This window comes from Candidatus Margulisiibacteriota bacterium, from assembly GCA_041661965.1.
In the GTDB taxonomy this organism is placed as follows: Bacteria; Margulisbacteria; WOR-1; order O2-12-FULL-45-9; family XYB2-FULL-48-7; genus XYB2-FULL-45-9.
Genome location: JBAZTH010000001.1, coordinates 398487 through 613994, shown reverse-complemented (window position 1 = coordinate 613994; position 215508 = coordinate 398487). Strand labels below are relative to the sequence as shown.

224 protein-coding genes, 5 tRNA genes and 1 other RNA gene (1 of these 230 cut by a window edge) are annotated in these 215508 nt (G+C 52.3%); 46 read left to right on the top strand and 184 right to left on the bottom strand.

The genetic code is table 11. The features are described 5' to 3' along the window. Window positions 1-122: 122 nt before the first annotated feature. Window positions 123-449, bottom strand: a complete 327-nt coding sequence (locus WC772_02850) for a hypothetical protein (GenBank protein ID MFA6169694.1) — start codon at window positions 447-449, stop codon at window positions 123-125. Window positions 450-616: 167 nt separating this feature from the next. Here WC772_02850 and WC772_02845 point away from each other — a divergent pair, with 167 nt between their 5' ends. Together WC772_02845 and WC772_02840 are read left to right on the top strand one after the other, a co-directional pair. Beyond that, a complete protein-coding gene (locus tag WC772_02845; GenBank protein MFA6169693.1) occupies window positions 617-1126 on the top strand; it encodes a mechanosensitive ion channel domain-containing protein in 510 nt (169 codons plus the stop codon). Further along, complete coding sequence (locus WC772_02840; GenBank protein ID MFA6169692.1) at window positions 1123-1677, top strand: flavodoxin family protein; 555 nt, start codon at window positions 1123-1125, stop codon at window positions 1675-1677. Before WC772_02845 ends, WC772_02840 begins: the two co-directional genes overlap by 4 nt. Here WC772_02840 and rsgA read toward each other — a convergent pair. Then, complete coding sequence (gene rsgA, locus WC772_02835; GenBank protein MFA6169691.1) at window positions 1674-2684, bottom strand: ribosome small subunit-dependent GTPase A; 1011 nt, start codon at window positions 2682-2684, stop codon at window positions 1674-1676. The genes WC772_02840 and rsgA overlap by 4 nt on opposite strands. 67 nt (window positions 2685-2751) lie before the next feature. On the opposite strand from rsgA, the gene WC772_02830 reads away from it, so the two are divergent. Together WC772_02830 and WC772_02825 are read left to right on the top strand one after the other, a co-directional pair. Next, a complete protein-coding gene (locus WC772_02830; GenBank protein MFA6169690.1) occupies window positions 2752-3171 on the top strand; it encodes a pyridoxamine 5'-phosphate oxidase family protein in 420 nt (139 codons plus the stop codon). 15 nt (window positions 3172-3186) lie between these two features. Further along, window positions 3187-3780, top strand: coding sequence for a pentapeptide repeat-containing protein (locus WC772_02825; protein MFA6169689.1), 594 nt, complete (start codon window positions 3187-3189; stop codon window positions 3778-3780). Between the two features lie 44 nt (window positions 3781-3824). Here WC772_02825 and WC772_02820 read toward each other — a convergent pair whose 3' ends face one another. Together WC772_02820 and WC772_02815 are read right to left on the bottom strand one after the other, a co-directional pair. Continuing rightward, a complete protein-coding gene (locus WC772_02820) occupies window positions 3825-5750 on the bottom strand; it encodes a hypothetical protein (GenBank protein MFA6169688.1) in 1926 nt (641 codons plus the stop codon). Window positions 5751-5939: 189 nt separating this feature from the next. After that, window positions 5940-6920 carry a hypothetical protein gene (locus tag WC772_02815; protein ID MFA6169687.1) on the bottom strand — a complete coding sequence of 327 codons (981 nt, stop codon included), beginning with the start codon at window positions 6918-6920 and terminating at the stop codon, window positions 5940-5942. 142 nt (window positions 6921-7062) lie between these two features. Between WC772_02815 and WC772_02810 the strand changes: the two genes are divergently transcribed. Next, window positions 7063-8601, top strand: coding sequence for a hypothetical protein (locus WC772_02810; protein MFA6169686.1), 1539 nt, complete (start codon window positions 7063-7065; stop codon window positions 8599-8601). A 10-nt stretch (window positions 8602-8611) separates the two neighbouring features. Here the strand turns inward: WC772_02810 and WC772_02805 are convergent, their stop codons facing one another. Then, window positions 8612-9388: an undecaprenyl-diphosphate phosphatase gene (locus WC772_02805; protein MFA6169685.1), complete on the bottom strand. Its 777-nt coding sequence runs from the start codon at window positions 9386-9388 to the stop codon at window positions 8612-8614. Window positions 9389-9452: 64 nt separating this feature from the next. Between WC772_02805 and corA the strand changes: the two genes are divergently transcribed. From corA to WC772_02785, 4 genes are read left to right on the top strand one after another with little or no spacing between them, the layout of a single operon-like run. Then, window positions 9453-10478, top strand: a complete 1026-nt coding sequence (gene corA, locus WC772_02800) for a magnesium/cobalt transporter CorA (GenBank protein MFA6169684.1) — start codon at window positions 9453-9455, stop codon at window positions 10476-10478. A 28-nt stretch (window positions 10479-10506) separates the two neighbouring features. Then, entirely contained in the window at window positions 10507-11415 is a 909-nt protein-coding gene (locus WC772_02795) for a DUF475 domain-containing protein (protein MFA6169683.1), read from the top strand. Next, complete coding sequence (locus WC772_02790) at window positions 11412-11747, top strand: GIY-YIG nuclease family protein (protein ID MFA6169682.1); 336 nt, start codon at window positions 11412-11414, stop codon at window positions 11745-11747. The genes WC772_02795 and WC772_02790 overlap by 4 nt, the downstream gene beginning before the upstream one ends. Then, window positions 11672-11836, top strand: coding sequence for a hypothetical protein (locus tag WC772_02785; GenBank protein ID MFA6169681.1), 165 nt, complete (start codon window positions 11672-11674; stop codon window positions 11834-11836). The genes WC772_02790 and WC772_02785 overlap by 76 nt, the downstream gene beginning before the upstream one ends. Here the strand turns inward: WC772_02785 and WC772_02780 are convergent. Genes WC772_02780 through mtnP form a run of 4 tightly spaced genes read right to left on the bottom strand, consistent with a single transcriptional unit; the run spans window position 11833 to window position 14733 of the window. Further along, a complete protein-coding gene (locus WC772_02780) occupies window positions 11833-12417 on the bottom strand; it encodes a class II aldolase/adducin family protein (protein ID MFA6169680.1) in 585 nt (194 codons plus the stop codon). The genes WC772_02785 and WC772_02780 overlap by 4 nt on opposite strands. Beyond that, a complete protein-coding gene (gene mtnA / locus WC772_02775; protein MFA6169679.1) occupies window positions 12417-13457 on the bottom strand; it encodes an S-methyl-5-thioribose-1-phosphate isomerase in 1041 nt (346 codons plus the stop codon). The genes WC772_02780 and mtnA overlap by 1 nt, the downstream gene beginning before the upstream one ends. Window positions 13458-13461: 4 nt before the next feature. After that, window positions 13462-13989 (bottom strand): adenine phosphoribosyltransferase, encoded by a 528-nt coding sequence (locus WC772_02770; protein ID MFA6169678.1) that lies wholly within the window; start codon window positions 13987-13989, stop codon window positions 13462-13464. Window positions 13990-13995: 6 nt separating this feature from the next. Then, entirely contained in the window at window positions 13996-14733 is a 738-nt protein-coding gene (gene mtnP, locus WC772_02765; GenBank protein MFA6169677.1) for an S-methyl-5'-thioadenosine phosphorylase, read from the bottom strand. Window positions 14734-14950: 217 nt separating this feature from the next. Between mtnP and WC772_02760 the strand changes: the two genes are divergently transcribed. Then, complete coding sequence (locus WC772_02760) at window positions 14951-15430, top strand: response regulator (GenBank protein MFA6169676.1); 480 nt, start codon at window positions 14951-14953, stop codon at window positions 15428-15430. Here WC772_02760 and WC772_02755 read toward each other — a convergent pair. From WC772_02755 to WC772_02745, 3 genes are all read right to left on the bottom strand, one after another. Then, window positions 15405-17504: an ATP-binding protein gene (locus WC772_02755; protein MFA6169675.1), complete on the bottom strand. Its 2100-nt coding sequence runs from the start codon at window positions 17502-17504 to the stop codon at window positions 15405-15407. The genes WC772_02760 and WC772_02755 overlap by 26 nt on opposite strands. A gap of 81 nt (window positions 17505-17585) precedes the next feature. Continuing rightward, window positions 17586-19172, bottom strand: a complete 1587-nt coding sequence (locus WC772_02750) for an aminotransferase class V-fold PLP-dependent enzyme (protein MFA6169674.1) — start codon at window positions 19170-19172, stop codon at window positions 17586-17588. 65 nt (window positions 19173-19237) lie between these two features. Then, entirely contained in the window at window positions 19238-19444 is a 207-nt protein-coding gene (locus WC772_02745; GenBank protein MFA6169673.1) for a DUF2892 domain-containing protein, read from the bottom strand. A 120-nt stretch (window positions 19445-19564) separates the two neighbouring features. On the opposite strand from WC772_02745, the gene WC772_02740 reads away from it, so the two are divergent. The 4 genes from WC772_02740 to WC772_02725 all read left to right on the top strand — a co-directional run bounded on the left by WC772_02740 (window position 19565) and on the right by WC772_02725 (window position 22660). Then, window positions 19565-20320, top strand: coding sequence for a class I SAM-dependent methyltransferase (locus tag WC772_02740; GenBank protein MFA6169672.1), 756 nt, complete (start codon window positions 19565-19567; stop codon window positions 20318-20320). Window positions 20321-20852: 532 nt separating this feature from the next. Beyond that, window positions 20853-21011, top strand: a complete 159-nt coding sequence (locus tag WC772_02735) for a hypothetical protein (GenBank protein MFA6169671.1) — start codon at window positions 20853-20855, stop codon at window positions 21009-21011. 38 nt (window positions 21012-21049) lie between these two features. Further along, entirely contained in the window at window positions 21050-21847 is a 798-nt protein-coding gene (locus tag WC772_02730) for a lysophospholipase (GenBank protein MFA6169670.1), read from the top strand. Between the two features lie 60 nt (window positions 21848-21907). Continuing rightward, window positions 21908-22660, top strand: coding sequence for a hypothetical protein (locus WC772_02725; GenBank protein ID MFA6169669.1), 753 nt, complete (start codon window positions 21908-21910; stop codon window positions 22658-22660). 105 nt (window positions 22661-22765) lie between these two features. Here WC772_02725 and WC772_02720 read toward each other — a convergent pair whose 3' ends face one another. The 9 genes from WC772_02720 to WC772_02680 form a co-directional block, all read right to left on the bottom strand. Further along, window positions 22766-23293 carry a hypothetical protein gene (locus WC772_02720; GenBank protein ID MFA6169668.1) on the bottom strand — a complete coding sequence of 176 codons (528 nt, stop codon included), beginning with the start codon at window positions 23291-23293 and terminating at the stop codon, window positions 22766-22768. A 37-nt stretch (window positions 23294-23330) separates the two neighbouring features. Beyond that, window positions 23331-23990: a phosphoribosylformylglycinamidine synthase subunit PurQ gene (gene purQ / locus WC772_02715; protein MFA6169667.1), complete on the bottom strand. Its 660-nt coding sequence runs from the start codon at window positions 23988-23990 to the stop codon at window positions 23331-23333. Continuing rightward, a complete protein-coding gene (gene purS, locus WC772_02710) occupies window positions 23987-24223 on the bottom strand; it encodes a phosphoribosylformylglycinamidine synthase subunit PurS (GenBank protein MFA6169666.1) in 237 nt (78 codons plus the stop codon). The genes purQ and purS overlap by 4 nt, the downstream gene beginning before the upstream one ends. Further along, entirely contained in the window at window positions 24223-25515 is a 1293-nt protein-coding gene (purB, locus tag WC772_02705) for an adenylosuccinate lyase (GenBank protein MFA6169665.1), read from the bottom strand. Before purB ends, purS begins: the two co-directional genes overlap by 1 nt. A gap of 102 nt (window positions 25516-25617) precedes the next feature. Continuing rightward, window positions 25618-26673, bottom strand: a complete 1056-nt coding sequence (gene ispG, locus WC772_02700) for a flavodoxin-dependent (E)-4-hydroxy-3-methylbut-2-enyl-diphosphate synthase (protein MFA6169664.1) — start codon at window positions 26671-26673, stop codon at window positions 25618-25620. Then, on the bottom strand, window positions 26657-27271 hold the full coding sequence (locus tag WC772_02695; GenBank protein ID MFA6169663.1) for a hypothetical protein: 615 nt from the start codon (window positions 27269-27271) through the stop codon (window positions 26657-26659). Before WC772_02695 ends, ispG begins: the two co-directional genes overlap by 17 nt. 91 nt (window positions 27272-27362) lie before the next feature. Further along, window positions 27363-27941, bottom strand: a complete 579-nt coding sequence (locus tag WC772_02690) for a hypothetical protein (GenBank protein ID MFA6169662.1) — start codon at window positions 27939-27941, stop codon at window positions 27363-27365. A 10-nt stretch (window positions 27942-27951) separates the two neighbouring features. Further along, window positions 27952-28842 (bottom strand): phosphoribosylaminoimidazolesuccinocarboxamide synthase, encoded by an 891-nt coding sequence (locus WC772_02685; protein MFA6169661.1) that lies wholly within the window; start codon window positions 28840-28842, stop codon window positions 27952-27954. Window positions 28843-28917: 75 nt separating this feature from the next. Continuing rightward, a complete protein-coding gene (locus WC772_02680; GenBank protein MFA6169660.1) occupies window positions 28918-29535 on the bottom strand; it encodes a DUF4412 domain-containing protein in 618 nt (205 codons plus the stop codon). An 84-nt stretch (window positions 29536-29619) separates the two neighbouring features. Between WC772_02680 and polX the strand changes: the two genes are divergently transcribed. The 4 genes from polX to rnpB all read left to right on the top strand — a co-directional run bounded on the left by polX (window position 29620) and on the right by rnpB (window position 33048). Continuing rightward, window positions 29620-31341, top strand: a complete 1722-nt coding sequence (gene polX / locus WC772_02675) for a DNA polymerase/3'-5' exonuclease PolX (GenBank protein ID MFA6169659.1) — start codon at window positions 29620-29622, stop codon at window positions 31339-31341. After that, window positions 31338-32099 carry a hypothetical protein gene (locus WC772_02670; GenBank protein MFA6169658.1) on the top strand — a complete coding sequence of 254 codons (762 nt, stop codon included), beginning with the start codon at window positions 31338-31340 and terminating at the stop codon, window positions 32097-32099. The genes polX and WC772_02670 overlap by 4 nt, the downstream gene beginning before the upstream one ends. Further along, a complete protein-coding gene (locus WC772_02665; GenBank protein MFA6169657.1) occupies window positions 32092-32523 on the top strand; it encodes a ribonuclease HI family protein in 432 nt (143 codons plus the stop codon). Before WC772_02670 ends, WC772_02665 begins: the two co-directional genes overlap by 8 nt. A 40-nt stretch (window positions 32524-32563) precedes the next feature. Beyond that, window positions 32564-33048, top strand: an RNA gene (gene rnpB, locus WC772_02660) — RNase P RNA component class A. A gap of 20 nt (window positions 33049-33068) precedes the next feature. Here rnpB and WC772_02655 read toward each other — a convergent pair. The 4 genes from WC772_02655 to WC772_02640 all read right to left on the bottom strand — a co-directional run bounded on the left by WC772_02655 (window position 33069) and on the right by WC772_02640 (window position 34775). Next, entirely contained in the window at window positions 33069-33431 is a 363-nt protein-coding gene (locus WC772_02655; GenBank protein ID MFA6169656.1) for a plastocyanin/azurin family copper-binding protein, read from the bottom strand. Window positions 33432-33443: 12 nt separating this feature from the next. After that, window positions 33444-33632 carry a ferredoxin gene (locus WC772_02650; GenBank protein ID MFA6169655.1) on the bottom strand — a complete coding sequence of 63 codons (189 nt, stop codon included), beginning with the start codon at window positions 33630-33632 and terminating at the stop codon, window positions 33444-33446. A 13-nt stretch (window positions 33633-33645) separates the two neighbouring features. After that, window positions 33646-34320, bottom strand: a complete 675-nt coding sequence (locus tag WC772_02645) for a DUF5777 family beta-barrel protein (protein MFA6169654.1) — start codon at window positions 34318-34320, stop codon at window positions 33646-33648. 89 nt (window positions 34321-34409) lie between these two features. Next, window positions 34410-34775 carry a hypothetical protein gene (locus WC772_02640; protein MFA6169653.1) on the bottom strand — a complete coding sequence of 122 codons (366 nt, stop codon included), beginning with the start codon at window positions 34773-34775 and terminating at the stop codon, window positions 34410-34412. A gap of 60 nt (window positions 34776-34835) precedes the next feature. Here WC772_02640 and WC772_02635 point away from each other — a divergent pair, with 60 nt between their 5' ends. From WC772_02635 to WC772_02610, 6 genes are all read left to right on the top strand, one after another. Further along, a complete protein-coding gene (locus tag WC772_02635; protein ID MFA6169652.1) occupies window positions 34836-35645 on the top strand; it encodes an alpha/beta fold hydrolase in 810 nt (269 codons plus the stop codon). Continuing rightward, window positions 35642-37105, top strand: coding sequence for a glycerol kinase GlpK (gene glpK / locus WC772_02630; protein MFA6169651.1), 1464 nt, complete (start codon window positions 35642-35644; stop codon window positions 37103-37105). The genes WC772_02635 and glpK overlap by 4 nt, the downstream gene beginning before the upstream one ends. 40 nt (window positions 37106-37145) lie before the next feature. Then, a complete protein-coding gene (locus WC772_02625) occupies window positions 37146-38246 on the top strand; it encodes a hypothetical protein (GenBank protein ID MFA6169650.1) in 1101 nt (366 codons plus the stop codon). 62 nt (window positions 38247-38308) lie between these two features. Continuing rightward, window positions 38309-39751 carry an NAD(P)/FAD-dependent oxidoreductase gene (locus WC772_02620; protein MFA6169649.1) on the top strand — a complete coding sequence of 481 codons (1443 nt, stop codon included), beginning with the start codon at window positions 38309-38311 and terminating at the stop codon, window positions 39749-39751. Then, window positions 39738-40688 carry an FAD-dependent oxidoreductase gene (locus tag WC772_02615; protein MFA6169648.1) on the top strand — a complete coding sequence of 317 codons (951 nt, stop codon included), beginning with the start codon at window positions 39738-39740 and terminating at the stop codon, window positions 40686-40688. The genes WC772_02620 and WC772_02615 overlap by 14 nt, the downstream gene beginning before the upstream one ends. Next, window positions 40685-41041 (top strand): DUF1667 domain-containing protein, encoded by a 357-nt coding sequence (locus tag WC772_02610; protein ID MFA6169647.1) that lies wholly within the window; start codon window positions 40685-40687, stop codon window positions 41039-41041. The genes WC772_02615 and WC772_02610 overlap by 4 nt, the downstream gene beginning before the upstream one ends. Here WC772_02610 and WC772_02605 read toward each other — a convergent pair. Genes WC772_02605 through WC772_02575 form a run of 7 tightly spaced genes read right to left on the bottom strand, consistent with a single transcriptional unit; the run spans window position 41027 to window position 47346 of the window. Continuing rightward, window positions 41027-42982, bottom strand: a complete 1956-nt coding sequence (locus tag WC772_02605) for an ABC transporter permease (protein MFA6169646.1) — start codon at window positions 42980-42982, stop codon at window positions 41027-41029. The two genes, WC772_02610 and WC772_02605, sit on opposite strands and share 15 nt — an antisense overlap. A gap of 1 nt (window position 42983) precedes the next feature. Next, window positions 42984-43937 (bottom strand): HlyD family efflux transporter periplasmic adaptor subunit, encoded by a 954-nt coding sequence (locus WC772_02600; GenBank protein ID MFA6169645.1) that lies wholly within the window; start codon window positions 43935-43937, stop codon window positions 42984-42986. Then, window positions 43934-45271, bottom strand: a complete 1338-nt coding sequence (locus WC772_02595) for a TolC family protein (protein MFA6169644.1) — start codon at window positions 45269-45271, stop codon at window positions 43934-43936. The genes WC772_02600 and WC772_02595 overlap by 4 nt, the downstream gene beginning before the upstream one ends. Window positions 45272-45283: 12 nt before the next feature. Then, window positions 45284-45754 (bottom strand): periplasmic heavy metal sensor, encoded by a 471-nt coding sequence (locus WC772_02590; protein MFA6169643.1) that lies wholly within the window; start codon window positions 45752-45754, stop codon window positions 45284-45286. A 52-nt stretch (window positions 45755-45806) separates the two neighbouring features. After that, window positions 45807-46085, bottom strand: coding sequence for a hypothetical protein (locus WC772_02585; protein MFA6169642.1), 279 nt, complete (start codon window positions 46083-46085; stop codon window positions 45807-45809). Continuing rightward, on the bottom strand, window positions 46078-46551 hold the full coding sequence (locus WC772_02580; GenBank protein ID MFA6169641.1) for a sigma-70 family RNA polymerase sigma factor: 474 nt from the start codon (window positions 46549-46551) through the stop codon (window positions 46078-46080). The genes WC772_02585 and WC772_02580 overlap by 8 nt, the downstream gene beginning before the upstream one ends. A 48-nt stretch (window positions 46552-46599) precedes the next feature. Further along, entirely contained in the window at window positions 46600-47346 is a 747-nt protein-coding gene (locus tag WC772_02575; protein ID MFA6169640.1) for a ZIP family metal transporter, read from the bottom strand. A gap of 158 nt (window positions 47347-47504) precedes the next feature. Here WC772_02575 and WC772_02570 point away from each other — a divergent pair, with 158 nt between their 5' ends. Further along, window positions 47505-48299, top strand: coding sequence for a cache domain-containing protein (locus WC772_02570; protein ID MFA6169639.1), 795 nt, complete (start codon window positions 47505-47507; stop codon window positions 48297-48299). A gap of 50 nt (window positions 48300-48349) precedes the next feature. Here WC772_02570 and WC772_02565 read toward each other — a convergent pair whose 3' ends face one another. Continuing rightward, on the bottom strand, window positions 48350-48649 hold the full coding sequence (locus tag WC772_02565) for an RNA-binding protein (GenBank protein MFA6169638.1): 300 nt from the start codon (window positions 48647-48649) through the stop codon (window positions 48350-48352). A gap of 297 nt (window positions 48650-48946) precedes the next feature. Here WC772_02565 and WC772_02560 point away from each other — a divergent pair, with 297 nt between their 5' ends. Next, window positions 48947-49510 carry a hypothetical protein gene (locus tag WC772_02560; protein ID MFA6169637.1) on the top strand — a complete coding sequence of 188 codons (564 nt, stop codon included), beginning with the start codon at window positions 48947-48949 and terminating at the stop codon, window positions 49508-49510. A gap of 125 nt (window positions 49511-49635) precedes the next feature. Here the strand turns inward: WC772_02560 and WC772_02555 are convergent, their stop codons facing one another. From WC772_02555 to uvrA, 9 genes are all read right to left on the bottom strand, one after another. Next, window positions 49636-49944 carry a hypothetical protein gene (locus tag WC772_02555; GenBank protein ID MFA6169636.1) on the bottom strand — a complete coding sequence of 103 codons (309 nt, stop codon included), beginning with the start codon at window positions 49942-49944 and terminating at the stop codon, window positions 49636-49638. Beyond that, window positions 49941-50462: a hypothetical protein gene (locus WC772_02550; GenBank protein ID MFA6169635.1), complete on the bottom strand. Its 522-nt coding sequence runs from the start codon at window positions 50460-50462 to the stop codon at window positions 49941-49943. The genes WC772_02555 and WC772_02550 overlap by 4 nt, the downstream gene beginning before the upstream one ends. After that, entirely contained in the window at window positions 50459-51100 is a 642-nt protein-coding gene (locus WC772_02545; GenBank protein MFA6169634.1) for a hypothetical protein, read from the bottom strand. The genes WC772_02550 and WC772_02545 overlap by 4 nt, the downstream gene beginning before the upstream one ends. Next, window positions 51097-51699: a TMEM175 family protein gene (locus tag WC772_02540; GenBank protein MFA6169633.1), complete on the bottom strand. Its 603-nt coding sequence runs from the start codon at window positions 51697-51699 to the stop codon at window positions 51097-51099. The genes WC772_02545 and WC772_02540 overlap by 4 nt, the downstream gene beginning before the upstream one ends. Continuing rightward, a complete protein-coding gene (locus WC772_02535) occupies window positions 51700-52029 on the bottom strand; it encodes a DUF1622 domain-containing protein (GenBank protein MFA6169632.1) in 330 nt (109 codons plus the stop codon). A 65-nt stretch (window positions 52030-52094) separates the two neighbouring features. Next, window positions 52095-52529, bottom strand: a complete 435-nt coding sequence (locus WC772_02530) for an SH3 domain-containing protein (protein ID MFA6169631.1) — start codon at window positions 52527-52529, stop codon at window positions 52095-52097. A gap of 6 nt (window positions 52530-52535) precedes the next feature. Continuing rightward, on the bottom strand, window positions 52536-52874 hold the full coding sequence (locus WC772_02525) for a hypothetical protein (protein ID MFA6169630.1): 339 nt from the start codon (window positions 52872-52874) through the stop codon (window positions 52536-52538). A 121-nt stretch (window positions 52875-52995) separates the two neighbouring features. Next, the gene (locus tag WC772_02520) at window positions 52996-54033 is read right to left on the bottom strand and encodes an NAD-dependent epimerase/dehydratase family protein (GenBank protein ID MFA6169629.1); all 1038 of its coding nucleotides are present in this window, start codon (window positions 54031-54033) and stop codon (window positions 52996-52998) included. Between the two features lie 10 nt (window positions 54034-54043). Next, complete coding sequence (gene uvrA / locus WC772_02515) at window positions 54044-56860, bottom strand: excinuclease ABC subunit UvrA (GenBank protein ID MFA6169628.1); 2817 nt, start codon at window positions 56858-56860, stop codon at window positions 54044-54046. A 521-nt stretch (window positions 56861-57381) separates the two neighbouring features. On the opposite strand from uvrA, the gene WC772_02510 reads away from it, so the two are divergent. Beyond that, window positions 57382-57930: a pseudouridine synthase gene (locus WC772_02510; protein MFA6169627.1), complete on the top strand. Its 549-nt coding sequence runs from the start codon at window positions 57382-57384 to the stop codon at window positions 57928-57930. Here WC772_02510 and crcB read toward each other — a convergent pair. The 7 genes from crcB to WC772_02475 all read right to left on the bottom strand — a co-directional run bounded on the left by crcB (window position 57927) and on the right by WC772_02475 (window position 64638). Then, complete coding sequence (crcB, locus tag WC772_02505) at window positions 57927-58313, bottom strand: fluoride efflux transporter CrcB (protein ID MFA6169626.1); 387 nt, start codon at window positions 58311-58313, stop codon at window positions 57927-57929. The genes WC772_02510 and crcB overlap by 4 nt on opposite strands. Further along, window positions 58314-58634, bottom strand: a complete 321-nt coding sequence (gene hisI, locus WC772_02500; protein ID MFA6169625.1) for a phosphoribosyl-AMP cyclohydrolase — start codon at window positions 58632-58634, stop codon at window positions 58314-58316. Window positions 58635-58701: 67 nt separating this feature from the next. Then, window positions 58702-59523, bottom strand: a complete 822-nt coding sequence (locus WC772_02495; protein MFA6169624.1) for a KilA-N domain-containing protein — start codon at window positions 59521-59523, stop codon at window positions 58702-58704. A 1-nt stretch (window position 59524) separates the two neighbouring features. Beyond that, window positions 59525-60127, bottom strand: a complete 603-nt coding sequence (locus WC772_02490; protein ID MFA6169623.1) for a GIY-YIG nuclease family protein — start codon at window positions 60125-60127, stop codon at window positions 59525-59527. Window positions 60128-60225: 98 nt separating this feature from the next. Continuing rightward, a complete protein-coding gene (locus WC772_02485) occupies window positions 60226-60771 on the bottom strand; it encodes a hypothetical protein (protein ID MFA6169622.1) in 546 nt (181 codons plus the stop codon). A gap of 171 nt (window positions 60772-60942) precedes the next feature. Then, window positions 60943-64422 carry a DNA polymerase III subunit alpha gene (locus WC772_02480; GenBank protein ID MFA6169621.1) on the bottom strand — a complete coding sequence of 1160 codons (3480 nt, stop codon included), beginning with the start codon at window positions 64420-64422 and terminating at the stop codon, window positions 60943-60945. Window positions 64423-64491: 69 nt separating this feature from the next. Further along, on the bottom strand, window positions 64492-64638 hold the full coding sequence (locus tag WC772_02475) for a DUF5679 domain-containing protein (GenBank protein ID MFA6169620.1): 147 nt from the start codon (window positions 64636-64638) through the stop codon (window positions 64492-64494). A gap of 252 nt (window positions 64639-64890) precedes the next feature. Here WC772_02475 and WC772_02470 point away from each other — a divergent pair, with 252 nt between their 5' ends. Further along, window positions 64891-65667: a hypothetical protein gene (locus tag WC772_02470; protein MFA6169619.1), complete on the top strand. Its 777-nt coding sequence runs from the start codon at window positions 64891-64893 to the stop codon at window positions 65665-65667. Here the strand turns inward: WC772_02470 and WC772_02465 are convergent. The 52 genes from WC772_02465 to WC772_02210 form a co-directional block, all read right to left on the bottom strand. Further along, the gene (locus WC772_02465) at window positions 65664-66422 is read right to left on the bottom strand and encodes a 7-carboxy-7-deazaguanine synthase QueE (protein MFA6169618.1); all 759 of its coding nucleotides are present in this window, start codon (window positions 66420-66422) and stop codon (window positions 65664-65666) included. The two genes, WC772_02470 and WC772_02465, sit on opposite strands and share 4 nt — an antisense overlap. Beyond that, entirely contained in the window at window positions 66397-67446 is a 1050-nt protein-coding gene (locus tag WC772_02460; protein MFA6169617.1) for an MraY family glycosyltransferase, read from the bottom strand. Before WC772_02460 ends, WC772_02465 begins: the two co-directional genes overlap by 26 nt. 239 nt (window positions 67447-67685) lie before the next feature. Continuing rightward, on the bottom strand, window positions 67686-68630 hold the full coding sequence (locus WC772_02455) for a GDP-mannose 4,6-dehydratase (GenBank protein ID MFA6169616.1): 945 nt from the start codon (window positions 68628-68630) through the stop codon (window positions 67686-67688). After that, window positions 68630-69586: a GDP-mannose 4,6-dehydratase gene (gene gmd, locus WC772_02450; protein ID MFA6169615.1), complete on the bottom strand. Its 957-nt coding sequence runs from the start codon at window positions 69584-69586 to the stop codon at window positions 68630-68632. The genes WC772_02455 and gmd overlap by 1 nt, the downstream gene beginning before the upstream one ends. A gap of 18 nt (window positions 69587-69604) precedes the next feature. Further along, window positions 69605-70570, bottom strand: coding sequence for an NAD(P)-dependent oxidoreductase (locus WC772_02445; protein MFA6169614.1), 966 nt, complete (start codon window positions 70568-70570; stop codon window positions 69605-69607). A 29-nt stretch (window positions 70571-70599) separates the two neighbouring features. Continuing rightward, entirely contained in the window at window positions 70600-71637 is a 1038-nt protein-coding gene (locus WC772_02440) for an NAD-dependent epimerase/dehydratase family protein (protein ID MFA6169613.1), read from the bottom strand. Continuing rightward, window positions 71637-72863, bottom strand: coding sequence for a glycosyltransferase family 4 protein (locus WC772_02435; protein ID MFA6169612.1), 1227 nt, complete (start codon window positions 72861-72863; stop codon window positions 71637-71639). Before WC772_02435 ends, WC772_02440 begins: the two co-directional genes overlap by 1 nt. Then, a complete protein-coding gene (locus WC772_02430) occupies window positions 72863-75019 on the bottom strand; it encodes a bi-domain-containing oxidoreductase (GenBank protein MFA6169611.1) in 2157 nt (718 codons plus the stop codon). Before WC772_02430 ends, WC772_02435 begins: the two co-directional genes overlap by 1 nt. A gap of 22 nt (window positions 75020-75041) precedes the next feature. Next, window positions 75042-76259: a glycosyltransferase family 4 protein gene (locus WC772_02425; protein MFA6169610.1), complete on the bottom strand. Its 1218-nt coding sequence runs from the start codon at window positions 76257-76259 to the stop codon at window positions 75042-75044. An 18-nt stretch (window positions 76260-76277) separates the two neighbouring features. Then, window positions 76278-77300 carry a radical SAM protein gene (locus WC772_02420; protein MFA6169609.1) on the bottom strand — a complete coding sequence of 341 codons (1023 nt, stop codon included), beginning with the start codon at window positions 77298-77300 and terminating at the stop codon, window positions 76278-76280. Continuing rightward, window positions 77297-78400: a glycosyltransferase family 1 protein gene (locus WC772_02415; GenBank protein ID MFA6169608.1), complete on the bottom strand. Its 1104-nt coding sequence runs from the start codon at window positions 78398-78400 to the stop codon at window positions 77297-77299. Before WC772_02415 ends, WC772_02420 begins: the two co-directional genes overlap by 4 nt. Further along, a complete protein-coding gene (locus WC772_02410; GenBank protein ID MFA6169607.1) occupies window positions 78397-79692 on the bottom strand; it encodes a hypothetical protein in 1296 nt (431 codons plus the stop codon). Before WC772_02410 ends, WC772_02415 begins: the two co-directional genes overlap by 4 nt. Before the next feature lie 3 nt (window positions 79693-79695). Further along, window positions 79696-80910, bottom strand: a complete 1215-nt coding sequence (locus WC772_02405) for a glycosyltransferase family 4 protein (protein MFA6169606.1) — start codon at window positions 80908-80910, stop codon at window positions 79696-79698. After that, on the bottom strand, window positions 80889-81800 hold the full coding sequence (locus WC772_02400) for a glycosyltransferase (protein MFA6169605.1): 912 nt from the start codon (window positions 81798-81800) through the stop codon (window positions 80889-80891). Before WC772_02400 ends, WC772_02405 begins: the two co-directional genes overlap by 22 nt. Next, window positions 81797-82660 carry an NAD(P)-dependent oxidoreductase gene (locus WC772_02395; protein ID MFA6169604.1) on the bottom strand — a complete coding sequence of 288 codons (864 nt, stop codon included), beginning with the start codon at window positions 82658-82660 and terminating at the stop codon, window positions 81797-81799. Before WC772_02395 ends, WC772_02400 begins: the two co-directional genes overlap by 4 nt. Beyond that, a complete protein-coding gene (locus tag WC772_02390) occupies window positions 82657-83106 on the bottom strand; it encodes a dTDP-4-dehydrorhamnose 3,5-epimerase family protein (protein ID MFA6169603.1) in 450 nt (149 codons plus the stop codon). The genes WC772_02395 and WC772_02390 overlap by 4 nt, the downstream gene beginning before the upstream one ends. After that, window positions 83099-84148: an NAD(P)-dependent oxidoreductase gene (locus WC772_02385; GenBank protein ID MFA6169602.1), complete on the bottom strand. Its 1050-nt coding sequence runs from the start codon at window positions 84146-84148 to the stop codon at window positions 83099-83101. The genes WC772_02390 and WC772_02385 overlap by 8 nt, the downstream gene beginning before the upstream one ends. Further along, a complete protein-coding gene (gene rfbF / locus WC772_02380; GenBank protein MFA6169601.1) occupies window positions 84148-84933 on the bottom strand; it encodes a glucose-1-phosphate cytidylyltransferase in 786 nt (261 codons plus the stop codon). Before rfbF ends, WC772_02385 begins: the two co-directional genes overlap by 1 nt. Before the next feature lie 11 nt (window positions 84934-84944). Then, window positions 84945-85937, bottom strand: coding sequence for an NAD-dependent 4,6-dehydratase LegB (locus tag WC772_02375; protein MFA6169600.1), 993 nt, complete (start codon window positions 85935-85937; stop codon window positions 84945-84947). A gap of 16 nt (window positions 85938-85953) precedes the next feature. Next, window positions 85954-86658 (bottom strand): hypothetical protein, encoded by a 705-nt coding sequence (locus tag WC772_02370; GenBank protein ID MFA6169599.1) that lies wholly within the window; start codon window positions 86656-86658, stop codon window positions 85954-85956. Beyond that, window positions 86658-87530 (bottom strand): NAD-dependent epimerase/dehydratase family protein, encoded by an 873-nt coding sequence (locus WC772_02365; GenBank protein MFA6169598.1) that lies wholly within the window; start codon window positions 87528-87530, stop codon window positions 86658-86660. The genes WC772_02370 and WC772_02365 overlap by 1 nt, the downstream gene beginning before the upstream one ends. Next, window positions 87520-88224, bottom strand: a complete 705-nt coding sequence (locus tag WC772_02360; protein ID MFA6169597.1) for a sugar phosphate nucleotidyltransferase — start codon at window positions 88222-88224, stop codon at window positions 87520-87522. The genes WC772_02365 and WC772_02360 overlap by 11 nt, the downstream gene beginning before the upstream one ends. After that, window positions 88221-88925: a glycosyltransferase gene (locus WC772_02355; GenBank protein ID MFA6169596.1), complete on the bottom strand. Its 705-nt coding sequence runs from the start codon at window positions 88923-88925 to the stop codon at window positions 88221-88223. Before WC772_02355 ends, WC772_02360 begins: the two co-directional genes overlap by 4 nt. After that, the gene (locus WC772_02350; protein MFA6169595.1) at window positions 88926-89987 is read right to left on the bottom strand and encodes an N-acetylneuraminate synthase family protein; all 1062 of its coding nucleotides are present in this window, start codon (window positions 89985-89987) and stop codon (window positions 88926-88928) included. Window positions 89988-89997: 10 nt separating this feature from the next. Continuing rightward, a complete protein-coding gene (locus WC772_02345; protein ID MFA6169594.1) occupies window positions 89998-90738 on the bottom strand; it encodes a hypothetical protein in 741 nt (246 codons plus the stop codon). 1 nt (window position 90739) lies between these two features. Beyond that, a complete protein-coding gene (locus WC772_02340; GenBank protein ID MFA6169593.1) occupies window positions 90740-92212 on the bottom strand; it encodes a radical SAM protein in 1473 nt (490 codons plus the stop codon). A 4-nt stretch (window positions 92213-92216) separates the two neighbouring features. After that, window positions 92217-93239 carry a class I SAM-dependent methyltransferase gene (locus tag WC772_02335; GenBank protein MFA6169592.1) on the bottom strand — a complete coding sequence of 341 codons (1023 nt, stop codon included), beginning with the start codon at window positions 93237-93239 and terminating at the stop codon, window positions 92217-92219. A gap of 8 nt (window positions 93240-93247) precedes the next feature. After that, the gene (locus tag WC772_02330; GenBank protein MFA6169591.1) at window positions 93248-94261 is read right to left on the bottom strand and encodes an N-acetylneuraminate synthase family protein; all 1014 of its coding nucleotides are present in this window, start codon (window positions 94259-94261) and stop codon (window positions 93248-93250) included. A gap of 2 nt (window positions 94262-94263) precedes the next feature. After that, entirely contained in the window at window positions 94264-95268 is a 1005-nt protein-coding gene (locus WC772_02325) for a radical SAM/SPASM domain-containing protein (protein ID MFA6169590.1), read from the bottom strand. An 11-nt stretch (window positions 95269-95279) separates the two neighbouring features. Continuing rightward, window positions 95280-97091: a hypothetical protein gene (locus WC772_02320; protein ID MFA6169589.1), complete on the bottom strand. Its 1812-nt coding sequence runs from the start codon at window positions 97089-97091 to the stop codon at window positions 95280-95282. Continuing rightward, on the bottom strand, window positions 97078-99045 hold the full coding sequence (locus WC772_02315; GenBank protein ID MFA6169588.1) for a hypothetical protein: 1968 nt from the start codon (window positions 99043-99045) through the stop codon (window positions 97078-97080). The genes WC772_02320 and WC772_02315 overlap by 14 nt, the downstream gene beginning before the upstream one ends. Then, window positions 99042-99815 (bottom strand): class I SAM-dependent methyltransferase, encoded by a 774-nt coding sequence (locus WC772_02310; GenBank protein MFA6169587.1) that lies wholly within the window; start codon window positions 99813-99815, stop codon window positions 99042-99044. Before WC772_02310 ends, WC772_02315 begins: the two co-directional genes overlap by 4 nt. 12 nt (window positions 99816-99827) lie before the next feature. Continuing rightward, window positions 99828-100568: an SDR family oxidoreductase gene (locus WC772_02305; GenBank protein ID MFA6169586.1), complete on the bottom strand. Its 741-nt coding sequence runs from the start codon at window positions 100566-100568 to the stop codon at window positions 99828-99830. An 11-nt stretch (window positions 100569-100579) separates the two neighbouring features. Continuing rightward, window positions 100580-101701 carry a 3-dehydroquinate synthase gene (gene aroB / locus WC772_02300; protein ID MFA6169585.1) on the bottom strand — a complete coding sequence of 374 codons (1122 nt, stop codon included), beginning with the start codon at window positions 101699-101701 and terminating at the stop codon, window positions 100580-100582. Further along, on the bottom strand, window positions 101698-102366 hold the full coding sequence (locus WC772_02295) for an acylneuraminate cytidylyltransferase family protein (protein ID MFA6169584.1): 669 nt from the start codon (window positions 102364-102366) through the stop codon (window positions 101698-101700). Before WC772_02295 ends, aroB begins: the two co-directional genes overlap by 4 nt. Further along, entirely contained in the window at window positions 102363-104243 is a 1881-nt protein-coding gene (locus WC772_02290) for a hypothetical protein (GenBank protein ID MFA6169583.1), read from the bottom strand. Before WC772_02290 ends, WC772_02295 begins: the two co-directional genes overlap by 4 nt. Next, entirely contained in the window at window positions 104240-105136 is an 897-nt protein-coding gene (locus tag WC772_02285; GenBank protein ID MFA6169582.1) for a class I SAM-dependent methyltransferase, read from the bottom strand. Before WC772_02285 ends, WC772_02290 begins: the two co-directional genes overlap by 4 nt. After that, a complete protein-coding gene (locus WC772_02280; GenBank protein MFA6169581.1) occupies window positions 105108-106595 on the bottom strand; it encodes an oligosaccharide flippase family protein in 1488 nt (495 codons plus the stop codon). Before WC772_02280 ends, WC772_02285 begins: the two co-directional genes overlap by 29 nt. Next, window positions 106588-107136 (bottom strand): GNAT family protein, encoded by a 549-nt coding sequence (locus WC772_02275; GenBank protein MFA6169580.1) that lies wholly within the window; start codon window positions 107134-107136, stop codon window positions 106588-106590. Before WC772_02275 ends, WC772_02280 begins: the two co-directional genes overlap by 8 nt. Continuing rightward, window positions 107133-108164: a pseudaminic acid synthase gene (gene pseI, locus WC772_02270; protein MFA6169579.1), complete on the bottom strand. Its 1032-nt coding sequence runs from the start codon at window positions 108162-108164 to the stop codon at window positions 107133-107135. Before pseI ends, WC772_02275 begins: the two co-directional genes overlap by 4 nt. Next, window positions 108161-108622, bottom strand: coding sequence for a GNAT family N-acetyltransferase (locus WC772_02265; GenBank protein ID MFA6169578.1), 462 nt, complete (start codon window positions 108620-108622; stop codon window positions 108161-108163). Before WC772_02265 ends, pseI begins: the two co-directional genes overlap by 4 nt. Then, entirely contained in the window at window positions 108615-109373 is a 759-nt protein-coding gene (locus tag WC772_02260) for a TIM barrel protein (protein MFA6169577.1), read from the bottom strand. Before WC772_02260 ends, WC772_02265 begins: the two co-directional genes overlap by 8 nt. Before the next feature lie 8 nt (window positions 109374-109381). Next, window positions 109382-110683 carry an aminotransferase class III-fold pyridoxal phosphate-dependent enzyme gene (locus WC772_02255; protein MFA6169576.1) on the bottom strand — a complete coding sequence of 434 codons (1302 nt, stop codon included), beginning with the start codon at window positions 110681-110683 and terminating at the stop codon, window positions 109382-109384. A gap of 10 nt (window positions 110684-110693) precedes the next feature. After that, on the bottom strand, window positions 110694-111566 hold the full coding sequence (locus WC772_02250; GenBank protein ID MFA6169575.1) for an NTP transferase domain-containing protein: 873 nt from the start codon (window positions 111564-111566) through the stop codon (window positions 110694-110696). Between the two features lie 2 nt (window positions 111567-111568). Next, entirely contained in the window at window positions 111569-112552 is a 984-nt protein-coding gene (locus WC772_02245; protein MFA6169574.1) for a Gfo/Idh/MocA family oxidoreductase, read from the bottom strand. Then, window positions 112549-114051 (bottom strand): radical SAM protein, encoded by a 1503-nt coding sequence (locus WC772_02240; protein MFA6169573.1) that lies wholly within the window; start codon window positions 114049-114051, stop codon window positions 112549-112551. The genes WC772_02245 and WC772_02240 overlap by 4 nt, the downstream gene beginning before the upstream one ends. Continuing rightward, the gene (gene pseC / locus WC772_02235; GenBank protein MFA6169572.1) at window positions 114041-115174 is read right to left on the bottom strand and encodes a UDP-4-amino-4,6-dideoxy-N-acetyl-beta-L-altrosamine transaminase; all 1134 of its coding nucleotides are present in this window, start codon (window positions 115172-115174) and stop codon (window positions 114041-114043) included. The genes WC772_02240 and pseC overlap by 11 nt, the downstream gene beginning before the upstream one ends. 2 nt (window positions 115175-115176) lie before the next feature. Then, the gene (gene pseB / locus WC772_02230) at window positions 115177-116166 is read right to left on the bottom strand and encodes a UDP-N-acetylglucosamine 4,6-dehydratase (inverting) (GenBank protein ID MFA6169571.1); all 990 of its coding nucleotides are present in this window, start codon (window positions 116164-116166) and stop codon (window positions 115177-115179) included. 13 nt (window positions 116167-116179) lie between these two features. Beyond that, the gene (locus WC772_02225; protein MFA6169570.1) at window positions 116180-116404 is read right to left on the bottom strand and encodes a helix-turn-helix domain-containing protein; all 225 of its coding nucleotides are present in this window, start codon (window positions 116402-116404) and stop codon (window positions 116180-116182) included. 39 nt (window positions 116405-116443) lie between these two features. Further along, entirely contained in the window at window positions 116444-117562 is a 1119-nt protein-coding gene (locus WC772_02220) for an NAD(P)/FAD-dependent oxidoreductase (GenBank protein MFA6169569.1), read from the bottom strand. A 1-nt stretch (window position 117563) separates the two neighbouring features. Further along, window positions 117564-118457 carry a GNVR domain-containing protein gene (locus WC772_02215; protein ID MFA6169568.1) on the bottom strand — a complete coding sequence of 298 codons (894 nt, stop codon included), beginning with the start codon at window positions 118455-118457 and terminating at the stop codon, window positions 117564-117566. Between the two features lie 13 nt (window positions 118458-118470). After that, window positions 118471-119208 (bottom strand): polysaccharide biosynthesis/export family protein, encoded by a 738-nt coding sequence (locus WC772_02210; GenBank protein ID MFA6169567.1) that lies wholly within the window; start codon window positions 119206-119208, stop codon window positions 118471-118473. A gap of 219 nt (window positions 119209-119427) precedes the next feature. On the opposite strand from WC772_02210, the gene WC772_02205 reads away from it, so the two are divergent. Both WC772_02205 and WC772_02200 read left to right on the top strand, forming a co-directional pair. Next, a complete protein-coding gene (locus WC772_02205) occupies window positions 119428-120456 on the top strand; it encodes a hypothetical protein (protein MFA6169566.1) in 1029 nt (342 codons plus the stop codon). Beyond that, window positions 120456-121895, top strand: a complete 1440-nt coding sequence (locus tag WC772_02200; GenBank protein MFA6169565.1) for a hypothetical protein — start codon at window positions 120456-120458, stop codon at window positions 121893-121895. Before WC772_02205 ends, WC772_02200 begins: the two co-directional genes overlap by 1 nt. Here WC772_02200 and WC772_02195 read toward each other — a convergent pair. From WC772_02195 to recG, 15 genes are all read right to left on the bottom strand, one after another. Then, entirely contained in the window at window positions 121888-123036 is a 1149-nt protein-coding gene (locus WC772_02195) for a glycosyltransferase family 4 protein (GenBank protein MFA6169564.1), read from the bottom strand. The genes WC772_02200 and WC772_02195 overlap by 8 nt on opposite strands. A 7-nt stretch (window positions 123037-123043) precedes the next feature. Continuing rightward, window positions 123044-123116: transfer RNA gene (locus WC772_02190), tRNA-Thr, on the bottom strand. 414 nt (window positions 123117-123530) lie between these two features. Continuing rightward, window positions 123531-123603, bottom strand: a tRNA-Thr gene (locus WC772_02185). 21 nt (window positions 123604-123624) lie between these two features. Continuing rightward, window positions 123625-125073 (bottom strand): tetratricopeptide repeat protein, encoded by a 1449-nt coding sequence (locus WC772_02180; protein MFA6169563.1) that lies wholly within the window; start codon window positions 125071-125073, stop codon window positions 123625-123627. A gap of 44 nt (window positions 125074-125117) precedes the next feature. Beyond that, window positions 125118-125765 carry a hypothetical protein gene (locus WC772_02175; GenBank protein ID MFA6169562.1) on the bottom strand — a complete coding sequence of 216 codons (648 nt, stop codon included), beginning with the start codon at window positions 125763-125765 and terminating at the stop codon, window positions 125118-125120. After that, window positions 125762-126250: a hypothetical protein gene (locus WC772_02170; GenBank protein MFA6169561.1), complete on the bottom strand. Its 489-nt coding sequence runs from the start codon at window positions 126248-126250 to the stop codon at window positions 125762-125764. The genes WC772_02175 and WC772_02170 overlap by 4 nt, the downstream gene beginning before the upstream one ends. A gap of 39 nt (window positions 126251-126289) precedes the next feature. After that, window positions 126290-126362: transfer RNA gene (locus WC772_02165), tRNA-Phe, on the bottom strand. 5 nt (window positions 126363-126367) lie between these two features. Continuing rightward, a tRNA-Lys gene (locus WC772_02160) sits at window positions 126368-126440 on the bottom strand. Window positions 126441-126511: 71 nt separating this feature from the next. Continuing rightward, window positions 126512-127531: a dTDP-glucose 4,6-dehydratase gene (gene rfbB, locus WC772_02155; protein ID MFA6169560.1), complete on the bottom strand. Its 1020-nt coding sequence runs from the start codon at window positions 127529-127531 to the stop codon at window positions 126512-126514. 1 nt (window position 127532) lies between these two features. After that, the gene (locus WC772_02150) at window positions 127533-128243 is read right to left on the bottom strand and encodes a sugar phosphate nucleotidyltransferase (protein ID MFA6169559.1); all 711 of its coding nucleotides are present in this window, start codon (window positions 128241-128243) and stop codon (window positions 127533-127535) included. A gap of 8 nt (window positions 128244-128251) precedes the next feature. Next, window positions 128252-128974 (bottom strand): ribonuclease PH, encoded by a 723-nt coding sequence (gene rph, locus WC772_02145; protein ID MFA6169558.1) that lies wholly within the window; start codon window positions 128972-128974, stop codon window positions 128252-128254. Continuing rightward, on the bottom strand, window positions 128971-129399 hold the full coding sequence (locus WC772_02140) for a hypothetical protein (protein ID MFA6169557.1): 429 nt from the start codon (window positions 129397-129399) through the stop codon (window positions 128971-128973). Before WC772_02140 ends, rph begins: the two co-directional genes overlap by 4 nt. Window positions 129400-129403: 4 nt before the next feature. Further along, a complete protein-coding gene (gene coaD, locus WC772_02135; protein ID MFA6169556.1) occupies window positions 129404-129889 on the bottom strand; it encodes a pantetheine-phosphate adenylyltransferase in 486 nt (161 codons plus the stop codon). After that, window positions 129858-130439, bottom strand: coding sequence for a 16S rRNA (guanine(966)-N(2))-methyltransferase RsmD (gene rsmD / locus WC772_02130; protein MFA6169555.1), 582 nt, complete (start codon window positions 130437-130439; stop codon window positions 129858-129860). The genes coaD and rsmD overlap by 32 nt, the downstream gene beginning before the upstream one ends. Continuing rightward, window positions 130363-132366: an ATP-dependent DNA helicase RecG gene (recG, locus tag WC772_02125; GenBank protein ID MFA6169554.1), complete on the bottom strand. Its 2004-nt coding sequence runs from the start codon at window positions 132364-132366 to the stop codon at window positions 130363-130365. The genes rsmD and recG overlap by 77 nt, the downstream gene beginning before the upstream one ends. Before the next feature lie 30 nt (window positions 132367-132396). Between recG and rpmB the strand changes: the two genes are divergently transcribed. Further along, on the top strand, window positions 132397-132597 hold the full coding sequence (gene rpmB, locus WC772_02120; protein ID MFA6169553.1) for a 50S ribosomal protein L28: 201 nt from the start codon (window positions 132397-132399) through the stop codon (window positions 132595-132597). On the opposite strand, the gene WC772_02115 is transcribed toward rpmB, so the two are convergent. The 27 genes from WC772_02115 to WC772_01985 all read right to left on the bottom strand — a co-directional run bounded on the left by WC772_02115 (window position 132575) and on the right by WC772_01985 (window position 154020). Continuing rightward, window positions 132575-133048: a flagellar FliJ family protein gene (locus tag WC772_02115; GenBank protein ID MFA6169552.1), complete on the bottom strand. Its 474-nt coding sequence runs from the start codon at window positions 133046-133048 to the stop codon at window positions 132575-132577. The genes rpmB and WC772_02115 overlap by 23 nt on opposite strands. 13 nt (window positions 133049-133061) lie before the next feature. Beyond that, window positions 133062-134375, bottom strand: a complete 1314-nt coding sequence (fliI, locus tag WC772_02110) for a flagellar protein export ATPase FliI (GenBank protein ID MFA6169551.1) — start codon at window positions 134373-134375, stop codon at window positions 133062-133064. A gap of 2 nt (window positions 134376-134377) precedes the next feature. Next, window positions 134378-135076, bottom strand: a complete 699-nt coding sequence (locus WC772_02105) for a FliH/SctL family protein (protein MFA6169550.1) — start codon at window positions 135074-135076, stop codon at window positions 134378-134380. A 3-nt stretch (window positions 135077-135079) separates the two neighbouring features. Beyond that, window positions 135080-135550, bottom strand: coding sequence for a hypothetical protein (locus WC772_02100; GenBank protein MFA6169549.1), 471 nt, complete (start codon window positions 135548-135550; stop codon window positions 135080-135082). 1 nt (window position 135551) lies between these two features. Next, on the bottom strand, window positions 135552-137084 hold the full coding sequence (gene fliF / locus WC772_02095) for a flagellar basal-body MS-ring/collar protein FliF (GenBank protein ID MFA6169548.1): 1533 nt from the start codon (window positions 137082-137084) through the stop codon (window positions 135552-135554). 24 nt (window positions 137085-137108) lie between these two features. Further along, complete coding sequence (locus WC772_02090; GenBank protein ID MFA6169547.1) at window positions 137109-137477, bottom strand: flagellar hook-basal body complex protein FliE; 369 nt, start codon at window positions 137475-137477, stop codon at window positions 137109-137111. A gap of 12 nt (window positions 137478-137489) precedes the next feature. Continuing rightward, complete coding sequence (flgC, locus tag WC772_02085; protein ID MFA6169546.1) at window positions 137490-137921, bottom strand: flagellar basal body rod protein FlgC; 432 nt, start codon at window positions 137919-137921, stop codon at window positions 137490-137492. Between the two features lie 3 nt (window positions 137922-137924). After that, window positions 137925-138218 carry a hypothetical protein gene (locus tag WC772_02080; GenBank protein MFA6169545.1) on the bottom strand — a complete coding sequence of 98 codons (294 nt, stop codon included), beginning with the start codon at window positions 138216-138218 and terminating at the stop codon, window positions 137925-137927. Next, window positions 138218-138937 (bottom strand): sigma-70 family RNA polymerase sigma factor, encoded by a 720-nt coding sequence (locus WC772_02075; GenBank protein ID MFA6169544.1) that lies wholly within the window; start codon window positions 138935-138937, stop codon window positions 138218-138220. Before WC772_02075 ends, WC772_02080 begins: the two co-directional genes overlap by 1 nt. Continuing rightward, window positions 138934-139239 carry a hypothetical protein gene (locus WC772_02070; GenBank protein MFA6169543.1) on the bottom strand — a complete coding sequence of 102 codons (306 nt, stop codon included), beginning with the start codon at window positions 139237-139239 and terminating at the stop codon, window positions 138934-138936. Before WC772_02070 ends, WC772_02075 begins: the two co-directional genes overlap by 4 nt. Beyond that, the gene (locus WC772_02065) at window positions 139240-140310 is read right to left on the bottom strand and encodes a flagellar basal body P-ring protein FlgI (protein ID MFA6169542.1); all 1071 of its coding nucleotides are present in this window, start codon (window positions 140308-140310) and stop codon (window positions 139240-139242) included. 38 nt (window positions 140311-140348) lie between these two features. Beyond that, the gene (locus WC772_02060; protein MFA6169541.1) at window positions 140349-140936 is read right to left on the bottom strand and encodes a flagellar basal body L-ring protein FlgH; all 588 of its coding nucleotides are present in this window, start codon (window positions 140934-140936) and stop codon (window positions 140349-140351) included. Continuing rightward, a complete protein-coding gene (flgA, locus tag WC772_02055; GenBank protein ID MFA6169540.1) occupies window positions 140933-141643 on the bottom strand; it encodes a flagellar basal body P-ring formation chaperone FlgA in 711 nt (236 codons plus the stop codon). The genes WC772_02060 and flgA overlap by 4 nt, the downstream gene beginning before the upstream one ends. A 4-nt stretch (window positions 141644-141647) precedes the next feature. Next, entirely contained in the window at window positions 141648-142445 is a 798-nt protein-coding gene (flgG, locus tag WC772_02050) for a flagellar basal-body rod protein FlgG (GenBank protein MFA6169539.1), read from the bottom strand. Window positions 142446-142464: 19 nt separating this feature from the next. Then, the gene (locus WC772_02045) at window positions 142465-143202 is read right to left on the bottom strand and encodes a flagellar hook basal-body protein (GenBank protein ID MFA6169538.1); all 738 of its coding nucleotides are present in this window, start codon (window positions 143200-143202) and stop codon (window positions 142465-142467) included. Window positions 143203-143252: 50 nt separating this feature from the next. Then, window positions 143253-143927 carry a type 1 glutamine amidotransferase gene (locus tag WC772_02040; GenBank protein MFA6169537.1) on the bottom strand — a complete coding sequence of 225 codons (675 nt, stop codon included), beginning with the start codon at window positions 143925-143927 and terminating at the stop codon, window positions 143253-143255. A gap of 170 nt (window positions 143928-144097) precedes the next feature. Further along, complete coding sequence (gene nrdD, locus WC772_02035; protein ID MFA6169536.1) at window positions 144098-144394, bottom strand: anaerobic ribonucleoside-triphosphate reductase; 297 nt, start codon at window positions 144392-144394, stop codon at window positions 144098-144100. A gap of 5 nt (window positions 144395-144399) precedes the next feature. Continuing rightward, window positions 144400-144801, bottom strand: a complete 402-nt coding sequence (locus WC772_02030) for an Rrf2 family transcriptional regulator (protein ID MFA6169535.1) — start codon at window positions 144799-144801, stop codon at window positions 144400-144402. A gap of 66 nt (window positions 144802-144867) precedes the next feature. Continuing rightward, window positions 144868-145278 (bottom strand): hypothetical protein, encoded by a 411-nt coding sequence (locus tag WC772_02025; GenBank protein MFA6169534.1) that lies wholly within the window; start codon window positions 145276-145278, stop codon window positions 144868-144870. Window positions 145279-145296: 18 nt separating this feature from the next. Further along, a complete protein-coding gene (locus WC772_02020) occupies window positions 145297-146526 on the bottom strand; it encodes a hypothetical protein (protein ID MFA6169533.1) in 1230 nt (409 codons plus the stop codon). Further along, window positions 146523-147458, bottom strand: a complete 936-nt coding sequence (locus WC772_02015) for an alpha/beta fold hydrolase (GenBank protein MFA6169532.1) — start codon at window positions 147456-147458, stop codon at window positions 146523-146525. The genes WC772_02020 and WC772_02015 overlap by 4 nt, the downstream gene beginning before the upstream one ends. 15 nt (window positions 147459-147473) lie before the next feature. Beyond that, entirely contained in the window at window positions 147474-148715 is a 1242-nt protein-coding gene (locus WC772_02010; GenBank protein ID MFA6169531.1) for a TolC family protein, read from the bottom strand. Next, complete coding sequence (locus WC772_02005) at window positions 148712-149002, bottom strand: PG0541 family transporter-associated protein (protein MFA6169530.1); 291 nt, start codon at window positions 149000-149002, stop codon at window positions 148712-148714. The genes WC772_02010 and WC772_02005 overlap by 4 nt, the downstream gene beginning before the upstream one ends. Before the next feature lies 1 nt (window position 149003). Next, on the bottom strand, window positions 149004-152090 hold the full coding sequence (locus WC772_02000; protein ID MFA6169529.1) for an efflux RND transporter permease subunit: 3087 nt from the start codon (window positions 152088-152090) through the stop codon (window positions 149004-149006). Then, the gene (locus WC772_01995) at window positions 152087-152992 is read right to left on the bottom strand and encodes an efflux RND transporter periplasmic adaptor subunit (GenBank protein MFA6169528.1); all 906 of its coding nucleotides are present in this window, start codon (window positions 152990-152992) and stop codon (window positions 152087-152089) included. The genes WC772_02000 and WC772_01995 overlap by 4 nt, the downstream gene beginning before the upstream one ends. Before the next feature lie 2 nt (window positions 152993-152994). After that, window positions 152995-153447: a MarR family transcriptional regulator gene (locus tag WC772_01990; protein ID MFA6169527.1), complete on the bottom strand. Its 453-nt coding sequence runs from the start codon at window positions 153445-153447 to the stop codon at window positions 152995-152997. A 96-nt stretch (window positions 153448-153543) separates the two neighbouring features. Next, entirely contained in the window at window positions 153544-154020 is a 477-nt protein-coding gene (locus tag WC772_01985) for an LEA type 2 family protein (GenBank protein MFA6169526.1), read from the bottom strand. A gap of 173 nt (window positions 154021-154193) precedes the next feature. Here WC772_01985 and WC772_01980 point away from each other — a divergent pair, with 173 nt between their 5' ends. After that, window positions 154194-154802, top strand: coding sequence for a Crp/Fnr family transcriptional regulator (locus tag WC772_01980; GenBank protein ID MFA6169525.1), 609 nt, complete (start codon window positions 154194-154196; stop codon window positions 154800-154802). Between the two features lie 398 nt (window positions 154803-155200). Here the strand turns inward: WC772_01980 and WC772_01975 are convergent, their stop codons facing one another. The 6 genes from WC772_01975 to WC772_01950 form a co-directional block, all read right to left on the bottom strand. After that, on the bottom strand, window positions 155201-155530 hold the full coding sequence (locus WC772_01975) for a hypothetical protein (protein MFA6169524.1): 330 nt from the start codon (window positions 155528-155530) through the stop codon (window positions 155201-155203). A 172-nt stretch (window positions 155531-155702) separates the two neighbouring features. After that, a complete protein-coding gene (locus WC772_01970; GenBank protein MFA6169523.1) occupies window positions 155703-157292 on the bottom strand; it encodes a peptide chain release factor 3 in 1590 nt (529 codons plus the stop codon). 37 nt (window positions 157293-157329) lie between these two features. Continuing rightward, a tRNA-Glu gene (locus tag WC772_01965) sits at window positions 157330-157404 on the bottom strand. Window positions 157405-157414: 10 nt separating this feature from the next. Beyond that, window positions 157415-157684 (bottom strand): GIY-YIG nuclease family protein, encoded by a 270-nt coding sequence (locus WC772_01960; GenBank protein MFA6169522.1) that lies wholly within the window; start codon window positions 157682-157684, stop codon window positions 157415-157417. A 105-nt stretch (window positions 157685-157789) separates the two neighbouring features. Beyond that, a complete protein-coding gene (locus tag WC772_01955; GenBank protein MFA6169521.1) occupies window positions 157790-158995 on the bottom strand; it encodes a hypothetical protein in 1206 nt (401 codons plus the stop codon). A 35-nt stretch (window positions 158996-159030) separates the two neighbouring features. Continuing rightward, a complete protein-coding gene (locus WC772_01950; GenBank protein MFA6169520.1) occupies window positions 159031-159471 on the bottom strand; it encodes a ferritin-like domain-containing protein in 441 nt (146 codons plus the stop codon). A 130-nt stretch (window positions 159472-159601) separates the two neighbouring features. Here WC772_01950 and hisG point away from each other — a divergent pair, with 130 nt between their 5' ends. Beyond that, window positions 159602-160477 (top strand): ATP phosphoribosyltransferase, encoded by an 876-nt coding sequence (gene hisG, locus WC772_01945; protein ID MFA6169519.1) that lies wholly within the window; start codon window positions 159602-159604, stop codon window positions 160475-160477. 53 nt (window positions 160478-160530) lie between these two features. On the opposite strand, the gene WC772_01940 is transcribed toward hisG, so the two are convergent. From WC772_01940 to WC772_01930, 3 genes are read right to left on the bottom strand one after another with little or no spacing between them, the layout of a single operon-like run. Continuing rightward, on the bottom strand, window positions 160531-160776 hold the full coding sequence (locus WC772_01940) for an acyl carrier protein (protein ID MFA6169518.1): 246 nt from the start codon (window positions 160774-160776) through the stop codon (window positions 160531-160533). Then, window positions 160769-162364: an AMP-binding protein gene (locus WC772_01935; GenBank protein ID MFA6169517.1), complete on the bottom strand. Its 1596-nt coding sequence runs from the start codon at window positions 162362-162364 to the stop codon at window positions 160769-160771. The genes WC772_01940 and WC772_01935 overlap by 8 nt, the downstream gene beginning before the upstream one ends. A gap of 6 nt (window positions 162365-162370) precedes the next feature. After that, the gene (locus tag WC772_01930) at window positions 162371-162970 is read right to left on the bottom strand and encodes a YIP1 family protein (GenBank protein MFA6169516.1); all 600 of its coding nucleotides are present in this window, start codon (window positions 162968-162970) and stop codon (window positions 162371-162373) included. A gap of 104 nt (window positions 162971-163074) precedes the next feature. Between WC772_01930 and WC772_01925 the strand changes: the two genes are divergently transcribed. The 3 genes from WC772_01925 to WC772_01915 are packed head-to-tail and all read left to right on the top strand — an operon-like array spanning window position 163075 to window position 166941. Continuing rightward, complete coding sequence (locus WC772_01925) at window positions 163075-164304, top strand: hypothetical protein (GenBank protein ID MFA6169515.1); 1230 nt, start codon at window positions 163075-163077, stop codon at window positions 164302-164304. Beyond that, complete coding sequence (locus WC772_01920) at window positions 164304-165788, top strand: MBL fold metallo-hydrolase (GenBank protein ID MFA6169514.1); 1485 nt, start codon at window positions 164304-164306, stop codon at window positions 165786-165788. Before WC772_01925 ends, WC772_01920 begins: the two co-directional genes overlap by 1 nt. Continuing rightward, window positions 165781-166941 (top strand): NAD-binding protein, encoded by a 1161-nt coding sequence (locus WC772_01915; protein ID MFA6169513.1) that lies wholly within the window; start codon window positions 165781-165783, stop codon window positions 166939-166941. Before WC772_01920 ends, WC772_01915 begins: the two co-directional genes overlap by 8 nt. 20 nt (window positions 166942-166961) lie before the next feature. Here WC772_01915 and WC772_01910 read toward each other — a convergent pair whose 3' ends face one another. Both WC772_01910 and WC772_01905 read right to left on the bottom strand, forming a co-directional pair. After that, window positions 166962-168368, bottom strand: coding sequence for a UDP-N-acetylmuramoyl-L-alanyl-D-glutamate--2,6-diaminopimelate ligase (locus WC772_01910; protein MFA6169512.1), 1407 nt, complete (start codon window positions 168366-168368; stop codon window positions 166962-166964). After that, on the bottom strand, window positions 168369-169436 hold the full coding sequence (locus tag WC772_01905; GenBank protein MFA6169511.1) for a peptidoglycan bridge formation glycyltransferase FemA/FemB family protein: 1068 nt from the start codon (window positions 169434-169436) through the stop codon (window positions 168369-168371). It lies immediately after the preceding gene. A gap of 17 nt (window positions 169437-169453) precedes the next feature. Here WC772_01905 and WC772_01900 point away from each other — a divergent pair, with 17 nt between their 5' ends. Next, window positions 169454-170017, top strand: a complete 564-nt coding sequence (locus WC772_01900; protein MFA6169510.1) for an aminodeoxychorismate/anthranilate synthase component II — start codon at window positions 169454-169456, stop codon at window positions 170015-170017. Here the strand turns inward: WC772_01900 and WC772_01895 are convergent. The 17 genes from WC772_01895 to dapA form a co-directional block, all read right to left on the bottom strand. Then, a complete protein-coding gene (locus WC772_01895) occupies window positions 170014-170907 on the bottom strand; it encodes a PAS domain S-box protein (GenBank protein MFA6169509.1) in 894 nt (297 codons plus the stop codon). The genes WC772_01900 and WC772_01895 overlap by 4 nt on opposite strands. A gap of 33 nt (window positions 170908-170940) precedes the next feature. Beyond that, entirely contained in the window at window positions 170941-171156 is a 216-nt protein-coding gene (locus tag WC772_01890; protein ID MFA6169508.1) for a hypothetical protein, read from the bottom strand. A 14-nt stretch (window positions 171157-171170) separates the two neighbouring features. After that, a complete protein-coding gene (gene serS, locus WC772_01885; GenBank protein MFA6169507.1) occupies window positions 171171-172451 on the bottom strand; it encodes a serine--tRNA ligase in 1281 nt (426 codons plus the stop codon). 4 nt (window positions 172452-172455) lie between these two features. After that, window positions 172456-173520, bottom strand: a complete 1065-nt coding sequence (locus tag WC772_01880; GenBank protein ID MFA6169506.1) for an MFS transporter — start codon at window positions 173518-173520, stop codon at window positions 172456-172458. Between the two features lie 6 nt (window positions 173521-173526). Next, window positions 173527-174951: a cysteine--tRNA ligase gene (gene cysS / locus WC772_01875; protein ID MFA6169505.1), complete on the bottom strand. Its 1425-nt coding sequence runs from the start codon at window positions 174949-174951 to the stop codon at window positions 173527-173529. Window positions 174952-175060: 109 nt separating this feature from the next. Further along, window positions 175061-175663: a serine O-acetyltransferase gene (gene cysE / locus WC772_01870; GenBank protein ID MFA6169504.1), complete on the bottom strand. Its 603-nt coding sequence runs from the start codon at window positions 175661-175663 to the stop codon at window positions 175061-175063. 15 nt (window positions 175664-175678) lie between these two features. Next, window positions 175679-176206 (bottom strand): DUF2148 domain-containing protein, encoded by a 528-nt coding sequence (locus WC772_01865; GenBank protein ID MFA6169503.1) that lies wholly within the window; start codon window positions 176204-176206, stop codon window positions 175679-175681. A gap of 4 nt (window positions 176207-176210) precedes the next feature. After that, window positions 176211-176978, bottom strand: a complete 768-nt coding sequence (locus WC772_01860; protein MFA6169502.1) for a potassium channel family protein — start codon at window positions 176976-176978, stop codon at window positions 176211-176213. Continuing rightward, window positions 176975-177622, bottom strand: coding sequence for a class I SAM-dependent methyltransferase (locus WC772_01855; GenBank protein MFA6169501.1), 648 nt, complete (start codon window positions 177620-177622; stop codon window positions 176975-176977). Before WC772_01855 ends, WC772_01860 begins: the two co-directional genes overlap by 4 nt. Window positions 177623-177637: 15 nt before the next feature. Then, window positions 177638-178657 carry an aspartate-semialdehyde dehydrogenase gene (locus tag WC772_01850; GenBank protein MFA6169500.1) on the bottom strand — a complete coding sequence of 340 codons (1020 nt, stop codon included), beginning with the start codon at window positions 178655-178657 and terminating at the stop codon, window positions 177638-177640. A 20-nt stretch (window positions 178658-178677) separates the two neighbouring features. After that, complete coding sequence (gene dnaX, locus WC772_01845) at window positions 178678-180261, bottom strand: DNA polymerase III subunit gamma/tau (GenBank protein ID MFA6169499.1); 1584 nt, start codon at window positions 180259-180261, stop codon at window positions 178678-178680. Beyond that, window positions 180258-181349, bottom strand: a complete 1092-nt coding sequence (gene alr, locus WC772_01840) for an alanine racemase (GenBank protein MFA6169498.1) — start codon at window positions 181347-181349, stop codon at window positions 180258-180260. Before alr ends, dnaX begins: the two co-directional genes overlap by 4 nt. Beyond that, entirely contained in the window at window positions 181327-182151 is an 825-nt protein-coding gene (locus tag WC772_01835) for a PHP domain-containing protein (protein MFA6169497.1), read from the bottom strand. Before WC772_01835 ends, alr begins: the two co-directional genes overlap by 23 nt. A gap of 141 nt (window positions 182152-182292) precedes the next feature. Continuing rightward, window positions 182293-183114 carry a hypothetical protein gene (locus WC772_01830; protein MFA6169496.1) on the bottom strand — a complete coding sequence of 274 codons (822 nt, stop codon included), beginning with the start codon at window positions 183112-183114 and terminating at the stop codon, window positions 182293-182295. A 66-nt stretch (window positions 183115-183180) separates the two neighbouring features. Continuing rightward, complete coding sequence (locus WC772_01825) at window positions 183181-183768, bottom strand: hypothetical protein (GenBank protein ID MFA6169495.1); 588 nt, start codon at window positions 183766-183768, stop codon at window positions 183181-183183. Continuing rightward, window positions 183752-184525 (bottom strand): metallophosphoesterase, encoded by a 774-nt coding sequence (locus WC772_01820; protein ID MFA6169494.1) that lies wholly within the window; start codon window positions 184523-184525, stop codon window positions 183752-183754. Before WC772_01820 ends, WC772_01825 begins: the two co-directional genes overlap by 17 nt. 89 nt (window positions 184526-184614) lie before the next feature. Next, entirely contained in the window at window positions 184615-185499 is an 885-nt protein-coding gene (gene dapA, locus WC772_01815) for a 4-hydroxy-tetrahydrodipicolinate synthase (GenBank protein MFA6169493.1), read from the bottom strand. 177 nt (window positions 185500-185676) lie between these two features. On the opposite strand from dapA, the gene WC772_01810 reads away from it, so the two are divergent. Together WC772_01810 and WC772_01805 are read left to right on the top strand one after the other, a co-directional pair. After that, complete coding sequence (locus WC772_01810; GenBank protein MFA6169492.1) at window positions 185677-187134, top strand: hypothetical protein; 1458 nt, start codon at window positions 185677-185679, stop codon at window positions 187132-187134. Between the two features lie 11 nt (window positions 187135-187145). Next, entirely contained in the window at window positions 187146-189566 is a 2421-nt protein-coding gene (locus WC772_01805; GenBank protein ID MFA6169491.1) for a hypothetical protein, read from the top strand. Here the strand turns inward: WC772_01805 and uvrB are convergent. Further along, window positions 189563-191539, bottom strand: a complete 1977-nt coding sequence (uvrB, locus tag WC772_01800; protein MFA6169490.1) for an excinuclease ABC subunit UvrB — start codon at window positions 191537-191539, stop codon at window positions 189563-189565. The genes WC772_01805 and uvrB overlap by 4 nt on opposite strands. A 55-nt stretch (window positions 191540-191594) precedes the next feature. On the opposite strand from uvrB, the gene WC772_01795 reads away from it, so the two are divergent. Then, window positions 191595-192218 carry a hypothetical protein gene (locus WC772_01795; protein ID MFA6169489.1) on the top strand — a complete coding sequence of 208 codons (624 nt, stop codon included), beginning with the start codon at window positions 191595-191597 and terminating at the stop codon, window positions 192216-192218. Here WC772_01795 and WC772_01790 read toward each other — a convergent pair. Next, window positions 192193-193473, bottom strand: coding sequence for a metallophosphoesterase (locus tag WC772_01790; protein ID MFA6169488.1), 1281 nt, complete (start codon window positions 193471-193473; stop codon window positions 192193-192195). The genes WC772_01795 and WC772_01790 overlap by 26 nt on opposite strands. 38 nt (window positions 193474-193511) lie before the next feature. Continuing rightward, window positions 193512-194102: a dephospho-CoA kinase gene (gene coaE / locus WC772_01785; protein MFA6169487.1), complete on the bottom strand. Its 591-nt coding sequence runs from the start codon at window positions 194100-194102 to the stop codon at window positions 193512-193514. 66 nt (window positions 194103-194168) lie between these two features. On the opposite strand from coaE, the gene WC772_01780 reads away from it, so the two are divergent. From WC772_01780 to WC772_01770, 3 genes are read left to right on the top strand one after another with little or no spacing between them, the layout of a single operon-like run. After that, entirely contained in the window at window positions 194169-196097 is a 1929-nt protein-coding gene (locus WC772_01780) for a hypothetical protein (GenBank protein MFA6169486.1), read from the top strand. A 2-nt stretch (window positions 196098-196099) separates the two neighbouring features. Further along, on the top strand, window positions 196100-198700 hold the full coding sequence (locus WC772_01775; GenBank protein ID MFA6169485.1) for an Ig-like domain-containing protein: 2601 nt from the start codon (window positions 196100-196102) through the stop codon (window positions 198698-198700). Continuing rightward, window positions 198697-200649 (top strand): S-layer homology domain-containing protein, encoded by a 1953-nt coding sequence (locus WC772_01770; protein ID MFA6169484.1) that lies wholly within the window; start codon window positions 198697-198699, stop codon window positions 200647-200649. The genes WC772_01775 and WC772_01770 overlap by 4 nt, the downstream gene beginning before the upstream one ends. Here WC772_01770 and WC772_01765 read toward each other — a convergent pair. Genes WC772_01765 through purL form a run of 4 tightly spaced genes read right to left on the bottom strand, consistent with a single transcriptional unit; the run spans window position 200594 to window position 206233 of the window. Further along, window positions 200594-202912 carry a DNA internalization-related competence protein ComEC/Rec2 gene (locus WC772_01765; protein MFA6169483.1) on the bottom strand — a complete coding sequence of 773 codons (2319 nt, stop codon included), beginning with the start codon at window positions 202910-202912 and terminating at the stop codon, window positions 200594-200596. The two genes, WC772_01770 and WC772_01765, sit on opposite strands and share 56 nt — an antisense overlap. Further along, window positions 202909-203457 (bottom strand): ComEA family DNA-binding protein, encoded by a 549-nt coding sequence (locus WC772_01760; protein MFA6169482.1) that lies wholly within the window; start codon window positions 203455-203457, stop codon window positions 202909-202911. The genes WC772_01765 and WC772_01760 overlap by 4 nt, the downstream gene beginning before the upstream one ends. 32 nt (window positions 203458-203489) lie before the next feature. Next, entirely contained in the window at window positions 203490-204083 is a 594-nt protein-coding gene (locus tag WC772_01755; GenBank protein ID MFA6169481.1) for a lytic transglycosylase domain-containing protein, read from the bottom strand. Further along, window positions 204083-206233: a phosphoribosylformylglycinamidine synthase subunit PurL gene (gene purL, locus WC772_01750; protein ID MFA6169480.1), complete on the bottom strand. Its 2151-nt coding sequence runs from the start codon at window positions 206231-206233 to the stop codon at window positions 204083-204085. Before purL ends, WC772_01755 begins: the two co-directional genes overlap by 1 nt. Before the next feature lie 109 nt (window positions 206234-206342). Here purL and WC772_01745 point away from each other — a divergent pair, with 109 nt between their 5' ends. Further along, complete coding sequence (locus tag WC772_01745; protein ID MFA6169479.1) at window positions 206343-207836, top strand: transglutaminase domain-containing protein; 1494 nt, start codon at window positions 206343-206345, stop codon at window positions 207834-207836. Between the two features lie 22 nt (window positions 207837-207858). Here WC772_01745 and WC772_01740 read toward each other — a convergent pair whose 3' ends face one another. Genes WC772_01740 through queC form a run of 5 tightly spaced genes read right to left on the bottom strand, consistent with a single transcriptional unit; the run spans window position 207859 to window position 212620 of the window. Further along, entirely contained in the window at window positions 207859-209979 is a 2121-nt protein-coding gene (locus WC772_01740) for a polyribonucleotide nucleotidyltransferase (GenBank protein ID MFA6169478.1), read from the bottom strand. After that, entirely contained in the window at window positions 209980-210243 is a 264-nt protein-coding gene (gene rpsO, locus WC772_01735) for a 30S ribosomal protein S15 (protein ID MFA6169477.1), read from the bottom strand. 15 nt (window positions 210244-210258) lie between these two features. After that, entirely contained in the window at window positions 210259-211161 is a 903-nt protein-coding gene (locus WC772_01730; GenBank protein ID MFA6169476.1) for a bifunctional riboflavin kinase/FAD synthetase, read from the bottom strand. Further along, window positions 211158-211976, bottom strand: coding sequence for a lipid II flippase Amj family protein (locus WC772_01725; protein ID MFA6169475.1), 819 nt, complete (start codon window positions 211974-211976; stop codon window positions 211158-211160). The genes WC772_01730 and WC772_01725 overlap by 4 nt, the downstream gene beginning before the upstream one ends. Further along, window positions 211973-212620 carry a 7-cyano-7-deazaguanine synthase QueC gene (gene queC / locus WC772_01720; GenBank protein MFA6169474.1) on the bottom strand — a complete coding sequence of 216 codons (648 nt, stop codon included), beginning with the start codon at window positions 212618-212620 and terminating at the stop codon, window positions 211973-211975. The genes WC772_01725 and queC overlap by 4 nt, the downstream gene beginning before the upstream one ends. A 42-nt stretch (window positions 212621-212662) precedes the next feature. On the opposite strand from queC, the gene WC772_01715 reads away from it, so the two are divergent. Further along, window positions 212663-213505 (top strand): hypothetical protein, encoded by an 843-nt coding sequence (locus tag WC772_01715; GenBank protein ID MFA6169473.1) that lies wholly within the window; start codon window positions 212663-212665, stop codon window positions 213503-213505. Here the strand turns inward: WC772_01715 and WC772_01710 are convergent. Then, a complete protein-coding gene (locus tag WC772_01710) occupies window positions 213502-214779 on the bottom strand; it encodes an adenylosuccinate synthase (protein MFA6169472.1) in 1278 nt (425 codons plus the stop codon). The genes WC772_01715 and WC772_01710 overlap by 4 nt on opposite strands. Before the next feature lie 93 nt (window positions 214780-214872). Between WC772_01710 and WC772_01705 the strand changes: the two genes are divergently transcribed. Continuing rightward, window positions 214873-215508: the 5' portion of a hypothetical protein gene (locus WC772_01705; GenBank protein MFA6169471.1), read on the top strand. 564 nt of this gene lie beyond the right edge of the window; 636 of the gene's 1200 nt are visible here — the first part of the coding sequence; it begins with the start codon at window positions 214873-214875; the stop codon falls past the right edge of the window.

Below are 215508 nucleotides of genomic sequence, written 5' to 3'. Positions count from 1 at the left end.
GGTCAGGCCGCATAGTTCGCTGGGGAATCTAACACCGGATGAATTTATCCGAAAGGAGGCGGAAACTGGCTCTTGCAGCCAGATTTACTCTAATTCATAATGGTACAGCTAATGGGGTAAGGTCACCTATCTATCCTTCCTAAACATCTAGATACAAATATCGCCCAAAAAAAATCACTATTCGTCGGCCTCCTTTTTAAGGCTGGGATATATGACGCGCCTGGGCTTTCCAGGTTAATTTGATAATAAGGATGTCCGGCTTGTTTAAGCCCTAGACAGATGGCAGCTGGCTGAGCCTTCTTGATTATTTTGTTAGCAAACAAGTAACTTAAAAATCCATTTATTAAAAACCATAGAACAAGAAGAACAAATATTATGCCTCCTATAATTTTGTTTATAAAAAGATAAATTGTTCCAAACAATACTCCTAACACTATTTCTCTTAACATTATATGTTAAATCCTTCCTTCCCAACCGCTTATTTAAATCCTCTTCAATTCATATTGTACAATAAAATTCGTCTGTAAAGTCAGTCCGGTAATAATATTTAGTTCATTAAGAATATCAAGCCCCCCTTCCTTGCCCTTATATCTCATCTGAATTATACTTAGCTCGTATGTATAACATCATCGAACCAGTAAAAGCCTACTTACTCTCTCACGGCATGGAAATAATAGTCGACCTGCTAATCTTAGTCATTGGCATCTGGGCAGCGAAAATCGCCTCAAACATCACCAAAAAGGCGATGATCAGTTCAAAAGTTAATCAAACGCTAGCGGTTTTTATCAGCAATATCGCCTATTACGCCGTCGTCATCTTCGTGGTCCTATCATTTCTTGAACGACTGGGGATAAAAACAACTTCCTTCATCGCCCTGATCGGCGCCGCCGGCTTGGCAATCGCGCTGGCCTTGCAAGGCTCCCTGGCCAATTTCGCGGCGGGACTAATGATAATCATCTTCCGCCCCTTTGAACTCGGCGATACGATCGAAGCGGCCGGCGTCTCCGGCGTCGTGGAAGAGATCCAGATCTTTAGCACGGTCCTCAAGACCGCCGACCATAAACGGAAGATCATCCCGAATTCCAAGATCACCTCCGATGTCATCTCTGTTGATATCAAACCATGAAGAAGATCCTCATCATATCCGGCAGTTATAAAAGGAACGGCAATACCGCGACCTTGATCGATTGGTTCCGCGAAGGGGCAAAAGAAGCTGAAGTCGTTCGCGCCGCCGACCTTAAGCCTAAAATTATCGGCTGCAGCTCGTGCCGGAAATGCCAATCGTTAAAAGAGTTTAAATGCGTTATCAATGACGATGTCAGCCAGCTCTTACAAAAGATGATCGCGGCCGACGTCATTGTTTTCGCAACCCCGCTCTACTTTTTCACCGCCAGCGCCCCTATTGTCATGATCCTCGACCGGATGTTCTCGCTCTACCATTGGGATAATGACGAGGATACGTTTGAATCGCCGCTTAAAGGGAAAACTTTGGTCCTTATGGCCAGCGCGTACGAGGATGTGGGGCTGGACGCCCTGGAAAAACCGTTCAAACTGACCGCCGATTATACTAAGATGAAGTTTAAATCGCTGCTAGTGCCAAATGCGGGGGTTTCTGGAACGCTAAAAAGGCCTAAAGTACGGAAACAAGCGGTCGCGCTGGGCAAATCCTTAAGCTAACGGGGCTTTCTCTTCTTGACTTCCTTCAGCGCGCTTTTAACCATTTTGCCAAAGTCTTTGTCTCTCTGTCGTTTTTCCAGGTTAGTCATGGCGTAATAATCATTCTCATTTTTTAATTTGAGATAGTTCCGATACTTCTCCTCGCTTAAACTCCCCGACTTGAGCGCGGCCAGCACGGCACAGCCCGGTTCGTGCTGATGGGTGCAATCAATGAATTTACATGACTGACCTATCTCTTCAATCTCGGCGAAAACGTTTTTCAGCCCCTCTTCGGCGTCCGCCAGCCCGATCTCCCTCATCCCCGGATTATCGATGATCATCCCCCCGTTCTTAAGGACGAAAAGTTCACGATGAGTAGTCGTATGCTTTCCTTTCTTGGTTTGAGCGCTGATCTCCTTGGTCGTTATCAACTCTTCCCCCAATAATTTATTGGTCAGCGACGACTTGCCGACCCCCGAAGAGCCGAGGAAACAACATATTTGACCGGGTTTAATCGCTTGCGCTAAACGGTCGAACTCACTCCCCGTCAATACGCTCGTAGTAATAAGAGGGACCCCTTTAAACCGGTCTTTGACTTGGAAAATTATTTTTTCAAGCTCTTCAGACGTAACAAGATCAATCTTATTTAAAACCAAAACCGGGCTGATCTTTTCCGACTGAACGATCGTCAGGTAGCGCTCGAATCTGTTCAGGTTAAAATCACGGTCGACCGCTTGAACGAAAAAAACGCTGTCGACATTAGCGGCGATAGGCTGAACCTCATCTTTTTTCCCGGCCGCTTTTCTTTTTAAGAGGCTTTTTCTGGGGAGAATTTCTTCAATGAGGGCGTTCCCATGCTCCAGACCAATAATCTTAACTAGGTCGCCGACCACCGGATAATCAAGTGGCGACGCCGCCGCAAACACTATTTTACCAGCAACTTCAGCCCAGGATTCCCCGCTTTCGCTTAAAACGCGATACTTCCCCCGGTGTTGGGCAATAACCCGGGCGGTATCGGACTTATTCATATGTAGCCAATTTTTTCATGATAGAATTATACACTAGAAGAATGAAACAAAAAAAGGAAAGGCCCAAATGAACACGAACGTAATAAAAACAGCCCTCTCGATAGTAGAAAAAAGCAGCTACGCGATAATCGCTTCCGTTGACGATGAGGACTATCCCAACGTGAAAGCAATGTTACGACCGAGAGAACATGACGGCTTAAAAACATTCTATTTTACGACCAATACCTCATCAAGGCGGGTCAAACAATACCTGAAAAACCCGAAAGCCTCGATCTACTTCTACGACGGCCAATCCTTTAAAGGGTTAATGCTAAGAGGGACCATGAAGGTCTTGCATGACCTTCCGACCAAAGAAAGGATCTGGCGCGACGGCGATACAATGTATTACGCCGAGGGAGTGACCGATCCGGATTATTGCGTTTTAAAATTCACCGCCAAGAACGGCCGAATGTACGAGAATTTCCAGTCGGCTGATTTTGCTATTTAGGAGATAGAGGATTTAATGGACAAGCCGAATCCGCTTCTCACCCAAAACGCCTTTAGCAACCAAACTTTCGAGGAAGTCACCCTTCAGGAGACCGACCTTAGCTATAAAGAGTTTTCCGAATGCACTTTCAATAAATGCGATTTTAGCGGCTCGAGCTTTTCCGGTTCGATCTTCAGCGACTGCGCTTTTAACGGCTGTAACCTGGCCAATGTCAAAGTCGACGGCTGCGGTTTTCGCGGCGTCAACTTTAACGGCTGTAAGTTGATCGGCGTGATCTTCATTAAGATCAACAAGCTCCTCCTGGACTGGAACTTCCAGAAATGCAAGATCGCCCTCTGCAATTTCGGCGGGCTTGGCCTCAAACACAGCCGTTTCACCGATTGCGTCATCCAGGGGACCGATTTCGTCAACGTTGACCTCTCGGGAGCGACCTTCTCCGGCTGTGACCTGGAAAACAGCACCTTCCGCAACGCCAACCTGGAAAAAGCGAGCTTCGTCGGCTCGTGGAATTATTACGTCGACCCGACCCAGAACAAGGTCAAGCAAGCCAAGTTCGCTTACCCCGAGGTCCTCGCCCTCCTCTCGCCGTTCGGGATCAAGATCGAATAAATCGGAAGCTCTATGATATCTACCCCCGGATTTGGTAATTTAGATTATTGGTTTGTGTCGTCGCGGAAAATAGCCAGGATTTCAATGGCTTTTCTTAAATTCAACCGCCAGTCCGCAATTTGATTACTATACTCTTTCACTAAAATGTTTGGATCACTATCAAGATAATCCAGCCACGCTATTACACTTGGGTTAATATAACTGGCGATTTGTTTAGTGGCTTCAGCTCTGGTGAGGATGCAGTATTGGTATTCCCAATCTATCCTACGGATTGTTCCGATAACCGAGATAAGATCATCATCTGTTCGGCAAATTAATGGCCGTTCCGGTTTGACCGTTTGAGCCGGCGCTTCGGCTTCCGTGGCACTTGACCGATATTTTTGCAGGATCGCCAAGGCGCGTTTTATCAACCCGCTATAATGAGTGCTGAAACCAGAGGAATATTCGGGATACTCTTCGGCTAATTGTCTAAAATCGGTGAAGCCGGCCAGATATTCCAGCCAGGGAAATAGTTCCCCGGAAGTTGTTCGAGAGGTGTGTATTTCAATACAAGCGCGTTCCAGCCCATCCAGGGTTAGGCAGGATACCGGGCGCGTAGGTTTGGTTACTTTTTCAGCCGCAACCGCCCGCAGCGGCCATTGCGCCATATGGTGGATTAAATCCCTGGCCGTCCATTCTTGGGGTAGGCCTTCAACGGTTAGACGAAAGGAGAATTCGCGACCGGCATATGCGCTGGCCCTTTCATAGCCAGCCACAGACATGCCTCCTTGCGGGTGGTAGTGCGCACCGATCTTTTCGACGGCAAAAATCGTCTCTCTGCCAAAGGCATAATTGAAGCGGTGGTTTTCCAACTGAAATACTTGCCCGGTTAAAATGGCCTTCAACAGGGCCGGAGCCACTTCGGTTAAAAATTCTTTTGTACAACAGACTTTGTAGATGCCCAAAATAAATCCGGTGTCGATGAATTCGCCGTACTCCAGACGGTCGGAGTGAGTGAGGCGGTCAAGCAACAGGCCATCTTCCCCTCCACGGAAATGAACGATCGTCCCGCTTTCTCCGGCAAAAGTTCTGCGAAAACCGTCGATATATCCTGGTTTAACTTGAGAAAGCAGGTCCGACTTGACCGGCTCGGCTGGTGTGGCGGGGCTGGCCGTTTTTGGCAAGCGGTCAACGCTTCCTCCCCGGTAATGAGGAATCTCGATCTCTTCGAGCGGCAGTCCAATCGCCCGCTGAAATTTGCTTATGGTCTCGGCTATTTTGCATATTGTGCCCCGTTCCGTAAGCAGTCCCTGTGTCCAGCCTCGTCCATTCGGACCGATTTGAGTTTTATAGTTTTCTATTTCAGCCTTAGCCCGCGTTATCCAGTTTTCGGCTCTCGGCTTAATCGCAGACCAATTTTCAAAGGTGAGGCCTTCTCTAAATATCCACTTACCCTCAAAAAACAATGCATCCGGCGTTAATTTCGGTGCCGGAGGTGTTGGTTCGGGTTTAGCTTCCTGAACGGTAGCTTTAGGTGGTTGAGGGGCCGGAGCTGGTTTTTCAACTTCAGGACGCGGCAGGGGCGGTTGCGGGATTGGGGCGGTTTGGGGAATAGTAGCTGGAGCCTGCTCGACTCGTTGCGGCCGAAAGACAATTTCAATATTTGGCCGGGAAAAGTCCCGGAGGTTAGATGTTTTATTGTTCAGCCGTTCAAAAAGCGCGGCAATGTCTTCCGCTTTGGCGCCACGCTTGATCACGATCTTTTCAACCTGACGAAATAGTCTGGCGGCTGCCTCAAATGGCTCGCGCAACTGCTGGGTGTCCCTGCCGTTGCTGGAGATAAAGGCCAGATTAAAAGTATAGAGTTGCCGATAGAGCGAGGCCGGGGAGATAATAATTGACGTCGCTCTTTGAAAGCGGCTGGTCACGATCTCTCTGATGCCGGCAAGATTGCCTGGTGTTATTGGCGGGCCTTTGCGTTCAATTCTCATAACAATTGATTATCCTTTATTGCAAAACATAATTTCACTCGATTTTTTTGGCATCGGATCCGGCCGGTCTGACCGTTGGGGACACGACCTCCCCGATCGGAGAATGGAAACTGAAGAAATCAGCCGGTTACTGCTTCTTTGAAGAAGGGGGACTTCCGCCAGGAACGACCAGAGTTCGTCGCCGATGGTTTACGGGGCCGACCAGACATCATTGTTAAATGAAGAAGTCTGGCTCTGTCCGCCGATCACCCACAATTTGTTTTGGTAAACCGCACCGCTAAAAAGGTCCCGACCGGAAAATTCCGCCGATCCGACCGCTTGCGTCCAAGTCGTTCCATCGAGCGACCACCAAACATCATTCTGATAACCTTGGTCCGACAGCCCGCCGATCACCCAGAGCTTGTTATCAGACGCCAGGCAAGAATATTGGTTCCGGGCGCTGAACTCGGCGGAAGCGGTCGCCTGCGTCCAAGTTACCCCATCCGTCGAGGACCAAACATCATTCAGTTTGCCGGTTGAAGACGACCCGCCGATCACCCACATTTTGTTGTTAAAGACCGCCCCGGCGGCGTAATTGCGCTTGGCAAAATTGGCGGCGGCGGTTGCCTGCGTCCAGTGCGCTCCGTCGGTGGAAGACCAGACATCATTATTGTATTGATCGGGTGAGCCGTAACCGCTGATCAGCCACATTTTATTGTCGTAAACCAAACCAATCGCGCCATCCCGGCCGCTGAACTCGGCGGAAGCGGTCGCCTGCGTCCAAGTTACCCCATCCGTGGACGACCAAACATCGTTTAACTCCCCGCCGCCCCCTTGATACCCGCCAAGAACCCAGAGCTTATTTTGGAAGACAAGCGCGTTATGACCGTCTCTGACCCCAAACTCCGCCGAGGCAACGGCCAAGGTCCAGGTTGTCCCGTCATTCGACGACCAAACATCGTTGTTACGAGCGATCGGACTAAGACTGCCGCGATAACCGCCGATCACCCAAAGCTTATCCTGATAAACCGCGCCGGCCTGGTTCATTCTGACTGAAAAAGCGGCGCTCCCCGTGGCCTGGGTCCAATTCACGCCTAAAATCTCGACAAGGTCAGTAACGACCCGGCCGCAACCGCTAAGGTAAATAACAATTGCCAGAGCAAAGAACGCCAGGTAACGTAAATATTTCATTTGCCTCTCCCCTTTTCTAATTCATCTTGCCGCGCTTTCAACAGTCTTTGGGCCAACTCCTCCGGCATTTCGGCTATCGGCTCGGAGCATACATAACATAAACCATGCTGAAATCATAGCATTATTTTGATGATAAATAGCCATGGAAATTCAACTATTTTCTATTAAGCGTAATCTCGTCTTGCGCCGCCCGCGCAGTGGTAATTTGCAGGATTTTTTGTTGAAAGATACCGGCCGGTTGGTTTTTAAAGGGGACTTTCCCCTCCGGATCGGTTATGTTCTCCCGTTACACCTGACCGCCGGCGGCGAAAAAGTCAAACCGATCTGCCTCCCCCGAACCCTGGTCAATGAACAATTGAATAGTATTTATACCGCCGTCCAACAAGAAGACCGGTCGGGTCCGGTCAAAGTCCTTTACACCTGGAAAAATGAAACGGACTGGGGAGATGGGACAAAATCATTCACCGAACATATCCTGGCCAGAAAAGTCGACGGCAATTGGCGGATCCTGCCCAAGGCCGAGATCGTCAAAGGACAAACAACGGCCGGACAGCGGAAAGCGGAAGCCAGACAAACCGCCGAACTGATCAACCGGCCGGAGATCAATGAGCCAACAACCTTCTGGCAAAAAACCGTGCAAAGAAAAGGAGAAACCTGCCTTCGGGTCAACATCAACGGCCGCCGTCGTTATCTGTTTGGTTTTAATGGTCACAATGAAGTAATGGTCGTCACGGTCAAATTGCGCGGCGGCGAGATCCGCTTAAGCGTTTATGGCGAAGGGCAGGGCTTGCTCCGGCAGTTCATTTTCCCCGCCGACCCCAAAGCCAAAACAAGGGTCGGATATTCCATGGCCGACAATGGAACCCAACGAGCCCGCCTGCTGGCCCGGCAAATCCGCGACTTTCTGGCAACCGATCAGGCCGAGAACGCGATCCTCGACCTGGAACCAAAAGTCGTTAGCCCGGCCGGTTCGCTCAAACTCCATACCGGGGAAGCGCTCCACGGCGGTTATATCCCCTTTTCCGGCTACGGCCAACACGCCGGGAAAAAAGTTTACGGCCGCCTGACAGTGAGCGGACAGGAAAAGAAAGTTTTCTTCTGGGAAAGCGCGGAAGCGCGGGCCGCCGGCGGAGAATCGATCCTCCCCGATGGCCACGTTGTCGCCAGGCGGCTTGGCCTTAACGGAACAAGCCGGTGGGAAATCGTCTGGCGAACGAGAAAAAATCAGATCAGCGAAAAGATCGAACTGACGGAAAAGTTCGGTAATTTTATTTTTTCAAAAAAAAGCGAAGGTTACCACGAAGAGATCGTCCCGTTACATCTCTTTCCCAACGGACGGGCAAGGTTTGAACGGAGTCCCCGGGGGATAGCGATCGTCCGCGAACTAAAAAAAGGGGCCAGCTCCCCCGTTTTTGTCGTCACCCAAAAAGCCGGGCGGCCGGACCTTCATTTGATTGAACTCTGGGAAAACGAAGCGGCCAGTCAGCAAAACGGGCCGCGCCTGGCGGTCTTCTGGTTAACGGTCAAGCCAACCCCAAAAGGACCGGTCATAAAATTATTCGAACTGGTAGAGATCGACGCGCTTAGCTCTTATCTCCGCTTATCTTACGAGAAAAAATCGAGGCTGGCTTCGCATCCGGCGGTCTACCCCTATCGCCCCCTCCTGGCAAAATACTTCTAAACGCCGACGATCACCTAAAAATATACAGCGAGGCAAAGAAGAGGGCGATAATTATCCGGTAGATCCCGAACGAGATAAACGTATGATTCTTGATGTAGGCCAGAAAAAAGCGGATGCTTAAGATCGCCACGACGAAAGAGACAACGAACCCGACCGCCAGGACGCCGAATTCCCCGGACGAAAACGAGCCGCCGCTCTTAAGCAGATCGTAAGCCGAAGCGGCCAGCATGGTCGGCACCGCCAGCAGAAAGGAAAATTCGACGATCGTGCTCCGCTTCAGGCCCAGCAGCAGGCCGCCGATGATCGTCGCGGCGGAACGGGAGACGCCGGGAAACATCGCCAGCGATTGAAAAAGCCCGATCGCGACGCATTTGGAATACGGGAGCTTGCCGATATCTTCGAGCGCCCCCTCTTGCTCCCGGTGAAAGAGCTCAAACAGGATCAGGACCACCCCACCGAGAAAAAGGGCCCACACAATGATCGTTTCACTGCTGATCAGATAATTCTTGATCACTTTATAAAGGAAGAAACCGAGGAGGGCGGTCGGGACGAACGCGGCCAGGACCCGCTTCAGGCTTTCCAGGTCAAGCAGAAAACGCCGCCAGTAGAGAACGATGACCGAGAGGATCGCCCCAAACTGGATGACGATCTCGAAGCTTTTCACGAAATCGGTCTGGGGGATCGCCAGCGCTTTGGCCGTCAGCACCAGATGAGCGGTCGACGAGATCGGCAAAAATTCGGTGATCCCCTCGACCAGGCCGAAGATCAGGCTCTGCCAAATATCCATGCGACTAATTTAACTTAACCGGGTCGGGTTGTCAATCCGGCTTCAGATCTGTTATTATTCCCCCATGAGAAAGAGAGTTGAAATAAACTCCTCCGACAAGCCCAAAAAGGTCCGCGTCACCGCGTTCGACTACAACGAGAAGCAATGCGTCGAGAAAGAGATCCCGCTCAACACCTGCGTCACTTATAAGAACAAACCGACCATCTCCTGGATAAATATCGACAGCATCCAAAACCACGAAGCGATCAAGGATATTTGCGATTGCTACGGCCTTGATCCGGTCGTCTACAAACAGATCATTGACCCGACCCAGCGGCCGAAGATCGAAGATTACGGCGATTATCTTTTCGTCGTCATGAAAATGTTCCTGTACAACAAGGACACCCTCAAGATCGTCGCCGAACAGGTCAGCTTTGTCATCGGCCGCGGCTATGTCCTCACCTTCCAGGAAAGAGCGCTGGCCGAAGACGTTTTCGACCCGGTCCGCAAAAGGCTCCGGACCGCGGGGACCAAGATCCGGCAGTCCAAAGCCGATTACCTCGCCTACCGGCTGATCGACGCGGTGGTCGATTATTATTTCTCCATCCTGGAAGTTATGGGGGACCAGATCGAAGAGATCGAGCGGGAAACGATCACCAATCCGAACAAAGCGACCCTCATCCAAATGCAGAGAAAACGGAAAGAGATGATCTTCCTGCGCAAATCGATCTGGCCGGTCCGGGAGATCATGAACTCGCTGCAGAGAGGGGAATCGAAACTGATCTCGAAAGAGACCCAAAAAAATCTGCGGAACTTATACGACCACTCGATCCAGATCATGGACACGGTCGAGACCCAGCGCGATACGATGTCCTCCCTGCTGGATATCTATCTCTCCAGCTTAAGCAACAAGCTCAACGAGGTCATGAAGATCTTAACGATGATCTCGACCATTTTTATGCCGCTGACCTTCATCGCCGGAATCTACGGCATGAACTTCCGCCACATGCCGGAACTGAACTGGCGTTACGGCTACCTGATGGTCTGGGGAGTGACGATTACCATTGTTATCACCATGTTGATCTTCTTCAAAAAGAAGAAGTGGTTCTGAAACCCGCCGCTCTATTGTATAATTGGCTATGACTTTGTTTTCCGCCATCATTATCGTCACCGGCCTGATCTTGTTCGAGATTATCTCGAGCATCGATAACGCCATCATCAACGCTGAAGTCCTCACCACCATGAGCCAGCGGGCGCGGCGCTGGTTCCTCTTCTGGGGAATCTTATTCGCCGTCTTCATCGTCCGCGGCTTCCTCCCCTGGCTGATCGTCTGGGCGGTCAATCCGGGCTTGGGACCAATTGGGGCCATGACCGCGACTTTCTCCAGCGATCCGGCGATCAAAGAGTCGATCGAACAATCGGCCCCGATCCTTTTGGCCGGCGGCGGGATCTTCCTGATCTTTTTGTTCCTCCACTGGCTTTTCCTGGAAGATAAGCACTTCGGCCTCCCCCGGACGGAAAAGTTTTTTCTTAGCCAGGGGGTCTGGTTCTACGCGATCGTTTCAATCGTTTTGACCGCGGTCGTTTGGTTCTCCTTGAGCATCAACAATTTAATGGCGCTGGGAGCGGTGGTCGGTTCGACCGCTTTTTTCATTACCCACGGCTTCAAACAGAACGCCGAAGAGAACGAGAAAAAACTTCTCACCGCCAAGTTCACCGACATCAGCAAGGTCCTTTACCTGGAGATCATCGACGCGACCTTTTCGATCGACGGCGTCCTGGGAGCGTTCGCCTTCACCCTCTCCATCCCCCTGATCTTGCTTGGCAATGGGATCGGGGCGCTGGTCGTCCGCCAACTGACGATCAAAGGGATCGGCAAGATCAAAGAGTACGTTTACCTGAAGAACGGCGCGATGTATTCGATCCTGGTCCTGGGGTTGATCATGCTCCTGCGGGCCTTCGGCCACGAAATTCCGGAGTATGTCTCTCCCGTCGCGACTTTTATCATCATCGGCTACTTCTTCGCCCTCTCCCTAAAACATAAATGACCGCCCCTTATTACGTCTATATCATTGAATGCGTCAACCACGCTCTCTACACCGGTATCACAAACGATCTTAACCGGCGCTTTAAACAACACCAGACCGGACGCGGCGCCCGCTACACCACCGCCAATCCGGCGGTCAAACTCCTTTACGGCAAAAGATGCGGCAGTAAAAGCCGCGCTTTAAAACGGGAAGCGGCGATCAAGAAGTTGACCCGAGCGAACAAATTGGTTTTAATCACCGAGCATGGAGGTGACAAATGCCTTACAAGATCGTCAAAAAAGGAAAAGGGCCGAAACCGTGGAAGATCATCAACAAAGAGACCGGGGAGCTAGTCGGCAGTTCTAATACCAAGACCAAAGCCGAAGCTTCGGCCCGGGCAAGAATGGCGGCCCATCACGGCTGGAAACCGACCTATCGTTAAGCGCAACGGGCCATCGTTTTTAACGCCAGCTCTCCCGCTTCGGCCATATTTTTACCCAGCGCGATAAAACCGTGGTTCTTAATGATCAGAAAATCATTCTTCCCCAACGTCTTCATGATCTGATCGGCCAGTTCCAGGGTGCCGTACGGTTCTTCCTTTTCAGTGCAAACCAACCCCAACCGGGCACAATTGTCGAGCAATTGCTGGCAATGGCCGTGAAAGACCGCGTTGATCTCCGGCCGCGCCCGATAGATCAGCGAATGGAACATACTTTCCGAAGAAGGCTCCCGCTGACCGGCGGCATAGACAATCTTTTTCTCCAGATCGACCCGAGTAACCTTCACGAAGCTCGCGGCGGCGGAAGTTTCTTTCATGCCTGAAGAGGTAATAATGAATTCCTGGCTTCCCGGCTTAAGGCGAAAACTTAAATTGCCGTACGCGCCGCTCCCGTAGAATGGCATCAAGCCGCTTTGCGTGAACTGATCGCACCACTTTTTAAGCTCATCGATCTGCTGATCGCCAGGAACCTGGCGGTCAAGAAATTCAGTGGTAAATTTGGGGGCGACCTTACCTTCAGCCATTATGAGAACAACCGCCCGATCTCGGAGGCGTCCGGTTTGACGATCCCCTTTTCGGTGATGATCCCGGTGATGAACTTGGCCGGCGTCACGTCAAAAGCCGGGTTGACCGCTTTTGAGCCGGGAGAACAAACTAAAACTCGACGTTGAACGCCCTGATCGTCCGGCCCAGTCTGGTAGAGGACTTCGTCTTGGCTCCGCTCTTCGATCGGAATATCGCGGCCGCTCTGGCACTTCAGGTCAAAGGTCGAAGTCGGCGCGGCGATATAAAAAGGGACGCCGTATTCTTTCGCGCAGATCGCTTTTTCCAGAGTGCCAATCTTATTGGCGGTGTCGCCGTTCCCGGCGATCCGGTCAGCCCCCACGATCATCAGGTCAATCTTGCCGAGCGACATCAGGTAGGCTCCCGCGTTGTCGGGGACGATCGCGTGCGGAACCTTCTCCCCTTGCAGTTCCCAGGCGGTCAACCGGGCCCCCTGGCCGCGCGGCCTGGTCTCGTCGGCGTAGACAAAAACTTTCTTCCCCGCGTGCTGGGCGGCGTAAATCGGTGAAAGGGCCGAGCCGTGGTCGACAAAAGCGAGCCAACCGGCATTGCAGTGGGTCTCGATCGTCATCCCGTCCTTGATCAGTTGGCTCCCGTGTTCGCCGATCAACCGGCAATTTTCGGCGTCTTCATCGGCAATCTTTTGCGCCTCGGCAACTCCTGCCGCTTCGCCCCCTTTTTTCGCCGCCTGGTAGACCCGGTTAACGGCAAAGAAAAGGTTCTGGGCGGTCGGTCTGGTCGCTTCGATCGCTTGCTTCCCCCGGTCGATAGCTGGCCAATCGCCCGGAACTTCCAACAAAACCTGCGCCATGGCAAAGCCGGCCGCCGCCCCGATCGCGCCCGCCCCGCGGACGATCATCGTCTTGATAGCCTGGCAGGTATCAGCCGACTTGGGCGCTTGATGGATCTTGAAGTCAAAAGGGAGGAGATTTTGCTCGATCAGGTGGACGGTCGACCCTTCCAGCCAAACGGTCCGGTAATGTTTGCCGTTAACTTTAATGGGCCTACTCCCCTTCGAAAGCAGTCTGGGCGTAAGCCTGATAACCGGCCTCTGCCAATTTACGGCGCCCGCCGATATCGGGCAGGTCAACGATAAACGCAAATTCGACAACTTCGCCGCCGAGCTTTTTCACCAGTTTGCCGGCCGCCAGCGCCGTGCCGCCGGTCGCGATCAGGTCGTCAATGATCAGGACCCGCTGGCCCTTTTCGATCGCGTCCTTGTGGATCTCGATCACGTCGGTCCCGTATTCCAGGGCGTACTCTTCCCGTTCGGTCGCCGCCGGCAGTTTTCCTTTTTTGCGGACCGGGACAAACCCTTTCCCCAGCAGGTACGCCAGCGCCCCGCCCAGGATAAAACCGCGGGAATCTATCCCCACGACAATATCGATCTCTTTGTTCTTGTAGCGGGCGACAAAGTCATCGAGGCAAAGCTTTAAGCCAACCGGATCTTTCAGCAACGTCGTAATATCGCGGAACATGATCCCTTTTTTCGGCCAGTGCGGAACAGTCCGGATCCGTGATTTGATCGGCATTGATATTTACCTCACTTTAGGAATAACGGTGATCAGGAGCTTTTTAACTTTTTCGGCGTTCTCTTTCATCCGCTCGAGGACCATCTCAAAAGTGACCGGCGCTTCGTCCTCTTTCCAGCAGTCGTAATCGGTCGACATGGCGATCGTTTGGTACGGTATCCCCAGCTCATTGGCCAAAATAACTTCAGGACAGGTCGACATATTGATAATGTCCGCTCCCCAGGCGCGGAACATGTGGCTCTCCGCCCGGGTCGAAAAACGCGGCCCTTCAATCGTCACGACCGTGACGTCATGATTGTATTTTAAGCCGAGTTCGTCGCTGGTCTTACATAAGAGATCGCGCAGTTTTTTGTCGTACGGATCGCTCATCGGCGTATGAACGACCTTTTCGGTGTAGAAGGTCACGTTCCGGTGGCGGGTAAAGTCGATAAATTGCGACGGGAAGACCAGATGCCCCGGCTTGATCTCTTCGCGAAGCGACCCAACGGCGGTCGCCGCCAGGATATGGGTACAACCGATCTCTTTTAACGCGAAAATATTAGCCAGGTAATTGACCTTGGTCGGCATGATGCTGTGGTCTTTCCCGTGCCGGGCCAAGATCGCAACTTCTACTCCCCCGATCTTGCCGCAGGTCAGAAGGGACGATGGCTTGCCAAAACTGCTGTTCGCCTCAACTTCGATCGGGTCCTTGAGGATCTTGGGATCATCCAGCCCCGAGCCGCCGATAATACCTATTTTAACCATGATCTAGATTATATAATAATGAACCTGATTTTGGAAGCCTGCGACAACATCGTCGCGGCTTCCAAAATCAGCTGTCTAGTCGTGAAACGGAAACCGCGGCGATATTGCCGCTGGTTTCCGTTTTATACTTGCAATGTTTTCTCATCCTTTTCTTATTTGACTTTAGTCGGCAATCTATGGCAAAATCCGGATAATTCGTTCGAGGAGGGACATTTTAATGGAAAAACCGCTTATTCTGACAATTGACGATGAACAACGGATCGCTGATAATATCGCCGAACTAATCAAGAGGACCGACCGCTACGACGCGGTCGCCGTTTACAGCGCCAAAGACGGGTTTGACTTCCTGGCCAAGAATAAAAAGTTCCTTGGTTTGGGCGGCAATAAGGTCAAATGCATTTTACTCGACATCAAGATGCCGGAAATGGACGGGCTCCAGTTCTTAACCAAGCTCCGCAAAGAATACGGCGATTCGATCGGCGTGGTCATGCTGACCGCCTGGGAAGACAATGAGAAGTGGGACAAAGCGACCTCCGGGTTCGTGGTCAGCTATCTGAAAAAACCGTTCAAGGCGGAAGAACTGGTCTCGACCCTCGACCGTTACTTTGACGGCGAAGCGACCAGAATGACCCTGGAAACTTTCGAAAAACACATCCAGAAGCGGGAAGAATTTAAGGAAGCGGAAAAGTCATTATAAAAGCGGTCCCCTTGCCGACTTCGCTTTCAACGTCGATCGTCGCGTTGTGCTCTCTGATCACCCGGAAAACGATCGACAGCCCAAGCCCCCGCCCCTTGGTCACATGAGTGCTGAAGAACGGTTCAAAGATCTTCTCCAGGTTCTCTTTGGCGATCCCCGCCCCGGAATCGGCGACTTTGGCGACGATCGTTTTCGCTTCTTTTTCCACCAGCGCGGTCGAGATAGTCAGATTCCCCCCTTTCGGCATCGCTTCCAGCGCGTTCTTCACCAGATTGATAAAGACCATCTGCAGGTCGTCAGGATCGCCGGTCAGCTTCGGGATCGTTCCCAGCTCCTTGACGAAGTGAACCCCGCTTGGCGGCATTAATTTCAGCGCGTTGTCGATCACTTCATTCAGATCGAGCGGGATATCCTGGCGTTTTTTCGGTTCGCTCAAACGGAGGGTGCTGATAACAATATCGTCCGCCCGTTCGATCTCCTTGATCATTTCGTCTTTAAAGCCTTTGAAGTCTTTGACCTCTTTCGGATCGTCGGGGAGAAGCTCCAGCTCGCTCCGCATGATCGCCAGCGGCGTTTTGATCTCGTGATTATACTCCCGGATCAGATTGGCCAGCGAAGCGATCCGCTCGGAACGGGCCAACAAGCGTTCGGTGTCATAAAGCTTTTTCTGGTTCTCGTCAAAATCAAGGCGGATCTTCTCGTAAGAGCGGGTATGGTCAAAGGTGATCGCCGCCTGGCTGGCCAGGACCTCCAATAAGCGGAGGTCCTCATCGGTATAGGGGTCTTCGGAAAGTTTCTTCCCCAGCAGGAAGAGCGCCGCCACCCTATTTTCCAGCAGGCAGGGAACGACGACTTCCCAATCCCCATGGTGATCGACGATCGGCCGGCGCTTTTCAGTTAATTTAGCGATCAGGGGGTCATCGATCGGGATCTTAGGCCCATCGGCCAGCGGCGTAAAGGCCGCCCGGTCGTACTCAACATAATCGGTCGATGGTTTGTCGCCGGCCAGGAAATTATTCGGCAACAGGATCCGGGGATTTTGGATCTCCATGACCTCTTTAAAGGTCCGAAAAAGGATCCCGAGGACCGAAGGCATCGACAATTTCTCCGCAACCTTGGAAGTCGCTTCGGCCATCGATCTGGTGTAATCATATTTTCCCTTGATGAAAAATTTGTCGGCGGTCGTCTGGACCAGCAAGCGGATCGGATGATGGGTCAGACCGACAAAAAACCCGTAAGCGACGGTCCCCAGCACAAAGAGCCAATCGATCCGGTGATACCCCCGGTAAAGCCAAACCAAGGTCAGGTAAAGCGCGGCATGAAAAAATAGGGTTATGATCTCCGCCAGGATCCGGCTGATGATGACCGAGATATCCATTAAGCGCGACTTAGTAATAGCAAAGGCGATCAGCAAGGTCGTAATAATGGTGGAGAACGGTCCTACCCCGGTCAGATAGGGATAACCGAAAAGAGGCAAGATCAGGTTGGTCGCGACAGGGAAAATCACCCCGATAAAGAAGCCGGACAAAACATAAGCGATCTGCCGCTTATTGAGCCCTTTGTAAGAATAAAACTTATCGGTCAAGCGGTAAAAAGCAAAAAAGATAAAACCGAGATAATAAAAAATAAACAAGCTGAAGGCCGCCCCGGCGACCATCACGAAGCGGTCGTTAACCAAAACGATGTCTCTCACGATCAGATCGGAAAAAGAGATCAGGGCAAAAAAGGTCGCCACAATGAACCAGGCGACCATCTGATAGGTCCGGGGAACAACGTCTTCCTGCGGAAAGACCGAAAAGAAATAAAGGAACGGGAGCGGGAAATAAGCGTAAAAAGCGGCGGCGACCTTAGCGCAAATCATCGCGTCCGGAATGGTCCGCGCCTCGCTTAAAAAGAAGATCGACAAAGCCCAGAGGGCGGTCAGGATAGCGGTCAGGGAATATGAAACATTGACCTTGTTCCGCCAATTTTTCAGCAGGACGAAAAAACCGAGGAACAGATTCCCCGAAACGGCGTAAAAAGGAAGCAAATATTCAGCGGCGTTAACCGTCAGGAGAACAACGGTCCCGATCACGGCAAAAATAATGAATGAAAAAAGAAAAATAGGGCTCCTCCTGGCGCCATTATAAGAGGTAACTAAACCGGCGTCAACGAGCTATTCTTTTTCGTATCGACCGTTTGAGAAGATCGAAAATTGTCCGCTGGTCAGCGGCCGGGACTGATCAGGGATATAGAATTCCCCCGCTTCCGCGTCCAGCGCTAAGATGCCGTGCGGCCACATCCGCTGGATATGTTCGAGCATTGTCGGGATCTTTTCAAGATGTTCGTGAGGGGTCGGAAAGCCCCAGCTGATCCGGGCGGCGTGAGCGCTCTGGTCGCCAGGCAGCGCGGCGCAGCCGGCCCGGCTCTTCTTGGCGTGAGCCATGGCGTGAGCGATCGCTTCCTGTTCCGAGACTCCCAGCAGGCTGTAAACATATGGATGGGCGCAGAATTGGCCGACCCGGGCATCAACGCCGAAAAAGACCTCGAGCGCTTTGCCGATAAACCCAGGGGGAATCCGGTCCCCATTTGCCGCGCGCATGATAAAACTGACCACCGGGCCGCGAGGGACCAAATCAATGTTCGATTCACCGAGGATCTCCAGTCCCTTGACCCGCGATATCGAGTCAATTACTCGGCGGGCCATCTCCGCTTCAAATCCGGCAATATTATCCAATCCGGCCTCGGTCAGCAAATGAACCGCTTTACCAAGTGAAGCCTGGGCGATGAAAGCCGGGGTTCCCGGCTCGAAATTCGCCGGCGGATCGGCAAAATGAATATCCCGGGAAGTAACGCCGCTGATCGTGCCGCCGGCCGGATCGAGCGCCGCGCCGCGGAAGAAATCTTTCGGACCGATGATCGCGCCGCTCCCGTCCCGCGCGTAAAGCTTGTGTCCGGAAAGAGCGATAAATACTTCGCCGGAGAGATTTTTCAGATCAAGCTTCATCGAAGAGGCTCCTTGAGCGTGATCGATAAAAACTTTAACTCTATATTTTTTAGCCAGCCAGCAGAGCTGTTCGACCGGTGTTTTATAACCGGTAACGTTCGATTGGGACTCAACGCATAAGATCGGATGATAACAGCCGCTTTTGGTGAATCGATGCAGCAAATTTTCGATCGAATCCAGATCATAGGTCCCGTTCGGCAGAAGCTGGAAAAATTCAAACGGGATCGAGCGTTCGTTCGTCCGTTGCGGCAGTTGGGAGGAATGGTGCGACACCGGCGAAAGCAGGAAGACCGCCTGCTCGTCCTGAACCGCTTTCTTGACCAAGAGGTTCATCCCGACGCTGGTATTGGGGGTAAAGATGACCACGTGACGATCGCGCTCGTAGCCGACAAAATCACCGATCGCCCGCCGCGCCTCCCCCAACGCTTCGGTCATGATCTCGGCGTGCGGACCGGAACTCCGGCCGACATTTTCCCGGAAATTAGTTTCCAAATAATCGGCCATTTCCGCGATCGGGACCAGGAGCGGCTTGGTCGCGCCGTAATTGAGACCGATATGCTGGGTTTTCCCCCACGGCTTGCCGGTGATCGGATCATAAGTCGCCACCCGGCGATTGGCGCCGAGGGCTAAAAAACGAAGGTGGTGGAGACGAAGCGGTTCGCCGTTGATAAATGACCGCAAAGAATGTCTGGTCTGGGGACAGGTTGGATTAAGCTGGTAGCGTTTCGCTAATTGGTTGATCAAGACGTCTGACATTTTCCCCTCCGGTTAAGAACGATCCATCCGGATATATATCTTAACTGTCGAAGGGAAATTTCAGGTTATTTCTGGGTATTAATGCCGAGAAGATGGTAAAGGGGGCAATAACCGATCAGCCCGGTTATGACCATCCAAAGAGCGGCAAAGAGAAGAACAGCTAAAAGAATAATGTTAACCTTAAAATAGAAGATCAGAAAAATAATAATACTCCCAACCAGGATCTTGATAAACCGATCGAAGGCATTTTCGTTCTTGGTAATATTGATCATTTTTTCTCCTCCTTTACTTTTCTGGTGGCATTATAATCTGGTTCTCTGGCAATGTAAATAGTAAATTGACCATTTTTCGCCAGCTTGTTAATTAAATGATCATAAACTATAATGAATGGGATGAAAAAACACGAAACAAGCTGGAATGAAGTCGCCAACTGGTACGACCAACTGGTTGGCGAAAAAGGCTCTGATTATCACCAAAAAGTGATCATTCCGGGAACTCTTAAGCTCCTAGACCCCAGACGGGGGGAAAAGATCCTCGATCTCGCCTGCGGCCAAGGGGTCCTTTGCCGGGAACTCGCCAAAGCGGGAGTTGAAGTCACCGGGATCGATGCTTCCCCTAATCTTATCAAAGCGGCGATTGAACGGAGCCCAAAAACGATCAAATACCAGGTCAGTGACGCCGCCAACTTAAAAGCGTTTGCCAACGCCTCTTTTGATATCGTCACCTGTATCATGGCGATCCAAAATATTGAGCCGCTGGATATTGTGATCAGCGAAAGCGCCCGGGTCTTAAAGGACGGCGGCGGTTTACTGATCGTCACCAGCCACCCCTGTTTCCGCATCCCCCGCCAGAGCGGCTGGGGCTTTGACGACCAACGGAAACTCCAATACCGCCGGGTCGACAGTTACCTCTCGGAAATGAAGATCCCGATCAAAATGCACCCCGGCTACGATCCGGGGAAGATCACCTGGACCTTCCACCGTCCGCTCACAACTTATTTCACCGCTCTCAATAAAGCCGGCTTGACCGTCGCCCGGCTGGAAGAATGGTTTTCCCACCGCCAAAGCCAGCCCGGCGCCAAAGCCCGCGCCGAAAACCGCGCCCGCCAGGAGATCCCCCTCTTCCTCGCCCTGCTCGCTGTTAAGTAAAGATTCATAGCTTAGTTTTTGGTCTATTCGCAGATCACTTTCTCTCTTCTTGTTTATTGGGTGTCCATTTTCTTTTTCTACAGCAAAAAAGAAAATGGACGAAAAGAAAACGCCGGCGCATTTCGATTTTTCTTAAGGTAAGCGAAATGCGCGCCCATCCTGAACTTATATTCTAATCCAGTGCCATTATTTAAGTGGCTGCCTCACTTAACACTGGGACAAAACACTCTTTAGATATTTTAAAAATATGGCCTTCAAGGGGTTTCATCAGCGGGGCGGGGTTAGCAACAACCCTACTAAGATCAGATTGTTGCGGGGGCATTTTGAAGGCCGGGGATCCATAAGGGGGAACCCCTTATGCAGTTTCTTTCCCCCATTTCTTTGCTGTCAAAGAAATGGGGTGCTATAAGTAAACAATAATATTTAATTAAATTTGCGAATAGCCGATAAGCCATGCCCTTAAACACTTGTAAAAGCGAAAAGTTAAGCTATAATGACAAAGTTCAAAAATAAATTGTAAAGGAGATTCAACATGCTCACAGAACGTTCAGAATTCAAAGGGAAGCCGATGCTCATTCTTAAAAGGGACGAGAGCGACAAGTTCCCTTTTTCCTTCGGTATGTCCAAGGCCAAACTGATCCTGGAAGCGATTGAAGAGATCAAGAAGTTCGTCGCGGAGAACGAAAAATAGACCTGTTCAACTTTTTTTCCGGGCCCGGTATAAGAAAGTTGGATAAAACCGATGTCTTGTACCGGGCTTGGGGTCCGCCTAAGGCTAAAGCCGTTCTCCTCCTGATCCACGGCATCGGCGCTCACTCCGACCGCTGGCACTACCTTGCTCAATCCTTGATCAAACCGGGCTATGCCGTTTATGCCATTGAATTAAAAGGTTTCGGGGAAACCAAAGAGCCGCGCGGCCATATCGAATCGTTCGACATTTATTTCCAGGACATAAAATTACTCTACGCCAAGATCAAACAAGACCATCCCGGGACAAAGATCTTTATCGGCGGGGAGAGTCTGGGCGGGCTCCTCTCCTTTACTCTGGCCGCCCTTAATCCCGGCTACTTCGCCGGCCTGGTCCTCCTTTCCCCCGCCTTCAAAGGGGCGTTAAAGTTTAAGCTGACCGATCTGTTCGATTTTTTCGAGGGGCTCCTCTTTGAACCGAACAAAAAGCTCAAGGTCCCCTATTTTTCGTCCATGGCGACCCGCGATCCGAAGACCTTGAAAAAGATGAACACCGATCGGCGGGAGGTCAGGGTCACTACTTCCAAATTTTTATTGAACGTCTTGCTGGAACAGATTCGGGCCAATTTCGTTATCCCCAAGATCGAGCTCCCGGTCCTCTTTCTGGTTTCCGGACACGATCTGTTCGTTTCCGCCGACGAAAGCCGTAAAATCTTCCGGCGCCTGCCGGTCAAGGATAAGACCCTGATCGAATATCCGGAAATGTTCCACGCCCTCTCCTTCGATCTCGGCCGGGAAAAAGTTTTCGCCGACCTGGCCGGCTGGCTCGCCAAACGCTGACGTTGAATTCCCCCCTGATCTAAGCTACAATTTCTTCAGATCTATTAAAAGGAGCAATCTATGAAGAAAATTGCCGTTAGTTATCTCTTGATCGGCCTCATCATGACCCCGCTTTTCGCTTTGACCCCGGCCGAATTAAAATCGACCTTCGATCAAATGTCGATCGAGGACCTGAACGATCTCTCCAAATCAATGAAAAAGATCGCCAATGAATCGGCCCGTAAGACCGGTTACGTCCAGCAAGACCCGATGGCGGTCGGCGGCGGCGGCGGTTTTTACTATTTTATGCCGACCGGTAATATTAACGACAACAAAGCGCTGTCGGCGTCGAGCCTTGGTTCATTATACGGCGGGGCCGGCGGCTTCATGTTCAACTTAAACCCCAACCTGGCGGTCGGCGGGCTCTTTGGCGGGATGGGCAACGGCAGCACGGTCAAGGTCGGCACGACTTATTACAATTACAGCGTCGCCGCCGCCTTTGAAATGGTCCAGGCACAGTACAAACCGATCATCAACGATTCCATTATTTTGGGATTGGACCTCGGCCTCGGGCTCGCCCAGGGAGGATACGAACTTTATACCACCGATGAAAACCTTTCCGGGACCGACGTCAACCGCTACGGCAGCGCCCTGGCCGTGCTGTGCGGGATCGACCTGCGCAAGCGGCTCACCAATTACTTTTTCACCGGCCTGAAGCTGGGGTGGTTCAGCACTTCGTTCGATTCCCTGAAACGGGGGGATTTTGTCGATCCGGGGAAAAAGCTGACGATCTCGGCCTATTACCTGGCAATCACGCTCGGCGGGAATTTTTAACTCCTCACCCCGTCACTCACTTCGTTCGTGACACCCCTCTCCATCTTTGATGGAGAGGGGAATGAATTCGCCGAAGCGAAAGCGAAGGCGAAGAAAGGGGTGAGGTTAGAACGGTTTGGTAATGTTGAAATCGATCTCGTTAAACTGCAAATTGAAATCGGAAACGGTGTTGAAGACATATTTCGGAGTGAACTTGACGTCCCACGGGGCGTAATAATAATCAAGGGAGATCGCCGCGTAAGTCCCTTTGTAATTGGTGGCCGCCAGGAAGCGATATAGGGTCGTATCCTTCATGTAATTAATATCCTGATTGACCTTCATGTTGTACATCCCGATATGTCCGTTAAGCATAATCTCATCATTGATTAAATAACTGACTACCCCGCCAAAACGGATCAAATTCATCGTTGCCGAATAGTTGACATCGGTCATGACCGGCTCGGCTTCGACTCCCAGCTGGAAGTTATTGCTGAAAGGGAAACGGAAGATGGCGCCAAAATTAAGGCCGGTCCCGATCCCGGTCGTCAGACCCAGATGAAAATCGGAAGCCATCGGCAATTCATGCAGCTTGATCGCGGCAAAAGAAGTCGAAGCGAAAAGAAACAGGCTTAAAGCGACAAGGTATTTTTTCATGATGGAGATATTATAGACAAAGTTAGGGAAAATACAATCACTTTTTCAAAAGCGAGCGCCAGATCAGCAGCCCATCGGCGGAGCCGACGATCGCTTCCGAGGCCCGCTCGGGATGCGGCATCATCCCCAAAACGTTCCCCCGACGGTTGCAGATCCCGGCGATATCGGCGACCGACCCGTTCGGGTTCTCCCCCGCGTAGGTAAAAACGATCTGTTTGTGCTGTTTTAACGCCTTGAGGGTCGCGGCGTCGCAGGTGTAGTTCCCTTCGCCGTGAGCGATCGGGATGTTCAGCTTCTGGCCCGCTTTACAGGCGTTGGTAAAAGCGGTCTGATTGTTGGCGACTTTCAAATCGACATGCTTGCAGATAAAGTGGAGATCCCGGTTACGCTGCAAAGCTCCGGGCAAAAGTCCCGCTTCGGTCAGGATCTGGAAACCGTTGCAGATCCCAATGACGAACTTGCCGCTATCCGCGAACCTCTTGACCGCTTCCATGACCGGCGAGAACCGGGCAATGGCCCCGGTCCGCAGGTAATCGCCGTAGGAAAAACCTCCCGGCAGGATAACGCAGTCCAAGTCGCTCAAATCAGTTTCCTGGTGCCAAACGTATTTAGTCGGCTGTTTCAGGACGTTTTTGGCGACATGGTAGCAATCCTGATCGCAATTGGAGCCCGGAAAAACTATAATTCCGAATTTCACGCCGTTACCTCAAAATGATAATCTTCGATCACCGAATTGACCAGCAGCTTGCGGCACATCTCGTCGATCAGCTTGGTGTTGTCGCCATCGGGCAGTTCCAGTTCGATATACTTGCCGATCCGAACGTTGGCGACCTTCTTGTAGCCTAAAGTGTGCAGGGCCGACTCGACCGTCTTCCCCTGCGGATCAAGGACTCCTTTTTTCGGATAAACGAAAACTTTGATCTTTGCCATTATAATCCAAACCTCCTGAAGACGACGTCGACGTTCTTGACGTTGTCCCGGATGTCGAAGATCTTCTCGATCTCTTTCGGGGAAACGTGTTTGAGCGCTTCACGGTCTTCCATTAAAATATCCTTAAAGCTTTTGCCGGACGAGCGCGATTTCATCGCCGCCGTCTGCACGATCTTGTACGACTCTTCGCGGGTCAACCCCCGGTCGGTCAGGATCAGGAGGAGCTTCTGGGAAAAGACCATCCCGCCGCTCTTCTCGATGTTCTTGCGCATGTTTTGCGGATAAACGACCAATCCGTCCATCACCCAGGCAAACTTCTGGAGCATGTAGTCGACCATCATGCAGTTGTCAGGGAGAATGATCCGCTCCACCGAGGAGTGAGTAATATCCCGTTCATGCCAGAGAGCGACGTTCTCGATCGCCGCCATAGCGTTCCCCCGGACAACTCTGGCCAAACCGGTGATCCGCTCGCAGGTGATCGGATTTTTCTTGTGGGGCATCGCCGAAGAACCCTTCTGCCCTTTGCCGAACGGCTCTTCCACTTCCAGGATTTCGGTCCGCTGGAGATTGCGGATCTCGGTCGCAAACTGCTCCAGCGACGCGGCAACGATCGCCAGCGTGGTCATGAACTCGGCATGGCGGTCCCGCTGGAGGACCTGGGTCGAAGCGGGAGACGCGGACAACCCCAGTTTCTTGCAAACATATTCTTCCACCCGGGGATCGACCAGGGCGTAAGTGCCGACCGCGCCGGAAATTTTTCCAAACGAAACGACCGCTTTGGCCCGTTTCATCCTTTCCAGGTTCCGGTCCATCTCGCCGACCCAGACCAGCAATTTCAGACCGAAAGTGATCGGTTCGGCGTGGACCCCGTGGGTCCGCCCCATCATCAGGGTATCTTTCTCTTCTTTCGCCCGGCGCTTCAGGATCTTAATGACATCTTCAATGTCTTTGATGATCAGTTCGGCCGCTTCCCGGAGCTGGATGGAGCGGGCGGTATCTTCGACGTCATAAGAGGTCAACCCAAGGTGGATAAAGCGCGATTCGCGCCCGACCTTCTCCGCGACCGAGGTCAAAAAGGCGATCAGGTCGTGGTTTGTTTCCCGTTCGATCTCGTTGATCCGTTTAATGTCGAAAGCGGCTTTCTTTTTGATCTTATCCAGCGCGGGCTTGGGGATCCGCCCCAAAGCGGTCCAAGCTTCGCAGGCGGCCAATTCAACTTCCAGCCATTTCCGGTACTTGTTCTCTTCCGACCAGATCTCCCTCATCTTCGGCAACGTATAACGATCGATCACTTAATTAACCCCCTATTTTTCTACGGAAACCTGCGACAATATCGTCGCGGTTTCCGTGTTTTTCAAGGAACCGCGAAGTTTATTCGCAGGTTCCTTGAAACATTAATCAACTATTTTCTTTACCTCCGACATCAGCGCCTCGACCATTTCGGCTTCGGCGACCTTCTTGACTATTTTACCAGACCGGAAGATCAAACCGGCCCCTTTACCGCAAGCCAGGCCAAGATCGGCTTCGGCCGCTTCTCCCGGACCGTTGACTTCGCACCCCATGACCGCGATCGTCAGCGGCTGTTTGACCGAACGGGTCCGCTCTTCAATTTCGCTCGCGATCGCCACGACATCGACGTCGGTCCGGCCGCAGGTCGGGCAAGAGATCACGGTCACTCCCTGCTTATAAAGTTCCAGCGCCTTGAGGATCTCAAAACCGACCCGGACCTCTTCGACCGGGTCGCCGGTCAGGGAAACTCTAAGGGTATCGCCGATCCCGGAGGCCAGGATCGTCCCGATCCCGACCGCCGAGCGAATGATCCCGGTCCTGGGAATTCCCGATTCGGTGATCCCGACATGGAGAGGATAAGTAACTTTCTTGGCCATCAGCCGATACGCTTCGATCGTCAGCGGGACCGAAGTCGCCTTGAGCGACAGAACGATATCATGGAAATCATACTTCTCCAGGATCGCGACGTGCCGGAGGGCGCTTTCGATCAGCCCCTCGGCGGTGACGTGACCATGGTACTTTTCCAGGATATCTTTCGGCAAAGAGCCGGAATTGACCCCGATCCGGATCGGGATCCGCCGTTCTTTGGCGGCGCCGACAACGGCCCGGACCTTATCTTCACTGCCGATGTTGCCGGGATTGATCCTTAGTTTATCAACTCCCGCTTCGGCCGCCAAGAGAGCGTATTCATGATTGAAATGAATATCGGCAACCAATGGGATACCGATATTCTTTTTGATCTCCTTAAGGGCCAGGGCCGATTCCCGATCCGGCACGGCACAGCGGACGATCTGACAGCCGGCTTCCGCCAAACGATTGATCTGCTCGACCGTCGCCTTAACGTCGGCCGTTTTGGTCTTGGTCATCGATTGGACGGAGATCGGGCTTCCTCCGCCAAGAGGGAGACCGCCGACCATTATTTTTTTACTTTGTTTCTTCATCATAAGCGCACGCTAATGCCCCCGCCCCCAACGGAGCGGTAAATAAGACCCCGACATAAAAGACGTTGGAACCAAGTTGGGAAATGATCCCGGACAAGAGGAACAGCAGCAAATGGAGCCAGACATTATTTTTTCTGACGACAATTTTACTGGCCAGCATCGCGGCGCCAACCGTCATTTTCTGATCATAAATATAAAGGAACGTAAACATATACCAGGTCATCCAGCCGAAAGAGAGGAAAAAGATCACGATCGTGAGAAAAGCGGCCAAACCAGTCGCCCAACCCGGCCAGATCAGCAAAGCTAAGACCCCAAGACAGGGTAAAAGGATCGCCATCAAAATAACCAGAAAATAGTAGGCGGTCGCGCCGGTTAAAGGCCAAAAGCGGCCCATTGGCCCGAAAATATCGTGCAAAACAAAAGGCTCGCCTCTTTTAGCCTTGATAAAAAGGGATTGCAGACCGATCGACAAAGGCGGAAAGAGGATCCCCAGGGTAATTATACTTAGCAGGACCGCCACTAGGTTGGCCAGGAAGACCGTCCAGAAGTTCTTCCGGTAAATGTTCCAGGCTTCGGTAAACGCTTTCCCGATATCCATAGTTTCCCTTTCTTTTAAACCAATAAATTCTCGGTTAATAATTGGCGGCGACATTTCTGCCGCCGCCAAGTTTCAAGCTCGAACGGAACGGTTACTTCGCTTCGTCGGCGTAAGCGCTGGCAATCGCGCCAATACCGATCGGCATGGTCAGGATAGCGCCGACTCCCCAGAGAATGTTCCCCAGGCCGCTGACGATCCCGGCCAGGATCACCAACAGGAAATGCGACCACCAGTTGTTCTTGATGACCAGCGCCCGGCTGGCGGCCAGTCCAGCCTTGATCGACAACCCTTTATCATAAATAAAGAGGAGGGCAAAGATCCAGCAAACTGCCAGATAAATATCGATCAGGACCGCGGCAAACATCAGGATCCCGCCGACGGCATTCCAGTTGAGATAGAAACAAAGCATTCCCGGCAGAAAAGCCAGGACCAGCAGGATCGCGATCCAGATCGCGCCGAAAAAGATGTTCACAAACTTGCTGAACGGGGCAAAAACATCGTTAAACGCGATCTCGCCCCCTCTTTTGGCCTTGACGAACATCATCTGAAAACCGACCATCGGAGCGATCAGGAACCCGAGCAGTGAAGAAACGATCGCGGCCAGCAATACGACCACAAAGTTCTTAATATAATTATTCCAGGAATCAACAAACGCTTTTCCGATATCCATGGTTAACCTCCTATAGAACAGCCTTCCCGGTTAGTTTCTGGAAGGCTTCGAGATACTTTTCCCTGGTCCTCTGCACCACCTCCTCGGGTAGTTTGGGAGCGGGCGGCTCTTTGTTCCACCCTATGGACTCGAGATAATCGCGGACGAATTGTTTGTCGTAACTCGGCTGTGATCGTCCAACCTGGTAGCGCTCGCTCGGCCAGAAGCGGGAAGAATCCGGAGTAAGCATTTCGTCGATAATGATGATCTCGTTGTCAAAATAGCCGAATTCAAACTTGGTATCGGCGATGATGATCCCTTTTTTCGCGGCGTAATCAGCGCAGGCCCGATAAAGCGCCAGACTTTTTTCTTTGATCTCCGCGGCCGCTGAAGCCCCTATCTGATCGCGAACCTGTTCTTGGGTAATGTTCTCGTCGTGTCCCTGCTCCGCTTTGGTCGTCGGGGTAAAGATCGGCTCGGGGAGCTTGGCGGACTCTTTTAAGCCGGCCGGGAGCTTAAGCCCGCAGATCGACTCCGATTTTTGGTACTCTTTCCAGCCGGAACCGGAAAGATAGCCGCGCACAATGCATTCTATCGGGATCAATTGAGCTTTTTTAGCGATCACAGAGCGCTTGGACAATTGGATTTTATACGGCTGAAGCTGGGCCGGATATTCATCGGCATTTGTGACCAAGAGATGGTTTTTGATAATGTTTTTAGTAAAATCAAACCAAAAAAGCGAGATTTGCGTGAGGATTTTTCCTTTGTCCGGAATGCCATTCGGCATAATAAAATCAAAGGCGGAGATCCGATCAGTTGCGACGATCAGTAGATTATCGTCAACCTCAAAAACATCGCGAACTTTCCCTCTTTTGAAGAGCTTTACCCCCGGGAGATCGATATTTAAGAGGACATTCTCCATACGAAGTTATTATAGCATAAGGATAAAAAAAAACAGCCGGAGCTAAGCCGGCTGTTTTTCCGATAATTATAATATTTACTTCATGAACCCTTTCATCATCTTCTGCATATCCTCCGGCTTCATCCCTTTCATGCTCCCCATGTCAGGCATTGGCATTTTCTTGTACCCGGCCGGAATAGTGAACAAGGCGCCCGGTTGAGCCCCTTTCTTGAGATTTTTAAACTCGGTTGACCAGGAACCATCGACCGCCGCCGATTTGATCGGCCAGTTGTCGCTGGAAAGCCATTGGTACATCTTGCTCTCTCCGTCCGGTCCTTTATAGGTCACTTCGTATTTATCGCACATGATCCCGTCAACCTTTTCCCGGCCGATCTTTTTCCTGGTCACTTCCCCCGGCGCTTTTTCCCCCATCCCCATCATTTTGTCCGGGGTCAGCTTCTGCTCCAAATACATCTTTGATTCCGGCATCAGGACCCAGACAATTTTTTTATCGGCCAGTATGATCGAAACGGATTTCTTGCCGGCCGCTTCGCTCTCCATCCGCCATTTATTGTTCCCCATGTACATTTTAGATTTGGCCGGGCCGGTCTTTCCCTTATAATTGGTCACCACATCGGCCGAAAATTCCAGCGCCGACGCTATCGTCGATAAAACAAAAACGGACGTAAAAATCAGGGCACACTTTTTTATCATTTTTTTACCTCCAATGATTTGCGATAATACGCCCGACAATTTTCAATGTCAAGTGTGTTATAATCCCGCCAGAGTGGTGAAACAATGGAAAACACCGAGCTTGTTAAAATTTTCGGGGAAATCGCCGAGTTTCTGGAATTAAAACAGGATAATCCGTTCAAGATCAGGGCCTACCAAAGAGCGGCCAGGACGATCGAGGCCCTCTCTAAAAATCTGGCCGACATCTATCGGGCCGGCGGGACGGCCGCTTTAACAGAGCTCCCCGGGATCGGCCGCGACCTGGCCGAAAAGATCGTTTGCTACATCAGAACCGGCAAGGTCGAGACTTACCAGAAACTAAAAAAAGAATTCCCTAAAGGTTTTATCGACTTATTGGCAATCCCCTCCCTCGGACCGAAGACCGCCATGCGTCTTTACAAAAAATTTAAGATCGACTCGGTCAAAAAGCTGGAGCAATTTCTCCGGGCCGGCAAGCTCAAAGGTTTCCCGGGCTTTGGCGCTAAAAAAGAAGAGAACCTGCGCAAGGGACTGGCTCTAAAAAAACGGGTCAAAGGACGGTTCCTCCTCTCTGAAGGGCTCGCCTACGCCGAACCGATCGCCCTGGCGCTGAAAAAAGAGACCAACCAGCTCCTGCCAGCCGGCAGTCTGCGCCGCCGCCAGGAAACGATCGGCGATCTTGACTTCCTCGCGACCTCAAAAAAGCCGGCCAAAGTCATGGCCGTTTTCACCTCCCTCCCGCAAGTTGAACGGACCCTGGCCAAGGGGGAAACCAAAGCTTCGGTTATCCTCAAGAACGGGATGCAGGCCGACCTGCGGGTCGTCCCGGACAAGAGTTTCGGCGCCGCCGCCCACTATTTCACCGGCAGTAAAGGCCATAATATTCATATCCGCCAGCTGGCCCGGAAAAAAGGGTGGAAAGTCAGCGAGTACGGGATTTTTAACGCCGCGGGAAAACAGATCGGCGGCCGGACCGAAGCGGAAATGTTTGCTATGTTCGACCTGCAATTTATTCCCCCGGAGCTCCGGGAGATGCGGGGCGAGTTCGAAGCGGCCGCCAAAGGGAAAATCCCCAAGCTGATCGAGCTCGGCGACATCCGCGGCGACCTGCAGATGCACTCCCGATCCTCCGACGGCGCCGATACAATCGAAGCACTGGTCGAAGCGGCCAAAAAGCTCGGTTACGAATACATCGCCGTCACCGACCACACCCAATCGGCCCGGATCGCCGGCGGCCTGACCGCCAAGGAATCCATAAAAGAGCTGGAAGAGATCGACGAGCTGAACGCGAAATTAAAAGGGTTCCGGATCTTAAAGGGGGTGGAGATCGATATTCTTCCCGACGGGACGCTCGACTACCCCGACAGCGTCCTGAAAGAATTTGAAGTCGTCATCGCCGCCGTCCATTCCAATTTTAAAATGGAAAAGTCCAAGATGACCGGGCGGATCAATAAAGCGCTGGAAAATAAATACGTAAACATCCTCTCCCATCCGACCGGCCGGATCATCGGCAAACGGGACCCTTACGAAGTCGAGATCGAAGAAATATTCAAAACCGCCAAAGAGACGGGGACCTTCATGGAGCTCAACGCCTATCCGGAACGGCTCGACCTCAAAGACACCCATTGCCGGCGGGCCGGAGAACTGGGCCTGGAATTGGCGATCGACACCGACTCGCACGCCGCGAACCAGCTGGTCAACATGAAGTACGGGGTGATGACCGCCCGCCGCGGCTGGCTGAAAAAGAGCGACGTCATCAACACTCTGCCCGGCGGCCGGCTCTTAAAAAAACTGATGAGGAAAAGATGAGAAAGTTTTTTTGCCTGCTGGCGCTCTGCGCTTTTTGTCTGCCGGCCGTCGCCGCCAAGGAAGGATTGGAGTTCGAAAAGAACGGGCTGAAGATCAAGCTGGTCCGGACCAAAGGCGAGACAAGAGTGATGACCAAACAGGGAGAGCTATTTCTCTATTATCATATCCAGGAGCGGAAATATATTTTGGAACAAGCCGACGTCCTGGCGGCCGACTTGCTGGCGGAGATCAAAAGCCAAAGTTTCTTTGTCGTTCGGACCGGCAAAGCGGAATACTATCTGGCCGCCGACGGACCGGCGCTTGAAACTTACGTTAACAACGACGGGGAGAAAAAGACCAACCGGATCAGTTTCGGTGAATTCGACCTGAACCTGCTGCTTGGCTTGAGGCGGGACGAGCACCAAGAGCTGAACTACCGGAACGTCTGCAATATCGTCTATAACCTGCACGGCAACGGGGTCCGTTGCAACGTCTTCGTCAACGGGAACATGATCTACACCAACACCAGTCTGCCCGACCTCGTTTATTTCAACGAGCAGCTCCCGATCAACCGTTTTCTAAAACCGGGGACGAACAAGGTCCGGATCGGCATCTTCGACTCGAACAACGCCGACAGCGAGCTGAACATGTCGATCGTCGACACTTCTCACGGCGGGCGGGAACTGATCCCCGAAGGCCCCCTGCCCCTGAACCAGAAGTGGATCGAATTCGCTTTTGATCTGCCGGCCGACACTATTTTGGAGGAAGAATATGAATAAGTACGCGATCTATTCCGACGGCGCGGCCCGCAACAACCCGGGACCGGCCGGAGCAGGAGTGGTCATTAAACATAATGGTAAAACTGTGGCTGAAGTCGCCGAATACCTGGGGAAGACGACCAACAACATCGCCGAATACATGGCCTTTATCCGCGGATTGGAAGAAGCGCTAAGCCTGGGGGCCAAAGAGGTCGAGTGCTTTGCCGATTCGGAGCTCCTGGTCAAACAGATCAACGGCGAATATCGAGTTAAAAACGAGGGGTTGATCCCCCTCTTCCATCACGCCCAGTCGCTCCTAAAGAAATTCAAGCACTCTAAAGTGACCCATATCCGCCGGGAAAAGAACACCGAGGCCGACCTCCTCTCCAATAAAGGGATCGACGATCACCAGAAGTCGAGCCACGGGCCGCTGTTTAACCGCTAAACACTATGAAATTCCGCTTATTTCCTATAGAATAATAGCGGGGGTAGGCTGGACGGCTACGCCTCGGCTCACTTTGTTCGCTCGGCGCAAGCCTCTTTGTTTCAAGGAGCCTGTACCGAGCGAGTGCGAAGCACGAGTCGAGGTGAGGAAAGTCCGGACTCCATCGAGCAGCGTGCTGGGTAACGCCCAGTCGGGTTTAAATCCGAAGGAAAGTGCAACAGAAATTACACGGCCCACTTCTACCCTAAAGGTAGGAAGGCAAAGGTGAAAACGGGAGGTAAGAGCTCCCGACGTAACAGACCGGCGACGGTCACGTTGTAAACCCCACGCGGAGCAAGACCAAACAGAGTGAGAGGCGGCTCGCCTCGTTATGAGCTCGAGTAGGTCGCACCGAGGTCGCCAGTAATGGCGGCCCCAGATAGATTGCCGTTCCTCGACTAGTTCGTTCGGGACAAGTCACTTGTGCCGAGCGAGGCCGAAGGCCGAGTCGAGGCACAGAATCCGGCTTATAGGCCTGCCCCCACAGTATTCGGCCGGATTCGGGTTTATTGCACTATCACTTGCCCGGTCATTGAAGGATGGATATTACAGCGATAAGCATAGGTCCCCGCGATCGTAAACTGATGAGAAAAAGTCCCCCCAACCCCAAACGTTCCGGAGTCAAAACTGGCCGGGCCGGAAGTGCTGGAAACCGTATGAGAGACTGAATCGTTATTGGTCCAGACGACGGTCGCGTCAACGGAGACGATGACCGAGGCCGGACTAAAAGCCAGGCCCGAAATATTGACCGCAGTCGCGGCTGACGCGGGAATGGTCGTTGTGGTAGTGGCCGGGTAGGTCGAATTCTGGCTCGTGCAGCCCGCGAAAACAAAGCCGGCAAAAAAAGCCGCTAAGATTAAAATCTTCACCGCTCCCCTCTCTTATTCAACTTTGATTACACTGACCGGACAAGAATCGGCCGCTTCCCTGATCTTGTCTTCAAACTTGTTCAAATCAACGCCCGCCTTGACCTTCGCGGTCTCGGGTATTTCAAAGACTTCCGGACAGATCTGTTCACAGAGCGCGCAACTGATGCAACCGTCTAAAATCGTAACCTTGGAAACTGTCATATGGCCTCCTTTTTCATGATATCTCTCTGACGATGTTAAATCCGAAATGAAGATTATTATCGGCGCTGCCGGGAAGGAAGCCGCCCGGCAGGGTCTGGATGTTGTTGGTAAAAATCAAGGAGAAAAAATGCCCCCAGGTTTTAAGTTTGACCCCCAATGACGCGGTCGGATAGCGCCGAGCATAGCCTGAAACGACCGGGAGATATTCGGCGATCAGCTCCAGGCGTTCAAGATAACCGGCCCTTACTTCCAGCGCGTAACTTCCGGCCAGCCCCAGCGCCAGGGTTGGATTATTGTTGACCGGATTGGCAAGCGAAGGAACGAAGCTGACGGCAAAACGATCGTTTAGCTCCCTGGTAAAGATCAACTGGCCGAGATAGCTATTCCGGTCCCCCACCACCGTCGGAGAAGTTTTTTGCGCATCGCCGATCAGGACCGACAAGCCGTCCGTTAGCGCGAACTTGCCGGCCAGAAAATATTCTTTATCGAAAGTGGAGCGTAAAATGGAAAGAGCGGCCCGGTCATTGAGCCGAAAACCAAAGCCCAGGGCGATATTGGCTCCCTGGTCCATGCCAATGAAATTATTGAGCGGGTCGTCCGAGACATTGCCGAAGAAACGATGATTGATATAAATTTCCGAGCTCTCAATAAGCCGCGAGCCCGGAAGATTTAGAGCCGTCGCAGACATTGACACGACCAATAGCAGTGTCAAAATAAAAGCGCTTCTCATAACAAAAGGAATTATATGTATTTATACCGGACTTGTAAAGCTTGAAACTAAACCGCTCTCTCCGCTCCAATAAACAACCCGATAAAAATCAGGTCAACGATCGCGAAGGGGAGAAGCATCGCGGGGATCGTGCCGAAGAAAAAATGGCCAAAAGCGACCAAACAAAAAGCGACTTTAACCATAACTCCGTACCAGATCAGGTTCTTGTTCCCCCGCGGGTCACGGGCAATCGCGATAAAAGCGAAGGCGAGAACGATCATCAGCAACGCCGGTAATTGCACATAGCCAAGATGTTCGGGAAGCGGCATATTAAATTGAGCGTAAACCCAAACCGGAACCGCGACACCAATTAAACCTAAAAGGCCGTCATATAATGCGGCGGCAACGAAGAGCGGAGCGATCCAGTTTTTCATTGTTTGGATTTTCTCACGACCACCCCTTCCAGTCAAACCGATTGATGCTATAATCCTTTCATGCCGGAGCTTATCGGAACTGATCTGCTTTATCGTAAATGGAGCGCCGTTAAGGCCAAGGCCGTCCTTCTTCTCGTGCATGGCATGGGCGCCCACTCCGCCCGCTGGAATTTCCTCGGCGATTATTTCGCGAAAAATGGCTACTCGTCTTACGCCATTGAACTGAAAGGCTATGGCCAAACTAAGGACCGCCCGCGCGGCCATATCGCTTCGTTCAACACTTACTACCGTGATATTTTGCGGCTCCGCGAGATCGTCGCCCAGGAAAACCCCGGTAAAAAGATCTATCTCCTCGGGGAAAGCCTCGGCGGGCTGCTCGCTTTTAATGTCGCCGGCCAAAACCCGGAAAAATTCGCCGGGCAGATATTGATCTCCCCCGCTTTCCAGAACGGGATGAAGTTTTCCCTCTCCAACTACTTAACGCTGGCCGCTTTTATCTTGTTCGATCCCCAAAGAACGATCGAAGTCCCCTTCACTTCAGAAATGTGCACCCGGGACCTTGCGTACCAAAAGGTCATGAACAACAATCCTGATGAACTCCGGTCCGCGAGCCTGAAAATGCTCGTCAACACCCTCTTCGCCCAAATGAAAGCGAAACGATTGAGTAAAAAATTAACAACCCCCTCGCTCTTTCTAATTTCCGGACACGATCTGCTGATCGATGAAACGGCCGGTAAAAAACTGATCGCCAGCCTGCCGCTCAAAGATAAAACGATGATCGAGTATCCGGAAATGCTCCACGCCCTCTCCATCGACCTTGGGCGCGAACAAGTCTTTGCCGATATCCTGAACTGGCTGGAGGCGCGATGAAATATATTTTAGCGATCGACCAGGGAACGACCGGCAGCCGGGCGATAGTCTACGACCAAAAAGGCCAAAAGATCGCCAGCGCCTACCAGGAATTCCCCCAATACTTTCCTAAACCAGGCTGGGTGGAACACGATCCGGAAGAGATCTGGCAAAGCGTTTACGCTTCTATTCAGAAAGTGTTAACTAAAGTTCCCCCCGCTTCGATCGCGGCGATCGGGATCACCAACCAGCGGGAAACGACCGTCGTCTGGAACAAAAAAACCGGCCGCCCGGTCTATAACGCCATTGTCTGGCAATGCCGCCGGACCGCGGCCCGCTGCGACCAACTGAAGCAGAAAGGGCTGGCCGGGTTCATTAAAAAGAAAACCGGCCTGCCGATCGACGCTTATTTCTCCGGGACTAAAGTCGAATGGATCTTAAAAAAGGCTAAGGCGAAGGCAGAGGAACTTTGTTTTGGCACAACGGATAGCTGGGTCTTATGGAAACTAACCGGGGGGAAAGTCCACGCCACCGATTATACCAACGCCTCCAGAACGATGCTCTTTAACATTGAAAAACTGGCCTGGGATAAAGAGATCCTCAAGCTTTTGAAGATCCCAAGCTCGATCCTACCTCAAGTTAAGCCATCTTCGGGTGAATTCGGCCAAACCGTGAAGATCGGCCGGCTCCCGGCCGGGATCCCGATCACCGGGATTGCCGGTGACCAACAAGCCGCGTTGTTCGGCCAAGCCTGCTTTGAACCGGGAACAATGAAGAACACTTACGGGACCGGCTGTTTTATTCTCCTTAATACCGGCCGGAAACGGGTCAATTCACAACACGGATTAATTACCACCCTTGCCTGCGGACCGGAGGGGAAGGTCGCTTACGCGCTGGAAGGGTCAATCTTTATCGCCGGAGCGGCGATCCAGTGGCTCCGCGACCAGCTCGGCATTATGAAGAGCTCGGCCGAGTCGGAAGCAATGGCGACAGCGGTCAAAGATAACGCCGGTGTTTATTTCGTCCCCGCTTTCGTCGGCCTTGGCGCCCCCTATTGGGACCAGAACGCCAGAGGGACGATCGTCGGCCTGACCCGCGGAACGAACAAAAACCATCTTGTCCGGGCCGCCCTTGAGGCGATGGGCTATTCGACCAAAGACGTATTGGAGACGATGAAAAAAGAATCCGGCCTGCGGATCAAGGAATTGAAGGTCGACGGCGGCGCGGTCGCCAACAACTTCCTCTGCCAATTCCAGGCCGACATTCTTGGCGTCAGGATTTTACGGCCGAAGAGCATCGAAACAACTTCGCTGGGGACCGCCTACCTGGCCGGACTGGCGATCGGTTTCTGGAAAAACTCCGCGGCGATCAAGAAGTTCTGGGCGAGCGACCGGACCTTCAAACCGAAAATGGCCAAAGCGGCGGCGGAAAAGCTCTATCTTGGCTGGAAAAACGCCATTAGTCGAACCCTCTCGGCCTAATCTCCACTGAAATATCTTCTTCCAGCGACCGATACATATTATGAGCATCAGAACCGACTTTCAGCTCAAACACCTCGGCCGGGTAGCCGCTCCCGGCCATAACTCCGTGACTATCGATGAAGGCCGTCACGAAAGAGGCCTCTATCACCTGGTCACGCTTGACCAAAGCCAGCTTAAGGCAAAATTCTGTGTTCCCGATAAATTCCTTGATCCAATTTTTGCGGCCAAGTGGGACCAGCAGATGCCGCAAAGCCGCATAACAGAGGAAGCCACGCGCCAGGTAGTTTTTGCCCAACCTCCATTTTTCTGGGCGGCTGGCGCGGAGAAACTTGACCAGGTCAGCAGGAACGAACCAAACATCCTCTTTGTTTCCGATGCTTCCAATACTCCTTTCAATGAAGGACATTTCGCGGTCAGCGGCGGCCAATTACTACCGCTCCCTCCGGGTTCTTACCCAGTCCGCGGAAAACATTATATGCTCAGCACGGCCGGAGGAAAAGTGTCCTTTCCGCTGGTAGACACGGCCGATCCTGCCGGTCTGGCCGCGGTCGAGGATGGTTTTTTCGTCCCAAAGCTGGTCCATGAAGGCCGGACGCTCGACTTACTGGAGATTGTTCCGGGAACAACCCATTATCTAATTTCATATTTGCGACATCATCTCAACCAGCTCTTTAAAGAGAATGAATATTCCACCGCGAACTCGCCGGAACGCGCCCGGATCAACGGAGAACTTATAGCATACCTGCGTGATCCCGGCAATTATCTGTCGCTCCTCCGCGATATCGTGGCGGGGAAACAGGTTGCGGTCAATCCCAAGGGTTTTATTGAAAATGATTATAACCATACCTATTGGTTAGAGTGCGAGGACGAAAAGCTGCGCTGTTTAAAGACCTATCCCACTAATGACGGATTACAAATAGGGATTACTTTTCGGGAGACCGGTAATTTTATCCTGGCGATTGCCAAAGCTTATGACTTATCAGTCCGGAATGTTTTTCTCGGGACTAACGGCAAAGATGTTCGGGTGATCGTCCCTCAAGACGGCCGCTTGGAACCGCTGCGGCACGACCTGGCTGGAAATATTTTCGGCAATTATCTAAACCACGCTTTGGCAAATTTTATTTATTTTTCCACCCGATAATTCAACGTCCGTTCCACCTCGAAGCGCTTCTTAAATCCCAACTGCCGTGATAAAATCTAACCGTGAATAGTTTCGACGTCATTATCATCGGCGGCGGAGTGACCGGTGCGGCGATCGCCCGGGAGCTTTCCCGCTACCGCCTCAAGATCGTCCTGCTGGAAAAAGAAGCCGAGCTCGCTTTCGGCGTCTCCAAATCAAACAGCGGCATTATCCATCCGGGGACGCAAAACCCGCCCGATTCACTGAAAGGGAAACTTTGCGTCGAAGGAAATAAACTGACCAGGCAAATCGCCAAAGAGCTGGGAGTCGATTTCAAAGAAGTCGGCGAACTGATCGTCATCTTCAGCGAAGAAGAAAGGAATCGGCTCCTGGAGATCAAAGCGGACGCGGAAAAGCTGGGGGTCCCGGGCCTTCAGATCGTTGACCGCGCCTGGTTAAAGGAACACGAACCGAACCTTAATCCCGCCGCTCTCGCCGCTCTTTACGCCCCGACCGCCGGTATTATCTCTCCCTACCGTTTAGTTTACGACCTGGCGGAAAATGCCCGGCTAAACGGCGTGGAGATACTAACCTCGCACAAAGTTGAAAGTATTAGTCAAGAAACCGGAAACCTGCGACTAAACGTCGCGGTTTCCGGTTCAACGCCTAAAGTGTTTCAATCCCGCTTTGTCATCAACGCGGCCGGGCTTTACGCCGACACGATCGCCCAAATGGTCGGCGTGACCGACATCGTCATTAAACCGCGCAAAGGGGAAGAGTTCCTGCTCGATAAAAAAAGAGAACATCTCGCTAACCACTTGCTCTTCCCCCTTCCCACGCCAACTTCCAAAGGAACGCTGGTCATTAAAACATCCGACGGCAATCCGATGATCGGCCCGACCGCCACCGACATTGAAGATAAAGAAGAACGCTCGACTTCCGATGAAGGGTTAGCTAAGGTTTTAGAAAACGTCCAAAAACTTCTCCCCGCGATCAGCAGCCGGGATATCATCGCTTACTTCGCCGGGCTCCGGCCGGTAGCCGGAAAAGATTTCATTATCCGCCACGAAGAAAAAGTTCCGGGGTTCATCAACGCCGCCGGTATCCAGTCCCCCGGCCTGACCGCCGCCCCCGCGATCGCCTTAATGGTCGCCGATCTCCTTAAAAAGAACGGCTTAAAATTGCGGCGGAAATTCTTCTTCCGCAAATATCGCCAACCAACGGTCCACCTCTTCTCTCTCTCCCTGGAAAAGATCATTCAACTTATCAAGCACGACCCGTCATACGGCGACATCGTCTGCCGCTGTGAAATGGTCTCGGCTAAAGAGGTGAGAGAAGCGATCAAACGGGGCGCGAGAACTTTGGACGGGATAAAATTCCGGACCCGGGCGCAGGCCGGGCGTTGTCACGGCGGTTTTTGTACCACCCGGATCATGAAGATCATGGCGGAAGAGCTCGGCATCCCGCTGACCGAGATCACCAAACGAGGCCCCGGCTCGGAGGTCGTTAAAGATGAACGAGCGTGAACTAGTTATAGTCGGCGGCGGCCCGGCCGGCATGGCGGCCGCCCTTTCCGCTCATAGGAACGGAGTCAAAGATATCCTCCTTCTGGAACGGGACCAGTACCTGGGCGGGATCCTCAACCAGTGCATTCACCCCGGCTTCGGCATTCATCATTATAAAGCCGACCTGACCGGCCCGGAATTTGCCGACCGACTAATCAAAGAAATCAAGATAACCCCAGCAATCGAGGTCTCGCTCCGGTCGTTCGCCGTTAAACTGACCGGCGATAAAATTTTGACCTATCTTAAACCGGGAAAGATGGAAACCGTTAAAGCGCGGGCATTGATCATGGCGACCGGCTGTCGGGAGCGGACCCGCGAGATGATCCACGTCGCTGGAACGCGTCCCGCCGGGGTCTTTCCCGCCGGACTGGCGCAAAAGCTGATCAATATCGAAGGGCTCCTCCCCGGCCGCGAGGTCGTCGTCATCGGTTCGGGAGATATCGGCCTGATCATGGCCCGCCGCCTGACACTCGAGGGGGCCAGGGTCCAAGCGGTCGTCGAGATCCAAGAAAAAACGGGCGGGCTGGTAAGGAATGTCGTTCAATGCCTGGAAGATTTCGGCATCCCCCTTTACTTACGACATCGGGTCGCCCGGATCCACGGGCGGGACCGGGTGGAAAAAGTGACCGTTGAGAACGTCATAACCAAGGAAACCTTTGACCTTGCCTGCGACACGGTCCTGGTCTCGGTCGGACTGATCCCCGAAAATGAACTGGTCGAAATGGCCGGGGTCAAACTCGATCCGGCGACTAACTCCCCGATCTCCACGGCGGTCAATTTGAGCTCGATCCCGGGGCTCTTTATCTGCGGCAACTCTTATAAAGTCTACGATCTGGTCGATTCGGTCGCCCGCGACAGCGAAAAAGCGGGGCAAATGGCGGCGGAGTATCTGAAATGAGAATGACCTGTATTGAATGCCCGGTCGGTTGCCAGCTGGAAGTTGACGTTGAGGGAGGCTACGTCGTCAAGATCACCGGAAATAAATGCGAAAAAGGACCCCTCTACGCCAAACAAGAAGTCGAGAACCCAGCCAGGATCTTGGCTACGACCGTTTTGGCCAAAGGACTGGACTTAAAGATGGTCCCGGTCAGGACCAGCCGTCCCATCCCAAAAGCAAAACTGCTCGCCGCGATGGCGGAAGTAAAAAAGATCAAGCTCGATCATCCGGTCAAAGTTGGAGACGTGATCGTTAAATCGTTCCTGGGGGAAGCCGATCTGATAGCGACCCGGGAAGCGTTACTCGTACCGTAACGCTTCGATCGGCAGCATCTTCGACGCCCGCCAGGCGGGCCAGATCCCAAAGACCACCCCAACCAGCACCGAGAAGGTAAAGGCGAGCAGGATCGAACCAAGACTGACGATCGCGTTCCAGCCGAAAACAGTCGAGATCAGCCAGGCGATCAGCGAACCGATCATTATCCCGATCGATCCCCCTAAGACGCAGATCAAAACCGATTCAACCAGAAATTGGATCATGATGTCCCGATTTTCCGCGCCGAGCGCTTTGCGCAAGCCGATCTCGTGGGTCCGCTCCATCACCAAAACCAGCATAATATTCATGATCCCGATCCCGCCGACCAGCAAGCTGACCGCGGCGATCGATCCCAGGAGCATCGTAAAAGTGTTAACCACGTCATTAAGGGCTTTCTGGATATCGGCCATGTTCCGGACATCGATGCTCTGCATCTGGGCTTCGGTAAAGCGATGGACCTTGGCCAAGATCGGACCGATCTGTTCCTGGACCGCAGAGAGAGAATCGGCGTCTTTCACCTGAACGTCAAAGTTACCGATATAATCGCGCCCGAGCAGACGATACATCGCCGTGGTAACCGGAATAAAGACCTGGTCGTCGGTATTCTGAAAACCGGTCGCCCCCTTCTCCGGCATCACTCCGATGACGGTAAAGTTGATCCGGTTGATCCGGATCGCTTTACCGACCGGGTCGGTACTGCCGAAAAGTTCGTCGGCTACCGTTTTGCCGAGGACCGCGACTTTGGCCCGGCCGGTCACTTCGTTATCGTTAAAGAAGCGGCCGGAAGTTGGGATCGAATTGCGGACGTACTGGTAATCCGGGTTCGTGCCTGATACGGAGGTGTTCCAATTCTTGTCCTGGAAGACCATTTGCGCCCGGCCGCTGACGTAAGGAACGACCCGGTCGACCCCGTCGATCTTCTGCATCGCGGCTAGATCTTCAAAATTAAAACGAGGAGTAGAATCGGCTCCCAGGGAAATACCACCAGAGCGGAATGACTGCGAAACCCGCAGGAGGTTCGATCCCATGCTCGCTAAACTTTGCTGGACCTGGTTCTGCGCCCCGGTCCCGATCGCCAGCATCGTGATGACCGCCGCGACGCCGATCAGCACGCCGAGGATCGAGAGAAACGAACGGAGTTTGTTCCCCAAGAGCGAAAGAAAAGCCTCGTGAGCGTAATTGAGGATCCCGGAAAGCGAAAGGGTCGCTTTTCTCTTCAAATGATTGTTAAAATCAATTTTAGCGACTGCTTTGCCCGCCCCTTTTCTTTCATCGCCGACGACCTCCCCATCTTTGAGGGTAATTATCCGGCTCGCCAGTTCCGACAATTCCCGCTCGTGGGTCACCATGACGATCGTCGTCCCCTGGGCGTTTAATTCCTTGAGCAGGTTGATGATCTCGAGCGACGACTTGGAATCGAGGTTCCCGGTCGGCTCGTCGGCAAAAATGATCAGCGGCTGATTAGCGAGCGCCCGGGCGATCGCCACCCTTTGCTGTTGCCCGCCGGAGAGCTGGTTCGGCCGGTGCCGCAGCCGGTCGCCAAGGCCGATCTTTTTCAAAATCCCGATCACCCGCTCGCGGGCGTCTTTCCCCGCCTCGGTGTATAGGAACGGCAGCAACGAATTTTCGGTCACGTTGAAGCGGGGCAGGAGATTGAACGATTGAAAAATAAAACCGAGGTGGCGGCTGCGTAAAACCGCGTAGTCGTTGTCGCTCAACTTGGTGATATCGCGGTCGAGCAGCCTGTAGTTTCCCTGATCGGCTTTATCCAAAAGTCCCAGGATCGCCAGCAAGGTCGATTTTCCCGAACCGGACGGCCCCATAATAGCGACAAACTCTCCCTGGTCGATCTTCAGCGAGACCGGACGCAACGCCCTGACCGGCAGTTCTTCACTGATGAAATAGGTTTTGGTAACGCCGTTCAGTTCGATTAGTGCCATGTTACCGACTGCGGCTCCGATTCCCGCCGCCTAAAAAGTTGAACGGTTGGGACCCGCGCCGGCGATCGAGCAGTTCGACGGCCAGTTTCGCGGTCGGAATAACGACTTCCTCCCCTTCGTTTAAACCGGAAAGCAATTCGAAATGAACATTATTTTCTAAGCCGGTTTGGACCTTAACCGCCGTGACCACCCCCTCCCGCCGGATAAAAGCGTAGGTTTGGCTGTTGCTTTTCTTGATCGCCGTCAGCGGCAAGGTCAGGACATTCACTCTCTCTTCCAAAGTAAAATTAACGGTCGCGCTCATGCCGGAACGGAAAAAGGCTGGAACGCTGTCCGGCAAAACATTAACTTTATAGACCGTGACATTGTTGATCGTCTCCGACTCGTAGGCGATCTGTTCGATATGACCGGAGATCGCCCGATCGGGATAAGCGTCCAGCTTGATGACCGATTTCTGACCGACCTTGATCCGGCCGATATCGGTCTCATCAACCTGCGCTTCGACGATCAAACGATCAGCCATCACCAGAACACTGTCGCTGATCCCGATGAACTGCCCCGGCTCAATGCTCCGTTTAATGATAAAACCATCGAGCGGCGCGACGATGGGGGCCGGTTTGTAAACGTCTTCCCAATGTTTGACCTCATCTTGCCCTTTCGCCCTGGCGGCATCCAGGATCGCGGCCCGCTCGCTCGAGCTCATCCAGGCGAGGATCGCCCCTTTTTTCACCCGCTGGCCTTCCGCGACCAAAACTTGTTCGACCCTGCCTGCCACCGGCGGTTTGATCTCCAGGCGGTTGCGCGGGATCACCGTGCCGGAGACCGGCAGTTCGGCCAGAATGTTCCCCCGGACGACCTTGGCGGTTTCCAGCGGCTTTTCCGTGGTTTTAGACGCGCAGCTTGAGATCAGGACAGCGACGACTCCAACCATGATAACCACAGCCCATCTTTTCATTTTATCCATCCTCCAAATGATTTATACCAACTCGCTTCAGCCAGCAAGGCCGATTTATTGGCGTTAAGCAAACTGTTTTGAGCGCTGATGTATTCGTTCTGGATCTGGTCCCATTCAGTATAGGTGACCAAACCATTTAGATACTTGACCTGGGCGATCCGGGAACGTTCCGTCGAAGCGGCCAAGTATTCCTGCTGGATCAACAGATCTTCCACCGCGTCCTGCAGTTGAAGATAGTTTTGTTTCAGTGTATAAAACAGATCTTTCTCGGTCTTGGCGTAATCCTCTTTCGCTTTATCGTACTGGGCGTTGGTAATCACCCGGTCGGCGATATTGCTCCCGCCGGGAAAAAGCGAATAAGAAAGGCTAAGGCTTAGTGATTTATTGGAAGAATCCGGCGGCCAGCTGCTGCCGCTCTTCGAATAACTCCCCTGCAAGGAAATTGACGGCAAAAATTCGCTGATCGTCGACTGTTGCTGGAGAGAAGAGATCTCCAGCTGGCTTTTCGCTATCTTGTAAGCAGGGGCCGCCTTAAGCAACGCGTTGTAATCAGGCGTTTCTACCGCCGAGAGGTTGACGCTTTCAGCCGAACCAGCGTCGGCGTTGAGGATCTGGGCCAGTTTTAACCGGGTGAGCTCCAATTGGCGGCCGGCCGAAACGACGTTATAATCGGCCTCTTTCAACTGCGCCTGGGTCCGCAGGTAATTGCCGTTGTCTTCTTTTCCGCTATCGTAAAGCAATTTGATCATCCGGGCGTTCTCGGAGCGCGATTCCCGGATCTGCTTGAGCATCGACAAGTTACGCTGACTGATGTACAGATTGACGTAAGCCTGGCGAAGCTGGTAATAATAATCGGCTTCATTAAACTGAAGGCTCGCCTGGTAATAGTTCAGGCTGGCGTTGGCGGAAGTTACGTTGTAGTAATTGCTGAAGCCCTTAAAAAGAGCCTGGGAAACGTTGAGCCCGTAAGTATAACTGGTCGATTGGCCGCTGGAATTTTCCGACTGGCCGGTCGAGAGGCTGGCCGAAACCTGCGGCAGAAAACCGCTGTATGATTTGTAATAGGTCCACTGGGCGACCTCGAGCTGTTTCCGCGCGCTCTTGATCTCGTTGCTGTTGCGCGGCGCCAGCTCAAGCGCTTCCCGCCAGGTCAAACTAAAAGCCTGACCGGTCAGGAAGAAGATTAGTAGTAAACTTACGACGATTTTGGAAGCCTGAGACAATATCGTCTCGGCTTCCAAAATAAGCTTGTTTGGGTACGCAAAGGAAACCGCGACGATATTGTCGCGGGTTTCCTTTGCTACGAACTTAGATTTCTTCAGCAGCTTTCTCATTATTAGCCGGTTTTACCGATCACCCTTTTTCATTTTATTCCAGATTTCTTTCTCTGTCTTGCGGAATTTCTCTTTTTGGTCCGGGGTCAGGATCACCCATGATTTCAGCATAAACTCGGTCCGCTTCAGCTCAACGTTCAGGCGGTTCTGGTTGATCTCCTTTAAATAATTTTCGATCGTCCGAAGATCGGGACTGTCTTTGGTCATCTCTTCCCTCATTTTAATCATTAGCGGCTCGTTCTTTTGCTCATATGGCAGAAGTTCTTTTTCCATTGCCTGGCGCACATCGAGCAATTTCGCTTTTTGATCGGCCGTTAAATCGAGGTTCCGAAATAGTTTTTCCGGCCCCATTCTCATCTTCCCCTGCCTCATCATCCCCCCATCAGCTCCGCCAAAACCCGGCCCGCGCTGCGCGCTCACCGGCGAAACCCCGCAAAATATCCCAACCGCCAAAATCCCAACTACTAAATATTTGATCTTCATGATTTTTCCTCCCTTTTAACTACTTAGACACGGCGCTCCGGCAAAAAGTTCCCTAATTCTCAAAAATAAAATTATCGAGCTCCGGCCGGTTCGAACTGTCGTCCTGAATAACGAACGAGAGCAGGTCGCCTCGCTCGCTCGACTGGTCAAAATAACGGGCGGCCGGCCAGGCCAAAAGAAAGATCGCGGCTACAATCCCCAGCGGCACGGCAAACTGTTTAAAAAATAAACTCCTGGTCCGCTTGGCTTCGATCTGCCGGTAAAGGCGGTCAAAATCCGGCCGGTGGGGTTCCTTTTTCAAACGGTTGATGTAGTGGTCGTACTTATCCATTCTTCATCACTTCCTTTTTTACGATCTCACGCGCCCGGTGGAGATTCGACTTAACGGTCCCGACCGGCAACCCGGTCAGATCGGCAATCTCCTCCAAAGAACGCTCTTCGACCTCGGCCAGGATCAGGATCATCCGCTGGCGCGGGTTTAGTTTAGCCAGCGGGCCGGAAAGATCGTCGGCCGCTTCGGGGGCCGGCTCATCGATCACCCGCAAAGTCGCCAGAATTTGGCGCCCTTTCCGGTAAAGGGCTTGTCGTTTAGCGTGATTGATCGAAGTGTTGACCGCGATCCGGTAAACCCAGGTCTTGATGTTCGCTTCACCCCGGAAGCGGGGCAACGCTTTATGGACCGCTAAAAAGATCTCCTGAAAGAGGTCTTCGCGATCTTCCCGGGCAGAACCATACCGGGAGACGATCTGCCAAACCAGCATTTTATGCTCTGCGTAAAGCCGCGCGAAATCGGTCATTGCCCCTCCATCGTAATTAGACAAAGCGTCCCGGCAAAAAGTTCCCTGCTATTTGGCAATGAACAAGAGCCCGACCATCACCAACAGGCCGAAGACGATCGCCAGGAACTGTTTCCAGGATTCGCTGGGATCGCACTGATCGTGCAAGGTCGGGATCAGGTCCGATCCGGCCATGTAAATGAAGCCGCCGGCGGTCAGCGGCATCAGAAAAGCGGCATAATCCTTAACGAACGGCCCGACGGTCAGCGAAATTAGGGCGCCGATGATCGCCAGCAAAGCGGAAGCAAAATTCAGGAGCAAGGCCTGATTGATCTTCACTCCGCCATGGACCAAAATCCCGAAATCGCCGATCTCCTGCGGGATCTCGTGCAGGATGACCGCCAGCGAAGTCGCCAGCCCGATCGGGAAACTGACCATAAAACTGGCGGCGATGATCATCCCGTCGATCAGGTTATGGACCCCGTCGCCGATCAGGTTCATGAAGACGACAGGATGAGGATGATGTTCGGAGGTCGGCACGTGACAGTGCCGCCAGCGGACAAACTTTTCCAGCACGAAGAAAAGGAGGATCCCGGTCAGGATCAGCAGAGAGACCGTCAGCTTATCGCCGAACAATTCAAACGCTTCGGGGATCAAATGGATGAAGGCGTCGCCGAACAGTCCGCCGACCGCGAAGCTAACCAGGATAAGAAGAATCTCCCCCAATTTTTCCCGCCGCCACGCCAGGGTAAAAACGCCGATCAGCGAGATCAAGCTGACCAGAACAACCGCGACCAGTGAATAGATCCAAACCATTATTCATCTCCTCCTTAAAAATGCCAAATAATTTTCGCCAGTAGGGCGCGGCTGCCGCCAAAACCGCTCGGATCGCGCTTGGCATTAGATCATTCTAATATTTATAATGATGTTGAGCAAGCGCGGAGGTGTGCTACAATTTGGGCGGAGGTATATTTATGAAAGTTAAATTAATCGGACTCGCTCTGCTCTGTTTTACAACCGCCGCGTTCGCTATGGGAATAGCCCCCGACCTGCCGCCGGTCAACGTCCTCGGCCAACAGATCGCCGGGGAACTGACCCAGATGGACGGCGACCTCGCCAAAACCGCCGAGCTTCTCGGCTCGACCGGACTGTCGGGCGAAGCGGCCGCCGCTCTCCTGCAACAGCTCTACAACAACCACAAGTCGGTCGTTGATGTCGTCACGACCAACCCGGACGGTTATATTTTGCTGGTCGAACCGGCAACTTACAAAAGCTCGGAACTCTCCTATATCGGCAACCAACCCCACTTCGTCCGGTTAAAAAAGAGCGGCTTGCCGGTGATGAGCAGTATGTTCAAAACGGTCGAAGGATTTTACGCCGTCTCGCTCGCCTACCCGGTTCGCGGGACCAGCAATCAGGCGCTGGGTTACGTCAGCATTGTGTTCAAACCGGACGCGCTGATGAGAAATGTGGTGAAAAATTACCAGTTCGATTTTTTCGCGGTCGACACGATGGCCCTACAGCTTGACGGGCGGATAATTTACGATAAGGATCCCCTGCAAGTCGGATTAATGACCTTTGAGAGCTCGCTTTATCGGTCGGTCCCCAGCCTACTGGCGCTGGCCCAAAAAGTGACGATGGAAGCGACCGGTTCCGGCAGTTACGACTTCCCCGAGCATGCCGGCGGCGCGCCGGTCAAAAAGACGGCCGAGTGGACCACCATTGCTTTGCACGGAATGGAGTGGCGGCTGGTCATCGCAAAAAACTAAAAAAAAAGGCCCCTGGTTTCCCAGGAGCCTTTGAATTCTAACTACTTCGCTTAGAAGCGGTTGAATCCGCCGCCGCCGCGTCTCTCGCCGCCACGGTCGCGACTTTCAGACTTCGGCTTGGCTTCATTGATGGTAATTTCCCGATCGCCCCATTTGTAACCAGTTAAGGCTGCAATGGCTTTTTCGGCATCGGCATTTTCCATATCAACGAATCCGAATCCGCGGGATTTTCCCGAGAATTTGTCAGAAACGATCCGGGCCGAGATCACGTTGCCGAATTCAGAAAATTTTGCTGAAAGATCGGCATCAGTGGTAGACCACGGAAGATTACCTACGAATATGCTTTTCATGTAAGATTTCTCCTTGCTTTATTTTCTGCTTGATTAATGACTTTGAGAGGACCAACATGTGGACAACTCAAGAAAAAAGACGCAGACACTTTTTAAACTTAGAATCATTAACTTCGACTCGTACATTGTATCACCCCGGTCTGACTATGTCAAGGGGTATTTGGGGGGCAAGCTTACAGCTTAAAGCTGTAAGCTCCGTCTCCGGTTCTATTCGTTTCCGAGTTCAGCTCAAAGACCCCCTTGTTTTTTGCTGTTACAGTGCTAAGATTCTGGCATCTTCAGCGGGAGGTATTATTCATGAAAGTCGTTAAGATCATTCTCTGGATCGTGGCTATTTTGCTGGTTGCGATTGTCGGTTGGCTCTATTACATGGGCTTTTTCTCGACCCTCAAGGTGACCGAAAAAGCGGTCGGCCCCTACACCCTGGTTTACGAAGATTACACCGGCCCCTACTCGAACACCGGCCCGGTCGTCCAGGCGGTCTTTGACCGACTGGCCAAGGATGGCATCAAACCGATCGACGGCTTCGGCATCTATTTGGACGATCCGAGCAAGGTCAAAGCGTCACAGCTCCGGAGCCAGGTCGGCTGTGTCTTAGCCGATAAAGACCTCAAGGCGTTCAAGAAAGTCGCCAAGAAGTATAAAGTGCTGAAGCTGGCCAAGATGATGGGGATCACCACCGAATTTCCGATCAAGAACAACCTGTCGTACATGATCGGCCCGATGAAAGCCTACCCCGCGATCATGAAATATATGACCGAGAAGAAGATCGCCAACGAACAAATCGGCACCTGCTTAGAGTATTACGACATGGCGGGGATGAAGATTACGTTTGTGTTTCAGCTAAAGGGAAAGCACTAAGCTATAAGCTGTAAGCGATAAGCAAGAGAATTTAAAAACCGAAGGGCTGCGCAAGTGGCCCTTTTGGTTTATTTGGGACAGCCCTCACCCGAGTTCTTTAGCGAAGCCGTAAAACAAGCAAAAGCCTACTTTTCGAGGACTTTCCCCAATATTCCACCCAAAATAGCGGTCATAATGGTCATCGGAATGAGGGAAAAAGGCTCTTTCGCCCCTACTATTATATAGACCGGGAGGGCCAGGAGATACGAGATCAGTAGCCCTTTGAGGATCGAATTCAAGCGTAGTTCCGAGGTCGAGATCAGTAAACCGGCAACCACCCAAAGCGAAAAAGCGGAAAGATCGGCATCCCAGCTCAGCCCCTGCGCCACCATCGGCAAAACATCCACGCACCCAGCAATCACGCCAAATAAAAGGCCCTTTGTTATTTTATTCATCGCTTAACTAACACCCCGCTTTTCATCTTGACCTGGTACGGAAGGTTTTCGAGTTCAACATAGCGGCCGGCGAGCGGCAAAAAGCCGGCGATCAAATGAGTGGCCGGGTCGGTCACTTCCTGGTGGTCAACAACTAGGGCCCGCTCGTGCCCTTTGTAATGCTCGTCGGCAAAGAACTCAATCTCCGGTAAGCCACCGCTCATTCTGGCCACCCGCCGCAAATCGCCCAGCGTGGCATAGACCAGCCGCTCGCCGTAAATTTTCTCCAGCCAGTGAAGCTCTTCGCGAACGGCGGCGCGGAAGTCGCGCCGCCCGGATTTGCGCAGAGTCTGCCGGTCAAAGAAGATCCAGGTCGAAGCACCGCCGGAACCAATCTTGTTGACCGCTCCCCGCTCCACCCGGAAACAGACTAATTCGTCCGGCAAAAGGGCAATCCGGAGCCGCTGGGCTTCCCCCGGAGCAACCGGGGTCAATTGCCTGATCTGATAGTGCGTTATTAAACGTTGAATGATCTTCATTTCAATATTTTAATCTTCAGCGTCACCATCTTGTGTTTGGCCGCTTTTGGTTTATCATCGTCAATAAACTTCAGCTCTAATTCTTTTTTCCGATTAACGTTGATCCCCTGGGTCAGGAAAGTCTTCACCCGTTCGGTTGGATCGAAGTAATTGGCGACCTCAAAGTCGGCAGTTTTCGTGGTCAGCGAAGCGGCGTAGGTATCGGTCGCCCGAAATAAGCCAAAAAGATAATTGATAACTATCGGATGGGTCCCCCAGTAATCGGCCCCGGTCTCCCCCCAGCTGGTAACGATCATCAGGTTGCGCAGTTTTTGTTGGGCAAGCTGGACCTCTTCCAGGACCAGCGGCCGAGGATAACCAACTTTGTCGGGAACGACCGGCGCGTAGCGATAGACCAGCTTCTCGCCGTCCGGCACGACCCGGTAGACCGCCAGGAAAGAGTACGGCCGGACCTTTTCGTCGCTCGCCTGGTAAGCGACCAGGTTGAGGCTCTCGTCGGTCGTATTAACAAAAGCCCGCTGTTCAAAAACGACCCGGTATTTAAGCATGTCGACCTCCCCTTTTGGCGCTTGGGAGTAAAAAAACCAGCCAGCCAGCGCCGCCAAGAGAATGACGGTCAAGCCTAAATATTTTTTCATTGCTCCGCCTTATTCCTAAAATATGGCAAGGCCAGAACGAAAGGGATCGTCAAATAAGCATAAGACGAATAGGACGGATCGAAGGTCGCGATCCCCATCGCCAGAATAGCGGCCAGCGGCATGACCAGCGTCCGCCGCCACCCACTCCGGATCCGCTCTTCCGGGAAATTGTTTTCAACCAAGCGATGCCCTCTGGTCGCGTATTCCCAGTTCAGGAACAATAAGCTCCCAACCGCAAACAGGTTGCCGTCGAAAAAAAGCTCCGCCGCCGCCGAGCCCGGATAATCACCGACCAGGGTCGTGGAGAACGGGATCAGCGCGACGAACATCAAAAGAAAGATGTTGATCCAAAGATGGCCGGGGTCGGTCCGCCGGATAACGTGAAATTGCTGGTGATGGATGAGCCAGACGACCGCGATCAGGACAAAGCTTAAGCCGTAATTAAAGAACTTGTCGCTCTGACCGATCAGCAGCTGCTGGAGGGAAAAAGAGCGCGCCGCCGTATCCGGCAGGTTGAGGGTCATGACCAGCAAGGTCATGGAGAAAGCAAAGATCCCGTCGGTTAAGCCTTCGATCCGGTTCGTCGTCAGACCAGCCATTTACTTCCCCTTAACTTTTTCTTTGAGCTCCAGGCCCAAGAAATAGCTCAAGACGGTCCGCAGAGCAATGATCGCCGCCAGCATCCCAATCTCGTTCCAGTCGGGCCGGGTAATTGTCCGGATAATATCGGCGGCGATGAAAAATTCCAGACCAAGGACGAGGTAGGCCCCGAGCTTTTGGCGCATCAGCCGCTTGGAGTTCGGATCGTCGGAAAAAAGATTGAGCAGGAAATCCTTGAGGACCATCAGCAAGCCCCAGAGAATGACCAGCATGCCGAGCAAGCTGACCCCGTAAACGAGATAATTTACCAGGACGAACATTTTTGCCATCGTTATCACTCCTTGTGGTGATCGTTGGCGTCATTATAAACCAGAACGCGGACGGTTTGAAGGCCTTATCCCCAAAGATAGCGGCTGTGGAGCCACCCTTCGATCATTGTCGGGCCGTCAAGCACCAGGACTTTGCGCCAAACCCCTTTATTCCCCAGGATCTTCACCGTCATCCCCTGGTAAAGCTTGGATAATTTGGAAAACCTGGTCCCGGGACCGCTCCGCAGGCTGATGTTTGATTTCCGAACAACTCCCGTCGATTCGCCGGTGATCAGTTTTTCTTCGACCCACCCCCGGCAATTGAGCCAGTCGCTGACCAAGCACCAGCCGGCGTTCCGTTCAATGATCTTCAGCGGATAATCTTTGGGGAGGTCGAGCTTGACGTCGTCGGCAAAGCTGGGGCCGCTCCGGAGCTGGACCCCGTCTTCGACCGTACTGGGAAGCGCGTAGGCGGCAGCCGCCCAAACGAAAACCAAAAGAAAGAACAGGCTGCGTTTCATCCGCCGTTATTTCTTGAGCATCAGGGTCTGCGTTCTCGACCCGAATTTACTGCAGGATGCCGTAACCGCCAACGTCTTGTGGTCCTTTAACAGGTCGGGAATGTCATAAACGGCGGACTGGCCGCCGGGCTGTTGGAAAGTGTAGTGCTGTTCGATAATTTTCTCGTTATCGAGCAAAACCACGATGGTTTTAACAAAGTGATCTTCAATATTCATCGATTCGTGCAAAACATCAACGCTCAAGCGCTGGCCGTTCAATTTGAGCGTGATCTTTTTCGGCGGATGGGCCAGAGAGACCGTCGCTGACAACAAAAGCAAAACGAGAAGAATGGCAACTTTTTTCATTGTTAACCCTCCTGTATTTTTTCTTAACGCATGATAGCAGAAGCCGGGTCTTTTGTAAATTCACCGGTCTCCCCCTTAATAAGGGGGAGATGTCCCGAGCGAAGTCGAGGGACAGAGGGGGTCAGAAAAAGATCTTAAAGAACTTTAATATCCCTTGCTTCCAGGGAACCCGGTGAGAAATGCCGCTCGCCTGTTCGATCGTCTTGAGGTTCGCCAGGTACCACTGGTAATTACGGACCAAAGCCTTCTTGTTCGAATAGATCGGTTTATAGCCAAGGACCTTCTCGGCCTTTTCAATCGACACGAACGAATCTTTGGAGGCAGTTTCGTAGACCCACTTATAGAGCGGCGACAAGTGGAAAAATTCGAGTATTCGCAGCGCCCAGATCATCGGCCAGGCCGGGAAACCGACGATCCGTTTGCCGAACCGGGCGTAGTCCAAGACCGCCTGATAGTCTTCCTTCATCGTCGTGAACTCTTTAGCCCCGACGTTGAAAGTGTCGTTGACTTTTCCAGCCTCAAGGGTCAGGCAGAGATAAATCGCCTGGCAAAGGTCTTCAACGTCAAGCAATTGGTAGCGGTTATTGCCGCTCCCGATCATCGGAAAATTCTTGCCGTCCTTGGCCCAATCGTAAAACAAGGCGAAAACCCCAAGCCTTTCCGGCCCGATGAACGATTTCGGCCGGATGATCGGAACAAGCATCCCTTTTTTCCGATATTCCAGACAAACTTCTTCCGCTTTGATCTTGGCAATGCCGTAAGGCCCGACCCCGTCGAGCTTATCGGTCTCGTAAAGCGGATGATGGTCGGGAATACCGTAAACGGCGGTCGAGGAGATATGGACGAACCGGTCAACTTTATTTTTTTCGGCCGCCGCCAGAAGGTTACGGGTCCCGTCGATGTCGGTCGAAAAGATATCTTCTTTTTTATAAAGCGGCAGAGCGGCGGCAGTGTGGATAACGTGGGTCACGCCGGCCAGCGCCTCGGCAACCTTAGTTAAGTCGCGGATATCCCCTTTGATGATCTTAACTTTATTCTTTTCCGGATAATCGAACTCGGCGACGTCAAGCGAGACAATATTGGTGATCCCCTGCTTGAACAGATAGCGGATGAGGTTGATCCCTAAAAATCCGGCTCCGCCCGTCACTAAAACTCTCATGGCTTTCTCCTTACTTAAGTAGTTTCTTCAGGTAGCGGCCAGTATAACTGCGACTGACTTTGGCGACCGCCTCCGGGGTCCCTTCGGCAATGATCTCGCCCCCCTCTTCGCCACCTTCCGGCCCGAGGTCGATAATGTGGTCGGCGGTTTTGATAACGTCGAGGTTGTGTTCGATGACGATCATCGAGTTTCCGGCCGCCACCAGGCGGTGGAGGACTTCGAGGAGTTTCTTGGTGTCGTCAAAATGGAGACCGGTCGTCGGCTCGTCGAGCAGGTAAAGGGTCCGACCGGTCGAACGGGTCGCCAGTTCCGTTGCCAGTTTGATCCGTTGGGCTTCGCCGCCCGAAAGGGTCGTCGCCGCCTGGCCAAGCTTGATGTAGCTCAACCCGACGTCCGAGAGGGTCCGAAGCTTCCGCTCGATCTGCGGAATATTCTCAAAGAGAACGAGCGCTTCTTCGACCGTCATGTTGAGGACATCGTAAATGTTCTTTCCTTTGTAATGGACCTCGAGCGTCTCCCGGTTGTAACGCTTCCCTTTACAAACGTCGCACGGAACGTAAACGTCGGGGAGAAAGTGCATTTCGATCTTGACCAGCCCGTCGCCGGCACAGGCCTCACAGCGACCGCCGCGGACGTTGAAAGAAAAACGCCCCGACTTGTAGCCGCGCACCCGCGCTTCCTGCGTCATGGTAAATAGGTTCCGGATATGGTCAAAGACCCCGGTATAGGTCGCCGGGTTGGAGCGGGGGGTCTTGCCAATCGGCATCTGGTCGATGATCACGACTTTGTCGATATGCTCCAGCCCTTTGATCTCATCGTAGCGCCCCGCTTTATCAACCGCCCGGTAAAACTTATTAGCCAGCGCTTTGTAGAGGATATCATTGATCAGCGAGCTCTTCCCCGAACCGGAAACCCCGGTCACGCAGGTAAAAACTCCGAGCGGAAAAGCAACGTCGATCTTCTTGAGGTTATGGTGCTCCGCTCCGATGATCTCCAGGTGGTGACCGTTCCCTTTATGCCGCTCGCTCGGGACCTCGATCTTCATTTCACCGGAAAGATATTTGCCGGTGATCGAATTCTTTTCTTTAATAATATCTTCAACCGTTCCGCTCGCCACAATCTTGCCGCCATGGACCCCCGCCCCCGGCCCAATATCAACCAGGAAGTCGGCCGAACGCATCGTCTCTTCGTCATGCTCGACGACGACGACGGTGTTCCCCAGATCGCGCAAGCGGACCAAAGTCTCGATCAGCCGCTTATTGTCCCGCTGGTGGAGACCGATCGACGGTTCGTCCAAGATGTAGAGGACGCCGACCAGGCCGGAGCCGACCTGGGTCGCCAGCCGGGTCCGCTGGGCTTCGCCGCCGGAGAGGGTCGATGATTGGCGGTCGAGCGAAAGATAGGCCAAGCCGACGTTCAGCAAAAAGCTTAGCCGGGCCTTGATCTCTTTAATGATCTGTTTGGAGATCGTCTGCTCCCGCTCGCTGAAGCGGAGATCTTCGATAAACTTTTGGATGACGTTGATCGGCATCGCCGCCAGTTCGGCGATCGATTTGCCGCCGACCAGGACCGAGAGCGACTCCGGTTTGAGCCGTTTCCCGCCGCAGACCGAACACGGGATCGAGCTCATGTAGCGGTAAAGAAAGAAACGGACATTCTCCGATTTGGTTTCGAGGTAGCGGCGGCGGAGATTGCTGATCACCCCTTCAAAGGTCCCTTCGTTCTCCCAATATCCCCGGTCCATGACGTATTTGAACTTGATCGGCTTTTTGCTGCCGTAGAGAATGATGTTCATTTGCTCTTTGGTCAGTTTTTTAACCGGCGTGTTGAGATCAAAACCATAAGCCTCGCCGACCGCTTCCAGTTTTTGCAGGTAATATGACGCCGCTTCTCCCCAGGGAACAATCGCCCCTTCGGCCAGGGTCAAATTCCGGTTCGGGATGACCAGGTCGGGATCGAACTCAAGCTTGTCCCCCAACCCCTTACACTCGGGACAAGCCCCGTACGGGCTGTTGAAAGAAAAGATCCGCGGGGTGATCTCGTCGAGCGAGATGCCGCACTCGGCGCAGGCAAACTTTTCGCTGAAAACCTTTGGTTTAGCTCCCGCTCTTTCGGCCAGGATCTCGACGATCCCGTTCCCGTAACGCAAAGCGTTTTCGACCGACTCGTTGAGCCGCTTCCGGTTCCCGGCGTTAACGACAATCCGGTCGATGACAATAGCGATATCGTGCTTAAGCTTTTTATCCAGGTCGGGGATGTCGGGGAGTTCGAGAACCTTGCCATCAACCCGAACCCGGATGAAGCCGTCTTTCTGGATATCGGCGAAGAGGCTCTTGTACTCCCCTTTGCGGCCGCGAATGACCGGGGCCAGGACCATGATTTTTTCTCCGTCCGGCATCTCCAGCATCTGGTCGACGATCTGTTGGGCGGTCTGCCGCTCGATTTTTTTATTGCATTTTGGACAATGAGGGACCCCAATGTTAGCGTAAAGTAAGCGGAAGTAATCATAGATTTCGGTAACTGTCCCGACGGTCGAGCGTGGATTGCGGGGAGGGGCCTTCTGATCGATCGAAATGACCGGCGAGAGGCCATCAATTGAATCGACATCGGGCTTGGCCATCTGCTCCAGGAATTGGCGGGCGTAAGCGGAAAGTGATTCGACATAGCGCCGCTGTCCTTCGGCATAAAGGGTATCGAAAGCAAGGGATGATTTGCCGGAACCGGACAGGCCGGTGAAAACGATCAGTTTGTACCGGGGGAGCTCAAGATTAACGTTCTTGAGGTTATGTTCCCGGGCCCCTTTGATGATTATTTTGTCTAATCCCATAAAGCGAACCCTAATTTTACCATGAAAGTAGTGACTTGAACATATTGGGGGTAACTGTCCTAACCCTCACCCGGGTCTTATCTGCGAGTTTGATTGGAAATTACAGCCCTCTCCCAGCGACTGCTACGCAGTCTGGGAGAGGGGGTTGTGAACTATCGGCAATAAACACCGCTCCCTCTCCCTTTGGGAGAGGGACAAAAACGAAAACTAATAATGCGGAGTTGGGTGAGGGCTTGGTCTTCCTTAAACATGATGCGTGATGGGGTGACGGTCCATAAGCCTGTCTCCTTCTTTTACGGAAACCTGCGGCAATATCGCCGCGGTTTCCTAGCTTTTTAAAATTCCGGATGGGCGCGCATTTCGCTTACCTTGAGAAAAATCGAAATGCGCAAGGCCTTTTCTTTTTGACCATTTTCTTTGTGGCCGGACAAAGAAAATGGTCGCCCAGCAAAAGCAAAGTGACTCTTTAAACGAAGCGAATAGCGCACAATTTAAGGGCTATTTCCTGATATAATTATCATATGCTCAAATATGCCGTATTCAACAAGCCTTTCGAGGTCCTCTGCCAGTTCACCGATGAAATGGGGCGGAAGACTTTGAAAGATTATATTAAGGTGCCGGGGATCTACTCGGTCGGACGGCTCGACTACGACAGCGAGGGGCTCCTCCTCCTGACCAACGACGTGGCAATGAACCACCGGATCAGCAATCCTAAGAACAAAGTGGAAAAGACCTATTTGGCGCAGGTTGAAGGGATCCCAACTCCTGAACAATTAGCCAAGCTAAAAAGCGGGGTCTTGATCGAAGGGTATAAAACGCTCCCCTCTAAAGTCCGGGCGATCCAGGAACCAAAGTTGTGGGAACGATCGAGGCCGATCCGTTTCCGTAAAAGCATTCCGACTTCGTGGCTCGAATTGACGATCCGTGAAGGGAAGAACCGCCAGGTGCGGAAAATGACCGCCGCCGTCGGCCTCCCCTGCCTCCGCTTGGTCAGAGTAGCAATCGGCCCGCTGAAACTAGAAGGGCTCCCGCCGGGGAAATATAAAGAGATAATCAAACCGGCGATCTAGATAAATCTGAAGAGTAACCGCGTGATCCCATAGCCAATAAACACCAATAAGATCCCCAGCACATTATTTAGCAGAATATTTAAAACCGCCATAGTCATTTCACCGTCGCGAAAAAGTTGGAAGGTATCGAGCCCAAAGCTGGAAAAAGTGGTGTAACTCCCCAGGATCCCGATAAAAAAGAAGAGCCGCCAGTTATGCGACAAGTCGTATTGGTCAAAGATTCCCCACAACAAACCGATCACCAGCGAACCGCTTAGATTAACCAGTAATGTCCCTAGCGGAAAATGCCCAACGTAGAGTTTGTGGGTCCCGGCCGAAAGAATGTAACGAGCGAGTGCGCCAATCACCCCGCCAGCCGCGACAAAAAAGAATTTCGCGATCATTTAGATCAGCTTATTGAAGAAACAGCTCCGGTTACCGGTGTGGCAGGCGATGTCGCCGACCTGCTCGATCTTGGCGACGATCGCGTCGCCGTCGCAGTCAAAACAAAGCTCTTTAACCTTTTGGATGTGTCCGGAGGTCTCCCCTTTGTGCCAGAGTACCTTGCGGGAGCGAGACCAATAGACCATCTCTTTTGTTTTCAAGGTTATCTCGAGCGATTCTTTGCTCATATAGGCAAGCATCAGGACGGTGCCGTCCTTATAATCCTGGGCGATCACCGGGACCAAACCTTTGTCATCAAACTTAATTTTGCTGATATCCATTGTTCTTCTCCTTTTATCGACTTATTATCTTTTCGCATAGACCAGCGGCCGGAAGGCCGCTTTTCGCTCACTTTAGCTTTCTTATTGAGGCATTGCCCATCAAAGATTTCATCTGGCTTATCGCCATTTCGTTAAGCTTCCTCAACCTTTCACCTTGAGGGAATCCCAATCGGATAAGTTCAGCATTCATACTTTCGAGATTGGACAGAACCACCAGCTGTTCAACTGTCGCGGAATCCCTGACATTCCCTTCTTTGCCTATATTTTTATCCCTCCATTCCTTAGCCGTTATACCAAACAACGCGACATTCAAAACGTCAGCTTCGCTGGCATAAATCACATTCATTTTTTGCTTGGAAATTTGCGGGGGAACAATATGCTCTTTTATGGCATCGGTATGAATTTTATAATTTAATTTTGCCAGCATCCGTTTCATGTCCCAGCCAAGAACAAATCGTTGATTCTCTTCAGTTTTTAATCTCTGAAATTCCTTGATCAAGTAAAGCTTAAATTCCGCGCTAAGCCACGAGCCAAATTCAAACGCTATGTCTTTATGAGCATAGGTTCCACCGCCGTATCGTCCGGCCCTTGAAATCAAACCGATAGCACCAGTTGCGTCAATCCATTTTCTGGGGGTTAGGGAAAAGCTATTCATCCCGGCTTGCTTTTTAAAGGTCTCGAATTCGACACCTTTAAAATCAGGGTTGTGTATCTGCTCCCAAATCCCTAAGAATTCAACCGTATTCCGATTGCGCATCCATTGGTAGATGAGAACATCGTCTCCAAATTTCTTTGTCATGTCGGTCAAAGAAATAAAATCATTGTCTCCATCGCGCAACAAGACTCCGATCTGACTTCCTTGTACGACAACTTTCTTGTTTTTAACCACTCTAATTCTCGCCTTCCAACCTTCGTCGGCGTTCGTCTAATGCTTCCCCTTCGTACATCCAATAATCTGTTCCGGCAACACCATAGTTGTATCCCAGTATTTTCTGCGCTGACTTTGAAAGACTTGTTATTTTACCGTTAAACTTAATAGAACGATTATCAACAACTTTTGCCTTAATATTTTCATCCCTGCTAAAAGTCAGCTCTGCGCCAATCGGAATATCCGCCATTCTAAAATCAAATCTTTCCCGTATGGTCCTGGCTTTATCAAGCGCTTTTTGATCTTCATGCGATTCTACAATATCTTTCTTAGGAGTAACATCTTCAATCTCTGCTAATTTTAAAGCCGCCACTACACGTTCCGGAGCTATTCGAAAAAACTCTCTTTTTGGATTTATCCGATTATTGTCAAATGCGTCATGCAATTGATGTTCCACAAAACTCATTTCCTTCACCGTGCAAGCATAAAAACAAGTAAACGGGAGGGGAACACTTGTCGATGCGCTCAATTCCCTAATTCTTTGCTCAAGGCTGGTTGTCGTTTTACCAATTTTTACATAGCCGGGCATTGCTTCATTAATAAGAACATAAACAATCTCGTTCATTTCGCTAACACCGCCTTCTTATTTCGTAACACAGCCCCCTATTAAAGGGAGGGGCAACCCGCCCTTGAAAACAATCAGTCCACTTCATCTATTTCTAATCATTGAGTTTTTATCTTTCCAATCTCTAGACACAATCTTTCTATAAAATCCTCTTCGCTTTCAACTTCGTTTTTTTCAAGCAAAAAAAAGTTTTTGCCGATCTCAATGAATTTCCCTCCATAGCTGTGATTTATTCTATCTCTGACGGATGCGCCTTTCGGCATTTCATATTTCATTATTTCAATTTTACTAGTTTTTCTTATGAGAATTGTCCTTTGGTAATGGATATATAAACTGGCCAGCAATATTGCCAAGCCCCATACGATCAGGGCGCTTCCTATCGCCACTCCCATATTCACCTTTCTATCGATCACGAACATAGAAATAATCTGGAGCGCAACACCAAAACCCAACAAACTAAATCCAACAATAGAATATATTCTTGCGGAAATAAAACTCACCCTCAACGCATAGTTCCCTCCGCAATATGATCCACTTTCCTTGGCAATATCAGTCGCAGATTTAAAATTGCCAATTACTAAGTAATAAGAGCCTACCAATGTTAATATTATACTCAACAATAAGAAGCATTTTTGTAATGTCATATTTCCCCTCCACAGCCTTAAGCCCTCTTCCGCCAGCCAATAAAGCTCATAAACCAATTCGCATAATTACTTGAGTTTTTGCGGAATTATCCATAATAATCTATTTTTTTCTATAATTAAAGGAAACCGTCCCGATCCGAGCGGGACAGGTTTCCGAGGTTCCGAGCCTGATTATACCTTTACAACCTCTCTCTTCTTCACACTCATTTTAACATCAACCGAGCCGCTTCCCAAGAGCTTTTCCAACTCCTCGACCAGCGACGGGGTGATCGTCACCCGGTTTTCCGTTCCCAGCTCGACACTCTTCCCGTCCATTTTGATGACGACCGGATCGCCACCGGAATTCCGTTGGATAATCGCCCGGATCTCTCCGAGTATCGACTGGTTATTAAAATCGACCAGTTCGACAAAGATCGTCCTGGTCTTTTCGAACCCTTTAAGCGGTTCGACCGTTTCGGCGACGACATTCAGTTCTTCGGTCCGTGAGTCGCGATTGGTCTTCCCTTTAATGACCACGATCTCGTCATCGAGCAACAGCGGAGCCGCTTTTTCGTAAACCTTGGGGAAGACGACCAGGCCAACGATGCCGGAGAGATCTTCAATCGCCGCGATCAGCATGTTGTCCCCTTTTTTGGTGACAACCTTCCGGCTGTTGGTCAGCATTCCGGCGATCGTCACCGTCTGTTCTTCTTTCATATCCTGGATGTCGATCGCCCGAACGCTCGCCATCCCTTCGAGCGCGTCAAGAACGTGATCGAGAGGATGAGAAGAGATATAGAGGCCAAGGTACTCTTTTTCCATCCGAAGGAGCTCCTCCGGCCGGTATTCCGGGATATCAACGGCGGCCGGTCCGGTGGTCGGGCGGCTGAACTTCGGCGTCTCGCCGCCAAAGAGCATCTCCTGCCCGCTGGCGATCTCTTTGAGCTGGGCACTGACTTCTCCAGTAATCCTAGAGAGGTTCCCGATCATATAGGCCCGTCCCAAGCCGAGAGAATCGAAAGCGCCGCACTTGATCAGGCTTTCGATCACTTTTTTGTTGACCGTCCTGGCGTCTATCCGGCGGAGAAAATCTTCCAGCGAGGCAAACGGCCCGCCGCTTTTCCTCGCCTTGATAATCGATTCGATGGCGGCGATCCCGACGTTCTTGATGGCGCCGATCCCGTAGCGGACCCCCTGCTTGGTGACGGTAAAGTTCTTGTCACTTTCGTTGACGTCAGGCTGAAGGATCTTGATCCCCATCTTCTTAGATTCGGAAATGTAAAGCCTGGTCTTATCGGTATTGCCGATAACCGAAGTCAGCAAGGCAGCGATGAATTCCACCGGATAGTTCGCTTTCAGGTAAGCGGTCTGATAAGAAATGAAAGCGTAAGCGGTGGAGTGCGATTTGTTGAAACCATAACCGGCGAATTTGGCGCAGAGATCGAACAACGCCGTCGCCTTAGCCTTGGAAATCCCCTTCTTGACCGCCCCTTCAACAAAGTTTTCTTTCTGGCGGGCCATCTCCTTGACCTTCTTTTTTCCCATGGCGGAACGGAGGATGTCGGCCTGGCCCATGGTAAAGCCGCCGATCTTACTGGCGATCTCCATGACCTGTTCCTGATAAAGAATAGTCCCGTAAGTTTCGCGCAGGATCGGTTGGAGCTGCGGCAGTTCGTAGTGGATCGGGAGCTTGCCGTGTTTCCGCTTCACGAAATCGTCGACCATCCCCGACTCCAAGGGGCCCGGGCGGTAGAGAGCGAGCAAAGCGATGATCTCTTCAAAGGTCGTCGGGTTAAGCGATTTGATCAGGGTCCGCATCCCCTGGCTTTCCAGCTGGAAGATCCCCATCGTGTCCCCTTCGGCCAGCCGCCGGTAGGTCTTTTCATCATCAAGGGGAATAGTGTTCAGGTCGATCTCGATCCCCTGGGTGAATTTGAGCATGTCGCGGACGTGGGCGATCATCGTCAGGTTACGCAAACCAAGGAAGTCCATCTTCAGGAGCCCGATCTTCTCCAGGGCGGTCATGGTGTACTGGGTGACGATCACATTTTCGTCCAGCTTCGAGAGCGGCGCGTATTCGGAGACCGGCTTTTGCGAAATGACGACCCCCGCCGCGTGGACCGAAGCGTGGCGGGCCATCCCTTCGATCTTCATGGCGGTATCAAGGAGCTGTTTGACCTTGGCATCCCCCTCATAGAGGGCGCGGAGATCTTTGACCGTCTCGAGCGCTCCTTTCAGATCGACATCAGGACCGAAGGGAACAAGTTTGGCGATCTTATCGACTTCCGGGAGCGGGACTTGCAGGACCCGGCCGACGTCGCGGATGGCGCCGCGGGCCGCCATCGTTCCGAAGGTGACGATCTGGGCGACGTGATCGCTCCCGTATTTCTTGGAGACGTATTCGATCACTTCTCCCCGGCGTTCGAAACAGAAGTCGACGTCGATATCAGGCATCGAGATACGTTCGTCGTTGAGGAAGCGCTCGAAGATCAGGCCGTACTTGAGCGGATCGATGTTGGTAATGCTTAAAGCGTAGGAGACGATGCTTCCCGCCGCCGAACCTCTCCCCGGACCAACCTCGATCCCGTTCGATTTCGCCCAGTTGATAAAGTCCTGCACGATCAGGAAGTAAGCGGCATACCCCATCTTCTCGATCACGTAGAGCTCGTACTTGACCCGGTCGATGATCTCCGGCGGCAAGAGGACCTTCCCTTCCGCGTTGATATAAGCGGGCCCGTAATTTTTCTTGATCCCTTCCCAGACCAGCTTCTCCATGAAGGTATCGGGGGTTTCGCCTTCGGGAACGGTGAAATCAGGGAGATGAAGCTTGCCGATCTCCATCTCCAGGTTGCACTTCTCGGCAATCTCCACGGTGCTTTGGATCGCTTCAGGCAGGTCGCGGAAGAGCTCGATCATCTCGTCCGGCGATTTGTAATAAAACTCTTTTGTCTCCATCTTGAACCGATTGGTATCGGCGTGGAAAGCGTTGGTCTGGATACAGAGGAGAATATCCTGGTAATAAACGTCCTCTTTATTGACGCAATGAACGTCGTTGGTCGCCACCAGCTTGATCCCGGTCTCTTTGGCCAGACGGACCAGCTCCGGCTTAAGGGCTTTGAGCTCCGGCAGGTCAAGCTCCATAACCTCGATGTAGAAATCGTCACCGGCCAGCTCCTTATACCAGAGGGCGGTCTTCTTTGCCTCGTCGTATTTCCCCGCCATGATCTGCTTGGCAATCTCCCCGCCGGCGCACCCCGACATCAGGACCAATCCTTCGTGGCGCTGTTTAAGAATATCCTTGTCGACCCGGGGACGGGAATAAAACCCTTCGATCGAAGCGATCGAGACCATCTTGATCAGATTCTTATAGCCAAGCTCGTTCTTACAGAGCGCTGTCAGGTGGAAAGGCGAACGATCTTCTTTGGTCTCTTTATCGAAGCGGGTCCGGGGAGCGACGTAGAGTTCGCAGCCGATGATCGGTTTGATCTCCAGCGCTTTGGCCGCCAGATAGAACTCAACCGCCGCGTACATGTTCCCGTGATCGGTGACCGCGACCGCCGGCTGACCGTACTCCTTGGCCTTGGCCAACAGGTCGGCGATACGGCAGGCCCCGTCAAGCAGGCTGTACTCCGTATGGTTGTGAAGATGGATGAACTTTTTTCCGTGAGGCATTGGGGGTTCATTATAACAAAAAGGGCCATCTTTCTCAACGAGAAGAATGACCCTTTTTTGTTAAATTAATTAGCCGCCGATCTTGAACATGCTGGTGCCGCACGCTGGGCATTTACCCTTAGAAGCCTTACGGCCGTTTTTCATCGTCACCTGTTTAACATCATTCATGGTCTGTTTCTTTTTGCATTTAACACAGTAAGCTATCGTATCCGCCATTGAAAGATCCACCTCCTTCTGAATATGCAGAAATTCTACACTAAAGAAGTAAGGTGTCAAGAGGGGAGAAAAAACCAAGCGTAAAGCATACAGCTTACAGCTCAAGGCAATGAATGAATGGACTGAAATTTTTTCAGCTTAAGCTTATAGCTTTAAGCTTGCTCCCCCCTTCCCTTGCTTTCCCCCGGCCCCTTTGCTAGAATGCCGCTTGAATGCATGTTTTTGGCTTATTAATACGATAAATATATAGATATGGCAGAGCAACCGATCAATCCAATAACTCCCAATATCGGCCCGGCGGCTGAAGCTGGTCTCTTTAATGCCGGCGCTGTTTTTACCGCCGCTGACCGAAAAATTATCAAAGAACGGACCGGCGACGAAGTCAACCCGATGCGTAATTTCGGCGAGGTCTTTCTCGACCGTAATTTGACCCCGAAAGTTGAGAACGAATTGACCGAGGTCCAGCCGGAAGAAAACCCTAAAGAGATCCAAAGCCGAAAACGCGATCATGAACGGATGCTCAAGCACTCCCCGATCGCCGTCGCCCGGGACATCGTTCAGATAACAAATTTAACTCCGGAAGAAAAACTGATGGAAGAACCGATTGATTTCGCGCCAAGCCCCGAGGAAGAGGCCAAAGTCGTGGCGGTCTCGCGGCAACTCCGGCAGGAAACAGCCAAGATCGCCAATGAACTCTTCCTGAATTCAGCCGATCTTTTCAATCAGTTCGAACTTGAACAGCAGGAGCTTCACTCCCTCGTCTCCCGGATCAAGGACCATCACCTCAAACGGCTCCTTTGCAACAGCCGGGAGGAATTTGAAAAACTGACCGAACAGATCAGGGCGGAGACCGTCCACTCCGCCAAGCCGGAAGCCAGGGCCTGGATCGAATCCCAGCTCAAGGAACTGACCAAAAGCGCGGCCGAGTATAAGTTAAGACTGCTCCGTTCGCTGCAGGATATGGGGTTCAACCCGATGCGGGACAAGAACATCAAGTGGCTGGATAGGATCATTCATCAGTTAAGTTAAGCTAAGCCGAGCAGCTTATGGGTCTGCGGGATCACCCTCACGTTCTTTAATTTTCTCTTTGCCATTGTGTGGAAAGCAAAGATCTGTTCGGCGTCCGGCCGGTGTTTGATCGGGCCGTGCGGCGTAACCGGCTGCAGGATGAAAGGGATCCGGTCATCGACTGCGGCGACCAGCGCCGCCGCCTCTTCGATCTCTTTAATCTTCGACTCTTTGCTGAAAACGACCTTCACGAAAACCTCTTTGAGGTAGGCGGTCTCCAAAAATTTCCGGTGCTCTTTCCAGTATGGGGATTGCCCGGTGGCGCTGGGAAGCTTGAGGTCCATCGCGATGATATCAACCTCTTCGATCACCTCCACCAGGAAGTCCGCCAAGACCCCGTTCGTCTCCAGGTAGATCGGCAGTTTAACCGCCGCTTTAACGGCGGGAAGGAATTCCTTCAGGAAATTGACCTGCAGGAGAGGCTCGCCTCCCGTCAGGCTTAAGGAATGAAAAATGTCCGGCTTGTGTAGCTCTTTAATCTCCCCGACCAGTTGCTCGACCGAAGCCGGGTTGCTCTTGTTCTCATAATGATGGGAACCGGGCGGAAGTTCGATCCGGTAAGTGCCGGTCAGTTCCAGCGCGGCGGGTGAATCGCAATACTGGCAGTTGAGGTTGCAGGTCGCGAAACGGACGAAGATCTGTCGCTCGCCAACGTGGAGCCCCTCCCCCTGGATCGAGGCAAAAATTTCGTTAAGCTGTGCTATCGTGGTGCTCATAAACCTTGACCCGCAGCAGCAGCATGGTGAAGCTGACAAAGAAGACCGCCACGATCAACAGTAGCGAGAAGAACTGCTGGAGATCGGCCCGGATCATCGCCAGGCTGATCGAACCGAGGACGATCTGGACGGCGTAGAGGGTCAGGACGGTCGCCTTCTGCGAAAAGCCCATCAGGTGGATCCGGTGGTGGGAATGGTCTTTCCCCGGCTGGCTGAATTTGATCCGATGGAGGAAACGGTTGGAAAAAACAAAATATGTATCGAAGATCGGGATTCCGAGGACGATCAACGGAACAATAAAGGTGATGATCTGCAGCCGTTCGATCCCGAGCGATAAGGCGACATTCCAGAGAGTAAATATGTTTAACTTGATCGCCAGCAAGGCCATAAGAAAACCAAGCAAGGTCGAACCGGCCTCCCCCAGAAAGATCGAAGCGGGATTAAAATTATAACGAAGGAAACCGATCGTCCCCCCTATTACGGCAACCGACAGCATCAATAGGTCCTGCTGGCCGCTGTTCCAAGCCAGCACGGCAAAAAAACCGGCCGACAGGCAGGAGATCCCGGCAACCAACCCATCCATCCCATCGAGCATGTTCATGGAGTTGGTCATGAAGGTGATGAAACAGGCGGTAATCAACCAATTAATCCAATTCACCGGAAAGAACGTTAAAGTGATCCCGGAAAAATAGATGAACAGGAAAGAAAAGATCAGATGAGAGAGGATCTTGTTCCGGGCCCTGATCTTGATATCGGCGTCGTCGATCAGGCCAAAACAAACGAACAGAAGCCCGAATATTATGATCGACCAGAGCTCGCGATGATTGGGGAAATAAAAAAGCAGGGCCAAGCCGATGGAAAGCAGGATCGCTTCTCCCCCCATCCTTGGAATGGGATGATCATGGATCTTGCGGAAGCCCGGTCGATCGAGGATCCCGGTCTTAAATGAAAGCCACTTGGCCAGAGGAGTAAAAATCAACCCGCCGATCAAAGCAATAATAAAGACCATCAAATTAGGGATCATTAGGAGTAATTATAGAACAACTATCCCCCTAGGGCAAGAAAAGGCGTATAACCCTCACCCAAGTAACTGCAACGAGTTTAGTTAATAGTTAGCAACCCTCTCCCAACGACTGCTACGTCCGCCTCTGGCGGAGGAGAGGGACTATTTCTTTGCCATCAAAAAGGAATAACTCCCTCTCCCTTTGGGAGAGGGTTGAAAACAAAAACTAATCAAGTCATTTAAAGTTGGGTGAGGGCTGGCTAAACTTTTCCTCTCCAATAATCTAAAATCTCGACCAGAGTCGCGTCCAGCGGGCGACGCGGCTGCCAGCCGAGCTCTTTCAGTTTCCGATTATCGATCTTCATCGAGACCAGATCGGCCTTACGGAAACGGTCCGGGTCAACCGTCACCTTAACCGGCACCTTCACCAGCTCGGTCAAACAGGCAACGATCTTCTTCAGGTATTGGTTCTCCCCACGGCAGATTATATAGGCCTCGCCGCTTTTCCCTTTTTCCGCCAGCAGGATATAAGCGTCAACAACATCGCGAACGTCGGTAAAGTCGCGGTAGATCTCCAGGTTTCCAACTTTGATCTCCCCCCCCCCGCTTTTTTCCAATTCGGCAATCTGCTTGGCCACGGTCGGAACAAAGAAGGTCGGCGTTTGCCGCGGTCCGGTATGGCTGAAAGGCCGGGCCATGACCACCCTCAAGCCGTAAGTTTTGGCGTAGACACGCCCCAACTGGTCAAGGGCCGCTTTGCTAACCGCATACGGGCTTTTGGGAATGATCGGCGAGCTCTCGCTGGTCAAAACTTTTTCGCTCAACGCTTCGCCGTAGATCTCGCTGGAGGTGACCAGGACGACCGTCGCTTTAGGACGATGATGCCGGACCGCTTCCAGCAGGTTGAGGCTTCCCAGGACGTTGACCATGAAACATTTGCGGGGGTCGTCGAGGGAATCTTTGACGCTGCTGACCGCCGCCAGATGGTAGATCTCGTCGGGCGCTTCGGCCGCGATGATCTTTTCAAGGGCGGATGAATCGCTAAGATCGAGGGGGATCAGTTTCAATTTCGTTTCGACCGCCGCCAGATTGTCCAGCGGGGTCCCGGGTTGGACGGAACCGGCAACCTGCCGGCCGCTTTTAAGCAGCGCTTCAGCTAAGTAGCTCCCGGCAAAGCCGTTGATCCCGGTAATAAAAGCTTTCATTACACCTGGTTGCTCTTAAGGTCGGAATCAACCATCATCTTGACCAGCCCTTCAAAACCAACCTTCGGTTGCCACCCCAGCATTTTCTTCGCCTTTGAGTTGTCAGCGATCAGCAGGTCAACTTCGGCCGGCCGGAGAAACAGCTTGTCGACTTCAACGTATTTTTTGTAATCGAGCCCAACGTGCGAGAAAGCGATCTCCACAAATTCGCGGACGCTGTGGGTCTCCCCCGTCCCGATCACATAATCGTCCGGTTTCGCCTGCTGGAGCATCAGGTACATCGCTTCGACATAGTCGCCGGCAAAACCCCAGTCCCGTTTGGCGTCCAGGTTACCGAGCCCAAGCTTTTGCTGTTTGCCAAGCTTGATCCTGGCGACCGCGTCGGTGATCTTCCGGGTAACGAACTCTTTCCCCCGGCGCGGCGACTCGTGGTTAAAGAAGATCCCGGAACAAGCGAAAAGATTATATGATTCGCGATAGTTAACGGTAATAAAGTGGCCGTAAACTTTGGCGACGCCGTAGGGACTGCGCGGATAAAACGGGGTCGACTCTTTCTGCGGCGTTTCCCTAACCTTGCCGAACATCTCGCTCGACGAAGCCTGATAGAACTTGATCTTCGGATCGACCAGGCGGATCGCTTCCAGCATCCGGGTCACCCCCAGGGCGGTAAATTCCCCGGTCAGGACCGGCTGGTTCCAGGAAGTCGGGACAAAAGACTGCGCAGCTAAATTATAAACCTCGTCCGGTTTAACTTCCTGGATTAGTTCGATGATCGAAAGCTGATCTAAAAGATCGGCCTGTTTTAAAGTGATCTTGTCCATCAGGTGGTTGATCCGGTCGGAACTTTCGGTGCTCGCCCGGCGGACCATCCCGTAAACTTCGTACCCCTTGCTAAGCAAGAGCTCCGCTAAATACGACCCATCCTGTCCTGTGATCCCGGTAATTAAAGCTTTCATGAAAAAACTCCTTAGCGATCAGATCCGGCGCGCCTGATTAAGCCACTTGATCGTTCGCGCAATCCCTTCTTTGATGTTGAACGGTTGCGGACCGACGACCTCTTTGAGCGGCGTCATATCAAACACATATTCGGTCAGAATATTGTTCAATCTGAAACTCTGCAAAGGAACATTTTCCCAGCCGCAGCGCTGAAGCAGGTCGCCGACTTTGGCCAGCAACTTTATCGGCGTCAAAGGAAGCTTGAAGATCCGGCGCGCGTTCAACTGCAGCCTGATCTCTTCCGCCATATTGTAAAGGTCGGCGGGCTCATAATCGGCAATGTAAAATGTTTTCCCGGCAATTTTTTCCAGAGGAGCGCGCAACAGCTTAAGAATGGAGAAAACGGCGTTCTCAACGTAGCCCAACGACCGTTTATAATGTCCGCTGCCGGTATGGAAATACCACCCCTGTTTGATGGAACGGAAAAAATTGATGTACGGCTCTTCCCCCCACGGCCCCCAGATCGAGATCGGCCGGATGATCGTCCAGGCGAACTTCAGATCTTGCCGCCCACGGACGATCTTCTCCCCGATCATTTTGCTTTCGCCGTAAAGGGTGGACGGCTTATAGTCGGTATCGTGCTTGGGGATGTACCCCATCTCGCAAACCAACAAAGTTGAGGTGAAAACCGCTCTTTGCACCGAGGGAGTACCGTCAAGCGCCGCCAGCATATTCTTGACGCCGGTGGTGTTTTCGGCGTAACTTTCCAGATTGGGCCGGTTCAGGCCGGTTTTCGCCGCCAGATGAACGACCAGCTCCGGGTTAAAGTCCCTGATCTCCTTTTTCAGCTTCTCAAGATCAAGGATGTCGCATTGGCGCCAATATTGATTATGCTTAATTTCGCGAGGCGGTTTAATGTCGATATTCAAAATATCGATATTATCTTCCTTCAGGAGAAGATCGATCATATTCGTGCCGATGAATCCGGACCCACCGGTAACCAATATTTTAATAAAAACACTCCCTTAAGTTTTTATTTGCAGACCATCGCCCTGACGGCCGAAGAGGCGCCGGGCCCGAAACTAGCCGCTCTTTGGATATCATCCCAGTTGGCTTTAAACCACTCGATCGCTTTGGGCAAACCTTCTTCAAAGGTCGTGTTCGGCGCGTAACCGATCAATTTATTGGCCCGTTCGACCGAGGCCAAGATCCTGGACTTGGTATCCCATTTTCGCCGCGGGGCGAAATTAATGCCGGCCTTGTTCCCCGTCAATTTATTGATCATCTCCGCCAGTTGCTTGATCTGGATTTCCCGGCCGGAAGCAAGGTTAAACTCCTGGCCGACCGCTTCCGGCATGACCCCGGCCCGCAACAGCCCGTCGACGATATCTTCAACGAACGTAAAATCGCGGGTCTCTTCGCCGGTCCCGGTAATGGGGAGCGGTTTGCCGCTCATCGCCCAGTAAATAAAATTAGGGATGACGTTCCGGTATTGGCCGGGGATCTCTCCCGGACCGTAAGAATTGAAAAACCTCGTTTTGACGCAAGGAACGTCGTATTGGTGCTGGAAAAAGTTGCAGTAAAGTTCCCCCAGCATTTTGGTGATCTGGTAAGGGGTGCTCAAGTGCATCGACATGAAATCTTCCTTCAGGGGCATGGGAGCATGACTGCCGTAAATCGAACAGCCCGATGAAGCGTAAACAAAGCGTTTGACCCCGGTCAGGGCGCTGTATTCCAGAAGTTTCAGGGTGCCGAAGCCGTTGACCCGCAGGTCCTGTTCGGGGTGGTCGATCGAATTCTGGTTGGCAAAAAACGCCGCCAAATGAAAGACGTACTCCGGCTCTTCAAAAAAGACCCTTTTTAATTTGATCTCATCAACGATATCCCCTTCGGAAAACAGCACGTTCGGCAGGGAAGGAACATTCCACCGTTCGGAAGAAGAGAGATCGTCAAGCACGATGATCTTGCCAGCCCCCAGATTCCCCAAAGCTTTGACCAGGTTCGAGCCGATGGCGCCGGCCCCGCCCGTAATAAGGATCGTTTTCCCCTGATACTGTTTTTTATAGTCCATTATTTCCTCCTTGAAAGAACAGCCTTGAAAATCTTTTCATAACTGGTAACGCAGTGTTCCCGGGAAAAGGCGGTTTCTGCTCCTTGGCGGCCGTTTTTACCCATAATTTCGCGAAGCGACGAGTCATTATACAATTTTCTTATCGCGGCCGCAAGTTCGCCGGAATTGTCGGGTTCAACCGCCAGGCCGCAATTGAATTCCGCCAGGATCTTCGGAGCGTCGCCTTGCAGCGGCAGACTGGCGACGACCGGCTTGCCGGCCGCCATGATACTAAGCATTTTGCCGGGAACAACCGGGGTTGCCAAATCTTTCTTTAAGGTCACGAGACAGAGATCGGAGGCGTGCAGGATCTGCGGATAGATCTTCAGCGGCTGGGTAGGAACGAACAAGACGTTCGCTAATTTTTTCTCTTTAACCAGGCCCTCCAGCTCGGCCTTTTTCACCCCGTCTCCCACCAAAACAAACAGCATGTTTTTTTCATTCCGCAAAATATCGGCCGCCCCGATCACCACTTCCAGCCCCTGCGCGAAACCCATAACCCCGGCGAAAGAAACAACGAATTTCTCCCCGAGCCCGTGCTTCCGGCTGAAATCATTTCCCTTGGGAGCCGGTTTGATCTCATCGATATCGACCCAGTTATGGACCACCTCGACCAGGTTGTCGCGCGCCCCGTGCGCCCGGACGTACTCCCGGTTCCCCAAAGAATGAACGGTAATCGCGTCGGATTGGCGATAGATAAACCTTTCCATCCGGCGCGAGACGCCGATCAACATTTTATTCTTCAGCAATCCAAGATCGATGACCGTCTGGGGATAGAGGTCCTGGATATTGACCACCACCGGACAACGCTTGATCTTCCCGAGCCAGAAACCGGTCACGCCCAAAGGCAGCGGCGGGGAATACACCAGGATCAGATCGGGCCTTTTCATGAACAGGCCGCCCCAGAAAAAGATCCAGCCGAGAATGAAATGCTCAAAGCCTCTGATCAGGGGAACGGTGCGCGCCAAGGGGGGGGTCCGAAACCGCCGGACCTCGACACCGGCCAGTTTCTCCCGCGCCGGGATGGCGGAAAGATCGGTCCCGTCGGCCACATTGTAGCGCGGCATCCGGGTAATGACCGACACCTGATGCCCCCTCTTAACCAGCGAAGCGGCCAGTTCAAAAAAGAGGGTCGACGCGGACTTGGTTTCCGGCGGAAAAGCTTCGGACAGGATAACGATCCGCATTACAGGTCCGCAATCTCGACCGGCCGGCCGGATTTGATCGACTCCATGACGGCAAAGGTCGCGAGGGTCGTGTAGACGTATTCGGAAAAATCGACCGGTAGCGGGCGGCCGTTCTTCAGCGCGTCAAAAAACTCTTCAAATTCCTTTTGGTGCCCCCGGTCAATATTGAATTTTTTCGTCTTTTCCTTCTTCCCGTCCCGCACGAATTCCAGGCCGACGAAGTTATCGAGCACGTAACTCTGATTATTGCCGAAAACCTCGAGCCGCTCGCGCGGGATCCCTTTGTGTCCGACGGAGGTGTAAAGGAGGGTCGCGACCGAACCGTTCTTCATTTTAATCGTAATGGCGATATTGTCCTCGTTCGTCACCTGATCGTTGGCCGACGAGATCGTTTCCGCAAAGACCCTGACCGGCAGGGAAGAGGTCGCGTACTGGATCGAGTCGATGAAATGGCAGACTTCGCCGATGACTCTCCCCCCGCCTTCCTTGTTCAAGGTCCAATGCGACTTGGGAACAAAACCGGCGTTGACCCGGCAATTGACGGTCACCGCTCCGATCTCTCCCATAAGGGCTTTGGCCCGCGTCGCGGACGGAGCAAAACGGCGGTTAAACCCGACCATCAAACGTTTGCCGGACTCCCGGTAAGCGGCGCCGACCTCTTTTAATTCGGTCGGGTTGAGGGCCAGCGGTTTTTCCACGAAAACGTCCTTACCGGCGGCCAGGGCTTCGACGATCATCCCGGCATGGAGGTCATGGCGCGTGGCAATAATTACCGCGTTGATCTTTTTATCGCTAAGGATTTCCTTATAGTCGGTGGTGCAATATTCGAAACCATACTGATTGGCAACGTTCCGCCCGGAAAGGCCGGTCGCGGTCGCTACGCCGCGCAGAGCAAGCCCCTTGATCTTTTTCAGGCACGGCAGGATCGTCACATTGGAAAAGAGACCGGCCCCGATCAGCCCAACGACCGGTTGCCCCGGCTGGTAGTCGCCCTTCGGCGCGGTCACCGCGATCTTTTTTTCTTGCGCCGGGCTGTCCTTGTACTGAAGCAGGACGCCAAGATAATATGGGTGTTCTTTGCTTAGCAGAAGTTCGTAAGCCGAAAGGGCCTCGTCTATGTTAAAGCGGTGGGTAATGACCGGGGCCATCGTCACCCGCTTGTCGGCGGCCAGGCTCAAAAACTCTTTCATGTTCCCGGCCTGCGTCCAGCGGACCAAGCCGAGCGGATAATTATGGCCTTTCAATTCCCAATCGGGATCGAATTTTCCCGGACCGGTCGCGCGGGAAACGATAAGGGAAAGCTCTTTCTCGAAAAAGACATTGCGCGGCACCTCAAGCTTAACCAGCCCGCAGGCCACGATCTTCCCTTTCTCCCGCGTGATCTCCGCGGCCAGTTCCAGCGGGTCGTTGCTGCTGGTCGAAGCCATGATGATCGTCGCGTCAAAACCGTGGCCGTCGGTCAGCAATTTAGCTTTCGTTGCGAACGCCTGGCGATCGGTCAACCCGCCTTTCGCCCCCAATTCGACCGCCAGCGCGACTTTTTTCGCATCGAGATCGAAGCCGAAAGCATCACAGCCCCAGGCCTTCAGGACCTGGACCGAAATCTGGCCGAGCAAGCCCAGGCCGATCACGGCGACCTTGGAACCAAAGGTCAAGTCGGCGCTCCGGATGGCGTGAATGGCGACCGCCGCGATATAAGCGAAGGCGGCGTCCTCGTCGGAAACCCCGTCCGGGATCTTCACGCAGTCGTTCTTCGGGACCCAGGTGATCTCCGAATGGGTCGCGAAAAGATCACTGCCGCAGGCGACGCGATCGCCGATCTTAAATTCGTCGACCCCCGCGCCGACCGCCAGAACTTCTCCGGCCGAACTGTAGCCGAGCGGCTGCTGGGTCTCCATCCGCCCTTTGACCGCCTGATAAGCCTCCATAATTCCTTCGGTTTTGGCCTTATCAATCAGGCGGCGGACCAGGTCCGGGCGCGACAGCGCTTTGCCGACCAGATTTTGCTGGGCCAAATTGACGATCAATTTCTCGGTGCCGACGCTGACGGCGGAACGGGTCGTTTTGATCAGGACCCCGCCGGCCTTGACCTGCGGCGCCGGAACGTCGACCAGGTTCAATTCCCCCGTTTTAAAACTCTGCACTACTTGTTTCATGACAATTCCTTTCCCCTTTGTATTATTTATCGCGCCCGGCGACTTGCGCGAAAAGCTCTTCGTATTTTTTCGAACAGACGGCGAGCGAATAATGGTTCACGACCCATTCCCTCCCCCGGCGCCCGCAGCTCTCGCCCAAAGCGCGGTCGCGAAACAATTTCAGCACGGCGTCGCGAAAAGCCGCCGTTTCTCCCGCTTTGACGACGAGACCGGAACCGGCCCGTTCGATAAACTTCGGCGCGTCACCGGAAAGCGGCAAGCTCGCCAGGATCGGCCGTCCGGCCGACATGATGCTTAGCATTTTCGACGGCACGACGGGAGTGGCGACCGATGCGTTAAGCGTCAGCAGTCCGACATCCGAAGCAGCCAACAGTTTAACATATTTATCGCGCGGCTGAATAGGGATCATGATGACATTTTTTAACCCCAGTTCCCGCCATTTGGCCTCCGTTTCGGCGTGCTTCGGGCCGTTGCCGGCCAGCAGGAAAACGATCTTATCCTCCGCCGTTAAAAGCTTGGCACAGTTGAATATAATTTCCATATCCTGCGATTCGGCGATGCAACCGGCAAAAGTGAGGACGAACTTATCGTCCAACCCCAATTTTTCGCGGAATTCATTATGTTTATCTTCCGGCTTAATAAATTCGGTGTCCACCCAGTTATAGACGACCGTGACCTTGTCCGGATCGCCGGCGGTCTTTTCGACGATTGTTTTATTGCTTTCCGACATGACCGTGATCCGGTCAACCAACCGATAGATCAGTTTCTCCAGGAAACGCGCGGCCCGGATAAACAACCGGTTTTTCATCAAACCGAGATCGATCAAACTTTGCGGAAAAAGGTCCTGCACGTTCATGACCACGCGGCTCCCGGTAATCAGCCTGACCAGAACGGCGGCGTAACCGACGACGATGGGGGGCGAATAGACCAGCGTGACGTCGGTCCGTCCGGCGCGCGCGGCGGCAACGGCTAGGCAAACGATGTTCAGAACATGCTCGAGCTCCCTGAACAACGGGATCTTTCTGGACAGCTGCGGAATATTAACCCTGATCACTCTGACCCCTTCCCTGATTTCCTCGATAAAGAGGCCGCCGCTGTTTTCCGGCCAGAGTTCCCGCGGAATATGACGGGGAAACCTGGTCACAACGACGACCTCGTGCCCCTTATTTTTCAGGTCATTGGCCAGTTCGTAAAATTGATTGGCGGCGGCGCCGATCTCCGGCGGATAACAATTGGTCATGAGCATGATCCTCATTGTTTAAAACACCCGCGGACAGGCGCGGCATAGTTTTGAGCCCTGTCTCCCCTGCAAGATCAGCCGCCGGAGCGCCCGATAGCGATCGTTGTTCCAGAGCTTCTTTACGCCGCCGTCAAAAGCGTTGCCAACAACGTAAGTTTCATTATAATCGAAACAGCACGGGACCACTTTCCCGTCCCAGCCGACGATACAGCCGCTCCAGGCCCAGCCGCAGGTCCGGTCGACTTTCATTACTGAAGACATGATGTTCTTGAACCGCTTGTCTTTGGGAACGAACTTTTCGGTCTCTTTTTCGCCGGGTGAGTCCCCCAGGTACATTTCCCAATAGGTGGAGAAGTTGACCTTGTCGACCTTCAATTCTTCAGCCAGACGGCGGAAAGCCTCCATTTCAGCGGTATTGTTCTCCATGAGGATCATGTTGACGGTCACGAACGGCTTTTTCTTTCCAAGGTTCTTTCTTACTTCCATTAAGCGTTTAATGTTGTCTTTTAACCGGTTGAAATCCCCGCCCGGCCGGTTAACGCGATAGGTCTCTGGGGAAGCGGCGTCGATCGAAACGATCAGTTCTTCCAGGCCGGATTCGACCAGTTTCTCCGCTTTCTCCGCATTGAGGGCGTTGCCGTTGGTACTAAGCATAACGGAAATATTTTTATCGCGGGCGTATTCGACCATCTTGAAGATGTCCGGATGCAGCAGCGGCTCGCCAAGGTTGAACGGACCGACCTTATAAAGATACGGCGCCATTTCATCGATGATCCGCTTATAATTATCAAAAGACATCAAACCCCTTTTTCTGACCGAATAGCCCTTGCCGGACGAGCACATCGGACATTGCAGATCGCACGTATTGTTGACCTCAATGCTCATATGCATCGGATAACCGAGCACCCTGTCGGACCTTAAAACGCGCCGCGAAATCTGATTTAAAATCAGGTTGAAGAGCCGACGCGGCGTATGCCGCCGCGGAAAACCGGTCAGCTGATCGAAGAAAAAATATTTCACGTAATTCGTTTTCTTGTTCATTTCATCTCTCCAAATAATTTAATTATCTCGATTACCGTATTGTCCCAAGTAAATTTCTGCGCCTTCTCCCTTCCCTTGTCCGATAATTCCCGGCGCAAAGCCTCATTACCGATCAATTTAACGATTAATTCAGCCAGCTCTTGCTGATTGAACGGATCAAAGGTCAGGCCGGAAGTCCCGATCATTTCCGGCAGACAGGTCGCGTTCGAGGCGATCACCGGCATGCCGGCGGCCATCGCTTCGATTATCGGCAAGCTGAAGCTCTCCACCAGCGACGGCAGAACGAAGATCAGCGACTCGGCATAAGCCCGGGTCAGATTGTCGCCCGTGAGCATGCCGGTAAAAATAATGTTACCACGCGATTCCGAATTAACGCACAGCGCCAGCAGTTCGTCGCGATATTTACCATCAACCGCGCCGACAAGTTTCAATTTATGCCGCTTTTTAATTTCCGGCGGCAGTGAATCGTAGGCCTTGATCAGGATTTCATAATTTTTTCGTCCGGAAATATTCGAAACCGAAAGGATTCCGCTGCGCGGCCTGTCCTCGTCCGCTATGGAAAACCGCCGGACATCGGCGCCCAAAAAGATCCGCCGCGTTTTTTTTCGGTCGATCCCGGTCGCTTTCAACGCCAGCTCCCTTGAATAATTGGAGGAAAAAATGACGACGTCGGAGAATCTCATCGAAAGAACGGTAATCTGTTTCAACAGCCAGATCCGCAGGCGCCGCAAGAGCGGCTCCCCAGCCACCTGAACGAACGGATCGATATTTTGGATCCAAAGCACTTTTTTGCATGGGGCTAAAAACGGGACGATATTAGCCGGGCAGAAAAGAACATCGATCCTTTTAGCATAGATCATCCAAGGAACGACAAGCTGCTCTTTCAGCAAGCGGTTGATCAGGCCGGATACTTTGATGATAACGATCTTAACGCGGCTGGCGAGCAATTCTTTGTCGCAAAGTTTTTCGTAATTCTCATTGGAAACCAATAATTCATATTCTTTGTCGGGATCCGTTTTTACCAGGCGCGGAACAATGTTTTGAATATAAGTTATGCCGCCGCCAAGCTTGGCGGAAAGAGCGTTGATCATGACCTTCATTTCAGCCGCTCCGCAGTTGACGCCCTTTTGCGCTTAAAATTGGCCGCTCCCTCGTAAAATAATTGTATGACAAAGATCAGGATCAGCACCGAAAAAACGTTCTGGGTAAAATAACGGAAACACCAGGCGAATTTTTCACTGACAATATCAACGCCGGCGACGCCGAGAAAACTATAATAATAAAATTGGCCGGGCAAGCCGCGGCGGCGCATTCTTTCGAAAAAAATGAAAATAAAAGAGAGCAGCGCGCTGAACAATGCGACTCCCAGAATGCCGCCGGCCGCCATGGCCTCGGCGATATAATGAAATCCTCCTTGCGGCGAGATCGTGCTTAGGCCGCCATGATCGTCCTCCCAGGCGCCCAGGAGCCCGCTTTGGGCCACTTTATTCACGCCGCTGGAGGCGTAAACAAAGTTCGGCACATAAATCAATATGGAATCGACCAGATAGTGGGTGTACATGGTGTAATAGCCGATCCCTCCCCTTTGCCAGCGGTCAATTACATAAAGGGCAGGATAAGCGGTAAAAACACTATCGGCGTAAATCGGCATCAAGAGGTATTTGGGAGTCTTAATAACGCGATCGATAAGTTTGACGCGGTAGAGTCCGACCGCCGACAAAAAAAGCGCGCCGATCAGCCCAAGAACAAACAGATGCTTGACGCTGATGATCCGCCGGTTGAAAAGATAGGCCAAATAGGCCGCGGCGGCGACCAAAAGGTACATCCTGCCGCCATAAATAAAGGTCGAAGCGCAAAAGCTCAAGAAAACAAACAACGTCAATAGTTCGAATTTTTCAATCAGCATATAATAAATAAAGATCCCGACAAATACGTTCCGAAGATTGGCATTGATCGAATGAGTCAGCCAATCAGCCCCCATATAACTTGTTTTCAGGCTAAGCACCAACATTAAAACGTTGAAAGCGGTCAAAACCATGAAAACAAAAAAGGCGTAATTTTTCGGGTGTTTTTTTTCAACCGGCGGCTCGGCGACCGGTCCGGACCCGGAACGTATTTTCCCGTAGACCAGATAAACCAGGGAAAACACGAAAAGCGAGAGCGCGTTGAAAAGCAAAAACATGCTGACCACCTCGACATTATCGTTCAACGCCATTCCGCCGAAAACATTGTTCGGAAAAAAACCGGTGATTATCAAATAGGTTCCGAGCCAGAAATAAAGCCATTGGAGGCCGAAGAAGGAATAAAGCGAAAGCAGACCCGGGCTGCGTTTATAATAAACATACAGATAAAAGAGACTGCTTAAAATAAGAAAAAATGTCGCGCTTTCCATAAATTACCTGCCTTTATTGCCGGCGGCGCCAAGCACGACCAATCCGTAAGCGATCTTTTCCAGATTTCGGTAACATTTGTTCTGATCGGCCCGTTCTTCAATAAGCTTGACGTTCCGCTCCCCGTACAACGTTCGTTCCGCCCGGTCGCTGATTACTTTAATAATCGCGGCGGCGGCCCCTTGAACATCGTCGGGCTTAAGAAGGTAGCCGTTCCAGCCGGGTTTGATCCATTCCCTGATATTGGGTAAATCCGAAACCACCGGGGTAGTCCCGCAAGCCATCGCCTCAAGCATCGACAGGGACCCGGAGTCGGTGTAAGACAGAGAAACGTAAACTTCGGCGCAGCGGTAGTACTGGCCCATGCTTTCGTATTCGGATTTCCCGACCCAAATGATTTTATCATATATTCCAAGGGTCTTGGCGAGATCTTCAAATTTATTAATTTCGGGCGCGGAATAATATTTAAGAATCAGCCGCGCGGTCGGCACAGCCGAAACGACCAGCGCGAAGGCTTTAAGCAGCCCGGAAATATTATAATATTGATCATACAAGCCCCGCGTGCTTAAAATAACCGGCCGGCCGCGCAGCCCCAATCTGTCAAGCAGCGGCCCGGGATCGACTTTCGGATTGAAAAGCGCCAGATCAACGCCGAAATGCTGATAGGCGGTCCGTTCCGCCGGCGCCCCCAGCTTTATCGCGAGCTGGTTCGACTCTTCCGAAGGATGAACGATAAAATCGGCCCGTTTGAGAACATATCTCGTCATTAAGCGGTGCAACATGAATTTTCTCGGGAAGAACATGATATCGGCCCCGCCGGTGCAGATCATAAAAGGATGAAAACCGGTAAAAATGCCGACGTATCCGCCAAACCCGATATAAAAAGCCTGCAGAATGTCCGGCCGCAATTCGCGAATTATTTTTCTGGCCCGATAAATATAAAGCGGATACCGCAGGTAACTCAAATAATAAAACTTAAGTTTCGCCAGGAGCTCTTTGATCGGTCCGGTCTTGCCCGTCCCCTTCGCCGGTTCGGCTGGACCGCCTCCCCGCCGCTTTCCCGCCAGAGAATGAACGGTCACGCCGGCCACCTGACAATCCGAATTAGACAGCAGGTGGACCTCATGCCCCCGCTCGGCAAACCATTGGACCCAGCGTTGCACATGGATGCTGTCGGACCAGCCGATAAAACATATTTTTAATTTTTTGGGTTGATCCATTTAATAACCCGACGTCCCGCCGTCTCCAAGCCGAGACGGAGCGCGTAATAAGGATTGTTCAATAGCGACCGGAACGCGGTCAAAAGGCCCGAACGCAACTGGCCGTATAAAAAATAACGGTAGCTTAACCGCAGATAGATCCTGGCCAAAGAAGAACGATAAAGAAAAAAATTATCGAGCGGGTAACGGGAGACGTAGCCGCGAAAATGCTTGCGGACGGCGCGGAGCTCGTTATCGAAAGCAGTTTTAAAATCATGGCTCAAATTGCTCTTGTGGATCCGGTAGTCGCCCAGCGTCGCGTCGAGAAAAAAGAATTTTTTACCTTTGGCGGCCAGCCGGAGCCAGGCTTCGTAATCTTCGACGTGGACAAAGCCCTTGTCACCGTCAAAGCCGCCGATCTCGTCCATCGCTTTTTTCCTGACTACCGTCGCGCTTCCCAGCACGCAGTTCCCCAGCAATAGAGCCCGAAAAACATCCCCCTTATCGGGTCCGACCAGCAAAAGCCCCCCCGGCTTCCCATGGACTACGGTCCGCAGATGGTGCGTCACCAAGTCGGTCTCCGGATGGTCGGCAAAAACTTCCATCACTTTGGCCAGCTTGTCGGGGTACCAGGAATCGTCGGAATCAAGATAGGCGAGATATTCGCCCCGCGCCAGTTTTCCGCCGGTGTTGCGCGGTCCGGCGACCGATCCCGTGTCTTTCTGATAATGATAACGAAGCTTATCCCAGGCGAGACGTTCAATCACTTCTTTGGTGTCATCGGTCGAACCGTTATCGACTACGATAACTTCGTAATCCTGATAGGTCTGCCCCTTCACCGAATTAAGGCAATCCGGCAAAAAATGAGCATGATTGTGAGTGGCAATAACGACCGAAACTTTAGGGTTCATTTCCCAAGCTCCCGGAACATCACTTTCACGTAGCGTTCGATCGCTTCTTCCCAAGCAGGGAGCGGCGCCAAGCCAAGATACTTTAAGTTCCAGTTATTCAGGATCTCGCAATTGGGGACGTTTGCTTTTCGCGGGAAAGCGCTGGAATCGACCGCTTCGACCGCCGTCTTCAGACCGCAGCTCTGGACGATCTTTTTAACGTAATCGGCCCGGCTTCCGCCGCCGGAATTGGTCACGTGATAAAGTCCGGTCACGCCGATCTTAACGATCTCGTCGATCTTGGGGACCAAGTCCTCAACCAGGGTCGGCGTCCCGAACTTGTCGCCGGCCGATTTCAGGACCGGAACCTTCTGCGCTTCCAGGTAGCGCTGGTAAACGAAATTCTTCTTGTGCTTCACGCTCCCGCCGAAGAGCCAGCCGGGACGGATAGCGTAGGTCCTGGGGTTCTCCCGCAGAGCGAGGACTTCCCCTTCATACTTCGAGCGGGCATAGACGGTCTTTAACACGACCGGATCGTATTCGGAATAGGATTTTACTTCGTCGCCGAAATAACCGCAGGAGCTGATGTAAACCAGCTCCGTTTTTTGTTTGGCGCAAGCCCTGGCCAGTTGGGCCGAAGCCCAGCTGTTCAGCTTATAAGCCAGCTCCGGATCGTTCTCGCTGGCGTCAACATGGAGACAAGCGGTGTGAAAAACATAGTCGGGCTTAAAAGCGGCCAGAGCGTCGGCGACCGCTTTCCGGTCCATAACGTCGAGCTCGGCATGGGTCGGCGCTTTGACCTCCGCCCCGGCCGCATTGTAATACCCTTCCAACGCGGTCGCCAGCATCCCTTTACCGCCGGTAATCAGAACTTTCTTCATCGGTGGACCAGGCTCCAGTCGTATTTGATGTGGCTCTTGAGCGGATCGTAGCGGAGCATCTCATTTTGTTCGTGCGGCTCGGTGGCGCAATTGGCGACGATCGCCGGCTTCACGCCGATCGTTTTATAGCCGTTGACCACGCCGACCGGGATCCGGATCAGTTGGTAATTATCCTCGCCGGTAAATATTTCCATCAGCTCACCGTAAGTCTTGGAATCTTTCCGTTCATCGTACATCACCAGCTTGATCATCCCCTGGATGACGGCGTAAAACTGGGTCTGCTTGGTGTGGAGATGCCACCCTTTAATGACGCCGGGATAAGCGACGGAAAAATAGACCTCGCCGAACTTCTCGAAATGCGGGTCAGTCGTTCGGAGCATATGCATGATCATCCCCCGCTCGTCCGGAATCTTTTTTAACGGAATTATTTTAACCCCTTCAATCATGATTTCCTCCTTTTTTCGTCCAATAAAAATCTTTGTCGAGCCAGCCTTCTTTCTGCAGCAGGGCCAGGTGCTTGAGGCGGATAAACTTCTCCCCTTCGAAAGCTTTGAGATCAAGGTGGTTCCGCTGGTAGGCGGCGTAAAGTTCTTCGACCCCTTTCAAAACGTTCCAGGTCGGCTTAAAGTAATCTTTTAAAACGGTGTTGATCTTAGTGAAATCAACTTTATAGGTCCGGGTATCGGCCCCATGTTCGCCGGTATATTCGACGCTGCAGCCGGGGATGACCTTTTTGACCGCGTCGGCCAGGTCCTTAACCTGATAATTCTCGCTGTTCTGGCCGACGTTGAAGACCTGGTTGTGGACCAGCTCTTGGGGGGCTTTCAGGGCGGCAATAAAAGCGCGGCTGAAATCCTGAATGTGGATCAGCGGCCGCCAGGGAGAGCCGTCGCTCATGATCTTGATCTTCTTGGCGGTGTAACCCCAGGCGGTCAAATTGTTAACGACCAGGTCGAGGCGGAGAAGCGGCGACGCGCCGTAAACGGTGGCGTTGCGCATAAAAACCGGCGAAAAATTCTGGTCGGCCAGCGGCGCAACCCCCTGCTCGGTCCCGATCTTCGATTTGGCGTAAGCGGTTACCGGGTTGAGCGCGCCGGTTTCGTCGATCGCTTTCCCCTCTTCCGCGATCCCGTAGACGCTGCAGGAAGAAGCGAAAACAAACCGTTTGACCCCGGCCTGTTTGGCCAGCCGGGCGCATTTGACCGAAGCATCAAGATTAATGACCTCGGTAATTCCCGGGTTCAGCTCGCCGATCGGATCGTTGGAGAGGCCGGCCAGGTGGATAACAGCGTCAATTCCCTGGAAATCGGCCGCGTCAATCTGGCGGATATCTTTGACGATCTGCCGGACCTTGGCTTTTCTTTTTTCAAACTCGCAGTCGTCAAAATAATTTGAGTCGAGGCCGACAACCTCAAAACACTGCTCGATGAGCATGGGACACATAACGTTCCCGATGTAACCGTTATTCCCGGTAACCAGTACTTTCATTACCATTTCCTCCAAAACGCTTTATTGTTCTGCCACAGGTTGTTCAGGTGCTCTGTTTCCCGGACCGTGTCCATGCATTCCCATGACCCCTTGTGGTCGTAAACCATCAGCTGCTTCTCTTCCGCCAGTTTTTCCAACGCCCCCATTTCAAAGTCGCAATCCTCATCGGTCGTCAGGTAATCGAAGATCTTCCGGTTGAGGACAAAATAACCGCCGTTAATCAGGCCGGCCGAGGCCTGGGGCTTTTCGGTGAATTTCTTCACCTGCCCGTTCTCAACGATCAGGTCGCCAAAACGGGAAGGCGGGCGGACACCAGTCAACGTCCCAATTTTACCATGTTTTTTATGAAAGGCGATCAGGTCGTTAACCTCGACATCGGCGATCCCGTCGCCGTAGGTCAGCAGGAACTGGTCGCCGTCGATATATTTTTCGATCTGCTTGATCCTGGCCCCTTTGAGAGCGTTGAGCCCGGTATCGACCAGGGTCACTTTCCAGTCGACTTCGTCGGCCTGGTTGTGGTAGGTCACTTCCCGCTTGCCGTCAAGCCTGATGGTAAAATCGTTCATCAGAACGTTGTAGTGGTAGAAATAATCCTTGATCATCCCCCCCTTGTAGCCGAGACAGAGAACAAACTCGTTAAAGCCATAGTAGGCATAGCCTTTCATGATGTGCCAGAGGATCGGCCGGCCGCCGATCTCGACCAGCGGCTTGGGACGCACTTCGGTCTCTTCCCTCATCCGGGTCCCTTTGCCGCCGCACAGGATCACGACTTTCGGTTTGGACATGATGGTTCCTCCTATAAGTTATAGATATCCGGTTTATACCGGTCGAGATTTTTAGCGATAAAATCGATCGTCTCTTTCAACCCGTTCTCCAGCGAAGTTTTTGGCTGCCAGCCGGTAAGTTCCAGCGCTTTCTTATTGTTGCTGATCAGCTTCATGACTTCGCTCTTAACTGGCCTGACCCGCTGTTCGTCGCTGATAATTTCGACTTTTGTCCCCATTAAGTTAATGATCTTGTCAGCCAATTCCCCGACCGTCACTCCGCTCCCGACTCCAAGATTAATCACTTCGCCGTTGCTCTTCTCGCTCTCGGCGATTTTGACGAAGCCTTCGACAGTATCTTTAACGTAGGTCAGATCGCGGACCGGGGAGAGCGAACCGAGCTTGATCTTTTTCGCCCCCGCCGCGATCTGGCTGATGATCGTCGGAATGACCGCCCGGGCCGATTGCCGCGGGCCGTAAGTATTGAACGGCCGGCAGGTCGCCACCGGCAGATTGAAAGAGCGGTAAAAGCTTTCGGCGATCATGTCGGCTCCGATCTTGGAGGCCGAGTAAGGCGACTGACCCTGAAGCGGATGCTTTTCATCGATCGGCACGTAAATGGCGGTCCCGTAAGTTTCGCTGGTCGAAGTGTGGACAAATTTGGCAACTTTTTGGTCGCGCGCCGCCTGCAAGACGTTGAGCGTCCCCATGACATTCGTCGAAACGTAAGATTCGGGGGAGTAATAAGAATAAGGGATAGCTATCAGCGCCGCCAGGTGAAAAACAACGTCGACATCTTTCATTGCCTGACGAACATTGTACGCTTCGCAGATATTGCCGGTAAAGATCTCGACCTTGGCCAGTTCCGCTTTCGGCAAAGTGTCCAGCCAACCCCAGTTATTGAAAGAATTATAAAGGACAAACGCCCTGACATCGGCCCCCAGCGCGATCAGCCGTTCGACCAGATGACTGCCGATAAAACCTTCCGCTCCGGTCACCAAAACTTTTTTTTCTTTTAAATTCATCGTCATTGCTCCTTCTTTATTCATTTTTCAACAAATCGCTGATCAAACTTTTAGGGAGCCGAACCAACCGGTCAAGGATGATCAAGTCGTAAATCGAATTGACCATCCGGGAATCGTGAAAATCCAACTCGCGGTAACCGACCTTCGCCCCCGGACCACCACGCCACCGCTCGCTCCCCAAATTATATGCGTAGATCCCGCCCAGTTCCTCAAACTTTTTGATCGTCTGTTGCCTGGTCGTTCGTTTTTTGTCGATCATCAGTTTCAGCCCGGCCTTGGTCTCTTCCCAAAAATAATTCCGATGTCCAAATAATGGGATCACCAGGTCGTAATCCTGGACTTTATCGACAAAATCCCGGATCAGTTCTTTATCTTTAAAAGGGGCGTTGGGATAAAGATTTATTAGAATATCAAATTTTTCCCCTTTCGTTTTAAAGAAATTCAAGGCTTCATCAATGATCGGCTCCATAACAACACTGTTAGAGGTCAGTTGTCCAGACCTTAGGAAGGGTACTTCCACTCCTAGCGACCGGCAATAGTCTGCGATTATCTGATCTTCAGTAGAAACAATCAACCGGTCAATGAATTCACATGATTGAGCCGCCTTGATCGTGTAATAAATCAAAGGCTTTCCGCCAAGCTCGCGCATATTCATCTTCTTTAAGCCGTCATTCCCTCCCCGAGCCGGGATCATCGCTAAAACTTTTTTGCCTTTGTACATTATTTGATCCGTCCTTCGCTTTTTAGAAGATCGGCCAGTCCGGCCGCGAAATCGTAGCGCGGCTCCCAGTTAAGTTCGCGGCGGACCCGGGTAATATCGGCGACCGTGTCCATGATCTCGTTCTTCCGGGTCGTCCCGGCCGATTCAACCGGTTTACGGCGGCCGCTAAGCTTGAAGATCAACTCCATCGCTTCGCCGACCGAGTAAGAAACACCGCAACCAAGGTTATAGGTCCGCGCGCCGGGAGTGGCCGACTGGCAGGCGCGCCAGATCGCTTCGACCACGTCCTTTATATATATGTAATCCCGCTTCGGCTTAAGATCGGCCACTTTGATCGCCGGCGCGTCCGAATAGAGCTGGGCAATGATCGAAGGAAGGAGGAACCGGGGGCTCTGCCCCGGACCGTAAACGTTAAAATTCCGCAGGATGGAAGCGGCCAGGCCAAAATCTTCGCTGTAAGCCGTGACCAGCTGTTCGGCCATGAGTTTGCTCCGGCCGTAAGGGTTATTGATCATGACCGGATGGGTTTCGTCGATCGGCAAGGTTTGCGGCTGGCCGTAAACGTAGGAGCTGGAATAAATTATCCGCTTTACTTTATTGAGACGGCAATATTCCAGGAGATTCAGAGTCCCGAGCAAATTGTCCCGGTAGATCGGATATGGCTGTTCGAAAGCGGTCTGAATGTTGGTGTTAGCGGCCAAATGAACGACAATCTCCGCCGCCGGCAGGGCCAGCGTCTGTTTCTGGTCAAGTAAGTCGTGGCCTAAAGAGAGATCGCATTCAAAGATCTCGACCGCTTCGGCGCGGAGGCGTTCGATCAGCGCCCGGCCGATAAAGCCGGCGGACCCGGTGATCAAGAGCTTATTTGCCATTTTCTATTTTCTCCAATAGATCGATCGCTTTTTCGTAATCCTCGGCCCGGCCGATATCGAACCAAAAGCCCTGGATCTTATGGGTGATAACTTTTTTTCCTTCAGCGGTCAGGAGCTTAATGACCTCGGGAAAATCGATCCGCTGGCCGTTGATATATTTAAAGACTTCGGGCGATAAAATGTTGATCCCGGCGCTGATCAGGTAATTTTCGGTCGGCTTTTCGGTCACACCGCTGAACTCGCCATTCGGTCCGCTCTCCACCACTCCGTACGGGACCTGCATGGCGTAATCTTTGACCCCCAGGGTCAAAGCGGCCCCCGCCTTTTCGTGGCCGGCCGCCAGCGCGGCGACGTCGACCCGGTTGATGATATCAGCGTTAATGACCAAAAACGAGCCGCTTAAAAGGTCGCGGATCTTGTGGATCCCGCCGATCGTCCCGGACTTGGCGTCTTCTTTGATCAGTTTAATGGTCACGTCGTACTTCTTTTGATAATCAAGGCAGACCTGGAACTTCTCGTGCTGATAAAAGACCAGGATAAAGATCTCTTTGATCCCCTGCTCCGCTAAGCCGCGAATAATGTATTCGATCACCGTGTAATCGCGCAGCGGCAGGAGCGGCTTGGGGATCGCGTAAGTTAACGGGCGCAAACGAACCCCTTCACCCCCGGCCATGATCACGGCTTGTTTGATCATTTGATCCTCCGCGGATGGTTGGCCCCAGTCTTATATTCCAGCCCGTATTTGGCCGCGATCCGGCGGCCGGTCGCTTCGACCAGCTCGGTGTTATCGCTCATGCTCGCGCCATGGACCCGGTACTCAAACAACGGTTCCGCCAGGTGCCGGCCAACGATCTTATTTTTCATCAGCCGGAGAATGAACTCATAGCTCTCCAAAGTCGGTAAACTTTCGTCATACAAACCGACCCGGTCGAACAGGGAACGCCGGAACATCGTCCCGCCGCTTAAAAAATCACCCCGGCTAAGCAGTTCGTCGCGATCAAAGGGAGGCAACGTTTTACGGATTTTCTCGCCGGTCTCTTCCATTAAATAATTATAGTCGGGATAAACAAAATCGACCGGCTCTTTATCCAAAACGGCCGCTTCCTTGGCCAGGATCCCGGGGTAAAAGATATCGTCGGCATCAAGCCGGATCAAGTATTGGCCAGCGGAATTTTTAACACCGAGATTGCTCGCGTTCGCCAACCCTTTCCCCTCCTGCTTGATGATCTTAACCTGACCGTTATAACCGGCTAAAACTTCCTCGCTCTTGTCCCCCGACGGCCGATAAACGACCAAGATCTCAAAATCGGGATAATCTTGCGCCAAAGCGCTGTCAATCGCCCCTTTCAAGTATTGGCCGTAATTATAACTGGTTATGATAACGCTGACCTTCACTTAGATCATGCTCCAACTAAGGATCTCGTCTTCGTTAATGTTAACCTTAGCTTCGCGCCCGACGATCTGGTCCAGGAAACGGGGATAGAGCCCGGTCCCGGGCCGCTTGCAGGCGAGCATCGATGCGCTAATCTTGGTCCCTTTTTTGATCGGCTTGATCGCGACGATACTTTTCCGCGCTAAGGCGTGCGCTTTGGCTTCCGCCTCGTAATAACCGCTTAAGGAGGTCCCGATCGCCGATTCGATTCGGCGGACATCTTTCATGAACTCCGGCAGTTCTTCCGCGCTTAAAGAAAGCCCGTGGTCTGGACTGTCGGGGAGACTTTTATCGACGGTGTAATGTTTCTCGATCGACCGCGCCCCCATGGCGACCGCCGCCAGCGGGATCAGGCTCCCCAGAGTGTGGTCGGAATAACCGACCGGGATCTCCGGGAAGATCTGCTTTAAGCGGAGCATTTTGGCCAGGTTGGCGTCTTTATCCTTACAGGGATAACTTAAAACACAGTGCTGGAGGGCGACCTGCTTGTTCCCGGTCTGATAGATCGTCTGCAGAGCGTCTTCCACTTCGCCGATGGTGCAGGCCCCGGTCGAGAGGATGATCGGCTTGCCGGTCTCGGCGACCAGCCGGATCAGCGGCAAATTGGGGACCTCGGCGGAAGCGATCTTGTAAAAATCGACGTCGAGCTTGATCAGGAACTTCGCGCTCTCCATGTCAAACGGAGAGGAAGAAAAAGCGATCTTCAATTTTTTGGCGTACGCTTTCAGTTCGAAGTAAGCGTCCTTGGGAAGAGAGTCGACTTTCTTGAACATGTCGTACTGGCTGCCGCCGCCATCGGTATCGAGCTTCGAATCCCAGTAGCGGGGCGCTTCCCGGGTGCTGATCCCCCCGGCGGTGTAGGTTTGGAACTTGATCGCGTCGGCCCCACCCTCTTTGGCGGTCTTGATCAACGCTTTGGCCCGCTGGACATCATTGTTATGGTTAACGCCGGCATCGAGCAGGATCACGCAGTGGTGATCTCCCCCCAGTTTAACGCCGTTCCCAAGATTGATCGCTCTTTCCATAATTAGCCTCCTATTTGAACTTGATCTGGTTTTTTATTTCCGCCGCCGCGACCGGATCATTTACGACCCGGGGATATTCCGTTAAAGTCTTACAATACGCGACTACTTCTTTCAGGGATGGGACCCGGCCGAAATGGTCAAAAATCTTCTGGATAAAGATCAAGTCCGATTCGTAATCGACGGTCAGCCGGAGTTCCGGGAATCTATGCTCCGGTTTTACTTCATAAAGAGTATTTTTAATGAAAGGAGCCATCTCAAAAAAGTAGGTCATGTATTCGGTCAGATCGTGCGACAGGGTCCGGCGGCTAAGCTCCCGCAGGGCAGAGGTTTTGATCACTTCGCAGGCTGTCCCCAAGGGAAGCCCAACCGGCCGAGAATAATCGCCGTTATTGGCCTTCATATATTCAAAAGCAAGCTTCATATTCTCAAAGTCCGAAAGGGGATTATCTCCGGTAATCCGCACAACATAATCCGAAGGCATCCGCTCCATCGCGCCCAAAAAGCGGCCTAAGACATTCTTGTCATCACCCCGATAGCAGATCACACCTTTTTTTTTACAAAACTCTTCGATCGCGTCGTCGCCAGAAAGGGCGGTCGTACAGATAACGAACCCGTCCAAGTAAGGCGTGGCTTTAAGCCGGTCGACAAGGATCTCGATGATTGGTTTGCCGCTTAACAGCTTAAAAGCCTTATTTTTAAGCCGAGAGGAAGCGGTCCTGACCGCAACAAGTCCGACAATTTCTTTGCTCATGCTAGCTTTTTCCCTGCTGATACTGACTGATCAACTCGGCCAATAAAACGTCGTCATCTTCGGCTTTTTTCACCAATGGGAAAAGATCTTTGTCTACTTTGGTATATAACATGAACGTTCGGTATAGTCTTTCAATCTCCGCCTTCGGCAGCTGGGGCATGGTCAAAACACTTGTCTCGCTCGGATACTCATAAGTATCGCCGGTCGGGTCAAAAAAACCATTATCGACGCAGACCTGGCGCAATTTTGACCCCATAAAAGGCTGAAATATCCCGACCGAATACGTCGCCGGCTTACAGCGGCGGAATAATTCGATCGTGTCGAAAATAAGCTCGCGAGTTTCAAATGGCAAGCCAATCATCGCAAAGGCAGAAGGAAGAACCTTAGTTTTATTATGAAAAATATCAAAAGCCTCAATGATCTTGGTATTGGGGACCCGCCGGTTCAGGACTTCGCCGCGGAACTTTTCATTGCCGACTTCGATCCCGATCGTCATCAGATAACAACCCATATCATCGACGATCTTGGCTTTTTCTTCGGTAACAGAGTGGGGATGCGTCATCGCGTAAAAAGGAAGCCCCACCTCGCGCTTGTATAATTTGGCTAGATCTTTAAATAAACTCAACTCCATAGACAAAAAGGTCTCGTCTAAAAAGTAAAACATCTCAACTTTATACTTCTCTTTCAGGATAATCAGGTCTTCGATCGCCCGGTCAATACTTTTATGCCGCAAATATTTCTGTGGGGCTGTTAAATTTCGCAAAGCGGTACACGAACAGTAATTGCATGTGTACGGACAGCCCCGACTAAACTCGACCGACCCGATCCGGCGCATCCGGCCATTCAAAGGGGCATAAATGTGCTGTTCAGAAAAAAGGCTCCAGTCCAAAACAGGCAGCTTATCAAGCGAGATCAGTTCTCGCAAAGAATTTTTATAGATATGTCCGTCCCGTTTGACCCAGATATTCCTGACGTCCGCGATGTCCTGCTTCATTTCAATACGGCGCAGAAGCTCATCCAGGGCGTATTCCCCCTCGCCGAGACAGATCATATCGACCGACGGCTCGGCGATCACCTGATCGGGACAGATCGAAGGATGCAATCCACCGTAAATGACCGGCAGACCAGGAAAAACTTCTTTGATTTTACGGGACCATTTAATGGCATGATAATAATTAGCCGAAAGGATGGAAAAGCCCACCAGGTCAGGCTTGAATTCCCGGATCTTCCGCAGAAGATCCGTCTCGGCATCCGAATCGAGATACTTAAAATCGACGGGATTTTCGATCGGTTTATATAAACCGAATTTTTCCCCCACTTTGTTCCGGTTCTTTTCCGCGTACTGGCGGTAAAAGGTCGTATCAAAGATCTCAATCTCATGCCCGAGCGATTTCAAATAACTTGCCAGATTGGTCAGACCGATCGGAAACGACCCCCTCATCGTCGCGTTCATGTAAACAAAAAGTAATTTCATATTTTTATCCACCTTTCCCGGTTTTTTTAGCAAACACCAGCATATTGCCGCTTAAGCGATTATTGCTCAAATATTTCTGAAAATTACTCCGTTGCTGATCGTCCGCTTCGCGGGCGAGATATTCGATAAACGGCGGCATCGCCGGCGCAACGCCGGCCAGGATCTGTTTCCTGACAACTTCAACGTCCAATATCCCTGGCGTCATCTTCTTGACCACCTTGAAACCGGTCCGCTCCAGCAACAGATCGATCGTATCGACATTGAAATAATTAAGATGGCACGGCCCGTGAATATTTTTGTACGACCGACCTAAAGCCAGCATATCAAAACCATGCCGATTGGGAGTAGTAAATCCGATGTAGCCCCCTTTTTTCAACAATTGGTTTATTTTAAGGAGGAACTTAAATGGGGAAAAAACATGTTCGATCGTTTCAAAATTGAGAGCGATATCGTAAAGTGACGATGGGGCCTTGAAGCTTTCGAGCGTTGTTTTATGCGCCTTGATCCCCTTTAAGGAGCAAGCGCAGCAAGCCGCATCGTCGGGATCAACCCCCTCAAGGGAAAATTTACTTTTTTCTTTAATAATTTCCAGAAAAGTCCCGATACTGCAGCCAATCTCAACCAGTCGGCCGTCCGTCTTGCCAACACCGCCTAAAAACTCAAGCACCTGCTGGGCGCGCCGCTCAAAAATATATTTTGTCCTGGATTTTTCGTTTTTCATTAATTCCCTAGTAAACAGCGCGATCGCCTTCGAATTGATATAAAAATTATCCAGCGTCTTTTTAGTCGGACGGGGATTGATAAAGAGCGTATCGCAATCTGGGCAAGCGTGAAAAGAGAACTGTCCTTTCACGAACGCCTCGCGGGTATCTTGCCGATCGCAACACGGGCAATTGATTTTAGCGAACGAAGCACGATAAGGATTTATTAATTCATTGACATCTTCCTCAAGCAAAGAAAAAAAGTCGTCCTTGAACCTATCGGCCCTTAACTTCTCTTCGATCCCCCGGGCTTCTCGTTTTTTCACAGTTTTCATCATTTTTTTCTCCCTTTCGTGAACATATTTTTCAATAGAATATCGTCTTTTTTTACACCGCGCCTAAAATTCTTGCCTAAATAATCAGTAATTCCCTTTCGATAAAGACTTTTTTCACCACCAGCCACCTCGCCAAGCTTAAAAGCAACCAAATCATTTTTTAGTTTCTCGCCAGCTTCAATATCCCGCGCCGCCACAGCAAGCTTCCTCTTTTTTATAAAATACTCTTTTTCAAGCTTAGTGAGGTTAAAGTCTCCCGAACCGCAAGCGGCTCGCGTTCTGATTAATAAAGCACGAAGTTTGTCCAATTCATGGAAATCAATAGCCGACTGCCAATCATAAGTTTTTTTTCTATTCGCGAGATAGACGTGTTTTTCCACAACGCAAGCACCCTTGGACACAGCCAGACAAGGCAAGATAGTGGCAAAAAGATCCCGGGCATCGCCATGGTCCATAAAACCGACGCTGCAACCGTAATGCTCACGCAGATACTCAAGCCTGTTCAGGTGCGCCTCCTCTAGCGGGGTCGGGAAAGACTGAAAGCCAAGCAGAAAACAAATATTATTGCTGCCAGGCAGTTTAATGATTTTTTCGATCTCTTTTAGCTCCGCGCCTCCGGTAGAAACAAAAACCTTCTTCTTTAACCCAATAACCTTTTTAATAAATGGGAGATCATCAACATCACTGGCATAGATCTTAAACAAATCGGCATTCAAGCCAACGGCTAATTCCAATGAACGATCGCCAAAGACATCAAAGGCGACTTTTTTATTCGCCGCTTTGACCCGCCCCACAATTTTTTTCCAAAAAGAAGAAGAAAACTCAAGGGATTTAAACAAAGAATATTGAGAATGATGAGGAGCCAATAATTCGTCGGCAATAATCAATTGAAACTTTATCGCGTCCGCCGACGTTTGGCAGAGCCCAGCAACAAGTTCCAAAAGATAATCATCATTGCCGGCGTGGCAATTCGCTATCTCCGCAACTAGCAAAGGAAAGGCATCTTGTTTCATAATTACAAATAATTAACCTGGCAATCTTTACAGGCAGCGATCTGGTCAAACTTACATTGCCGGTGCAAATCCCGCATCCGCTTCATATTCTCGCCTTTCCAGATATCAGCAATGGTTTGCGTTCGCGCGTCGCCAACAGGATTTCTCATTTGATGGTCGCCGCAACACATCAAAACAACACCATCCCACAAAACCACCAAACGCTGCCATAACTGAGGACAAGGAATCCTTTCCTTGCTTAAAGGGGTTACGTTTGCTGACTCGCCGATATTATTATAATTGCTTCGATAGCGAGAAAAGCCTATTCGATTAGCTTTATCTTCCCAAAACTTTATATAATCGGCCGCTTCCTGGCTATTTGACGACATATAAACCATTTGCACCTGGACGCTCGGCAACTTTTTGCCCAATAAGTTTCTGATCTCTATAAAACGAAGGATCTTAGGAATGGTCACATCATAGCTGGTCCCCCTGCGGATCGAGTTATAAACAGCTGGCGTAACTCCATCAACGGAAAACTTGATCCTTGAAAGCCCCGCTTCTATAAGGCCCTTTGATAACTCATCGGTCAAAAGAGAGCCATTACTGTTGAACTGGACTTCAAGGACCCCGGCCTCTTTTGCCAGTTTTACAAAATCAATTATCTCGGGGTGCATTAACGGTTCGCCCCGGAAATTAAACTTTACCGAAGGGAGAAAATTATCCTTAACTTCATCAAGTATCTTTTTATAAAGCTCCTTACTCATATAGCCCTGGACCATCTTCCCAAAAGGGATCTGGCACATTGAACACCTAAGGTTGCAGGTGTTGGAGGTTTCGATATCAATATGAAGCGGGAAATCAGCCACAATATTTTTCGCGGGATTTTCCGACCAGGCCTTTCGATACAGCGCGAATTTTTCGCCAAACAGCCGGTTAGTATCCTCAAACCGATCAGTCCCAAGGACCTCGATAAAGTCCGGACTGACTTTAACTATTCGACTTTCTTCGACAATATTTTCCAGCATTTATGCCTCTCCTATCTTAAAAACAAGCTGAAACATTCTTCGCCTTTTTGTCCCAGATATTCTCTGTAATACCGCTGCGCTTTGATTTTTTGATCTTCGTTTTCACCCTTTAAAGCTATTTCGTTAAGCAAGGTAACAAGCGATTTTTCTGATCCCGCCTTCAATTTATTCAAGGGGAAATTTATAAGAGGATCATAACTAATTATATCATGAAAATGGCTGATCTTAATGACCGGCAAACCCACCCCCATCGCCTCCAAGGCAACTTTACTTCCATCGTAGAGAACGGCAAAAGACCTTTCGAGGTCCTTTGCCAGCGGGCTGGACGAGATCTCGATATTCTTTAAAGCCTTAAGATCAAACGCCAGGCTGTCAATGTAACCGGCCAATGGAGCGGCCGGGTGCGGCCTGATTATCAATTGAAAATCGCTCTTTTTTAGAGAAGAAATTACAAATTCTAGCATTTCTTTAGCCCTTGGATAACAGCCAAGCACAACCAATAGATTTTTGCTCATTGACCTTGACTTGATCACGGGCCCGAGCTTAACAGCAGAAAGAGAACAACCAGACCGCAATCTTGCCGGTGGATAATGCCCCTCTTTTACCAGATAATCCCTGGTAATGTTCCCCACGGTCACGATCCGATCTGGTAATGGAATAAAATCCTTTTCATTACGGCCCAAAAGAACGCTTGTCAGCGCCTGATAAAGCACACTGTGCTGGTACCCAATAATAAAAGGCTTGGCTGTCGCTCTTAGCCCAAGGATCAGCATTTTCTCCCATGGGTAATTCTCATGGCTAAAAATACAAGTATCCGGCCTATAATGTCGAGCCAATCTTTTGCCCAGGCAATAATAAAGCATATTGTGCAGATCCTGTCCGCAGGAACGCTCATAAGCAAGACAAGAATTCAGGAGCAAAAAGACATCGATGTCTTGAAAATATACAGGCCCCTTGATCTTGCACGGCTTTAATCGACAATAGAATAAAGCTAAAATGGGATCGATCAAACGAAGCAATATTTCCTGCGGCAAAGGTCTCCCGTCAGCCCTCATTAATTTTACTGCCGCAATAAAATCACCAAGCACACCAACAAGCATTTCAACGTTCAACCGTTTACTTTTTAAATCGTTTTCAAGCGAGCCAAAATAAAGGTCCTGATAAGGGGAGGAAGATAACGAAACAATGGTCGCCCAACTCCTGATCACATATCGTTTTCCCCCATTCATTTTAGACCCAAACAACTTCCTCCGATGTAAGAACATAGAACAAACAATAATTCGGTAGTACTGTTTCAGCAAGAACAACGCCGAAGAAAACATCTGTCTGGACAAAGAAAACAATAAAACACACAGCCAGCTCCGGAAGCCAAACAATATCACCCGCTTATTATCCTTTTCGCATAAATATTTTAGCTGCCTGGCGACTCTCGGCGAATCCGCGACCACGACAATAGGTTCCGCACCTGAACATTTTATCTTCTTGGCAAGACAAATCGTCCTATAAAGCTCGTCAAAAAAACTCGAGGAGACGTAATCTTTCGAAGAGAGACTGTAGCTCCACCATTTAATGCTTTGATATTTGGAATTAACATCCCCGATCAAATCGATATACTCCGCCAAGAAGCGCTCCGTCTCCGCCAGAGGACGATCACAAACATTCACCGCTTTTTTAATCCGGCAGATATCCAAAATAGCCGCGGCTTGCTCCCTGTCCGTTACTAAGACAAGAAGCGCAGGGCCAGCCAGCTCCTTTTTGCTTAAAAACAGCTGTTGCGCGCGATGCGCGTCCGGCACAATGAATATCTTTCTAATTAAACCCATTAATTGCCTTGTCACTCCCCCACGTTTTCTTGAATTGTTCGTCGGCAAACAACAACGCCTCATTGCGCCCTTTCCCTTGATTGAACGCATCCAACAAACATTCCAAATATTTGGCCATTCTTTTAGCCGCCTGGCCGTCTTGAAACGGATCTTTTTCTTTCAGGTTAGGGATTCGGCTCGCCCGGCCGATCTCAACGCTCGGATCGCGGCGGACCTGGCCGATGGCCGACATTAAAGCTTCAAGGTCGTCAAAGACCAGGGTCCCTTTTCCCCACTGATATTCTTCATATGAATAAAGTTTTTCCAGGTCGAGATAAACGACCCGCGACCCGGCCAGAAAGCATTCCAAAGCAGTCGTCCCTCCAAGCAGAAGGGTGATCGTCAGGTCGGCCGCCTGTGACGGCTCGGCCGGATAACTCTCGGTCCCATATTGACCATCAAGAAAGACGCAGCGGCCGGTCGCTTTGGCCTGGTCGATCAGGCCGGCTGCTTCCGGTATCCTATTGAGCAAAGTCTTGGGACGCTTCGGACTGCAGATCAAACCTAAAGATCCGTCGGCTAAGACCGCGGAAAGCAACCGCCGATAAACCTCGGCGCTCCGGTCGTTGGGAATAAGGCTTAAGCTATCGTCTGATGAGTTCTCGTCAAAGTAACAAATAATGAACTTCGCCCCCTTGGCTTGCAGTTTCTTCCTTAGTTCCCCTCCCTTGGTCCGCGCGGCGGGGAAAGAATAATCGGTCAGGTAGCCGGAATAGAGATAGCGGCCGCAACGCGAGCCGACCGCCCGCTGGCGGGCCAGGTAATAAGGGCCAAAAAGAAAAAGAACATCCGCGCCCGAAGCCAGAATCGGATTAGGGAGCGGCCAGTTGGAATTCTGATAACTGACCCCAATTCCGCCATTCGCCGCGACAGCCAAATGCCGCGCGATCCGGTAGGGATCAAAATCAACAAAGTCAACGTTCACTTTGATCCCCTGCTGGAGATAAAAATCATGATAACGGGCGTATTCGGCGATAAACCGGAGCGACCAGATCAGATAATTTAAAGGACGAAGCCCGCCCCCATAACGAAAATAATAATAAATAGTTTTGAATATCAGCTTACTCTTCTCAATAAAGTCGGGCGACGGCCGATAGACCGGAACTTCAGCGGTCGCGGTCGCTTTCGCCGTCAGGGCCGCCGCTTTGATCTTCCGGCTGGTTAGTTCCTCTACCATTGCCCCGGTGACCGGCAAATCTTTCCGTTCAAAATAGAGCAGAGCTTTTTCTCCGGGAAACTGCAGAAGCCAAGGGAAATCGGAACGTTTGTCATCAGTGAAAGCAAAGCCCTTCAAAGTGTAGAGGTTGCCGAGCAACGCCTTAACTCCTGCCGGACGGAATGATCCGAACAAAGCAAGCGCCCAACCTTTAATAAACATCCAGATTACATGCCCGAGTTTCACCAATTGGGAAAAAAGATCGGCCAACGAATAACGGCTGACCACCGCGATCCCGTACTTCTTAGCCGCGTACTCCGCCAAGGCGGGAACAAATGGGGACCAGGGAAGATGATATTGAAGACCATCGACTTTTGCCGTTCGCGCCAGCGCTTTTAAGACGATGACCTGCCGCTCGAGCAAGTTATCGGCATGCTTCTTGAAGAAAAGGGCCGTTTTTTCCGGCTCGCCGAAGAGCGTCCCAAACCGTTTCACGAATTCATTCCGTCCGATCCCCTTTTCCACTTCATTGATAATGGCTAACAGATCGTGCTGATAAACTGCCGGGAAGGACGAACTGCCATCAGCTTCCATTAATTCGTAAAAATGGAAGTCTAACGGCTGTAAACGATCCTCTAACTTCAAGGCTTTAATTAATTTTTGCCCCTGGCTGGTCGCACGGAAATAACTCCCTTTTTCCTTGGAGAAGAAAAAAACGAGGACCCCCCAACTATTTAACTGATAAAAGCAACTGTTCAATGACTTTTATCCTTGGCAAATAGCCGGATCGTATTGTTGCTGTAAATGTCTTTTTCTTCGTAAGGGTCCGGAAATTGCCGGCATCCTTCGGCAAAAATCTTGCTCATCACCATCTTCAAGCCGACCCGCTCAAATGATTTCTGAAAATCGCGGGGATAAGCAAACAGGCTCCCTTCGTTCTCCAGAATCAGGACCAATTTCTTGCTAACCCGCGACATTTCCTTAAAGAGATAATTATATTTTGGATGAATATTGACCAAGACCGAGTGGCAAAAGACCAGATCGTATTCGGCGGTCGGCAGTTTTTTAATCTCCAGCGGCGCGCTCCCGACGATCAGCTTGCTGTCGCGCGCCATTTCTGGAAAAACCGTCCGGGACATTTCGACCGCTTTGGGACCGATCTCGATCCCGGTCAGGTTTTTAAAGCCAAGCTTATGGAGATAGTTCAGCGACCGGCCGACATTACAGCCAAGCTCCAGGATCTTGCTCTCTTTATTCAGATACGGCAGGACCTCTTTGAAGAGTTCGACCAGGGAATTGTCCTCCTTGATGTAAGTTTCCGGACGATCGGCACTCCCTTCGGTCCCCTGTTTCTCCCACCGTTTCGCCAAATCCAAAGAAGCCAACGGCGGTTGGAAGCCAAGGTCACCCAAAAAAACAGCCAATCTCAAATATTGGTATTTCAGGCGGCGATTGTTCAAGGCCAATTGACTTATCCGGTATTGCGCTTTTAAAAATATGTCAGAAATAACTTTTTTTAATATTTTCATGATCTCCTCCTCTTACCAGGCGCTCCAGCCGCCATCGACGCTTAAGACTTCACCGGTCACGTAATCGGACATTGAGGAGGCCAGATACAAGCAGGCATTGGCAATATCCCCGGCTTTCCCCCATTTCTTTTGCGGCGTCCGCTCTAAAGTAAAATCGTACAGTTCAGTTTTCTTTTTAAAATTCTCGGCGTAGGAAGTTTCGCAAAAACCGGGAGCGATCACATTGACGTTAACGTGATGTTCCGCCCATTCGACCGCCAGGCACTTGGTCAAGGTAATGATCCCCCCTTTCGAAGCACCGTAAGCGGACAGATCCGGCAGTCCCAGGGTCCCGATGACCGAAGCGAGATTGACAATCTTGCCTGATTTTTGCTTGACCATCTGCCGGCCGACTTCACGGCAGAGCAAATAAACACTGCCAAGGTTGGTGTTAATAACTTTCTGCCACTCTTCGGTCCCGATCTCCAGGAACGGTTTGCGGAAACGGATCCCGGCGTTGTTGACCAGGACGTCAAACCGGCCGAACTTGGCCAAACTCTTGGCAACGAAATCGACGACTGTCTTCTCATCGCCAACATCGCCGGCATAGGTCAAAACCCGGTCTTCGTTAAAGCCGGCCAGGTCGGCCGGATCGCGCGAGATCAAAGCCAGCTTCGCCCCTTCGCGGTAGAAAAGCTTCGCCGTCTCTAGGCCGATCCCTTTTCCCGCTCCGGTAATGACGCAAACTTTATCTTTCAACATTTCTTTTTCCATATTACACTCCTCTATTTAACGATCGCTTGGAAGGCTTGCTCGATCAAAGTGAACGGCACGTCATTGTAAACGGCGCTCCGGCCGATCTCGCTGGCCAAGATCATTCTGATAACGTGATCTTTCCGTTTCTTGTCCTTCTTAACGTTGCGGAGACACTCTTCGATCAGCGCCCCCCGCTCAAAGCCGATCTTGGCCGATTCAACGGCGACCGGCAGTTGGTATTGTTCAAAAATATTTTGTTGGGCCAAAGCCGCCGCCGGCTTCAAGCTCAAGTGGCGCTGGGCAAGATACGCCGCCGCCATGATCCCCAGCGCGACCCCTTCACCGTGGCGGTAGCTCTCCCCTTTATCGGTCACGGTCGAAACTTCGATCGCGTGGCCGAGCGTGTGGCCGTAATTAAGCTTTAACCGCGACCCGCCCTCATGAACGTCGCCGGTCACGTGCTCGATCTTGATCTCGATCGACCGTTCGATCACTTTCAGCAGATCGGCTTCCTCTTTCTTCAGGATCGCGGCCCGCCGGTCCAAAAGGAACTGGAAGAATTTAGCGTCGGCAATGATCGCGGCCTTGATCGCTTCGGCCAAGCCCGCCCGGTAATCGCGGGGCGGCAGGGCGTCGATAAAATCCAAATCGATCAGGTTGATAATCGGATGGTAATAACTGCCGATGGCATTGATCGTTTTACGGAAATTGATGGCGACCTTCCCCCCCAGGCTGCTGTCGATCATCGCCATCAGGGTCGTCGGAATATGGACCAGATTGAGGCCGCGCAAATAGGTGCTAGCGACAAAGCCCCCCAGGTCGCCGACCACCCCGCCGCCGACCGCGATCAGCGTCGAATCGCGGGAAAAGTCCTGGCTTTCCAGGAGACCGTAGATCTTGAGCGCCTCGTTGATGTTTTTGTTGATCTTCCCTCCTTCAAGCGGATGAAGAAGGACGCGGAAACCGGCGGCGCGCAGGCTAGCGGCCAGCTTATCGTTAATTGACGCTTCAAAATAATTATCATAAACGATCACGACGTCGCGGTTTTTGGTCCGTTCCAAAAGGAGCCCGGCCAGCTCCCCCACGACCCCCCGGCCGATCAGGAGCGGATAACGGGACCGATCGAAGATAACTTCTTTTTTAATAATCATTTTAGTGGTTGAAAAAAGCCGGCGTTGACCAGCAGTTCGGCGATCTCAAAATCTTCCGGCGTGTCAATGTCGTGCCCCTCGAAATGATCGATGTTCTTGATGAAAGGCTTATCGCCGATCCGCCGGCGGCGGGTCATGAACAGTTCCCGCCGGAAAACGTATAAGGACGATTGTTCAATCACGACCGGATCGATGTCCTGGGTCCGCGGCGTCGGCAAGTCAAGCGAATAATTAAGCGGCTGCCCTCTAAACCAGGCGAACTTCTTAAAGGCATAAGCGGTAAAAGCGGAATCATACTCGCCGGAAACGACCTTCTCGATGCATTCCGCGATCGTCGCCGGCTTAAGAAACGGCGAAGTGATGTGAAGCAGGACAAGAATGTCGGCGTCAGAAAGCTTCAGGAATTCGCCGATGATATCCTGGATCGTCGCGGTCTGGGTATCGAGCGACTTCGGCCGTTCCAGAAAAGTATACTTCAAATCGGCGTCAATATATTTTGCAATGCTCGGCTCCGAAGCAAAAAGGACCAGCTCGTTAAGAGCTTTTACTTTATTCAACGCCCGCAGGGAATAGTTGATCAGCGGCACCCCTCCCAGCAATTTGACGTTCTTGGACGGGATCCGTTCACTGTTCAATCGCGATGGGACAAAGGCAACAATTTTCATCTCGGCACCTCTCTCTTATTTAAAACATTTTCCACATATTCATACAAATTATTTTCATGGTTGGCTTCATATTTATAAGGTTTGAGATCAAAACCCGCGAAACGACCCTCTGCGCTAATTTTTTGATATTCATTAATCGCCGAACGTAGTCCCATTAAGCTATTGGTATAAACAATCGGCGACACTATTTCACCGGTCCGATAAACCGACAGCTTAAAATGATTGTACCGATCCCATTTATCATACAAAATGACCGGCCTGCCATTAAGCATAGATTCATCAATCGCGGTCGAAGAATAACTCACAAAAATATCGGTCGCCGCCAGAACTTCGGAAAATGGTCCTTGGCAGCTGATTGTAATTTTATTCGAGCGCGGCAACAACCGCTTCAACTCTTCATCATTTAATTCGAATCCAGGATGGGGCCTGACGACCAGGTGAACCAGCGGGAGTTTATTGACCGTTGAGATTAAGTCCGAGAGACTGGCGAGATATTCATCAAAGGTTTCCAGGAAATAATATCTCTCGCCGCCGCGTTTTTTATTGGAAACCGCATGAGTAATGATTGTTTCTTCGGGCAAAAGACCAAGCTTAAGTTTGGCCTTATTTTTTTCTATTCCGGAAAGATCGGCAAATATTAAAGGGCCGGTTTTGATTTCGTTGGCCTTGACCCAGGAGTATTTTCTCTTAAAATAATGGAAATGTTCTTCCTGAACCGGGGTCGCCAGCGCGACGTCAGTGTATTCGCTCAACATAAAACCGCGGCATAATTCGACCAGCTCCATTTCATGGATCTCGTCGACCGGGACCGGGTGCGCGCCATGGGACACAAACAGGGATTTGATCCCCGCCTGGCGGGAAAACTCCCCCGCCCCGTACCAGAACCCGCGGGAAAACGGCGAAATGACCAATCTGATCCCCAGCTCCTTTACCACGCTTTTCAGGGCCGAGAGCTGGCCGCTAAGTTCGGCAAAATAAGGGGCAATCGCCCCAACAACTTTCCCTTCAACGATCGGCGCCAGTGCCACTCCTTTATAATCAAAGACCTTAGTTCCCCGAAAAATTGTCGTCAATTTATCTTTAAGTCCGCCACCCGACACGCCACCGTTAAAATCAAACCAAAAATGTTTATTGAAGATCCCATAAATAAAAAGAGTCAGATATTTAAACGGCGACCGGCTGAACTTCTCCGGACAGGGGGAAATAAACGCCAGGCCAGGAACATGTTGGAAGAGCTTGTTTTTCAAAGCGGCAAACCCGTAACCATTTCCAGGGATCAGAACCAATTTTTTCCTAAATAGAAAGCAGTACGCTTTAAGCAAGCCGATCATTAACCAATTGAGCTTAGAGGCTTTCTCTTCGCTTTTAACAATTGCCGGGGCCAATGTTACAGCAATATTGGTAAACTTTAACGAATGGCCGGCGGCGTATTCTTTGACCAATTTCCCTAAATAACGATCGGCCGGCGTGATCATCAGGCTGCCCCCTCGCGGCTCGGCGAGAGCAGCAAACAATTCGACTTCCCCGGATTGGCGCACGCAATTATCAATAATCTCCACCAAACTCATTAAATGGAAAAGATAGAACCGAACGTAAAACTGGAGATCGGTCAGGTAAACGGAGGAAAAGCCTTGCTGATCGGTAAATTGAAAAGAACGGTTGAGCCAATCGACCGCCGATTGGGCGCTCCGGATCATCGACCGGTGGGAATCATTATTAAAGTATGGGAGAGAATTCTGGTGCGAGACCCCCAGCTTTTTCAGCTGGGCCTGTAGTTTCGGCTCCAGGGCGATGATAGAAAAATCACCGGGGTCCTTCACCTGCCGGCAAAAAGCCTCGTATTCGTCAATAAATTCTAAAAAAACCAGTTTCTTCATTGGGCGATCGCTAAAAGCGCGTCACTCCTCCCTTTCTTTTCCAACAACTTGCGATAACACTCTTCGGCCACCGCATAATCCCGGCTGATCTCAAAGACCGGCCGTTCAATCTGTGGTTTCCCGTAGAGAAGCCAATTACTTAAGTTAAGAAGCCCATAGCGCTGGGCGTAAACCAGTTTGATCTTTTTAAACCCGGCCGTCGTGAACGCTTTTTTCAGCGTTTGCCCGTTAAAGTAATTTAAGTGGGCCCGGATCCAGTAAAAATCGTGGTACTCTTTGGAATTCGCCAAAAGCTGATCGTCAACATTGGGAACTTCGCAGATGAAGGTCCCTTTCGGCTTAAGGAGAGCTTTGATCTGTTGCAGGAAAAAGACCGGATCGGTCGTGTGCTCGAGGACATGGAAAAGAGTGACCACGTCATACTGGCCGATAACCTCCGCTCCAGCGGCGACGTCATGTTCCAGGATCGGCGCCGGCGTATGGGCCTGAGCGATCGCCCGGCGCTCCCGCGAGATCTCCAGCCCCTTCACCTTTTTATAACCGGCGTCATAGAGCGCGGCGGCAAACAGCCCGTATCCGGCCCCGATATCCAAGATCGAGCTTTTCTTAGAAAAAAACTTTTTGATCAGCGCGACGTGGCGGTCGGTGTCGAAACGCTGGTTAGCCGCCAGTTTCTCGTAATCGATCTCTTTGCCGCGGTTCTTGTCCTGCTGGTTCCGGTTATAGAATTCTTTTTCATCCTCATCGGTTGGTTTCGGCAATAACTGGATATGACCGCATTTTCGGCAAGTGTAGACCTTGAATTTAGTCTTATCGTCACGGAGAAAAGATTTGACCAACGCAAATTTTCCGCCGCCGCAAAGGTTACACCGGTTCGATTGTTGGTTCGGCAACTTTACCACCCCTTTTAAACATTTTCAGAAGCATCTCTATCCGATGCCGGCGAACAATGCCGGCCTGATACCCGATGAACAAAAAGACGGCAAGGAGCGCCAGCTTGATCGGGAAGAGGAGCAGAAAGGGATAATCGATCTTTTGCAAATATAAGATTGCGGCGGCGGCACTGTAGACCAGCGCGTAGAGGGGAATAATATGGCCCCATTCGTAAGCAACCCTATAAAGCCGTTGACCGATCACGGCTAAGGCAATATTCAGGACCAGATAACTGATCAAAAATGACAAAGCCCCGCCGATCAAGCCAAGCCTGGGAATCAGAACAATATTAGCCGCTACGTTCGCCAGCGTCCCAAAAATCGTGATCGGAAAGATCAGGTACGCTTTCTTGGTGTAAGCATATTGCAAGCCGACAAAGATCCCAAAAACATTGCTGGCATAGGCGCAAGCAATGATAATGATAACCGGAATCGCCGCGTAATAAGCGGGTGGCGCCATTACCATGATGATCTCCCGGGCGAAAACAACGGCCGACATGACCGGGATCATGGTCAGATATAAAAAGACGGTAAATAAGCGGCCGACCGGCTTGGCCGCTACCTCCCCTTTATCAAATACTTCCCGATAAAAAACCGGCTGAAATGAATTCCAAACCGCGCTCATCAGGTTGAACATTATCACACCGATGTTCTGACCAAGATTATAAACACCAACCGCGGAGAGAGAAAGCATGTTATTGAGCAGATATTTATCAAAAAACCGGTTAACAAATCCGGTCAGGACCTTGGGGACCAGCTGCAGGCCGAAAAGCATGTTTTCCCATAAAAGACGCAAATTGATCCGGAATGAAAACCCCGAATTGAAAGCCAGGGCGATAACAATTGTCAAACAAAAGTTAACGGTCAATGTCCCCAGCAAAGGCCCCATGTATGACAGGCGCAAAATCCCAACGTAAAAAAGGTTCAACAAAACGATCAAGGTATTCTGGACGATCATAATGACGGCAAAAAGCTTGGCCTTCTCCATCCCCTGCAATATTGTCGAATAAAAAGTAATAATATAAGCGAGATATACCCCCAAATAAGCGGCCAGGATCGCGTCGCCGTAACCCGCCCGGCCGATTATCAATCTGGAAATGTTGTCCTTGAAGAAAAAAACCACCAGTGAACTGGCGATCAGCATTAAATAAAGAAAAATCTGGGAAGAAACGATCAGCCCGTTGAGCTGTTCTTTGTCCCGGCGGTATTGAAAATAATTTCGCTGGGTGGCGCTCACCAGCCCGAAGGTCAGAAGTCCGACCGCGATCGCCGGGAAAAGGTTCGCCATGATGATGATCCCGTAATCGGCCGGCCGCAGGAGCCGGGTCATGATCGGCATGGCAATCAAGCTCAAAGCATACCCGACAAAATTAGGCGCGGTATAAATAATTATATTTTTAATATTCTTTTCGTTAAGCAATTGACTGATCCTTCTTTAAAAGTCCGACAATCAGGCCATCGATCCTTTTATTTTCAAACTGATACCGCTCGCGAAGGACCGCTTCGGTCTTGAACCCGGCCTTTTTAAAGATCGCGATCGAACCGGGATTATTGGCGTAGATCCCCGCTTCGATCCGTTGGAGCTTTAATTTTTTAAAACCATAGGCGGCCAGCAGTTTGATCGCTTCGGTCCCGATCCCTTTCCCCCAAAAGGCTTTCCGGCCGACGGCAATACCGATCACCCCGTAGTTGTGCCGGAGATTAATATCGGAAAATGAGATGTTCCCCACGTGCAGTCCCGTCGCCCGGTCATAAATACCGAAAAGCAGTTTGTGGTCGCAACCCGCAAAAGAACGGACAAAGGCCTCAACGGTCTTTTTCGTCTGTTTTACGTAACGCGATTCCAAATACCGGTTGACCTGCGGATCGTTCAGCCAATTAACGTAGTCGGCGGTTATATCACCGACCTGGAATTCTTTCAAATAAATATTCTTTCCCGAAATGATCTGCGGTTTTTTCATATCATCTCCCAGTCGACCGGGGTCCCCTTCTTTAGGTCGCGCTTTACTTTCTTACCGAACAGTCCGTCGTAATATTTAGGCGGCAGACCAAAGCCCGGCCTAATCACCCGTAAATTCAGTTTATTAAAGCGTTCACCCTTTTTCATATCTTGCGCAACATAAAGAGACCGTTTAAAGACCAAAGACTTTTTTTCTTCGGCGGTCGGCTCATATTTCACTTTCCCCAGCGCCTGCCAAGCTCTCTTGCTCTCTTCAACTAATTGCTTTAATTCCGCCGGTTCCATGGAGAAGGCGGCATCAACCCCGCCGTCAGCCCGCGATAAAGTAAAATGCTTCTCTATGACCGTCGCCCCCAGGGCAACCGCCGCGATCGCCGCCCCCAAGCCCAGGGTGTGATCCGAGATTCCCGCCTCGCATTTGAACGTCTTCTTTAAATGAGGGATCGTCAGGATATTGGAGTTTTTCGGAGTGGAAGGATAAGAGCTGGTACATTTAAGGAGGACCAGATCGCGGCAACCGGCCCGGCGGGCGGTTTGGACCGTTTCCTTGAGCTCGGCCAAGGTCGCGAGGCCGGTGGAAAGAATTATCGGCTTACCGGTCTTGGCAACCTTGCGGATCAGCGGCAGATCGGTATTCTCAAAAGAAGCGACCTTATAAAAAGGAACGTTCAGTTCTTCCAGAAAATCGACCGCCGTTTCATCGAAAGGAGTGCTAAAGCCAATTATCCCCAATTTCTTGCAGAGCTTAAAGATCGGTTTGTGCCATTCCCACGGCGTCGCCGCTTTTTGGTAAAGATCGTAAAGCGAAGACCCTCGCCAGGGGCTTTTCTTATCGCTGATAAAGAACGCTCCCTTAGCAAGATTAAGCGTCATGGTATCGGCGGTATAGGTTTGAAGCTTGAGAGCGTGAGCCCCCGCTTTGGCCGCCGCTTCAACGATCGCCAGCGCCCGGTCGAGCGATTGGTTGTGGTTCCCCGACATTTCCGCGATGACGAACGGCGGGTGTCCGGAACTAAACTGATATGTCATTGCCCCCACTCCTTTGCTTTGGCCAGGACCTGAATCTGCTCTCCGGCTTTATTTTGATAATCAAACAATTCTTTAAATCCGGCCTTTTTAAACGCTTTGATCGAGGCGGGATTGCTCGTTTTAGCCCGGGCAATAAGCAAATCGGTGATCGGAATCAGCGCCAAAATTTTAGCGCCAAGCCCCTGCCCCCTCATTTCCGGCGCGAGGTTAACGCTGACCTCTCGGGCAAAATCGTTCAACCGGTCAAAGCGCAAAACGCCGGTCTTTTTCCCGCCGGTCTCGGCGATCAGCAGTTCGCGCGCCGGGTCGGCCAGTGACTTTTGGAACCACTTTTGATGATCGTCGAAGCTGATCTCCGCCGACGAAAAACTAACCCGCCGGGTCGCTTCATCGTTACGCCAGCGATAAACGTCCGCGCAATCGTCTTGCGCGGCGGGACGCAGTTTTATTTCAGACATGTTTTAGGACCTCCAGATCGGCGACAAAATCATTAAGATTGGCCGGATCGCTTTTAACCGTTTCCACCGTGATCCAGCTTCCCGCCGGGATCAGCGCCAGCAATTTAGGCAGATCGTAATCCCCCCGGCCAAAATGGCGGTGGGAATCGCGATCGCTCCGGCTGTCGCCGTCGGTCAAATGGAACAACTTCGGCTTAAGGGCCAAAAAATCTTTCAGATAAGCAAAGGGCTCCCGATGCTGGGCATTGGCCGAACAGATCGCGTGCCCGAGATCAAGGCAAAAACCCGCTCCGGTCTCTTTGATGATCTCCGCGATCGCCGCCGGCGAATGGCCGTTGCAGATCTTTTGGCCATCGACCGTCACGTAAGGTTTATTCTCGATCACGATCCGCCGGTCGGCCAGAAGCTTGAGCTGGCGGATCGTCTCAACTTCAGTCCCGCCGATCCCCGGATGAAAAATGACCAGTTCAGCGCTCAACTCATCGGCAAAACGGAACGCTTCACCAGCTAGCCGCTGATTATCAGCGGCCGCGGCCGCAACGGATAAGTTCAACCCGTGGCCGTAATGCGGCGCGTGGATAATAACCGGCACCCCTTCATCTTTCAGCTCCCGCCACAGCGGCAAAGTTTCGGCTGTTTCCGGCACGACATAAAGCTCCAGGAACTGATACGTCCCTTTTTGAAAAAGCCGGCGCGCCTCCGGCAGGTATTGCCGGTTGGTCGACCAAAGTTTTAAGCCGTAATTATACATCTTGCTCCTTAGGTTAAGCGTTTGAACCCGGAATGGCAGACCGGCCCTTTGAGATATTTTTTCGGGTCGCCGGCCGCCGCCTTGGCCAGGAAGGAAAAAACTTCCTCGATCGCCTGGCAATAACGATCGACTTGTTTCTCCTGATGAGAGAAAGAAGCGTAAAAAGCGGTCGTCGCCAGAAAACCAAGCTCCAGCATCCGCTGGGTATATAAAGTTTTCATGACCAACGGTTCAGCGGCCTTGAAAGAGAAATGGCCGAGCGGATCGATCCCACCGATCTCGACCGGCAGATTATATTTAGCGGCGGCCGCCTGCCAGGCCGCTTTGACCTTTTTCCCCATCTTGATCAGATGGGCCGGAACATTCTCTTTTTCCAGTTTGTTGATCGTCGCCAGCGCGGCAACCGGGCCAAGCCGTTCGGTCCAGTAAGTACTGCTGATAAAACTATCCTGCGCCCGTTCCATAACCGCCTGACGGCCAACGATCGCCGCCATCGGGTAGCCGTTGCTGATCGCTTTGCCGAAAACTGCGATATCCGGCTCTATTCCGTAAAGGAGATGCGCTCCGCCGACGTTCAGCCGCCAACCGGAAGTGATCTCGTCCAAAACCAGGACGATCCCTTTTTTGGTCGCAACTTCGCGGATGGTCTGTAAGAATTTTTTATCCGGCTCGTCGTTCCTAATCGTTTCCATCACGATCGTTCCGACTTCATTATCTTCGACCAGTTTTAAAAAGGCTTCGGTGTCGTTATATTTAAAAGCCAGGGCCGTCCCGGCCAAAGCGCGGGGCACGCCGAGCGGATTAAGCCCGGGAAGGAGATGCCCGTCAAGCGAGCGGTCATCGGAGAGGTTCGCCGCCAAGTACCAGTCATGCCAGCCGTGATAGCCGCAAAAAACTACTTTATCTTTTCCCGATTTCGCCCGGCCGATTCGGACCGCGATCGAGGCCGCTTCGCCGCCACTTCTGGCGTAGCGGACCATTTGGGCCCAGGGATGGAGCTGGACCAACTTTTCCGCCAGTTCAACTTCTTCCGGCGCGTTCAGGGTCGTCATGCTACCGTTGTCGACCGCCGCTTTGACCGCTTTGTTAACGTCTTGGTCGGCATAACCAAGGATACAGGCCCCAATCCCCATGTAACTGACGTCAAGATAATGATTCCCGTCAAGGTCCCAAACTTCGCACCCCTTTGCCTTGTCATAGTAAGCCGGCCAGAGTTCCGGGAGAAATAGTTCCGGCCGCTTGGAAAGAAGCTGGGTCCCGCCCGGGATCAATTTCTTCGCTTTTTTGTAGAGATCTTGTGATTTACCCATTGGTTCGCTCCTATTTTTTCAGTTCCGGAAAAAGGCCGCCAAGCTTCGCGATAAAGTCGCGCGGCTCGACCAACCGTTTCTGTTCATCCAAAATAATATGCTTCTTACCAGACTGAACGACTGAATACAACGGCTTTTCGGTGAGATTGGCGCTTTGCTGTTCGCACCCTTTGATCCCGACCTGCATGTTCATTCTGGCGACGTCGGGATTGTCGTCGAGCCAGGTATAAACTTCGCGCAAGTCGAGCGGCCGGCCTTTATAAAGCGCTTCGTAAATTTTCGTGATCATGTCGATATCGAGCTTTTCATCGATCGTCAGCCGGTATTCCGGCCGGCAAAGGTCGATGTCAATCTCAATCCCCTTGCTTTTGAACTGATCAAGATGTTCTTTTATGTAAAGCGAGATCGCCGCTCCCCGGTAATGTTTGTGGACTTCGCGCATCGCGTCGAGGGAAAGAAGTTCCGATAAGGTCCCCTGGATCATCGTCATATTGGAAACATATACCAGGTCCTGATAGTTCTTCTTAAATTCTTCGACAAAACGCGCAGCGCTATCAATATCGAAGATCGGCGAGTCGCAGGTCACCCGGATAAAAGCGTCGGCCCCTTCCCGTTCGCACAGCTTAATGTGGCGATCGACAATGTCCTGTTCCGCGCCGGCAAACCAACCGCACCCCAGGCGCTCCGCTTCTTCGATCAACGGCTTATTCTTAGGATCGTTCGAGGTCGCCAAAAAAACACCGTCCAGCCCTTTGACCGCTTTCATCCGTTCGACATGGTGGGCAAAGATCGACTTGCCAGCCATCTTCAGGAGGACTTTCCCCGGCAGGCGGGTCGAAGACATCCGGGCCGTGATCGCGCCGATAACTTTTCTGTTCGCCATGTTTAGATCCTTTCCCATTTTTTTGTGGCGGCCGACCGGTCGGCGGCCAGCGCCAGTTTAAGGACAGGGATATTTTTTTCGATCGAGTTGAACGTTTCCCGCCCGGCCGCGGCGCAGGCCAGGAAATATTTGATCTCATCGACGTACATCTGATTGTATAAAACCTCCAGCTCCATCTTCTGCCAAGCCCATTGCGGCTTTTTGACGCTGATCGTGCCGATCCGGCCAAAAGCAAAATCCCAGACCACCGTTCCGGCCTCGCTCACTACTTTACAGCGGCGGGAATAGCCGTGCTGGAGATAATCCAGGTGGATAGTCGCGACCGCTCCGGATTTGAATTTGACGATCAGCTCAACGTGGTCTTCGGTGTCAATTTTCAGGCTGGAGATCATCCCTTTGTCGCAAATGACCTCGACCGGTTCGCCGAAGAACCAGACCGCGTAATCCAGTTCGTGGATCGCGTCAAAGATCAGGTTTCCCCCCATTTTCCGGTTCGCCATGTAGTGCTTTTCATAATCTTTTTTGGCTAACGGCAGAAAATAGCCAAATTCCAAGTTTGCCCAGAGGACCCGGCTGAATTCAGGATCGGTGGCCAGGGTTTCATGGAGGGCGGCGATCGCCGGGTGAAAACGGAGGTTACAGCCGACCATCGTTACCAGTTTTTTTTCTTTGACCAGGGCGGCCAGTTCCGCCACCCCGTCCAGCGAGATCGCCAGCGGTTTTTCGATGAAGAGATGGCAGCCGGCGGCGGCGCAAGCCCTGGCCGGCTCCAAATGCTGATTGCTGAAAGTGCAAATGAAAGCGGTCTCCGGCTTAACTTTCGCTAACGCCTCTTCAAGCGAGAGAAAGGTCCCCCGGGTCCCGTCGGCAACTTTTTTTAAATTAGCGGCGTTCAAGTCAACCGCGTAGACCTCGTGTCCCAGCGCGGCCAGATTCTCAATATGCCGGCCGCCGATCGAACCGGCGCCGACGACCAGAACTTTCATTTTTTATCCCCCTGAAGGGCTTTTTGTTCTTTGGCCGCCCGTTTCCGGTAAAAAGCGGTCAGAAAGTTCTTGAAGAGCAATTTGTCGATCGGTAATTTATAGAACATGAAACGGTTGCGCAATCCGGCGATCGCGATGAAAATTGTATTAATCAGCCGATCCCGCCGGCTATCAAGCTGATGGTTGCCGATCCGCGATTCGGACTCCATGTTGAGATAATAAGCGGCGCTTTCCGAGAATTTGCCGTTAACCTGCCAGGGGCGGACATATTCGGAAGCGGTATACATATCAATGATCGCCCGGCTGGTCCACTCCTTAAAATCTTTCGGTTCGGTCAGATACCCTTCTTTGAGCAGCTGCTGGGTCAATTCGCACTTCGGATACGGCCGGAAGGTCCCGACCCCGCAGGTAAAAAGCGGGTAGCGGCGTAATTTATTGATAAAAGCGACCGTCTGTTTAATATCGCTTAGCTTTTCTCCCGGGATCTCCAGAATAAACGACGAGCGCGGAATAATACCGTGCTCATCGCATTTTTTAACCGCATGCTCCGCCTGCTGGGGAGTGATCCCCTTTTTCATCAGCTTCAGAGTGTGGGGCGACCCCGATTCGATCCCTAGCGTCAGCTGGATCAGCCCTGATTCTCTGGCCAAAGCGAGCGTGTCATCGTTAAGCATCGTCTCGTTGAAATAATCGACCCGGCATTCCCCGTCCCAGGTGATATTCAGGCCAAGTTTAATGATCCCGGCGCAGATCGCCCGGACCCGGTCGCAATCGACGAAAAAATTATCATCGAGGATCTTCAGATGAGTAAGGCGGTATTTTTTAACGATCTGTTCGATCTCGGCCAAAACTTTAGCGGCGCTTTTTTTCCGGTAGCGCCGGTTGTCGGCCACAACGTTAATGCAAAAAGTGCAGCGCGACGGACAACCCCGACTGCTCTCGTAAGGAAGCCAGCGCATCGGCTGGGGAACGAATTCCGACAATTTATCGGTGAGATAGCTATTGATGAAAGTTTCGATATGTTCATCGAGGCTGTAATCGGGAAAAGGAAGCTTGTCCATATCGAGGATCTGTTTCGGGAAGATCTTCTGCTCGATCTTCCGCCCCTCTTTCAGGGCGGTCGCGATTTCCAGGATATGATCTTCCCCTTCCCCGGCGATCACGTAATCAACGTATTCGCACTTGGCCATCTGCTCCGGGAAAAGAGTGCAATGCCAGCCGCCGACGACGACCGGCGCCTTGGTCTGTTCTTTAATGAACTTAATGACTTCGTAAGCGTCGGGAGCTTCCGAGGTTAGGATCGCAACCGCCACCATGAGCGCCCCGTCTAATTCTTTTTTGATCGTGGCGAGGTGGTCTGTTTCAAAGGCGCAATTAATGATCTTGATCTCAAAGCCAGCCGCTTTTAGTTTGGAACCAAGCAGGATCAGGTTGAGCGGCGGGTAATTGTTATAATTATAGACGTTCTTGGGCCGGATCAGGACGACCTTATCTGCCATTGACGCACTCCTTTACCACCGCGATCACGGTTTCAACCTCCGCTTCGCTCATCTTTGGATAGAGAGGCAGGGTGATGGTGCTTTGATAATAAGCTTCAGCCCGAGGACAGAGCCCTTTTTGATAACCTAATTGCTGATAATACGGCTGCCAGTAGACCGGGATGTAATGGACATTGACACCAAGCCCTTTGGCGCGCAGGGCATCAAAGATCGCCCGCCGGTCTGCCTTGACCATGATCGGATAAATATGCCAGGCTGAATGGCAAACATCCTTTTCCTGAATGGTTGTCAATCCAGGCACACTTTTAAAAGCGGCCTGATAGCGGGCAACAATCTCCCGCCGTCGGGCAACAAATTGATCGAGTTTTTTCAATTGGCTGATCCCCAGCGCCGACTGAAAATCGGTCAGCCGGTAGTTAAAGCCGAGCGCCTGCATTTCGTAAACCCAGGGGCCAGGCTCTTTTTCGGTCAGAAGTTGCGGATCGCGGGTAATACCGTGGGTACGGAAAGCTTTTAGTTTCCGCGCGAACTCTTTATTGTTCGTCAAAACCATCCCCCCCTCGCCGGTAGTGATGTGTTTGACCGCGTGGAAGCTAAGGATTGTCATATCCGAATACTCGCCGGCGCCGATCTTTTTCCCCTGGTAATCGGCCCCCAGCGCGTGGCAAGCATCTTCGATCACCGTCAAATTCCGCTCTTTGGCCAGTTTAGAAATCGCCGCCATTTCACACGGCTGTCCGGCGTAATGGACAGGAAGAATGGCTTTGGTCTTGGCAGTCAATCGCTTGGCAAGGTCGGTTGGATCAAGATTAATGGTCTGGGGATCGATGTCGGCAAAGAGCGGCTTGGCGCCGCAGTAAAGGACCGCGTTGGCGGTCGCGACAAAAGTGATCGGGGAAGTGATCGCTTCATCCCCCGCCTTGAGTCCGGCGGCAAAACAAGCGCCGTGCAAAGCGGAAGTCCCGGAATTGTAAGCGATCGCGTATTTGGCCCCGCAGTAAGCGGCGGTTTTTGCCTCGAACTCGTCGACCAGCGGCCCCTGCGTCAGGTAAGCGGTTTTCAGCGCCTGGGCGACCGCCGCGATATCCTCGTCATCAACCCATTGCGTCGCGTATGGGATCATGGCTACTCCTTGATCATCGCTTGTAATTGTTTAATGGTCAGCCATTCTTTATTTTTATCGCTGCTGTAGCTGAAACCTTCCGGGACCGCTTTCCCCTGGGCGTGATTGGTCCGGCTCCACCATTGGAAAGCGGGCTGGATGACGTAGCAGTCGTTCAATTCCAGGGTTTGGCGGGCGTCGTCTTCCGAGATCATCACTTCATGCAGTTTTTCGCCCGGCCGGATCCCGACCACCTTGGTCTTGCAGTTGGGAGCGATCGCTTTGGCCAAGTCCATGATGTTCATGCTCGGGATCTTGGGGACAAAGAGCTCGCCGCCGTGCATCCGCTCAAAACTTTTAATGACAAAACGAACTCCCTGCTCCAGAGTGATCCAAAAACGGGTCATCCGCTCGTCAGTGATTGGCAGGAACCCCTCTTTGGCTTTTTCTTTAAAGAACGGCACAACACTTCCGCGGCTACCAACGACGTTACCGTATCGGACCACGGCAAAACGGGTATCGCGCGAACCGGCGTAAGAGTTCCCCGAAATAAAAAGTTTATCGGAACAAAGTTTGGTCGCGCCGTAGAGGTTGATCGGGTTGCAGGCTTTATCAGTGCTTAAGGCGACGATCCGTTTGACTCCCTTATCGATCGCCGCTTCAATAATGTTCATCGCCCCGTTAATGTTGGTTTTGATCGCTTCGGAAGGATTGTACTCCATCGCCGGGACCTGTTTAAGGGCGGCAGCGTGGACAACATAATCGACCCCGTCAAAAGCGCGCATCAACCGGTCCTTATCGCGGACATCGCCGATGAAAAACCGGACCGCGTTCCGGCCTTTCAGATATTGCTGCATTTCGAATTGCTTCAGCTCGTCCCGGCTGTAAACGATCAACCGCTCCGGCCGCGCTTCCTTGAGGACGATATCGATAAACCGCTTGCCGAAAGAGCCGGTCCCGCCGGTGATCAGAACGCTCTTCCCGTCAAATATATGTTTCCCTTTTTTTGCCATAAAGCCTCCCGTTTTATTCCAGTTCCTTTAAGACTTTTTTGTAAACTTTTTTTATTTTAGCAGGTAATTTGGGGTTCAACAATTGGAGGAGATGCTTGCCTAGAATACGATACTGTCCGCCGATCTTGGCCGCTTTGAGGACCCCTTTCCGGATCAGGCGGCGGAACGTCGAATCGGAGATCTTCAGGAGCGTGATCGCTTCCTGGGGAGTATAAACTTCGTTCTCTTGGATACCCATATAATATAGTATAGGAGGTTATTCAGGGGCTGTCAAGTCCTAGTCAGAACTAGTCAATACTAGTCTTTTGACCATTTTGGCAATTGCCAGAGAGGCAGTCAAGCCTGGAGATTCGATCCCAATCAGATTGATAAAACCGGAGTAGCCGTTAGCCGATTCTTCTTTTATAACAAAGTCGCGGAAACCGTCGTCCGGACCCTGCAATTTCGGACGGATCCCGGAAGTATCAGGGCTAAGCATCTCTTCCTTCAGCCAGGGTAAATAAGTCTTGGCCGCCTGATAAAATTCGGTCCGCTTAGCCGGGTCGACCTCATAGGTCAAATTCTCTCCGTAATGAGCATCGGGCCCCAGTCTGATCTGGCCGGTCAGGTCAAGGGTGGCATGGACCCCAAGCCCATACCCTTTCTTATGCGGTACCGGGTAAACCAGGTGATTTAGTTTCCCTTTGGCTCCGGGAATGGCGAAGTAATCCCCTTTACAGGGATAAAGCGTATATTGCAGTTTCTTAACATCGAAACCAGCCAATCTGGCGATCTGGTCCGCGCCAAGCCCGGCCGCGTTAATAACCCGTTCAGCCAGGATCTTTTCGCCATTCGAAGTTTCAATAACATAGCCGCCCGGCTGTTTGCTGATGGCGGTGACTTCGTGATTAAAAGCAAAAAGCGCCCCATTAGCCTGCGCTTGCTGATAATAATGTTTCATCAAACCGTGGGAATCGATGATCCCGGTCGTCGCCGACATAATGCCGGTCAGGGCAAAAACATTCGGCTCCAGCTTTTTCACTTCTATTTCAGTCAGCAGGCTGATCCCCGGCACGCCGATCGCCCGACAGTTCTGATAGATCTTGGCGATCTCTTTTTTTTCTTCTTCATTGGTGGAAATGATTACTTTGCCGCAATTACTGTATTTAATATTTTTTTCTTTGCAGAGAGCATAGAGCAAGGGATTGCCTTGAAGGCAGAGTTGGCTTTTTAAGGTGTTGGGCGGATAATAAATGCCGGCGTGAATAACTTCGCTGTTCCGGCTGCTCGTCTCCTGGCCGAAACTGTCGTGTTTTTCAAAAACAATCAGATCACCATCGCGTCCGGCGCTTAAAACCTCGGCAATGGCCAGACCAACAACGCCGGCGCCAATGATTGAAACGGCGACCCTTTCCAATTTATCCCTTTTTGCTTGGATAACCGGTAGTTTGCCAATATTCAAGAAAAAAAGCCAAAAATACCGAGCCAAAAACGCCAAAAACCAAACCAATTACAAAATTCAAGATGACCTTATTTTTTAACGGTTTATCAGGTATTTCGGCCGGATCAATTATCGAGAACGGGGCCAACTCTTTAGATTGATCGAGTTTCACCGCTTCATATTCTTTTCTCAACATTATATACGTCGCGTTTTGAATCTCATATTCCCTTTCCAGTCTTTTTAATTCAACCCCTTGCAAGGCCCCGGGATCGTTGGATATCAAAGTGAATTTTTTTATCGCGTTTTCGGCCCGCCGCAGCTCGCCCTCAATTCTGGGGAGTTGGCTTTCAATATATTCCCGTTTCTTTCTTGTTTCAGTGTAATTTATTTTTTTCCAGTATTGCTCGCCGGCCGCCACCGTGACATTGGCGATATCCGCCGCTAAAGCGGGATCTTTCGTTATGACTTTTATTTCCATCAAGTCCGAGCCGGAAATATCCATCATTGACATTAAAGAACCGACCAATTCTTGTTTTTTTACTTCCGGAGAATCCCAGCCTTTGATCTTTTTATCCAATTGAAGTTTATCAAAAACTATTTCCGCCACGCTCCGGCTGTTTAAAATCTTTGGGAATTCCGCCGCGCCGCTGCCGGCTTTAAAGCCCAACATGCTCGCCAGTTGCCCGGTAGCCGAAGAATTCGTGCCGGAACTCTCTTTTAACAAGACCGAGATCTTCGCTTCATAAACCTTATCTTTTGACAACGAAGGCAAACCAAAAAAAAGCATAGATCCAACGCTGATGATCAGGACAAGCGGCCATCTTTTAAGGACTACCGCCAAGTAATCACGAAGATTTATGTCTTCATCCATGTTATTCTCCTTTCTACTTAAGGAACGTACTATACAAAGCGACAAACGTTAAGATCATCGCGGAAAAACTTCCGAAATCAGTGAAATAAAAGAATTGCGCCGGAACATTAATAACGTCCCCCGGCTCGATTGCCATATCGTCTTTGAGGTTCCCGTTGAAGATGATCCCCGCCCCATTAACAGTAAATTTCTTATCTTTTCTGGTAATCGTGGAGGAACTCAAATTCGCCCGCTGCGTCGGGCCGCCGGCATAACTGATATAATCGGAAAAATTCCTGCCCGGAATATATTCGAAACGTCCCGCCCTGGCAACTTCCCCGTAAACCGAAACATACTTTTTTTCGCCGACGTACAAAGGCTTATCTTCCGAGCCGGTCAAATATATCTGAACCCGGCGCGGCTGAACAAGCCGAAAAGAAAAAAGATATTTCTCCTTATAAACGCTTTTTATTTTCTCATTGATCGTTTGTTTGGCATCCGGGATCGTCTTCCCCAAAAGTAATATTTCCCCGACTTTCGGGAAAAAGATCTTCCCGTCAGGGCCGATATTGAACCTATAATTAAGGGAGAGATCATTTTCGCCAACAATTAAGTTCGCCTCAACCCCATCTCCCGGCGCCAGCTTATAAACAGACTCGTCGATATTGTCGCCGACAAGATAGCCGTCGTCTAAGTTGGGGACAGCGTCTATTTGCGAAAAAACCGGCGAAACAAGGGAAAGAATCAGCCCAAAAACGATAAACCTTTTCATTTGCGGCCTCCCTCTCTCGAATAAGCTAATGAATTTTTATCCATAAGAAATCAACCTACAAACACTCCCATTTTGTAATTAAATGCGGAGAAATGTAGCAGGAAAGCTAAAAACAAAACTGCAGTTAATTATGGCATTTGCGTTTTAGTTTGTCAAATAACGCGCCTCCCAATGGATATTTGGCAACAACTAAAGAATGCTGTATAATTTAGCGGAGAAATGAATTTTCGATTGTGGTTCATCTTAGTTTTGTTTACATTAACAACTGCTTTTTCAGCTTTTGCCGAAGAGATCAACCTCCCCTTCCAAAAAAATCAGAATGTCACGGAAAGTCCGGTTATGATGATCGACTCACAGGCTAATTCGACTGTAATTTTAAAGATCAAGACCGGCCACCCGGAATTAGCCCGGCTGTACTGGGTCACCTCCTACGACCAGCGGTTCGATCAGCAAAAAAGCATCTGGTTCTCGGTCAAACCGGGAGAAAAGAGCTACTATTTTAACGTCGCCTCGCAAAATCCTGCCTGGATCGGCTGGATCAGGAAACTGCTCGTCGTCCCCGACGGTCAGGGAGACTTTACGGTGTTAAGCGGCACTGCCGGGCCGGGAAACCTCCTGACCACTATCGCTTCCGGCTGGCAGGAATTCTGGGGACCTAAAGGCCGGGCCCAGACCGGCTTTTCGATCAACGTCACCCACAGCAGTCCGATCTTCAACACTTCAATCAATGTTTACTGTTACTGGCTGATCGGCCTGGTCTTTGCCTGGGTCCTGATCGCGAACCTGATCAGGGTCAAGCCCCGGACATTATCGGACCTCGATCGGCCACTTCTCCGCGCGACCAAAGCGGCTTTCATCGCGATCCTGGCCGCCTGGATCATGTTGACCATTAATTCCGATTACAATTTCTCCAACCTCTTTAAGATCAACTATCAAAAGTATTACGGGAAGAACCTGGAACAAAAACACGCCGAAGCGTACGGGCAGGATTATTACGCTTTCTTAAAGTTTGCCGCGCAAAAACTGCCAAAATCGCCGGTTTATTTCGCTCTTTATTCATCGATCCCCTCATCAGATCTGGCCGCCCGGCTTTTCCTGGTGCCGCATATTTACGCCGGGGATACTTCGCAAAAACCGGACTACCTGCTAGTCTTTTTTCCGACTCCCGACCAACTCAAACAGCTCCAAGGACTGCCGGTCTTTGCCCGGCTCGACAACAATAAATTCATCGTCAAAGGGAAGAAATAATGGTAAATTTCAATCTAATTCTGACCATCCTGATCCCGTTCCTGCTCGGTTACAGCGTTGTCGCCCTGCTCTACAAAGAAAAGGTCCCTTTTCTGGAGCGGGCCGCCCTCGCCTGGGGCTTTGGGATCGGTCTTTTGGGGATCGAAATGTATCTCCTCTCGATCTTGGGGGTAAAATTAAACCTCCGCTCGGTCCTGTTCCCGACCGTCCTGCTGACCGGGCTCCTCCTGGCCTTCGTGATCGCCGGCAAGCGGACCGTCTTCGGCCTGAAAAGCCTCCCCTCTTTTATTAAAAGCCTGACCGCGCCGGCTAAAGTTTTGGATTGGCGCTTCTATCTGGAAAAGACCCTGGTCCTGATGATCGGCCTGACGATCGTTTACGTCTTTTTTGACGCCCTGGTCAAGCCAACAATCGAATTTGACGCCATGTGGCGCCAGGGAACGATCGCCAAGATCATCCTTGCCACCGGACAGGTCACCGAACAGGCCAGGACCGTCGCCGGTCCCCACCCTTACCTTAACCCGCTCGCCCAGGCCTGGATCTATATGGGACTGGGGTACTGGAACGACGCCCTGGGAAAAATCATTTTCCCGCTCTGTTTCACGTCTCTGCTCTTTATTTTCTACTTTCGTCTGCGAGCCCAAGCTTCACGGCTTAACGCTTTGATCTTTACTTTTCTGCTGACTTCGTTCCCCTTGATCATTCTGCACGCCGGCAACGCCTATTCCGACCTGATGCAGACCTTTTATTATTCGGCCGGGGCAATATATCTCCTCTCCTGGTTTAAAGATAACAAAGCCGCCTGGCTTTATTCGTCGGCTTTGTTTTTTGGGATCGGCAATTTCGTAAAACAATCGGGGATCCCGCTCTGGGGAGCGAGCGTGATTGTGTTGGTCCTTTATTTAATGTTCGAAAAGCCGAAGGAAACAAAAACCGCCCTGATCGGGTTCGCTCTTTCCCTGCTCATTTCCGCCCCCTGGTTCTTTTCTAAAAATAATTTTCTCTACAGTATGTTCACCAGCCTGACCGCCAGACTCGCTCCGGCCGCGACCCCCGGCACGCCATTGGCCGCAGGAACCGCGGCGGCGGCCGCTAATCCGGCGCTCGGCGATCTCTTTTATCATCTGGGGAGGAGAATGTTCACTTATGCTGACTGGCAAATCCTCTGGTTCATTTTTATCGTGGCGACGGTCCTCGGCGGCCGGCTCCTCTGGCAAAGCTATTTAAAATACGGCTGTCTACTGATCGTGATAAACCTGGCGATGATAACTTATTCTTTCAGCAATCCGGGGTCGTATCAATATTTAGTGGATGGAACGTTGGTCAACCGCTTAATGATGTATCAAGTCCCTTTTGTCCTCTTCTATTCCGCCTTGATTATAACGGCAATCCTGGCCGCGCCTGAACCAGCCGTTATTGCTGCGAAAAAATCTAAATAACTTCCCGCAGGACGCGCAGGATATTGGCCCGGTATTGCTCCAGGTTATGATCGCGGAGCGCTTTGGCTCTGGCCGCTTCGCCAAGCCGCCGGCTTTTTTCCTGATCGGTACAGGCCTCGATCATCTTGGCCGCCAGCTTTTGCCGATCGCCAGCCTGATATAAATAACCTGACTCACCATCGGTAATGACCTCCGCCTGACCGCCGTTGTCGGTCGTGATCACGACCTTGCCCGCCGCCATCGCTTCCAGGACGACCAGGGGCCCCGCTTCCGGTTCGATCGACGGCAGAACCAATGAGTCCAAGGCGGCATAGAAACGCGGCAGATCAGCAACAAAGCCCAGGAACTTGACCCTCCCGGTCAGCCCCAATTTTTCGATCAGCTTCTTTAAGGAATCAAAGTAAGCCTCTTCCGCCGCTCCGCCGAACATCACCCGCCCGACAATAAAAAAGACCGCGTCCGGAACGGCTTTCGCGACTTCGGCCGCCGCTTCAATATAGTCGGTCAGCCCCTTAAGCCGGGTGATCCGTCCAACGTAACCGAACATCGGCTGGCCGCTAGTCAACTGCCAATCGGCCTTGGCCAAAGCCTTGTCCTGGGGAACGGTATAGAGCGCCGTTTCGATCCCGTTATAAACGACCCGAACCTTGGGCTGCAAAGCTTTAAAAGGAGCGGCGGCGGCCAACGAATCGGCGATCAAACGAGCCGCGCCTAATTTTGCGGCCAGCAAAGCAGCTTTCAATTCCAAGCCACGAAAGATCGAATGCAATTGCCAAACGATCGGCCGGCGGCAAATTTTGGCGGCCAGGGTCCCCCAGAGAAAGGTCCGGGGAGCTTTGGCGTAAAGCAGGTCAATCTTTTCGCGCCGAATTATTTTAACGGCGGCAATCGCCAGAAAAATGGAATTATAAAAATAACTGATAAGATCAAAGATATTTTTCCGGCCAAGAGTCAGGGTCGCCATCGGCAAACAATAATATTTAACGCCGAGCTTGGTTAATTCTTTGGTTAATTCCCCTTCGGCCGGGATGATTACGGAGGGATTAAAGGTTGAACGGTCGAGACCTTTGAGCAGCTGCAAGAGCATCCTTTGGCCGCCGCCCAGGGAAGAGAATTGCTCGAGAAATAAAATATTTTTCATAAGAATAAGCCGACGGCCAGGATCGAACTGGCGACCTAGCGATTACAAATCGCTCGCTCTACCAACTGAGCTACGTCGGCAAAACAGACATTGTTTTCGTATTTTTCCGCCGGAATGACTCCTCGCTTCTGGTTGTTTTTTGAGCTTGAAAGCCTCAGGTTTATTGTGGCAGTATTTTCAAACAATTCAAGTGGAATAAAATACATCTTTTCGTTTTCCGGATTGTACGCCGCAATAAGATCAATTTCTTTCTTGCTGTATTTTACTGCTTTCCAATTATTCGCACTTCTTAAAGGAACAGTTAAGCAACCTCTTCTGGGTGAAACAAATTTTACTTGGATTCTAAGAAATGAATTGTCCTTTTCAGCGACTAAGTCATAACGATGGTTTTCACCCCATGGAACCAAAACATTAAAACCTCTTTCAACAAGAAAAGCGGCGACTTTAATCTCAGCCAAATTGCCTTTGTCCTTAGTTATTCCCATATGATGTTTAGCCGACGGCCAGGATCGAACTGGCGACCTGCGCATTACGAATGCGCCGCTCTACCAACTGAGCTACGTCGGCAGCATTTGAGCCAGGCTTGATCTACCAGCGACTCATTAAGAGCCTGGCGTTGTCATTGTGCGGGACGACCCGTTTGGTATCAACATCAACCATCCAGTCGAACGACTCGGCCCCGCCGCCTCCCTGCTCGCAGAGGTAACTGACCAAAAACTTTTCACCTTGCCGCTTGATCTTCCAGCCCCGTTCGGCGATCGGGGTTCCGATCGATTTGGTCAGGCTGATCACCGATTTGATGGCCGATTCGATCTTCGTTCCCTTGCTGGTCCGCTCACCCTTGACCAGACGGAGCGAATCTTCCGCGACCAGAGAAGAGACCGAGTTTTTCGCCTTAACGTCGTCATCGCTTCTTAAGACCGTCAGATCGACCCCCTTGATCTTCAAAGCGGCCAAGAGCTGGGAATTCTGCGGATCGTAACGCAGTCCTTCGCGCCAGGCATCTTTGGCTTCGCGATCCAAACCGAGTTTGAGCAGGCTCTCTCCCAGGTCGACCCAGGCTTTGGCCGAATTGGGATCGAGGGCCAGAGCGTCACGGTAAGCGGCGACCGCTTCGTGGTATTTCTTCTCGCGATAGCGGGTATTGGCCAGCGCCAAATAACGTTTCGCCAGGGCATTCGCGACGACCCGGCAATCGATATCGCGCGGACTAAGCTGCAGCGATTGCTTAACGGCATCGGATGCCGAAGCAAGGTCGCCAGACGCCATATAGCTCTTGGCCAGCCAGACATAGCCTTTGACCAGCTGCGGATTGATAGTGACCGCGTCGCGATAGTATTTCGCGGCGGAAGCGTACTTCCGCGCCTGATAGGCGCGGTACCCCATGTAGAAATAATCTTCGGTCGGCTCTTTTACGTACGTGGCCGAAACCCACCCTTCTCGTCCATCGTCAAACATGACCTTATACCAGGGAACTTTGGAGATCCCGATCAGGATCGAACCGGTCTGCAGCTGGCGGGTCGAGGTGCCGGAAAGCGCGGTGCAGGTTGCGGTCACGGTCAACGGCCAACCGGAAGTCTTCACTTTTTCGCCGGTGGTCACGAACGACACGTTGCGCGGCAGCCACCCCTGTTTCTCAATGAAAAATTCAACCGTTCTTTGGATCGCCCCGCCGTTTTTACCAATGACTTTATAGCGAACGACATGAACTCCGACGGTCGCGGTGTCCGGCAAGGCATAAGTGGTGCTCCAGGACATATTGTCGTTGGTCGAAAGCGGGATCGGGTTGGCTGAAAAATCAAAGCTGGCCGAAACTTCTTTGACGCGGGAGGCGGTCCGGATGCCAAGGGAGATGACTTTTTCGCCTTTAACTGTTTTAGGATAAACGATCGCTTCGATCCAAACCAGGGAAAGACCTTCGCCCGGCTCGGTCGGTCCGGCTTTAAGACTGATATTTTCCCGGTCGCCTGAAACTTCGCCAAAAGCGGCTCCGATCGCGAGAACGCAGATAAGAAGCACCAGCCAGGCTTTTTTCATTCAAGCACCCCCCTTATTAATCGAAGTTAATTTATTCATCTTTTTTAATAGGTCAGCAGAATGTTGTCGATCCGCGCCTCAATCTCCCCCTTGGGCTGATTGGTCAGCATGATCATCTGGATCTTCAGCAGTCCGCCCGACCCGTCCAACTGGTTTGGGTTCCAGAGGCCGTCGCCGGCGCCGGAATTATCCAAACGGAAAGCGGAGAAGGGGATCGAGACTCTCGTAAACCCTTTCCCCAGGACCGGAACTTCGGCGACCCATTTATCGTCTTTCATCGGAATCCAATCCTTGGCCGAATCCTGTTCCAGAACATAGTTGCCGTTATCATCATCAAACAATTCGATCTTGATCTTTCCTTCACCGGTCAGGCCGTAAACATCGACCTGCAGCCGGGTAAAAGTGGTCGCATCGACGTTAAGATCGATCCCGATGCCGCCGACGTAGTAATTGGTCGAATTACCCTTAAGGTCCAGCGAATAATCGCCGCACGATTCGGTGATGGTGTCCTTGACTTCCGAGGTCCCGTTTTCCACCACCCGGGTTGCCATGCCGCCAAATTTATACCACTTATCAAACTTACCTGTTTCAAAATTGTCGATCATGTAGAACGACAATTCCGCTTCCGCCACCGCCATTAATCCAATAAGAAAAAAAACGAGACCGATGAAACGAAAACCTTGTTTTATCATTGCCCTTTTTTTGAAACTCTTGGTTTTCGGTCCTCCTTTTTCGTGACTTTAAAACGCTTGCTGCTGGCGCTTATTAATTTAACCGATGCTCGGGAGCGCAGCTGAGCATTCTCATTCTTGTGTTTGTCGATCTCCCGCGACAGAAGATCATGGCTCCGGCGGAGCGTTTCCTCCGATCGTTTTATTTCTTCGGCCGCCTGAAGCTGGCATTGCAGCTCTTGATTCCGCCAGATCAAGCGTTCCTTGTCCCGTTTGAGCTCATTGACCAGAAAAATAAGTTTTTCGATCTCTTCATTGTTCTCGATCTCTTCAAGGGCCGGAGCGCAATCGATCAGCTGATTGGCGATCCGGCCGCGCCGATAAAGATGGAAACCTTTGACGGCCGAGAAAGTCGCCGCCGCGATCGCCGCTATTGAAGCTGCCAGGTACATCGAGTTCCAGAGCGAGTAGCTCGGACCAGCTGACAAAACTTCTGCTAGTGCCATTGCCATCAATATCGCCTCTCTTTCGGAGTTATGGAAAAATGCCGCAGGGCGGAATTGAACCGCCGACGCACGCCTTTTCAGGGCGTCGCTCTACCATCTGAGCTACCGCGGCGCAAATGACCGGCCTGGGACTCGAACCCAGCACCACTTGCTTAAAAGGCAAGTGCTCTACCTGATGAGCTAGCCGGTCAAACCTTATCCCAATTTTATCTTATCGCGTCACTATTGTAAAGATTTTTTTCGGCCCGCTCCCGCCCCGGTTCAGCTCTTTTTCTGATACCATTGCTGGTAGAACTTTTTAAACTCCAGCTGTTTGTCCCTGATCTTTTTCCACCATTTGCGGTTCTCGCGATACCAGTCGATAGTCTCTTTGAGGCCGGATTCAAACGGTTTGGCCGGCCGCCAGCCGAGCCGCCTGATCTTCCCGCAATCGACCGAATAGCGTCGATCATGGCCGGGACGATCCTTGACCGGCTCGACCCATTTTTTAGGGTCGAGATCGAGGGCTTCGAGGATCAGCCCGGTAATTTCCAGGTTTTGCCGTTCGTTCCCCCCGCCGATATTATAGATCTCGCCGCTCTTTCCTTTTTGGAGGACCAGAGCGATAGCCGCGCAATTATCTTCGACATGAAGCCAGTCGCGGACATTCTTGCCGTCGCCGTAAAGGGGGACCTTCTTTTTTTCCAGGAGGTTGGTGATAAAGAGCGGGATCAGTTTTTCCGGGTACTGGTAAGGCCCGTAATTATTCGACGACCGGGTGATCAGAGCCGGGATCTCGTAGGTCCGGCAATACGATCGGACCAAAAGATCCCCCCCCGCTTTGGAAGCGGCGTAAGGAGAATTCGGCTGCAGCGGCGACGCCTCATTGAAGGACCCGCGATCGCGGCTGCCGTAAACCTCATCGGTCGAGATATGAAGGTAGCGGGCGATTTTATGTTTGCGGACCGCTTCCAGCAGGACCATTGTGCCGTAAACGTCGGTCTGGATAAAAGCCCCGGGATCGACGATCGAGCGGTCAACGTGGGTCTCGGCGGCAAAATTGACGATCACGCCGCCAGGCCCAAGCTTCGCTACCGCCTTATCAACCGCAACCGGATCGCAAATATCCCCTTTCACGAAGGTATACCGCGGATCGCGGTCCAGATCGCATAAATTTTCAAGATTGCCGGCATAGGTCAGTTTATCGAAATTAACGACCTCGACCTCGGAATAGTTGGCCAAAATATAGCGGATAAAATTACTGCCGATAAAACCGGCTCCGCCGGTAACTAAGAGGCGCATCCTACCCCTTCTCCGCCAGCTGGGAGGCCCGCTCGAGCGATTCAAAGGTCCCGGCGTCGCTCCACCAGCCGCTAAGAAGATCGAAGGTCAGATTTTTCCGGGCGGCATAGGCCCGGTTAACGTCGCTAATCTCCAGTTCCCCCCGGCCGGAAGGTTTCAATCTTTTGATAATAGTAAAAACTTCATGATCGTAAAAATAGATCCCGGTCACGGCGTAATTGCTTTTCGGCCGCTTTGGTTTTTCTTCGATCGAAACGATTTTCCCGCCGCGCAGTTCGGCCACGCCGAAGCGGTGCGGATCGGTGACCTCTTTGATCAGGATCTTGGCCCCCCGTCTTTGCTTGGCGTAATTTTCGACGAACGGTTTGAGCTTATCCTGAAAAATATTGTCCCCCAGAATAACGACCATCCGTTCTTGGCCGACAAAAGATTCCGCCAGCCCCAACGCCTGGGCGATCCCCCCCGCCTCGTCCTGAACCTTGTAGGTAAAACGGCAGCCAAAATCTTTGCCGCTTCCCAGTAAATTGACGATATCACCCATGTGCTCAACCCCGGTCACAATTAAAATCTCATCAATTCCCGCTTCAACAAGCTGCTTAATTGGATAATAAATCATCGGCCGGCGGCCGACCGGCAGGAGATGTTTATTGGTAACCTTGGTCAGCGGATAAAGACGCGAACCGGTCCCCCCCGCCAGGATCACCCCTTTGATCTTTGGCTTCATGCTTTCACCCCGAGGACTTTTTTTTGGACCGCGATCAGTTGATGGATCGCTTTACCGCCCTGGTCGACCAGTTTATCGAGGGTCGCTTTGGAGAACGGCTCTTTTTCCGCCGTCCCCTGGATCTCCACCAGGCGCCCCGATTCGGTCATGACCAGGTTCATGTCGAGCTCGGCTGCAGAATCCTCATCATAGGCCAGGTCGACCAGACAATCTTTCTCGATCACCCCGACGCTGACCGCCGCGACGAATTCTTTGATCGGATCGCCGTCGATCTTTTTATCATGGCGCAATTTGGCGATCGCTTCGCATAAGGCGACAAAACAGCCGGTGATCGCCGCGGTTCTGGTCCCGCCGTCGGCCTGAATAACGTCGGCGTCTATAAGAATTGTCCGTTCGCCGAGTTTTTTCAGGTCAACGACCGCCCGAAGGGCCCGGCCGATCAGGCGCTGGATCTCGTGGGTCCGGCCTTTGACCCGGCCGTTGCTTTCCCGCTGGTAGCGGTCGTTGGTCGCGCCGGGAAGCATTCCGTATTCGGCGGTGATCCAACCGGAACCGGTCCCCCGTTTATGTTCGGGAACTTTTTCCTGGATGGAAGCGGTGCAAATGACTTTGGTACTCCCCATTTCGATCAGGGCGGAGCCGGCAGGGTGTTTCAGATATTTCCTGGTGATCCTGACCGGGCGAAGCTGGTTATCGGTCCGGTTATCGGCTCGCTTCACTTTTCTTCCTTTACTTGAGTGGTTTTCGCCAGTTGTTCGCGGCCCGCTTTGATCGTCCGCAGAACTCGCACCGAAGTCGCTTCCAGGTTGGCCAGGACTTCGTCGGCATATTTATCGGCGCCGCCCCGGATCTCCTTGGCCAGCTGGTAGGCCTGTTCGATTATTTCCTGGGTCTTACCTTCAAAGGCCCCTTTTCTTTCCGGTTCGCTCGCGCCGGCGGGAGCGGCGGCCGCGGCTTCCGGCCCGGCGTCGTTGCGGACGAGCGCCTTTTTGGCGAAGTCATGACCGCCCTGGGTCACCAACCGAATCTTATCGATGATCGACAGGACCTTGGCTTCGTCAACAATGACCTTTTTGGAAAAAGGGATCTTGGTGCTGTCGAGAATGACCGATTCTAAAGTATCCAGTAACCCTAATATTTCCATGATTTTAACGCGCTCCTTTTTTTAGCTTTTGCAGGCGCTTCCCGACCGGGCCGGGGACCAAGCTGGAAACGTCGCCGCCTAAACGGGCGATCTGCTTCACGAAACTGGAACTTAAGTACGAATAGCGGTAATCCGTCATCAGAAAAACGGTCTCAATTTCCGGCGCCATCCGGCGGTTGGTCAGCGCCATCTGGAATTCATAATCGAAATCGGAAACGGCGCGCAGGCCACGCACGACCGCCCCGGCTTTTTTTCGCCGGACGTAATCGACCAGCAAGCCGTCAAAACTGTCGATCTCGACGTTATCGCAGTGAAAGGAAGAAGATTTGAGCATTTCGAAGCGATCTTTAAGGGAAAAAAAGGATTTTTTTTCCGGGTTCCGGATAATAGCGACAATGACCTTATCAAAGAGCTTGGCCGCCCTCTCGATAACATCCAGGTGGCCGTTGGTGATCGGGTCAAAGCTTCCCGGGTAGACTGCTATATTCATTTTTAATCCTGTAAAAGTTCAAAATTGTTTCGCCGTAACCGGCTTCTCGGTACAACTCGATTTTACCATAGACCGGATCCAATTGATGCTGTTTGCGGTGTTCCGCGATCAAGATCCCCGTCGGTTTCAGAAGTTCCGACTCGGCGATCTTTTCCATGACTTTGACCAGTAACGGACTGTCATATGGAGCGCCGATAAAGATCAGGTCGAATTTTTCGCCTTTTCCCGCCAGTAAGCCGATCGCCCGGAGAACGTCGGCCTGAAAAACTTCGGCTTGCTCGCTAAATCCGGTCAGGGCCAGGTTTTCCCGGATCAATTCGACCGCGTTCCGGTTGAGCTCAACGAACACCGCCCGATCAGCCCCGCGAGATAAAGCTTCGATGCCGACCGCACCGGTCCCGGCAAATAAGTCGAGAAATTCGCTCTCGACCGCTTTGACCGAGAGAATATTGAACAACGCCCCCCTGACCCGGTCAGTTAAAGGCCGAGTGTTCGATCCCTTTGGGGTCTTCAGCTGACGCCCCTTGGCTAGCCCAGCGATTACGCGCACTTTCAATGTCCTTTTCTATCAAGGCCTGGGCTCCGGCCCGGGCTTGCTGGATGATTTTTTCGTCCCTCATTATATCAGCAACCCTAAACGTTGGCAAACCGGACTGTCTGACGCCAAAAAAGTCGCCCGGCCCGCGCAATTGGAGGTCAGCTTCGGCAATTTTAAAGCCATCAGTCGTCTCCACCATCGCTTTGATCCGAGCTTTGGCTTCCGGCGTTTTGGGATCGCCGACCAGGAAGCAAAAAGACTGCTCGCTCCCCCGCCCAATCCGTCCCCGGAGCTGATGGAGCTGGGAAAGGCCGAAGCGCTGGGCGTGTTCGACGACCATGACCGTCGCGTTGGGGATATCGATCCCAACTTCGATCACCGTCGTCGAGACCAGGATATCAAGTTCCTTGTTCTTAAAACTCTCCATGATCTTGTCTTTCTCGGCACTTTTCATTTTACCGTGCAATAGCCCGACCCGAAGTTCGGGAAAGATCTCTTTCTGAAGATGTTCGGCTTCTAAAGTCGCCGCTTTCAGGTCAAGCGCCTCCGATTCCTCGACCAGCGGACAAACAAAAAAAACCTGCCGTTCTTCTTTGACTTTGGTCCTGATGAAGCCATAACAATCCTGCCGCCGTCCTTCGGTGACAAAAAATGTTTTGATCGGGACCCGGCCGGGGGGTAAAGCATCGATGATCGTCCGGTCCAAGTCGCCGTATAACGTTAAAGCCAGGGAGCGCGGGATCGGGGTCGCGGTCATCACCAGGATATGAGGGGCCTTACCTTTATTGATCAGGCTGGCCCGCTGGTGAACGCCGAAGCGGTGTTGTTCGTCGATGACTGCCAGCCCTAATTTATTGAAAGTGATCTTTCCTTCCAGCAAAGCATGGGTCCCGATCAACAGATCGGCGGTCAGTTTAGCCTCTTTTTTACGCCGTCCGGCGGTCGAACCGGTCACCAGGTCGAGCGTGATCTTAAACGGCTCGAAAAGCTGTTGGAGTTTGGTGAAATGCTGTTGGGCGAGGATCTCGGTCGGGGCTAAAATCACCGCCTGATAGCCGTTCTTGATCGCGGCATAGGCGGCAAACGCGGCAATGATCGTCTTACCGGAACCGACATCTCCCTGGAGCAAGCGGTTCATCGGCCGTCCGGTTTGAAAGTCCTGGAAAATATCGGCCATCGCCCCCTCTTGCGCGGCGGTCAGTTTGAAAGGGAGAGCGGCTAAAAACGCCTTCTTCATTTTCTCATCGATCGTTAAAAGATTACCGGCCAGCTCTTCCTTATATTTCTTCCGGTTAAGGAGCAAACCGAGCTGAAAAACAAAGAGTTCTTTGTAGGCCAGATAGTTGCGGGCTTTTTCCACTTCCAGCATTTCTTCCGGGGTATGGAGGATCGCCAGTGAGCGGCGTTCTTTCTCGTCCTCGATCAGAGGAAGATACGTTTCCAGCGCGGTTTTGACAACCGCCCTGACTTTCTTGGGGTATAAACCTTCCGTTAACGGATAAATGGAAACGATCTTGGTCGGATCGCCATCGTCGATCTCAAAATCTTTGGGGAGGATCTGCAGCCGCCCGTCGTAATCGGAATACTCGATCTTGCCGGAAATGATCAGTTGCATCCCCAGGCGGAACGATTTTAGTAAAAATGGCTGGTTAAACCAAACCGCCTGGATCCGTCCGGTCTGGTCGCCGATCGTTGCTTTCAAGATCGAAAAGCGATTCCGGGTAACCTGCGGCTCGACCCGGAGGAGTTCCCCCCTGATTACTTCGTTGTCGGCCGGATGAAGCTGGTTGATCGGCTTGATGGAGCGGCGGTCTTCGTAACTGCGTGGAATGAAGTATAAAAGGTCCAAAACCGTATAAACCCCGACTTTAGCGAAAATCTTGGCGAGCTTGGGCCCGACCCCTTTAACGTATTGGACCGGTGTTTGCAGGTTTGACATTTCTCGGCCTTTATTATATACTATTTAATCATGAGTCTTAAGTGTTATTCTTGCGGCAAAAAACCAGTTACCGGCATGACCGTGTCGCATTCCATGCGCCACAGCAAACGCCTTTTTAAACCCAACCTGCAAATGGTCAATATCCTGGTCAAGGGAAAGAAAAAGAAGGAATACGTTTGCACCAAGTGCCTAAAGGCCAACAAGGTCCTTAAGTCGTCTCGCGCTTCTTAAACCTCTGGGTCGCGATCTCGTCCATGAACTTCATATCTAAATCCCGCATTACCTTATTATAATCATCCAGCTTGTGTTCGCGGTGTGTCTCCATGATCTTCTTGTTTTTCATCGCTTCGACCAGGTGGGCCCGCTGTTCTTCCAGCTGTTTGCTGGAGTCTAAAACCTTCTCGATCTGCTGGTCCAGGTCCCCCTTGAGGACTTCAAGATGGGCTTTCCGCCGCAAGACCTTGTCAAAATCGGAGATCGGCCCCTTCTTGAAGACATTGCGCAGTTCCGCTTCTTTCCCCAGCTTTTCTTCTTTGATCTGCTCTTCTTTTTGTTTTTCGGTGAGGTATTCCTGCTGTTTTTCGGCGAATTTTTCCTGTTCCTTTTTTTCGCGGATCCCCCTGACCTTCAGGACCGAATCAAGATCATATTTAAATTTTTTGCCTGGTTTTGGCGCTGCCATTATTCTGCCCTTTCTATCGGAAAATACTAATTAATCGGTTAACCGTGTCTTCGTAGGAAATCTTTTCAAAGGTCCCCTGCTTCAGGAATTCATTGACCTGGTCGATCTTGCTTAACGCGAAATCGATCTTCGGGTTGCTCCCTTTAACGTAGGCCCCAATGTTGATCAGATCTTCCGCCTCGGAATAACGGGCCAGGACCTCGCGGAGCTTGGCCGCCGCTTTCTTTTGTTCGTCGCCAGTAATGCTGGTCATCAAACGGGAAATACTGTGCGGCACGTCGATCGCCGGATAGTGGTTCCTGGCCGCCAGGTCGCGCGATAAAATAATGTGGCCATCGAGGATCGAACGGGCATGGTCGGAGATCGGTTCGTTAAAGTCATCCCCTTCGACCAGGATGGTGTAAAAAGCGGTAATTGAGGCGACTTCTGAAGTCCCGGAGCGTTCCATCAACCGAGGCATTAAGGAAAAGACCGACGGGGTATAACCCTTGGTCGTCGGCGGCTCCCCCGCCGCTAACCCGATATCCCGCTGGGCCATGGCGAACCTGGTGACCGAATCCATCATCAAAATAACGTGTTTCCCTCTATCCCGGAAGTATTCGGCGATCGCGGTCGAGACAAAAGCCGATTTAAGACGAATGAGCGGCGGCTGGTCGGAGGTCGCCACGATCACCACCGATTTTTTCAACCCCTCTTCGCCCAACGATTCTTCAATAAAATCCCGGACTTCGCGGCCGCGCTCGCCAACCAGGGAAATAATGTTGATATCCGCCGCGGCGTTCCGGGCGATCATCCCCATGGTAGTCGATTTGCCGACCCCGGAACCGGCGAAGATCCCAATACGCTGGCCGCGGCCGACGGTCAACAAGCCATCGATCGCCCGAACCCCGAGGCGCATGACTTCGGTCACCCGGGGACGTTTTACCGGATCGGGAGGATCGGCATCAAGGGGACACTCTTTATCCCAATCGATCGGCCCTTTGCCGTCGATCGGTTCGCCCAGACCATTTAAGACGCGGCCCAGGATCGCGGGGCCGACCTTGACCATCAGCGGTTTACCGGCGGCGGTCACCTGCATTCCGGGAGCAATCCCGGCGGTCGAACCGAGCGGCATCAGCAAGACCCGCCCTTCACGGAAACCGACCACTTCGGCGTAGGCTTCGCGGTTCTCTTTTTCCATCCGAATAGTGCAGAGGTCGCCGACGGAAACACCGCCGACCTGCGCTTCGATGATCAAACCAACAAGTTGGACGACCTTGCCGATAACTTTGACCAGGTCGGCATGCTCGATGGCTTTATGGTACTTTTCGTAATCAATATCAGGCATAATTAAGCCTCTTCAGCGGCAACTTTATGGAGTGCTTCTTCGATTGATTTTATTTTGGTGGAGATGCGGGCATCAACGAAGCCCAGGTTGGTCTCAATGATGCAGCCGCCGGGTTCGATGTTGGAGTCTTCGATGATCGACAGGCTCTTCACGCCGTCCAACATCCCGGCCAGGCGGTCTTTGTAGCGCTTCAGGTATTCGGCATCGTCCCGGCTGACCCGAACAATGATCTGCTCCCGGTCCGAGACCCGGCCGATCGCTTCGGTCACGATGTTAAGGCAGACGTCCCGGTGCAGAGAAACTTCGGAACGGATGATCTGTTCCGCGACCCGCAGAGACAAGCGGAGGATCTCCCCTTCGGCGTCCTTAATAATCGTTTTGCGTTCTTTGACCGCTTCGTTGACCGTCGCTAACGCTTCCTGGATCTTTTCGGCCGCTTCCTCGTTCCCCTCCTGCTTCCCTTCTTCCACCGCCTGAGCCCGGATCCGGTCGGCTTCGGCTACCGCCTGGTCGACGATCTTTTGGGCTTCCGAACGGGCTTTGTCAAGATTATCGCTGGGGAAACGGACCACGGCGGAGGGAGACGGGACCGGCGGCGGAGACGGCGGCAGTTCGCGGCGCGGCGCTTGAACGACCGGCGCGATCCGCTCGATTACGACCGTCCCTTTTTCTTCCAGGCGATCACGCTTGATCAATCCCATGGTTTAAAAAACTTTTCCCGCGAAAACCTGCTGCAGCCGCTCTTCAACTTTGGCCCGGAGCGGCGTCGGTTTCAGGTTCCGCGCCAATTCCTCGATCATCAAACGTTCGCGGGGCAAGGCGGACAGGATCTGGCCTTTGTCCTCGTCCGGCAGCATCGACACGAGAAAAGAAAGCGTTTGCGGCCGTTCGTACATTAAGAAACTTAAATTTCTTTTTGTCATCGTTTGGTAGCTCGGCTGGGACATAGGACTAAGCTGGGCCCGCGGGGCCGGCGCTGCAGGGAGGGCCAAAAAACCCTGGTAATCGGCCAGAACTTCCTGGAGCGCTTCGGGTGATGGCGTCGGCAAATGGTTGATCCCGGCGGCGATCAGGTCGGCCAGTTCATCCGGCAAATAGCGGAGCACCCGGGAGGAAACATCCGCTCCCAGGATCGACAAAAAGATCGTCGCTTTTTCTCGACCGGTTAACGTCATATTATTCACTTAGCCACTTTTTTAATAGGTCGGCGACTTTTTCCGGGTTCTGCTCCACCGCGTTCCTGACCCGCTCCACTCCCGATTGGGCCGGCGGAGCGGTCGCGGTCGGTAGCGGCGCCGCGACGTTGGTTTCACGCGGCAACGGCTGGCGACTTTTCCGGCCGCTGACGAGCGACCAGAGCCAGAGCAGGGCCAACGACCCAACTACCCCGACTGTCCCCCACAAAACGTAGCGGCGGAAGGCCGCGGAATAGCCGGTCGTTTTCTTGGCGATCTTCTTGGCCTTTTCCGGCAAAGGAGTCGCCAGATGGAAGGGGACTTTCTGCAGGATAAGAATATCCCCCCGCTTCTTGTTATGGCCAACGGCGGCGGCAACGGTGGTAAAGGTCGCCTGTTTCAATTTCGCGGTCAGATCGATCCGGTTGTCGATCAGGATCACCGTGTTAAGTTTTTTAATCTTGATGTCTTTGAGCTTGATCTCGTCCTCTTTCATCGGCTTGATCGACACGCTGACCTTGACGATCGAACTATTGGGGGGATAAAAGCGGTTCAAGAGCTCCTGCGCTTTACCGGAAAGCTCCCGTTCAAGGTCCCTGACCGCCGTAGTTTTAAGGACGATCCGATCGGCGGTCGGTTCGGATTGAACCTCGGTCTTTTCAACTTTCAATGAAGTCGGTTGCGCGGCTTTGGTCGGCGCTACCGGGACCGCCGCTTTGGAAACTTCTTTGACCTTGGTTTCCGGCTTAACGGCGGCCGACGCGGCCGCTTCCTTGGTCAGGACGATTTCAGCCGGAGTTTCGACGATCTGGGGAAGCATTTTGGCGGGCGGCGGCGGCGGGATCTCCCCTTCATTGAGACCGGTAACCGGCAGGCCGGCCTGCTTAGAGAGGATCTTGCCGGAATCGTCGATCACGGTCACATTTTCCGGTTGAAGGTTTTCGACGCTGCTCGCCACCAGGTGGACTATCCCGTTGACTTTGGAGGGGGTCAGTTCAAAGCCCGGGCGCAAACGCAGTAAAACCGAAGCGGTGACCGGCGCCACCGAAACGGCAAAAAGCTTGGTTTCCGGGATCACGACCTGGACCCGGACATCGTCGATCCCTTCGATCCGGCGGATAGTGCGGGCCAGCTCCCCCGAGATCGCGCGGACCAATTGGATCCGGCGGTCAAAATCGGTCGCCCCCATCTTGGTCTCGTCAAATATTTCCCAGCCGACCGAACCGCCGATCGGCAGGTTCTTTTCGGCCAAGCCGAGCCTGGCTTCATCGACTTTTTCCTTGGGGACGGCGATCGCCTTCCCCTCTTCGCGGATGGTATAGGGGATCTTCAGCTCCTTAAGGCGGGCGATAACGTTGGCGGCATCTTTCAGATCAAGGTTGGAATAGATGACCGAATAGCTCGGGTTGCGGTTGAAATCACTGCTGGCACAGCCGCGAATGAACAGGAAGATGGCGGAAAAAATAACGACCAGGACCACTCCGCCGACCAAGAGCATCCTTCGCAAATCAAAACCAGCCGGTGCTTCTGCCATCTATTTATTCCTTTCTGCGATCTTTTAGATCTGCATTTGGGTGATTTCTTTGAACGTATTGACCGCGCCATTGATCGTTGTGACCGCCATCTGGACCATCACGCTCATTTTCGACTGGGCCACCATCACGTCGTGCAATTCAACTTCGCCGCGGGAGTAGCGCTCGATCATCTGGTTGGCGTGAAATTCGGACTTACTGACGCCGTTCAGCGCTTCGATCGTTTTATTGAGAACATCATCGAACATGTTCGACGAAAGGGGCTTGTCGCCGGTCAAAGCGGCCGCGGCGGAGCCGAGCGGCGCCGGCGAAGTCGTTGACGGGGCCTGCGCGATCAGGTCATCTCCCAGCAGTTGGGCTAAACGAAGATCGGCATTGACCGGATTAATGGCCATGGTTCCCCCTCCTTATTGGATCGTCAGCGCGTCCTGCATCATTTTTTTGGTCGCGTTGAAGGCGGTAATGTTCGCCTCGTAATATTTCGACGCTTCGATCATGTTGGCATACTCGGCCGACATTTTAACGTTCGGCATCAGGACATATCCTTGTTCGTCGGCGTCGGGATGGCCCGGATTGTAAACTTTATCGAACGGCGCTTTATCCTCAACAACTTCCACCTGAACGCCGCCGCCGATCGCCAGGCGGTTCTCCGCCTGACTAAGAGTTTGAGCAAACGACATCGGCTTTTCCGAATAAACGGCGACTTTCCGGCGGTACGGCTCGCCGAAAACCGTTCGAGTGGTGCTGGCGTTGGCCAGGTTCGAGGCGATCAGCTCCTGGGTCCGCCGCTGGGCGTCCAGCCCGTCAACGCTAATGGCCATCGCCTGATTAAGTCCCATCTATTACCTCCTGCCCTGCGAAGCAATCGTCTTCAGGATATTGAGTTTGGACGTCATCAGTTTCACGTAAGAAGAATATTCCACCGAATTTTTGGTCAGAGCGGCCAGTTCGTCTTCCAGCACGACCTCTTTTTTATCCTGCCGCTTCACCGCTTTCATCAGCTGTTCGTCAAACTCAAGCGCTTCAAAGCCCGGCGTCTTGGCGTTGGCGACGTTCTGGGTGATGACCGCCTGGCGTTTGGTCGCGATCGCCATCGAACGCTCCATCTGGCCGAAAGTCGGGTCAAATACTTCCATTATTTCAACCTCTTTTTCAGGGCGGCGATCGCTTTGCTCAACACCCGACAAACCTTCGGCCGGGAAAGGTCAAGCTTCTCGGCGATGGTTTTCTGGTTGATCCCTTTATGAAAGAACAATTCCAGGACCTGGCGCTGCTGCGCCGGCAAATTGCCGATCTCAAAACGGATCCGTTCCTTAAGCTCCGCGAAGTCCGCGTCGGAAGCCGGGGTCCCTTCGCTCGGCGCGAAGACTTCCGTCCCGGTTGTCTGCATGTCTTCAATCGACAAAAGATACATTAAAGCGGAGGCGGAAACGATCTTTTTGATCCGCTTGATCGCCTGCTTGAATTCATCTTCCGAAAGCTCTTTTTTTTCTAAAAGTTTTTCTTCCTCATCATCATTTTTTTTGTTCTTGCGGTCGACAACGGAGCTGACCCCTTTCTTGGCCAGGTCCCGGACCATCACCTGCACCCGGTACGGGACCGGATTGTAGTTTTTCAAACCGTCGAGGATCTCCCCCCGAATACGGTAGGAAGCGTAAGTTTCGAACTTGACCCCGCGCTTAACGTCGAAATTGTCCCAGGCCTTCATCAAACCAACCGTGCCGTCGGAGACCAGGTCGTCATATTCGATGTTGGGCGGCAGTCCCTTGGCGGAAACCATTGAGGCGATCGAGTGGACCAGCGGCATGTAGGCCTCAACGGAGAACGGAGCCGATTTTATCGCTGTTTTTTTCATTGGGCTCCCTCTTCCCTAACCCGCTCATCCAGCCAGGCCGGCCGGGCATTGGCGCTCTGCGCCATCTGCCGGGCCAATTGCTCGACCATTAGATCGGCGGTCAGGGTCGAATAGGCCGACTGGCCGGCGTTCTCATCGTCGACCGGACCAAGCTTGGGCGCCTTGAACGTCTGTTTCAGCATTTCCTTGTAAAACATCGTCATAAATTCTTCTTTGACCTGCTCGTCCCGGCTAACCGCAGCCGGCACCTGAAAAAGATCTTCAGATCCGCTGGCGGCGACCGGTGAAATTCCTTCTATCATTTAAATAATCTCCAATTCAGCTTTGATCGCGCCGCTTTTTTTCAGCGCCTGCAGGATAGCAATCATATCTTTGGGCGAAGCGTTGATCGCGTTGAGCGCCCTGACTAATCTGGCCAGGGTCGGCGACGCCGGAATAACTTTCAAATTGGCGCCGGTCTTGTTCAGCCGGGCGCGGGTCGTCGCCTGATATTGATCGCCGGCGCTCGCCCCGCCTTCAGAGTACAAAGCGACATCGCGGATCGTGACCTCGATCCCGCCGTAAGAAACGGCGACCGGCGCGATCACGACATTTTCACCGATGACGATCGTTCCTGTCCGTTCGTTGATGATGATTTTGGCAACGGTGTCGGGAGTGACCCGGACCGCTTCGATCTTGGAGATCAGGGCGACGTAATCTTCTCCCTTATCCGAAGAGACCACGATCGTCGCCGCGTCTTTCGCTTCCGCGTTCAGCCCCACCCGGCTCAAAGCCGCGACCACCCGATTGGCGGAAGTAAAATCAGGCTGGGTCAAGACCAGCGTCACGCTCCCGCTTTTCCCGGCGGTCACGGGAACTTCTTTTTCCACCAGCGCCCCGCCCGGGATCCGGCCGACGGTCGTCGTTTGCTGTTTAACATAAGGGAAAGATTCCGCCCCAACCACCACGTTCCCCTGGCCGACGGCGTAGATCTGATCGTCTACGCCCTGGAGCGGGGTCGTCAGGAGCGTCCCCCCCTGCAGTGAAGTCGCGTCACCGACGGACGAGACTGTAATGTCGATCTTGTCCCCCGGTTTAACAAAGGGAGGAAGAGCCGCCGTCACCATGACTGCGGCGGTGTTGCGGGTCTTAAAATCGACCGCTTGAGGAATGATCCCCATCCGGGAAAGAACATTGGCCATCGCTTGCTGGGTCACTTCGTTCTGCGAGCGATCGCCGGTATTCCTAAGGCCGACCACCAGGCCGAAACCCATCAGCTGGTTTTCGCGCGCTTCCAGGACCCGCGCGATATCTTTCAGCCTAACCGGCGGCGAAGCCGCGAAAACCGCCGTTCCGAAAGAAACGGCCAGCAAAACGGCAAATATTTTTTTCACTCGATTCATTTCAGGCAATAATATCATTTCTTTTTGCTTTAGAAAAGCCAATTAATTATTCTGGTAAACCAACCCGGCGTTTCCGAATCGGCGACCGACCCGGTCCCCTTCACCGAAACGCTGGCCTTGGCCACCTGATAGGAAAAAATTGAGTTGGCGTTGGAAATATCTTTCGTCCTGATCAACCCGGTAAAAGTGATCTCCTGAAGTTCATTATTGACCTCAACTTTATGATGCCCTTCAACGGAGAGGATCCCGTTCGGACGAACTTCCGTCACCCAGGCGGCAAAACGGGCCTGGACATTGCTTCCCCGGGTCGTCTGGCCGCCGCCGTCATACTTATTGCTTAAATTGACGGTCGCCGAATTATTGGTCCCGAGGATCGGCGCCAACCGGGCAAAAGTTTGGGTATATTTCGTGGAGAGGTCGTCTTTGACGTCGGTCTTGGTGTTGGCCAAATTTCTGGCGTTGGAATTTTCCAGGATTATAACGTTGATCAGATCCCCCACTTTGAACGGTTTCTGGGGCGAATAAGGCGAAGAAGACTTATCGTTCCAGAGCGAATCGGCAGTCGCTACTCCGGAAACCAGGAACCCAAGCAGAAAAGCGACATAGAGCTTTCTCATTTCAATTCCACCTCAACTTCATTATTGGAAAGAACTTTGCCGAACAGAATTTTGCCGGACTCTTTTTTCCTGACCTTGATCTGTTCGTTCAGATAACCGTTTTCCAGGGCCAGCCCGGCGACCCGCACGCTGATATCGGGGGCGGCCACAACAAGACCGACCTCGCTCCCCGCTCTAATGACCGGCGGCTCGCCGATCATCCATTCGAAGATCGTGCTGTTCGCCGGGATCGGGATCTTGGCTTCTTTACCGAGCAGCGGCTGGAAATCGGTGTAATATTTTTGCGGCAGCAAGGCAACATCTCTGGTCTCGTAAGTAAAATCGCCGGCTTGCAGCGGCTTATTGCGTCCCAAGCCGGCGGCTGCGACCACGATCTTTTTTAAGACCTCGACTTTCGCCCGGACAAAAATCTTACCGACCGCGCCGGTTTTTTTGACTTCGATCGGAAAAATAACATTGCCGATCGGTTTGAAATCGGGAAAAACTTCCATGACCCGGTAGGTTGAGGCGTCATCGGCCGTGAGGAGCGCGGCCTTCCCCTTTTCGTCTATTTTAATTTCGACCCGCAGTTCTTCCCGGACAACGTTCGGGTATTTGGCCAGGACCATTCCTTTGATCGTCTCGACGATCCGCTCGGCCGGCGTTGCGGCCAGAACAACGCCGCTTAAGGAACAGCACAATAGCAATACGCCGATAATTTTTTTCATCTTATTACGCTTTCATCTTATCGAGCGAAGCGAGCATCCCTTCGTAGCTCTGGACCGCTTTGGTCACCGTGTCAAAGACCCGCTGGGCCATGACCATCCGCATCATCTCGGAAATAACGTCGACGTTGCTCTGCTCGAGCGAATACTGATTGATCGAACCGTAACCTTCTTCATTGGCCAAGCCGATCACCGGCTCGCCTGAAGCTTCGCTTTTTTGGTAGAGGTTCTGGCCGATCGATTTCAAACCGGCTTTATTGGTAAAACGGGCCAAAGTGATCTGTCCCAGCTCCGTCAGATCGCTTTCATTATTACGGGCAACCAGGATCATCCCATCCTGGCGGACGGTAACGCTCGTCACGTCGGTGGGAATAATGAGCCCCGGTTCCAGGATCCGACCGTTGGGATCGACGATATTCCCGTCGTTATCGACCCGGAAATTTCCCGCCCGGGTGTAAGCCGGCGAGCCGTCCGGCAGTCTGACCGGAAAAAAGCCGTCCCCCTGGATCGCCAGATCGAGCGGATTGTTGGTAACTTCGATCGCCCCCTGGCTGTGGTCTTTGGGAGTCGAAGCGATCCGCACGCCGGTGCCGTATTCAACGTTAACCGGGGTTGCTTCCGTGCCGGCCATTTCTTCGTAGAGGATATCCTGGAAACTTTTTTCGACATAGAAAAGGCTTTCCATCTCGGCGCGCCCTTTTTTGAACCCGACGGTCTTGGCGTTGGCCAGATTGTTGGTAATATCGAGAATTTCGTCTTGGACCGCGTCCAAGCCGGTGGCGGCGACATAAAGCGGCTGAAACATAATTTTTTCCTCCTTTAAATTACTGGGTCGGGCGTCCGAGTTCCATCGCCCGGGACAAGTTCTGGTCGCGGTTCAAGATAACTTTGCTCATCACGTTGGTCATCCGTTCGACCTGGATCATTTCCATGTACTGGTCGACGATGTTGGCATTGGACGATTCGACATACCCCTGGATCAGGCGGGGGGTTTCGACATCGGTCATAACCGACAGGGCCTCTTTTTTCTTGAACAGACTGCCGTTGAGCGACTCCAGAGTCTCTTTGGTTTCCGGCTTGACCACTTTCAACTGGTCGACGACCGCGCCGTCGACTTTGATCGCCCCTTCCTGCGTAAATTCAACATCGGAGCCGGGAGTAACAACGATCGGCCCCATTTTCCCTAAAATCGGCAGGTTTCCAGCGACCGTGATCAGCCGCCCATCCTTATCGAGACGAAAGCGCCCATCTCTTGTGTAGCCTTCGCCCCAGGGACCGGTTACGACAAAAAAACCTTCGCTGCCAAGCGCGACATCGAGTTTATTATTGGTCTTGACCAGCGCGCCGCTCTCGGTCGAGTAATGAGTTCCTTCAACTTGCGGTTTAACGGGGGAAATTTTATTGGTCGCTTCTTCCAATTCGAGGGGGAAACCTCTGACCACCGCTTCGGACTTCCTGTAGCCCGGCACTTGAGATCCGACCATATTGTCCATCATCTTTCTGACTCTTTGGTCGGCGGTATCCAGGCCGGCGCTTCCGATCTCTAGGATGCGGTCTGTCATGGTGGGGAAATTATAGACTGGCGACCATTAAAAGTCAACAAAATCAAATTTCACAAAGCTTTGGAAGTCAGGGCAAAAAAGTTGCGGTACAACCGGTCGGCGGCCGACCGGTAAACGTTTTCCAGCAAATGATAACGGACCAAATATTCAGACGCACCGGTCTTGAACCAATCACGAATGAGCGGCTCATTTATTTCAACGTGGAATTGAAAACCGTAGGCCGAGCCGACCTTAAAAGCCTGGTTGGCAACGATCTCCCCGCCGGCCAAAAGTATTCCGCCCGGCGGCAGATCAAAAGTGTCGCCGTGCCACTGAAAAACATCGAGGAGCGGCAGCGAGCCGGCAAAAACCTGGTCCAAGGCGGCCGCGTCGGTCAAGCTTACTCTTCCCCAGCCGAGCTCTTTTTGCGGCGCGGGATAGACCCGGCCTCCGGCCGCTTTGGCGAGCAATTGAGCACCGAGACAAACGCCGAGGAACGGAATTCTTCCGGCCAGGGCTTTCTTGATCAGTTTGTCCTCGTCCGCCAGAAAAGGATACTTCGTTTCCTCATAAACATTCATCGGTCCGCCGAGAGAGAGGACCGCGCTCACCCCGGCCAGGCCTGTCGGCAGCGGCTCGCCGTTCCACGCTTCAATGGTCCGGCTAGGGATCTTGTTCGCGCGCAAAAAATCACCGATCGTCCCTGGCCCCTCGGTCGATTCATGTTTAATAATTAAAACCGTCATCGTTTGCTCCTAAAATAATGAGTTCTTTTATTGTGGAAGCCTGAGACCTGCCTACCGGCAGGCAGGCAATATCGTCTCGGCTTCCACAATACATCTTTAAGACGGAAACCGCGGCGATATTGCCGCTGGTTTCCGTCTTTATAAATTAAACATTTTCAATAGTCATAATTTTATGAAACTGCCACTCTCTGCCGATCCACCAGCTCCCCCTTCTTCCCCTTGTTCCAACCGGAAACTTTCGAGAAATAGCCGGTGATCCTGGTAATATGGTCGACATTTCTGCCGCCGACCAGGACCTGCTCCAATTTCTGCGGGGTCAGTTCCGCCAAGGCGCGCGGTTCGATCCGGAGTTTATCGTTTTGGCCGTCAAAGTGACTGTGGCGGAGATAAATAATCCCCTCATCGTCATAGGCCCATTCGATCTGCGGATTGTTTTCCAAAAAAGTACTTAATTCATCGATGGTCATTCTTCTCACCCCCTTTCAATCATCATATCGTGGATTGTTCGTTCGGCCAGCATCGCCTTCATCTGTTTTTGGACGGCACAGAGGGTCTTGCGAACCTTGCACTTGGCGCTGAAACGGCAGTTCTGCCGCTGGAAGAGACAGTTACTAAGGACGATCGGTCCCTCGACCGCTTCGATGACCTCCATCAGGCTGATGCTCTTGGGGTCGCGCGCCAGCCGCAGGCCGCCCCCTTTCCCTTTGCGGGTGGCAATGAAACCGCGGCGGGAAAGGAGCTGGGTCAGCTTATTCAGGTGGTTGAAAGGGACCTCGATCTCCTCGGAGAGGACCCGGCTCTGGCTTTCTTCGCCCAGCATGGCGAGTTTAACCAGGAGACGCATCGCGTAATCGGCCGCTCGTGTAATCTTCATATTGTGCGCATATTATACTTATTATAAGAACCTGTCAAGCGGGTTTTCGCTTGACGGTAATAGCGTCTAGAACTTGTAGCCGAGTTGCAGCTGGAGCCGGGCCGGATCGACGATATCAACCCCCGCCTCGATGAACATCGGCTGGCGGCCAAAAACATTGTCGAAAATAAAGGAAAGCGACAGGCCCGCTTTGGTATCCGAATTGCCGAAATAACCGACAATCCCTAAACCCAGCGACAACGGCATCCGGCCAACGCTCGAAAGGCCGAACTTGCCGCCGGCAAAAGCGATCATCGGATTTTTTCCGGTATTCGCTTCCATGCCAAAGCGGAGCGCCGCTCCAGACCCCAAATACTCCTGCAGGATCAGCCCGAGGGCCGCGCCGTCGCGGATCCCGCCGACCAAGGCCGGCTGCAGAGCAAAAGAACCGGAAGCCAGAACCAGAACGGAAGCCAAAACCAAGATAACTTTTTTCATTTCTTTTCCTCCTAACAATTATTTTGTTTCGTAACCGAGCGACAGCATCAACCAATCGGCCCGGGCCAGGTCCTCGATCGCCGACAAGAGCTGGCTAAGAACGAGCCGAGAAATGGACTGGTCGCAAGCCTTAACGTCGCTTATCTGCGTGATGTTGGTGAGGTAGAGATCGGCCCGTTCCTGGGCGTTGACGATCTCGGACAACAGATCGCCCAGCGCTTTATATTCGGCGTTAAGCTGGGTCCGCCAATTGGTCGGCAGAACGTCCTGCGCCGAATAAGCCAGCACGGAAAACTCGATTGCTTCGTCGCGCATCGCTTGAGCAACCGCCTCAAGCCGGTCGGCCAGATTTTTTCGGTCGGTGAAACTGCTCGCCTTAGCGGCATTGACCAAATGAGCGTTGACCGAATTTTTGCGGAGGATATCCCTAACCTCCATCAGGAGCGACTTGACCTGGTTCTCTTTATCAAAAGCTTTAAAAACTTTCCCGCCCAGGCCGATCATCTGGGGATCGGCGCTCAAGTTAACGTATGTCGGCGAAAAATAGATCGAGAGAGCCGGATAGCCGCCATCTTCGACGTAACGTTTAATCTCGGCGGAATTGCGCGCCAGCCCGCCGGAAGCGATCGCTTGATCAAGTTCGCCGATGATCCGCTCGTCGTAGGTCGAGGTCAGGATATCCCGCCAGAGCAACCCCAGCCATTTATATAAAAGCGCTTTTTCGTAACGGCCGGCGATCCAAAGCGGCGCGTTCTCGGCAAAGACCGGGAACTTGCTTTGTTTCGGCGGGATCATCGAAATGTAAAATTCCCTGGCGGCCTCGGTTGAAGAACCGGCCAAAACGGTGATCCGATATTTGGTCAGAGCGTAACCCCGCAAGCCGTCGAACTTCCAACCGCCGATCAGATCGGTCTCGTTGACCCGATCGTAATTAAGGGTCAGGTTGGCCAGCTTGTCGATTGAACTATCGACCCAATGCCACTGGGAAAAATCGAAAAGCTCAAGCCTCGGTTTAGGCGGGATCGAGGCGGACAAGGAATTGCGGATCTCCCATTTAATGGTGAGGAAGGGCGCATTGTCGATCAGGGCGATCGCCGGCGGCAAGACGAGATCTTCCCCCCAGCGGACCTCAACGGTCCCGTAAGGAGCCGGGGAAAGATCGAGGAAGACCTTTCCCAGGTTCAGCTCGACCGCGTGAGCGGAACCCATCAGAAGCAGCAGCAGCAACGGAACAAATATTTTTTTCATGGTTTCAGGTACCGGTCGAAGAATTTAACGGTCCGCGCCATAACGATCGGCCAGGCGCCGGCAAACTCGTGCGGTTCTCCGGGATACTGAAAGAATGATACCTCTTTTCCCGCTTTTTTCAAGGCAAGATCCAGCCGCCGCGACCAGGCCAGCGGGACCGAACGATCGGCGGTCCCGTGTTGGATCAGGACCGGCGCCTGAATTTTATCGAGATAATTGATCGCCGAAAGCCGGGACCAAAATTCCGGGTTGGCCTCGGGCGACCCGTAAAGAGCGATCACCCTTTCGGCCACGCCGGGATTCCCTTTCCGCCGCCAGAGCCAGCGGGTAAAGTTATCGCGATAGTCGGCGCTGACCGGCGCGAACAGGACCGCCGCTTTGACCAGTTCGGGCCGGGTCACCAGCACGTTGAGCACGACCCCGCCCCCCATAGAATGCCCCAGCATGCCGACCGCTTCTTTATTGAAAAAAGTCAGCGGGCTCGCCTTGACCGCCAGGACCGCGGCGATCGCGTCTTCGACAAAGCCGAGCCGGAAGCCAGCCTCGGTATCATTGTCGCGATCGGAATCGGCGTGGTCGCGGTAATCGGGATGGATGACAACGTAACCGCGGCGGGCCAGATAATCTTGCTCCCGTTTTAAGCCGCGGCCGTTAGTATAAATCTTGGGGTTAATGTAACCATGATTAAGGACCAGGACCGGAAAAGGCCCCCGCCCTTTGGGGACATTAATGATCCCGGAGATCTTCAGGGAACCGCTGTAGTATGTAATGTAATAACGGGTGTACTTTCCGTTCGCGGCCAAGACCCGGCCAAGTTTAAGATCGCGGCCAGTAATGTTCTTTTGCGCCAGACCCGGCAGCGAAGGTTCAGCGGCCGCCAGCGCGAAGACCGGCAAAAGCAATAATCCCAGAATAGCTATCCAGTATTTCACCCGGATATTGTTACACTAAAAGATCGTTTTGCCAACCGCTTTATTGATTTTTGCCTTGGCCAGCTCCAGGTCATAACGGGCGCTCCACACGGCGGTCTCCGCCCGGGTCGCCGCGGTCCGGGCGTCAAGAAGCGAAAGAAAGGTCGTGATATGCTGTTCGTAATTGACTTCGTTGAGCTGAAGGGTCTTCTGGGCCAGCTCGGCCGCCGCCTGCGCCGCGGTCACTTTTTCGACCGCCGCCTGATATTCAAGATAAGCGGAGCGGACCTCCAGCTCCAGGCCGTCGCTCAATTGATTTTTTTGGGCCGCCACTGAATTATAGTTCGCCTGCGCTTCGGCAACTTTATTGGGGGTCTCAAAACTGTCAAAAATGTTCCAGGAACCGCTGATCAAAACCCGCCACGAATCGAGATCGATCGTCTTGCCGCTGGAGCCGATCAGCATGAACGCCGGCCAGTAATTAGCCGCCGCCAAGCCGATATTCTCTTTGACGATCTTTTCTCCTTCCAGAAAAGAACGATAATCGGGACGATTGGCCAACGCCGACGTCATGAGCTCGGACAACGGAGGAAGGTTAGCGCCATTGGCCGAAATGGAATCATCCAGCACGGTGGTTTCCTGAACGTCGTTTTCGCTCAATAGGCTATTCAAGGAAGCGATCGCCAGCTGAAGGCCGGACTGCGCCTGGATCCTGGCGACTTTGGTATTCAGCAGTTCGGTCTCGACCCGCATCACGTCGGCCCGCCCGATGATCCCGGAATCGTAGTAGATCTTGGAGAGCCTAACGTATTTTTCGAGCGACTGGACCGTCTTATCAATGACCTGAAACCCTTTTTGCGCTTTCAGCACACTGTAATAGGCATTGGTCGTGTTATAGAGCACATCGCTCTGCGCTTTGCGCAGGTCTTCCTTCGCCCCGTTAAAGGTAGCGTCGGCCATCGTCAAAAGCCTCGGCAGGCTGATGACAAAGAGCGGCTGGGAAAGAGAAAGGGTGTAAGTCGTCAGGTCGGCCGCCTCGTTCGGCGGGACCGGCGATTCCTGATAATTGCGGCCGAAAGCCCCCTCGAGTTTCAACCGCGGAAAAAGGGCCGACTTCGCCTGGCCAAGCTTGCTGCCGGCCGCGTTGAGTTTTTCCTGCGCGGCGACAACCTGCGGGTTCTTATCAAGCGCGATCTTGATCGAATCGTTTAAGGTCAACGCATCGGCAAAACTTGCCAACAACAGCAGAGAAACAAAACCTGCGACTAATCTCTTCATATTTCTTCCTCCACCGGGAGAACGAACGCTTTGATCCCCTCCGCGGAAAATTCTTTCTTTAATTTAGCGATCTCGGCCATTAATTTTGTTTTGGTCGCGTCGTCGGTCACAACCAGCAGGGCTTCATTGGTCCCCGGCCAGACCTGCGTATCGAGGTGCGGCTCGGAATGCCCTCCCACTCCGTGCAAGAGCGGGAACTTGGTGTACTTCGCCGCACCAACTGCCGCTAAGGCGGCCAGGACGTTATCTTCCAGCGCCGGAGCGTAAATGATCATTATCCCTTTCATCTTACTTTCCATCCTTTTTGGCTAACCGTTTTTCGATCGTGTAGTAAAGGGTCGGCACAAAGATCAGGGTGATGGTCACCGAAACAAGTAACCCGCCGATGACGGTGATCGCCATCGGTTTCCAGAAGCCGGACCCTTCGCCGCCGCTCATGACGATCGGCATCAGGCCAAGGATCGCGGTCGACGAGGTCATCAGGATCGGCCGGAGCCGGGTCTTCCCCGCTTCCTGAATCGCCGCTTTGAGCTCCAGGCCGCGGGCCCGGAGAATGTTAATGTAATCGACCAGGACGATCGAATTTTTAACCGAGACCCCGGTAACCAGGATCAGGCCGATGAAAGCCATGACGCTGAAGGCGGTCCCAGTCAGAAAGAGCGACCAGACGACGCCGACCAGCGCGAAAGGAATCGCAAACATAATAATGAACGGCATCAGGAACGACTCAAACTGCGCCACCATCACCAGATAGATCAGGGCGATCGCCAGCATCAGGGCGGCAAAGAGCGAGCGGAAGCTTTCGGCGATCTGTTCCGAATTACCGGCGACTTTTACGGTTATGCCGTCGGGCAAAATCGTCGAAGCCAGCGTTTTATTGACATCCCCGGTAATGTCGCCGAGGGAACGGCCGAAATAGTCGGCTTCAACTTTAACGATCCGCTGTTGGTTCTGGCGCGAAATAACCTGCGGCCCGTTGCGCAACTCGACGCTGACAATATTCCCCAGGGCGATATTCTTGCCGGCCCGGTTGGTAATGAACACATTTTTCACGTCTTCGATCGAACGGCGGTTTCCTTCCTTGAGCTGGACGAAAATATCGTACTGGTCCCCACCCACCCGGTATTTGGAAACGGTCGTGCCGTAAAGGTAGGCGCGGGCGGTCATCGCCACGTCGTACATCGAAAGGCCAAGGTCGGACGCTTTCTGGCGGTCGACTTTCAGGGCGTATTCCGGGATCGCTTTTTCGCGGGAGAGAGTCGGGTCAACGACTCCCGGGATCTTCTCGATCTTGTTCTTCAACTGATCGGCAACCTGATCGATCTTGTCGAAATCGGAGCCGTAGATCTCGAGGGTAATCGGCTTCCCCCCACCCGCCATCTGGTTGGCGCCGCTGGAAGCGAAATCGATCCCTTTCAGGCCCGGGATGGAATAGGCCAGTTTGGCGATCGCCCGTTCCAGCTGTTTGAGATCGCGTTTTCGCTGGTCAAGAGGAACGACTTTAAGATAGAGCTTGCCGTAATTGGCGCCGTTCTTGGCGCTTAAACTCATTCGGCCGGAAGTTGAGCCGGCAGTGACCATGACAAACTCGGTCTCCGGCACTTCCCGGCGGATCAGCTTCTCCAGCTTTTGCATCACCCCGCCGGTCTGGTCCCAGCGGGTCCCGGCCGGCATTTCGACCGTTGCCGTGATCAGGCCGTCGTCCTGTTCGGGGAAAAATTCACTGCCGGTAAACATGAAAAGCGCCATGCTTAAAAAGAAAAGCAATGATAACGAGAGCAAAACCTTGCGCCGGTTCTCTAAGCCCCAGCCAAGGATCTGTTTGTAAGCGGCTTCGATATTTTCAAAGAGCCCTTCACTCCGATCATGCAGGTTCTGCCAGAACCCGCCGCGCTCTTCCGTCTTTTTGATCGTCAGGAGCTTGGAACAAAGCATCGGGGTCAGGGAGATCGCAGTCACCAGCGACATCGCCATGACGACGATCGAGATGGCGGACAGCTGGTTAAAGAAAATCCCGATAAAGCCGGAGACCAGCAGCAGCGGAATAAAGATCACCAGGTTGGTGGTCGTGGAGGCAATGACCGCCCCGGAAACTTCCCCCGCGCCGAAGATCGCCGCTTCCCTGGGCGGCTCGTTCTTTTTGTCCAGGTGACGATAAACATTTTCCAGCACCACGATGGCGTCGTCAACAACGACCCCGATCGAAATAATAATTGAAGCCAAAGAAATGATGTTAATGGTCGCCCCCGAAGCGAACATGTAAACAAAAGCGGCCAGGATCGAGAACGGGATCGCCAGCGAGACGATCAACGACCCGCGAACGTTGCGCAGGAAAAAAAGGACGGTCAGGACAACGAAGAAGAACGACCAGTAGAGGGTCCTGGTCAGCTCGTCAATCTGACGGACGATCGACTCGGATGTGTCCTGAACGTAAGTAATTTTGATGTCGGACGGAAGGTCCGGCAGGACCTTGGCCAATTCGGCCCGGATCGATTTGACCACGGCGACGGTGTTCGCCCCCGACTGCTTCTGGACCTGGATCATCACCCCCGCTTTACCGTCAACCTCGGTCAGGTTGTCCGGTTCTTGGAAGGAATCGGCGACCTCGGCGAGATCGGAGAGATAAATGTCCTTACCGCTAAAGCTCCCGACAATGGTCCGGCCGATCTCGGCGACATTGTTAAATTCGCCGGGGACCCGGATAGAATATTCCAGGGCGCCGGATTTAAGACTGCCGGCCGGCACCGAAAGGTTCGCTGTTTGCAAGGCCAGATTGACCTGACTGATCGATAAATGGTAAGCCTCGAGCCGCGCGCGGTCGACATTAATGTTGATCTGGCGGATCCGACCGCCGAGGATATTGACCGTCCCCACCCCGCCGATCCGTTTCAGCGCCGGAGAGAGCTGTTTATCGGCGATCTGATAGAGGTTGGAATATGATTCATCGGCCGAGAGCCCAAAAACCAGGACCGGGATCTGCGACAGATCGAACTTAAAGATCGTCGATGACGAAACATCGTCCGGCAATTTGCTCCGGATCAGGTCCATCTTGTCGCGGACGTCGGCCGAAGCGGGATCGAGATCGGTCCCCCACTTGAAAGCAATGGTGACGGTCGAGACGTTTTCCGAGCTGTCGGACGTTATTTTATCGATGTTCGGGACGGTCGCGACCGCGTCTTCAATGACCTTGGAAACGGTCGTTTCGATATCTTCAGGGCTGGCGCCGGGATATGGCGTAATAATGGTCAGCGACGGAATGGATATGTTGGGCAAAAAGTCGAGCGGCAGACGGGAAAAGCTGAAATAACCGATCAGCAAAAAGATCAGGTAAAGGGAGATCGTGAATAACGGGCGGGTAACGAATCTTTTGATCATTTCGCCGCCTCGATCTTCGAACCATCTTTCACGACCCGCTGGCCGAGGACGACAACTTTATCGAGCGGCGACAGGCCGATGGTCACCTGGACATTGTTCCCTTCTTCCAGGCCAAGCTCAACCTTCTGTTTTTTGGCGATCCCGTCTTTAGCGACATAAACGTACTTCTCGGTTTCGCCAAGGACCGCGTCGAACGGAATAATGGTCGCGTTCCCCACCCGTTTTAGGACCAGGTCGACCCGAGCAAACATCCCCGGCTTGATCTTGTGGCTGTAGTTGGGCAACAGGATCTCGACCTGGGTGGTCCGGCTCAAGGGATCGATCACCGGGCGGACGTTGCTGATTACGCCGCGGAACTTATCTTTGGGAAAAGCGTCCAGCATAATATCGGCCGGGGTTCCTTTGGCAATGAAAGCGTAGTATTTCTCCGGCACGTCAGCGTAAATTTTCATCCGATCGATGCCGTAAACGACAAAAACCGGGTTGGCGCCGCCGCCGACCGCCGCCGTAACCTGATCGCCAACCTTGACCAATTGCATCCCGACAACTCCGTAGATCGGCGATTTAACGACCATATCTTCATAAAGATCGTCGGTTGGTTTGATCCCGAAGACATAAGAGAGCATTTTGCTCCCCTTATTAACGAAATCCCCTTCCTTCACGTAGATCTCTTCGACCCGGCCGGTCGTGCGTGGCCGCACGTTGACTTCGGTCTCCGCTTTAATGTCGCCGGTCAGGGTCAGGCGTTGTTCCATCGGCCCGATCTTCGGGGTAACGACGATCACCGGAATGACCCGGTCTTCTTTAATTTCTTTTGCGCCATTGAGTCGGTTGACTAAACGATAGGAAAAAAGCAGGATCACAACCGCAACTACGACCCAGATAACTCGCTTGGTATTCATATTTATTTAACTCCTTCTTGTTCATTTTTTAATTCTTGCGCGACTTTTTGCATAATTTCCAATAACTGGTTCCGTTCTTTAACGGAAATCTTGCTGAAAATCATCATAAAATGGCGGCGTTTGCCTTCCCGGACCGCTTCGTAGGTCTTCCGCCCTTCCTTGGTCAGGGAAATCCTGACAATCCGACGGTCAGCCGGATCTTCGTGCCGTTCAACGTAACCATCGCGGATCAACCGGTCAACCATGCTGGTCACATTAGCCATGGTCACGCCAAGGGCGTTGCTGATATCGGACATTTTACAACTATCGTTAAGGTAAGCGACCCGCATCACCAAGCATTGCGGCATGGTAATATCGCAATTTTCCGGCAGGAGTCCGAACTGCATGCTCTTAGCAAAGATGGGGGCCAGCTCTTCCATCCGGTCCAGAAACTCTTTCAAACCTGCTTCGGCCATGGTTATGCTCCTTAATCCAACACGTCAGAATAGTTAACCTGATAAATAGTTTATCATACTAACTATTATCTGTCAAGGATTTTTAAAAACGGGTTTTTAGAACTTGATGTTTTCGGGGAGTTTAAACTTGCCGGACGAGCTAAGCGGCGAAGAAACGGCGATACCAAAGGAGCTGGCGGAGATGGAGCCGTCGATCTGGTAATCGACGTCGCGGTTGCCGGCGGCAACCCGCTGGATAACCGATAGCAGGGAACCGAAAACGGCGTCGTAGCGGACCAGAACCGGGATGGCGAGCTCTTTTTTCTGGTTAGCGGTCATCGTAAAGCCGGGTCGGTTCTCATCGAGCAAGGCTTTACCGTTGATCGTGACTTTGTAGGCATACTGATTTACCGTCAGGTCGATCGGGTTAGGATTGGTGACATCGAAGAGGAAATTGACCTCTATCCCCTCGGCGGTGATCCGGCTGATGGCGTAATCGCGGTAGACCGCTTTCGGCCCTTCGAAATTGACGCACCCAGCCACGAGGAAGAGCCCGGTCACTAATAATAGTAAGGAAAGAACTCTTTTAGTCATGGGGGATATGATAGCAGAGAATTGTGCCAGTGTAAATTTATTTTGGAAGCCTGAGACAATATCGTCTCGGCTTCCAAAATGACCTTGGTTGAGTGGTTGATGGAAACCGCGGCGATATTGCCGCAGGTTTCCATCGTTTGCCTTTATAATCTCGTTTTATGTATACTGTTCTCATGGACAAAGAAATCCTGGCACTGGGGATCGAACGTCAATTCGCCAAAGATGAAACTTTTTTCGAAGCGGGCGATGAAGCCCGGGGATTTTACTATCTCCTCTCCGGTGAAGCGCGAATCTACAAGATGGATGACGATGGGCAGGAAGTAGAGATCGCCCGGGTCGGCCCGGACGGTTTTATCGGGGAAGCGATCATTTTCACCCAGCCCGCCTATCCCGTTTTTGCCCAGGCGGTCAAAGAGAGCGCCGCTCTTTATTTTTCCAAAGAGAAGATCCTGAAAGCGATCGAAAGCTCTCCCAAGGTCGCCCTCTTTTTCCTCCGGGTATTGGCGCAAAAATGCGTTGTTCTCAATCAGCGGTTGGAAACTATCGGCCTCAAGAGCATTCGCCAGCGGCTGTTGCACTATTTAGCCGGTCAATGTCCCCGGGACGGGCGCTGCCGGATCAACTTAACGACCAGCAAGACCGATTTGGCCAAGCAACTCGGCACGATCAGCGAAACCTTATCGCGCAACTTTAAAGCTTTGGAAGATGAGGGGCTGATCGAGGTCCAGGGGAAAGAGATCGTGATCAAAAACTGCGCCAAGATGAAAGAAGAGATCGTTTAGATGAAAAAGAACAAACAAAAAGTCGCCATTGAGGCCGTTGATCAACCGAATCGTCCGCGACATCCACTCGGAACCTGAGAATTCTCGGTTCCTCGTATCTCGTAGTAGCCACACACTAAAGCGTGAGGCACCCTCTCCCTCCTACCAGGAAACCTGCGGCAATATCGCCGCGGTTTCCTGTTTCATACAAATTCCTATATGGGCACGCTTTTCGCTGGCTAAATCCCTAAATGGACCAAAAGCAACCCTATCCCAAGAATAAGAGTAACGGTAATAGGAATTAACGACCAGCCGAGCGCCATCTTTTTAGACACCGCGGCAGAAATCGAGCTCCAGGTAAAAACGCAACTAACGATCAATACACACAAAAGAATTAATTTTCCGATCATTTTGGCCTCCTAGGCATTTAGGCGGGCGGCATAATTAAAGGCTAAAAAATATTTCTGCCAGCTCTCGTCCGAAGAACAATAAACATTATCAAAAACAAAATAATCGGCCAGGGCTTCTCTGGCACGCGCTAGCTCCTTGAGGCGCGAGGCATTCTTAATATCGGCAATGGTCAAATCTAACAGCTCCAAGGCCCGTTCAAAAGCTGACCGGGCGGATTCAAGCTTATTTCTCTTTCGCCAGCTGATGGTCCTTTCAACTTCACTCCCCACATTGGCCATTTGCTCCACAAAAGAGAGTTCGTTCCAGCGTCCGGCCGCTAATTCTTTGTGTTTGGTCATAGCTCGATCAGCTCCCTGACAATTTGGGCGAGCTGCTCTCTGATAACCGGGTCAGCAATACTTCGAGTCCGATTACCAAGGGAAGGTTTTAAATTTATCATTGAATCAAACTCGATCAAATCCTCTTTATTGCTAATGCCGCTACTTCCTGGTTGCTTCATCTGCAGATCAATTATACCGGCGTATTAAAAAACTCGACCGCGGGATTATTTTCCGCGAAATAAGCGTAAGACCATTCGGTTAAAAACAAAAGGACCCGGCGATTTTGATCGTCAATCGCCAACGCCGCCCCCCGCGGTAAAAGCTTTACTATCTCCTCTGACCCCAGGGCTGACTTGATCCACTTTAAAAGGGTCCACGGCATCATTTCCAACCTCGGCTCGGCTTTATACTCGTCTTTAAGCCGATACTGCAAAACTTCGAATTGCAGCGGGCCGACCGCTCCCAGAAGCGGCGTGTTCTCCAGCGAGCCATGAACGTTGAATGATTGGACAATATCTTCCGCCAGCAAATGGTCCAACCCTTTGCGAAAGCGCTTATAGTCCGAAGAAACGGAGTTGTGGAAATAGGCAAAGCATTCCGGCGCGAACCGGGGGATCTCGTCATAAATTATTTTGGGGTCGACGCTGATCGTGTCCCCGATGCGAAACTCCAATTTGGTGACAAAACCGATGATATCGCCAGGATAAGCGACGTCGACGACCTCCCGGTCACGGCCAAAAAGGTTGTACGAATCAGAGAGGACGATCTCTTTGCCTGACCGCCCGTGGTAAGCCTTCATGTCGCGGGTGAACTCCCCCGAACAGACCCGGGCAAAGACCACGCGATCGCGGTGCTGGGGATTCATGTTCGTCTGGACCTTAAAGACAAAAGCGGAAAAAGAGGGATCGTCCAGGGGGACAACTCCCTGCCGGGCTTTTCTGGGGGTCGGTTCGGCGGAATACCGCAAAAAACCACGCAGCAGCAGCTCCACCCCGAAATTATTGGCGGCGCTGCCGAAGAAGACGGGGGTCGTTTCTCCCCGGAGGACCGCCTCAAGGTCCAAGCCCCCTTGAGCGACGTCGAGCATCTCCAGCTCTTCAACAATTTCCCGATACGTTTGTTCGGGCAAAATATTTTTTACCAGGGGATCGGCGAGGTCATGGATGGAGACCGGCGCCCGATAGGTTCCACCCGGCAGGCGTTCGAAGAGACAGACTTCTTTTTTCAGCCGGTCATAAACCCCTTTGAAATCAACGCCGTTCCCCAACGGCCAATTGACCGGAAAAGCGTGGAGTTTAAGGACTTTTTCCAATTGATCGATCAGTTCCAGCGGCGACTTGGCCGGCCGGTCCAGTTTGTTCATAAAAGTAAAAATAGGGATACCGCGCTTGCGGCAGATCTCAAAGAGCTTGCGGGTCTGGCTTTCGATCCCTTTCCCGGCATCAATCACCATGATGACCGCGTCAACCGCCATTAAAACGCGGTAAGTATCTTCCGAAAAGTCCTTATGGCCGGGGGTGTCGAGCAAATTTAAGCGGAAGTTTTCATAATCAAACTGCAAAACGGTCGAAGAGATGGAAATGCCCCGTTTCTTTTCCAGCTCCATCCAGTCGGAAGAGGTCTCCCGCTGTTTCTTTTTGGCCGTCACCGAGCCGGCAAGATTGATCGCGCCGCCGTAGAGCAAAAGCTTTTCGGTCAAAGTAGTTTTGCCGGCATCCGGATGCGAAATTATCGCGAAAGTGCGCCGACGCGCGGCTTCTTTTTTTACGCGGTCATTCATCTGGAGATCCTTCGTTAAAAGATGAGATAAGGAAAGTTGGTAGCCCCAGGGGGAATCGAACCCCCGCCTCGGCCTTGAGAGGGCCGCGTCCTAACCGTTAGACAATGGGGCCACAACACTTATTAATTATACGATATTCTAGAGGATTCTGGAAGCAAATGTTTAAGCAAGTCTTTGGTCTTTTTATAGCTTTTAAAGTGTTTCTCTTTACGAATCGCTTCGATTTTAGTCGCGCATTCTTCTGAATAAATTAGTTCAAATGGAATTCTATTTCGCGTCGAAAACACTTTTCCGCGATTGTGTTCAAATATCCGCCTGTTTAAATCGGAGGTCTGCCCTATATAATATTTTTGATCTTTTTGACTTTGGAGGATATAAACAAAGTATTTCATTGATCGAACCCCAGCCTCCCCGGCTGTGCCGGGGCGTCCTAACCGTTAGACAATGGGGCCACAACAAATTCATTATACGACATTTCCATTTGATCGGGAAGCGGCTTATTCGGCCAACTCCAGCAAAAACTCTCCCAGCTCCTGGCGAATCACCATCTGCCTAAAAAACCGATCTTTGTCCGCAAAAGGGTGCTCCTGCTGCAGTTGTTTATCAATCAGAAAATAAGTACCAAGCCATTCCAGCGCTTCCCGGCGACCTGCCTTGGCCCCATATTTGGCAACCAGCGCTTTGACCACCCCTTCGCAAACTTCGCTGGGGTTAAAAGTGTAAATGGAATATTTCATAAGATCGGCTAAATCAAGCCGGCTCTGGTGATGAACACTGTTCTCGCGGTGACGGAACAGCTCTTCCAGCAGGGGGAAAGCCCGAACAGCCGTCGGCGCGCTCGGAAAATCATCATGCCGCAAAATATCCCGGCAAGTTACCAGCTTGAGCGAAAAACTCCCGTCCGATTCCAGCCGACAAACAAAATCACCGGAATTAATGCCGTAATCAACGATCATTTCCATCGTTTCCGGCTTGAAATAAGCGGTCAAGATCCTGACCATTTCCACCGCGATCGCCTCTTCCAAAAAATGGTCTTTGATCACGCCATCGTAATAGCCCGACCGGGAAGGCTGGTTAAAGCGTAGCTGCCTCATTCCAACCGCTTCCAGTCCGTCAAGCGCCACTCCGCCGTCGATCGATTCCGCCAGGTTAAACATGTTGACTTCGGTATAGCCGGTCAGCCATTCGGTTGAAAAAACCGCCACCTTAATTTCACGCTCCCCATCCCTGGCGGTCGCCAGATCGAGGCAGAATGGTTCAACAACATAAGCGGGATCGATCTTTCGCAGACGCTGTAAATTACGGAATATTTCCGCGTGCAGATCGTTCAATTCGGGATTCCTAGCGACATTGAGGCAGAAAGCGACGGTCTTCTCCCCCTGGCCGGGAAGAACGATCTTGGCTTCGAGCTTGAAGATCCCGGAATCCCCACCCTCCTGAAAAAAAGAAGCGGAAAGTTCGCCGATTCTCTCTGGGGTAACTTGTAAACCGGAAGCTTTAGTCAGCGAGGGGAGCAGAAAAGCCCGGCCACCGTCGCGGTTTACAATCTCGGTCAGGGCCGAGGTAATAACGCGCAATGGCAAATCCCGCGGGTCAACAAAAATATTCCAACGGTCAACGTTCCCTCGCCATTTCAGACGGAAGGAATTAAACTCTCGTCCCCCACCGCCGGGAGGGACCCGCGATATTTGACCGGCTTTCATGGTCAATTATCAGCGGGCCCGGCGGAAAATTTCAGCTATTTACCTAATAATTGGGAAAGCTCCGCGACATGCTCCTGTTCATCGACGATCACGTGGCGGATTTCATGTTCCAGGGTTTCGTATTCATACTGAAGATCTTTTTTGTTATCGGTTACTTTTTGGTAGATCTGTTTATAAAAATCTATCGCCTCTTTCTCGCCTTTAAGATTCACCTCAAAAATCGCCTTATTCCCCTCCGCCCGATGGGTCGGGGCCAAGCTCATGACCGGCTCGCCGTTCAGGTAATTGCCGATCAAATTCCGGAATTTCCCTTCATGTTTTTCTTCGTCGCCGGCAATCTCTTTGAGCCGTTCAATGATCTTTTCGCTCGTTTCACCCTTGATCGTTTCGGCGTGGGCCAGGTACTGGATCCTCGCGGCATGTTCCAACTCAAGCGCCTTATTCAACATCTGGACCAATTCTTCTTTAATACCCATTCTTATTCAGCCTCCTTTGATCGATCAAGGATATTCTACCCAGCTTCCGGTTAAAAGTAAATCACCTATTAATAGTGTATTTACACCAACGCATAAGCCATGCTACAATTTGCGCAAAGAGGTGTTTTTCATGGCAAATAAGCTAAAATTGGGATTACCAAAAGGGAGCCTTCAAGAATCAACTTTCGAACTTTTTAAAAAGGCCGGTTGGCAGATCAAAGGAACTTCCCGTTCTTACTACCCTGCCGTTGATGATGACGAACTCGAAATAATGCTGATCCGGGCGCAGGAAATGGCCCGTTATGTTGAAGACCAGGTCCTTGATGCCGGATTAACAGGAATTGATTGGGTCATGGAATCCGGCGCTAAGGTCAAAAAAGTCGCCGATCTGGTCTACGCCAAACAAGGCCTGCGTAAGGTCCGCTGGGTCCTGGCGGTGCCGGAAAACAGCAAGATCAAAACCGTGAAAGATCTCAAGGGAAAACGGATCGCGACCGAACTGGTCAATGTCACCAAAAAATATCTTAAAGACAACAAAGTCACCGCCGACGTTGAATTCTCCTGGGGAGCGACCGAAGCCAAGCCGCCGGTCCTGGCCGACGCCATCATTGAATTGACCGAGACCGGTTCATCGCTGAAAGCGAACCACCTCAAGATCATCGACACCGTTTTGGAATCAAACACGGTCGTGATCGCCAACCAGCCGAGCATGGACGATCCCTGGAAGAAAGAAAAGCTGGAGAATATCATTATGCTCCTCAAAGGAGCGTTGACCGCGGACAGCAAGGTCGGCCTGAAGATGAACGTGATCAAGAGCCGGCTCCGCACGATCTTAGCGATCCTCCCGGCCCTGCAGACTCCGACGGTTTCCGAGCTTTCCGATCCCGACTGGGTCGATCTCGACACCATTTTGGACGAAAGCGTGATGCGGGATTTGATACCGAAGCTGAAAAAAGCCGGGGCCAAAGGGATCGTCGAGTATCCGCTGAATAAAGTCATCTATTAAAACTTTAATCCAGATTATTTAACCGCGCAATTAATTGCGCGGTTAAATTTAAACTAGCGTTTCGCGGTCAACTCTTCGACCAGCTTAACAATATCCCGGACTGTCGCGACATTCTCCAAGCGGCTTTCGGGGATATCAAGGTTGTATTTTTTATCGAGCGCGGCAAAGATCTCCACCCCCAGCAGTGAATCGACTCCCAACTCGGAAAAAATATCCGCGTCCAGTCCGACCTTTTCTGCCGGCAGTTTGATCACTTTGGCGACCAGGCTTCTGATCTCGGCGGTCAGTTGATCATTCATCGGCCAACTCCTTTTTGATTTCCAGGCGTTTGATCTTCATAAGCCTGGTCTTGGGCAGTTCCCGGCGGCGGATAATAAGACGCGCGATCCGCTTGAACTCGGCCAGCTGTTTGTTGAGTTCGTTCACCTGGCGGCGGATCTCGTCATCTGAAATCTCTTCCTTGGGGACAACGACACCGACGACCAGCTCGGTCTCTTTCCTGATCCCTTCTCTGATCTTCTGGCCGATCACGCAGCTTTCCAGTACTCCGGGAAGTTTATTTAGGCGGTTTTCCAACTCTTCCGGATAAACGTTGATCCCGGAACCGGTCACGATGATCTCTTTGACCCGACCGGTAATAAAAAGAAACCCGTCCTGATCGTAATAACCAACGTCGCCGGTCTTCAGCCAGTTCCCAGCCAAGACCTCACGAGTCAGGTCGGGACGGTTGTAATACCCCTTCATCACATTAGGCCCGGAGATCAGGATCTCCCCCGGGCCCTCTTTACCGTCGATCCTGACCTGAACACCGGGGATCGGTTTGCCGACCGAGCCGAGCCGGTTGGCGGCAAAAGTATTGACGGTCGCGATCGGCGCGGTCTCGGTTAAGCCGTAACCCTGCAAAATGGTAAAACCCATTAAGGAAAAGTTCCGGACCAGTTCGGGACTGATCGCCGCGCCGCCGGAAGCGAAGAAGCGGACCTTGCCGCCGAATTTTCGGTGGACCATCCCAAAAATAATCCGGCCGAGATTAATACCGATCGAGTCGTTAAAAAAGGCGGAAAGCTTAAATAAGAGTTCAAATAACCGCCGCTTCCCGCTCTCTTCCGCTTGCCGCAGGATCCCTTCGTAAAAGATCTGGTAAAGGAGCGGCACGCCGCACATGATGGTAATCCCGGTCTCCTGCATGATCTTAAGAAGAATATTGGATTTCAGGCTGTCGGCGTAAGTCACGCAGCAGCCGCGGCTGAACGGGGCCAAAAAGCCGGCGGTCATTTCAAAAGTATGCGACAGCGGCAAAACCGAGAGCATATTGTCGCTGGTCGTAATTTTAAAAAGGGAGGCGACGGAATCGGCATTGGAGCAAAAGTTTCGATGGGTCAGGACGATCCCTTTCGGGCTCCCGGTCGTGCCGGAAGTGTAGACGATCGAAGCAGGGTCGTCGCCGGAAAGAACGGGACGTTCCGGAGCGGCCGCGGCCGGCAGATCGAAGATCCTTTCCATTAATATTAGATGGAGACCGGCAAAGGTCCCCTGATGGGCGGCTGAAATCTTTTGGGAGACGAGCGCGAATTTCGGCCGGCAATCGGCCAGTAAAGCGGCAACTTCTTCCGGTTTTAAGACCGCGTCGATCGGGACCACGATCCCGCCAAGCGTCGTCACCGCCAGGTAAGCGATCGGCCATTCAGGGCGGTTTTCCGCCATGATCACCACCCTGTCTCCCCGAACCAATCCTAACGACAGAAGATGTGACTGGACCCGGCCAAGCAAGGCAGGGAGTTCGGAAAAAGTTATAACCCGGTAGCCGTTCTCGAGTCGGCCCCGGAATGCCGGGACGGCGGCAAAGCTGACGGTCGAGTGATCGACAATCTCCTTAAGAGTTTCCACCTTCAGTTAAAAGCTCATCATCCTCATCATGATCGGACCGTAAACCGCGCCCCCAATGATAAACGAGAACAGGAAGGTCAGGATCAGGGAAGAGATCAGGATCGCCAGAAAATACCAAAAGACCTTATCTTCCGGCGTCTCAAGGAGAACCGGCAAGCCTTTGTATAAAAGATAAAGCCCGTATAAACCAAAGAGCTGTAAGATCCCGATCCCGGGGAGAATGGCGACGATGCCGACCAGCCAGACCGGGGTCATGGCGTAGACGACCAATTTAAAAGAAAGTTCAAAATCGCTCTTGGAATTAAAGTAGGCGGCCAGATAACTGACTACCCAGGCGCCGGCCAGCAAGGTCCCCAGGTTCAAGAAATAACCGACGGTCCCGGCAATCAAGGCTTCGATAAAAGGGATCCGGATAACAAAACCGGTCGGGACCCGGATACCGATGATCGCCAGGCCAATCAGGGTCGCTAAGGCCGGAATAAGGGCCAAGGGAGCGGCATAATTGACCAACAGATCGCGAACCGAGATCGTTTCCCCTTTAACTATCCCCCAGGTTTCCAAGGGTTTTACGATCATCGCTTTCGCCCGTTCAAATATTTCTTTCACTTAAGATACCTCCGTTAATTTTTGCCATTCTACCATTCGAGTTTTAGTTGTCAAGACGGGATAACTTTGCTATTATTCTGCCAGCCTACTAATGGAGGAACCCAATGCGATTGAAATTTGCCATAACAATTCTTCTCCTGATCTTTACCTGCCAAAGTGCCTTTGCCTTATACGGCACCAGACCGATGGGAATGGGGGGAGCGTTTACGGCGGTCGCGGACGATGCCAACGCCCCCTACTGGAACCCGGCCGGGCTCGCCCTTAACCCGGAAGTTTCGATCACCGGGACCACTAAGTTGAACAATCGTAATACCTGGGTCGGTGATAACCTCTTTAGTTTAAAGATGTGCTATGAAACCGAACTGAACCCTTTCCAGTGGCTCCTGGGGATCGGGATCGCTTCACTGGTCGCTTACGAAGGGGCCTCTTATCTTGGAGACAAAGGGATCCTGAAAACCGGCTGGGGCCGGAACGTGAAAAAAACCGAGCGGGGGGAATCGATGGCCGAACAGGTGACCGAATCCGGTTCAGAACAAGCGGTCAGCTTACGTCAGCTGGGAATGGGAGCGATCAAAGACGCTCTGGGGATCTCATCAGGTGTGGCAAAAGGAACGCCCGCTCCTCAACCACCAGTCCGTCCAATAATAGTCAGACCGCGTTATTACGTCTATCCCGCGTATTCCTGGTATCATCCCCGTCCTTATCACCGCGATTACTGGGAACCGGTCCAATACGAAGAAGTTCCGGAGAACACGCCGACTAAAGCGCAGTTTGCCCTCGGCCTTGGCTGGATCAACGACTATAACGTTCCGCTGGACGAGAAGTCGAACCAATTCACGATCGGGGTCGCCTCCGGCTTTGAACAGCGCGTGGCGATCGGCGCCAACGTCAATCTTTATGACAAGACGATCATTTCCTCCAACATCCGTGGTTTTGGCGGCGACATCGACCTCGGCTTTATCGGCAAACCGGTCGAATATATTTCTTTTGGCCTTGCCACTAAAGGGATCTTAACTTCCGATATCTATTGGCAAAACGGGGCCAGGACCCGCTACGAAATGCTGGTCAATGCCGGTCTGGCGGTCAAACCGCTCCCCTTCTTAACGATCGCCGGCGATGCCCACAACATCTTCAACCAGAACAGCAGACAAGCGACTCTGCACTACGGCGCGGAAGTTTCGCTCATTCCCGGTCTGCTCGCCAGAGCCGGACTAGATGACGGGAACAAAACGGCCGGCGTCACTCTGGCGCTGGGGAACCTCCTGATCGATTACGCGATCCTGGGCGGGACCTACAACCGGACCCAGATGATCGGCGGAAGCTGGCGGTTCTGATGCCGGAGGTGCTGGACCCCGCGAGGCCAGCAACTTGGCAGCAGCTCAAGAAGCTCGCGCCGATCTCGCAAAAAGCCTGGCTGCAGAAGCATTTCCAGGAGATCAAACAGGCGCTCACTTCCCTTGAACCCCCCTTCCTGACCTTCATCGGCAATCTCTGCGTTAATTCCAACCTCTACAAGGAAGCGGAGTTCATCTTTGACGAGCTCTTTAAAAAAGGGCAGAAAAACCACGAACAAGCGAGTTCCGCCGCTTATTACCGGGGAATCACCCGCTTTCTCCAGGGACGCTTCCAGGAAGCGTACGGCGACTTTAAGCTCGCCCATCAGCACGACCTGCAAAAACGGGATTTCAGCGCGCCGTCAGGCCAGGCAATCGCCTACATGGAAGATACTCTTTTCCCGACCCGCGAAACAATTAAAAAGAACCAGTTCAAATTACTCCAGGACCTGAACGCGCCGCGGGCGATCAACCACATCATGGGACCGAACATCCTCCGGATCATGCGGAAATGGAACTCATCTTCTCCCCTTTTCTCCCATGGCGTTTCCCAAGGCGGAGGGTATTTCCTGACCACTAAGAACCACCACGGCGAGACCAAAGGGATCGTCATCGATCCCGGCTACGCTTTCTTCGACATCTTCCGGGACATCGGGCTCGGCATCGCCGATATCGACGCGATCGTCATCACCCATGACCACGACGACCACACCGATTCGGTCGAAGGGATCCTCTCCCTCCTGGCCAAATATAACGACCACAACGAAAAATCCAAAGTGATCGATATTTTCGGCTCCGCCGGAACCATGCTTAAATTTAACGGGCTCCTGCCGGCGACCGATCCCAAGGGGAACCGGGAAATCAACTTCAAACTGCTCGTCCCGGGGAGCCACGTGACCGAGATCGAAGGCGGTTCTCTCCTGGAAAAATACGGCTTTACCATCAGCGTGAAACCGGCCCATCACGTTGAACGCTGGACCAATCAGGAATCATCGGTCGGCATGGTCCTGAACACCAACTTAACTTTCGGCCTTGACGCGCTGAAGATCGGGATCACCGGCGACACCCGCTACGAAGTCGGCCTTGGCCTGGAATATCAGGAGGCCCAGATCATCCTGCTCAATATCGGTTCGGTCGAGAAGGAAGAAGGGAAAATGCTCAAACAGCACCTCGGCATGCTCGGCTGTATCAATCTCCTGAAAGAAGCCCGGCTCGGCAAACCGGCGATCGCCATCTTAACCGAATTCGGTGAAGAATTTTCCGGCCGCCGCCAGATCATCAGCCACATCATTGAAAACTGGGCCCAGGCGATCGATGGAGCAACCAGGCACGATCTCCGGGTCATCCCCTCCGACGTCCACCTCGAACTCCGGCTGGCCGATCTCCACATTCGGGAAAGCGATTCCGGGATCTTTTTCCCCTATCATCTAATGCGGGTTGACGAAAGCGACCCGGAAGTCCTAAAATACAAATTCAATGGTTAGTTCACTTGCCATCTTAAGAGAATCAAAAACCGATACCCAGGGGCGCGAAATCGAGAACCGGGTCGCCATGCTGCCGGCCCAGGTCGCGCAGTTGATCGAACGGGCGCCGCAAGTCGAGATCTTCGTAGAGAGCGGAGCGGGAGAAAAGATCGGCTATCGCGACGAACAGTACGCCGAGGCCGGCGCCAAGCTTTGCTCTCACACCGAAGCGTTGGACAAGGATATCGTCGTCGGGGTCAAAGAGACTAAAACGGCCGACTTTCCCCGCCTGCGGAATAATCTGTTCATCTCCTACCAGCATTTCGCCCAAAGCTTTGACCGGACGACTTTGGCCCTGCAGGCCAGCCGGGAAAAAGGAACCGCCTTCCTCGCCCTAGAAACCATGGAAACGATCAAGGATGGTTGTCCGTTCTTCCCCTGTCTCGCTCCGATGAGCGAGGCGGCGGCCAAAGTCATTGCCCGGCATGCCGATGAATTTGCCTTACTTAGTAAAAAGATCATTTCCAGCGGCTTGCCGGAAACCGGCCTCAAGGGATTAAAAACCGTGGTCCTGGGGGGCGGCAGAGTCGGTCAGACCGCGGCCGAAGAGTTTTCCGAACGGGGGTGCCGGGTCATTCTCCTGGAAAAGAATCCGCTCCGGGTCAAAGCCCTGGCCGATTATTTTAAGTCTCACGATCTTCGTTTCCCTAACGTCACCGTTCTGGAAATGAGCCCAAGCAACCTCCGGAACACGATTAAAGAAGCTTTCTTCCTGGTTTCCGCTATTTATAATGCCGGCAAGAAGCCGGAAAAGCTGGTGACCCTGGACCTCTTGCGGACAATGCGGGCCGGCGGCTGCCTTTATCCGGTCGACATCGATCAGGGGGGCGGGATCGAAGGGGTTTTGGAAACCAGTCTTCTGGAGCCTTTTAATTTGCCGACGGTCCCCGGGAGCGAAGTCTTTTTCTTCGCCCCGCCAAACCTCCCCTCCATGGGCGCCTTGACGGCGTCGGAAGCCTTGGGAATTGTGCTTCTCCCCTACGTGATCGAGATCGCCCAGAAGTGGCTCTATAAAGCAAAGGATGATAATCCGATCATCAATTCAGGGGTTAATATCGAGGGCGGGAAGATCGTCCACCCGGGGCTGGCAAGTGTTTTCCCTGGGTTAAAATAACCGCGCAATTAATTGCGCGGTTAAATAAGCCTAATACTTTTCATCAACTCTTTAACCACTTCTTTGTCGTCAAACGGAATCTTTTTGCCGTTAAAATCCTGGAACTTTTCGTGGCCACGCCCGGCGATCAGAACTGTATCGCCCTTTTTCGCCATTTTTAAAGCTTTTTCAATCGCTGTTTTTCTGTCAACAATCTTCTCCCAACATTTGACATTTGTCATTTGACATTTGTCATTCGAAAAACCTGATACAATTTCATCAATGATGCTTTCAGGTTTTTCGCTATAAGGATCGTCGGTGGTAACGATCACTTCGTCGGCCAAGCGAGCGGCAATCTCCCCCATGATCGGACGTTTGGCCCGGTCGCGATCGCCTGGACAGCCAAAGACCGCGATCACCCGGCCTTGAGCAACTTGTTTATAGGTTTCCAGCAGTTTTTGCAGACTATCCGGCGAATGGGCAAAATCAACGATCACCGTAAACGGCTGGCTGACGATCTTTTCCTGGCGGCCGGGAATGACCTTCACCTTTTCGATCCCCTCTTTGATCACCGCCTGGCGCAGTCCGAGCGCCAGCCCGCACTGGAAAGCGGCGGTCAGATTGTAAGCGTTGTGAATCCCGATCAGCGGGGTCCTAACTTCGACCCCATTGATCACGACCGCCATTTCGTTCTCCCGGATCTCGACCGCCACGACGGCGGCATCGGCGTCGTTGAATTTGGTATTGCGCAGTTCATGCCGGGCTTCTTCCAGCCCGTAAGAGAAAACCTCCCCTTTCACGGCGCCGATCAGGGCGGTACTCGCTTTATCGTCAATATTGATGATCGCGATCGCGTCGTGGTCGAGCATCTCGAAAAGTTTTCTTTTGGCCGCCAGGTATTCCGCGGTCGTCTTGTGGTAATCAAGATGGTCGTGGCTTAAATTGGTGAAGATCGCCACGGCAAAATAACAGCCGTGGACCCGATCCTGGGCCAGGGCATGGGAAGAAACCTCCAGGACGCAGTGGGTATAGCCTTCTTTTACCTGGCGGGCAAGTTCCGCCTGCAGGTCGGAAGATTCCGGGGTCGTCATCGGAAAGTTGACCGTGCCGATCAAGCCGGCCTTAAATCCGGCGGTGTTGAGGATCGACTGGACCAGAAAAGAGGTCGTCGTCTTCCCCTTGGTCCCGGTAATGCCGATCAATTTTAATTTCTTCGAAGGGTGGCCGTAGAATTCGGCCGACATTTCGGCTAGAGCCCGCCGGGCGGAAGGAACAATTTTTAATTCAACGCCAGCCGGGACCCGGACCTCTTTTTCCGCGACGATCAGGGTCGCCCCCGCTTTAATCGCTTGCGGAATAAATTCCGCCCCGTCATGTTTTAAGCCGGGAATAGCAACGAAAATGTAGCCTGGTTTAACTTGACGGGAATCATAGGTAATGCCGTTCATCTATTCACCCAGGGAATCGGAAAACTTCCCTTTGGTCATCAGACTGCGGAGATTCTGCCACCAGACCACGCCGTGTTCGAAAGCGTGGAAAAAGAGGGGGCTGTAAGGAAAATCGTAAGCGCCAATATATTTTTTCAATTCGCCGTTGAACCCCTTTTTGAAGCGATAGACGCCGAAGAGCGGGTGTCCCTCTTCCGGCTTGACCGGGATCCCCCAAAGGTCATACTCTTTGAGGCCGCGCGCTTTCGCCCATTTGATGATCTTCCAGTGGAGGATGTGGTTGGGCATAACGTTCCGGTATTCAGACGAGGAAGCGCCGTACATATACCAAAGGCGGCTGCCGAAATTAAAAGTAATGACCGCGGAGACCGGTTTTCCCTCGTAAAAAGCGATAAAACAGCTCCCCAGGCCGGCCCGGAAAATTATCTCTCTGATCTTCCGGTAATACGACAGCGGATGGATCAAAAATTTGTCCCGCTTGGCAGTCTCGGCGTAAAGGGCGTAAAACATTTCGATCCCCTTTTCACTGTTGTCCTCTTTGACGTAAACCCCTTTTTTTTCGGCCAGGCGGATGTTGTAGCGGGTTTTTTCGGCGAAACTCCCCATCAGGTCGTCAAGTTCCGGCTCGATGTTCAGAAGAAAGGTCGCCCGGGGCTGGATCTGTTTGAGCGCTTTATCAAAACCGAGCGAGCGGAGATTGTCGATCGCCAGCAAGTCGTTCTCTTCTAGATCGGGATCGATCTTCAGCGAGATCGCGTGGTGGCGGTCGGATTGTTCTTCCAGGACATCGAGCAGGGCATGGAGCAAATCCCGGTTACCGTAATCGATGATCGGCCCGCGCGGCGCGTAAAAGAGTGAATGCTTGATGAGAGGGATTTCCCGTTTAAGAATGGAGACCCCGGCCACGATCTTGCCGTTATCTTCCAGCGCCACCCGGATCGGCTGCCAACCGAACTTGGCCTTGAGCTCTCCCCATTCGTACGATTGGAGGATCGAGTTGTGAGCGGAATAAGCGACGAAGTTGTTCCAGTTCTCCCGGTCGAGGTAAGTAATGATTTTAGCTTTCATCGTGTTATAATTATAACATGATTCTCGTAGTGGATAATTACGATTCGTTCACTTATAATCTCGTGCAGTACCTCGGCGAAATGGGAGAAAAACCGGCCGTCTACCGGAACGACGAGATCACGATCCCCGAAATAAAGAAGCTCCGGCCCGACCGGATCCTGATCTCCCCGGGACCAAAATCACCCAAAGAAGCCGGGATCAGCCGCGAAGTGATCAGGACTTTCGCCGGATCGGTCCCGATCCTCGGCGTTTGTCTCGGCCACCAGGCGATCGGCGAGGTTTTCGGCGGCCGGGTCGTCCGCGCCGGTCGGATCATGCACGGCAAGACCTCCGCCATCTATCACGACGGCAAAACGATCTTCAAAGGCCTGCCCAACCCTTTTCAGGCGACCCGCTACCACTCCCTGATCGTTGAAAAGAAAAGTCTGCCGGCTGTTTTAGAAATTTCGGCCTGGACCAAAGAAGGCGAGATCATGGGATTGCGCCACAAAAAGTTCAGCGTCGAGGGGGTCCAATTCCATCCGGAGTCGATCCTGACCGATTACGGGAAGAAATTGCTGGAAAACTTCCTCGCTCTTTAGGTCTTTTCCGCCAGCTTTTGCAGCGCCGTTTTGATCTGTTTCAATTCGGTGATATCCCGGGCGGTCGTAAGCAGAACAACCTGACCGTCCAGCTCGATCAAATCAACGTTCACCAGACACCAATAAACAGCTCCATCTTTACGTTTGAGCTTAACTTCAAAGTCATGGGCGCTTGAGGCCGATTCGAGGGTTTGCAGTAAGCGGGCCCGATCTCCGGGATCGACGTACGTATCCTCGACTTTGATCTTTTGATATTCCTCCAGATTATAGCCGGTCAACTCCTCCATGGCGCGATTAACGGCAAAAACGTTTCCCGTCCTGTCGGCAATGCCGATCGCTACCGGGGCGGCATTGAACAGGGTCTGAAACTTTTTCTCCGCTCCCTCCAGCTTCCTTTGGCAATCAACCAACCCGGCGTTTAACTGCGCCAGCAAGGTCCCCATCTCTTTAATTTTATTTTCCAACTCCGCCATTTTCAGCTCCCGGCCGACCGCAAGCTCCTGAAAAAAGTGAAGATCTTGGATTTCATCGTTATTTTTTTCTTCCAGTGTTTTTCGCTCGGAAATATCGCGGGAGATACCGAGGACCGAAGTAACCTTCCCCATTTCATCGGCCAGCGGAACCAAACGGCTGTCAAGCCACGCCTCCTTGTTATAGAAAGGGAATTTACGTTCGAAATTCAACGGCTTGTTGGAGTCGAAAACAATCTGGATATTTTTCTTTTGCCCCTCGGCGATCGGCGGCGGAAAAATATCGCTAAGAGCTTTACCAATGATCTGCTCCGGGGTGGAGTTCAAATACTTTGCCCCGTATTCATTGACGTAAATAATTTTACCGTTCCGGTCAACAATATAGATAAAATCACAAGCGGAATCGATCAGGTTTTTCATAACGCTTGAAGTCTACTATTTTTATTGAGAAAGTCAAGCAAATTCGGAAATATCGGCCGAATTAAAAGAAAGAAGATTTTGGGGGTTCGGCGAGAAAATAACCCCGTTATCGCCGGGAAGTTTTGTGCCGACAAGTTTGCCGGTTTCTTTGGCAAAAGTTTGCTTTAAGGCGTCCAAAAAGTCCGGCGCGCCGGCCGCCGGCTTTCCTTTAAACGGTATACTAGAAATTCTCGAAACGCTTTCAACCATACTAATATATCGTATTAAACCGGGGAAATCTTGCTTAGACCGCCTAAATACGGCTGGAGCGCTTCGGGGATAATAATGGACCCGTCGGCCTGCTGGTAGTTTTCCAGGAGCGCGGCAAAGGTCCGGCCAACCGCCAATCCGGAGCCGTTGAGGGTGTGAACGAATTCCGGTTTGGCCTCTTTTTCCGGCCGGTAGCGGATCGCCGCCCGGCGAGCCTGAAAACCTTCAAAATTGGAGCAGGAAGAGATCTCCCGGTACTGATTTTCCGAAGGAAACCAGACTTCGAGATCGTAAGTTTTGGCCGAAGCAAATCCCAGGTCTCCAGTGCAAAGTTCGACCACCCGATACGCCAGATTTAACTTTTGCAGGATTTTTTCGGCATCGGCCGTCAATTGTTCGTGCTCGGCGGGGGACGATTGCGGCGTCGTAAATTTAACCAATTCAACTTTATTGAACTGGTGCTGGCGGATGATCCCTTTGACATCCTTGCCGTAAGAGCCGGCTTCCCGGCGAAAACAAGGAGTGTAAGCGACATATTTGAGCGGCAGGTCGGCCGCGTTCAGGATTTCGTCGCGATGGAGATTGGTGACCGGAACTTCGGCGGTCGGGATCAGATAAAGATCGTCCTCGCGGCAGCGGAAAAGGTCGTCGGCAAATTTGGGGAGCTGGCCGGTCCCGCGTAAACTGGCTTCGTTGACCAAAAGCGGAGTTAAAACTTCGGTGTAACCGTTTTCCTTAATGTGCGTGTCGAGCATCAGGCTGATGATCGCCCGCTCGAGCGCCGCCCCGAGCCCGCGATAAACGACAAAGCGGGACCGGGCGATCTTGGCCGCCCGCTCGAAGTCGAGGATCTTAAGGTTTGTTCCAAGCTCATCATGGGCTTTTGGTTTAAAAGCAAAGGCTGGTTTCTCGCCCCAGGAACGGAGCGCTTTGTTGTCTTCGCTCGAGCGGCCAACCGGGACCGACAGGTTCGGCAAATTCGGGATATTCAGGCTAATAACGGAGAGTTCTTCTTCGAACCCCTTTTGTTCTCCCTCGAGCGACTTAATTTCTTCGGCTAAGGCCTTCATTTCCGCCATTAACGCGGAAGCATCTTCCTTTTTTCGCTTGAGCTCGCCGATCTTTTCGGAGTCGGCGTTGCGCCGGGCTTTTTTCTCCTCGATCCGGACGGTCAGTTTCCGCCATCTATCGTCAACCGCCGTAAATTGGTCGAGCAAAGAGAGGTCGGCCCCCCGATTTTTCAGGCCGACTTTAACTTTTTCCGGTTCAGCGCGCAGTATTTTTGGATCGAGCATGATTTTATTTTATCACTTTCCTGACACTAAGCAAAGCCAGAAAAGAAACGACGATCGAAAACCCCATTACCCCGGGAAAACCCCAGAAGTGGAGAAAAACCCCGGACAACAAAGGCCCGATCACCGCCGCCAAATTGATCAAGGCGGTCAGGATCCCGATAATGCTCGCTTTTTCCGCGTTCTGGTCGAGTAAAGCCTGGTTCGCTCCGACCTCAAAAGCGGAAAAAGAATAGGCGATAATGACCTGCAACGGCAAGACCAGCCAAAAATTCGGGAGCAACGCGTAGAGAATAAAAGTGATCAAAGTGTAAAGGATCCCCCGCCGGAAAAGGTCCAGGCTTTTGTATCGCTCGTCATACTGCATCATCACAAATTGAGAAAGGGTGTTGACCAAATAAGCCACCCCGATCCAGAAGCGGTCCCCGCCCAGGTGCATCAGGTAAAGAGGAAAAATGACCCACAAGTTTTGGGCGCTGACCGACCGGAGAAAATAGGGCAAAAGGACCCGCCAGTTTCGCCGGAACAGGGCCCAGGAAAAAGGATCGCGCGACGGCCGCTTTACCCCCGGCAAGACCGGCAAGCGGAGTGAAAAAAGAAAAGCCGCGCCGAAAAGCAGGGCGCTGATCGCGAAAATCGAGTTATTGCGCGACAAAAGACCGGCCAGCATCGCCCCCAACGCCCAGCCAAGCGCGCCGTAAGCTTTAAATTTACCGATCTTTCCCCGATCGGTAAAAGCGTAAACGGTCAGCGCGGCCGGGAACATCCCGGCCGACAACCCCGCCCCCACCCTGACCGCCAGCAGCGAGAGCGGCCCATGGGCCAGCATTTGCAGGGCGAAAAAAACGGTCGAAAGAAAAAGGCCCAACCGGAGAAAAAAGACCGGACCAAACCGATCGGCCAGTTTGCCGAAAACATACGAAGAAACGAAAAAAGCGGCAAAATAAGCGCTCACGGTCAAGCCAATCAAGAAATTGCTCCCGCCCCACTCCTTGACCATCAGGGAAATGAAGATTTGCGAAGCAAAAAGCGAGGCGCTGGTCAAAAATGAGATCAGGGTCGAAATTTCCATGGCGTTCTAAGGGCGGCTCCACTTGGTCCCGTAGGCGGTATCTTCCAGGACGATCCCTTGGGCTTTCAACTGGTCGCGGATCTCATCGGATCGTTTAAAATCCTTACTTTTACGGGCCGCTTCCCGCTCGGCGATCAAGCGCTCGACCGACCCTGAAGCCTCGCCAGCGGCGGCATCAAAGGTTATCCCTAAAATGCCGAAATAACCGATCACCGTTTCCCGCATATACTCCAGGCACTCTTTTTCGTCTTCCCCTTCATCCAGGCTCTTGCGGCAGTATTTGATCATTTCAAATAAAGCGGCGATCGCGCTCGCCGTATTGAAATCATCGCTCATCGCCGCTTCAAACTTCAAAAGGTACGGCCGGAGCTCTTCCTTTAGATCGAGCAGTTCAACCTCCGGCGCCTGACCGGGCGTTTTACTTAAAATAAAATCGAGGTCGGAAAGGAACTGCCGGACCCGCCCGTAAGCTTCCCCCGCGCTCCGCATCTCGGAATCGCTGTAGTTGATCGGGCTCCGGTAATGGGTCAAAAGAAGGAAGAAGCGGACGACCAGCGGATCAAACTTGGTAAAAACGTCCTTGAGCGAAAAGAAATTTCCCAGAGACTTGCTCATCTTCTCTTTATTGACCGTCACAAAGCCGTTATGAAGCCAGTATTTGACCCACTGTTTACCGGTGAGAGCTTCGGTCTGGGCAAGCTCATTCTCATGGTGCGGGAATTCCAGGTCGAGCCCGCCGCCGTGGATATCGAATTGCTCGCCCAAATACTTGGTCGACATGACCGAACATTCAATATGCCAGCCGGGGCGCCCTTCGCCCCAGGGACTCGGCCAGGAGGGCTCCCCCGCTTTGGCCTTTTTCCACAAGACGAAATCAAAAGGGTTCTTTTTCCGGTTATCGATATCGACGCGGGCCCCGGCCTGCATCTCGTCCAGTTTCCGGCCCGAAAGTTTACCGTAACCGGGAAAAGTTTCCACCGAAAAATAAACACCGTCAGCTATTTCATAAGCCGCCCCTTTAGCCTGCAATCCCTTGATCCACTCGATCATTTCCGGGATATGCTCGGTCGCCTTGGGGTACATATCAGCCCGCAAGACATTCAACCGGTCCATGACCTCAAGGAACGAAGCGGTATATTTTTCGGTAATCTCTTGGCATCGTTGTTTAACATCGGCGGCCCCTGGTTCCTTTATCGCCTTCTGAATAATCTTGTCGTCGATATCAGTGATGTTCTGAACATGTTTAACTTTGTAGCCGGCATGGGCCAGGTAACGCTTGATGACATCAAAAGTCACGTAAGCCCGGGCATGCCCGAGGTGAGACTCGTCGTATGGGGTAATGCCGCAGACGTACATTTTGATCTCCGGAGGCGCGAGCGGAACCAGCTCTTCTTTGCGGCGTGAAGCGGTATTAGATAAAAATATTGACATATGATCAAAAACTCAATGAGAAATGGCCTAATGCAAAATTAAAAATGATTGTTTGGCAATCATTAAAATGATTCTTTTCTTCATTTTTCATTAAGTCATTTTCCATTTTTCATTTCTGCCTTTCCAGTCTTTCCAGCCGCTGATTGATCTCATCCAGCGCTTTAGCAACCGGATCGGGAAGTTCATTATGAGCCAGGGGCTCGATCCGCTGCCCCTTCTGCATGACGATCCGGGCGGGATTACCAACAACAGTTGAATGCGACGGCACCGGCTTGGTCACGACTGCGGCGGCGCCAACCCGGGCAAATTCGCCAACGGTTATATTCCCCAGAACAATCGCTTCCGCTCCGATCACCACATTATCACCGATCGTCGGGTGGCGTTTCCCCTTCCCTTTACCGGTCCCGCCAAGGGTCACCCCCTGATAAATGGTAACGTTGTCACCGATGACAGTCGTTTCGCCGATCACCACGCCGCAACCATGGTCGATAAAGACCTTTTTACCGATCTGCGCTCCGGGATGGATCTCGATCATCGTCAGGAAACGCATGATCTGGGAGATCAGCCGGGGGAGGATCGGAATACGCCAGCGATAAAGCAAATGCGCGAAACGGTGGATCCAGATCGCCCATAATCCCTGGTAAAGCAAAACCTCAAATATATTGGTCGCCGCCGGGTCGCGTTCAAAAATCGCCTGAATATCGCCTATCATAAAGTTTTGCTCCTCTTACCGATCAAAGAAAGGATTCTTGCCGGAGACTGAAAGCGGAATGCCCAAAGCGACAACGACTTCGCTCCCCAGCAGTCCGGTTTCAACCGCCGTTTTACCGACTGAATACATGATCCGATTGTCGAGCCGATGGTTTGCCGCCACCGCAACCGCTGAACCGACGGCAACCCCAAGATCGTTGGTGTTATAAGCGCAAATCGCTCCCGCCTGCTCCGCCGCCTGACAGTTCTTGAAACCGCAAAAGGAACAATATTTTAAGCCGATCGTTTTCTTTTTCGTCCCGATCAAAAGCATTGCCTGCGCTTTTTTAATGTTTTCCGAATCGCGCAAGAAGCCCGGCAGGGCTTCCCGTTCGCCGATCTTTTTCATCGCTTCAGACAGCTTCACTATATCCTCGCCGGTCAAGACCAGGATCTCCAGCAGGTCGATCCCCTTGGCTTTGGGGGCGGTCCGGGCGGCTAAGGCCAGCTCTTTGGCCAGAGCCTCGACCGTTTCCGTTCGAAAGCGCTCTTCGTTTTTCAACACTTAATTAATCCGCCGCGCCGAGCGCGACCTTGGTCGCCAGCGCCGCCATTTGCTTGCCGGCAATTAAATACGGGGAGATCACCCGATCCGCTCCCGCCTTTTTTAGCTTTTCTTCCGCTTCGACCGTTCCGGTCCGGGCGATAATGAACAATTTTGGGTTCAAGACCCTGGCGGAAAGGGTGACAAACACGTTGTCGGTATCGGAGTCGGCCGCCGCGACCAACCCTTTGGCATTTTTGATCCCGGCGTCAAGCAGAATCTGATCGGTCGTCATATTGCCGACCAAAAAAGGGATCTTCGTCCCTTCCAACTCCCGGGTCGTTTCTTCTTTGTTGTCGATCAACACATAGGGGATTTTGTTGGCGGCAAATTCCCTGGCGATTTGGTGGCCGACCCGGCCGTACCCGCAAATGACAAAATGATTTTTTAGGCTCACGATCTTTTTCTCCATCTTTTTCCTCCTTCGATACCCGCCAATCTCTCCTTCAACAATAATTTCGATGATCTGGCCGACAGTGTAAGCGACGGTCCCGATCCCAAAAACAATTACTCCAATGGTAAGGACCCGGCCGGCCAAATTCAGCTCATGGACTTCGCGAAAACCAACGGTCGACAGGGTAATGATCACCATGTAAACCGCGTCGGCAATCCCCCAGCCCTCCAATCGGACATAGCCCCAAGTGCCGATCGTTATGATCAAAAGGATGAGCAACCCCGGGAAGATCAATCTGGTCAGCGGGTTTATTTGCAGGTTGCCGTTATTTTTTTTCATTTCAATAAAAAGACCGTAAAGTCCCCCTCGTGATAATCATGCCTGACAATATACTTATTGCAGGCATACCGGACGAAGTTTAAGATCCGCTCCGGATCGAAATAGTAATACCGGGTCGAATTAAGCCCCGGCAGATCGGCGATCGGCAACGACCCCTGGCTCAAAAAATTAAGGGCCACGCCGAATCCGGCCAGCTCATACATACGGTAAATCATCTCACGGATAAAATCAAGGTGTTCTTCTTCGGAGCCGGTCCTGATGTTAAAGATCCCGCAAGCCATAATGTAATCAAAGCGCGGCAGGTATTTTGCTTCTAATAGATCTTTGACCTCAAAATCGGCTTCCGGAAAGCGTTGTTGGGCCGCTTCGATCAATTTGGGGGCAATATCATAACCGGTATATTGCAGACGGTGTTTTTGGAGAAGTTTCTCGCTCTTCAGGAAACCGTAGAGATCCCCCAGGCCGCACCCCAAGTCAAGAAGAGAAACCCCGGTCGATTTCCGGCCATAGACCAAGATCTCGTTAAAAATCCGAAAGCGGAGACGCTGGCTCTCCGGCGAATTCCAGTCGAGCGCCTTGTAATTGGGGCCGTGCTGGGCCAGCAGGTTCTCGAAATATTCAATTTGCTGCTGCTTATCGATCACGTTCCCCCCGCTTTATTAAAGCAAGCCGTCCTTGATCATCCGTTCCGCGATCAGCACGGCATTCAGGGCCGCCCCGCGCCGCAGATTGTCAGCCACGATCCACATTTCGAGACCCCGTTCCTGGGAAATATCCTCGCGGACCCGGCCGACCAGGGTCTCATTCTTGCCAACGCAGTCGAGAACGGTCGGATAGAGCCCTTTCGCCGGATCGTCCATGATCTTAACGTCGGCAAAGCCGCCCATCAGCTTCCTGGCCTCGGCCGCGGAGATCTTTTTCTTAGTGGTAATGTTGACCGACTCGGAGTGTCCGATCACGACCGGGACCCGGACGGTGGTCGCGGTCACCCGGATCGAATCGTCTTCAAAGATCTTCTTGGTCTCGTTGACCATCTTTAATTCTTCTTTGGTGTAGCCGTTATCAGTAAACTGGTCGATTTGCGGCACGACGTTGAAAGCGATCCGCTTGAAGATGCATTTAACTTCGACTTCGGCGTTCGGATCGGCAAGCAGTGCTTTGCTCTGGGTCATCAGCTCCTCGACCGCCTCTTTCCCCCAACCGGAAACCGACTGGTAAGTCGAGACGACGATCCGCTCGATCCCGACCGCGTCGTAGATCGGCTTAAGCGCCAGGACCATCTGGGCGGTCGAGCAGTTCGGGTTGGCGACAATCCCTTTGTGTTTTTTCAAGGCGTAACCATTAACTTCGGGGACAACCAAGGGGACATCCGGGTCCATCCGGAAATGGGAAGTATTGTCGATCACAACGCATTTACGCTTGGCCGCTTCCGGAGCCAGCGCGGCGGAGACATTGCCGCCGGCGGAAAAGAGGCCGAGCTCGATCCCCTCAAACGACTCCGGCTTGGCTTCTTCAACGGTATATTCTTTACCCTGGAAGGTCACTTTGCTCCCAGCGGTCCGGCCGGACGCGAGCGGCAAAAATTTATTGATCGGGAAATTCCGCTCCTCCAGGACCTTCATCATCTCTTTCCCGACCATCCCGGTCGCCCCTAACACGCAAACATTATATTTTTTCATGGCCATTCTCCTTTCAATTACTATGACACGACCCGCCCGCCGAAAAATTCGGCGACGCTGGAAGCGGTGATCGCGGCGTTGGCCTGAGCCACTTCCGAAATGATCAGTTCGAGCGGCAGTTTCTCGCCGCTGTATTCCCGGACCGCTTCCATCAGCGACTCCCGGTTCTTGGCGTCGTCCATCCTTTCCTTATGGAAAGAAAAACCTTTGCGGAAACCGATCACCAGCTTACCGGAGCTGATCTCGATCGGCTCGGCTTCAGAAAGGGAAACATAGCCGGAGAGGCTCTTTTGCTTCATGCTCTCCAGAATATCGGCCCAATGGTGTTTGATCCGGTCGATCGCCGCCCCGTTCTTTGTAAGCACTACTGGCGGCGGCACAGGTTTGGCTGGTTCCGGCGAGGCAACCGGCACGGCCGGCATGGCGGCAGCCATAGGCCGATGGGTATCCGTTTTTTGCGGGATGGCCGCAACCGTTGGCCTGGGAGCAGCAACCGGTTTCTCCGCCGCGATCGCGGCCGGGACTGGCTGTTGCATCAGTTCAATAATCGCCACTTCCAGGACCAGCCGACCATGGGGATGCCATTTCATGTCAAGTTCCGCCCGGGAAAGGGCCCGAATCGCTTCTTTGATCCGGGTCAGGCTGAACTTGGTCGCCTGATCTTTGAGCCGCTGCAAATAATCGCTGGTCAGTTCCAGCGCTTCGCCGGAGCCGACCTTGAGATGGAGAAGATTGCGGAAATGCATCACGAAATCCCGGGCAACCTGGGCCATCGACCGCCCCTCTTCCACCCCCGCTTTGATCAGTTCCAGGACTTTCGAATCATTCCCTTCGGCAATCGCTTCGGCAAAACCGAACAAAAGCTCTTCGTCGGCGGTCCCAAGGAGGGTCACAACGTTATCGTAAGAGATCTCTTTCCCGGAAAAGGAGATCGCCTGGTCAAGGAGCGAGATCGCGTCCCGCATCCCCCCTTCGGCGGAGCGGGCAATTAGGGCGAGCGCTTTCGGCTCGGCGTGATAACCTTCGGTCTTAGCGATCTCTTGCAAATGTTCGGTGATCTCGGCGAGTTTGATCCGGCTGAAATCAAGCCGCTGGCAGCGGGAAGCGATCGTCGCCGGAACTTTCTGGATCTCGGTCGTCGCCAGAATGAAAATCGCGTGCGACGGCGGCTCTTCCAGGGTCTTGAGCAGGGCGTTGAACGCTTCCGAGGTCAGCATGTGGACTTCGTCGATAATGTAAACTTTGTAGCGCCCTTCCAGCGGCGTGAAGCGGACCCGCTCGCGCAGCTCGCGGATCTCGTCGATGCCGCGATTGCTGGCGGCGTCGATCTCGATCACGTCGACTGAATGGCCGTTCTTGATCTTGTCGCAGCTCTCGCATTTGCCGCAGGGGGACGGGGTCGGCCCTTCCTTGCAGTTGAGCGATTTAGCCAGGATCCGGGCGGTCGAGGTCTTCCCCGTGCCGCGCGGCCCGGTAAAAAGATAGGCGTGGGAGATCCGGTTCCCCAGGATCGCGTTCTTTAACGTCTGAACGATGACCGGCTGGCCGACGATCTCCGCGAAATTCTGCGAACGCCATTTTCGGTAGAGCGATACGTAACTCATTTGTAGACCCTCGGGACCCGTTTGCCGATGCTGCAAACGACTTCATATGAAATAGTTTCTTCAAGGTTGGCAATCTCATCGGCAGAAATCCCCTGCCCCCCCTGCTGGCCGATCAGGACCACTTCATCCCCCAGTTCAACGTTGGCGCCGCCGACATTGACCAGCGCCATGTCCATACTCACTTTGCCGACGATCGGGAAACGTTTTCCCCGGATCAGGACCTGTCCCCGGTTGGAAAGCCGGCGACTGTAGCCGTCGGCGTAACCGACCGGAATGGTCGCGATCGACGATTCTGTTTCGGTCACGTAGGTCGACCCATAAGAAAGCGGCGTTCCCGCCGGGACTTTTTTCAAGTGAACAACCCTGGTCTTAAAAGCCAGGGCCGGTTCCAAAGTGATGAGCCGCCGGGAATTTCCCAGCGGATAGAGCCCGTACATCATCAAACCGATCCGGACCAGGTCGAGGTGGGTCACTTTGTGAAAAAGCGCGGCGGCCGAATTGGCCGAATGCTTTAGGGGAATATTTGGCAAACGGTCGGCAATCTGTTTGAATTTGCTAAACTGCTCCTGAGTAAAAGTGTCCTCCGGCTCTTCCGCTTTGGCAAAATGGGTGAAGAGCCCTTCGATCCCCAATCCGGGGAGAGAAGTAACCTTGGCGATAAAAGCCATCGCTTCCGACGGCACGACCCCGACCCGCCCCATCCCGGTATCGATCTTAACGTGGACCCTGACCTGGCGCTTTCGCTTCTGCGCCTCTTCGGATAACGCCCGCGCTTCGGCAAACGAATAGATCGTCTGGGTCAGGTTATGCTGGATGATCTCGTCGGCGACCGAGGTCGGCGATTCGGTCAGGATCAGGACCGGCGAGAGGATCCCCGCTTCGCGGAGCTCCAGCGCCTCTTTTAAATTGGCAACACCAAGATAATCGGCGCCGGCTTCCCCGGCCGCCCGGGCGACCGCCACCGCGCCGTGACCGTAGGCGTTCGCTTTAACGACCGCCATGAACTTCACCCCCGGAGTAACGGTCTTTTTTATCTCCGCGATGTTCTTCTTAATCGCCTCTAAATTAATTTCCGCGTAAGTGTTCATCTCTTAATTTATCCACCAGTTCGTCGGGGATGGAAAAATCCCCCAGTTTCGACTCGCGTCCCGAATCTTCACCGTGAAAATCAGAGCCGCCAGTCATTAGAAGCCCCTCTTTGCGGGCCAGCTTCACGTAATAATCGACCTGGTCGGCGTAATGGCTGATGTAATAGGCCTCGATCCCGCGCAAACCGTCGGCGATCATTCCCGGGATCAGCTCGTCCGCGTTGGAAATGGCCGGATGGGCAAAAACCGCGATCCCGCCGACCGATCTGATCAGCTTGATCGCTTCGCCCGGCGCCAGTTTAAAATGCGGCAGGTAGGCCGGCGCCCGGAAATCAAGGAATCGTTTAAATGCTTCCCTGAAATTACCGACGACCCCTTTTTTGATCAAGACCCGGGCGACGTGCGGCCGACCGGGAGACTTTTCTCCGGAGAGAGCGAAGACCTCGTCAGCCTCGATCGCGACGCCGAGAGCCTGAAGTTTGGCGACGATCCCATGGATCCGCTCAACCCGGCTCTTTTGAATTTTCTCCAGAACTTCAAGCAAACGCGGCGCTCGATGGTCGAGATAGTAACCAAGGATATGCACTTCGGCATGAGCTGTTTCAGTCGTCAACTCAATACCGGGAATGACCTCGATCCCCGCCTCCGCCCCAACCTGAACCGCCTTTTCAATCCCATCAACGTTATCGTGATCGGTTAAAGAAATGGTCTTTAGCCCGCCCTGGGCCGCCAATTTTACCGTTTCTTCTGGAGAAAATGTGCCGTCTGACTGGTTCGTATGTATATGTAAATCGGCTGGCATTTTCCCTGAAATTATAGCAGAATCAGCTCTTTTTCGCCAGGAAAGAGGCCTGAATAAAGCCACCAGGAAGCCTGCGACAATATCGTCGCGGCTTCCTGGTAACACTAACTCCATTCTCCCACTCCAAAGTCAGACCCTCAATTAATTCGGAATTTCAAATAATGACTTAATCTTATCGATATCATTTTGACCAATAGGTACCCCTCTACCGTCAAAACATCTATCTAGCCCAAATTCAACCCCATTAAATTTAAATATAAATACATGGCTCACTTTATTCAAATCGCCACTGTCACGTAGGTTGTTTAATGCCCATTCTATCGGGCGGCCCAATGGGAATATATCCGACAAGCAAATAAATAACATATTGTGTTTATCCGATTCCAGCTGTTCAAGTTTTTCAAGAACTTTACTTTCAATCCTTATCTTATCGTGATAAGGATCCCTGCTGTGCACCCCGCCTCCCTGCCTAATATCATCATCTTGATTTGTATTATCAGTGTTTGTTTGGCCCATCGTGGACACTTCAATAAACAATTGATCTTTTCCAGCTTTTATTGCACAATCTGGCCGACCAGCTTTTGTTTTTGGAAAAAACTCACATTGATCTAAATATGTATTTTTCATTCTTCCTATAACATACAGCTCAAATATAGCTCCCATTGACTCCTGCTTTTTCCGTGATTTAAGTCGTCCAATAACTTCCTTATATTCAGAGATATCCTTCTTTATTTCAAACAATACGCTATCTATTAGCCCCAAATACATGATGCTTGTACGTAATAAAAAAAGGTAGTAAACAGGAAAATGATATGCTGGATTACTAATGCTTTCTAAGTGGGCATCGTCGACTAAAAAAAGGTAATCGGGATCAATAGAGTCAACAATATTCAGAAAAGGTTTGATCTTCTCCTTAACTGTATCCAAATCTTTTATATATTCTTCTAACAATTGGTTTTCCATGAGTTTTATTACGAGGAAACCGCGGCGATATTGCCGCTGGTTTCCGATCCTAGAATAAAAGCGCTATCAGCTCTTTTTCGCCAGGAAAGAGGCCATCAGCATGTAGTCAAAGACTTCTGGGGTCAATTCGATCCCGAGGAGGGTCTGGGTAAAGGCCTGGGCGGCGACTTCACTCAACCCCTTGATCTGTTTGTGGGAAGCAAAGGGGCCAACTTCCCAGGATTTGAAACGGAACTTCTTGTAGACTTCGCCGAAGCGTTCCAATTCAAAATAATGAAAGAGCTCATGAGAAACGACGATCTTGAGGAGGCGTTCCGACAGTTCGGGAACATGGACCTGGCGGCGGAGCTTGTCGTGGAAGAGGCGGGAGATGGCGATCTCTTTGGTCGCCCGGCGGTACTCGCTCCGAATCAGACCTTTTTTCTCATCGCCAAAGATCCTGATTCCAAGGAGACCGGCAATCTTGCGGGGATCATGGGATTTAAACTCGCCGATAACCTGCTTGGCTATCTCGTCCCCGCTTTTGAGGACCTCTCTGATGGTCGCCAGCTTTTCCTCTTCCGGCAAAGCGGAAAATAATTCATCATCCGCCAGCTCAAGATAAGCGAGAGCCAGGCGGTTCCTTTGAATGATAGCGCTACTCTGTTTGCTCATAAGGTCTGATCACCTGATCGGTCACCCTGTCCCCATTCACGGTTATTTTAACATAATGGTAGAATCCGCCAAGCTCCCTTGGCAAATGAAGCGGTCCGCCGGCCCCGCCGCTGACGATATAAACGACCCCGTCGCGCTCCGACTTCGCGTAGCCGTGAATATGCCCGGCAAAAACATAACGGACCTTGTATTTGCTGAAAAGGCCGGTCAGCTCTTCGGTCACCGCCCGGCCCGACATCACGTAGTCCTTGTAAATCTCGGAGGGATCGAAGACCGGTTTATGCATGAAGACAAAGATTTTTTTTCCTTTAGCAGCAGCCAGCTGACTTTTCAGCCAGTTGAACTGTCCGCGATCGAAACTTTCCCGGAAAGAATTGTTCAGGACAATAAAGCGGCAATCGTCATGGTCGAAAGCGTAATACGCCGGACCGATGAGCTTTTCAAAATTCCGCCAGCCGCCGGCTACCCCGTCATGGTTTCCCTGAACGTAGCGGATCGGAATCTTGAGGAGCGCGGTCTTTTTCAGGAACGCCTGGTACTCCGCCTTTTTTCCGTAAACGGTAAAGTCACCAAGATTGACGACAAAGTCGAGCTCTTTATCCCGGTTCCAGCCGGCGATCAGTTTGGTCAACAGCTCGTCGTTCCCCTGATTGTCGCCGAACACGGCAAAGGAGAAAGAGTAAGCTGGTGAAAAGAGTATAAACAAAAAAAGGAGAGAGCAAATAACCCTCACCCGACTCAACCGCTCTTTTAACATTTTCTTAACGACCCTCTCCCAGAGGGAGAGGGTAAACTTTTCCTACCCCCTCGCCCTCTGGGAGAGGGGGAAAGGGGGTGAGGGCTACATTAAACAAACCCCAAATCCCTTAACACTTTCTTGATCTGCTCTTTCTCGCCGTCGGTCGGTTCAACGAGCGGCAGGCGGGGTTTCCCGACCGGGTAGCCGATCAACTCCAGCGCGTATTTGACCGGCGCCGGGTTCGGCGCGATGAAGAGGACATTAAACAACGGCAGCAACCGTTCATGTATCGCTTCGGCTTTCTTGATCTCGCCCGCGTGAAACGCGGCCACCATCGCGGCGATCTCTTTTCCGGCAATATGCGAGGCGACCGAAATGACCCCCACCGCTCCCACCTGCATCATCGGCAGGGCCAGCGAATCATCGCCCGACCAGATCGTGAACCCGGGCGGGACCAGCCCGGCGGTTTTTTTCGTCTGCTCAACATTGGCCGCGGAATCTTTCAAACCGATCACGTTCGGGCACTCTTTGGCGACGCGGGCGATAGTTTCCGGCAGCATATTGACGACGCAGCGTCCGGGTATGTTGTAAATAATGACCGGCAGCTTGGTCTTTTGGGCGACAGCCTTGAAGTGCTGGTACATCCCCTCTTGCGACGGTTTGTTGTAATAAGGAACGACGACCAACAAGCCGTCGACCCCGATCTTCTCCGCTTCCTGGGACGAGCGGATCGTGGTAGCGGTTGAATTCGATCCGGTACCGGCGACCACTTTGACCCTGCCGCCGACCGCTTTTTTTACCACCCGGTAAAGCTCAAATTCCTCTTCGTGGGTCAGGGTCGGCGATTCACCGGTCGTGCCGTGGATCACTAACGCATCGGACCCATTGGCCGCCAGATATTGCGCTAGTTTTTCCGCTCCCGCCCAATCAACCGACAAGTCGGCTTTGAAGGGGGTAACCATTGCCGTTAAAACATTACCAAAATTAACCATTGAAGCACCTCCAGGAATAGTTGATTTTACCATATTCCGAAAGCAAAAAACAGTCGGCGTTATACCATAAAATCCCTTGAAATTTCAAGCGAAAGCCGGCGACATCTATTTGAGCACTTTAAGGAAAGAGGAATTATTTTGCCCGCCATTACTAATATCGAAAATTTTCGTGCCTCAATGGCCCGGAGTTTGCAGGCTTTTTACACCAGGCACGGGTTGGCCGGCCAGCGCCTGGGAAACTATGCCGCCAATTTACAGGCGACCGCCCTCCGGCTTAAAGCGCAAGGGCTGGCCCCCTGCGAAATAAAAAGAGCTTTGGCCGCCGAACAAGCCCCCCTTCTCCGCTTTTCCAAACCATTTAAGCTCTGGGGCCAAGCCGACTTTAACTTTTTGACCCGCGACAACTGGGACTCGGTTTTTGAAAAACGTTCTTTAAGCCCCAGCAAGGCCGCTTTCGCCAGGAGCGAACAGCAAAAAGGGCTCGCTTTAATTTTAGACGGCCGGGTCGGTTTTCAGGAACACTATGGCGGCCAGGGGGAACGGCTAAAGATCAAAAAAGCCAAATATCTGACCAACCCGAACGATCTGCTGCAAGCTTACCAAGAGGCGGGACTCTTCCGGACTTTTGCTTCCCTCGCTGACTGGACGATCGGCGAGAGGACTTTCATCAATAAAAGTTTCGAGCTTTTTTCCCATTGCCTGGCGCAAGGGAGAAACGTTGCCGAAGCCAAAGCCGTTCTGGCTTCGATCAAGTTCAAAATGGTCCTTAGCCAAAACGCCGGCGGAGAGATCGTCGAAAACTTGGTCAAGAATAACTTCTTCGGCTTCCAGCCGGCTAATTTTATTTTTATGTTCCAACCCCGGCATCCAACCTACGGGGTAACGGCTGACGGCGAACTGGAAGCCGATCCCCGCTATCCAACCCAGGGAAACCATGGGCTGACCACCTTCCATTCGCTCTTGGAAAACCAGTGGTTCCGGGTCGTGGCAGAAGAAGCGCCGGGCGGTTTCCGCGAAGAACGACTAACAACCGAAGACTACCGCGCCTTCCAGCGCGGACTGACCATGTTAATGTACGAATCGGTCGAGGACCTGACTCAATATGAAAAACCCTTCGATTACGGTTTCATCAATCGGGTCGCCAGACAGGGCCGAGAATTCGGCCAGCTGTTTTTTCAACAGATCGTCCGGCAAAAAACGGAGAACCCCCAACCCGGCGGGGTTTTCGTCCACCTTTTTGACAAACGACAACGTCTGAACCGGCAAGCGGTCATTGAATCTAACCGGACCGGCCTTAAACCGGAAGAGATCCCGGTCCTTAATCGGGGCTGGGGAGCAATCTTCGATCCGAACGAATTTGACCGACAGGTCGTCAATTCGCCAATGCTTTCCGATCTTCATCCGACCTTTAAACCTAAAGGGGACGAACCGGTGGTCAGGATCGAATCGGAGATCCCCTTCGGCGACGCCAATCTCTATTTGGACAGCGCTTATTACGTCATTAATCCAAGGATCGCCAATCTCAAGGTGCCGGGCGATATCCCGGCCGCCCTGCGGACTCTGCGACAAATGGAACTGAAACCAGGCCTGGTAGATTTTGCCCGTGATTTTCTCGGGCTGGAAAGAAGCAGATAAAGATGCCGAGCATGCCGCCCCCGTCTTCAAAACTAAGATTCTTCCGCAAAGCCGGACTGGCCGGCCAACCGTGGGAACGCGGGCCCGCCCGCCACACCGAGGTCAGGGAAGCGCTGCAGATATTCCAGCAAACCAGCAGTCACTTGCAGGTCGCCTGCGACGCGTTGCATAAGTTGGGGATCGGCAGCGAACAAGAGATCGTGGCGCGCGTTTCCTGGGACGGCTCGAGCAGTCTGGTCAATCGGCAACGAGGGCTGCGCCCCATGGCCTCCGCTTTGAAAGCGACCGAGATCCGGGAATGTCCGGTCTGCAACAGCGAAAAACAGCCTTACTGGACCTGGCAGGTCCCCGGCGGGATCCGGCTGTTTGCCTACGCGCCGGAACAACCGCATCTGCCGCAACAGATCAACATCCCGCTCTCGCCGCTCCACAAGACCGACTTGCGGGAGCTTCAACCGGCTGAATTTATTTTCCCGCTCCTCTTTGCCAAGCAGGTCCTCAACGAACAGGTCGCCAAAGTTCCGGGGAGCGATCCGGTCGCCTATATCCATCTCGGCGGGGTCGGGTCGTCGATCGTCCATCCGATCATGGTCGTGGGGGCGCTCTGGCACGACGCGATCTATTACAATCAAACCCGTTTTGACATCGCCGCCCGTTACTGGCATTTATTCCAACGCGACGTAATTTGGGAAGAACACCATCAAATCTTAAGCGGCAAGGAACGGGATCTTTTTATCGCCCAGATCGGCGGCAACAATAATCCGAACCGAGGCTGGTTGATCCACTCCCCCTTCTCGCCGCTCGCTCCCTACCACCTCCGGATCAGCGCCCTGCAGGAAGGGACCTGCAACCTGATGAGCCTTGATCGGGCCGAGATTTTGCCCCTCGGCTTCGCCATCTGGAGCGCCGTCTCCATGCTCGGCAAACTGACCGACGGGGCCGGCAACCCGGCGATCAACAACGTCGAGATCAACTTCTCGATGATCAATCCCAATGACGCCCAGCTTAACCCCAAGGCGAGAATGCACATCGAAATCATTCCGCGGGAAACCCAGCAAGCGGCAATGGAACTGATGAGGATCCCGATCGTCGACGATCCGGTCGAAGTCGCGGCCAAATTAAGAAGTTTTGCCGCCGGAATGCCGACCGCGTTCGAACCGGCGGCAATTGCCGCGCAACTTTCCACCGCCGCCGGGATCATCCGCCACCCCAACCGGAGAAACGGCGGGCTGGCCGGGCGCCAACCGATCAGCCTGAACGTTGCTTTCGATAAGGCCAATAACACCCACAAAATGACCCGGGTCTCCGGGGATGTCGAAACGACCGTCCCTTTCCGCTGGCTGCTCGATAAAAATACCGGTACCACCACCCTGGTCGTCCCCGGCGGTTGGAGCTCGGGGACCTCGGAGATCGAATTCCCGCAGGAGAGCAAACCAAGCCGCGAACCGTGCTTTGCCTGCAATGTCGAAAACCTCGGCTATCCGCACTATGCAATGACGATCAACGGCAAGGAAGTCGTGGTCGTGACCAACGCTTTCGGCTTCTCCGGCGGTCAGGCGGCGGCGGAACCGCTCGCTTTCAGTGAAGAGATCGAAGTCCGATTGGGATACGGCCTGGAAAAATTGCTTTACGGCCCTTCCCACCTGCTGGCTTTTACCAAAGATCATTTAGTTGATTTTACCGATCTGACCCCTTTTCACCATGACATTCTGGTTAGGATCTGGCACACAGCGGCCAAAGAGCTTTTTCAGCGCAATCAGGAAAACAGCCGCTTGGTTTGCTTCGTTAATCTCGGAGTTGAAGCGGGAGCCTCGATCCCCCACTTCCACACTCAAATGGTCGAGATCCCGGCCGCCGTCAGCGGCAACATCGAAAGACGGATCGCCCAAGTCGACGCCGAAGGGCGGGTCATGTTGAGACAGAAAGAGAACAACCCTTACAATCAGGTCAGGGGTTTGGCGCTGCTGCGGGACGGGGTTTCCAGCCGCGACCTGATGGCCGAGGTCTTTACCAACGCGGAACGAAGCGGGCTGATCCTTTTCGAAGATGAGAACGTCATCGCCTACGTCGAAGAGACCCCGATGTTCCCTTACGAAATGATCATCAGGGCGAAACGGCTGGGAGCGAACAGTTTGCTCTATCTGAAACCGGAAGAGCTTGAGTCCTTCATCAAAGCGATGGGGGTCATGCAACCAGCTTTTGTTAAGATCGGGGTCAACAACATCAACATCGTCGACGAATCAGCCCAGTACGACAACCGGAGCTCCTGCTGGCGTTACGGCATCCGCTTCCTGCCGCGCAAGGTCAACGACACGCAAAAGAGGATCGGCGCGCTGGACTTAAAAGGGGTCTTTCTGGTCCCGGTCTCGCCGCAAAGAGCGGCTGAAGAATTTAAAGAAGCGATCGGCGGGCTGATCGAGGTCCGGCCTTAAGCGGTCAGCCCAAACACTTTCTTCAGCTCTTTGATCTTGTCGCGGAGCTTGGCCGCCTGTTCGAAGTTGAGAGCGGTCGCCGCCACTTCCATTTCTTCTTCCAGCGCCCGGATCAGCGCCGGAACTTCATCCGGCGGGACGAATTCCTTAAGTTTCCTGATCTCCTCTTCTTTGCTCTCTTTGATCCGGTCGGAAATATCGGAGATCTCCTTCACGATTGTCTGGGGAGTGATCCCGTTCTTTTCATTATATTCGATCTGGAGCTGACGGCGCCGCTCGGTTTCGCCGATCGCCCGCTTCATCGAGTCGGTCACTTTATCGGCGTACATGATGACCAGCCCGCCCGCGTTACGGGAAGCCCGGCCGATCGTCTGAATAAGCGACGTTGCCGCCCGGAGAAACCCTTCTTTGTCGGCGTCGAGGATCGCCACTAACGATACTTCCGGCAAGTCCAGCCCTTCGCGCAGCAGATTGATCCCGATCAGGACGTCAAACTCGCCGAGCCGCAGACCGCGCAGGATCTCGATCCGGTCAAGCGTTTCAACATCGGAGTGGAGATAGCGAACCTTGATCCCCGCTTCGTTCATGAACTCTGTAAGATCTTCGGCCATCCGTTTGGTCAGGGTCGTGACCAGGACCCGCTCTTTTCTGGCCACTCTGGTCTTGATCTCGCCGATCAGGTCGTCGACCTGGCCTTCGGACTTTCTGACCTCGACCGCCGGATCGATCAGGCCGGTCGGCCGGATGATCTGTTCGACGATCTGCTGGGAATTTTTCAGCTCGTAATCGGCGGGGGTCGCCGAAACAAAGACGACCTGGTTGAGCCGCTTTTGGAACTCGTCAAAATTAAGCGGCCGGTTATCATAGGCCGACGGCAAGCGGAAACCAAAATCGATCAGGCTGGTCTTGCGCGCCCGGTCGCCGTTGTACATCGCCCGGAGCTGGGACATGGTAATGTGGGATTCATCGATGAACATCAGAAAATCTTTCGGAAAATAATCGAGCAGGGTCGACGGCGAATCACCAGGTTTGCGCCCGTCAAAGTGGCGGGAATAATTCTCGATCCCGGAACAGTATCCCATCTCCCGGATCATTTCGATGTCGTATTTGGTCCGTTTTTCCAGCCGCTGGGCTTCGACGATCTTTTTCGCTTTGTTCAAAACCTTGAGCTGTTGTTCCAGCTCCTGTTTGATCGACTGGACGGCGGTCTCGATCTGATCTTCAAAGGTGACGTAATGGGTCCCCGGAAAAATATAAGCGACCGGCTTTTCATTGACCTTACGGCCGGAGACCCCTTCCAGTTCGGAGATCCTAGCAATCCGGTCGCCGTCAAGCTCGACCCGAATGAGGTTCTTTTCATAAGCCGGAAAAATCTCAACAATATCGCCGCGGACCCGGAAACGGCCACGCTTCAACTCAAAATCGTTCCGCTCGTACTTCACCGAGATCAGCTTTTGCATCAACGCTTCCCGGTCGAACTGGTCGCCGACTTTGATCGTGATGACCGCCCGTTCATAATCCTTGGGGGTACCGAGGCCGTAAATGCAGGAAACCGAGGCGACAACAATAACGTCCCGGCGGGTCAAAAGCGACATCGTCGCTTCGTGCCGGAGACGGTCCAGCTCTTCGTTGATCGAGGAATCCTTTTCAATATAAGTATCGGTGTGCGGAATATAGGCTTCCGGCTGGTAGTAATCGTAGTAAGAGACAAAGTACTCGACCGCGTTCTGCGGGAAAAAGTTCCGGAATTCCTGGCAAAGCTGGGCGGCCAGGGTCTTGTTGGGAGAAATAACCAGGGTTGGCCGCTGGACCCGTTCGATCACATTGGCCATGGTAAAAGTTTTACCCGAACCGGTGATCCCGAGGAGGGTCTGGAACTTATCGCCGCCAAGGAGCCCACTGGTCAGCTGGTCGATCGCTTTCGGCTGGTCGCCGCGCGGCTCGAAGTTGGAAACGACTTTAAATTCAGGCATGAGAAATTATAACAAAAACGCTGAAATTAAACAAAAAACTAAGCGAGAACTACTTGTGATCAATCTAATTAAAATAGGAAACTGCGTTAGCGGAACGCTTTCCACCCCGCATGACTTTGTTAAAAGACGGATCGCTCTGGCGACGGAAACCGCCTGGCAAACGCTCGATCGGCCGGAGATCAAAGACGCTTTCCTTCACGATCTGCAAAGAAAATTTTTCCACGCCAACCGAATAAGCACCACGACTTTTCAGCGGCTTAATTTCCTCTTCCACACTTTTGAAAGCGGCAAAGAAATTGAGACTTACGGTCTCTGCCGTCCGGAAAAGCAGGAATTAAGGGCTTTCAGCGAAGCGTTTGAGCAGCTGACAATGGTCGGACCGGGAGTTCACCGCCGTCTTTTCCTGGCGATCACCGGAGTAACGGCCGACCCATCGATCGACGAGCTGGAAACGCCGCTCTATTGCGCGATGCTGGGGAAAATGGACAAGGAACACGGCGGGCCGGGTTTTTCCTCGATCGTTTCGGTCGCGGTCAGCGACCGCCTGGCGGCGGATAAAAAAGTCGTGAATCCAACCGGAACAAAAAGCCTCTTTTTTTCCTTGGAACAATTAAGGAACTACGGTTATCAGGGGATCCCGGTCCTGCCTCCGCTTAAGCGGCCGCCGGCAAAGAGCTAGCGTCGCGAGCATTCCCCATCTCATAGACCGTTGAGAAAGGGATCCACCCTTTTTTAACGTGTAAGCGGTCCCGGATCAAGCTCTCGCCAAACAAACCGACCCCAAAGTTATTATCAACGTTCGAATGAATTATCTTGTAGTTCGGCTGGGCCGCGTCCGGAGAAGTTGCCCATGATTTTTCCCGCTCGTGGCCGGAATAAATATAGACTTGCGACGGAGCGACCCCAAATTCCACAGCCAACCGATTAATGGCCGCTTTAATATGCGATTTGCCGTACTGTTCTTTTGAAGTATCGGGCGTTTCTTCAAACCGGTTCCAAAGGATCTGATCAACCTGTTGCTGATTATTTTTCATTTCGACCATCTCCCGAGTGGAGGGAAAAGGAAGATTGGGGATCGCTGAATGCGCCATGTAAATCACCCCGTCTTTATGCTGAACGACCGCCTGCAGCGGGCAGCCGTCGAAGAAAGACTGGTAACCGGCGACGATCTGGTCGATCTCGGCCAAGCTTTTCCCCTGGTTTTGATAGTAATTGACCAAATAGCGGAGAAACTCGACCGTTTGGGGGACAAAAGTGCGCGGATCTTTCGGATCGACATTTTTTCCCAACCGCAACCCCCTCGCCGACGGATCGAGGGCATTAAGGTTCTGGAGATCAACAAATAATTTTAAGCCGGGATCGCGCTGATGGTTTAAAACATGATCGATCACCCGGCGGCGGTCGGCTGGAGATTTTATTCCGTCCAGGATAACATCATGATTGCCCCTTAAAATATGGACCCGATCGGGAAAGGTGTTTTTCAGTTGAATGACCGCGTTCAGCAGGCCGAGAGAGGCCCGCATGTCCGCCAGATTGGTTCTTTCCGGATGGATAAGGTCGCCCAGAAAAACCAAAGAAAGTTCGCCCGAACGGAGCTGGGGCCCGAACTCTTTTAAGATCGCGTTTAAGCGGTCGACATTCCCATGGAGGTCGCCGATCGTAACGACCCCGCCGGCATGTCCTTTTATCCTGATCAAGGAGCCGAGCGCGCCGCCGGCCGTTGACTGCCGCAAACAATATTTATTGTATACGCCGCTCGCTTCCACTTGAAACTTATAAGCGACATCGGCCAGGGTTTGTTTAATATCGGTAATCTCATGAAAAAGACCGGCAACCGAAAGGACCGGCTTGGTCGCCACTTGAGGATAAGAACGATTAAAGATCCGATGGTAGATCTCGGCCGCCCGATGATAATAATTGTTAATTTTTGACATGCTACACCCCTTTATTTACATATCGAGAAACCCCAAGCTCAACTTGCGCGAATAAAAGGCGAAATTTGTTTTTTTAAGGTCTGGAGAGTGCCGTTATTATCCACTATTTTATCGGCGATTCGTAAAAAATTAGCGGCTACCGGTTGGGCCTTCATTCGTTCACTGGCTTGTTTTCTAAGCAACCCTTTTTTCAACAGGCGGGCTAATCGGGCTTTCTCGCTGGCAGTCACGACCCAAACCTCATCTACAAGTGGAATGAGGCCGATCTCTTTCAGAAGAGCCGCATTTATCACCACGTCCCGTGTTCCACGTTCTACGTTCCGCGTTCTACGTTCTATTTCTTTTTTTAAGGCGGGATGAACTAATTTATTCAGCTGTTTAAGCTTCCGGGGATCGGCAAAAACGATGGCGCCAAGCTTCTGCCGGTCGATCTCCCCCCCCTTTTTTAGAATGACCGCGCCGAATTTTTCAACCAGCCTTTGCCAAAGCGGATAATCGCGGCGGTAAAGTTCATGAGCGACTTGATCGACATCGATCACCGTCGCCCCGGCTTTGGCGAATAATCGGGCAACTTCATTCTTCCCGGAGCCGATCGGCCCGGTCAAGCCGATTACCTTATGGTTTGGCATTTGATTTTTATTATAGCACGGCTTTTTTCATTGACAAAAACAACTCGCTAACTTAAAATGCGCTTAATGAAGTTGTGGAGGATTTTATTCCCGGTCGCCTTTATTTTATTGATGACCGCGGCCCACGCGATCGAAGTAAGTTTTCCCTATGTTAACCTTAATTTAAAATTACCACCGCTGGAAAACCCCTATCCCGGTTTCGGCAGTTATTTTACGACCATCTCTTTGGGGCAAAAAACTGTGCTTTGGAACCCGGCCTCCCTTTCGAAGCTTAAATTGAGCGAATATTCGCTCGATGGGTACCTCGGTTCCAGCCGCTTTAAAGGGATTAAAACCTCGCCGATCGACGAACAAAGCGGCTCGATCGACCTCAACAATAACCCGGGCAACAACGCTAAAGTTAATTACGGGATCTTTTTCCGCGAGCAAGAAGATACGCCCGCCAACGCCACCGCGGCCAAGGTCGATCTCTTGAGCCAAACCAACGCCGAAAGCGCCGCTTCCGGCTTAAACTTTTCCGCCGCCCAGCGGGTCAATGAGTGGCTGGTAGTCGGTTTTTCGACCAGGAATCCGGTCGAGACCGACCTGGAAATGGCCGGGATTTTCCCGGTCACCGGCAAAATGTTCGCCGATCTTCATAATTTCCGTTCCGACGACCTTTACATCGACAATACCGGGATCCTTCATTACACCTTCCGTTCGGGAAGCCTGATCACGACGACTGAAACCACCGCCCCGGTCTGGAGCGGCTTTCTCTCCCAGGAGGTGACCATTCCGGTCCACAATCTGGCGGAGCTTCGAAACGATCTCAAGGTTGACTCGCCATTCATCGGCACAATCGCCGGCAACTACCAAAACTTCCACGCCGGGCTCAATCTGATCCCGATCTCCGCCTATGGCGAGATCGACAACGACATCCGGACCGTCGTTCCGTCCGACGCGACCGACCAGCTCGTTTACGTTCCGAATTTCGATCCCAACGATCCCAACTCCGGCGGCAACTGGATGGTCGACCCCGACCTCTACGGCACCTCCGCCGGTTACTCCCGGAAACAGATCAAACTCCCGTCCGGCGAGATCGTCGCCAACGCCAAATACCGCGGCTTTTACCGGGGAACGGCCAGCCGCTTCGACCTCGGCATGATGTACGACGTTAACGATTGGCTCGTCCTCGGCCTGATGTTCGAGAATTTCACCAACTCCGCGATCGCCATGAAAGGGAGCGGCCTCTCCGCTTTCTATTCATACCGGCAGATCAACACGGAGGAGGCCGGCACCCTCTTTCAGCCGGGAAGTCCGGCCAGCTGGTCGCCGATCAGCGACCACTGGGTCACCTCTTATGAAGCGGGAGAGACCAAACTGCTGATGGAAGAAGAAAAGATCTTCACTCTGCCGAAAAGATTTCGTTACGGGGTCGCCTTCAAGCGCCCCTTCCTGATCGCGCTCGACTGGGAACAGAACCAGAATCCGATCACCTTACGGGTCAATGACAGCAGCAATCAGCCGCGGGACATCGTGGTCCGCGACCTGAATTTTCTCCACGTCGGCATTGAAAGTCAGTTGTTTTTACTGCCGATAACGGTCCGTTACGGCCTAACCTGGCTCTTTAAACCGACCGCCACCGGCCTGACCGCCGACGAACAAAAAAGCCTGGACAACACGTTCGCGGTCGCCGGCGGCTTGCCGCCTAAAATGGACCTCGGCGCCCTGATCAACCTGTGGGGTTACAAAGTAGAGGGCGCTATTGGGTACAATGCCTTATCAATTATCAATGTCCTCCAGTTTGACTCGAACAATCTCGATTTGAGCAAGACCGTTTTCGGCGGACTAGCAGTCGAGAAAGAACCGTGGAAGGTCGCTTACCAGGCGGAATTCGATCCCGCCTCGACAGCCAGCGCCTATGGGACTAAAGGGGCAGGCAGTAACGGCAAAAAAGAATTCAACTTTTCAGATATCAAACTGATCCAGTCGGTCGGGATAACCTACAGGTTTTAACCATGAAAAATAAATTACTGATCGCCTTGCTTTTCCTGATCGCCGCCGCTCCGGTCTTGGCCACGGTCAATATAATCAATGAGGAATTGACCAGTGTCGACGACACTTCATTTATCGTCACCTGGACTACGACCGACGAAGCGGCTGCCACGGCGATCGAATACGGGATCGGCGGCTATTACGCGACCGCGACGGTCAGCGGCGCCACGAACTATCACTACTGCCGGGTCAGCGGGCTTTGGTCCAACACGACCTACAAATACCGGGTCCGCTCCGGCGGCGCCCTGGGCCCGGAACGGAGCGTCACCACGCTGGAACGGCCGACCGGCGAGTATCTCTTCAGTTTTGCCGTGCTGTCCGATCCGCGCTATGCCGAAGGCCGCACCCCCGACAGCACCGGCGCGCGCGGGATCCCCTATTCGGTCTGCGACAAGATCATCGATTCGACCGTCGCCGATCTCAACGCCCTCGCCGATAAACCGGCCTTTCTGGTCTTAAACGGCAACCAGGTCGATATCTGGACAACCGATTCCGGCGATCAGGCCAAGAACCAATTCAAAGCCCGCTTCGCCCCTTTTACCGGGGCCAGCGACTTGAATAACCCCGACTATCGCCTGAACCCGGTCCCCGGCTATTATGACAAGAAAGCCGACTACACCACCAACTGGATCAGCGACAACCTGAATCCGCTCCGCGACAATTTCACCCAGTACGTCACCGCCGACTCGGCGACCGACAGCGTTTACAATTACAGTTTCAGTTATAAACACTATAATTTTGTCTTTGCCGATTCGGTCCAGTCCGCCGGCAACGGCCGGATCAATATCAACGCCGTCCGCGACCTGGTGACGGCGGAAGCCAAAAAGACCTTTATTTTCTCCAGCTATCCGGCTTACGATTTTACCGGGGTCATTATCGACGGCGCGACCCAGCGCGATTACCCGATCGACCTGCCGACCGTGGAGGGGACGACCGCGATCGATAACGGCCAGAGCTTCCGCGACACGCTAGAGACGCTAACCTACAGCGCCGGCGGATTTAATTATCCCTTGGCGGCGGCGGTCGTCTCCGGCCACGTCGCCGATAATTACCGCCGGGATATTCACGGGATCTCCTATGTCAGGCAGGGACCGGCGCTCCAATATCCGACCGGCTATTCCGTTTATCGGGTTTACACCAACGGTTACACCAAAACCTTTTACAAAAGCAGCGGGCGGGACAGCGGCGACCGGCCTTATTACGAATATGCCCGAAGCCTGATCGGCGATTCCGGCGGCGTGATCAAAGAATTGCTGACCTCGTTCTGGCTCGGTTCCAACAGCATGCGGAACTTCAGCGTCACCTATCCCTACGCCCCCGGGATCGACCCGAGCATCAGCTCGACCATCCCGGCCGGCGGCGCCGTCAAAGCGCCGCTCAACCAGCCCTTCGTCGTCACTTTTAACAAGCGCATGTCCACCGCCGTTAATGCCGATTGGATCTTCGCCACGCCGACCATCATCAAAGGGACCCCGACGATCGATGCCAGCGGCCGGGTGATCACTTTCCCTCACTCCGGGCTTGAAACCGGCAAGACCTACACTATCACTTTGTTGAAAACCAAGGTTCGGGACGAAAGCGGCGGCGCGATGGCTAACGACCAATCCTTTTATTTCTACACGACCGACAGCGTCCCCGACTACGCGCCGCCAACTGCGGCAATCCTCAACCCGCCCACGAACAACCTGACGACCGATATCCGGCCGACCTTCCTGGGGATCGCCACCGATGAAGCCGGAATTGGGCAGGTCGACTTTCGGATCGACGGCGGCGCCTGGCAGACCGCCGACCCGATCGACGGCCTCTACAATTCCGATCAAGAGATCTTTTCCATGCCGCTCTCCGCCAACCTGACCAGGAGCGAACATCGCCTGGAGATCCGGCCGTTCGACGCGATCGGCAATTCAGCCACCTCGGAATTTACCGCGTACTCGTTTGTGGTCACGGACGACAAACCAAAGGTCACGCTACTGATCGACGGCATCCAGGCGATCCCGGGGGACCCGATCGCTGAATTGCCGCAGTTAACCGCCAGGGTCTCCTCGATCAATCCGGTCACCGGCGGCACGATCAATATCGACGGAACAAAGACCAGCCTGACTTTCGCCCTGACAGGCTCGTATTATTTCGCGTCTTTCACTCCCGCCCTGGCGCTGGCCAGCGGGATCCATTCGATCACCATTGAAGCGTTCGACTCTTTAAGTCAGGGAGCGACTTACGAGATCACCCCGCTTTACGTTCAGGCAAACAAGGAGCCGGCAGTCCTCGGCGTGCCGCTCACCTACCCTAATCCTTTCAATCCCGGGGAGGGGAACGCGGCGATCTCTTACCTGTTATCCAAACCAGCGAACATCACCCTCACCATCCACACTCTGGCCGGAACTTTAGTCGCGAAGAAAAACTACAGCTCCGGCACTGCCGGCGGACGGGCCGGTTATAACGAAGTCGCCTGGGACGGTCGCTCCGACGGCGGAACGATGACGGGGAATGGGATCTATATCGTTTTGATCGTCGCCGACGGCAAAGTTTTGGCCAAAGGAAAGATCACGGTGTATAAGCAATGACGCGGACTTTATTAAATATCGCGATTGGACTTTTGACATTATGTCTTACCCCCGCTTTCGCCAGTTCAACCCTTGACCCAAGTAGCACAATTTACAACGCCCGCCAGCTTGGGATGGGCGGCGCGTCGCTCGGCTTAACGACCGACGGCAGCGACATTTTCCTCAATCCGTCGGCCCTGACCAAGATCGAATTCCCGCAATTTACCGCCACCGCCGGGAAATTAGCAATGGATGAAACCCAATACACTCTCGCCGGCTGGGCTTTCCCGACCAAGTACGGCGTTTTTGGCCTCGGTTTTACCGGCTTAAACACCGGCGGCTCGCTCGCGACGATGCGCGACCCGGCGACCGGCCGGATCATTCAAGACCCAAGCCGGGAAGCGGGGAGTTATGATAATCATGCCCTGGTCTTCTCATACGCCCGCGATTTTGATTCGCCCGAGAACCTGGCGATCGGCGCCAACCTTAAACTGATCAATCAAACCCTTAGCGGGAACGCCAATGATAAAGCGTCGGCCATGACCCTCGATCTCTCGGCGACCTACCGCCACAACCCCTGGCTGAAACTATCGGGGACCCTGCAAAACCTGCTCGGAAGCGGCCTGAAATGGCGGGGGACGGAAGACAAGATCGGCGGCTATTATAAATTCAGCGGCGCGATCAACGTTTTGGGCAAAGAAGACGCGCTCTATAAGAATCAACAGACGGTCGTCGCCGGTCTGGGACTTGACTTGCCAAACTCAACCTTGGGCGGAGGCCTGCTGCTCCATACCGGAGTGGAATACGTGCCGCAGCAAAATATTTTTCTCCGGGCGGGTCTTAACCAGGAAGACGGCGGGACCGGCCTGACCCTGGGGGTCGGCCTCTACAACAGAGGGTATCGTTTTGATTACGCTTACGTCCAGCGCCCCAATCTGCCGGGGGACAACCCGCATTACTTCTCTCTCTCCTATGTCGGAGAAAAAACCATGAGCTCTTCCCTACGGGCCAAAGCCAAGAAAGGCTATTTAAAGATCACCTCTCCCCCCAATCGCCTGGTGACCGACCGAGCATACGTGATCGTTTCCGGCGAAGGGTCGGTCACTAAAATCCTGGAAAAACAGACCATTTGGAAGGTCGCCGCTTTCGGCGCGACCATCGAAGTCCGGGAATTGACCACGATCGAGCCGTTAAGCAAGATCTACGTCAACAATCTCCCCTTGGAAAACACCGCGTCGATCGAAGCAAACCAGATTCTCTATGTCGGCCGGAACGTCATCACCCTGACCGGACAAACCAGCTATGAAATTTTGAGTTCCAACCAGGTTCTGACCGCCGAAAGCTATTCCGACCAAGTCACAGTTCTTCGCTTCCTCCCCTTCTCCGACACGCCGATGAGCTACTGGGCGATCGAACCGATCGCTCTCGCGGTCACGCTCGGCATGGTCAAGGGCTACCCGGACGGCAAATTTTACCCGGAAAAAGGGATCTCGAGAGCGGAACTCGTCACCCTTCTCGTTCGGACCCTGGACAAGCCGGAAGCGACGATGATCCCTTACGGCGAAAATAAGATCTTTAAGGATGTCCCTCCAAAACACTGGGCGGCCAAGGAGATAAACTACGGCAGTATCATTCGCTACGTAACCGGCTATCCCGACGGGACCTTCCGGCCGAACAAAGTTTTAACCCGCGCGGAAGGGATCACCATTTTGATGCGTTATGCCGGGCTAAGCGAAGAGAAGTTCTACTCCGGCATCCCCTTCCCTGATCTCCCGGCCGATTTCTGGGCGAACAAGAATATTCTGCCGGCCAAGAACGCCGGTTTGCTGAAGTATCTTGAAGGTCAACCCTTCAAGCCGAACGCTAAATTTACCCGGGCGGAAGCGTGCGAAGTCCTCTACCGGGTTTCGACCGTCAACCGCGCGGTCGACTATTTCTGGCGGACCGGCACGATCTCGCTGTCTCAATAGTATAATTTCGACCGTCGCTTTGAACCGTTATGCCGCCGACATCCTTGGTCATCAGAAGTCCGTAAGGAGTTAACTTCTCGAGCGCTTTTTTTGAGGGGTGGCCGTAACGATTGCGCCGGCCGACGGAAATGATCGCGACGCGGGGTAAGACCGCCGCCAAGAATTCAGCCGAAGTCGAGGTCGCGCTCCCGTGATGCCCCACTTTTAAAAAAGTCGAGCGCAGCGGTTCTCCCAGACGCAGCAGCCGCTCTTCACTTTCATTATCCAGGTCGCCGGTAAACAAGAATGAAATTTGCCCGTAAGCCAGTCGCAGAACGATCGAATTGCCGTTGGTCGAGTTGTGCAAATCAGCCGGCCACACGATCCGGCCAACCACCCCCGACCCCAGATTGATCTTCAGGCCGGTCCGGCCGGTCGAGTGTTTGATCTTATTCTTCTCGATCAATTCCCGATAACGGAAATAAGCCGGCGAATTAAATATTTCGCCGTTATCGATCAAATTATCAACTTTCACGCTCTTGAGGACCTCATTTAAGCCGGCGATATGGTCGGCGTGAGGATGGGTCGCGATCACCAGATCGATTTTATTGACCCCCTGCTTGCGCAGGAACGGCAAGAGAACCATTTTGCCGATCCGGTCATAACCCCGCCCCTTATCGCGCTCTTCCCCACCGCCGTCGATCAGGACCGTCCGTCCGTTGGGACATTGGATAAAGGCCGCATCTCCCTGGCCGACATCAATAAAGGTCACGGCCAAGCCTTTTGTCCCGCCAATAAACAGTGGAAAACAAAAAAGCGCCAGAAAAAGCAACAGACCGGGCCAGAAACGCTCTTTCGCTCCGATCTTTTTAAACAGCCCGACTAAAACCAGATAATAAGCGATCAGCCAAACGAACGGAGCCTGTTTAACATAGACTGAACCGCCGGGCAGTCCGGCAATTGTTTTGGCAATGAGGTCGAGAATGACCAGGCCGAGCCAAATCGTCCCCCCCATTATTTTCGCGAGCGGCAGAAAAATAAAACCGATCATGGTCGCGGAAAAACCGTAAACAACCAGCAGCTCGATCCAAGGAAGAATAATAAAATTGGGCAATATTCCAGCTAGAGTAAACTGACTAAAATTGTAGACGATCAGCGGGGTCGTCGCCAGAAGCGGCCCGACCGACAAAGCAACAAGTTCTCTCCCCGGCAATTTCTCCGGCAAGCTTTCGGTTAGCGGCGGGACCAGATAAAAAAGCGACCAAGTCGCCAGGAAAGAAAGTTGGAAACCGAGATCAAATAAGTAATGGGGATCAAACAACAATAAGATTAAAGCAGACAACGCCAAAGCGGTATAAAACTCTTTTTCCCGCTCGAAGAATAATCCGAGCAACGCGATCTCCCCCATAATTGCCGCCCGGAGAATAGAGGCCCCACCCCCCGTTACTACGACTAACAATAGATTAAATAAAGTCGCGACCGCGGCGCTTAACCAGAGTGGAAAGCGGCATAATTTTGCTAAAGACAAACAAACTCCGATCAAGATCGAAACCTGGGTTCCGGAAACGACCAGCAAATGAATAAGCCCGGCTTTGCGGTATTCGTCTTTAACTTCCGGATCGAGCGGCGAAACATTGCTCCCCAAAAGAACACTGCCCAAAAGAGAAGCCTCTTGGCGCGGCAAAATTTGCGCCAGGACATCATTAAACCGAGCGCTAAAAGCAAAGGTTATTTTATTCAGCCAGCTTCCCCCCTTGCCAAGCCTCCGGCAGTCGGTTGCGGAAAAAAGAAAAGGAACCTCTCTCTCCGGGACCAGAGGATTAGCGAAAGAGTCGCTCCGGCTAAGCCGTCCTCTTAGTTCCAGCTTGTCGCCATAATCAAAGCTTCCCGGAACAAAAGCCATAATTTCCCTGTTAAAATGATACTCTTGCCGTTCGCGAGAAAGCCGGTGCAGTTGGAAAGAAAAAGCACTCTTCCCTTCTTTAACGCGCGGAACGGTTATCACTTCTCCCTGAATTGTTAAATAACCGGCTTCGACGAAACGATCCAGCGGCTCGGCATGAGAGCCCCGCAATTGAGATGAACTTAGGCCGAAAAGCAAAAAAATAACCAACAATATCCGACCGAGCTCAATCTTGAGGATAAAAGCAATAATCGCCAAAACTATAAATAACATCAGCAAATAAAGCGGCAACGGCGGCGGAACATATTGGCCCAGGCCAATCCCCAGCGCGTAAGCGGCGGTTATCAGGACGAGGGGGGAGAGCCCTGCGCGGTTTTTCAAAGAACTAACCGATCTTTTATTCTGTCGAACTTGGCCTTGCCGAATCGGGGGATCTCCATGATCTGCTCAAGCCTGGTAAAAGGTCCATTCTTCCGCCGGTAAGCAACGATTGCCTTGGCCGTTGAGGCCCCAATCCCCGGCAAATCATCGAAAGCCTTTTCGTCCCCTGAATTCAAACTGACCTTGCCGCCGGGAGAAACCGCGCAGCCAGCTTCCAGGAGCAAAACAACCTTCAGCGGGATAACGATCTTTTGGCCATCTTTAACCGGTTCTGCCAGGTTGACCGCCGAAAGGTCGGCAGTTGGCAAAGCTCCTCCGGCTAGATTAAGAATATCGATCAACCGGTCGCCACTTTTTACTTCGTAGACCCCTTCTCTGCGGACCGCGCCGCAAAGATGGACCTCAACTTTAGGCGCCGTTTCCGGCGGTAGGATCGCCAGCTCTTGAGTAGAATTCCCCGGTTTGAAATACATTACGCCGAAGCCAACTAATAATGATAAAACTATTCCAAGAATGAGGAGTTGTTGTTCTTTGGTCAGTTGCATGAGGCAAAGAAAGCAAGATTATTGCCAGGATTCTATATCTTCTGCGCTATATTGAGGATATCTTCGACGTAGGCTTTGGTCTTGGCGGAGAAGCCGCCGTTGCGGGTAATGGCATTGGGTCCTTCAAAGTAACCGGCCAGCGCGTTGGTTACGTTACCGCCAAAGCGCTGTAAAAGGGACTTAATATAAAGGACCGTTCCGTGGGTGTTCTGTTCAATATCATAAGGATCGTCAAGCTTTAACCCCTTGGCGGTCGAAGGGAGGAGCTGGCCAAGACCGATCGCTCCCGATGAAGAAACCGCTTTCGGGTTAAATCTGGATTCCCGCGCCATTAGAGCGGTGATCAATTTGGGATTGACGTTCTTTTCGTTGGCGTTGCGGACAATGCTTTCGGCAATCGTTGCCGCTTCGTCAGGTTTGCGGTATTTGGCGATATATTTTTGGATCGCCGCCCGCTCGCCCTCTTCAACTTCATCGTCGTCCGGCTTAAGCGGCGGAGCGCTGACATCGTTGTACACCACGCCGGGAGGAGAAACGACCCGATTGCTGGAGTTGTTTTTATCGCCGACGCTGGTCATGATCGAGACGACAAAAATAAAGATAACAACTGCCGCCGTGGCATCCATTATTTCTTCCCGCCGGCTTTAGGCGGCTTCAGCAAGTTGGGGATCGCGTTATAGTAAGCGTCGCTCATTTTCTTCACCGGCAGTTCCAGCAGTTTCTTCTGTTTCTTAAAGATCGAAAGCGAGGCGCCGCCGACTTTCCCCAGGATCTGGAAGGGAACGTCGTTTAGCATGGCAATATCGGAAAGCGGGAAAATATTGTCGGGCGAGATCGTGATCAGGATCCTGGACTGCCCTTCCCCGAATAAAAGTGAATTGTTATCAACCGGTTCGTTCAGGTTAAGTGAAGCACCGATCTTGCCGTGAATACAGCATTCAGCTAAGGCAACCGCTAAGCCTCCTTCCGATAAGTCATGAGCCGACTTGGCCAACCCCAGCTGGATCGCTTCCAGGCAGGCTTTTTGGACCTTGGCTTCAACTTTAAGATCGATCTCCGGCATCCCAGTCCAGGTTTTGGTCTCTCCTAACAGGATCAAGAGGTCCCCTTTTTCTTTAAAATGGACCGAACAGCGCTGATTGATATGCTTAACGATCCCGACCATCCCGATCATCGGGGTCGGCAGGATCGGTCCTTTGGGACTTTCATTATAAAGGGAGACGTTACCGGAAACGACCGGCAAGTTATAAAATTTACAGGCATCGGCTATCCCCTCGACACACGATTTGAACATGTAGAAGCGGTCCGGCTTCTCGGGATTGGCAAAGTTCAAACAATCGGTCACCGCCGCCGGATCGGCCCCGGTCACCACCAGATTCCGCATCGCTTCCGAGACGGCGATCTGCGCCCCGACATAAGGGTCAAGCTGGCAATAGCGGGCGTTACAATCGGTCGTGACGGCGATCCCCCAATCCTTGTCTTTAAGGCGAAGAACGGTCGCGTCACCGCCCGGATAAACGGTCGTGTTCAGCTGGACCATGTGGTCGTACTGTTCATAAACCCATTTCTTGCTGGCAATGTTCGGATCACTAAGTAATTTAAGAAGATGTTGGTTGTTGTTGGTCGGTTTTTTTACTTTTGGTTTTTCGACTTTTGGCTTTTCAAACGCCATCTCATAGATTGGAGCTTTGGCCAGTTCGTCCGCTGGGAGGTTAGCAACTATTTTATCGCCGCTTCTGATAATTACCTGCTTAACTTCGGTCACGGTCCCAACAACCTCCGCTTCCAACCCCCACTTGTGGAAAATATCGAGGATCGGCTGTTCTTGCCCTTGCTGGACACAAAGAAGCTGCCGTTCCTGCGATTCCGACATCATGATCTCCCATGGTTCCATCCCAGTCTCCCGCAAAGGAACCTTATCAAGATCAATATCAACCCCAACTTCACCAGCCGCCGCCATTTCGGCCGAGGAACAGGTCAGTCCCGCCGCTCCCATGTCCTTAATCCCGACCACTAAGCCGGTTTTTAGGGCTTCCAGCGTCGCCTCGATCAGGCATTTTTCGGTAAAAGGATCGCCAACCTGAACGGTCGGCCGTTTCTCGCACTCCCCCGCTTCAAATTCGGAGGAAGCGAGGACCGAACAACCGCCAATCCCGTCGCGGCCGGTCTTGGAACCGGCGTAAATGATCGAATTCCCCGGCCCTTGAGCCCTTGCCCGGGCGATCTCCTCCCGGTCGCAAACCCCGACGCACATGACGTTAACCAGGCAATTGCCGGCGTAAGCTTCGTCAAAATAGATCTCACCGCCGACGGTCGGCACCCCAACGCAGTTGCCGTAGAACTGGATTCCATCGATCACGCCGGAAAAGATGAACTTATTGAGCGGATTATCGAGCGGGCCGAAACGAAGCGAATCAAGCAGGGCGATTGGCCGGGCGCCGGTCGTAAAAATGTCCCGGATAATCCCCCCAACTCCGGTCGCCGCCCCCTGCCGCGGTTCTACCTGGGAGGGATGGTTGTGAGATTCCGCTTTGAAAATGATCGCTTTGCCGTCGTAAACTATGCCGCCGGCATCTTCGCCGACCAGCGCCTCGTATTTCCCTTTTTGGGGGAAAAGACGGAGGTATTTGCGGGAACGGGGATAGCCGCAATGCTCGGACCATTCGACCGAAAACATCGCCGTTTCGGTCGGGGTCGGCTCGCGGTCGAGGGTCTTAACGATCCTTTCAAACTCGGCATCGGTCAAACCAAGTTCGCGGTAGACTTTTTTATCCATGAGGCTATTTTAACATTATTTGCGGATCATGGGAACAGAAAGCCTCATTTCGCGCAAGAAATCCCCTTAAATACACGATAAATATGTATCAGAACCATAGGAGGCGTTAATGGTCAGTAGCTTACCAATTGGGACCGGTACCGGCCCAAATCGTCCGGGCGCGGTCGGCCCCAGATCTTTTCACGCTCGGATCTATGGTCCTCCTTTTCTCTACAACATCATGGACTTTCACCGCAGCCATGAGATCGGCTCGGCCATGAGACTAAATCAAGCCCTATTTATCGGGGGCCAAAAAGATCAGTCCGCTCTCTTTAAACTCCCCGGTGACCAGAGAGGAAAAGTCGCCGAGCTCCGTTTCGAGCCGGAAAAAAGCCAGTGGTGGATCCGGGCGACCGAAGAAAATCCAGCGGCACATTTCAAAGTCATTGACGACCTTGGCACGCAAATCAAACTCGGCGGACAAAAAGGGATTAAAGGCTGGGTCCCAATTGCCACTGATTATCACTTGGTTTTCGGAGAGAGGCAAGAATATCTCTTTTCGCTTCCGGAGAAACCGGAGGAACCAAGAAACATTCTTCCACTCCCCGGCGGAAGGGAAAAAGTTCAAATCTTCGATAAAATCCTGCTCTTCCTCCAGGTCAATAAAGAGAGGAGTTTTAACACTGAAGTTGCCCGCGCCATGAGAGATAACCGTTATTATTTAATCTTGGGAGGAAAAGAGAGCCCCGACTCCCTCTTTCAGATCAAGCTGCCTGGCAACTTGAATGCCGAGCGGGTCGCGTACTTCAGATACGACCGAACCCATGACCAATGGGAAGTCCAACCTCTTATCGACTTCGACTTGGTCGCGGCAACCGGTCAACCGATGAAGGCGGAAATAAACCACTGGTACCCAATAAAGGCCGGCAACAATTTAAAAATCAACAACCTTATAGTCGATTTTTACCTTCCCACCACTGCTGACCAAATCCCAGTAACCCAGCCAAAGCTGGGGCCAGTCCCAGATCCGGAACGGCTCCCCTTTGGCTGTAATATTCCCGGCCTAAGTGAAAGAGAAATTATTTCGATCCGCGACGATGACAGGACCCGAAGGTTCATTGAAGAAGGGATCGACGCCGTAAGCGAACACCGGACCCGGTTCTTTAAAAGAGGAAAAACCGAAGCCGAAGTCCTTTTCAACTTCGTCACCGCTCATTTTAAATATACCTGGGAAGACACCGACGAAGGCTGGCACAAAAACTGGGAAGATTTAGCGGCTAAATATCATAATCTGAAAATATCGCTTGGAATCTTTATCGCGGAACGGACCGGCTGTTGCCGGCATCAAGCGGCGGCCCTCCAGCTTCTCTATCAGGAATGGGGACTTGAATCGCGCTTTGTTAGAGGAACGATCATTAGCCACGGCAAGGACGCGCGCCACGCTTGGGTAGAAATCCTGGTTAATGGTAAATGGTATGTCGCCGACCCGGCGCAACGATACTACAAAGAAAAAGAGGCCGCTTACCGGGAAAGAGGTTATATTGTCGGCCCCAATAAGATCGAAGTCCCAATTGGAGAAATTGACACGCCCGGCGCTTTCGGCACAGCTCTGTTCGGTAAATAAAAAAGAAACCGGCGACTGTAGCCTACATCGCCCGTTTTTTATCTTCTTCCGTAACGCCCTTCATGGTCAGGTTGATCCGGCCTTTGTCGTCGATCTCGATAACTTTGACGATCACTTCGTCATCAAGCTTCAAGACATCTTCAACCCTGGCGACCCGCTGGGGAGCAAGCTGGGAAATGTGGACCAGCCCGTCTTTCCCGCCCGGGATCTCGCAGAAAGCGCCGAAGTCCATAATTCTGACCACTTTAGAGTGGAAAACATCCCCCGCTTTTGGTTCAAAGGTGATCGCGTCAACTTCCGCTTTGGCTTTTTTCGCCATCTCGGCGTCGTTGGTCGTGATCCGGATCGTCCCATCGTCTTCGATGTCCATCTGGACACCGGTCTCGTCGGTGATCCGCCGGATGTTCTTCCCGCCCGGCCCGATGACCATGCCAATCTTTTCCGGATCGATCTTGAAAGAGATGACCCGGGGGGCGAATGGCGACAATTCAGTGCTTGGTTTGGGGAGGATCGCTTCCATCTTATCAAGGATATAATAGCGGCCTTCTTTAGCCTGTTCCAATGCCAGTTTGATCAGATCGAAAGAAAGCCCTTTGATCTTGATATCAACCTGGATCGCGGTAATCCCTTTGCGGGTACCGGTCACCTTGAAATCCATATCGCCCAGGAAGTCTTCCAGCCCTTGAATATCGGTAATGGTCACGAACTTATCCCCTTCGGAGATCAAGCCGACCGAAATGCCGGCTACCGGGGCCGCGATCTTCACTCCAGCGTGCATCAGGGCAAGGGTCGAACCGCAGGTCGAAGCCATGGAAGTGGAGCCGTTGCTTCCCAGGACTTCGGAAACCAGGCGGAGGGTATACGGAAAATCATCGGGACCGGGGATAACCGGCAGGAGAGCTTTCTCCGCCAGAGCGCCGTGACCAATTTCCCGGCGTCCCGGACCGCGCATCGGACGAACCTCGCCGACCGAATAAGCCGGGAAGTTATAATGGTGCATGTAGCGTTTGCCGGTCTCTTCAAGGTCGAGCCCTTCAAGCCGCTGTTCTTCCCCAAGTGAACCAAGGGTTAAGATCGTTAAAACCTGGGTCTGGCCCCGGGAAAAGATCGCCGAACCGTGGGTCCTGGGCAAAGTCCCGATTTCGCAGTTGATCTCCCGGATATCTTTGGGTCCGCGGCCGTCAACCCGTTTGTTCTCTTTGAGGACCAGGCGGCGCATCGTTTCGTATTCAATCTCTTCAATGACCGCTTTAATATCGCCGGGATGCTTTTTCAGCTCATCTTCCAGCTCTTTGTTCTCCAACGCCTTGTTCTTGACCTCTGTCTTGATCGCGTCAAGTTCGTCGAGCTGGGTCTCCCGGTCGGTGATCCGCATCGCTTTTTCGATCCGGTCGGCCGCCATTTTAGTCACAAAAGAGCGGACCTTGTCGCTGATCTGGTAAACTTCAACTTTAACTTTTTCTTTGCCCGCTTTTTTAACCAATTCTTCCTGCATGGCAATGACTTCTTTAATGAAGGTGTGGCCGAATTTGATCGCTTCGAGCATCTGCTCTTCGGTGATCTGATTGGCCCCGGCTTCGATCATGGAAATTTCCGTTTTAGTTCCGGCAATCACCAGGTCGAGGGTTGAGTCTTTGGTCTGGGCCAGGGTTGGATTGGCCACGAACTTGCCGTCAACAATAGAAACTCTGACCGCGCCGATCGGCCCGTCGAACGGAATGTCGGAAATGGAGAGAGCGGCTGAAGCGCCGATAATCCCCAGCACATCATGCGGATTTTCCTGGTCGACCGAAAGCGGAGTAATCACGACTTGAACATCATTGCGGAACCCTTCGGGGAACATCGGCCGGATCGGCCGGTCAACTTTGCGGCAATTGAGGATCGCTTTTTCCGAAAGGCGCCCTTCCCGCTTGAAGAACCCGCCCGGGATCTTCCCGGCGGCATAGAGCTTTTCTTCAAATTCAACCATTAAGGGGAAGAAATCGATCCCTTCTCTGGGGGTTAAGCTCATCGTGGCGGTCGCCAGGACCATGGTATCCCCGAGGCGGATAATAACCGAACCGCCGGCTTCTTTGGCTACGCGGCCTGTTTCAATGGAGAGGACTTTTCCGTCACTAAGGGTCTTTTCAACTGTCTTAATCATTTATTTTGTTTTCAAACTAGAGGAAAGCTCTTCGAACTTCTTAACATCCGTCCGGTGGAGGTAATTAAGTAGTCGTTTGCGCTGACCGACCAGGATTAAAAGACCGCGCCGGCTATGGTGATCTTTCTTATTTATCTTAAGATGTTCCACCAGCTGATCGATCCTTTTGGTCAGAAGCGCGACCTGGACTTCGGGTGATCCAGTATCACTCACATGCCTTTTAAATTTCCCGATGACCTCTTGTTTTAATTCCTTTTTTAACATATTAAGTATATTGTATCACATACCCCGCAATCGGGCAATATCTTTTTTTATTTGCACCTTAAGTTGGGCAACCGAAGCAAACCGGCGTTCCGGACGGAGACGAGAAAAGAGATCGAGCGCCAGGGTCCGGCCGAGAAGCCGGCCATTAAAATTAAGCAGATGAGCCTCGACCAACTGGGAATTATGACCAAAGGTCGGCTGGAGGCCGATATTAACGGCGCATTTCCTCCCGCCGGTAAAACCGCCGTAAACCCCGGCCGCCGGGATAAGCTTGCGCGGGTCCGGCTTCAGGTTGGCGGTCGGAGTGGCAAGGATCTTCGCTCCAATACCCTTCCCTTTGACCACCTTACCGGTCAATCGATAAGGATGTCCCAAAAGTGTGTAAGCCAGCTTGAAGTCCCCCTTGAGGAGCAACTCCCTGATCAGCCCGGATTTAACGATCTGGCCGCGAACTTTAACCGGCGGAATAACTTTCACCTCAAAACCAAACTCTTCTCCTAGTTTTTTGAGAGCGGCGGCGGTCCCGCTTCGCCCTTTGCCTAAAGCATAATCATAACCGACAAAGACCGCTCTGACCCCGAGCTTCTTGACCAGGTAACGTTCAACATATTGCCGATAGCTTAGCTTCCGGAGTTGAGAAGTAAAACGGCTAACGATCACGGAATCAATACCTAAATCGGCTAGTAACGCCTCTCTTTCAGCTAGCGTGGTTAGGAGCTTGAGCCCCCTAGCCGGCGCAATGACCTCTTGGGGATGAGGATCAAAGGTAATAGCGGCCGAATGAGCACCGATCTTTTTAGCGTAAGAAACCGCCGCTTCGATCACCCGGCGGTGACCCAGGTGAACTCCGTCAAAGGTCCCCAGGGCGACGACCGGCCGCTGGAGTTTCCCTTTGCTTGGATGGCGGATTATCTTCACTGACCGAACATTCCTTTAACCATAAGCGTCGCTGACTTAATGTATTCAGCGGAGGGCAAGAAGAGGAGCTGGGAAAGGATCAGGGTCCCGACGACCCGTCCCGCAATTATATAAAAAACCATCGCCCGGACATCGGCTTCCGGCCGCTTCCCCCTGATCGCCTGGTCAGTGATGTAAGCGCAGGTCGGATCGACCAGAGTGACTAATAAAATAGTAGCAATCCCGTTAACGATCGCGGAGAGCTGGGAAGCAGTGATCCGGAACTCGGGGACCAGCGCCCCGGCATAAAGGGAAGAAAGGACCCCAATCGCGTAAACAGAAACGACGATCAAATTGGTCCAGAGAAACCCGGTCGGGACCCCTTTCATGGTCAGGTTAATAAACGACTTCTTAGTCGGCAAGCAGAAAAGCTTGGCAATCGACCGGATATTTTTCGGTAAAAAAGCGGCAGCAATCAAACGCGGGACCGATCCGGCCTTTTCAAAACGGAGAATAGCTTTGGTAAAAACTGCCACGAAAAACGGGGTACAGGCAGCCCCCAGTAAATTACCGACAAAAGCGGCCAGGATCACCAAGCGGAAAGAGTTAATCAAGGCATCTGGCTGACCGGTCAAGATAGCATGGTCAACCAAGCCTCCCAGGAACGGCGCCTGGAGCATATTGGAGGTCCGAGTGACCAGCAAGGTAGCGTTAACAAAAGAAAGGGAGGTCGCGATCTGCCCGGTCCGCACTCCGGCCAGCCTAAGCGACGAAGCGGCCGTTTCAGTAAAGTGGATTATTCCGGTTAAAATACAGACTATATAAAGTGGATTCATGAAGCTTTATTATATAACAAAAAACCCTTCGCCCGCAAACGGCACGAGTCGCAAACCCCGCAGGGCTTACTCCCCCCCTGATAGCATGACCAGGTCATTTCCAGCGGGGCGCCGAGCTTCCGTCCAAGTTTAATAATCTCCGCCTTAGTCATATTAATTAAAGGGGTCTTGATCCTAATCCTTGATGCCTTGATCCCTTTTGCTATCACTTTCTGAAAAGCGGCGTAATAATCGGGGCGGCAATCGGGGTAGCCGGAATAATCGAGGGCGTTGGCGCCGATAAAAATCGCCTGGGCGCCGATCGCTTCGGCAAAAGAGAGGGCAAAACTTAAAAAGATGGTATTGCGGGCGGGAACGTAAGTTGAAGGTATCCCTTTACCAATTTCTTTCAAAGTTCTGGCAACTGGCACCTGGACGCTGGCATCTAGCAAGGCGCTCCCCTTCCAGGGCAAGCTAATCTTAAGGATCTGATAAGGGACCCGCGCGCGCTTAGCGACCGCTACTGCGCTCCGCAATTCCCGTTTATGCCGCTGGCCGTAGTCAAATATTAAAGCCTGGCAGGTATAACCTTTGTTAAGGGCGTAATATAAAGTGGTAGTTGAATCGAGGCCACCGGATAATAAGACAACCGCTTTTTTTACCATATTATGAAATTTTAGCAGTTTTTTGACGATAAATATAGAGAGATGACACAATCAATCAGGGTCAGACATACAAGCATCTGCGGCAGATTAATTACCCAAAGAAGCTTTCCCGAACTGGCAAAGGGCAAAACAGTCGATTTTTCCCACCAGGGAATCGTTTTTGACCTGCACTGGTTTGATCGCCCAAAAACATACGGAATCAAGCTCCACCCGATCGACCTCCCCCCCGGAGAAGTCATCATAAAAAAACCGCTCAACAATACCGAGGAAACCTGGCTGGTCGACGCAACGAACTGGAGCCCCCTTCAGTTGGGGGATGAAATCATTTTTTGGGGAAATAGGATCTCCTGTGATCTGCCAAAAGTCAGTGAATTCCCGGGCTATTTAAGTTCCGGAACAAAACTGGTTGTCGATCCCAGAAAGCCGATCGATCCAAACCTGAAATTCGGACTGGTCCGTTACGAAGTTTGGAACGACCTCACGATTAAATTATTTTCAAATAAACAAGCCACCGCGTCAACCTTCGGCCATTTTGGCCTAACCGAAGTGGAGTCGATGCTGGCGTTTAACAAGCAAAGAGCCGATCAAATGGGGGAGATGGCCAGCGGCTTGAGTTTTGGGAGTCATTATCGAAAGATCGCCTGGCCGTCGGTTTATTTGCAGGCGGCAAGCTTTCTGGCCAGAGAAAGCAACTCCAACGTCAGCGAACAAGATTTTACCGCGTTACTCTCTCAAGCCGGTTTATTTCTTTCTTGCCGCCAAATCGTGGCCATGGCCAGGACAGGAGAAGATTTGACCACCTTTACCAACCAGGCAACGATCGGCCAAGTCAACGCCGCCCTCAATATTTTCAACTATCCGTTCGTGCTGGGATTTCTCCCCTAAAGCTTAATGATCTGGCCGCGCTCGGCGCCGACCGAAATGAGAGAGATCTTCGCTTCAGCCAATTTGGCCAGTTTATCCAGATACTTCCTGGCATTAGCCGGCAAATCCTTATAATTCGTGACTTTGGTCGTATCACTCTGCCACCCCGGCAATTCTTCGTAAACCGGCCGACATTCGGCCAGGCGATTAATATCGGTCGGGAAATCCAGGACCCTCTTGCCGTTACATTCGTAAGCGACGCAAACCAGGATCTTGTCGAACGAGTCAAGGACGTCCATTTTGGTGATCGCCAGTTCGGTTAAGCCGTTGATCTTGGCGGCGTGGCGCATGACCACTCCGTCGAACCAGCCGCAGCGCCGCGGCCGTCCGGTCGTCGTCCCGTACTCCGCCCCCCGCTCGCGCAGTTTTTCCCCCAGCTCCCCTTCGATCTCGGTCGGGAACGGTCCGCTCCCTACCCTGGTAACATAAGCTTTCGCCACGCCAAGCACGCTGTCAACCAGGCTCGGCCCAAAGCCGGCCCCGCTGCAGGCGCCGCCGGAGATCGGGTTGGAAGAAGTAACGTAAGGATAGGTCCCATGATCGACATCAAGCATCGTCCCTTGCGCCCCCTCCATTAAGACCCTTTTTCCCCCGCTGATCGCTTCATGGATAAGCGAGGTCGACTCTTCGACCACCAGCTCTTTGATCTCGTTATAATAAGTAAAATATTCTTCGATGATCTGGTCAACATTATAGTTGATGTTGCGCCCGTAGTAATTATTTAACAGAAAAGATTTTTCCCGGATATTCCAGTCTAGTTTCTGGCGAAAAACGTCTTTATTGGTAAAGTCCCAGATCCGGATCCCGCGGCGGTTGAACTTATCAACGTAACAGGGACCGATCCCCCGGTTGGTGGTCCCGATCCGGCCCGCTTCATGCTTATCTTCCTGCGCGGCGTCCAGGTCCCGGTGATATTGAAAGATCAGGTGAGCCTGGGAAGAGATCCGCAGATTAGAAACCTTTTGGCCGGTCGCCCGGAGCGACTTGATCTCCTCAAGCAGAACGGCCGGGTCGATAACTACCCCGTTGCCGATAACGCAAATCGTCTTGTCATAAAAGATGCCGGACGGGATGAGATGGAGTTTGTACTTGGTCTCGCCAATAACTACCGTATGGCCGGCGTTATTTCCGCCCTGGTAGCGAACAACCATCTCCATGTCCCGCGACAGGAGATCGGTGATCTTCCCTTTTCCTTCGTCCCCCCATTGAGTTCCGACAATAACTGAAACTGGCATTCTTTCTCCTTCCGGCCAAAAAAAATCCCCGCGCGCGGCAGGGATTGGATCCTTGAATAAGTTTAACATATGTATTAGAATTTTCAATCAGCAATGGATAGATCTTTAAGCCCCCGAGCTTTTTTACTTGCCGTCGCCCTCCTGCTGGCCGCGGTTCTCCCGGTCGGTTGCGGGCGCGAACTTCCGGCTTCAGCCACCACCACGACCACCACAACCACCACTTCAACCAGCGCGACGACAACCACGTCAACGACCATTAATACCACGCCGGTCACCGTCCCAATTACCGGCGGCGGCAGTTTTTCTTACCAAAATATCGCTTCAACCGGCCAGAACGGCAATATCTACAGTTCGATCGCTGTCGATAAAACGGACGGCAACAAGGCCCACATCAGCTACTATCAAAAAGACACCGAAGATCTCAAGTACGCCGCCGGAGGGCTCTCCGCCTGGACCTTCGAAACCGTCGACAGCGACGCCGACCGGGGCCTCTACTCCTCGATCGCCGTCGACAGCGGGCATCAGGCCCACATCAGCTACTACGCCACGACCGCCGGGCTCGCTTACGCTTACGGCGGCAGCGGCTCCTGGGTGACCGCCGTGATCGATAACCCGACCGGGATCGACGTCGGTTATTACACTTCGATCGGGGTCGATAGCTTCGGCAAGGTCCATATCAGCTATTACGACTGGAACAACCAGGCCCTGAAATACGCCACTAACAAGAGC

Coding starts and splice junctions, on each gene's coding strand:
- WC772_02850 (MFA6169694.1), bottom strand. CDS start 449: ATGTTAAGAGAAATAGTGTTAGGAGTATTGTTTGGAACAATTTATCTT.
- WC772_02845 (MFA6169693.1), top strand. CDS start 617: ATGTATAACATCATCGAACCAGTAAAAGCCTACTTACTCTCTCACGGC.
- WC772_02840 (MFA6169692.1), top strand. CDS start 1,123: ATGAAGAAGATCCTCATCATATCCGGCAGTTATAAAAGGAACGGCAAT.
- rsgA (MFA6169691.1), bottom strand. CDS start 2,684: ATGAATAAGTCCGATACCGCCCGGGTTATTGCCCAACACCGGGGGAAG.
- WC772_02830 (MFA6169690.1), top strand. CDS start 2,752: ATGAACACGAACGTAATAAAAACAGCCCTCTCGATAGTAGAAAAAAGC.
- WC772_02825 (MFA6169689.1), top strand. CDS start 3,187: ATGGACAAGCCGAATCCGCTTCTCACCCAAAACGCCTTTAGCAACCAA.
- WC772_02820 (MFA6169688.1), bottom strand. CDS start 5,750: ATGAGAATTGAACGCAAAGGCCCGCCAATAACACCAGGCAATCTTGCC.
- WC772_02815 (MFA6169687.1), bottom strand. CDS start 6,920: ATGAAATATTTACGTTACCTGGCGTTCTTTGCTCTGGCAATTGTTATT.
- WC772_02810 (MFA6169686.1), top strand. CDS start 7,063: ATGGAAATTCAACTATTTTCTATTAAGCGTAATCTCGTCTTGCGCCGC.
- WC772_02805 (MFA6169685.1), bottom strand. CDS start 9,388: ATGGATATTTGGCAGAGCCTGATCTTCGGCCTGGTCGAGGGGATCACC.
- corA (MFA6169684.1), top strand. CDS start 9,453: ATGAGAAAGAGAGTTGAAATAAACTCCTCCGACAAGCCCAAAAAGGTC.
- WC772_02795 (MFA6169683.1), top strand. CDS start 10,507: ATGACTTTGTTTTCCGCCATCATTATCGTCACCGGCCTGATCTTGTTC.
- WC772_02790 (MFA6169682.1), top strand. CDS start 11,412: ATGACCGCCCCTTATTACGTCTATATCATTGAATGCGTCAACCACGCT.
- WC772_02785 (MFA6169681.1), top strand. CDS start 11,672: ATGCCTTACAAGATCGTCAAAAAAGGAAAAGGGCCGAAACCGTGGAAG.
- WC772_02780 (MFA6169680.1), bottom strand. CDS start 12,417: ATGGCTGAAGGTAAGGTCGCCCCCAAATTTACCACTGAATTTCTTGAC.
- WC772_02770 (MFA6169678.1), bottom strand. CDS start 13,989: ATGCCGATCAAATCACGGATCCGGACTGTTCCGCACTGGCCGAAAAAA.
- mtnP (MFA6169677.1), bottom strand. CDS start 14,733: ATGGTTAAAATAGGTATTATCGGCGGCTCGGGGCTGGATGATCCCAAG.
- WC772_02760 (MFA6169676.1), top strand. CDS start 14,951: ATGGAAAAACCGCTTATTCTGACAATTGACGATGAACAACGGATCGCT.
- WC772_02750 (MFA6169674.1), bottom strand. CDS start 19,172: ATGTCAGACGTCTTGATCAACCAATTAGCGAAACGCTACCAGCTTAAT.
- WC772_02745 (MFA6169673.1), bottom strand. CDS start 19,444: ATGATCAATATTACCAAGAACGAAAATGCCTTCGATCGGTTTATCAAG.
- WC772_02740 (MFA6169672.1), top strand. CDS start 19,565: ATGAAAAAACACGAAACAAGCTGGAATGAAGTCGCCAACTGGTACGAC.
- WC772_02735 (MFA6169671.1), top strand. CDS start 20,853: ATGCTCACAGAACGTTCAGAATTCAAAGGGAAGCCGATGCTCATTCTT.
- WC772_02725 (MFA6169669.1), top strand. CDS start 21,908: ATGAAGAAAATTGCCGTTAGTTATCTCTTGATCGGCCTCATCATGACC.
- WC772_02720 (MFA6169668.1), bottom strand. CDS start 23,293: ATGAAAAAATACCTTGTCGCTTTAAGCCTGTTTCTTTTCGCTTCGACT.
- purS (MFA6169666.1), bottom strand. CDS start 24,223: ATGGCAAAGATCAAAGTTTTCGTTTATCCGAAAAAAGGAGTCCTTGAT.
- ispG (MFA6169664.1), bottom strand. CDS start 26,673: ATGAAGAAACAAAGTAAAAAAATAATGGTCGGCGGTCTCCCTCTTGGC.
- WC772_02695 (MFA6169663.1), bottom strand. CDS start 27,271: ATGGATATCGGGAAAGCGTTTACCGAAGCCTGGAACATTTACCGGAAG.
- WC772_02690 (MFA6169662.1), bottom strand. CDS start 27,941: ATGGATATCGGAAAAGCGTTTGTTGATTCCTGGAATAATTATATTAAG.
- WC772_02685 (MFA6169661.1), bottom strand. CDS start 28,842: ATGGAGAATGTCCTCTTAAATATCGATCTCCCGGGGGTAAAGCTCTTC.
- WC772_02680 (MFA6169660.1), bottom strand. CDS start 29,535: ATGATAAAAAAGTGTGCCCTGATTTTTACGTCCGTTTTTGTTTTATCG.
- polX (MFA6169659.1), top strand. CDS start 29,620: ATGGAAAACACCGAGCTTGTTAAAATTTTCGGGGAAATCGCCGAGTTT.
- WC772_02670 (MFA6169658.1), top strand. CDS start 31,338: ATGAGAAAGTTTTTTTGCCTGCTGGCGCTCTGCGCTTTTTGTCTGCCG.
- WC772_02665 (MFA6169657.1), top strand. CDS start 32,092: ATGAATAAGTACGCGATCTATTCCGACGGCGCGGCCCGCAACAACCCG.
- WC772_02650 (MFA6169655.1), bottom strand. CDS start 33,632: ATGACAGTTTCCAAGGTTACGATTTTAGACGGTTGCATCAGTTGCGCG.
- WC772_02645 (MFA6169654.1), bottom strand. CDS start 34,320: ATGTCTGCGACGGCTCTAAATCTTCCGGGCTCGCGGCTTATTGAGAGC.
- WC772_02640 (MFA6169653.1), bottom strand. CDS start 34,775: ATGAAAAACTGGATCGCTCCGCTCTTCGTTGCCGCCGCATTATATGAC.
- WC772_02635 (MFA6169652.1), top strand. CDS start 34,836: ATGCCGGAGCTTATCGGAACTGATCTGCTTTATCGTAAATGGAGCGCC.
- glpK (MFA6169651.1), top strand. CDS start 35,642: ATGAAATATATTTTAGCGATCGACCAGGGAACGACCGGCAGCCGGGCG.
- WC772_02625 (MFA6169650.1), top strand. CDS start 37,146: ATGAGCATCAGAACCGACTTTCAGCTCAAACACCTCGGCCGGGTAGCC.
- WC772_02615 (MFA6169648.1), top strand. CDS start 39,738: ATGAACGAGCGTGAACTAGTTATAGTCGGCGGCGGCCCGGCCGGCATG.
- WC772_02610 (MFA6169647.1), top strand. CDS start 40,685: ATGAGAATGACCTGTATTGAATGCCCGGTCGGTTGCCAGCTGGAAGTT.
- WC772_02605 (MFA6169646.1), bottom strand. CDS start 42,982: ATGGCACTAATCGAACTGAACGGCGTTACCAAAACCTATTTCATCAGT.
- WC772_02600 (MFA6169645.1), bottom strand. CDS start 43,937: ATGAAAAGATGGGCTGTGGTTATCATGGTTGGAGTCGTCGCTGTCCTG.
- WC772_02595 (MFA6169644.1), bottom strand. CDS start 45,271: ATGAGAAAGCTGCTGAAGAAATCTAAGTTCGTAGCAAAGGAAACCCGC.
- WC772_02590 (MFA6169643.1), bottom strand. CDS start 45,754: ATGAAGATCAAATATTTAGTAGTTGGGATTTTGGCGGTTGGGATATTT.
- WC772_02585 (MFA6169642.1), bottom strand. CDS start 46,085: ATGGATAAGTACGACCACTACATCAACCGTTTGAAAAAGGAACCCCAC.
- WC772_02580 (MFA6169641.1), bottom strand. CDS start 46,551: ATGACCGATTTCGCGCGGCTTTACGCAGAGCATAAAATGCTGGTTTGG.
- WC772_02575 (MFA6169640.1), bottom strand. CDS start 47,346: ATGGTTTGGATCTATTCACTGGTCGCGGTTGTTCTGGTCAGCTTGATC.
- WC772_02570 (MFA6169639.1), top strand. CDS start 47,505: ATGAAAGTTAAATTAATCGGACTCGCTCTGCTCTGTTTTACAACCGCC.
- WC772_02565 (MFA6169638.1), bottom strand. CDS start 48,649: ATGAAAAGCATATTCGTAGGTAATCTTCCGTGGTCTACCACTGATGCC.
- WC772_02560 (MFA6169637.1), top strand. CDS start 48,947: ATGAAAGTCGTTAAGATCATTCTCTGGATCGTGGCTATTTTGCTGGTT.
- WC772_02555 (MFA6169636.1), bottom strand. CDS start 49,944: ATGAATAAAATAACAAAGGGCCTTTTATTTGGCGTGATTGCTGGGTGC.
- WC772_02550 (MFA6169635.1), bottom strand. CDS start 50,462: ATGAAGATCATTCAACGTTTAATAACGCACTATCAGATCAGGCAATTG.
- WC772_02545 (MFA6169634.1), bottom strand. CDS start 51,100: ATGAAAAAATATTTAGGCTTGACCGTCATTCTCTTGGCGGCGCTGGCT.
- WC772_02540 (MFA6169633.1), bottom strand. CDS start 51,699: ATGGCTGGTCTGACGACGAACCGGATCGAAGGCTTAACCGACGGGATC.
- WC772_02535 (MFA6169632.1), bottom strand. CDS start 52,029: ATGGCAAAAATGTTCGTCCTGGTAAATTATCTCGTTTACGGGGTCAGC.
- WC772_02530 (MFA6169631.1), bottom strand. CDS start 52,529: ATGAAACGCAGCCTGTTCTTTCTTTTGGTTTTCGTTTGGGCGGCTGCC.
- WC772_02525 (MFA6169630.1), bottom strand. CDS start 52,874: ATGAAAAAAGTTGCCATTCTTCTCGTTTTGCTTTTGTTGTCAGCGACG.
- WC772_02520 (MFA6169629.1), bottom strand. CDS start 54,033: ATGAGAGTTTTAGTGACGGGCGGAGCCGGATTTTTAGGGATCAACCTC.
- uvrA (MFA6169628.1), bottom strand. CDS start 56,860: ATGGGATTAGACAAAATAATCATCAAAGGGGCCCGGGAACATAACCTC.
- WC772_02510 (MFA6169627.1), top strand. CDS start 57,382: ATGCTCAAATATGCCGTATTCAACAAGCCTTTCGAGGTCCTCTGCCAG.
- crcB (MFA6169626.1), bottom strand. CDS start 58,313: ATGATCGCGAAATTCTTTTTTGTCGCGGCTGGCGGGGTGATTGGCGCA.
- hisI (MFA6169625.1), bottom strand. CDS start 58,634: ATGGATATCAGCAAAATTAAGTTTGATGACAAAGGTTTGGTCCCGGTG.
- WC772_02490 (MFA6169623.1), bottom strand. CDS start 60,127: ATGAACGAGATTGTTTATGTTCTTATTAATGAAGCAATGCCCGGCTAT.
- WC772_02485 (MFA6169622.1), bottom strand. CDS start 60,771: ATGACATTACAAAAATGCTTCTTATTGTTGAGTATAATATTAACATTG.
- WC772_02480 (MFA6169621.1), bottom strand. CDS start 64,422: ATGCCTCACGGAAAAAAGTTCATCCATCTTCACAACCATACGGAGTAC.
- WC772_02475 (MFA6169620.1), bottom strand. CDS start 64,638: ATGGCGGATACGATAGCTTACTGTGTTAAATGCAAAAAGAAACAGACC.
- WC772_02470 (MFA6169619.1), top strand. CDS start 64,891: ATGGCAGAGCAACCGATCAATCCAATAACTCCCAATATCGGCCCGGCG.
- WC772_02465 (MFA6169618.1), bottom strand. CDS start 66,422: ATGAGCACCACGATAGCACAGCTTAACGAAATTTTTGCCTCGATCCAG.
- WC772_02460 (MFA6169617.1), bottom strand. CDS start 67,446: ATGATCCCTAATTTGATGGTCTTTATTATTGCTTTGATCGGCGGGTTG.
- WC772_02455 (MFA6169616.1), bottom strand. CDS start 68,630: ATGAAAGCTTTTATTACCGGGATCAACGGCTTTGCCGGGAGCTACTTA.
- gmd (MFA6169615.1), bottom strand. CDS start 69,586: ATGAAAGCTTTAATTACCGGGATCACAGGACAGGATGGGTCGTATTTA.
- WC772_02440 (MFA6169613.1), bottom strand. CDS start 71,637: ATGGACTATAAAAAACAGTATCAGGGGAAAACGATCCTTATTACGGGC.
- WC772_02435 (MFA6169612.1), bottom strand. CDS start 72,863: ATGCGGATCGTTATCCTGTCCGAAGCTTTTCCGCCGGAAACCAAGTCC.
- WC772_02430 (MFA6169611.1), bottom strand. CDS start 75,019: ATGAAACAAGTAGTGCAGAGTTTTAAAACGGGGGAATTGAACCTGGTC.
- WC772_02425 (MFA6169610.1), bottom strand. CDS start 76,259: ATGACCAATTGTTATCCGCCGGAGATCGGCGCCGCCGCCAATCAATTT.
- WC772_02420 (MFA6169609.1), bottom strand. CDS start 77,300: ATGAACAAGAAAACGAATTACGTGAAATATTTTTTCTTCGATCAGCTG.
- WC772_02415 (MFA6169608.1), bottom strand. CDS start 78,400: ATGAAGGTCATGATCAACGCTCTTTCCGCCAAGCTTGGCGGCGGCATA.
- WC772_02410 (MFA6169607.1), bottom strand. CDS start 79,692: ATGGAAAGCGCGACATTTTTTCTTATTTTAAGCAGTCTCTTTTATCTG.
- WC772_02405 (MFA6169606.1), bottom strand. CDS start 80,910: ATGGATCAACCCAAAAAATTAAAAATATGTTTTATCGGCTGGTCCGAC.
- WC772_02400 (MFA6169605.1), bottom strand. CDS start 81,800: ATGAACCCTAAAGTTTCGGTCGTTATTGCCACTCACAATCATGCTCAT.
- WC772_02395 (MFA6169604.1), bottom strand. CDS start 82,660: ATGAAGAAAGTTCTGATTACCGGCGGTAAAGGGATGCTGGCGACCGCG.
- WC772_02390 (MFA6169603.1), bottom strand. CDS start 83,106: ATGATTGAAGGGGTTAAAATAATTCCGTTAAAAAAGATTCCGGACGAG.
- WC772_02385 (MFA6169602.1), bottom strand. CDS start 84,148: ATGAAAGTACTGGTTACCGGGAATAACGGTTACATCGGGAACGTTATG.
- rfbF (MFA6169601.1), bottom strand. CDS start 84,933: ATGTCCAAACCGAAAGTCGTGATCCTGTGCGGCGGCAAAGGGACCCGG.
- WC772_02375 (MFA6169600.1), bottom strand. CDS start 85,937: ATGAATTTAAAAGAAAAAAAAGTTTTGGTGACCGGAGCGGAAGGTTTT.
- WC772_02370 (MFA6169599.1), bottom strand. CDS start 86,658: ATGTACAAAGGCAAAAAAGTTTTAGCGATGATCCCGGCTCGGGGAGGG.
- WC772_02365 (MFA6169598.1), bottom strand. CDS start 87,530: ATGGCAAATAAGCTCTTGATCACCGGGTCCGCCGGCTTTATCGGCCGG.
- WC772_02360 (MFA6169597.1), bottom strand. CDS start 88,224: ATGATCAAACAAGCCGTGATCATGGCCGGGGGTGAAGGGGTTCGTTTG.
- WC772_02350 (MFA6169595.1), bottom strand. CDS start 89,987: ATGGAAAGAGCGATCAATCTTGGGAACGGCGTTAAACTGGGGGGAGAT.
- WC772_02345 (MFA6169594.1), bottom strand. CDS start 90,738: ATGAGCAAAGAAATTGTCGGACTTGTTGCGGTCAGGACCGCTTCCTCT.
- WC772_02340 (MFA6169593.1), bottom strand. CDS start 92,212: ATGAAATTACTTTTTGTTTACATGAACGCGACGATGAGGGGGTCGTTT.
- WC772_02330 (MFA6169591.1), bottom strand. CDS start 94,261: ATGAAACAAGATGCCTTTCCTTTGCTAGTTGCGGAGATAGCGAATTGC.
- WC772_02325 (MFA6169590.1), bottom strand. CDS start 95,268: ATGCTGGAAAATATTGTCGAAGAAAGTCGAATAGTTAAAGTCAGTCCG.
- WC772_02320 (MFA6169589.1), bottom strand. CDS start 97,091: ATGGGTTTAATTAGAAAGATATTCATTGTGCCGGACGCGCATCGCGCG.
- WC772_02310 (MFA6169587.1), bottom strand. CDS start 99,815: ATGAAAATATTAAAAAAAGTTATTTCTGACATATTTTTAAAAGCGCAA.
- WC772_02305 (MFA6169586.1), bottom strand. CDS start 100,568: ATGGAAAAAGAAATGTTGAAAGATAAAGTTTGCGTCATTACCGGAGCG.
- aroB (MFA6169585.1), bottom strand. CDS start 101,701: ATGATTATTAAAAAAGAAGTTATCTTCGATCGGTCCCGTTATCCGCTC.
- WC772_02295 (MFA6169584.1), bottom strand. CDS start 102,366: ATGAAAATTGTTGCCTTTGTCCCATCGCGATTGAACAGTGAACGGATC.
- WC772_02290 (MFA6169583.1), bottom strand. CDS start 104,243: ATGAAGAAACTGGTTTTTTTAGAATTTATTGACGAATACGAGGCTTTT.
- WC772_02275 (MFA6169580.1), bottom strand. CDS start 107,136: ATGAAAAAACCGCAGATCATTTCGGGAAAGAATATTTATTTGAAAGAA.
- pseI (MFA6169579.1), bottom strand. CDS start 108,164: ATGACATATCAGTTTAGTTCCGGACACCCGCCGTTCGTCATCGCGGAA.
- WC772_02265 (MFA6169578.1), bottom strand. CDS start 108,622: ATGTCTGAAATAAAACTGCGTCCCGCCGCGCAAGACGATTGCGCGGAC.
- WC772_02260 (MFA6169577.1), bottom strand. CDS start 109,373: ATGTATAATTACGGCTTAAAACTTTGGTCGACCAACCGGCAATACCTG.
- WC772_02255 (MFA6169576.1), bottom strand. CDS start 110,683: ATGGGTAAATCACAAGATCTCTACAAAAAAGCGAAGAAATTGATCCCG.
- WC772_02250 (MFA6169575.1), bottom strand. CDS start 111,566: ATGGCGAACAGAAAAGTTATCGGCGCGATCACGGCCCGGATGTCTTCG.
- WC772_02245 (MFA6169574.1), bottom strand. CDS start 112,552: ATGAAAGTTCTGGTCGTCGGCGCCGGTTCGATCGGCGGCCGGCATATT.
- WC772_02240 (MFA6169573.1), bottom strand. CDS start 114,051: ATGGCAGATAAGGTCGTCCTGATCCGGCCCAAGAACGTCTATAATTAT.
- pseC (MFA6169572.1), bottom strand. CDS start 115,174: ATGATCCCATACGCGACGCAATGGGTTGATGACGAGGATATCGCGGCG.
- pseB (MFA6169571.1), bottom strand. CDS start 116,166: ATGGCAAAAAAAGGGAAACATATATTTGACGGGAAGAGCGTTCTGATC.
- WC772_02225 (MFA6169570.1), bottom strand. CDS start 116,404: ATGGGTATCCAAGAGAACGAAGTTTATACTCCCCAGGAAGCGATCACG.
- WC772_02215 (MFA6169568.1), bottom strand. CDS start 118,457: ATGGATGAAGACATAAATCTTCGTGATTACTTGGCGGTAGTCCTTAAA.
- WC772_02210 (MFA6169567.1), bottom strand. CDS start 119,208: ATGAAAAGGTTTATCGTTTTTGGGCTGATTCTTTCCCTTGTTTCGCCG.
- WC772_02205 (MFA6169566.1), top strand. CDS start 119,428: ATGAATTTTCGATTGTGGTTCATCTTAGTTTTGTTTACATTAACAACT.
- WC772_02200 (MFA6169565.1), top strand. CDS start 120,456: ATGGTAAATTTCAATCTAATTCTGACCATCCTGATCCCGTTCCTGCTC.
- WC772_02195 (MFA6169564.1), bottom strand. CDS start 123,036: ATGAAAAATATTTTATTTCTCGAGCAATTCTCTTCCCTGGGCGGCGGC.
- WC772_02180 (MFA6169563.1), bottom strand. CDS start 125,073: ATGAAAAAAGCCTGGCTGGTGCTTCTTATCTGCGTTCTCGCGATCGGA.
- WC772_02175 (MFA6169562.1), bottom strand. CDS start 125,765: ATGATAAAACAAGGTTTTCGTTTCATCGGTCTCGTTTTTTTTCTTATT.
- WC772_02170 (MFA6169561.1), bottom strand. CDS start 126,250: ATGGCACTAGCAGAAGTTTTGTCAGCTGGTCCGAGCTACTCGCTCTGG.
- rfbB (MFA6169560.1), bottom strand. CDS start 127,531: ATGCGCCTCTTAGTTACCGGCGGAGCCGGTTTTATCGGCAGTAATTTT.
- WC772_02140 (MFA6169557.1), bottom strand. CDS start 129,399: ATGGAAATATTAGGGTTACTGGATACTTTAGAATCGGTCATTCTCGAC.
- coaD (MFA6169556.1), bottom strand. CDS start 129,889: ATGAATATAGCAGTCTACCCGGGAAGCTTTGACCCGATCACCAACGGC.
- recG (MFA6169554.1), bottom strand. CDS start 132,366: ATGTCAAACCTGCAAACACCGGTCCAATACGTTAAAGGGGTCGGGCCC.
- rpmB (MFA6169553.1), top strand. CDS start 132,397: ATGAGTCTTAAGTGTTATTCTTGCGGCAAAAAACCAGTTACCGGCATG.
- WC772_02115 (MFA6169552.1), bottom strand. CDS start 133,048: ATGGCAGCGCCAAAACCAGGCAAAAAATTTAAATATGATCTTGATTCG.
- fliI (MFA6169551.1), bottom strand. CDS start 134,375: ATGCCTGATATTGATTACGAAAAGTACCATAAAGCCATCGAGCATGCC.
- WC772_02105 (MFA6169550.1), bottom strand. CDS start 135,076: ATGGGATTGATCAAGCGTGATCGCCTGGAAGAAAAAGGGACGGTCGTA.
- WC772_02100 (MFA6169549.1), bottom strand. CDS start 135,550: ATGACGTTAACCGGTCGAGAAAAAGCGACGATCTTTTTGTCGATCCTG.
- fliF (MFA6169548.1), bottom strand. CDS start 137,084: ATGGCAGAAGCACCGGCTGGTTTTGATTTGCGAAGGATGCTCTTGGTC.
- WC772_02090 (MFA6169547.1), bottom strand. CDS start 137,477: ATGGCCATTAATCCGGTCAATGCCGATCTTCGTTTAGCCCAACTGCTG.
- flgC (MFA6169546.1), bottom strand. CDS start 137,921: ATGGGACTTAATCAGGCGATGGCCATTAGCGTTGACGGGCTGGACGCC.
- WC772_02080 (MFA6169545.1), bottom strand. CDS start 138,218: ATGGAAGTATTTGACCCGACTTTCGGCCAGATGGAGCGTTCGATGGCG.
- WC772_02075 (MFA6169544.1), bottom strand. CDS start 138,937: ATGAAAAAAACAGCGATAAAATCGGCTCCGTTCTCCGTTGAGGCCTAC.
- WC772_02070 (MFA6169543.1), bottom strand. CDS start 139,239: ATGATAGAAGGAATTTCACCGGTCGCCGCCAGCGGATCTGAAGATCTT.
- WC772_02060 (MFA6169541.1), bottom strand. CDS start 140,936: ATGAGAAAGCTCTATGTCGCTTTTCTGCTTGGGTTCCTGGTTTCCGGA.
- flgA (MFA6169540.1), bottom strand. CDS start 141,643: ATGAAAAAAATTATCGGCGTATTGCTATTGTGCTGTTCCTTAAGCGGC.
- flgG (MFA6169539.1), bottom strand. CDS start 142,445: ATGTTTCAGCCGCTTTATGTCGCCGCCACCGGCTTGGACGCGGTCCAA.
- WC772_02045 (MFA6169538.1), bottom strand. CDS start 143,202: ATGACAGACCGCATCCTAGAGATCGGAAGCGCCGGCCTGGATACCGCC.
- WC772_02040 (MFA6169537.1), bottom strand. CDS start 143,927: ATGACGGTTTTAATTATTAAACATGAATCGACCGAGGGGCCAGGGACG.
- nrdD (MFA6169536.1), bottom strand. CDS start 144,394: ATGACCATCGATGAATTAAGTACTTTTTTGGAAAACAATCCGCAGATC.
- WC772_02030 (MFA6169535.1), bottom strand. CDS start 144,801: ATGAAGATTACACGAGCGGCCGATTACGCGATGCGTCTCCTGGTTAAA.
- WC772_02025 (MFA6169534.1), bottom strand. CDS start 145,278: ATGAAAAAAGTTATCTTGGTTTTGGCTTCCGTTCTGGTTCTGGCTTCC.
- WC772_02020 (MFA6169533.1), bottom strand. CDS start 146,526: ATGAAAAAAATATTTGTTCCGTTGCTGCTGCTGCTTCTGATGGGTTCC.
- WC772_02010 (MFA6169531.1), bottom strand. CDS start 148,715: ATGAAGAGATTAGTCGCAGGTTTTGTTTCTCTGCTGTTGTTGGCAAGT.
- WC772_02005 (MFA6169530.1), bottom strand. CDS start 149,002: ATGAAAGGGATAATGATCATTTACGCTCCGGCGCTGGAAGATAACGTC.
- WC772_02000 (MFA6169529.1), bottom strand. CDS start 152,090: ATGATCAAAAGATTCGTTACCCGCCCGTTATTCACGATCTCCCTTTAC.
- WC772_01995 (MFA6169528.1), bottom strand. CDS start 152,992: ATGAATACCAAGCGAGTTATCTGGGTCGTAGTTGCGGTTGTGATCCTG.
- WC772_01990 (MFA6169527.1), bottom strand. CDS start 153,447: ATGGCCGAAGCAGGTTTGAAAGAGTTTCTGGACCGGATGGAAGAGCTG.
- WC772_01985 (MFA6169526.1), bottom strand. CDS start 154,020: ATGACTAAAAGAGTTCTTTCCTTACTATTATTAGTGACCGGGCTCTTC.
- WC772_01980 (MFA6169525.1), top strand. CDS start 154,194: ATGGACAAAGAAATCCTGGCACTGGGGATCGAACGTCAATTCGCCAAA.
- WC772_01975 (MFA6169524.1), bottom strand. CDS start 155,530: ATGACCAAACACAAAGAATTAGCGGCCGGACGCTGGAACGAACTCTCT.
- WC772_01970 (MFA6169523.1), bottom strand. CDS start 157,292: ATGAATGACCGCGTAAAAAAAGAAGCCGCGCGTCGGCGCACTTTCGCG.
- WC772_01960 (MFA6169522.1), bottom strand. CDS start 157,684: ATGAAATACTTTGTTTATATCCTCCAAAGTCAAAAAGATCAAAAATAT.
- WC772_01955 (MFA6169521.1), bottom strand. CDS start 158,995: ATGAAAGCCGGTCAAATATCGCGGGTCCCTCCCGGCGGTGGGGGACGA.
- WC772_01950 (MFA6169520.1), bottom strand. CDS start 159,471: ATGGGTATTAAAGAAGAATTGGTCCAGATGTTGAATAAGGCGCTTGAG.
- hisG (MFA6169519.1), top strand. CDS start 159,602: ATGGCAAATAAGCTAAAATTGGGATTACCAAAAGGGAGCCTTCAAGAA.
- WC772_01940 (MFA6169518.1), bottom strand. CDS start 160,776: ATGAATGATCAACTGACCGCCGAGATCAGAAGCCTGGTCGCCAAAGTG.
- WC772_01925 (MFA6169515.1), top strand. CDS start 163,075: ATGCGATTGAAATTTGCCATAACAATTCTTCTCCTGATCTTTACCTGC.
- WC772_01920 (MFA6169514.1), top strand. CDS start 164,304: ATGCCGGAGGTGCTGGACCCCGCGAGGCCAGCAACTTGGCAGCAGCTC.
- WC772_01915 (MFA6169513.1), top strand. CDS start 165,781: ATGGTTAGTTCACTTGCCATCTTAAGAGAATCAAAAACCGATACCCAG.
- WC772_01910 (MFA6169512.1), bottom strand. CDS start 168,368: ATGAACGGCATTACCTATGATTCCCGTCAAGTTAAACCAGGCTACATT.
- WC772_01905 (MFA6169511.1), bottom strand. CDS start 169,436: ATGAAAGCTAAAATCATTACTTACCTCGACCGGGAGAACTGGAACAAC.
- WC772_01900 (MFA6169510.1), top strand. CDS start 169,454: ATGATTCTCGTAGTGGATAATTACGATTCGTTCACTTATAATCTCGTG.
- WC772_01895 (MFA6169509.1), bottom strand. CDS start 170,907: ATGAAAAACCTGATCGATTCCGCTTGTGATTTTATCTATATTGTTGAC.
- WC772_01890 (MFA6169508.1), bottom strand. CDS start 171,156: ATGGTTGAAAGCGTTTCGAGAATTTCTAGTATACCGTTTAAAGGAAAG.
- serS (MFA6169507.1), bottom strand. CDS start 172,451: ATGCTCGATCCAAAAATACTGCGCGCTGAACCGGAAAAAGTTAAAGTC.
- WC772_01880 (MFA6169506.1), bottom strand. CDS start 173,520: ATGGAAATTTCGACCCTGATCTCATTTTTGACCAGCGCCTCGCTTTTT.
- cysS (MFA6169505.1), bottom strand. CDS start 174,951: ATGTCAATATTTTTATCTAATACCGCTTCACGCCGCAAAGAAGAGCTG.
- cysE (MFA6169504.1), bottom strand. CDS start 175,663: ATGATAGGCGATATTCAGGCGATTTTTGAACGCGACCCGGCGGCGACC.
- WC772_01860 (MFA6169502.1), bottom strand. CDS start 176,978: ATGAAAAAAAATAACGGCAACCTGCAAATAAACCCGCTGACCAGATTG.
- WC772_01850 (MFA6169500.1), bottom strand. CDS start 178,657: ATGAAAAAATATAATGTTTGCGTGTTAGGGGCGACCGGGATGGTCGGG.
- dnaX (MFA6169499.1), bottom strand. CDS start 180,261: ATGAGTTACGTATCGCTCTACCGAAAATGGCGTTCGCAGAATTTCGCG.
- alr (MFA6169498.1), bottom strand. CDS start 181,349: ATGAACACTTACGCGGAAATTAATTTAGAGGCGATTAAGAAGAACATC.
- WC772_01835 (MFA6169497.1), bottom strand. CDS start 182,151: ATGCCAGCCGATTTACATATACATACGAACCAGTCAGACGGCACATTT.
- WC772_01830 (MFA6169496.1), bottom strand. CDS start 183,114: ATGGAAAACCAATTGTTAGAAGAATATATAAAAGATTTGGATACAGTT.
- WC772_01825 (MFA6169495.1), bottom strand. CDS start 183,768: ATGAGCAAACAGAGTAGCGCTATCATTCAAAGGAACCGCCTGGCTCTC.
- WC772_01820 (MFA6169494.1), bottom strand. CDS start 184,525: ATGTTAAAAGAGCGGTTGAGTCGGGTGAGGGTTATTTGCTCTCTCCTT.
- dapA (MFA6169493.1), bottom strand. CDS start 185,499: ATGGTTAATTTTGGTAATGTTTTAACGGCAATGGTTACCCCCTTCAAA.
- WC772_01810 (MFA6169492.1), top strand. CDS start 185,677: ATGGCCCGGAGTTTGCAGGCTTTTTACACCAGGCACGGGTTGGCCGGC.
- WC772_01805 (MFA6169491.1), top strand. CDS start 187,146: ATGCCGCCCCCGTCTTCAAAACTAAGATTCTTCCGCAAAGCCGGACTG.
- uvrB (MFA6169490.1), bottom strand. CDS start 191,539: ATGCCTGAATTTAAAGTCGTTTCCAACTTCGAGCCGCGCGGCGACCAG.
- WC772_01790 (MFA6169488.1), bottom strand. CDS start 193,473: ATGTCAAAAATTAACAATTATTATCATCGGGCGGCCGAGATCTACCAT.
- coaE (MFA6169487.1), bottom strand. CDS start 194,102: ATGCCAAACCATAAGGTAATCGGCTTGACCGGGCCGATCGGCTCCGGG.
- WC772_01780 (MFA6169486.1), top strand. CDS start 194,169: ATGAAGTTGTGGAGGATTTTATTCCCGGTCGCCTTTATTTTATTGATG.
- WC772_01775 (MFA6169485.1), top strand. CDS start 196,100: ATGAAAAATAAATTACTGATCGCCTTGCTTTTCCTGATCGCCGCCGCT.
- WC772_01770 (MFA6169484.1), top strand. CDS start 198,697: ATGACGCGGACTTTATTAAATATCGCGATTGGACTTTTGACATTATGT.
- WC772_01760 (MFA6169482.1), bottom strand. CDS start 203,457: ATGCAACTGACCAAAGAACAACAACTCCTCATTCTTGGAATAGTTTTA.
- WC772_01755 (MFA6169481.1), bottom strand. CDS start 204,083: ATGGATGCCACGGCGGCAGTTGTTATCTTTATTTTTGTCGTCTCGATC.
- purL (MFA6169480.1), bottom strand. CDS start 206,233: ATGGATAAAAAAGTCTACCGCGAACTTGGTTTGACCGATGCCGAGTTT.
- WC772_01745 (MFA6169479.1), top strand. CDS start 206,343: ATGGTCAGTAGCTTACCAATTGGGACCGGTACCGGCCCAAATCGTCCG.
- WC772_01740 (MFA6169478.1), bottom strand. CDS start 209,979: ATGATTAAGACAGTTGAAAAGACCCTTAGTGACGGAAAAGTCCTCTCC.
- rpsO (MFA6169477.1), bottom strand. CDS start 210,243: ATGTTAAAAAAGGAATTAAAACAAGAGGTCATCGGGAAATTTAAAAGG.
- WC772_01725 (MFA6169475.1), bottom strand. CDS start 211,976: ATGAATCCACTTTATATAGTCTGTATTTTAACCGGAATAATCCACTTT.
- queC (MFA6169474.1), bottom strand. CDS start 212,620: ATGGTAAAAAAAGCGGTTGTCTTATTATCCGGTGGCCTCGATTCAACT.
- WC772_01715 (MFA6169473.1), top strand. CDS start 212,663: ATGACACAATCAATCAGGGTCAGACATACAAGCATCTGCGGCAGATTA.
- WC772_01710 (MFA6169472.1), bottom strand. CDS start 214,779: ATGCCAGTTTCAGTTATTGTCGGAACTCAATGGGGGGACGAAGGAAAA.